The sequence below is a fragment of the Enterococcus sp. DIV1726a genome, from assembly GCF_051710985.1.
Taxonomy (GTDB): domain Bacteria; phylum Bacillota; class Bacilli; order Lactobacillales; family Enterococcaceae; genus Enterococcus_B; species Enterococcus_B hirae.
In genome coordinates this window covers 350,001-580,686 of record NZ_JBIOLS010000001.1, presented here as the reverse complement: position 1 = coordinate 580,686, position 230,686 = coordinate 350,001, and the positions used below count along the sequence as shown (strand labels likewise).

Annotated in this window: 210 protein-coding genes, 2 tRNA genes, 3 pseudogenes and 2 other annotated features (2 of these 217 only partly in view); of the genes and pseudogenes, 50 read left to right on the top strand and 165 right to left on the bottom strand. The window is 37.1% G+C overall.

Annotation, left to right across the window (positions count from 1 at the left end; genetic code table 11):
- Nucleotides 1-578: the beginning of an APC family permease gene (locus IGJ27_RS02665; protein WP_034866259.1), read on the bottom strand. 841 nt of this gene lie to the left of the window's left edge; only the first 578 of its 1,419 coding nucleotides appear in the window; the start codon lies at nucleotides 576-578; its stop codon lies off the left edge, out of view.
- A 236-nt stretch (nucleotides 579-814) separates the two neighbouring features.
- Nucleotides 815-1,834, bottom strand: coding sequence for a putrescine carbamoyltransferase (gene ptcA, locus IGJ27_RS02660; protein ID WP_034866258.1), 1,020 nt, complete (start codon nucleotides 1,832-1,834; stop codon nucleotides 815-817).
- A 271-nt stretch (nucleotides 1,835-2,105) separates the two neighbouring features.
- Between ptcA and IGJ27_RS02655 the strand changes: the two genes are divergently transcribed.
- Nucleotides 2,106-3,041, top strand: a complete 936-nt coding sequence (locus IGJ27_RS02655; protein ID WP_178306153.1) for a response regulator transcription factor — start codon at nucleotides 2,106-2,108, stop codon at nucleotides 3,039-3,041.
- Nucleotides 3,042-3,409: 368 nt separating this feature from the next.
- Here IGJ27_RS02655 and IGJ27_RS02650 read toward each other — a convergent pair whose 3' ends face one another.
- Genes IGJ27_RS02650 through IGJ27_RS02630 form a run of 5 tightly spaced genes read right to left on the bottom strand, consistent with a single transcriptional unit; the run spans nucleotide 3,410 to nucleotide 7,818 of the window.
- A complete protein-coding gene (locus IGJ27_RS02650; protein WP_010719955.1) occupies nucleotides 3,410-3,814 on the bottom strand; it encodes a PTS sugar transporter subunit IIA in 405 nt (134 codons plus the stop codon).
- Between the two features lie 37 nt (nucleotides 3,815-3,851).
- The gene (locus tag IGJ27_RS02645; RefSeq protein WP_010719956.1) at nucleotides 3,852-4,661 is read right to left on the bottom strand and encodes a PTS system mannose/fructose/sorbose family transporter subunit IID; all 810 of its coding nucleotides are present in this window, start codon (nucleotides 4,659-4,661) and stop codon (nucleotides 3,852-3,854) included.
- Nucleotides 4,648-5,544: a PTS mannose/fructose/sorbose/N-acetylgalactosamine transporter subunit IIC gene (locus IGJ27_RS02640; RefSeq protein ID WP_010719957.1), complete on the bottom strand. Its 897-nt coding sequence runs from the start codon at nucleotides 5,542-5,544 to the stop codon at nucleotides 4,648-4,650. Before IGJ27_RS02640 ends, IGJ27_RS02645 begins: the two co-directional genes overlap by 14 nt.
- 12 nt (nucleotides 5,545-5,556) lie before the next feature.
- Entirely contained in the window at nucleotides 5,557-6,036 is a 480-nt protein-coding gene (locus IGJ27_RS02635; RefSeq protein WP_010719958.1) for a PTS system mannose/fructose/N-acetylgalactosamine-transporter subunit IIB, read from the bottom strand.
- A gap of 3 nt (nucleotides 6,037-6,039) precedes the next feature.
- Entirely contained in the window at nucleotides 6,040-7,818 is a 1,779-nt protein-coding gene (locus tag IGJ27_RS02630; protein ID WP_178306154.1) for a glycoside hydrolase family 35 protein, read from the bottom strand.
- 609 nt (nucleotides 7,819-8,427) lie between these two features.
- Here IGJ27_RS02630 and IGJ27_RS02625 point away from each other — a divergent pair.
- Nucleotides 8,428-8,646, top strand: coding sequence for a hypothetical protein (locus tag IGJ27_RS02625; protein WP_025480237.1), 219 nt, complete (start codon nucleotides 8,428-8,430; stop codon nucleotides 8,644-8,646).
- 10 nt (nucleotides 8,647-8,656) lie between these two features.
- On the opposite strand, the gene IGJ27_RS02620 is transcribed toward IGJ27_RS02625, so the two are convergent.
- The 10 genes and pseudogenes from IGJ27_RS02620 to arsC form a co-directional block, all read right to left on the bottom strand.
- The gene (locus IGJ27_RS02620; protein ID WP_178306155.1) at nucleotides 8,657-9,595 is read right to left on the bottom strand and encodes a hexose kinase; all 939 of its coding nucleotides are present in this window, start codon (nucleotides 9,593-9,595) and stop codon (nucleotides 8,657-8,659) included.
- An 11-nt stretch (nucleotides 9,596-9,606) separates the two neighbouring features.
- Nucleotides 9,607-10,614: a tagatose-bisphosphate aldolase gene (lacD, locus tag IGJ27_RS02615; protein WP_178306156.1), complete on the bottom strand. Its 1,008-nt coding sequence runs from the start codon at nucleotides 10,612-10,614 to the stop codon at nucleotides 9,607-9,609.
- A gap of 22 nt (nucleotides 10,615-10,636) precedes the next feature.
- Nucleotides 10,637-11,809, bottom strand: coding sequence for an SIS domain-containing protein (gene agaS / locus IGJ27_RS02610; protein WP_063626617.1), 1,173 nt, complete (start codon nucleotides 11,807-11,809; stop codon nucleotides 10,637-10,639).
- A 12-nt stretch (nucleotides 11,810-11,821) separates the two neighbouring features.
- The gene (locus IGJ27_RS02605) at nucleotides 11,822-12,553 is read right to left on the bottom strand and encodes a GntR family transcriptional regulator (protein WP_010719963.1); all 732 of its coding nucleotides are present in this window, start codon (nucleotides 12,551-12,553) and stop codon (nucleotides 11,822-11,824) included.
- Between the two features lie 254 nt (nucleotides 12,554-12,807).
- Nucleotides 12,808-13,041 (bottom strand): annotated as a pseudogene (locus IGJ27_RS02600) (transposase); the annotation flags it as partial.
- A 299-nt stretch (nucleotides 13,042-13,340) separates the two neighbouring features.
- Nucleotides 13,341-16,454, bottom strand: coding sequence for an AAA family ATPase (locus tag IGJ27_RS02595; RefSeq protein WP_178306157.1), 3,114 nt, complete (start codon nucleotides 16,452-16,454; stop codon nucleotides 13,341-13,343).
- On the bottom strand, nucleotides 16,444-17,034 hold the full coding sequence (locus IGJ27_RS02590; RefSeq protein ID WP_178306158.1) for an ABC-three component system middle component 1: 591 nt from the start codon (nucleotides 17,032-17,034) through the stop codon (nucleotides 16,444-16,446). The genes IGJ27_RS02595 and IGJ27_RS02590 overlap by 11 nt, the downstream gene beginning before the upstream one ends.
- 15 nt (nucleotides 17,035-17,049) lie before the next feature.
- Complete coding sequence (locus IGJ27_RS02585; RefSeq protein ID WP_256733880.1) at nucleotides 17,050-18,321, bottom strand: ABC-three component system protein; 1,272 nt, start codon at nucleotides 18,319-18,321, stop codon at nucleotides 17,050-17,052.
- A gap of 20 nt (nucleotides 18,322-18,341) precedes the next feature.
- On the bottom strand, nucleotides 18,342-19,406 hold the full coding sequence (locus tag IGJ27_RS02580) for a ComEC/Rec2 family competence protein (protein ID WP_178306159.1): 1,065 nt from the start codon (nucleotides 19,404-19,406) through the stop codon (nucleotides 18,342-18,344).
- Nucleotides 19,407-19,853: 447 nt separating this feature from the next.
- Entirely contained in the window at nucleotides 19,854-20,264 is a 411-nt protein-coding gene (arsC, locus tag IGJ27_RS02575; RefSeq protein WP_178306160.1) for an arsenate reductase (thioredoxin), read from the bottom strand.
- A 522-nt stretch (nucleotides 20,265-20,786) separates the two neighbouring features.
- Between arsC and IGJ27_RS02570 the strand changes: the two genes are divergently transcribed.
- Nucleotides 20,787-21,482 carry a hypothetical protein gene (locus tag IGJ27_RS02570; RefSeq protein WP_081127762.1) on the top strand — a complete coding sequence of 232 codons (696 nt, stop codon included), beginning with the start codon at nucleotides 20,787-20,789 and terminating at the stop codon, nucleotides 21,480-21,482.
- 408 nt (nucleotides 21,483-21,890) lie between these two features.
- The gene (locus tag IGJ27_RS02565) at nucleotides 21,891-22,580 is read left to right on the top strand and encodes a hypothetical protein (protein ID WP_256733881.1); all 690 of its coding nucleotides are present in this window, start codon (nucleotides 21,891-21,893) and stop codon (nucleotides 22,578-22,580) included.
- Nucleotides 22,581-22,808: 228 nt separating this feature from the next.
- On the opposite strand, the gene IGJ27_RS02560 is transcribed toward IGJ27_RS02565, so the two are convergent.
- The gene (locus IGJ27_RS02560; protein WP_113792830.1) at nucleotides 22,809-23,129 is read right to left on the bottom strand and encodes an RNHCP domain-containing protein; all 321 of its coding nucleotides are present in this window, start codon (nucleotides 23,127-23,129) and stop codon (nucleotides 22,809-22,811) included.
- Nucleotides 23,130-23,854: 725 nt separating this feature from the next.
- On the opposite strand from IGJ27_RS02560, the gene IGJ27_RS02555 reads away from it, so the two are divergent.
- On the top strand, nucleotides 23,855-24,622 hold the full coding sequence (locus IGJ27_RS02555) for a hypothetical protein (RefSeq protein WP_178306161.1): 768 nt from the start codon (nucleotides 23,855-23,857) through the stop codon (nucleotides 24,620-24,622).
- A gap of 764 nt (nucleotides 24,623-25,386) precedes the next feature.
- On the opposite strand, the gene IGJ27_RS02550 is transcribed toward IGJ27_RS02555, so the two are convergent.
- The 14 genes from IGJ27_RS02550 to IGJ27_RS02485 form a co-directional block, all read right to left on the bottom strand.
- Complete coding sequence (locus IGJ27_RS02550; RefSeq protein ID WP_178306163.1) at nucleotides 25,387-26,517, bottom strand: hypothetical protein; 1,131 nt, start codon at nucleotides 26,515-26,517, stop codon at nucleotides 25,387-25,389.
- Between the two features lie 145 nt (nucleotides 26,518-26,662).
- A complete protein-coding gene (locus IGJ27_RS02545; RefSeq protein WP_178306423.1) occupies nucleotides 26,663-26,902 on the bottom strand; it encodes a helix-turn-helix domain-containing protein in 240 nt (79 codons plus the stop codon).
- A gap of 483 nt (nucleotides 26,903-27,385) precedes the next feature.
- Nucleotides 27,386-28,777, bottom strand: coding sequence for a Fe-S cluster assembly protein SufB (gene sufB, locus IGJ27_RS02540; protein WP_010719974.1), 1,392 nt, complete (start codon nucleotides 28,775-28,777; stop codon nucleotides 27,386-27,388).
- Between the two features lie 4 nt (nucleotides 28,778-28,781).
- Entirely contained in the window at nucleotides 28,782-29,252 is a 471-nt protein-coding gene (sufU, locus tag IGJ27_RS02535) for a Fe-S cluster assembly sulfur transfer protein SufU (RefSeq protein ID WP_096709544.1), read from the bottom strand.
- Nucleotides 29,239-30,474 (bottom strand): cysteine desulfurase, encoded by a 1,236-nt coding sequence (locus IGJ27_RS02530; protein WP_178306164.1) that lies wholly within the window; start codon nucleotides 30,472-30,474, stop codon nucleotides 29,239-29,241. The genes sufU and IGJ27_RS02530 overlap by 14 nt, the downstream gene beginning before the upstream one ends.
- On the bottom strand, nucleotides 30,471-31,760 hold the full coding sequence (gene sufD, locus IGJ27_RS02525) for a Fe-S cluster assembly protein SufD (protein WP_034699632.1): 1,290 nt from the start codon (nucleotides 31,758-31,760) through the stop codon (nucleotides 30,471-30,473). The genes IGJ27_RS02530 and sufD overlap by 4 nt, the downstream gene beginning before the upstream one ends.
- 13 nt (nucleotides 31,761-31,773) lie before the next feature.
- Nucleotides 31,774-32,547, bottom strand: coding sequence for a Fe-S cluster assembly ATPase SufC (sufC, locus tag IGJ27_RS02520; protein WP_010738387.1), 774 nt, complete (start codon nucleotides 32,545-32,547; stop codon nucleotides 31,774-31,776).
- Nucleotides 32,548-33,003: 456 nt separating this feature from the next.
- A complete protein-coding gene (locus tag IGJ27_RS02515) occupies nucleotides 33,004-33,852 on the bottom strand; it encodes a MetQ/NlpA family ABC transporter substrate-binding protein (protein WP_010738388.1) in 849 nt (282 codons plus the stop codon).
- Nucleotides 33,853-33,875: 23 nt separating this feature from the next.
- On the bottom strand, nucleotides 33,876-34,562 hold the full coding sequence (locus tag IGJ27_RS02510) for a methionine ABC transporter permease (RefSeq protein WP_010719980.1): 687 nt from the start codon (nucleotides 34,560-34,562) through the stop codon (nucleotides 33,876-33,878).
- Entirely contained in the window at nucleotides 34,555-35,589 is a 1,035-nt protein-coding gene (locus IGJ27_RS02505; protein WP_178306165.1) for a methionine ABC transporter ATP-binding protein, read from the bottom strand. The genes IGJ27_RS02510 and IGJ27_RS02505 overlap by 8 nt, the downstream gene beginning before the upstream one ends.
- Before the next feature lie 76 nt (nucleotides 35,590-35,665).
- Nucleotides 35,666-35,935 (bottom strand) — a binding site (T-box leader).
- 88 nt (nucleotides 35,936-36,023) lie between these two features.
- Nucleotides 36,024-36,362: a glycine cleavage system protein H gene (locus IGJ27_RS02500; RefSeq protein WP_034699629.1), complete on the bottom strand. Its 339-nt coding sequence runs from the start codon at nucleotides 36,360-36,362 to the stop codon at nucleotides 36,024-36,026.
- Between the two features lies 1 nt (nucleotide 36,363).
- Nucleotides 36,364-36,720, bottom strand: coding sequence for an arsenate reductase family protein (locus IGJ27_RS02495; RefSeq protein ID WP_010719983.1), 357 nt, complete (start codon nucleotides 36,718-36,720; stop codon nucleotides 36,364-36,366).
- Nucleotides 36,721-36,725: 5 nt separating this feature from the next.
- Complete coding sequence (locus IGJ27_RS02490) at nucleotides 36,726-37,922, bottom strand: FtsW/RodA/SpoVE family cell cycle protein (protein WP_010719984.1); 1,197 nt, start codon at nucleotides 37,920-37,922, stop codon at nucleotides 36,726-36,728.
- A 174-nt stretch (nucleotides 37,923-38,096) separates the two neighbouring features.
- Nucleotides 38,097-38,915, bottom strand: a complete 819-nt coding sequence (locus IGJ27_RS02485; RefSeq protein WP_178306166.1) for a LysR family transcriptional regulator — start codon at nucleotides 38,913-38,915, stop codon at nucleotides 38,097-38,099.
- A 318-nt stretch (nucleotides 38,916-39,233) separates the two neighbouring features.
- Between IGJ27_RS02485 and IGJ27_RS02480 the strand changes: the two genes are divergently transcribed.
- Nucleotides 39,234-40,196: a TDT family transporter gene (locus tag IGJ27_RS02480; protein ID WP_034699625.1), complete on the top strand. Its 963-nt coding sequence runs from the start codon at nucleotides 39,234-39,236 to the stop codon at nucleotides 40,194-40,196.
- A gap of 200 nt (nucleotides 40,197-40,396) precedes the next feature.
- Nucleotides 40,397-41,437 carry a YeiH family protein gene (locus IGJ27_RS02475; RefSeq protein WP_034866233.1) on the top strand — a complete coding sequence of 347 codons (1,041 nt, stop codon included), beginning with the start codon at nucleotides 40,397-40,399 and terminating at the stop codon, nucleotides 41,435-41,437.
- 143 nt (nucleotides 41,438-41,580) lie between these two features.
- Here IGJ27_RS02475 and IGJ27_RS02470 read toward each other — a convergent pair whose 3' ends face one another.
- A complete protein-coding gene (locus tag IGJ27_RS02470; protein WP_178306424.1) occupies nucleotides 41,581-42,066 on the bottom strand; it encodes a methylated-DNA--[protein]-cysteine S-methyltransferase in 486 nt (161 codons plus the stop codon).
- Nucleotides 42,067-42,282: 216 nt separating this feature from the next.
- Between IGJ27_RS02470 and IGJ27_RS02465 the strand changes: the two genes are divergently transcribed.
- A complete protein-coding gene (locus tag IGJ27_RS02465) occupies nucleotides 42,283-43,224 on the top strand; it encodes a glycosyltransferase family 2 protein (RefSeq protein ID WP_178306167.1) in 942 nt (313 codons plus the stop codon).
- Nucleotides 43,225-43,451: 227 nt separating this feature from the next.
- On the opposite strand, the gene IGJ27_RS02460 is transcribed toward IGJ27_RS02465, so the two are convergent.
- The 3 genes from IGJ27_RS02460 to IGJ27_RS02450 all read right to left on the bottom strand — a co-directional run bounded on the left by IGJ27_RS02460 (nucleotide 43,452) and on the right by IGJ27_RS02450 (nucleotide 46,387).
- Entirely contained in the window at nucleotides 43,452-44,933 is a 1,482-nt protein-coding gene (locus IGJ27_RS02460) for a helix-turn-helix domain-containing protein (RefSeq protein ID WP_178306168.1), read from the bottom strand.
- A gap of 137 nt (nucleotides 44,934-45,070) precedes the next feature.
- Entirely contained in the window at nucleotides 45,071-45,466 is a 396-nt protein-coding gene (locus IGJ27_RS02455) for a hypothetical protein (protein WP_010719991.1), read from the bottom strand.
- Nucleotides 45,467-46,314: 848 nt separating this feature from the next.
- A tRNA-Thr gene (locus IGJ27_RS02450) sits at nucleotides 46,315-46,387 on the bottom strand.
- A 119-nt stretch (nucleotides 46,388-46,506) separates the two neighbouring features.
- On the opposite strand from IGJ27_RS02450, the gene IGJ27_RS02445 reads away from it, so the two are divergent.
- Nucleotides 46,507-46,749, top strand: a complete 243-nt coding sequence (locus IGJ27_RS02445; protein WP_010719992.1) for a hypothetical protein — start codon at nucleotides 46,507-46,509, stop codon at nucleotides 46,747-46,749.
- Between the two features lie 392 nt (nucleotides 46,750-47,141).
- Here the strand turns inward: IGJ27_RS02445 and upp are convergent, their stop codons facing one another.
- From upp to IGJ27_RS02410, 7 genes are all read right to left on the bottom strand, one after another.
- The gene (upp, locus tag IGJ27_RS02440) at nucleotides 47,142-47,771 is read right to left on the bottom strand and encodes a uracil phosphoribosyltransferase (RefSeq protein WP_010719993.1); all 630 of its coding nucleotides are present in this window, start codon (nucleotides 47,769-47,771) and stop codon (nucleotides 47,142-47,144) included.
- 234 nt (nucleotides 47,772-48,005) lie between these two features.
- Nucleotides 48,006-48,953 carry an alpha/beta hydrolase gene (locus IGJ27_RS02435; RefSeq protein WP_178306169.1) on the bottom strand — a complete coding sequence of 316 codons (948 nt, stop codon included), beginning with the start codon at nucleotides 48,951-48,953 and terminating at the stop codon, nucleotides 48,006-48,008.
- A 532-nt stretch (nucleotides 48,954-49,485) separates the two neighbouring features.
- Nucleotides 49,486-50,730: a serine hydroxymethyltransferase gene (gene glyA, locus IGJ27_RS02430; protein ID WP_034699610.1), complete on the bottom strand. Its 1,245-nt coding sequence runs from the start codon at nucleotides 50,728-50,730 to the stop codon at nucleotides 49,486-49,488.
- 231 nt (nucleotides 50,731-50,961) lie between these two features.
- A complete protein-coding gene (locus IGJ27_RS02425; protein ID WP_178306170.1) occupies nucleotides 50,962-51,993 on the bottom strand; it encodes an L-threonylcarbamoyladenylate synthase in 1,032 nt (343 codons plus the stop codon).
- A 191-nt stretch (nucleotides 51,994-52,184) separates the two neighbouring features.
- Nucleotides 52,185-53,024 (bottom strand): peptide chain release factor N(5)-glutamine methyltransferase, encoded by an 840-nt coding sequence (gene prmC / locus IGJ27_RS02420; RefSeq protein ID WP_161652266.1) that lies wholly within the window; start codon nucleotides 53,022-53,024, stop codon nucleotides 52,185-52,187.
- The gene (gene prfA / locus IGJ27_RS02415; protein ID WP_010719998.1) at nucleotides 53,017-54,090 is read right to left on the bottom strand and encodes a peptide chain release factor 1; all 1,074 of its coding nucleotides are present in this window, start codon (nucleotides 54,088-54,090) and stop codon (nucleotides 53,017-53,019) included. Before prfA ends, prmC begins: the two co-directional genes overlap by 8 nt.
- Nucleotides 54,091-54,092: 2 nt before the next feature.
- Entirely contained in the window at nucleotides 54,093-54,677 is a 585-nt protein-coding gene (locus IGJ27_RS02410) for a thymidine kinase (RefSeq protein ID WP_010719999.1), read from the bottom strand.
- Nucleotides 54,678-54,910: 233 nt separating this feature from the next.
- Between IGJ27_RS02410 and IGJ27_RS02405 the strand changes: the two genes are divergently transcribed.
- Complete coding sequence (locus IGJ27_RS02405; RefSeq protein ID WP_178306171.1) at nucleotides 54,911-55,519, top strand: class I SAM-dependent methyltransferase; 609 nt, start codon at nucleotides 54,911-54,913, stop codon at nucleotides 55,517-55,519.
- A gap of 140 nt (nucleotides 55,520-55,659) precedes the next feature.
- Here IGJ27_RS02405 and lepB read toward each other — a convergent pair whose 3' ends face one another.
- From lepB to IGJ27_RS02385, 4 genes are all read right to left on the bottom strand, one after another.
- On the bottom strand, nucleotides 55,660-56,229 hold the full coding sequence (lepB, locus tag IGJ27_RS02400; protein ID WP_010720001.1) for a signal peptidase I: 570 nt from the start codon (nucleotides 56,227-56,229) through the stop codon (nucleotides 55,660-55,662).
- A 207-nt stretch (nucleotides 56,230-56,436) separates the two neighbouring features.
- Nucleotides 56,437-57,210, bottom strand: coding sequence for a DUF6681 family protein (locus IGJ27_RS02395; RefSeq protein ID WP_178306172.1), 774 nt, complete (start codon nucleotides 57,208-57,210; stop codon nucleotides 56,437-56,439).
- Nucleotides 57,207-57,707, bottom strand: coding sequence for a hypothetical protein (locus IGJ27_RS02390; protein ID WP_025480242.1), 501 nt, complete (start codon nucleotides 57,705-57,707; stop codon nucleotides 57,207-57,209). The genes IGJ27_RS02395 and IGJ27_RS02390 overlap by 4 nt, the downstream gene beginning before the upstream one ends.
- A gap of 187 nt (nucleotides 57,708-57,894) precedes the next feature.
- A complete protein-coding gene (locus IGJ27_RS02385; RefSeq protein ID WP_034699597.1) occupies nucleotides 57,895-58,626 on the bottom strand; it encodes an epoxyqueuosine reductase QueH in 732 nt (243 codons plus the stop codon).
- A 171-nt stretch (nucleotides 58,627-58,797) separates the two neighbouring features.
- Between IGJ27_RS02385 and IGJ27_RS02380 the strand changes: the two genes are divergently transcribed.
- On the top strand, nucleotides 58,798-60,180 hold the full coding sequence (locus IGJ27_RS02380) for a TrkH family potassium uptake protein (protein WP_370566776.1): 1,383 nt from the start codon (nucleotides 58,798-58,800) through the stop codon (nucleotides 60,178-60,180).
- A gap of 167 nt (nucleotides 60,181-60,347) precedes the next feature.
- On the opposite strand, the gene IGJ27_RS02375 is transcribed toward IGJ27_RS02380, so the two are convergent.
- On the bottom strand, nucleotides 60,348-61,010 hold the full coding sequence (locus IGJ27_RS02375) for a CPBP family intramembrane glutamic endopeptidase (RefSeq protein ID WP_010720006.1): 663 nt from the start codon (nucleotides 61,008-61,010) through the stop codon (nucleotides 60,348-60,350).
- 494 nt (nucleotides 61,011-61,504) lie between these two features.
- Here IGJ27_RS02375 and IGJ27_RS02370 point away from each other — a divergent pair, with 494 nt between their 5' ends.
- The 3 genes from IGJ27_RS02370 to IGJ27_RS02360 all read left to right on the top strand — a co-directional run bounded on the left by IGJ27_RS02370 (nucleotide 61,505) and on the right by IGJ27_RS02360 (nucleotide 64,606).
- Nucleotides 61,505-62,347, top strand: coding sequence for a helix-turn-helix domain-containing protein (locus IGJ27_RS02370; protein WP_053765912.1), 843 nt, complete (start codon nucleotides 61,505-61,507; stop codon nucleotides 62,345-62,347).
- Between the two features lie 221 nt (nucleotides 62,348-62,568).
- On the top strand, nucleotides 62,569-63,921 hold the full coding sequence (locus tag IGJ27_RS02365) for a Mur ligase family protein (protein ID WP_010738405.1): 1,353 nt from the start codon (nucleotides 62,569-62,571) through the stop codon (nucleotides 63,919-63,921).
- Nucleotides 63,914-64,606 (top strand): type 1 glutamine amidotransferase, encoded by a 693-nt coding sequence (locus IGJ27_RS02360; protein WP_081127735.1) that lies wholly within the window; start codon nucleotides 63,914-63,916, stop codon nucleotides 64,604-64,606. The genes IGJ27_RS02365 and IGJ27_RS02360 overlap by 8 nt, the downstream gene beginning before the upstream one ends.
- Nucleotides 64,607-65,006: 400 nt before the next feature.
- On the opposite strand, the gene IGJ27_RS02355 is transcribed toward IGJ27_RS02360, so the two are convergent.
- From IGJ27_RS02355 to IGJ27_RS02260, 20 genes are all read right to left on the bottom strand, one after another.
- Complete coding sequence (locus IGJ27_RS02355; protein WP_123875053.1) at nucleotides 65,007-66,059, bottom strand: hypothetical protein; 1,053 nt, start codon at nucleotides 66,057-66,059, stop codon at nucleotides 65,007-65,009.
- A 50-nt stretch (nucleotides 66,060-66,109) separates the two neighbouring features.
- Nucleotides 66,110-66,610, bottom strand: coding sequence for a hypothetical protein (locus tag IGJ27_RS02350; RefSeq protein WP_225428991.1), 501 nt, complete (start codon nucleotides 66,608-66,610; stop codon nucleotides 66,110-66,112).
- A 41-nt stretch (nucleotides 66,611-66,651) separates the two neighbouring features.
- Nucleotides 66,652-68,562 carry a peptidoglycan amidohydrolase family protein gene (locus IGJ27_RS02345; protein WP_178306174.1) on the bottom strand — a complete coding sequence of 637 codons (1,911 nt, stop codon included), beginning with the start codon at nucleotides 68,560-68,562 and terminating at the stop codon, nucleotides 66,652-66,654.
- Nucleotides 68,555-71,005 carry a VirB4-like conjugal transfer ATPase, CD1110 family gene (locus tag IGJ27_RS02340; protein WP_178306175.1) on the bottom strand — a complete coding sequence of 817 codons (2,451 nt, stop codon included), beginning with the start codon at nucleotides 71,003-71,005 and terminating at the stop codon, nucleotides 68,555-68,557. Before IGJ27_RS02340 ends, IGJ27_RS02345 begins: the two co-directional genes overlap by 8 nt.
- Nucleotides 70,944-71,321: a PrgI family protein gene (locus tag IGJ27_RS02335; protein ID WP_010720014.1), complete on the bottom strand. Its 378-nt coding sequence runs from the start codon at nucleotides 71,319-71,321 to the stop codon at nucleotides 70,944-70,946. The genes IGJ27_RS02340 and IGJ27_RS02335 overlap by 62 nt, the downstream gene beginning before the upstream one ends.
- Before the next feature lie 33 nt (nucleotides 71,322-71,354).
- Nucleotides 71,355-72,197, bottom strand: a complete 843-nt coding sequence (locus tag IGJ27_RS02330; protein ID WP_010720015.1) for a hypothetical protein — start codon at nucleotides 72,195-72,197, stop codon at nucleotides 71,355-71,357.
- Nucleotides 72,198-72,201: 4 nt separating this feature from the next.
- Nucleotides 72,202-72,405 (bottom strand): hypothetical protein, encoded by a 204-nt coding sequence (locus IGJ27_RS02325; protein ID WP_010720016.1) that lies wholly within the window; start codon nucleotides 72,403-72,405, stop codon nucleotides 72,202-72,204.
- A 1-nt stretch (nucleotide 72,406) separates the two neighbouring features.
- Nucleotides 72,407-74,104 (bottom strand): immunoglobulin-like domain-containing protein, encoded by a 1,698-nt coding sequence (locus IGJ27_RS02320; protein WP_178306176.1) that lies wholly within the window; start codon nucleotides 74,102-74,104, stop codon nucleotides 72,407-72,409.
- A gap of 76 nt (nucleotides 74,105-74,180) precedes the next feature.
- A complete protein-coding gene (locus IGJ27_RS02315; protein WP_178306177.1) occupies nucleotides 74,181-77,213 on the bottom strand; it encodes a SpaA isopeptide-forming pilin-related protein in 3,033 nt (1,010 codons plus the stop codon).
- A 96-nt stretch (nucleotides 77,214-77,309) separates the two neighbouring features.
- Nucleotides 77,310-77,510 (bottom strand): hypothetical protein, encoded by a 201-nt coding sequence (locus tag IGJ27_RS02310; protein WP_010720019.1) that lies wholly within the window; start codon nucleotides 77,508-77,510, stop codon nucleotides 77,310-77,312.
- A gap of 339 nt (nucleotides 77,511-77,849) precedes the next feature.
- Nucleotides 77,850-78,110 carry a hypothetical protein gene (locus IGJ27_RS02305; protein WP_010738415.1) on the bottom strand — a complete coding sequence of 87 codons (261 nt, stop codon included), beginning with the start codon at nucleotides 78,108-78,110 and terminating at the stop codon, nucleotides 77,850-77,852.
- Nucleotides 78,111-78,233: 123 nt separating this feature from the next.
- Nucleotides 78,234-79,115, bottom strand: coding sequence for a ribose/proton symporter RbsU (gene rbsU / locus IGJ27_RS02300; RefSeq protein WP_010720021.1), 882 nt, complete (start codon nucleotides 79,113-79,115; stop codon nucleotides 78,234-78,236).
- Between the two features lie 23 nt (nucleotides 79,116-79,138).
- Nucleotides 79,139-79,534 (bottom strand): D-ribose pyranase, encoded by a 396-nt coding sequence (gene rbsD, locus IGJ27_RS02295; RefSeq protein WP_010720022.1) that lies wholly within the window; start codon nucleotides 79,532-79,534, stop codon nucleotides 79,139-79,141.
- Nucleotides 79,535-79,551: 17 nt separating this feature from the next.
- Nucleotides 79,552-80,460, bottom strand: a complete 909-nt coding sequence (gene rbsK, locus IGJ27_RS02290; RefSeq protein ID WP_010720023.1) for a ribokinase — start codon at nucleotides 80,458-80,460, stop codon at nucleotides 79,552-79,554.
- Between the two features lie 322 nt (nucleotides 80,461-80,782).
- Nucleotides 80,783-81,742: a mannose-6-phosphate isomerase, class I gene (gene manA, locus IGJ27_RS02285; RefSeq protein WP_438791685.1), complete on the bottom strand. Its 960-nt coding sequence runs from the start codon at nucleotides 81,740-81,742 to the stop codon at nucleotides 80,783-80,785.
- A gap of 38 nt (nucleotides 81,743-81,780) precedes the next feature.
- Nucleotides 81,781-82,806, bottom strand: coding sequence for a serine hydrolase domain-containing protein (locus IGJ27_RS02280; RefSeq protein WP_010720025.1), 1,026 nt, complete (start codon nucleotides 82,804-82,806; stop codon nucleotides 81,781-81,783).
- A gap of 708 nt (nucleotides 82,807-83,514) precedes the next feature.
- On the bottom strand, nucleotides 83,515-84,363 hold the full coding sequence (locus tag IGJ27_RS02275) for a VOC family protein (RefSeq protein WP_161652253.1): 849 nt from the start codon (nucleotides 84,361-84,363) through the stop codon (nucleotides 83,515-83,517).
- Between the two features lie 209 nt (nucleotides 84,364-84,572).
- Complete coding sequence (locus IGJ27_RS02270) at nucleotides 84,573-86,462, bottom strand: ABC transporter ATP-binding protein (protein ID WP_126344638.1); 1,890 nt, start codon at nucleotides 86,460-86,462, stop codon at nucleotides 84,573-84,575.
- Nucleotides 86,459-88,186 (bottom strand): ABC transporter ATP-binding protein, encoded by a 1,728-nt coding sequence (locus tag IGJ27_RS02265; protein WP_034699574.1) that lies wholly within the window; start codon nucleotides 88,184-88,186, stop codon nucleotides 86,459-86,461. Before IGJ27_RS02265 ends, IGJ27_RS02270 begins: the two co-directional genes overlap by 4 nt.
- A 15-nt stretch (nucleotides 88,187-88,201) precedes the next feature.
- Entirely contained in the window at nucleotides 88,202-88,846 is a 645-nt protein-coding gene (locus tag IGJ27_RS02260; protein ID WP_438791684.1) for a TetR/AcrR family transcriptional regulator, read from the bottom strand.
- A 218-nt stretch (nucleotides 88,847-89,064) separates the two neighbouring features.
- Here IGJ27_RS02260 and IGJ27_RS02255 point away from each other — a divergent pair, with 218 nt between their 5' ends.
- Complete coding sequence (locus IGJ27_RS02255) at nucleotides 89,065-89,685, top strand: NAD(P)H-dependent oxidoreductase (protein ID WP_010720030.1); 621 nt, start codon at nucleotides 89,065-89,067, stop codon at nucleotides 89,683-89,685.
- A 176-nt stretch (nucleotides 89,686-89,861) separates the two neighbouring features.
- Here the strand turns inward: IGJ27_RS02255 and IGJ27_RS02250 are convergent, their stop codons facing one another.
- Both IGJ27_RS02250 and IGJ27_RS02245 read right to left on the bottom strand, forming a co-directional pair.
- Nucleotides 89,862-91,016: an AI-2E family transporter gene (locus IGJ27_RS02250; RefSeq protein ID WP_010720031.1), complete on the bottom strand. Its 1,155-nt coding sequence runs from the start codon at nucleotides 91,014-91,016 to the stop codon at nucleotides 89,862-89,864.
- Nucleotides 91,017-91,024: 8 nt separating this feature from the next.
- A complete protein-coding gene (locus IGJ27_RS02245; protein ID WP_034699568.1) occupies nucleotides 91,025-91,378 on the bottom strand; it encodes a PTS glucitol/sorbitol transporter subunit IIA in 354 nt (117 codons plus the stop codon).
- Nucleotides 91,379-91,513: 135 nt separating this feature from the next.
- Here IGJ27_RS02245 and IGJ27_RS02240 point away from each other — a divergent pair, with 135 nt between their 5' ends.
- Nucleotides 91,514-92,545: a lactonase family protein gene (locus IGJ27_RS02240; RefSeq protein WP_010738424.1), complete on the top strand. Its 1,032-nt coding sequence runs from the start codon at nucleotides 91,514-91,516 to the stop codon at nucleotides 92,543-92,545.
- A 1-nt stretch (nucleotide 92,546) separates the two neighbouring features.
- Complete coding sequence (locus tag IGJ27_RS02235; protein WP_010720034.1) at nucleotides 92,547-92,708, top strand: hypothetical protein; 162 nt, start codon at nucleotides 92,547-92,549, stop codon at nucleotides 92,706-92,708.
- Nucleotides 92,709-93,111: 403 nt separating this feature from the next.
- Here IGJ27_RS02235 and IGJ27_RS02230 read toward each other — a convergent pair whose 3' ends face one another.
- From IGJ27_RS02230 to IGJ27_RS02205, 6 genes are all read right to left on the bottom strand, one after another.
- The gene (locus IGJ27_RS02230; RefSeq protein WP_010738426.1) at nucleotides 93,112-93,546 is read right to left on the bottom strand and encodes a hypothetical protein; all 435 of its coding nucleotides are present in this window, start codon (nucleotides 93,544-93,546) and stop codon (nucleotides 93,112-93,114) included.
- A gap of 93 nt (nucleotides 93,547-93,639) precedes the next feature.
- Nucleotides 93,640-95,490: an LTA synthase family protein gene (locus IGJ27_RS02225; RefSeq protein ID WP_178306425.1), complete on the bottom strand. Its 1,851-nt coding sequence runs from the start codon at nucleotides 95,488-95,490 to the stop codon at nucleotides 93,640-93,642.
- A gap of 538 nt (nucleotides 95,491-96,028) precedes the next feature.
- A complete protein-coding gene (nadE, locus tag IGJ27_RS02220) occupies nucleotides 96,029-96,853 on the bottom strand; it encodes an ammonia-dependent NAD(+) synthetase (RefSeq protein WP_010720037.1) in 825 nt (274 codons plus the stop codon).
- A 12-nt stretch (nucleotides 96,854-96,865) separates the two neighbouring features.
- Nucleotides 96,866-98,338: a nicotinate phosphoribosyltransferase gene (locus IGJ27_RS02215; protein WP_010738428.1), complete on the bottom strand. Its 1,473-nt coding sequence runs from the start codon at nucleotides 98,336-98,338 to the stop codon at nucleotides 96,866-96,868.
- Between the two features lie 422 nt (nucleotides 98,339-98,760).
- Entirely contained in the window at nucleotides 98,761-99,483 is a 723-nt protein-coding gene (locus IGJ27_RS02210) for a hypothetical protein (RefSeq protein ID WP_176581659.1), read from the bottom strand.
- Between the two features lie 1,062 nt (nucleotides 99,484-100,545).
- Nucleotides 100,546-100,914 (bottom strand): DUF1827 family protein, encoded by a 369-nt coding sequence (locus tag IGJ27_RS02205; RefSeq protein ID WP_063626561.1) that lies wholly within the window; start codon nucleotides 100,912-100,914, stop codon nucleotides 100,546-100,548.
- A gap of 197 nt (nucleotides 100,915-101,111) precedes the next feature.
- Between IGJ27_RS02205 and IGJ27_RS02200 the strand changes: the two genes are divergently transcribed.
- Entirely contained in the window at nucleotides 101,112-101,870 is a 759-nt protein-coding gene (locus IGJ27_RS02200) for a MerR family transcriptional regulator (RefSeq protein ID WP_096708440.1), read from the top strand.
- Nucleotides 101,871-102,096: 226 nt separating this feature from the next.
- On the opposite strand, the gene IGJ27_RS02195 is transcribed toward IGJ27_RS02200, so the two are convergent.
- The 4 genes from IGJ27_RS02195 to groES form a co-directional block, all read right to left on the bottom strand.
- A complete protein-coding gene (locus tag IGJ27_RS02195) occupies nucleotides 102,097-103,020 on the bottom strand; it encodes a LacI family DNA-binding transcriptional regulator (protein ID WP_081127718.1) in 924 nt (307 codons plus the stop codon).
- A gap of 16 nt (nucleotides 103,021-103,036) precedes the next feature.
- A complete protein-coding gene (locus tag IGJ27_RS02190) occupies nucleotides 103,037-103,309 on the bottom strand; it encodes a hypothetical protein (RefSeq protein WP_034699533.1) in 273 nt (90 codons plus the stop codon).
- 716 nt (nucleotides 103,310-104,025) lie between these two features.
- Nucleotides 104,026-105,651: a chaperonin GroEL gene (gene groL, locus IGJ27_RS02185; protein ID WP_010720044.1), complete on the bottom strand. Its 1,626-nt coding sequence runs from the start codon at nucleotides 105,649-105,651 to the stop codon at nucleotides 104,026-104,028.
- Between the two features lie 39 nt (nucleotides 105,652-105,690).
- A complete protein-coding gene (groES, locus tag IGJ27_RS02180) occupies nucleotides 105,691-105,975 on the bottom strand; it encodes a co-chaperone GroES (protein WP_010738436.1) in 285 nt (94 codons plus the stop codon).
- Between the two features lie 238 nt (nucleotides 105,976-106,213).
- On the opposite strand from groES, the gene IGJ27_RS02175 reads away from it, so the two are divergent.
- Nucleotides 106,214-106,885, top strand: a complete 672-nt coding sequence (locus IGJ27_RS02175; protein WP_010738437.1) for a CPBP family intramembrane glutamic endopeptidase — start codon at nucleotides 106,214-106,216, stop codon at nucleotides 106,883-106,885.
- Between the two features lie 900 nt (nucleotides 106,886-107,785).
- Nucleotides 107,786-108,394: a BacL2 family protein gene (gene bacL2 / locus IGJ27_RS02170; RefSeq protein ID WP_034699527.1), complete on the top strand. Its 609-nt coding sequence runs from the start codon at nucleotides 107,786-107,788 to the stop codon at nucleotides 108,392-108,394.
- A gap of 505 nt (nucleotides 108,395-108,899) precedes the next feature.
- Here bacL2 and IGJ27_RS02165 read toward each other — a convergent pair.
- From IGJ27_RS02165 to IGJ27_RS02125, 9 genes are all read right to left on the bottom strand, one after another.
- Nucleotides 108,900-109,379: a hypothetical protein gene (locus tag IGJ27_RS02165; RefSeq protein ID WP_178306178.1), complete on the bottom strand. Its 480-nt coding sequence runs from the start codon at nucleotides 109,377-109,379 to the stop codon at nucleotides 108,900-108,902.
- 238 nt (nucleotides 109,380-109,617) lie between these two features.
- Nucleotides 109,618-110,427 carry an MBL fold metallo-hydrolase gene (locus IGJ27_RS02160; protein WP_010720049.1) on the bottom strand — a complete coding sequence of 270 codons (810 nt, stop codon included), beginning with the start codon at nucleotides 110,425-110,427 and terminating at the stop codon, nucleotides 109,618-109,620.
- Between the two features lie 50 nt (nucleotides 110,428-110,477).
- Nucleotides 110,478-111,350 carry a two-component system regulatory protein YycI gene (locus IGJ27_RS02155; protein WP_010720050.1) on the bottom strand — a complete coding sequence of 291 codons (873 nt, stop codon included), beginning with the start codon at nucleotides 111,348-111,350 and terminating at the stop codon, nucleotides 110,478-110,480.
- Nucleotides 111,351-112,664: a YycH family regulatory protein gene (locus IGJ27_RS02150; protein WP_178306179.1), complete on the bottom strand. Its 1,314-nt coding sequence runs from the start codon at nucleotides 112,662-112,664 to the stop codon at nucleotides 111,351-111,353.
- On the bottom strand, nucleotides 112,661-114,496 hold the full coding sequence (gene walK, locus IGJ27_RS02145; RefSeq protein WP_010738440.1) for a cell wall metabolism sensor histidine kinase WalK: 1,836 nt from the start codon (nucleotides 114,494-114,496) through the stop codon (nucleotides 112,661-112,663). Before walK ends, IGJ27_RS02150 begins: the two co-directional genes overlap by 4 nt.
- Nucleotides 114,497-114,499: 3 nt before the next feature.
- On the bottom strand, nucleotides 114,500-115,204 hold the full coding sequence (gene yycF / locus IGJ27_RS02140) for a response regulator YycF (protein WP_010720053.1): 705 nt from the start codon (nucleotides 115,202-115,204) through the stop codon (nucleotides 114,500-114,502).
- Between the two features lie 242 nt (nucleotides 115,205-115,446).
- A complete protein-coding gene (locus IGJ27_RS02135; RefSeq protein ID WP_053765760.1) occupies nucleotides 115,447-116,136 on the bottom strand; it encodes a hypothetical protein in 690 nt (229 codons plus the stop codon).
- Between the two features lie 430 nt (nucleotides 116,137-116,566).
- Entirely contained in the window at nucleotides 116,567-117,424 is an 858-nt protein-coding gene (locus IGJ27_RS02130; protein ID WP_010738442.1) for a DegV family protein, read from the bottom strand.
- Nucleotides 117,414-117,980 (bottom strand): DUF1836 domain-containing protein, encoded by a 567-nt coding sequence (locus tag IGJ27_RS02125; protein WP_010720056.1) that lies wholly within the window; start codon nucleotides 117,978-117,980, stop codon nucleotides 117,414-117,416. The genes IGJ27_RS02130 and IGJ27_RS02125 overlap by 11 nt, the downstream gene beginning before the upstream one ends.
- A 314-nt stretch (nucleotides 117,981-118,294) precedes the next feature.
- Between IGJ27_RS02125 and IGJ27_RS02120 the strand changes: the two genes are divergently transcribed.
- The 3 genes from IGJ27_RS02120 (at nucleotide 118,295) to IGJ27_RS02110 (ending at nucleotide 120,578) form a co-directional block, all read left to right on the top strand.
- Nucleotides 118,295-119,239, top strand: coding sequence for a tocopherol cyclase family protein (locus IGJ27_RS02120; protein ID WP_178306180.1), 945 nt, complete (start codon nucleotides 118,295-118,297; stop codon nucleotides 119,237-119,239).
- A gap of 248 nt (nucleotides 119,240-119,487) precedes the next feature.
- Nucleotides 119,488-119,560, top strand: a tRNA-Lys gene (locus IGJ27_RS02115).
- Between the two features lie 418 nt (nucleotides 119,561-119,978).
- Nucleotides 119,979-120,578, top strand: coding sequence for an SOS response-associated peptidase (locus IGJ27_RS02110; protein ID WP_178306181.1), 600 nt, complete (start codon nucleotides 119,979-119,981; stop codon nucleotides 120,576-120,578).
- Nucleotides 120,579-120,845: 267 nt separating this feature from the next.
- On the opposite strand, the gene IGJ27_RS02105 is transcribed toward IGJ27_RS02110, so the two are convergent.
- The 6 genes from IGJ27_RS02105 to IGJ27_RS02080 all read right to left on the bottom strand — a co-directional run bounded on the left by IGJ27_RS02105 (nucleotide 120,846) and on the right by IGJ27_RS02080 (nucleotide 127,546).
- Complete coding sequence (locus IGJ27_RS02105) at nucleotides 120,846-122,573, bottom strand: ABC transporter permease/substrate binding protein (protein ID WP_010720060.1); 1,728 nt, start codon at nucleotides 122,571-122,573, stop codon at nucleotides 120,846-120,848.
- A complete protein-coding gene (locus IGJ27_RS02100) occupies nucleotides 122,566-123,759 on the bottom strand; it encodes a quaternary amine ABC transporter ATP-binding protein (protein ID WP_010720061.1) in 1,194 nt (397 codons plus the stop codon). Before IGJ27_RS02100 ends, IGJ27_RS02105 begins: the two co-directional genes overlap by 8 nt.
- 199 nt (nucleotides 123,760-123,958) lie before the next feature.
- Entirely contained in the window at nucleotides 123,959-124,591 is a 633-nt protein-coding gene (locus IGJ27_RS02095) for a GntR family transcriptional regulator (RefSeq protein WP_178306182.1), read from the bottom strand.
- Nucleotides 124,592-124,783: 192 nt separating this feature from the next.
- Nucleotides 124,784-124,906: a FeoB-associated Cys-rich membrane protein gene (locus IGJ27_RS02090; RefSeq protein ID WP_178306183.1), complete on the bottom strand. Its 123-nt coding sequence runs from the start codon at nucleotides 124,904-124,906 to the stop codon at nucleotides 124,784-124,786.
- Nucleotides 124,907-127,042 (bottom strand): ferrous iron transport protein B, encoded by a 2,136-nt coding sequence (feoB, locus tag IGJ27_RS02085; RefSeq protein ID WP_053765767.1) that lies wholly within the window; start codon nucleotides 127,040-127,042, stop codon nucleotides 124,907-124,909.
- A 3-nt stretch (nucleotides 127,043-127,045) separates the two neighbouring features.
- The gene (locus IGJ27_RS02080; protein ID WP_010720065.1) at nucleotides 127,046-127,546 is read right to left on the bottom strand and encodes a FeoA family protein; all 501 of its coding nucleotides are present in this window, start codon (nucleotides 127,544-127,546) and stop codon (nucleotides 127,046-127,048) included.
- Between the two features lie 408 nt (nucleotides 127,547-127,954).
- On the opposite strand from IGJ27_RS02080, the gene nrdH reads away from it, so the two are divergent.
- From nrdH to nrdF, 3 genes are all read left to right on the top strand, one after another.
- A complete protein-coding gene (nrdH, locus tag IGJ27_RS02075; RefSeq protein ID WP_010738447.1) occupies nucleotides 127,955-128,179 on the top strand; it encodes a glutaredoxin-like protein NrdH in 225 nt (74 codons plus the stop codon).
- A gap of 146 nt (nucleotides 128,180-128,325) precedes the next feature.
- Nucleotides 128,326-130,485: a class 1b ribonucleoside-diphosphate reductase subunit alpha gene (nrdE, locus tag IGJ27_RS02070; protein ID WP_178306184.1), complete on the top strand. Its 2,160-nt coding sequence runs from the start codon at nucleotides 128,326-128,328 to the stop codon at nucleotides 130,483-130,485.
- 54 nt (nucleotides 130,486-130,539) lie between these two features.
- Nucleotides 130,540-131,508 (top strand): class 1b ribonucleoside-diphosphate reductase subunit beta, encoded by a 969-nt coding sequence (gene nrdF, locus IGJ27_RS02065; protein WP_178306185.1) that lies wholly within the window; start codon nucleotides 130,540-130,542, stop codon nucleotides 131,506-131,508.
- Between the two features lie 95 nt (nucleotides 131,509-131,603).
- Here nrdF and IGJ27_RS02060 read toward each other — a convergent pair whose 3' ends face one another.
- The 5 genes from IGJ27_RS02060 to IGJ27_RS02040 are packed head-to-tail and all read right to left on the bottom strand — an operon-like array spanning nucleotide 131,604 to nucleotide 136,222.
- Nucleotides 131,604-132,308 carry an SIS domain-containing protein gene (locus IGJ27_RS02060; protein ID WP_010720069.1) on the bottom strand — a complete coding sequence of 235 codons (705 nt, stop codon included), beginning with the start codon at nucleotides 132,306-132,308 and terminating at the stop codon, nucleotides 131,604-131,606.
- A gap of 44 nt (nucleotides 132,309-132,352) precedes the next feature.
- A complete protein-coding gene (locus tag IGJ27_RS02055; protein WP_010720070.1) occupies nucleotides 132,353-133,147 on the bottom strand; it encodes a PTS system mannose/fructose/sorbose family transporter subunit IID in 795 nt (264 codons plus the stop codon).
- Nucleotides 133,131-133,940, bottom strand: coding sequence for a PTS mannose/fructose/sorbose/N-acetylgalactosamine transporter subunit IIC (locus tag IGJ27_RS02050; RefSeq protein ID WP_010720071.1), 810 nt, complete (start codon nucleotides 133,938-133,940; stop codon nucleotides 133,131-133,133). The genes IGJ27_RS02055 and IGJ27_RS02050 overlap by 17 nt, the downstream gene beginning before the upstream one ends.
- A gap of 9 nt (nucleotides 133,941-133,949) precedes the next feature.
- Complete coding sequence (locus IGJ27_RS02045) at nucleotides 133,950-134,909, bottom strand: PTS mannose/fructose/sorbose transporter subunit IIAB (protein ID WP_178306186.1); 960 nt, start codon at nucleotides 134,907-134,909, stop codon at nucleotides 133,950-133,952.
- Complete coding sequence (locus IGJ27_RS02040; RefSeq protein ID WP_178306187.1) at nucleotides 134,906-136,222, bottom strand: alpha-L-fucosidase; 1,317 nt, start codon at nucleotides 136,220-136,222, stop codon at nucleotides 134,906-134,908. Before IGJ27_RS02040 ends, IGJ27_RS02045 begins: the two co-directional genes overlap by 4 nt.
- Before the next feature lie 188 nt (nucleotides 136,223-136,410).
- Between IGJ27_RS02040 and IGJ27_RS02035 the strand changes: the two genes are divergently transcribed.
- From IGJ27_RS02035 to IGJ27_RS02020, 4 genes are read left to right on the top strand one after another with little or no spacing between them, the layout of a single operon-like run.
- A complete protein-coding gene (locus IGJ27_RS02035) occupies nucleotides 136,411-137,868 on the top strand; it encodes a rhamnulokinase (RefSeq protein WP_178306188.1) in 1,458 nt (485 codons plus the stop codon).
- Complete coding sequence (locus IGJ27_RS02030) at nucleotides 137,855-139,636, top strand: L-fucose isomerase (RefSeq protein WP_034699509.1); 1,782 nt, start codon at nucleotides 137,855-137,857, stop codon at nucleotides 139,634-139,636. Before IGJ27_RS02035 ends, IGJ27_RS02030 begins: the two co-directional genes overlap by 14 nt.
- 21 nt (nucleotides 139,637-139,657) lie before the next feature.
- Nucleotides 139,658-140,296, top strand: a complete 639-nt coding sequence (locus IGJ27_RS02025; RefSeq protein ID WP_218619965.1) for an L-fuculose-phosphate aldolase — start codon at nucleotides 139,658-139,660, stop codon at nucleotides 140,294-140,296.
- Between the two features lie 54 nt (nucleotides 140,297-140,350).
- Nucleotides 140,351-141,109 carry a DeoR/GlpR family DNA-binding transcription regulator gene (locus tag IGJ27_RS02020; RefSeq protein WP_010720077.1) on the top strand — a complete coding sequence of 253 codons (759 nt, stop codon included), beginning with the start codon at nucleotides 140,351-140,353 and terminating at the stop codon, nucleotides 141,107-141,109.
- 196 nt (nucleotides 141,110-141,305) lie between these two features.
- Here the strand turns inward: IGJ27_RS02020 and alsE are convergent, their stop codons facing one another.
- The 10 genes from alsE to IGJ27_RS01970 all read right to left on the bottom strand — a co-directional run bounded on the left by alsE (nucleotide 141,306) and on the right by IGJ27_RS01970 (nucleotide 149,609).
- Entirely contained in the window at nucleotides 141,306-142,022 is a 717-nt protein-coding gene (alsE, locus tag IGJ27_RS02015) for a D-allulose 6-phosphate 3-epimerase (protein ID WP_010720078.1), read from the bottom strand.
- A 70-nt stretch (nucleotides 142,023-142,092) separates the two neighbouring features.
- Entirely contained in the window at nucleotides 142,093-143,190 is a 1,098-nt protein-coding gene (locus IGJ27_RS02010; RefSeq protein WP_010720079.1) for a PTS fructose transporter subunit IIC, read from the bottom strand.
- 18 nt (nucleotides 143,191-143,208) lie between these two features.
- Nucleotides 143,209-143,532 (bottom strand): PTS fructose transporter subunit IIB, encoded by a 324-nt coding sequence (locus IGJ27_RS02005; RefSeq protein WP_178306190.1) that lies wholly within the window; start codon nucleotides 143,530-143,532, stop codon nucleotides 143,209-143,211.
- A 21-nt stretch (nucleotides 143,533-143,553) separates the two neighbouring features.
- Nucleotides 143,554-144,006 carry a PTS sugar transporter subunit IIA gene (locus IGJ27_RS02000; protein WP_438791683.1) on the bottom strand — a complete coding sequence of 151 codons (453 nt, stop codon included), beginning with the start codon at nucleotides 144,004-144,006 and terminating at the stop codon, nucleotides 143,554-143,556.
- 19 nt (nucleotides 144,007-144,025) lie between these two features.
- A complete protein-coding gene (locus tag IGJ27_RS01995; RefSeq protein ID WP_010720082.1) occupies nucleotides 144,026-144,337 on the bottom strand; it encodes a PTS fructose transporter subunit IIB in 312 nt (103 codons plus the stop codon).
- On the bottom strand, nucleotides 144,334-144,774 hold the full coding sequence (locus tag IGJ27_RS01990) for a PTS sugar transporter subunit IIA (RefSeq protein WP_178306191.1): 441 nt from the start codon (nucleotides 144,772-144,774) through the stop codon (nucleotides 144,334-144,336). Before IGJ27_RS01990 ends, IGJ27_RS01995 begins: the two co-directional genes overlap by 4 nt.
- Nucleotides 144,764-146,248: a BglG family transcription antiterminator gene (locus IGJ27_RS01985; RefSeq protein ID WP_010720084.1), complete on the bottom strand. Its 1,485-nt coding sequence runs from the start codon at nucleotides 146,246-146,248 to the stop codon at nucleotides 144,764-144,766. The genes IGJ27_RS01990 and IGJ27_RS01985 overlap by 11 nt, the downstream gene beginning before the upstream one ends.
- 341 nt (nucleotides 146,249-146,589) lie before the next feature.
- Nucleotides 146,590-147,729, bottom strand: a complete 1,140-nt coding sequence (locus tag IGJ27_RS01980) for an AI-2E family transporter (protein WP_178306192.1) — start codon at nucleotides 147,727-147,729, stop codon at nucleotides 146,590-146,592.
- 319 nt (nucleotides 147,730-148,048) lie between these two features.
- A complete protein-coding gene (locus tag IGJ27_RS01975) occupies nucleotides 148,049-148,762 on the bottom strand; it encodes an MgtC/SapB family protein (protein WP_010720086.1) in 714 nt (237 codons plus the stop codon).
- Between the two features lie 145 nt (nucleotides 148,763-148,907).
- Nucleotides 148,908-149,609 carry a glucosamine-6-phosphate deaminase gene (locus IGJ27_RS01970; protein ID WP_010720087.1) on the bottom strand — a complete coding sequence of 234 codons (702 nt, stop codon included), beginning with the start codon at nucleotides 149,607-149,609 and terminating at the stop codon, nucleotides 148,908-148,910.
- A 429-nt stretch (nucleotides 149,610-150,038) separates the two neighbouring features.
- Between IGJ27_RS01970 and IGJ27_RS01965 the strand changes: the two genes are divergently transcribed.
- Nucleotides 150,039-151,568, top strand: coding sequence for an ABC-F family ATP-binding cassette domain-containing protein (locus tag IGJ27_RS01965; protein WP_178306193.1), 1,530 nt, complete (start codon nucleotides 150,039-150,041; stop codon nucleotides 151,566-151,568).
- Between the two features lie 341 nt (nucleotides 151,569-151,909).
- Here the strand turns inward: IGJ27_RS01965 and IGJ27_RS01960 are convergent.
- The 10 genes and pseudogenes from IGJ27_RS01960 to rplK form a co-directional block, all read right to left on the bottom strand.
- Nucleotides 151,910-152,223: pseudogene (locus IGJ27_RS01960) on the bottom strand (type II toxin-antitoxin system PemK/MazF family toxin).
- A complete protein-coding gene (locus tag IGJ27_RS01955; protein ID WP_178306194.1) occupies nucleotides 152,224-152,457 on the bottom strand; it encodes an AbrB/MazE/SpoVT family DNA-binding domain-containing protein in 234 nt (77 codons plus the stop codon).
- 400 nt (nucleotides 152,458-152,857) lie between these two features.
- The gene (locus tag IGJ27_RS01950) at nucleotides 152,858-154,045 is read right to left on the bottom strand and encodes an MFS transporter (protein WP_010738461.1); all 1,188 of its coding nucleotides are present in this window, start codon (nucleotides 154,043-154,045) and stop codon (nucleotides 152,858-152,860) included.
- 176 nt (nucleotides 154,046-154,221) lie between these two features.
- Nucleotides 154,222-154,899, bottom strand: coding sequence for a TVP38/TMEM64 family protein (locus IGJ27_RS01945; RefSeq protein WP_010720092.1), 678 nt, complete (start codon nucleotides 154,897-154,899; stop codon nucleotides 154,222-154,224).
- Nucleotides 154,900-155,290: 391 nt separating this feature from the next.
- Complete coding sequence (locus IGJ27_RS01940; protein ID WP_178306195.1) at nucleotides 155,291-155,665, bottom strand: hypothetical protein; 375 nt, start codon at nucleotides 155,663-155,665, stop codon at nucleotides 155,291-155,293.
- Nucleotides 155,666-155,678: 13 nt separating this feature from the next.
- Complete coding sequence (locus tag IGJ27_RS01935; RefSeq protein ID WP_161652239.1) at nucleotides 155,679-156,407, bottom strand: hypothetical protein; 729 nt, start codon at nucleotides 156,405-156,407, stop codon at nucleotides 155,679-155,681.
- Between the two features lie 485 nt (nucleotides 156,408-156,892).
- Entirely contained in the window at nucleotides 156,893-157,261 is a 369-nt protein-coding gene (gene rplL / locus IGJ27_RS01930) for a 50S ribosomal protein L7/L12 (RefSeq protein WP_010720148.1), read from the bottom strand.
- 52 nt (nucleotides 157,262-157,313) lie between these two features.
- Nucleotides 157,314-157,817 carry a 50S ribosomal protein L10 gene (gene rplJ, locus IGJ27_RS01925; RefSeq protein WP_010720149.1) on the bottom strand — a complete coding sequence of 168 codons (504 nt, stop codon included), beginning with the start codon at nucleotides 157,815-157,817 and terminating at the stop codon, nucleotides 157,314-157,316.
- A gap of 93 nt (nucleotides 157,818-157,910) precedes the next feature.
- Nucleotides 157,911-158,036 (bottom strand) — a sequence feature (ribosomal protein L10 leader region).
- Nucleotides 158,037-158,115: 79 nt separating this feature from the next.
- Entirely contained in the window at nucleotides 158,116-158,805 is a 690-nt protein-coding gene (rplA, locus tag IGJ27_RS01920) for a 50S ribosomal protein L1 (RefSeq protein WP_010720150.1), read from the bottom strand.
- Nucleotides 158,806-158,908: 103 nt separating this feature from the next.
- Nucleotides 158,909-159,331: a 50S ribosomal protein L11 gene (rplK, locus tag IGJ27_RS01915; RefSeq protein WP_010720151.1), complete on the bottom strand. Its 423-nt coding sequence runs from the start codon at nucleotides 159,329-159,331 to the stop codon at nucleotides 158,909-158,911.
- Between the two features lie 539 nt (nucleotides 159,332-159,870).
- Between rplK and sdaAB the strand changes: the two genes are divergently transcribed.
- The 3 genes from sdaAB to IGJ27_RS01900 all read left to right on the top strand — a co-directional run bounded on the left by sdaAB (nucleotide 159,871) and on the right by IGJ27_RS01900 (nucleotide 163,791).
- Nucleotides 159,871-160,539: an L-serine ammonia-lyase, iron-sulfur-dependent subunit beta gene (gene sdaAB / locus IGJ27_RS01910; protein ID WP_010720152.1), complete on the top strand. Its 669-nt coding sequence runs from the start codon at nucleotides 159,871-159,873 to the stop codon at nucleotides 160,537-160,539.
- Nucleotides 160,540-160,552: 13 nt separating this feature from the next.
- A complete protein-coding gene (sdaAA, locus tag IGJ27_RS01905) occupies nucleotides 160,553-161,419 on the top strand; it encodes an L-serine ammonia-lyase, iron-sulfur-dependent, subunit alpha (RefSeq protein ID WP_096709617.1) in 867 nt (288 codons plus the stop codon).
- A gap of 326 nt (nucleotides 161,420-161,745) precedes the next feature.
- The gene (locus IGJ27_RS01900) at nucleotides 161,746-163,791 is read left to right on the top strand and encodes an EndoU domain-containing protein (RefSeq protein ID WP_178306196.1); all 2,046 of its coding nucleotides are present in this window, start codon (nucleotides 161,746-161,748) and stop codon (nucleotides 163,789-163,791) included.
- Between the two features lie 19 nt (nucleotides 163,792-163,810).
- Here IGJ27_RS01900 and IGJ27_RS01895 read toward each other — a convergent pair whose 3' ends face one another.
- The 5 genes from IGJ27_RS01895 to rpmG all read right to left on the bottom strand — a co-directional run bounded on the left by IGJ27_RS01895 (nucleotide 163,811) and on the right by rpmG (nucleotide 167,318).
- Nucleotides 163,811-164,791, bottom strand: coding sequence for a hypothetical protein (locus IGJ27_RS01895; protein WP_178306197.1), 981 nt, complete (start codon nucleotides 164,789-164,791; stop codon nucleotides 163,811-163,813).
- A gap of 409 nt (nucleotides 164,792-165,200) precedes the next feature.
- Entirely contained in the window at nucleotides 165,201-166,088 is an 888-nt protein-coding gene (locus tag IGJ27_RS01890; protein WP_178306198.1) for an alpha/beta fold hydrolase, read from the bottom strand.
- A gap of 243 nt (nucleotides 166,089-166,331) precedes the next feature.
- A complete protein-coding gene (gene nusG, locus IGJ27_RS01885) occupies nucleotides 166,332-166,877 on the bottom strand; it encodes a transcription termination/antitermination protein NusG (RefSeq protein ID WP_010720157.1) in 546 nt (181 codons plus the stop codon).
- Between the two features lie 99 nt (nucleotides 166,878-166,976).
- Nucleotides 166,977-167,147: a preprotein translocase subunit SecE gene (gene secE, locus IGJ27_RS01880; RefSeq protein ID WP_010720158.1), complete on the bottom strand. Its 171-nt coding sequence runs from the start codon at nucleotides 167,145-167,147 to the stop codon at nucleotides 166,977-166,979.
- Nucleotides 167,148-167,165: 18 nt separating this feature from the next.
- Nucleotides 167,166-167,318, bottom strand: coding sequence for a 50S ribosomal protein L33 (rpmG, locus tag IGJ27_RS01875; protein ID WP_002294578.1), 153 nt, complete (start codon nucleotides 167,316-167,318; stop codon nucleotides 167,166-167,168).
- A 160-nt stretch (nucleotides 167,319-167,478) separates the two neighbouring features.
- Between rpmG and cbpA the strand changes: the two genes are divergently transcribed.
- Nucleotides 167,479-168,120 carry a cyclic di-AMP binding protein CbpA gene (gene cbpA, locus IGJ27_RS01870; RefSeq protein WP_010738510.1) on the top strand — a complete coding sequence of 214 codons (642 nt, stop codon included), beginning with the start codon at nucleotides 167,479-167,481 and terminating at the stop codon, nucleotides 168,118-168,120.
- A gap of 466 nt (nucleotides 168,121-168,586) precedes the next feature.
- Here the strand turns inward: cbpA and IGJ27_RS01865 are convergent, their stop codons facing one another.
- A complete protein-coding gene (locus tag IGJ27_RS01865; protein ID WP_010720160.1) occupies nucleotides 168,587-169,090 on the bottom strand; it encodes a QueT transporter family protein in 504 nt (167 codons plus the stop codon).
- Nucleotides 169,091-169,516: 426 nt separating this feature from the next.
- Here IGJ27_RS01865 and IGJ27_RS01860 point away from each other — a divergent pair, with 426 nt between their 5' ends.
- Nucleotides 169,517-170,494, top strand: a complete 978-nt coding sequence (locus IGJ27_RS01860; RefSeq protein ID WP_160231781.1) for a diacylglycerol/lipid kinase family protein — start codon at nucleotides 169,517-169,519, stop codon at nucleotides 170,492-170,494.
- A 423-nt stretch (nucleotides 170,495-170,917) separates the two neighbouring features.
- Here the strand turns inward: IGJ27_RS01860 and recD2 are convergent, their stop codons facing one another.
- The 4 genes from recD2 to IGJ27_RS01840 all read right to left on the bottom strand — a co-directional run bounded on the left by recD2 (nucleotide 170,918) and on the right by IGJ27_RS01840 (nucleotide 176,176).
- Nucleotides 170,918-173,533, bottom strand: coding sequence for an SF1B family DNA helicase RecD2 (gene recD2 / locus IGJ27_RS01855; protein WP_178306199.1), 2,616 nt, complete (start codon nucleotides 173,531-173,533; stop codon nucleotides 170,918-170,920).
- Nucleotides 173,534-173,552: 19 nt separating this feature from the next.
- The gene (locus tag IGJ27_RS01850) at nucleotides 173,553-174,209 is read right to left on the bottom strand and encodes a histidine phosphatase family protein (protein WP_053765828.1); all 657 of its coding nucleotides are present in this window, start codon (nucleotides 174,207-174,209) and stop codon (nucleotides 173,553-173,555) included.
- A 384-nt stretch (nucleotides 174,210-174,593) separates the two neighbouring features.
- Nucleotides 174,594-175,097 (bottom strand): tRNA (uridine(34)/cytosine(34)/5-carboxymethylaminomethyluridine(34)-2'-O)-methyltransferase TrmL, encoded by a 504-nt coding sequence (gene trmL / locus IGJ27_RS01845; protein WP_010720164.1) that lies wholly within the window; start codon nucleotides 175,095-175,097, stop codon nucleotides 174,594-174,596.
- A 221-nt stretch (nucleotides 175,098-175,318) separates the two neighbouring features.
- On the bottom strand, nucleotides 175,319-176,176 hold the full coding sequence (locus IGJ27_RS01840; RefSeq protein ID WP_178306200.1) for a methyltransferase domain-containing protein: 858 nt from the start codon (nucleotides 176,174-176,176) through the stop codon (nucleotides 175,319-175,321).
- Between the two features lie 140 nt (nucleotides 176,177-176,316).
- Between IGJ27_RS01840 and IGJ27_RS01835 the strand changes: the two genes are divergently transcribed.
- Nucleotides 176,317-176,955, top strand: coding sequence for a copper homeostasis protein CutC (locus tag IGJ27_RS01835; protein WP_010720166.1), 639 nt, complete (start codon nucleotides 176,317-176,319; stop codon nucleotides 176,953-176,955).
- Nucleotides 176,956-177,059: 104 nt separating this feature from the next.
- Here the strand turns inward: IGJ27_RS01835 and mgtE are convergent, their stop codons facing one another.
- Genes mgtE through IGJ27_RS01815 form a run of 4 tightly spaced genes read right to left on the bottom strand, consistent with a single transcriptional unit; the run spans nucleotide 177,060 to nucleotide 180,816 of the window.
- A complete protein-coding gene (gene mgtE, locus IGJ27_RS01830; RefSeq protein ID WP_010720167.1) occupies nucleotides 177,060-178,421 on the bottom strand; it encodes a magnesium transporter in 1,362 nt (453 codons plus the stop codon).
- A 17-nt stretch (nucleotides 178,422-178,438) separates the two neighbouring features.
- Nucleotides 178,439-179,338 (bottom strand): RluA family pseudouridine synthase, encoded by a 900-nt coding sequence (locus tag IGJ27_RS01825; RefSeq protein WP_010720168.1) that lies wholly within the window; start codon nucleotides 179,336-179,338, stop codon nucleotides 178,439-178,441.
- A 1-nt stretch (nucleotide 179,339) separates the two neighbouring features.
- The gene (locus IGJ27_RS01820) at nucleotides 179,340-180,137 is read right to left on the bottom strand and encodes an NAD kinase (protein WP_010720169.1); all 798 of its coding nucleotides are present in this window, start codon (nucleotides 180,135-180,137) and stop codon (nucleotides 179,340-179,342) included.
- Nucleotides 180,115-180,816 (bottom strand): GTP pyrophosphokinase, encoded by a 702-nt coding sequence (locus tag IGJ27_RS01815; RefSeq protein WP_010720170.1) that lies wholly within the window; start codon nucleotides 180,814-180,816, stop codon nucleotides 180,115-180,117. The genes IGJ27_RS01820 and IGJ27_RS01815 overlap by 23 nt, the downstream gene beginning before the upstream one ends.
- A gap of 130 nt (nucleotides 180,817-180,946) precedes the next feature.
- Here IGJ27_RS01815 and IGJ27_RS01810 point away from each other — a divergent pair, with 130 nt between their 5' ends.
- Both IGJ27_RS01810 and IGJ27_RS01805 read left to right on the top strand, forming a co-directional pair.
- Nucleotides 180,947-181,522 (top strand): CYTH domain-containing protein, encoded by a 576-nt coding sequence (locus IGJ27_RS01810; RefSeq protein WP_178306201.1) that lies wholly within the window; start codon nucleotides 180,947-180,949, stop codon nucleotides 181,520-181,522.
- Between the two features lie 117 nt (nucleotides 181,523-181,639).
- Nucleotides 181,640-182,311, top strand: a complete 672-nt coding sequence (locus tag IGJ27_RS01805) for a ClpXP adapter SpxH family protein (RefSeq protein WP_034699468.1) — start codon at nucleotides 181,640-181,642, stop codon at nucleotides 182,309-182,311.
- Between the two features lie 288 nt (nucleotides 182,312-182,599).
- Here IGJ27_RS01805 and IGJ27_RS01800 read toward each other — a convergent pair whose 3' ends face one another.
- From IGJ27_RS01800 to IGJ27_RS01755, 10 genes are all read right to left on the bottom strand, one after another.
- Nucleotides 182,600-183,112: a type 1 glutamine amidotransferase domain-containing protein gene (locus tag IGJ27_RS01800; protein WP_010738518.1), complete on the bottom strand. Its 513-nt coding sequence runs from the start codon at nucleotides 183,110-183,112 to the stop codon at nucleotides 182,600-182,602.
- A gap of 116 nt (nucleotides 183,113-183,228) precedes the next feature.
- On the bottom strand, nucleotides 183,229-184,074 hold the full coding sequence (gene pheA, locus IGJ27_RS01795; RefSeq protein ID WP_034699462.1) for a prephenate dehydratase: 846 nt from the start codon (nucleotides 184,072-184,074) through the stop codon (nucleotides 183,229-183,231).
- On the bottom strand, nucleotides 184,046-184,576 hold the full coding sequence (locus IGJ27_RS01790; RefSeq protein ID WP_178306202.1) for a shikimate kinase: 531 nt from the start codon (nucleotides 184,574-184,576) through the stop codon (nucleotides 184,046-184,048). The genes pheA and IGJ27_RS01790 overlap by 29 nt, the downstream gene beginning before the upstream one ends.
- The gene (gene aroA, locus IGJ27_RS01785; RefSeq protein WP_178306203.1) at nucleotides 184,573-185,859 is read right to left on the bottom strand and encodes a 3-phosphoshikimate 1-carboxyvinyltransferase; all 1,287 of its coding nucleotides are present in this window, start codon (nucleotides 185,857-185,859) and stop codon (nucleotides 184,573-184,575) included. The genes IGJ27_RS01790 and aroA overlap by 4 nt, the downstream gene beginning before the upstream one ends.
- A 4-nt stretch (nucleotides 185,860-185,863) precedes the next feature.
- The gene (locus IGJ27_RS01780) at nucleotides 185,864-186,943 is read right to left on the bottom strand and encodes a prephenate dehydrogenase (RefSeq protein WP_178306204.1); all 1,080 of its coding nucleotides are present in this window, start codon (nucleotides 186,941-186,943) and stop codon (nucleotides 185,864-185,866) included.
- A gap of 12 nt (nucleotides 186,944-186,955) precedes the next feature.
- Nucleotides 186,956-188,119, bottom strand: a complete 1,164-nt coding sequence (gene aroC / locus IGJ27_RS01775) for a chorismate synthase (RefSeq protein ID WP_010720178.1) — start codon at nucleotides 188,117-188,119, stop codon at nucleotides 186,956-186,958.
- Nucleotides 188,120-189,184, bottom strand: a complete 1,065-nt coding sequence (aroB, locus tag IGJ27_RS01770; RefSeq protein WP_010738524.1) for a 3-dehydroquinate synthase — start codon at nucleotides 189,182-189,184, stop codon at nucleotides 188,120-188,122. It lies immediately after the preceding gene.
- Between the two features lie 15 nt (nucleotides 189,185-189,199).
- On the bottom strand, nucleotides 189,200-190,219 hold the full coding sequence (aroF, locus tag IGJ27_RS01765) for a 3-deoxy-7-phosphoheptulonate synthase (protein WP_053765835.1): 1,020 nt from the start codon (nucleotides 190,217-190,219) through the stop codon (nucleotides 189,200-189,202).
- Between the two features lie 638 nt (nucleotides 190,220-190,857).
- Nucleotides 190,858-192,162, bottom strand: a complete 1,305-nt coding sequence (locus tag IGJ27_RS01760) for a DUF438 domain-containing protein (RefSeq protein ID WP_178306205.1) — start codon at nucleotides 192,160-192,162, stop codon at nucleotides 190,858-190,860.
- Nucleotides 192,159-192,392 carry a DUF1858 domain-containing protein gene (locus tag IGJ27_RS01755; protein WP_034699449.1) on the bottom strand — a complete coding sequence of 78 codons (234 nt, stop codon included), beginning with the start codon at nucleotides 192,390-192,392 and terminating at the stop codon, nucleotides 192,159-192,161. Before IGJ27_RS01755 ends, IGJ27_RS01760 begins: the two co-directional genes overlap by 4 nt.
- A 383-nt stretch (nucleotides 192,393-192,775) precedes the next feature.
- On the opposite strand from IGJ27_RS01755, the gene IGJ27_RS01750 reads away from it, so the two are divergent.
- From IGJ27_RS01750 to IGJ27_RS01740, 3 genes are read left to right on the top strand one after another with little or no spacing between them, the layout of a single operon-like run.
- On the top strand, nucleotides 192,776-194,164 hold the full coding sequence (locus IGJ27_RS01750; protein WP_053765837.1) for a Y-family DNA polymerase: 1,389 nt from the start codon (nucleotides 192,776-192,778) through the stop codon (nucleotides 194,162-194,164).
- Nucleotides 194,127-194,624 carry a hypothetical protein gene (locus IGJ27_RS01745; RefSeq protein WP_053765838.1) on the top strand — a complete coding sequence of 166 codons (498 nt, stop codon included), beginning with the start codon at nucleotides 194,127-194,129 and terminating at the stop codon, nucleotides 194,622-194,624. Before IGJ27_RS01750 ends, IGJ27_RS01745 begins: the two co-directional genes overlap by 38 nt.
- Nucleotides 194,625-194,683: 59 nt before the next feature.
- Nucleotides 194,684-194,929, top strand: coding sequence for a hypothetical protein (locus tag IGJ27_RS01740; RefSeq protein ID WP_178306206.1), 246 nt, complete (start codon nucleotides 194,684-194,686; stop codon nucleotides 194,927-194,929).
- A 264-nt stretch (nucleotides 194,930-195,193) separates the two neighbouring features.
- On the opposite strand, the gene IGJ27_RS01735 is transcribed toward IGJ27_RS01740, so the two are convergent.
- The 5 genes from IGJ27_RS01735 to IGJ27_RS01715 form a co-directional block, all read right to left on the bottom strand.
- On the bottom strand, nucleotides 195,194-196,774 hold the full coding sequence (locus IGJ27_RS01735) for a family 78 glycoside hydrolase catalytic domain (protein ID WP_053765840.1): 1,581 nt from the start codon (nucleotides 196,772-196,774) through the stop codon (nucleotides 195,194-195,196).
- A gap of 18 nt (nucleotides 196,775-196,792) precedes the next feature.
- Entirely contained in the window at nucleotides 196,793-198,124 is a 1,332-nt protein-coding gene (locus IGJ27_RS01730) for an MFS transporter (RefSeq protein WP_053765841.1), read from the bottom strand.
- 302 nt (nucleotides 198,125-198,426) lie between these two features.
- A complete protein-coding gene (locus tag IGJ27_RS01725) occupies nucleotides 198,427-199,398 on the bottom strand; it encodes an AraC family transcriptional regulator (protein ID WP_010720188.1) in 972 nt (323 codons plus the stop codon).
- Between the two features lie 111 nt (nucleotides 199,399-199,509).
- Nucleotides 199,510-200,850 carry an MFS transporter gene (locus IGJ27_RS01720; protein ID WP_178306207.1) on the bottom strand — a complete coding sequence of 447 codons (1,341 nt, stop codon included), beginning with the start codon at nucleotides 200,848-200,850 and terminating at the stop codon, nucleotides 199,510-199,512.
- A 17-nt stretch (nucleotides 200,851-200,867) separates the two neighbouring features.
- The gene (locus tag IGJ27_RS01715) at nucleotides 200,868-202,859 is read right to left on the bottom strand and encodes an amylo-alpha-1,6-glucosidase (protein WP_178306208.1); all 1,992 of its coding nucleotides are present in this window, start codon (nucleotides 202,857-202,859) and stop codon (nucleotides 200,868-200,870) included.
- 462 nt (nucleotides 202,860-203,321) lie between these two features.
- On the opposite strand from IGJ27_RS01715, the gene IGJ27_RS01710 reads away from it, so the two are divergent.
- Nucleotides 203,322-204,287, top strand: a complete 966-nt coding sequence (locus tag IGJ27_RS01710) for an AraC family transcriptional regulator (RefSeq protein WP_081127653.1) — start codon at nucleotides 203,322-203,324, stop codon at nucleotides 204,285-204,287.
- A 180-nt stretch (nucleotides 204,288-204,467) separates the two neighbouring features.
- Here the strand turns inward: IGJ27_RS01710 and IGJ27_RS01705 are convergent, their stop codons facing one another.
- Nucleotides 204,468-205,847 (bottom strand): FAD-dependent oxidoreductase, encoded by a 1,380-nt coding sequence (locus IGJ27_RS01705; protein ID WP_010720192.1) that lies wholly within the window; start codon nucleotides 205,845-205,847, stop codon nucleotides 204,468-204,470.
- 459 nt (nucleotides 205,848-206,306) lie between these two features.
- Here IGJ27_RS01705 and mazE point away from each other — a divergent pair, with 459 nt between their 5' ends.
- Nucleotides 206,307-206,537: a type II toxin-antitoxin system PemI/MazE family antitoxin gene (gene mazE, locus IGJ27_RS01700; protein ID WP_088745657.1), complete on the top strand. Its 231-nt coding sequence runs from the start codon at nucleotides 206,307-206,309 to the stop codon at nucleotides 206,535-206,537.
- Nucleotides 206,537-206,879, top strand: a pseudogene (locus IGJ27_RS01695) (type II toxin-antitoxin system PemK/MazF family toxin). Before mazE ends, IGJ27_RS01695 begins: the two are co-directional and overlap by 1 nt.
- A 164-nt stretch (nucleotides 206,880-207,043) precedes the next feature.
- Here the strand turns inward: IGJ27_RS01695 and IGJ27_RS01690 are convergent.
- From IGJ27_RS01690 to IGJ27_RS01625, 14 genes are all read right to left on the bottom strand, one after another.
- Nucleotides 207,044-208,210: a pyridoxal phosphate-dependent aminotransferase gene (locus IGJ27_RS01690; protein ID WP_178306209.1), complete on the bottom strand. Its 1,167-nt coding sequence runs from the start codon at nucleotides 208,208-208,210 to the stop codon at nucleotides 207,044-207,046.
- Between the two features lie 29 nt (nucleotides 208,211-208,239).
- A complete protein-coding gene (locus IGJ27_RS01685) occupies nucleotides 208,240-209,349 on the bottom strand; it encodes a M20 family metallopeptidase (protein WP_178306210.1) in 1,110 nt (369 codons plus the stop codon).
- A complete protein-coding gene (locus tag IGJ27_RS01680; protein ID WP_161652492.1) occupies nucleotides 209,309-210,658 on the bottom strand; it encodes an aspartate kinase in 1,350 nt (449 codons plus the stop codon). The genes IGJ27_RS01685 and IGJ27_RS01680 overlap by 41 nt, the downstream gene beginning before the upstream one ends.
- Nucleotides 210,655-211,656 carry an aspartate-semialdehyde dehydrogenase gene (locus tag IGJ27_RS01675; RefSeq protein WP_178306211.1) on the bottom strand — a complete coding sequence of 334 codons (1,002 nt, stop codon included), beginning with the start codon at nucleotides 211,654-211,656 and terminating at the stop codon, nucleotides 210,655-210,657. Before IGJ27_RS01675 ends, IGJ27_RS01680 begins: the two co-directional genes overlap by 4 nt.
- Nucleotides 211,657-211,670: 14 nt before the next feature.
- Entirely contained in the window at nucleotides 211,671-212,366 is a 696-nt protein-coding gene (dapD, locus tag IGJ27_RS01670) for a 2,3,4,5-tetrahydropyridine-2,6-dicarboxylate N-acetyltransferase (protein WP_034699414.1), read from the bottom strand.
- A 14-nt stretch (nucleotides 212,367-212,380) separates the two neighbouring features.
- Nucleotides 212,381-213,088: a 4-hydroxy-tetrahydrodipicolinate reductase gene (gene dapB, locus IGJ27_RS01665; protein WP_178306212.1), complete on the bottom strand. Its 708-nt coding sequence runs from the start codon at nucleotides 213,086-213,088 to the stop codon at nucleotides 212,381-212,383.
- A complete protein-coding gene (gene dapA / locus IGJ27_RS01660; RefSeq protein WP_178306213.1) occupies nucleotides 213,085-213,966 on the bottom strand; it encodes a 4-hydroxy-tetrahydrodipicolinate synthase in 882 nt (293 codons plus the stop codon). The genes dapB and dapA overlap by 4 nt, the downstream gene beginning before the upstream one ends.
- The gene (gene dapF / locus IGJ27_RS01655) at nucleotides 213,959-214,765 is read right to left on the bottom strand and encodes a diaminopimelate epimerase (RefSeq protein ID WP_178306214.1); all 807 of its coding nucleotides are present in this window, start codon (nucleotides 214,763-214,765) and stop codon (nucleotides 213,959-213,961) included. Before dapF ends, dapA begins: the two co-directional genes overlap by 8 nt.
- Nucleotides 214,762-216,009 (bottom strand): diaminopimelate decarboxylase, encoded by a 1,248-nt coding sequence (gene lysA, locus IGJ27_RS01650; RefSeq protein ID WP_010738544.1) that lies wholly within the window; start codon nucleotides 216,007-216,009, stop codon nucleotides 214,762-214,764. Before lysA ends, dapF begins: the two co-directional genes overlap by 4 nt.
- A 374-nt stretch (nucleotides 216,010-216,383) precedes the next feature.
- On the bottom strand, nucleotides 216,384-217,031 hold the full coding sequence (trhA, locus tag IGJ27_RS01645) for a PAQR family membrane homeostasis protein TrhA (RefSeq protein WP_025480259.1): 648 nt from the start codon (nucleotides 217,029-217,031) through the stop codon (nucleotides 216,384-216,386).
- 98 nt (nucleotides 217,032-217,129) lie between these two features.
- Entirely contained in the window at nucleotides 217,130-217,957 is an 828-nt protein-coding gene (locus tag IGJ27_RS01640) for a class C sortase (protein ID WP_034699403.1), read from the bottom strand.
- Nucleotides 217,958-217,990: 33 nt separating this feature from the next.
- Nucleotides 217,991-219,868 (bottom strand): SpaH/EbpB family LPXTG-anchored major pilin, encoded by a 1,878-nt coding sequence (locus tag IGJ27_RS01635; RefSeq protein WP_373191431.1) that lies wholly within the window; start codon nucleotides 219,866-219,868, stop codon nucleotides 217,991-217,993.
- Entirely contained in the window at nucleotides 219,865-221,274 is a 1,410-nt protein-coding gene (locus IGJ27_RS01630; protein WP_178306216.1) for a SpaH/EbpB family LPXTG-anchored major pilin, read from the bottom strand. Before IGJ27_RS01630 ends, IGJ27_RS01635 begins: the two co-directional genes overlap by 4 nt.
- Nucleotides 221,274-224,780: a SpaA isopeptide-forming pilin-related protein gene (locus IGJ27_RS01625; RefSeq protein ID WP_373191432.1), complete on the bottom strand. Its 3,507-nt coding sequence runs from the start codon at nucleotides 224,778-224,780 to the stop codon at nucleotides 221,274-221,276. Before IGJ27_RS01625 ends, IGJ27_RS01630 begins: the two co-directional genes overlap by 1 nt.
- Before the next feature lie 354 nt (nucleotides 224,781-225,134).
- Between IGJ27_RS01625 and IGJ27_RS01620 the strand changes: the two genes are divergently transcribed.
- Nucleotides 225,135-226,625 (top strand): helix-turn-helix domain-containing protein, encoded by a 1,491-nt coding sequence (locus IGJ27_RS01620; protein WP_178306217.1) that lies wholly within the window; start codon nucleotides 225,135-225,137, stop codon nucleotides 226,623-226,625.
- 53 nt (nucleotides 226,626-226,678) lie between these two features.
- Here IGJ27_RS01620 and efp read toward each other — a convergent pair whose 3' ends face one another.
- The gene (gene efp, locus IGJ27_RS01615) at nucleotides 226,679-227,242 is read right to left on the bottom strand and encodes an elongation factor P (protein WP_010720208.1); all 564 of its coding nucleotides are present in this window, start codon (nucleotides 227,240-227,242) and stop codon (nucleotides 226,679-226,681) included.
- A 357-nt stretch (nucleotides 227,243-227,599) separates the two neighbouring features.
- Here efp and IGJ27_RS01610 point away from each other — a divergent pair, with 357 nt between their 5' ends.
- The 4 genes from IGJ27_RS01610 to IGJ27_RS01595 form a co-directional block, all read left to right on the top strand.
- Nucleotides 227,600-228,517: a PLP-dependent cysteine synthase family protein gene (locus tag IGJ27_RS01610; RefSeq protein ID WP_178306218.1), complete on the top strand. Its 918-nt coding sequence runs from the start codon at nucleotides 227,600-227,602 to the stop codon at nucleotides 228,515-228,517.
- A 55-nt stretch (nucleotides 228,518-228,572) separates the two neighbouring features.
- Nucleotides 228,573-229,721 (top strand): cystathionine gamma-synthase, encoded by a 1,149-nt coding sequence (locus tag IGJ27_RS01605; protein ID WP_053765858.1) that lies wholly within the window; start codon nucleotides 228,573-228,575, stop codon nucleotides 229,719-229,721.
- Between the two features lie 163 nt (nucleotides 229,722-229,884).
- Nucleotides 229,885-230,343: an S-ribosylhomocysteine lyase gene (locus IGJ27_RS01600; RefSeq protein ID WP_010720211.1), complete on the top strand. Its 459-nt coding sequence runs from the start codon at nucleotides 229,885-229,887 to the stop codon at nucleotides 230,341-230,343.
- A gap of 218 nt (nucleotides 230,344-230,561) precedes the next feature.
- On the top strand, nucleotides 230,562-230,686 hold the beginning of the coding sequence (locus IGJ27_RS01595) for a glutathione peroxidase (protein ID WP_034699391.1). Its footprint extends 346 nt past the window's final position; the window shows 125 of its 471 coding nt (coding positions 1-125); it begins with the start codon at nucleotides 230,562-230,564; the stop codon falls past the right edge of the window.

The following is a 230,686-nucleotide window of genomic DNA, read 5'->3' as shown; positions in this document are numbered from 1 at the left end:
AAGGACAAACTATTTAAATTGAAACTTGGCAGCATGGAAGAAAGAGTAAACTCATTCGCCACACCTTTAGTAAGCGCAGTATAGAGACCTAAGCCACCGATCAAGATTGCCAGCAGCATTTTGATGACAGCTGCTCCATTCAAAATCCACACGCTGTCACTGACCGGATAAAAACTAATCCAAACGATGATCCATATAAAGATCAGTTCGATCACGATAGCAGCAGCTGTTGAAAATTCGCTGCCTGTGATCGTCATCAATAAATCAGGGCAGACTACTGCTAGAGAAGCTAACCACAGGGGATAATTGATCCAGTAATACCAAGAAACGCGAGATCCCCAGCGATGTCCGAAGGCTTGTGTCACCCAATCATAGATACCGCCATCACCGATGTAAGTTGTTCCTAACTCTGACGAGATCAATCCATAGGGCAAAAGGAATGCAATCAATAAAAAGATCCACCAAAAAAATTGTGAATTTCCGATTGCTGCTACCGGTGCAGCCGCTTCTGCCACAAATACAACACAAATAACAGATAATATAGCACTCATCAAACTAAATTTTTTCTTTTCTCCCATTGTTTTCTTCCTTTCCGGTACAAGGGAATAAGGTTGGACCAACGATTGAACGATTCTTGCAACCAGCGGACTCATCTCACATGAATCCTGGTGTGGCATAAAAGCTGCATTAATGTGAGATCAAGATTCTGCTAGAAAGAATCGATTTTCAGATCGTTAGCCCCTCCTCTAGAACAGAGACAATCCTCACGCATCGTCATGATACGCAGATTATTTCCTTTCCTCATCTCTTGCGTCTAAAATGTTTCACCTAGCAAAGCTTCCAAGTCTTTTTTAGCCGCTGCTTTTTTGGTCTCATCGATTGGATTTTTTTCCGCATAATCCCGCATCAAGTACACTAAGAGACCGCGAATCGAAGTCAACCGATTTTCTGCTTCATCAAAACAGATCGAGTTCGGTCCATCCATGACTTCATCTGTGACTTCTTCCCCACGAGTGGCAGGCAAGCAGTGCATAAATTTCGCTTGTTCCCCAGCACGTTTCATCAGGTCCGTATTCACTTGGTATTTAGGATAAAAAATACGCATGCGTTCCTCTTCTGATAGTTCAGCTTCATACAGTCCATACCAGACGTCTGTATAAACAAAATCCGAACCTTCAATAACATCGATTTGATCGGATATCGTATAGGAGCCGCCAGAATCTTTGCAAATTGCGTCTAGTCGGGCGCGATGGTCTTCGTTTAACTGGAACCCTTCTGGTCCAAATTGAACGAATTCCATTCCCATTTTTGTTGCAATCAATCCTAAAGAGAAACAGACTTGTGTGGCATCTCCAATAAAGGAAACCTTGCAGTCTTCAATTTTTTTGCCTGCTGGAAGATGTTCGATCATGGTGCAAAGATCGCCAATTTCTTGCGTTGGGTGGTTGAAGTCAGACATCCCGTTAATAACTGGGATCGTGGCATTCGTTGCTAAGTCATACACACTATGATGACGTTCCACACGAGCCATCAAAATATCAACTAAACGAGAAAGAACTCGGCTCGTGTCTTCTATCGTTTCATGACCACCCAATTGAATTTGCCCTGGTGCTAGATATTCTGCGTGCCCCCCTAATTGTGTCATTGCTGTTTCAAACGAAACCCGCGTTCTGGTAGAAGACTGTTGGAAGATCATCCCTAACACTTTGTTCTTTAGCAAAGGAGGATAAAAACCATTCTTGATGGCCGCTTTGATTTTCAATGACAGGTCAACAATTTGTTGGATCTCTTCCTTCGTGTAATTTTCAGTTGTAATAAAATCTTTTTTTCCCATAATGAAACCCCCTAAGTAATTTGTTTGCTTTGCATCTTCACTTTAGGAAAAAAAGTGAGAGTTTACGATAAGCTATTGGTTGTAAACGTTATCATTGTCGATCTATACGTGCTACAGGCTGGTTTATTTTTGGATATAAACCATTTATTTTCCAAGGGTTTACAAAAGTTTAGAAGGAAGTTTATAGGAATTAAAAGTAAAGATAAAAAAATCGGTGTTATAATTAAAATAAGAAATTTGAGGTAAGGAAAAAAATGAAAGGGGATTCAATATGATAGCTATTTTTGTTTACAACATTCTATTGATCATTCTATATTCAATCACGATGACTTTTGCTATTTATGCTTATTTAAAAGAAAAAAACAACTTATTTCTCTGGATCAGTTTGTATTTGGCATTCTTCATTTTTGATAACACGATTATTTATATGACGGAGTTCCTCAATTCCTTTGCACAAAGTTATGATCAAGCATTTATGAGTGCGCCAGCAGTTAAAACGATTATTTTTATGGGAAACGCCTTTTTTTCCATTTCTATTCTTGCCGAACTACAAAAAGAAAAACTTTCCCCTCTCCATTATGCTTTACTGCTTGCTTTGGCTGTTTGGATGATTACCATCCCACTGATGGATAATTCAGCCTTTAAAGTCTGGCTCTATTATCTGGGCAATCAACTCTTCCTGTTTTACCTAGGAATTTATTGTTGGCGAGGAACAAAAAAGGATGTACCTTTGCTGAACAAACACTATTTAAAGCAATTGATGTTCATCAATCTCTTCTTTAGTATTTTGATCATTATTGAAGATAGTTTCGTGATTTTCAATGTCGATCAATATAGCTCTTTAGTGACAAAAATTTATAATCGTAGTGTCTCAGAGGATATTTTTTCGATTGTTATATGTGTTTTATTACTGCACTTCTTTATCAAAAAATATCAACCTCAGAAAGAAAAAACACAAAATCAAGACACCTCTCTCTTGATTCAAGACTTTTGTCAGGTTCACCAGTTTACTCAACGAGAAACGGAAATTTTTGTATTGCTACTGTCACATCGAACCAATCAGGAAATTGCTGACCTGCTCTTTCTTTCATTAGGAACGGTTAAAACTCATGTCCACAATATTTTTATTAAACTTGACATAAAAAAGCGCACGCAAATTATCCCCCTTTTTGAAAAGTATAAAGAAGCTATTGAGTCAACCGTTTAAAAAAGTCCTGGAAGTATCCCTTCCAAGTTCTCAGTCTGTAGACGAGTCTGGGACATTAATCAGAAAAAATCTAATTAATGTCCCACTTTTTTATGAGGTTAATCATAAAATAAAAAAATGGAGAATGAGACAAAAGCGGCATCTTCAAAAAATTTTGATGCTGAACACTTTTTTCTCAATCTTTCACCAATCATTCTAGAATTTCTCTTTACCAACATCATTTGACAAAGGGTCTCTTTTTTGTCCAAAATTTTGAACAAAACTAGATAAAAAGACATTCCAAACTCAAATTACAAGTTTGAAATGTCTTTTATCTATAGTATGATCAGAGAAATATTTCTTTGGCTTCATCACTCATATATTTTATCTTACTCATCTTCATCATCGTCATCACTGAAAATCCGTCCATTCACATAACAAATGTTACTTGTAGCAGATTCGATTAATGAAAGTTCTGTTCCAATTAATTGACTGTTAATGAAGTCAATGACCATTGGCATGTTCATGCCTGCGTATAAGTCAATTACTTGACCCTCGAGAATTATTTTTGAAACTACATTACACGGAGTGCCACCCATTAAATCTGCTAATACTACGAAATCATCTAAATTGGCAATTACTGTTTCAAACTTTTCACGAAAATCTTCCGCTGATTCAGAAGGAAGAAGACTTACTGTGTGAATACTTTCCTGAGGTCCCATTATCATTTCTGTACTTTTTTTCAATTCTTCACAGAAAAGTCCATGACTAATTAAAACTAATTGTTTTCCCATTAAACCACTCCTCATCACTAATTGGAATCAGCCTGACTTATTTTGAAATCACGCCTAAAGCTGATAATGCTACACAAACCACTAATACTATGAAAATTGCCTTAGTAGAAGTCATATTCTTTTTGCCAAGCATCCAATAAATTGCTGCAACGATACCGGCTGGTAATAATCGTGGTAAAATCATATCCAGGTTGTTTTGCATGTTTAACGTCACATCACCAATACTTGGTGCCCAAGACAATTTTACATTAATCATGGTAGCGACCAACGCTCCAACCATGAAGACCCCTAACAAAGTTGCAGCATCTGTCAAGGCAGTTAAGCGATGTTGCATCGTGGTAACTAAAGAGATTCCTTCACGATAAGCAAATTCTAATTGTTTCCAACGGAAAATCATAACAGCGATTTGTGCGATAATCCAAATAAAAATTCCAGTTGGGTTGCCATTAATTGCCATATTGGCTGCTAAGGCTCCAAAAATTGTTGGAATTAACGCTGCGAAAATCGAATCACCAATTGCTGCAAAAGGCCCCATCAACCCAGCTTTTAAACCTGAGACAGTGTCTTTACCATCAATACCTTCCTTTTCCTCAATAGCCAAGTCAATCCCGGTAACGATAGTATTGAAGAAGTTTGATGTATTAAAGAATTGTGTATGAGTTTTCATCATTTCTTTTAATTCAGGAGAATTATCACCATAAAGCTTGCGTAATTGCGGCAGAATTGTATAAAGATAGCCTGATCCTTGCATCCGTTCATAGTTCCAGCCTAATTGGAAAGTAAACAAGCTTCTGCGATTGATCTGCTTAAAGTCTTCCTTCGTTAACTTATAATTAGATTTCGTCATCTTCAATCTCTCCTTCATCTGAATCATTCGATGTAACATCTTTAGGGGCTGGCGAATGTGGTATCAGCTGTCCATTTTTGTAACTGATGGCTGCTAAAGAAAAACCAACTAGTGCAATTGCTAACATTGGAAGTGAATTAAATATTCCTTCGAAATTCTTCACAACTCCTGCAACACCCGTTCCTAAAACCTGCATGTTAGTAAAGACGGTTCCTAGTAATGCCGTTAACGTAAATCCTAAAATTAGGTAAGGGAAATGCTTTTTAACTGGCAAGTAACGTAGTAGAATAGCAAAACCGACAGCTGGTAAAACTGCTCCAGCTACTGATAATCCATCGCCTAACCACTTCAAATCACCATTTAGCACGGCTACCACTTGTTCTACTAGTCCTCCTCCAAATGCTAATGCTAGAAAAACGGGAATCATACGAGAAAGTGACCAAGAGAGGGCTCCCATTAAGAAATTACGTTCGATCCCTTTATAGTTCATATCTTCAACTAATTTATCAATGCGATGCGCAAAATACGTATTCGCAAAACGGGCTAATATATCTAATTGAATCATCAAGCTAGCTACTGGTACCGCAATTACGGCAATTGCTTGCTCTGGGTTCATTCCTAGCGCTACTGAGAAAGCTGTCGCTAAAATCGTTCCAGAGTTGGCATCAATTTTTGATGCACCCCCAAAAGTACCAACACCAAGTACAGTCAATTGCATACTACCACCAATAATAAGTCCTGCTTTTAGATCCCCCATCACTAGACCAGCAAATAATCCGGCAAAAACGGGTGCACTCAGCGATGAATAAATTTGTAACTCATCTAAAATTTGATACCCTGCGTATAATGTTAATAATAAGATCTGCCACCATAAGATATCCATTTATTTATCCTCCTATTTCGCTAATAAAGCCATAAAATTTTCTGCTTTATCACTTGGAACCATCTGCGCTACTAAGCGAACACCTTTAGCCTGTAATTTGTTAAATACTTCTACATCTTGATCAACCACATTGATTGATTTAGTAATGGACCGTGTTTCATTCGTCTGTGACATATTCCCAACATTAATTTCTTCAATTGGGACTCCTAATTCTACCAACTTCAATAAACGATCCGGCTCCCGAGCAATAATCAATAATCTTTGAGAATCATATTTTCCTGCTAAAATATTATTAGCAGCTTTTTCAATCGGCAATACACTTAATTTAACTCCTGGTGGAGTTGCCAGCTTTAATCCACTTTTTTCAATATCATTTTTTGCAACTTCATCATCTACAACCATAATCCGTGTGATGTTCAACTTGGTTGTCCATAAGTTGGCTACTTGTCCATGAATTAAACGTCCATCAATTCTTACTCCGATAATACTCATTGTTTATCCTTCTTTCATTTCTTTATATAGTGGTGCTTTTACTAATTGAATCTCTGGTTGGAAAGTTCCTTCTGTTTCAAAAATCACTATTTCATTGTTTCCTTTTTTAAATAAGCTTTTCGGAATATATAGCGAAAGTGTTGGCCCAACTTCCCAAAAACGTCCAATATTAGTCTGATTAACAAATACGACACCTTTCCCAAATTTTGATAGATCAATGAAGCTATCCTCCACTTCATCAAGTGTTACTTCATAGCGATAAAAACTTGGCTGGTTAGGATGCCATTCCTTTGAAAAATCAACCTTCTCACATGACTCTAGTGGTAAACAATACTGATTCCAATCAGTGATAAAATGTAGATCAGCCATGACCCCTGTACGAATTCCCTTTTTTTGTGTATCGGCTAATAATTTATGACCATAATTAACACGCCCCATATTTTCAATTAGAATATCTAATTGATTGATTTCCTGAGGCATTGGAACAATGATATCTTCACCAATTTCTGTCTGATATTGTGTAGCTTGCAGTTTTTGATTTAAAAATAGTTGGCTACGGTCTCTTCCATCGATTACTCTCAGTCTTTCATGTTCTGCATCTTTTTTTATTGAGGTGCGATACAGAATATAACCTGTATTTTGTCCTAACATTTCCATCGTTTCTGGATATTTCATTTTTACTGATTGACTAATTGTATCTAATGTTGAAAATAAACTGACTTTATCAATTAATGGAATATCTTTCATTTCCATTGTGTCTTTTGTCAAAGGTTCCATTTGTTGGATATCAGGGAACGTTTCATGAATCATTGTCTGGATTGCATAATATTTTTCGGTTGGATTTCCTTGCTCGTCTAAGGGTGCTCCGTAATCATAAGAAGTAATCTGTGGCAAATCAATCACTCCTCTAGCTGAGCAACCATTCATAAATCCAAAATTTGTTCCTCCATGGAACATATACAGGTTAATACTTCCTCTCAGCACGACCTCTTTGATTGCCTCAGCTAATTCTTTTGCATCACGTTGTACAATCGGTTCCTTCCAACGATTAAACCAACCATCCCAAAATTCCATACACATTAAAGGCCATTTTTTCCCATGCTCATTGAAGAAAGCTTCCATTGAAGAAAAATTTTCTTCAGCCTTTGAACCAAAATTTCCAGTAACTAAAATATCTTCATCAATCATGCTGCCTGCTCTGAGTGTCGCTCGCCATGGTCCATCCGAAGTGAAAAATGGCACTGTTATTCCTCTGTCCAACATTAAATCACGTATCGAACGTAAATAGTCTTTTTCTTCTCCATAAGAACCGTATTCATTCTCAATTTGTATCATTAAAATATTTCCACCATTTGTCAGCTGATGCGGCACGATTTTTTTTATTAAAACATCGTAATAATCTGCCACATGGTTCAAATAAACGGTTTCATTTGTTCGGATCCGAGTTCCCTCATTAAGTAGCCAAGCAGGAAAACCACCAAACTCCCATTCTGCACAAATATATGGAGATGGTCTAACAATCGCGTATAGTCCTAATTCCTCAGCAATGGACAAAAAATGTTCTAAGTCCAAAATTCCCTCAAAATGGAAATCTCCTTTTTTAGGTTCATGTAGATTCCAAGGTACATAAGTTTCAACTGTATTAAATCCCAATGCTTTCAGATTATATAACGAGTGATACCAATCGGCTGAATCCACTCTAAAATAGTGGATAGCTCCTGAGAGTATCTTAAAGGGCTTACCGTTTAGAAGAAAATCTTCTTTAATCTCAAATGTGTTCAAAAGCTCCCTCCTTCAATAAAAGCGTTTTCAATATATTGATATATCAAATAATTTGAAATAGAAAGTCAACCCTATCCAACATAACAGAACGTGTTAAAATCAAATTATACATACAAAACCAAAGACTCTAACGAAAAGTTTAATTCTTTGATGTTGTTTGAAGGGTTAATTTAGACATCCCAAAATGGCAATAAACTTTATACAGAAGCAGAATTAATATAAATTTTTAACGTCAGCTCTATTACAGTCATTCGCTCCCTGAATGAATAAAGGATGGATTGGATTCATAATTCGTCATCAAGGTCGTGACTCATTTGTTTCACGTAAAGAAAAACTGGTCTAGTTTTCTGACATTGAATTATTCACTATCAGTAATGATCAAGTCCAAGTTTTATCAATCGCTCGAGGGAATGATCCACACTATTTAAACAAGCTTGAACTGCCAGCCTTAGCATTTTATGATTGCATCAGACATTTACGAAAAACTAAAAAACTGCATATATCTATCAGCAAACTTATTTGCCCGAACAATATGTGGATCCTAATTCTCAAGAATTGTGTTATTACAATTTCAGCTGTCAGCGCTTTAAACAAGACTACAATATCCACATGAATGAGGAAGATTTTACGGAAACAAATAAAATTATATTTCCAACTCCTTTAAATGTTGCGAAATTATTAAAGATTCTTACCGATGAAACGACCGTTCTGCAAGTCCGAGTGACGAAACTTAGAGATTCACAACAACTACTGGAGTACGTTGAATCCTACAAAAATGGAACTTCTACCAAATTGAGTTGGTCTCAAAAAATCATTGATTTTATCTAGATCGATTTTTTCACTCAATCTTTTTTACAGTTATTTTTTCAATATGCGATTGAATATTCACCGGTGAAACATGACCTGTTTGTCCTTCTTGTGCATTAGCCATACCAGTAGCCATACAAAACTTCAAAAGTTCTATTTCATCCATTTCTTGTGATAGGCCGTAGGCAAATCCAGCGACTGTAGCATCTCCTGAACCAACTGGGTTGACTGCTTTTATCGTAGGGAGCGTAACTCGATAAAAACAATCTTTATGTTTTGCGAGAGCACCATCTTTTCCTAGAGAAACAATGATCCATTCAATACCTGTGAAGATAGGTTGAATCAATTCTTCCTGGACTTCTTCTAATCGATCAATCGAAAATGAATGTCCCAGTAGTGTCGATAATTCCTCAAGATTTGGTTTGATTAAAAATGGCTTCTGTTTGCCAGCTAAAACCTGATGCAAGCTTTCTCCAGAGGTGTCGACAAGAACCTTTGCAGACTGCTCTTCTGTCAATTGGACCAACGTTTGGTAAAAATTTGATGGCAATCCTTTTGCAAGACTACCTGAGATTGTGACAATCTTTGCTTTTTTTATTAGCTCCTTGAAGTTTTCTAGGAAATTCTGCTGTTCTTCATAGGAAACTGTTGGTCCCGCTTCCAAAATCTCAGTTTGATTTCCTTCATGCAAAATAGCGATTGAATCTCGGCTTTCTTCTTTGATATCTGTAAATTTCTGCTTAATACCGGCATGCTTTAATTCATCTGCAATAAACGCCCCATGATACCCACCGAGAACTCCTGTAGCGAGTACATCCCCCTTTAGATCATGGATTACTCGGGTTACATTAAGTCCTTTTCCACCTGCTGTTTTACTAACTTGATCTGTTCGATTGACAGTATCCACATTCAAGGAAGCAAGCGGATAGGAAATATCAATTGACGGGTTCATCGTTACAGTTACTATCACGAGCTCTCCTCCTAGTTCACAGCTGCTTCTTTTTCAACTTGGACTTTGTCATACCAAGAACTGGCTGTTTGTGCCAAAACGTTGTTCAAGCTTTCGATATTTTCACGACCTTCACTTTTCAGCCAGGCACGAGCAGATTCCTCACCAGATTTGATAAACGGCTTCACACCATTTTTCCAAGTAGCTCTACCACAAAGCACACCATTAAAGGTCGAACCTGAATCTTCAGCAAAAAACAATGTTTGTTGGAATAGCTTCGTAGAAACACCGGCACTCAAGAAAATAAAAGGCAAATCTGTCGCTTGACTTTGTTCCAAGAAGTACTTTGCCGCCTCCTCTTTGGTATACGCTACTTCATCTGTACTGAAACCCTCTACAAAATTCATATTGACAGGAACTTCTACCTTTAAAACATCTACTTTGTACTGTGGTTTCGAAAATTCCTTCATCATGCTATTGACTTTATGCGGTTTTACTTTGGCATATTCAAGTGAATGAACATCTGAAATTTGAGTATCATATGATAGCAATTCTAAATAGAATGGCAAATCTTCTTCGGCACACTCGCTACCTAAACGTTCTACGAAGACATGCTTCTGATGATTGATTTCCGGATCTTCATCTACGTCATAATAAAGTAGAAACTTAATCGAATCGGCTCCTTGCTCTTTTAATCGTAAAACTGACCAATCTGCTAATAAATCAGGCAAGCGTCCCGGTGTTGTTACATCATAGCCGGTTTTTTCATAGGCCAACAACAAACCAGCATCTTCATGTCGTGCACTTGCAGCAGGAAGACCATATTCTGGGTCCAATAAAATAGAAGATGCATAAGGGGTTAATTCACTAGAAACTAACTCCTTGAAACGCTCAATCTGTTCATCATTTAATTCTACATTTAAGGCTTTGATCATTTTTTTTAATGCTCCGCGTTGATCAATCGCTAAGGCACTGATAATACCATCTTTTGTCGATAAACGATCCATTGCTGCTTTTTTTCCTCTGGTTAATGTAATCATGGTTCTTCCTCCCAGTTTATTTTTACTTATATTTGTGAATCGTTACACCTTTTACAACTCGGTTAACTGTTCCTGTTGGTGACGGTGTATCTGGTTTATTATTCACTTTAATCGATGATAACAAAGCAACTATTTGGGCAACCATGATATAGCTTAGTGCTAAATAGCCATCTGGCAGTAATTCGGCCTCAGTTGTAAACTCGAATTTATCGCCAGTGAAATTCCGTTGCCCTGGTTGAGTAATGGCGAACACTCCGGAAGCGATTTCATCTCCACGCACTTCTTCTAAGACATCCAAGTCGTAATCACGCGTGTAAGGATTATTATTAACAAAACCGAACATGATTGTTTTTTGATTAATAAACGACTTTGGACCATGGCGAAAGCCCATTGATGAATCAAAGATGGTAGCAATTTTTCCGGCTGTCAATTCCAGAATCTTCAATTGCGCTTCCCTTGTTAATCCAGCTAGACTTCCTGAACCAACATAAACAATGCGTTCAAAATCAAGCTGAACGATTTTTTCAATTTCATTTACTCGGGTAATTACTTCATTTCCTAAATTACTTAAAACCTTCAGGTATTGTTGTTTCTTCACTAATACTGTTTGATCGAATGTCAACAAAGCTCCTAAAGTCATGCAGGAAAAGCTACCAGTCATAGCAAAGCCACTATCATTCGAACGTGCTGGCATCAAGAATAAAAAACTATTGGAATCGGATTGACTAATTTGAGCTAGTTTTCCTTCTACAGCACACGTAATTGATAAATGATAGATCGTATCAACCACCTGATTTGCAATTTCAACTGCTGCCAAGCTTTCAGGACTGTTTCCACTCCTCGCAAATGATACAAGTAAAGTTGGTTCTTCTTTAATTAAATACTCTTCAGGTTCTGCGACAATATCAGTCGTTCCAATACTTTCAAAGCTAAATGCTTGGCGATCACCGTTCTTGCGCAAATAAGGAACTAATGTGTCTCCTACATATTGAGATGTTCCTGCACCAGTGAAGATTACACGTGTTCGCTGACCATTTGCCTTTTCTTTAACTATTGCAAGAAAATTATCTAATTCCTTTTGAACTGTTTGATAGTGATCAAGGGTTTCTTCCCAAAGTTCCGGCTGTTGGCGTATTTCGCGAGTCGTGATCTCAGCACCCAGCTGATCCAGTTTTTCTTTTCCTACTGTAAACATGTTTCGATTCTCCTAACTATTTCGAATATGGCGGATCTGATAATGAAATTGATCCGCACGGGCGACACTTAAAGTAAATTCGATAATTTCATTTTTCATATTATAGGTTTGACGTGCTAAATGAAGGACAGGTGCTCCTTCTGAGATTATCAGCTGTTTCGCATCTTCCTTTGAGGCAACACTTGCATATAGCTCTTCATCTGCCAATCGAACGGTCTGATTAAAATCCTCGGAAAAAAGATCATATAGAGGTTTGCTTCTTAAAAGCTGATCATTTAATGATAAGAAAAATTTGACTGGCAAATAGGTATCTTCGATCATAAGCGGTTCCCGATCAGCTATCCGCAATCGACTTAATTTGAAGACTACTTCTCCTAATGAAAGATTCAATTGTTTTGCAATAAATTTGTCCGCTTCAATTTTTTCAAAAGCTAAGATCCGCGTCTCAGCAGTTCTACCTAAACTTTTCATTTGTTCAGTAAAGCTATAGGTTCCTGCTAAATCTGCTACGTTCTTTTTGATATCGGATACAAATGTTCCTTTTCCATGTCTCCGATAAATATAACCTGTATTTTCCAACTCTTTCAAAGCTAATCGAACCGTTGTCCGACTAACTCCGTATTGAGCAGTTAATTCTCGTTCAGAGGGTAATTTATCATGGGGTATCATGTTACTTTCCATCTGATTTTTAAGTAAATCTACCAACTGATGATACAAAGCTTTGTTTTTAAAAGAATTTCCCATAGGTTTCTCCTTCTTTTAAACTGGTTATAACCACAAACTAATGGTAAGATGGTTTTTTTATTTTTGTCAACAAACAATCTGGAAAAAATTCTACAACCGTCTTAAATCGTTGATTTAGCAATGATTATTTTATTGAAATAATAAAACTATCCATTTTTAAGAAATTGTTCCTAGCGAAAATAACAGTCATAAGTGCTGAAATCTGATACCAGTTGAAAAAAATAGGAAATAAAAACCTACTAATCTGAGTATCTTTATTTGCTTAAAAAAGTTTTACCGTGACGAATCAAGATTCGCCGTTTGAAATGATAAAAATTTCGTTTAAATACTTTGATAGGCTTGTTTAAACATCCTAGTGGTCCATTTGAGTAATTGTAGCAGAAGGCATTTCGGATCTGTGTCAGAAACTTTCTAAATGTTCGCAAAGTTGTCGTATAGGTTTCGATTTCTCTGGTTAAATAGCCCCAAAATAGTGAATAATGTCTTTTCTATACCGTTTAAATCATAAAAAATGTTGGCGAATTTCGCCAATATCAAAAAATGTAGAGCCTAAAAAAGCTTCTGCTTTCGTATAGATAGTACAACTCTCCATCCAATCTATATATTCTTCCTATCTGTATTTAATCTAGAAAAAAAGAATCAATCCCTTATTCGTTGGGATTGATTCTCTATCCGTCTCTTTTTTAACTTCTGTAGGCAATTTTTGTTTTATACTCTGAATCTTTCAGCTAACCTCAGCTCTCATCAAAGAGCTCCCTTATTCACTTTTTCTGACTAACTAAATTTGTTACAACTGATTCTCTGTATAATTCATTTCGATAAAACTGGCATTATGGTAATTGGCATCTAATTTTCTCTGACATAAGTCAAAAAACTGGCGATTATGGGTGGAAAAGATGATCTGTGTTCCTAGCTTAAATGCAAGGATTCTTAATAGATCAATAAAGGATAATTCATTAAGACTATCTAAGTGTTGGATTGGATCATCCATGAAAATCGTATTCACTTTGTCTGTATTCTCTAGAGCGGTTCCTAGAAAAATACTTAAAGACAATATATTTACTTGGGCAGAACTTAGATATAAAATCGGGGCATCCTCTTCGTCCTCTGTTCGTTTGCACATAATATCCAGTCCTAATTTATCGGGATTTGCTTCATTGATTTTAAAACTAATCTTACGAAAATCAGGGTGAGGTTCGATCATTTGAAAAATCTGATTGACGGTATCTAAGTTAAATGTACTTTTGATTTGCTTTTTGATCTCGGTTAATTTACTGTCTTTTAATTCTTTTAGTTCTTGTACTTTGCTACTTAAGTGGTCATAGATTTTTTTTACTTTTGCTTGTTCGCTTCTTTTCTCTTCGATACCTGTTTCAGAGATAAAATCACTGGTAAGCCCAGATAGTTGACCCAACAGTTGATTTTTTTCATTTAATTTGTAAATAGCTGTAGTCAACTTTTGCTTATTTTTTTCCAATTCTTCTGGTGCAATGATTACTTGGTCAAACAGTTGATAAGATATCTTTTCGATATATTTCCTCCGTACAACGAGCTGCCGAATCTGCTCTGCTTGGATTCGTTGTTCTTCTACTAATTCTGTTTTACTTTTCCCATTTACTTGTTCTAGTCGTTGTTCTTTTTCAGCAATAAGCTTGGTTTCTTGTTCATTGATTTTTTCTAACTCGCGTTTACATTGCCTTTTAAAATCAGAGATAACAGAAATACCAAGCGCTTCATAAAACGCCTGTTCTTGCTGATAATATTGATACTGTTCGTTTCCTTTTAGATCATTTAAGCTTTTTTTCGCTTGTTGATAATGTAATTCGATCGTTTTGAGCGTATGAGTATTCTTGACATTCAGCTGTTCATTTTGATTGATTTTTTCTTTGATATTTTGGTACTCATTCGTTAATTTTACCAATTCCTCCTGTAGTGACTTTACTCTTTTCTGGGTTTCTTCAGCAATTTTTTCACAGTCAATCCCATATTTTTGGCTGTATTCATTTAACTTGTGCCAGTGTTTCTCATTGGTTAAATACGCTTCTTCTTGTTGTTTTAATTTTAAGGTTACTTGTAACAGGTCGTGGTCAAGTTGGTTGATTTCAGTTTCCTTAATCGTTATTTGTATCTGAATCTGTTGTTTTACTCCAGAAACTACATCAGTTAACCGCCTAGTTGATTCATCGATCATTCCTTCTAAGTGGCTGATTTCCTTCGTCAGTTGCTCAATCGGTAAAAGATCTGCCGTACTAGCTTCAATTTTTTGGATGATATGTTGAAATTCTTGATGATCATGGAGACATAATGGACAGACAGACGAAGACGTATCCGTTACGATAGAATAACCTAATTTTTTCAACTGTTCTAACTGACTGCCCAGAACTTCTAAAGAGGAACGTTCCTTCTTCTTTTGTGCTAAATCAACTTCCAATTTTTTTCTTTCTTGCCAAATGTCATCAAGTTGGCTTATCTGTTCCAACAAAAATGAATAATCAGGTTCTTTTGAGTAGTCTTTTTGGCTTAACTGATGATCGTCTAAGTTTAGTAATGAAAACAATTTTGTCAACGTTAGCTTTATCTTACCTAACTTGGCTTCCAACCCTATTTTTTTCTTTTTCTGTTGTTTGATTTCATGATCAAGTAATTGTCTTTTCGCTTTAACATCGGAATAACTGTTTAATTCTTTGATTTCTGTTAATTGATTCGTCCGCAACGCTCGTTTATTTTGACACTCACTTAATGTTACTTCTTGCTCTTGATGCTCCTTTTGTAAAGTAATCAATGCTTGTTCACATTTTTTTCGTTGATTGATCCATTCATTGATTTCTCTATTACTGTTTTGTTCAGCCATTTCTAGTGCCTGAAAATCTGCTTCATGATTGATAAGAAAGTTACAACGCTTGAGATGGTTGCTCAAGTCTATTTTTTCGTCAAACAGTGCTTTCTTTTTTTCTTCGATTGTCTCAATTTCTGTCAAATGGGCTAACTTTTCGTTGACATCAGCAACCTGCTTTTCAGACCATTCGATCTGCTGCGGTATTTGTCGATACTCTTGGGTCATTGTGATTAAATTTTCTAGCTGTTGTCGCTCCTCTTCAAACTGGTTCAATTTTATTTGATTATTGCTTTTTAATTTGTTCGATTCGATATACAATTCTTGTAAACCTAATTGATTCTTTAACAATGGATCTTTTTTACTATTCTTTCCGTTTAACTTGGCATAATTTTCTTTTAGCTGGTTGATTGTTTGCCATATTTTTGCATTACTTTCGAGTTTTTCAATCTCTTTTGTTAGCTGATTCATTTTAGTTTCTTGTTGTCCTAATGCTTTATTCATTTCATTGACGAATAAGACTAGATTTTTATAATCCTCAGATACATTTTCTTTGTCCCAAAAATTACTTAAAGCATCATATCTTCCTTCGGCACTCTGTGATCGCAAAAAAGCATCGATTTGATTGTGTGTCAATAAATTTTTTTGTCGTAAAATCTTTAATTCTTTCGCTGTTAAATCAACCGTTTTTTTGGTCTCATTCCCTTCAACGTAATCCGTTGTTTGCTTTCCATTTAACTTTTTCGTTGTTAATGCATAAAAACCGCCATCATCAAATGCTAGTTCCACACTGCCCACTTCGGCTGAGGAATATTTGTTCTTTAAAATATACTTTCGCTCTTGGGAGGCGATATCACGGACATTTTTATTTTCATTCAGTCGACTGATTTCGCCAGTCAAGCTCCATTCGATGGCATCAAAAAAAGAGGTTTTTCCGGTTCCATTTGGCGCATACAAAACAATCAAATTTGATATTTCATTAAAAACAGGATTCACACAATCAAAATATTTTTGCCTTTCAAATGCTCGAAACGAATCAATTTTTATCCCTTTCAATTTAAGACTCATCGGTTCCTTCCTTTACGTTAAGATTTGACAGCTCATGTTTTATATACTCTTGTATTCGTGCTTTTTTCTCTTTTTTAGCCATCGTTTTTAATTCTGCTAACAAATGGATGATTTTCTCATCATTTTGCCGCTCATCCTTAGCCAGTTTCTTTACTGGTTTTGTCTGTTCCAGATTCAATAATAATCTTTCTTGAATTTTATTTTTTTGTGCTTCTTTTTGTGCTTCTTTTTGCACATCATTAGTAGCAAATTCTCGAAAATTATCCACGATCACCTTTCTGGTTGCATACTTATCTTGTTCAATACTGGCTTTGATTGGCTTCGCTACTTTAGCTTTGACAAAAAGAAAAAAATAAATATTCCATCGTTCAATCTTCCTTTTTAATTGACTTTGAAAACTGTAGGCAATCTGATCGTTGATTTCTTCATAGTTGGCTAATAACTCATCTTGATTATCAAATACATAACAAAAAAAATGGAGTCGATACTTTTTGTTTGCTTGTTGGTACGTGTAACAGGTCAATCCCGTCGTTTTTTCTATTATTTCATACGTAGTGATTTCTTTTAATATCTCTACCATTGTTATCTACCTCCATTAGTTTGCAATTTCTTCAAACAAACGAGTTAACTCCTCTGGAAACCTCTGAGAAAACTCAACGGCTGTTAACCCTTTTGTGTCGTGTAAAATCTGATCAATTTCATTTTCGATATAATCGATATGAACAATAGGAAATAATTTTTTTTCATTGGGATTATCAATCGTTAACCGATCAGAAACTTCTGGATGATCGATGTTCACGACGATTCCCTCAATTTGTTCTCGCTTGGCAATACTCCCACCCCGAAATTTTCTCCTTTGATTAGTTACAAACAAAACATCTTGTTTATCTAGCTTGTCATAAAGTGTACTTCTAAATAAACTCCCAATGAAACGGTCAAGTGTTAGATGATTTGTAAATAATACATGGATACCAGCTCTTTCCTTTTCCTGAGTGAGTAATTTGAAACAATCATCAATCTCAAAAGCAATATTTGTTTGTAATAACTTGTAAAGCAAGATCTCCAGCCAAGCGATCCACAAGAATTTATTGGTATAATCCTCATTTTTCTGAGAAGGAAGAAACAGGTAATCACTTAACCGATTATGGATCAATTTAGGTGTTATGTCGGAAAAACATTCACGATAACATTTTTCAATCAGAAAAATCAGCTTATTTTCTTGTCCACCTACTTCTCGTAATTCATTTATGATAGATGTCAAATATTCACTAAAATCATTCAAGCAACGAGGTACCAGCATGATATCAAACTCTTCTAAAAAGAAAGCAACAATATGTGCGATATGAATCCCTTCAACAATTCCTTGTTGCCCCGCTGACTGAAGTTTCGTAATAATCCCAGTCAAATAACACTTACCTTCTCTTTCGACGTACACTCCTGATCCTGAGCAACCTCGCATGTTCTCATACTCCGTGTTGTTAGACGATCCTATTTCATTGTCCAGTACCAATTTAAAAATATCTGGCTTACTGATTTGAGTTGCCTTTCCTCGATAAGGAGTTCCACCGTCTTCTTTCATACACTCTGGATAACCATAAAATACGATTTCTTGCTTATTTTCTGGTTCCATTATAAGCAGTTCAGGATAACCTTTTTTTACCTTCACTTTGATAATCGCTAAATCTAGACTATCTGAGCATCTTGGTGGTTCTAAGATTTCTAGTTCAGATTGGGTATAATCAAATAGTTTGAAGTCATTAATTGTTTCCCCAACCACACAATGTTTTGCGGTGATCACATAACCCGTTTCACAATCCTGCTGATACAATAAACCTGAACCATAAGTATTGGTTCCTCTAATATTCACTGATAACTCTTCAAAATCATTCATATGTCAATCGTTAGTACCCTCTCATTCATTTTTTTCTTGATCAATTGAATCCCGTATTTTTTTATTTCTTCATTTGTAAATAACCCCTCACTCGCATCAGAATAATTAAAATAAAAATTCGTTGGTCGTTTTTTTGTGTAGTTGTGGTAAACAATCCTTGATAAGGCTTCTTTGTGCGGAAAACCATGACGATTCCCCTTATTTGAACTAATCAAATAATTTTCACATTCAATCTGTTTTAATAAATCGTCACTAGTATTCGCTTTACTCCCATGATGAGCCACTTTTACCAAGTCAAAATGCAGCTCTTTTTCCCCATATAGTTCTTTTAACTTCGCAGTGACAGTACTTGGATGAGCATCTGCTAGCATCAACAGTCGTTTGCCTTCATACTCCAATATAAAGCTAATACTACTCCCATTTGCGACAGCGCGATCTTCTTGGAAAGCTTTTTTGATCAGTTCTTCTACGCTTCCCTGATGATTGACATTTCGACCGCTGATCAGTTGATTCCTGGTTTCTTTTTGAATTGCCTTTTCCCAATCTGTATATAATTTCCTTAGACTTGCTTCATCAGGTGTCAAAATCGTCATTTTTGCCCCATTGAGTAATTTGGGCTGACAAGAATTGTCAATAACTGTCATCTTTTCAATCTTCAAATCCTCCAAATACCGATCGAAAGACTCCCCTTGTTTAAAACTAATCTCTGCCTTTTCTTGAACGATCTCCAATTGATCATCATAAACAACCTTTGTATCAAACTTTTGCGATAACAGCTTTCTAGAATTAAAAAACACTCGTTTAATACATGACTTGTCAAAACTCGACTGAGAAAACAAACTCAAAAATCCCCGAATATGATCGGCATCAATATGTGTCAAAATCAGTAAGTCAATGCACTCGCCTTTCTGGCTAATTGTTGCAATTTCCTCTTTCAACTGCCTAACAACTTGTTGTCCTTGACCTCCATCGACAAACAGATTCGTCCGTTGATCTTCTTCTCCATACTGAACAATCAAACAATCGCCATCATAAGCAGGTAAAGCTTTCACTGTAATCATTTCTCTTTCATTGCAGTCCTGTCCCTGCAATCTCCTCCTTCTTCTGCTTTCTTTTCGCTGATCTTGTTATTCTTTACTAACCAAAATCACACACAATAAACTCCTATTCATTTGTTATTGGCGCTAGAATTTAACTGACAAGAAGAGCTTTCAGTCCATTAGTTAATTGCGCGAAATACACTCTCTTCTTTCTTATCTTACTCCCCATAACATTGTTATTGTAAATAAATTTTGATTTTTAAACGCCAATCATTCTCATAACCAGAAATAATTGCTTGATTCATAACTCGCCAAATAATTGAGAAGGCGACCAAAAAATAGCACAAGCAAAAAAGCCAGCAAGACCGTTTTAAGGCTTGCTGACTTCAATTCTTGATTGTTAAAATTTAGCACTATACAGACAAATGAAGCTCAAATGATCACTCAATTCCCAAAAAATACTGACTCTCACTGGTTCTTGAGTTCAATTACCATTGCTTTAATTCTATCTCTTGTTTTTCTAAAAGCTGATGCTATTTCTGCTTCGGTTCCAACTGCTTGTGCGGGATCTGTTAAATCCCAATGAATGTGCTGAACACCTACAGGAATCGTCGGACATTTATCTTTTGCATCTCCACAAAGCGTAATAATCAAGTCTGCTTGTGTAAAATAATCCTGATCGATCAAATCAGACGTTTGGTTTGAAATATCAATTCCATCCTCAGCCATAACCTGAACCGCTCGTGGATTCAGTCCATGAGTTTCAATGCCTGCGCTTTTAATTTCCACATCCAAGGCAGATAATAATCGACGTGCATATCCTTCCGCCATTTGGCTACGACAAGAATTTCCCGTACATAAAAAATAAATTTTTTTCATTCTTATTTCTCCTCCTGGATATGAGCATTCAATATAGCTCGGTCATTATTTTATTCTCTAACTAAAAGCAAGCATACAGGAATTTTTGTAGGAAAGCATCAAAAAAGAGTGAAATGATTGAAAAGTTACGTCATCAATTATCAGTTTGGTATGTTTTGGCCATCAGTTCTGATCTTCTTTTTACCTGACAATTAATAAATGCCATTATCCATGGATCGCCTAAAATGGAAGAAAATTCATCATATTCGATGTCATGAATCGCTTCCTAAAAGGATTTTTTACTAACGAATGCTAAATGAACGCTTTGTTTTAAACGGCAGTTTGACGAACCTTATTCTATTGAAAGAAGCTAGAATAACCGTAGCTATTAGCACCCCACCCATAATTTCACTACATTTGGTTTTATACTAAAAAAATGAAATAAATTGATTGATTGAACACATTGAAACCTAAACTTGTTCCTTTAAACTTAAATTGTAAGCGAAGATCGTTTACATAAATTATATTAAAGGGAGGAATACCATGAAAAAAAAATTACCATTAGTCAGCCTATTGTTTGGTTTCATTGCTTTAGTGTTTTTCTTACCACTAACCAAAACACATGCTGATGTCACCGTAACAAACGATTGTACAGATCCGTCACATTCATTTACAGCTTCCATTAACGCAGATAATGGAAAAGATGTCTCGTCAGACTACTACAAAGTAACAGTTGGACAAACAGAATCTTGGCGCAGAAATGATCCTAGAGGTCATATTTTAGCCATTGTTTATTTAGAACAACTTAGGACCTACTATACTCCAACTAACGCCGCCTACTCTTTTAAAGATGGAAAACTTTATTCCCAAGGTAGCACAACAGAAATCACTCCGTTAAAAGTTGAAACAAATTCGCTTGTTACGCGAAGTATGAACGTTAACATGATTAATCTTTCCACAAGTCTTACAACAGTATCGTTAAGTAAATGGAAAAGTGGCGGATCGACAGACTACTTTACGCTAAACCACCTTGATAGTGAAACTTGGAGCAGAAATGATGATCCAAGAGGCTTTTTAGTTTCAGTCCTATATAATAGCGGATTCTCAAAAGAATACATATATTATTTACCTAGCATACAATACCTAGGCTACAAAAATTTTCTGACAATCAGAAAAGATGCTATCTATGATTGGGATGAAACACAGAAATTAAAAGTAGTTAATGTGATTGACTACTAAGCATGAAGAACCATTAAAGCGATCAAATAATAACTAATGATGAGCCTAGGGAGAAAAGATGCCCTAGGCTTTTTCATTAAGTACAAAAATAAATAACCAGTGTTTTTGAAGTTAAGCTTCACACAATAGAAATACCGTCGTATAAAGTATAAAAAACGTTTATAAAGGCTATCCGCTTATTCACTCATCTTACAGTACTTTTTCCAACCTCTTGCTAAATTTCAGCCAGCTCCTCCGATATTCAAGAACTGATTGATATCCCAAAGAAAATTCCACTATACTTGACTCTAAAATAAAAAAAATGAATAAAATAGTAAATTAGAATCATTGAAAAATAGTCTGCATCCTTTAGACTTAAATTGTAAGCGAAAACGTTTACGACTATATTATATTAACAGGAGGAATATCATGAAAAAAAAATCATCACTGGTCAGTTTATTAATAGGAATGGTCGCTTTAGCCATCTTTTTAATCCCGACCAAAGCAGCACACGCTGACGTCACTGTAACAAACGATTGTACGGACTTTTCAAGTATTCAGGTTTCAGTTAGTGCAAATTCTACAGGAAAGGGTAACACCGACTACTTCAATATCACACCTGGTCAATCAGACTCTTGGAGCAGACTTTCTCGTAGTGGATTTATCTTGGCGATTGTCCATAACGGAATGCTTAGAACCTATTATACGCCAACAAGTGCTTCTTACTCTTATAAAGATGGTAGCCTTTATCAACGAAACAGCTCAACTGAAATCACACCACTGAAAAAAGTAGTCTACTCTGATACAAAAGGAACTAAAATTGTAAATATGGTCAATCTCTCTGATGGAACTGTTCAGGTTGCATTAAGCAAATGGAAAACTGGTGGATATGCAGATTACTTTGAACTTGCTCGTCCAGCTGTAGAGAGCTGGAGCAGAAACAATGATCCAAGAGGCTTTTTAGTTTCAATGAAAGCCAAAAGTGAAATGAATGAATACATATATTATTTACCTAGCATTGAATATATCGGTGGAAATTATTTAACTATTAAAAACCAAGCAATCCTTGATTGGGATGAAAGAACTCCATTAAAACTTGTAAATGTTATTAAATATTAATTTATAAGCAAATAAACCAAAAGAGAGTACTGATTTAAGTACTCTCTTTTTTATTTCTAAATCATTTGTGAATATTCACTGAAACGATCCTTTTCGATGGTTCAAAATAGTTAGACAGCCAATTAATTGACCCACTCAATTTAAATTTCCTCGATCATACTACACAGATCACTCAGAAAAATAAACCTTATTAGTAAACAAAGCTCATCAATAAAAACAAAGATCAATTTATCTATGGATCGATCCATGAAACGTTAACCAGTGAATAAACTCATCTTCTTGGACAGTATTTTCAGCCACGATATTCCACTGCTCTTTTCCGCATTGTTCACATTTGTGCATGATTTGATAACCCTTTTTAGAGTTATATCTATACGAGACCGGCTTCATAAGCCCTTTACATAAACTCTTTCTGTCTCCTGGAACATGATCGACATGTAACGAATATAAACAATACGGGCAATGATTACGGTATGACCCATTTGTTAACTTTTGTATTTTTTTGTGGCAATTCACACAAACAAATCCACTATTTTCTTCTACACACATTTACTTTCCTCCAATAATAATAAAATTATTTTTGGAGAAAAGGGTTCCGTTCGTTCTTATCTGCAGGCTTCTTTGAATAGTGACAAATTCACCGCTATCGCGATTACTTCTGCTTCCAACTTCATAGATACTAATCTAATCCGAACCTCTCATAGGTTTTCATTTTTGTCCTATGCACTGTGTTGCAGACTTACTCCACAACCCAGCAGTAAGTGTATATCAAAGTCACTGCCATTGGCGTCGTCCCCTAGAAAGCAATAGGTGTATGCATATGAAAGACCATATTTCCCTCCTTGCTATTTTTTTATATTCCATCATTCACATATTATACCTATTTAGTTATAATTCTGTAAATATTCGCCAATTTCCAATGAAGTCTCTTCACCGAAAAGGATACAAATTTTGAAAAAGATTCAGTACCTGAATTTTTTAATGTGTAGCATTTTGTTAACCATAAAAATCAAATCGACTAAATTACTTAAGACAATCAGCTTCTCTTTTCAGGGATATCTCCTCTAGCTATCGCCTTTATAAAAAAACATTAAAATAATCGATATAAGTAAACATTTCAATATATATCGGTAAAAAAATCTCTCTTCACTCTTTTAGATTAAACAATACAAAGTTTATTGAAATTGCATTTAAAAGTAAAAAATTTAAGAAATAACTAGTGTGTTAAACTATTTTTAGTAAGCGCTTGCTATATTTTTTTAAGGAGAAAGAGTATGAGAAAAAAATTATCCTTGGTTAGTATTTACGTAGGGATTATCACTTTCCTTTTACTTTTAATACCGACCAAAACACACGCAGATATAAACATCAAAAATGATAGCACTAACTCTACACATAAAGTGGAATTTTCAATTAATGAATACGACGGAGAGGGTTCTAGTATTTGGTATGAAATAAAGAAAGGCAATGTAGAGCACTGGAAAAGGAGTGCCTCAAGAGGTTATTTGTTAGCTATTAGGGATGAAAATAAACTTGAAATGTATTATGCATTTACCAATGCTAACTACATTTATCGGGATGGTGATCTTTATTTTGATCATCCATCATATGATAATTATAAGATGTCTAGTTTGAAAACTGAAAACCACTTTACAACTGGAAAAAAATACGAGTTAACAATAAAGAATTTGACAAGTAATTCGTTTAAGGCATCAATAAGTAGATGGGCTGATAATAGGGATGCAGACTACTTTACCCTTTCATCTGGTGATTCTGAAAATTGGAATAGAGAACTTGATACAAGAGGACACTTAATTGCAGTAAAATATAGTACTTTACCCAGTGTATATGTCTATTATTTACCAAGTGTAGAAGACATTTTTTCAGGTATAATCGATATACAAAGCACATCCTCTGTTGATTACGCTCCTAAAGTTTGGAATACCCATACGAGTAGAGAGGAAGAATTGACACTTGTAAATGTAATTCCTCCTTCAGATAAGCTTGAATCTACGTACCCTACATTAACTAATTTTAATTAGATTACCTAATTATCTTGAAAAGGAAAGCAAGCGAGCCCATTCTTTAATAACTTCTAGGACTGATAGCATTTGCTATCAGTTCTGGTTTTCAAAACACACAAAACAAAAAAGCCAGAAACACCTTTAAATAGGCATTCCTAGCTTAATCAGTTCATTTACCCCACAGACCCTTCCATTGACTCTTTTGGAAATCAGAGGAAAAGAATAGGTTTTATAGAGATATCTCATCTAACAAATTACTATAGACCGATAGTGTATATCAGCAGATACTATCATCGATAACGTATCCAATAGCGTATCCAAAATAGCAGGTAGAGAAGTTATTTGAGGGTTCAAGTTATTCTGTTTCAGCCATGAAGTTAAGTTCATTAAAGATAATTGAAGATAGTTGGTATTTCAACGATTTTTGACTAGAGATAATCACTTTATTGATGATAATTCATCTTGATTGGTCTTCTAATCGTATTCAAAAACGTATTCAAGTTGCGTGGCGTGCTTTTGATAGATATTTATGGAGAATACTTAGATACTAAATCCTGTTATTAAATTTTTTACGTTTATTCTTTCTAAATATTTATCATAATTTTTCTCCGCAATGATCTTTAAAAAATTACTGTTAGCTGCATCAAGCATCTGTTCAAACCTTTTTGGAATTTATAAGATTTTAAAACTCCGGAACGGTAACCCTTTTTTTGACAAAAATACAAGAAGGTATTGTATGACTATTTTGGAGTAGCTTATCCAATCCCATACTCTATAAAAAATCATATTTCCGTTTCATCCATCAACTTCAATACCTTCTCTTTATTCAATTGATACTTTTCTATAATATCTGGATGAATACTGAGAATATTTTCTGAGTTAATAGCCCTGTGTGGCAATCCTGAAAAAGCTATATAACATTTTTCCTTTGACCAAGTTTCTTCATTATCACCAATAAAATCTATAATTCTCGGATAATATTTATTCCCAATTTTTGTATTGACATTTCTTAGATAAGTATATATTAAAAAATCTTTGTATCTAGTGTGGTTTGCATAAGTATTTTTAACATAATAATTTCTGTGACTCTTCAGAAAAATAGTAGTATAAAACATCTCATATATTTTCCGAGTAATAGTTATGTTATAACCATACATAATTCCAATAGAGCGTATCAGCTGCATTTCTATAGTAGAGTATCCTCTAATATGTCGTGTAGCTTTTACATAAACTATTGTCTTTTGATACTTTTGAGCTATCGTCTTAATTTGCTTAAACTGACCTAATTTGTATCCTAAAAACTCAAGTGAAAAAAAATTGTAGGTATTCGCCCGAATTCTGAAAGTTTTATCCTCCATATCGATCAACATATTAAATATCTCATGATCAATTTTATCAAATGGAACCATATTAATAGAAGGCATAAATACACTAATAAGTTCATTTATATTTTTTATTTTGAACTTTTCAGAAGTGATTTTTACGATTCCAGTTATAAATAATAAAATAGAGATACATTGAAAGAAAATTTTTACATTCTCAAAAGGATAGTAACTTATCGAGGACACATAATAACTTAGTTTAAAACTAGTTAGTAAAATAGACAGAATAACATAGATAACCCCATATTGAAAAATGATTAAAAATAGGTAATCTAGCAACTTATACCTTACTTTAGTTATTATTTTCATTTTAAAATCATCTTGAGTTAAGATTTCTAAAAACAGAAAACTACTAACTATCAAAAATAATACTGTAGTGCCTATATCGAATATTTTCAAAAATCCCATTCCAAAAGTTGTAAGATATAGGATAATGATTTTTTGGTTTTCTTTAAAAGAAGAATAATTGAAGATAGTTATACATGCAAATATATACAGAAAGAAATAATTATTTCCAAACAAATCAGCCATTCTTCACCTCATAAATTTATAAAAAATATCATATCACAATAGAGTATACTCTATTGTTACATACCTTATTTCTTATTATATCAGTATTTCTCTGTGACACATACGGGTGTAACATAAATAATTTAATTCAGTTAACTACAAGTAGTCATTGAAGCAAGTCTTCATAAGACACCTGTAGAATATCCCTAATAGCTCTCAATTGATCTAACTTAATGTGTTGTCGACCACCTTCAATCTTAACTAATGTTCCCCTAGTTATAGCGATTTTCCTGAGCTGTAGGTCTCTAACCAGCTCGGTTTGACCAATTCCTTTTTCTACTCGGATTCGTCTAATATTGCTACCAATTACTTTTTCTCTATCAATAATTTTTTCTCTTTCAAGAATAACCCACCTTTTGGACTACAATTAGTCCTTTTCCTTATTAATCTTAAAGATTTGGTATGCTACAACGGGACTATTATTAGACCATATTCAATTCTAAGGAGAAATTTTTTGAAGAAATTTTCTAACATATGCCTTACTCATGGAAACTATAAGTGGTTGTGCCAGTTCTGGTACAAGCTCTATAAGTACTGACACTAATATAACAAAATTAGAAAAGAATTATTCGATACATTTTTTTCGCTTCCAGATGGAACTGAACAAAACATATTCTATATGAATGATTCTATCAAAAAGATGGCGAGATTAGTAGATAAAATATAGAGAAAGTAAAATAACAAAAAATGAGACAGAATGAGCTTCACACTGACCCAAATTGGATTTTACACAACTTATCAGTCCTTATTGACAAAGAGCCCTTAAAAATACAAATAAAAAAATACTCGAAACGCTTTAATATCAACGTTTCGAGCAATTAATTAGTTGTTACCCCACAGACCCTTCCATCTCATAACTGATCAAACGGTTGAGTTCGACCGCGTATTCCATTGGGAGTTCTTTGGTGAATGGTTCGACGAAGCCCATGACGATCATTTCGGTGGCTTCGGATTCGGTTAGGCCTCGGCTCATAAGATAATAGAGTTGTTCTTCTGAGATTTTTGAGACTTTGGCTTCGTGTTCCAAAGAGACTTGGCTGTTGTGGATCTCGTTGAATGGAATCGTATCGGATTTTGAGTATTCGTCCATGATGATCGTGTCGCATTCAATGTGAGAGATAGAACCGGCGCTGTTTTTAGCGAAGGTTACTTGTCCTCGATAGTTGACTTCGCCACCGTCTTTTGAGATCGATTTGGAGACGATGGAGCTTGAAGTGTTTGGTGCGTTATGGATCATTTTCGCCCCAGTATCTTGGATTTGGTTTGCGCCAGCAAACGCGATGGAAAGCATTGTGCCACGCGCACCTTTGCCGTCTAGGTAAACACTTGGATATTTCATCGTTGTTTTAGCTCCTAGGTTGCCGTCGATCCATTCGACTGTGGCACCTTCGTAAGCTTTGGCTCTTTTGGTTACTAAGTTATAGACATTGTCTGACCAGTTTTGGATCGTGGTATAGCGACAATAGGCGTCTTTTCGGGTGAAGATTTCAACGATCGCTGCATGAAGACTGTTACTTGAATAAGTTGGTGCTGTACAGCCTTCGACATAATGGATGCTAGCTCCTTCGTCAACGATGATCAATGTTCGTTCAAATTGTCCGGTATTTTCGGCATTGATCCTAAAGTATGTTTGTAATGGAACGTCGACTTTTACCCCTTTAGGTACATAAATAAATGTTCCTCCTGACCAAACAGCTGAATTTAAAGCAGCAAGTTTGTTGTCAGTTGGTGGGACTAATTTGGAAAAGTATTCTTTGAATAATTCAGGATATTCTTTCAATGCAGAATCAGTATCGGTGAAGACGATCCCTAATTTTTCAAATTCATCTTTCATGTTGTGGTAAACGACTTCTGATTCATATTGAGCAGAAGCACCTGCGAGGTATGCACGTTCTGCTTCAGGAATCCCGATTTTTTCAAAGGTTTCTTTGATTTTATCAGGTACATCTTCCCAATCTCGGGCGGGTTTATCACTTGGTTTTTGGTAATATTTTATGGCATTGAAGTCGATGTCTGACAGGTCTGGTCCCCACTTTTGCATGGGCATTTTATTGAATGTTTCCAAGGATTTCAAACGAAATTCTAACATCCATTCAGGTTCACCTTTGATTCGAGACATTTCTCGAACGACTTCTTCAGTTAAGCCTTCTCCTGTACTGAAAACTGGTTCCACATCATCGTGAAAACCAAATTTATATTCTTCTAATTCTGGTACACCCATGTTCTCACTCCTCTTCCTGATGCACGTGATGGAAGGTTGCAGTGCCGTTTTCTTCCATTGCTTTTTCTAAGGCTTTCCAGCCTAATGTGGCACATTTGATTCTTGCGGGAAATTTGGCTACGCCACTGAGCATTGCTGCATCGCCTAATTGGTCGATGGCTTTGACTTCTTTTCCTTGGACTAATTGCGAGAAATCAGTGATCAATTGTTGTGCTTCTTCAACAGATTTTCCCATGACAGCATCGGTCATCATGGATGCACTGGCTGTACTGATGGAACAACCGTTACCGTTGAATGCGATATTCTTGATGATTCCTTCTTTGACTTCGACTTGTAATTCGATGACATCGCCACAGGTCGGATTATTCAGTTCGATTCGACTGGTTGATTCAGTCAACGTACCTCGATGATGAGGATGCGAAGAATGATCAAGTATGACCTGACGATAGAGATTATCTAGTTTAGAGAGTGCCATGTTGGAAAAACTCCTTCGTTGCAAGAATTGCTTCGACTAAACGATCTGCATCTTGTTTCGTATTATAAAAATAAAAGCTTGCTCGTGCGGTCGCTGAGACTTCTAAATAGTTCAATAAAGGTTGGGCACAATGATGACCTGCACGAACAGCGACGCCTTCCATATCTAAAGCAGTGGCTACATCATGAGGATGCAAGCCATCTAGATTAAAGGCGATGACCCCTGTACGAGTAGCGGGATCTTGTGGACCATAAATGGTCAACCCATCGATTTGTTGTAGTTTAGGTAAGACATAGGCAATTAATTCTTTTTCATGATCATGGATATTGTCCAACCCAACATTTTCGAGATAATCAATTGCTTGACCTAGTGCGATGGCTCCAGCGATATTAGGTGTGCCGGCTTCGAATTTCCATGGAAGTTCTTTCCAAGTACTATCGTACAAGTCGACAAAGTCGATCATTTCGCCACCAAATTCGACTGGTTCCATTTGTTCTAACCATTTTCGTTTGCCATATAAGACTCCGATCCCAGTCGGTCCACACATTTTGTGTCCGCTAAACGCAAAGAAATCACAGTCTAATTCTTGGACGTTGATTGGCATATGAGGAGCGGATTGTGCGCCATCTACAACTAGTACCCCACCTTGCTCATGGACAAGTTTTCCTAGTTCTTTGACGGGATTGATCACACCTAAGACATTTGAAACATGAGCAATCGATACGATTTTTGTTTTGTTAGTGATCAATTGTTTTGCTTGTGCCATGTCTAAAAATCCGTCGGTAGTCAAGTCAATATATTTTAATGTTGCTCCTGTCTTTTTGGCTAATTGTTGCCAAGGAATGACATTGGAATGGTGTTCCATGTAAGAAAGTAAGATTTCATCCCCTGCTTGCAGAAACTGTTCACCAAAGCTGCGAGCGACCCAGTTCAAACTCGTGGTGGTGCCACGAGTAAATAGGACTTCAGCAGTTTCAGCTGCATGGATAAACTTTCTGACCTTTTCCCGAGCGCCTTCGTAGGCAAATGTTGCTCGTTCGGCTAAGGTATGGACTCCTCGATGCACATTGGCATTATCTTGTTCGTAGTATTTTTTTATTGCTTCAATTACTGCTGTTGGCTTTTGCGTAGTGGCTGCATTGTCTAAATAAACGAGCGGTTCATCATTGACTTCTTGAAATAATATTGGAAAATCTTCGCGAATGGTTTCTTTCAGAATCATACATTCAACTTCCCTTCAATAACCTCCACTAACTCTTTTCGGACTGCTTCTACTGGAATTGCTGTTAACACAGAGCCAAGGAATCCTCGAATAACCAATCGTTCTGCTTCTTCTTTATGAAGACCACGGCTCATCAAATAATACATTTCTTCAGGATCGACCCGACCAACACTGGCAGCATGTCCTGCAGTGACTTCATTCTCATCAATAAGTAAGATCGGATTGGCATCTCCTCTTGCTTTATCTGAAAGCATCAATACTCGACTTTCTTGTTGGGCATCGGCTCCTTTTGCGCCTTTTAAGATATGTCCGATCCCGTTGAAAGTCAACGTCCCTTTTTCTCGGATCACACCATGTTGTAAGATATGTCCGATCGTATGAGGCGCTTTGTTCGTGACACGCGTATCAATTCCTTGGATTTGTTTTCCTGAGCTAATGGCAACGATTTTCACTTCTGCATGGGCGCCTTCGCCAACTAAATCAGAATCAAAATCAGCAATCACGTGTCCATCATTCATCACGCCGATTGCCCAATCTACAGAAGCATCACGTAAAATATGACCTCGGCGGTTGATATAAGAAGTAATATTTTCTCCTAATTGATCGACAGCTGAATATTTGATTTTTGCTCCAGCTTTAGCGATCACTTCGACAATGATATTACCAGAAGCTTTTTGGATTTTCTCTTTAGTCGTTTGGAATCGTTCCAAGTAAGAGAACTCACTATGTTCCTCTGCGACGATCAAGACATGTTTAAAGAAATGCTGTGCTAATTTGCCATCTTGGATGAATAAGCTTTCAATTGGCTCATTGATCACGACATTTTTAGGAACATATAAAAACACTCCGCTGTTCATGAAAGCAGCATGTAAAGCGGTCAATTGATCTTCATCCATTTTCACTGCTTTTTCCATATAGTATGGTTTGATTAAATCTGGATGCTCTTGGAGCGCTGTGAAGATATCTGTAAAGATCACGCCTTTTTCCATGAGTTCCACTGGTAATTGTTCAAAGATCGTATTTGTTCCTTCCTGCACCAACACAGGGTTGTCTTTCATTACGTCAAACCCAGCTACATTTCCTGTCTCACTAAAGTGGTCTGTGAACTCATGGATATCGAATAATGGCCAGCGATGGAATTTTACACGATCGATCTGAGGAAGTGGTAATTGATTGGCTTTTTCTAACGCTGCTTGACGTAATTGGGTCATCCATTCAGGTTCCCCTTTGCTTAAAGAAAAATTGGTAACTGCGTCAAGTTGGTCGAGCCAGTTCGTTTCTTTCATTTTCCGCTCCTCCTTACGCTTCTTCTTCTTTATAGTCGATTCCTAGTTCTTTGCTGATGCCAGCATACCCTTCTGCTTCAAGTCGTTTTGCTAGATCTGCATTCCCAGTCATCACGACACGTCCTTCCATCATGATGTGGACGACATCCGGAGTGATATAATTCAATAATCGTTGGTAGTGGGTGATGATCAATGCGCCAAAGTTTTCGCTACGCATTTCATTGACCCCTTTTGCTACGACTTTCAATGCATCGATATCTAATCCAGAATCAATTTCATCTAAAATGGCAAAAGTTGGTTCTAACATCAATAATTGTAAGATTTCATTTCGTTTCTTTTCGCCACCAGAAAAGCCTTCATTCAAGTAACGTTCGGCCATTTCTTCTGGCATATTTAACAGCGCCATTTTTTCATCTAATTTTTTCAAGAAAGTCAAAACAGACATTTTATCGTCTTCATCACGTTTGGCATTGATCGCTGCACGCATAAATTCTGCATTCGTGATCCCAGGAATTTCGCTTGGGTATTGCATCGCTAAAAATAATCCTAGACGTGCCCGTTCATCGACCTCTAAATCTAAGATATTTTTTCCGTCAAATAGGATCTCGCCTTCAGTGACTTCATAGTTTGGATTCCCCATAATAGCGGCTGACAGCGTCGATTTCCCTGTTCCATTTGGTCCCATAATGGCATGGATCTCGCCTGTTTTCATCGTTAAGTTTACGCCTTTAAGAATTTCTTTCTCTTCAATTGAGACGTGTAAATTTTTTATTTCTAAGACAGACATGCAAATTCCCTCCAGATTCTGTTTCGTTCTCACTTATTTTAGACTAATTGAGAATAGAGCGCAATGTTATAACCCACTAAAATCAAAACTTTTTTCACGAGTTATCATTAAATCAATATTACTAGATAATAATATTTATAAAGAAACTTCTGTTTTTAGCATTCATTGATCACTGGTTATGTTGATTTGTTTTATGTAAAACGATAGGTGAACGTTGGTTTGCAGAATGATGACAGTGCGCATCTCTTGATTACCGCTTACCTGTTCTTAATAAATGCTTCTTGAAAAATGCCATAATAAAGAGAGTTCTCTATTGGTTACATAGCTAGTTTATTCACTATTCACTCTACAAAAAAACATCAAAGCTAGTAAAATCAACTAACTTTGATGTTTTTGATGACTTGATTATTTTTTAGATGAACATTTGATTTTGTTCAACTCTATTTTTTGAAGTGCTTATTTAGCATCAGCTGCGACAGGTTTGACTGAACCGCCCCATTTGTCTTCGATCCATTTTTGAACGTCTTCACGGTGTAAGACTTCAAGTAATTTTTTGATTTTTTCGCTATTTTCATCACCTTTACGTGTGGCAATGATATTCACATATGGTGAGTTGTCTTCTTCTAATAAGACAGAATCTTTCAATGGATTCAAACCAGCACCATAAGCAAAGTTTGCATTGATTGCTACTAAGTCACCTTCATCATTTTGATAAGTAGAAGCTAACAAAGAAGGATCAATCGAATGATTGAATTTTAAGTTTTTAGGGTTTTCAGCGATGTCATCAAACGTAGCTGTTTCTAGATCTACGCCATCTTTTACCTTAACTAAGCCAGCATTTTGTAAAATAGTGATGATTCGTCCCCAGTCAGATTCTGAATTTGAAGTAATCACTGTTGCGCCGTCTTTTAAATCAGCAATGTCTTTGATTTTCTTTGAGTACAAGCCCATTGGTTCAATATGGACAGCACCCGCATTGACAAAATCATAGCCTTTTTCTTTGATTTCTTTATTTAGATAAGGAATATGTTGAAAATAATTGGCATCGATATCGCCTTCTGCTAAAGATTGATTTGGTAAAATGTAGTCATCGAATTTCACGATCTCTAAATTAATGCCTTCGTCTTTCAATAGCGGTTGGACATGTTCCAAGATTTCTGCATGAGGTGTTGGTGATGCGCCTACTTTTAAAGTTGTATCGTCACTTTTTGATGAAGCACCTTTACTATCGCTATTATTGCCACAAGCTGCTAACCCTACAGTCAGCAAGACCGCTGCTGCAAATCCAAAAATTTTCTTTTTCATATCCTTTATCCTCCTATTTCTTCTTATCTTTTATCTGTTTTCTTTGTTAAAAAGTCCCCAATTCCTTGAACAATAAATACAATGACTAGTATCACTAACGTTGCCACAAATGTCACGGTCAGATTACCACGTTGGTAACCTTCTTGCCAAGCAAGACCTCCCAAACCACCAGCTCCGATCGCACCCGCCATCGCAGTAAAGCCGATCATTGAAATGGTAGTAACTGTCAATCCGGAGATCAGTGCAGGCACGCTTTCTGGTATCAAGACTTTCCAAATGATTTCCCAGTAGCTAGCACCCATCGCATCCGCCGCTTCTAAAACTCCAGGACTAACTTCACGAAAAGCAATTTCAACTAGACGAGCATAAAATGGGGCAGCTGAAAGTACCAAGGCAGGAATAGCAGCTTGCGCCCCTAACATGGTTCCGACGATTGCTTTCGTGAATGGAATGATCAAGACCATCAAGATCATAAATGGTGTAGATCGAAAGATATTACTAATAATCGAAACAATACCATAAATGATTCGTGCATAAGGTTTATTTTTCCGTCCAATCGAATACAGGATCAAACCTAGGACTAAACCAATGATGGTCACTAATACCATGGACACCAACGTCATATACAGCGTATCGATGAATGCTTGTTTCATCGTTTCCATGTTGATTTGACTAAAATCTAAATACGTTTCTGCAAAGCTTTTATCCACGGTGGATCACCTCCACTCCAACACCTTGTTCTTTAATAAACCGCTCTGCTTGATCCAATTCGTTCTCTGACCCAGTCATCAGTGTTGTTAAGGAACCAAAAGAACCTTCTGCTGTTTGTTTGATTTTACCGTAAACGACATTGATATCGACGTTATACTGACGAATGGCTTGAGAGATGACTGGCTCGTTAGCATTTTTTTCGTTGAACACTAATGTCACTAATCGACCTTTTGGATTTTCTTTGATCAATTCAGCCAATAATTCTTTTGAGTCTGCTTCTGGTTCGATATCTTGTTGCACGAAACGTTTTGTTACTTCTTGTTTTGGATTTTTGAAGACTGTCAAAACATCGCCTTCTTCCACAACTTTTCCTCGTTCCATCACAGCTACCTTGTTACAGATTTTACGAATCACGTTCATTTCGTGCGTAATCAATACGATCGTTAAATGTAATTTCTTATTGATAGCTAATAAAAGATCCAGTACTTCTTCAGTGGTTTGTGGATCTAGTGCACTGGTTGCTTCGTCACAAAGTAAGATCTCAGGTTCATTGGCCAACGCTCGAGCTATCCCAACTCTTTGTTTTTGTCCTCCTGAAAGTTGTGAAGGATAGGCATTTCCCCTACCCTCTAATCCGACTAATCCAAGCAATTCTTCTGCCCGTTCTTTACGTTGGGCTTTAGGTACGCCTGCTAATTCTAATGGTAGTTGGATATTTTCTAAAACCGTCCGTGACCATAACAAATTGAAATGTTGGAAAATCATACCGATTTTTTTACGAAATGTTCTCAGTTCTTTATTTTTTAGTTTGGTAATCTCTTGGTTATTTACAACAACCGTTCCGCTAGTAGGTAGCTCTAATCCATTCAATAAACGGACAAGTGTACTTTTACCTGCTCCAGAATAGCCAACGATGCCGTAAATATCACCCTTTTCAACAGTTAATGAAACATCATTTACCGCTTGGATCGTTCCATTTCTGCCACCAAATGTTTTCTCAACATTGGTTAATTGGATCAATGACATATCGCTCACATCTTTCTTTTATTTTTTACATGGAGATCAAGTAGGAAACAAAAAAGCTTCCGCCCCCTTGCTTTAGCAAAAGGACGAAAGCTGAAACTTCCGTGTTACCACCTTGATTTGCTGCTATCTCACAATAACAACCTTTACCAGTACTTGGGTCATCGTTCTTTCATCATAATCATGCCCGTATACCGTTGTGCTGTAACGGGCACCCCCGTAGTAAGTTTGCAAGGCTCACCTACTCTGCTCTAAGACCATCTTCCATCTCATTTCCGTTACCCTTTTTCAGCAATCAGGGCTCTCTTTGAACGTCTGTGACATGTACTCTTCTTTTCAAAGCTTTATTTATGATTGTTCTGATTATAGCAGTTGGAAAATAACGTGTCAACATTTTACCGGTTACTTCTTTAAAATTTTCTGAAAATTGCTAACTCTTATAATTTCTCAAATTCTGTTGGATCGACTTCTTTAAAGCTTAAAAGCCAAGCATTCATTTCATCTTGATCATTTAAGACATTGATATCTTCATTGATTTTTTCATTCACGGAAGAAACCGTACCGCTTAATGGGCTAGCAAATTCACTGACCGCTTTTTCAGCTTCCACTTCGATCAAAGGCTCCCCGCTTTGATAAGACTGACCAGCTTTTGGCAAATTGGCAAATGTGATATCACCTAATTCTTTTTGTGCTTCATTAGTTAAACCGACACAATATTCTTTCCCATTAAATAAGATCCAAAGGTTATCTTTTTTCTTCAAGTGTTTCCCAGCCATTTTATATCAATACTCCTTCGTATATTTTTTCATTAAAACCGATTGCGACGAGTTGTTTGCCTTTGACGATCAGGGGACGTTTGATCAACATCCCATCACTTGAAAGAATGCGACTAGCTTCATTGATCGAAAAATCAGCCACTTGGTCTTTTAGCCCCATTTCCCGATACTTCATGCCACTCGTATTGAACAGACGACGTAATGGAATCTCATTATGTTCCAACCAGTCTGTGATCATTTCTTCCGATGGTGGACTAGCAATCATATCAATTACTTGATAATCAACATGATGCGCATCCAACCAAGCTTTCGCTTTTTTGCAAGTGGAACATTTCGGATACCAATAAAAACGATACAACAGTGTTACCTCCTAGAAGTTTTCGCAGGCGCCTCATTTTGATACCTCATGGATAATATCAAACCGATACCGATCATATTTCCAAGGATCGATGACCCACCTTGACTAATGAATGGCAGGGGAATCCCTGTTAATGGTAAGAGTCCAATATTAGCACCAATATTTTCAAATACATGGAACAAGAGCATCATGATCAAGCCGCTGGCGATATAAGCATAAAATTCATTGTTCGTATCAAAGCAGACACGAATCATACGATAAATCAAAATAAAATACAAGAAGATGACGAATGCGCCACCGATAAACCCAAAATTCTCACCAATCACGGTGAAAATCATATCTGATTCACGAACAGGTACATAGATATTACTTACATTAAATCCTTTACCTAATAATCCACCAGTTCCTATTGCGAGCAACCCTTGTGCTGGCTGATAGCTCATCCCAGTCGTGTCATGGAATGGATCAAGCCAAGAATCGATACGAGCAAACTGGTAAGATTTAAACCCGATTTTATATAATAAATCTCTTCCGCCTTCTGTGGTAACTAAAAAGATGGTTCCAGCACCGACAATCACTGCCAAAGCAATTACGGGCACGATAATGCGCCAAGAGATACCAGACATTAAGAAAACTCCACCAAAAATTGCTAAGAATACCAGCATGGTCCCAAAATCATCTTGTGCCATAATCAAGGCTAAAACCGGGAGCGTCACAATCAACATCTTGGCGATCAACCAAAAATCTGATTTGAGCGTTCGTTCCTTCATCTGAGTATTATGTTTTGTCACGATCAGCGCCATCATTAAAATATAAGCAATTTTCATTAACTCTGCTGGCTGAAACGTCAAGGAACCAAAACTAAACCAGTTTTTGGAACCGGTCGACTGGGCGAGGTTGCGGTCATAAAACTTTAACAAGAGTCCCATTACAATTAGACCAAAACCATAGAGATAAGGTGTTAATTTCCAGATCCATTTGGAATTCAAATGCATAATCACGACAATAGCAATTGAGCCCACGATATACCAAATCGCTTGCATCCCAACACCTCTTACTACCGAAGGGTGGTTAGGATCATGACTCAGCGCGACATATAAAGAAAGCAATCCAATCAAACATAATAAGAAGACTGGTAATATGACGCCATAATCAATGCGATTATCACGATTATTATTAGAAGCTTTTATTTTTTTTTCCATGTTTCATCCCTTTTCTTAAAAACCATACTGTTCTATATTATAGCGGTCTAACGGCATAATTGAAAGCCAAAGCAAATACATTTGGGAAAACTTAAAATTATTCTTATCTAATCATCTGCCTTGCTGCTCTTCAGTCAGACCCATCATCGAGATAACAGATAAAGTTCTTACGAATCATTTTTGATAGCGTTCATTATATTTCAAGATCTCTTTACCAATCGCTTGTAAATTCTCTGAAACTAAATTTGTTCGCTGGATCAAATAAAAATTTCGATGATACGCTAATTTCTCGGATGGTACTTCTGGTGGCACCGCACGTTTTGATAAAATCGAACGTCCTACTCCTTCCTTTAAAAGAGCGGCAATGACTTCGTTACTTTTTACTAACAACTTTTTCCCATGGATATTTTTTTCTTCAAAATACCGTTGCGTATAATGAAAAACTCCAGAAGTTGTTTCTCGAACTAACCATAACTGACTGTCAGGATCCCCCGCAATCACTAGTTCATCCTCCATCAATGAAAACCTTTGAACACCAGAAGTTTCTAAAGGCTTTTCGATAAAACCAAAATCAGCCTCGTGTTTTGCTACTTGTTCCAACGCATCATGAGAATTGGCATAGGCAATCACAAAATTAATTTTAGGATATTTCAAAAGCAAATCTTTCAACAATTTTGGTAACAGATAGACGGCAAAAGTGTGAGAAGCAACGATTCGGCAAACTTCTTCTTCATTTTGTTCATCTAGTAATTGTTGTTGTGTTTCTTGCCACTCCTCTAATAAAACTAACGCTCGTTCGTAGAGTAGATCTGCTTGTTTTGTCGGCTTCATTTCTTTCCGACCATTTCGCTCAAAGAGAATCACTCCTAATTCTCTTTCCAGCTGTTTGATTTGATTGGAGACAGCAGGTTGAGATAAGAAAAGTAATTCGGCTGTTCGAGAAAAATTTCTTGTTTCGTATACGACACGAAAAGTTGTTAACAATTTCAGCATGCGATCACTTCCATAATTTTTTATTATAGTAACTATATCAACTATTTGATTTAAATATATCATGAAATGACTATAATAGTAAATGTAACGCACAATATATGAGATTGAAAAGCAACGAATGTTTCGATCTCGCTCAGACATAAAAAGATCGTTACTTGTATTCTTAATGATCAGTCAGGGCTACCGATTTGTTTATTTCCCAATAAATAGTCATTCATAATTATTTATGCAACCTACTATCAACCTTTCCACCTGACTGATCATTTTGTTCTGAGCTTTAGACAACACACTCATCTTATGAAAAGGAGAATTCAATTAATGAAGAATTTTTTAAAACTTATTCCTGTCCCGATTTGTGGGCTCATTCTAGGTTTAGCTTCGCTAGGTAATCTGTTTAAAGAATATCATTGGATTCATCTAGGAAATATCATTGGTGGGATTAGTATGATTCTCATGATCCTAATGTTTAGCAAATTGTTCCTATTATTTGAACATACGAGACAAACATTACATGATCCAATCATTGCCTCGGTTTCACCGACTTTTACGATGTCATTAATGGTTATTTGTACTTACTTTGTTCCATTTACGCACCTTTTACCAATCGTTCGGATCATCTGGCTTGGCGCTGTCCTGCTACAAGTGATTTTAGTTGTTTACTTTACTTACCATCATGTAATCAAAGCAGACTTATCACTGGAAGTCATTTATCCAAGTTGGTTCATTATTTATGTTGGTTTCGGGGTAATTACAGTAACTGCTGGAAACTTTTTCCCATTCATTGGCCAACTATTCTTTTGGCTATCTCTAGCTTGTTACGTTTTCTTATTGCCAATCATCATCCATCGGGTATTTTTCGTGAAAAACATGGCACATCCTACACTACCATTGATTACGATCGTTGCAGCTCCGGGATCTCTTTGTTTAACTGGCTATTTGAAAAATTTTGCGCAACCTTCCTTTTATTTAGTCGTTGCCTTATTTATCCTTTCGCAAACTTTATATTTTATCGTGCTGTCTCTTTTACCACGATTACTTAAACTACATTTTTATCCAAGCTACGCTGCTTTTACCTTTCCACTAGTTATTTCTGCAACTGCTATGTTTTGTGCTGTAAATTACTTTCATTCATTAGGGATCGCTACTGGCTTTTTAACGGTCTTGAAACTGGTTGAATTAGTAATCGCTACTGGAATGGTGCTTTATGTATTAGGTCATTATATCCGCTTCTTGTTCAAAGAACATGGAAACACAAATAAATATGTCCCTAAAGAAATTTAATTAAGATGTTATTCTTCTGTCTTTTTCAAATTTAGAAAAAGGCAGAAGATTTTTTGCGTTTTTAAACTTTGTCAATCAAAACGAATAGTGCTACTATTATCAAGGATATTCTTGAGTTCAGAGTCGTCGTCCTCTAAATACGAGTACCCGTTTTTCAACTCTGAAACATGCGCACAGATAATGAAAGGAATTTTTAGAACATGAATCTACAAGTAACCATTAATCAATTTAAAAATCAAGGCTCTCGAAGAATCTTACCTGGATTACTTCTTGCTTTTTCAGTAGCAGTCATGAGCAAACTTCTCGCATTGTTGCTCCCACAGCTTGGTGCTGCCACGATCGCCATTTTATTAGGGATCTTGTTAGGTAATACTTTTTTCAAACAACCTTCTTTAGCCATTGGAACAAAATTCGCTGAAAGCAAATTATTGGAATGCTCCGTTTTCTTATTGGGAGCAACGGTTACGGCTCAAACGATTGCTCAAATCGGCATCAAAGGGATTGCCTTCGTCTTGTTGCAAATGAGTGTGACGATCGTCGGTGCCTATTGGATCGGCAAAAAATTGTTGTTTAGCGATACAGCTTCCTTGATGATGGCAGGAGGAAATGCTGTTTGCGGTTCTTCGGCTATTGCAGCGATCGCTCCAGTGATCCATGCCGAAGAGGAAGAAAAAGGACAGATCATTACATTAGTGAATTTATTAGGAACGATCATGATGCTTTCTTTACCTTTTCTTGGCTTACACTTATACGGAGATCACTTAATTGAAAAAAGTGCCCTTTTAGGTGGAACACTTCAATCTGTTGGACAAGTAGTCGCTGGCGCCAGTTTGCTTGATGCTTCAGTTGTTCAATTTGCCATGCTCTTTAAAATTTTAAGGATCATGATGTTAGTTGCTGTTGTCTATTTATTTGAAAAATTTATCCAAAAAAAGACAGCTTCTGCTGAAACGATTTCGTCTGACAGTCCCAAGAAAAGAAGATTCCCATTACCATGGTATGTTTTAGGCTTTTTAGTTTTCTGCTTGCTCAACAGCCTATTTACGCTCCCAACTTTTATCGACAAAGGGGCTCACTTTATTAGTAATTGGTTTGAAATCACTGCTTTAGCCGCAATTGGTTTACGTTTAGATTTCGCTAAATTCATGAAAGAAGGACCTCGATTCTTATCTTATGGTCTAGCAGTTGGTTTACTGCAAACTGTTGCTGCGCTGCTATTCATTTGGTTAACAACACTATAACTACCGGATTCCACTGGTATAAGCGGTCTGCCTTTGTTGGCTTCATAAAATCCCCAGACTTAAAACCACCTCTTCGTCCCAAAATAGTCACTTCTATTTCAGGGCGAAGGGGTGGTTTTTAGGTCAATGATTTCAGTTCTTTTTTATTCAGATAGTGCTTTTTCTAATACAAGTAGTTGACGTTTGATCAATAAGCCAGCTTCCGCATTTCCCATATAACCGGTTAATTGACCGTTTTGTCCAATCACTCGATGACATGGAATCACGATTGGTAATGGATTCATGCGATTCGCTTGTCCGATTGCTCGGACCGCTTTGGGATGATCAATGGTTTCTGCTATTTTTTTATATGTGCGTAGTTCTCCATAAGGAATCTCTTGCAATGCTTGCCAAACCTTTTGTTGAAAAATCGTGCCTGTGTTTATTGATAACGGAAGTTGAAAGTCCTGCCGGTTGCCCTCAAAGTACTCAGCCAATTGACGTTCTGTTTCAAGTAGGATTTCTTGTTTCTTTCCTTGATCCTGTGCACCATTTACCGCCATTTCTTCAATCGGATGAAACGAAACCTTCGTCAACCCATTCTGATCTGCATCTAACCATAGTTTTCCAATCGGCGTATTTATTTTCATTTTCATCGTCTAATCCTGAATGAACTAGACTTGCCCTCCTCTACCGTTCTACTATTTTATTTATCTTGTATTATTTTAGCTAAAAATGCAATTTAAAGTTTTATTAAGTGTCAGCTTAATGATAAACTAAAAATGATGATTACTTAAGTAACAGAAAATACAGTTTATTTACTATTCTGTTCGAACAAATAATATTTTCTTGAAAGGATTTATCATATGAAAATATCAATTGTTGTCCCTTGCTATAACGAAGAAAAGACTGTACCGCTTTTTTTCGATGAAGTAGAAAAATTCAAAGACGGACACGAGTTTGAATACTTGTTTATTGATGATGGCTCCTCAGATGGTACGCTACAAGTCATTAAAGCATTAGCGAGAAAATATGAATATGTGAGATTCGTTTCTTTTTCTCGAAATTTCGGAAAAGAAGCTGCCCTCTATGCGGGTTTACAAGCTTCGACTGGGGAGCTAATCACAGTAATGGACGTTGATTTACAAGATCCTCCAGAATTACTACCACTCATGATTGAAAAAATCACGACAACTGACATTGATTGCGTAGGAACGAGACGCTCAACAAGAGAAGGAGAACCAGTGATTCGGAGTTTCTTCGCTAAACGGTTCTATCAGTTGATCAATAAAATCAGTGACACAGAAATGGTAGATGGTGCAAGAGATTTCCGCTTGATGACTCGACAGATGGTTGATGCTGTTTTAGAGTTAACCGAGTACAATCGTTTTTCAAAAGGATTATTTAGTTGGGTCGGTTTCAAAACAGAGTATCTTTCTTTTGAAAACCGTGAACGAGTGGCTGGTGAAACCTCTTGGTCCTTTTGGAAATTATTCAATTATTCGATTGATGGAATCGTCAATTTTTCAGATGCACCACTAACGATCGCCTCTTTCACTGGCGCTCTTTCTTGTATTGGTTCGGGAATTGCTATTTTATTTATCATTGCACGAGCATTATTATTTGGTGACCCGACAGCCGGCTGGCCTTCAATGGTATCGATCTTTTTATTTATCGGCGGCATCCAATTACTATGCCTAGGGATCATTGGCAAATACATTGGTAAAATTTTCCTTGAAACCAAACAACGCCCCGTTTATATCATACGTGAAACAGAACAAACCATCGTTTCTCGTGAAAAAGAATAAATCATGAATACTGACCGTGGTGAGAATAGCTATTTCTATTTCGAGATGTTCTCCCTTCGTGCCCAAGGTTTTCTCTATAAAAAAAACACCTGAAATGAGCGTTTGATTTCAGGTGTTTTTTTATTTTTCTAGTTAGCAAATACATTACTTCTAAACACAACAATAACATTCCGATAAAGCTATTGAATAAATCTCTGTCACATTATAGGCAAGTAAAAGAAAAAAGACTAGCTGGTAGAGGAAACATTGGACGTTTCCTTTTGATTTACGACATTTTTTTCGCTGATGCATTGTTTAATTTGTTTAATTAGTTCTTGCCAATTATGATTGTTGGGCAATCGTTGCCATAAGATATGGGTACATTGAAGGTTTCCTAAATGAAAGTCAGAAATATAGATATCCGTTTTCGAAGAAATAACTTTTTCAATGACTATTTTTCCAGCTAAGGAATATTGGAGATGTTCTGCAATAAACTCTTCATACGCTTTTCCATAAGAAAAATCCAACGTAATATAAACAGCTTCTTCAACTGCTTCTAAGGGAAAATTTTCAATCAATTCCATCATATAGTACATGTATAAATCTGCTTTTTCTTCTTCATTAAGTAAAATAGAACGAGCTGTTTCCATAATGGTTTCATTGACTTTCTGATCAAATAAAGGATATTCTTCTCTTAAAAATTGAAAATTATGGATATTTCCAAAACGATGATGGATATCGGGCATAAATAACAACCGTTCATGTATCGGTTGCACATTTTTCAATAACACTTTAAACAGACGTTGATCAACAAAAGTTGAATCAGCAATACCTTTTAGCATACTTGAATAATTATTGTTAAAAATTGACAGTGTCGGATCTAGTTCAGAAAAATCTAGACAAGACTTCTTATCAATGATCCGATTAACATATAAATAGGCATACAAGACTGAAGCTTCTTTTACTGCTACTGTATCTGATATTTGGTACTCTGTCTTCAATTTTCCTGCAAGTTTTTGAACCAATATTGAGGTCTGATCAACTTTGATCGTCAGATGTGCTTCATCCAAATACGCTTTTCTCTGAATCCGAAGCGCACTGATTGATAGAAATAAAGATAATTTATAACGTAAACTATTACGGATTCTAATTCTAAAAAATTGTTCGATCCAAAATACAAGCCGATCACTTTGGTTTTTTTGTTGCTCAGTAAAAGGGGAATCAATCCCATTCAAATTATGGAGAATGCCATACCCTACCGAGCGAATCTTCCATTCATTCCCTACTATCTTATTTTTCTTAATAATGAGATGATCTTTTTCTAACAATTTATTGATTCGTTTTTTATAAAGATATAAAGAAGAATTTGAAATGTAATGATCGGTCGTAAATTTATTAATCGGTCGGTTTGAAAACAGCAGGAAAATAAGCAGCTGATAAGTTAGCGAACTATTTAAATAGTGCTGACGTAATTTAAGAATGTTCTCATCACAAATAAAAGAATATACTTGAATAACGCCCCGCTTTACGATAAAAAAATCATTTAAGCATAATTTCTGTTCTAGCTCCATTTTCAACTCATGAATTAATTTACTTAATTTAAATTTAGATATACCTGTTTTCTGCGCTAAAAAAGAGATTTCTACTCTTTCACCAAGTTTTGTCTGAATAAGTTCCAAAAGTTTAATTTTCATTTTTGAGTTTTCATCTAGCAACTGAACGATATCCATTTCGCCATTCCTTTCCCTAATTACTTCCAGTAGATGAATTCAATACACTAGAAGTATGTTAATTATTCAGTTTTGCTCTTTTTCCAAAAGACCTGATAGTCTTCAAGAGCATTGAATCCTATTCCAAACATTTCGAATCAGAGGCTAGAAAGGTTCTTTTCGTTCGTTTTTGACAAACTTCGTTGTTTTATTTGTTGCTGTGTAGTTGGTTTTATTTGCTGTTTTATTTGCTGATGAACTTGATAAACGATCTGTTTTACTTCATTTTTATTTATATTTTGAGTTTCAACAAGCTCTTTATTTTGAAGTTGACTAGGAATTTTAGGCGCTTCATTTATCGTTATTTTATGGTAAACATAAGTAACTGGTTGATACTGATCATTCAATGCATCCATACGCTCATCTGAAAACTTGCTCTCATCCAAAAGATTTCTTTCAAGTGTTGCTGCGTAAGCAAATGTTGTCCCGTTAGTAAGAACCTGACCAACAACTAACCCCATCACCAATACCTGATAAATTTTTTTCTTTTTCATTTTTCCCTCCTAATTTAAAATAAATTCAAATATATAATTAGAATAGAGTGTTTTTTATTGAATAAACACCAATTTTTTCCGTTTTTTTCTATTTTTTTCACTTTTAAAATAAAAAATAATAGTATTATGAAGGTTTGCTGATGTTTGCATATAAATATGAAAAATAAATAACTAATTTCAAGTGAATTTTTTTTGATCGTCAAATTTCTTCAACTTTTAAATCAGAAGGTCATGAAGCAAGATCATACAGACCATCGTTTATTTCAATATAAAAATACAACTACAGAACTAGTTCGCTATCATTAATAACGACAAATAAATAACCAATAAAAAAATCGGTATAACATTTTAAAAATTAGTAATCTATATTTACAGTGAAAAAAAAAGGCGACTTAGATAGCAAAAAAAGGAATAATGTGCCAAATAATTGACTTGATTTAAGAAAAAAATCATTTCCTATCCGCTTTTTTCCTAACCATAATTTTACATTTATTAGAAATCCCACTTAGTTTTTTTATAAAAAAGAACGAAACCTCTAGTTGTGCCAAACTCCTTTAATTTTCAACAGTTTTATGAGTCCATCTGTTTTAGCACTTGATGGCTGTCATTTGTTCAACAAAAAAACATCAAAACTAGTAGAATCTACTAATTTTGATGTTTAAAAATTGGTTGAAGAACCAGATCTTGATGCTTCTTCTCAGTTATTGAATAGTAAAATAGATCCAGAATCGACATCCCCGTATCCGCTATTTTTAATGATGTTCCTTCCTCTTCTTTTCAAATTCCTTACGAAAAAAAGCAACGATCTCAAAATAAAAAATCTTTGAAATCGTTGCTTTTATAAATGATGCCAGCTGCAGGGATCGAACCTGTGACCTACGCGTTACGAGTGCGTTGCTCTACCAACTGAGCTAAGCTGGCGTTTCCATATGAAATTATATACGTATTTTAAAAATTTGTAAAGGCACAAGTGTAAATTTCGTTCTATTTCATGATTTTTTTCATAAAACGTGGTATAATTGATATGAAAGGCAGGTTTTATGAAAATGGCAACGTTTGGAAAATTTGATACAACTATCGTACCGTCAGAATTTGGGGAAAAATTTACGATCGACACTCACGTGACATTTATGATTCATGGAACACCGCAAACTGGAACAATTTCAAAACAACTGAAAAACTCGGCTGTGGTTGAAATTGACAAAACAGATGAAAATGCCAATTTAATGACGCAAAGCAAAGGTGTAATCATCATCAATTACAAAGAATTGAAGAAAATTTAACACTGACCATCTCTGCGTTTTTTGGGATGGTTTTTTTATTTGAAAAATTTCATCAACTATCTAGGATTACTTATTCCATTCATGTCATCATAAACGTGCCTATTGTTCTCTCTAACTTAAAAATAGTTTTTTTCTCACATCAATAAAGACTTATGAGATGTCAAAAACTATCCTCTATTCTTTTGCTGTTCCTCTTGTTCACTTAAGATTCCGCAAGACTCCATCCGTTTTTTCAAATTCCGTATATTCTTTGATCCATCTTCTTGCAGCTATTCTTTGAATAAACTACTTTCTATCAAAACCATGATAAATTACTAGAATTAATAACAAACAAAAAACCATAATAGAATAAGAAATCCTACTATGGTTTGGTGCCTTAGCGTTTATTATTTTTATTTCGTACCAAATAAACGGTCCCCTGCATCGCCTAGACCTGGAACGATGTAGCCGTGTTCATTCAATTTTTCATCTAATGCAGCTGTGTAGATATCAATATCTGGATGTGCTTCTTGTAAAGCTTTTACACCCTCTGGAGCAGCTACTAGACAAACAAATTTGATATTTGAAGCGCCACGTTCTTTTAATGCATCGATCGCCATGATCGCTGAGCCACCTGTCGCTAACATTGGGTCAACAACAAATAATTGTCGTGCATCGATATCTTCAGGTAATTTTACGAAATATTCATGAGGTTCAAATGTTTCTTCGTCACGGTATAACCCGATATGTCCGACTTTCGCAGCTGGGATCAATTCTAAAATACCGTCAACCATCCCAATACCTGCTCGTAGAATCGGAATGATCGCTACTTTTTTACCAGATAACGTTTTTTGAGTTGTTTCTGTAATCGGTGTTTCGATTACGATATCTTCTAATGGCATGTCACGTGATACTTCATATGCCATCAACATAGCAATTTCGTCGACAACCTCACGGAAAACTTTTGTTCCACAGTCTTTGTCACGAATAATAGTTAGTTTATGTTGGATCAATGGATGGTCGATTACTTGGAATTTGCCCATTTTTCTGGTCTCCTTTGTTCTGTCGTTTCTTTTTAATTGTAAAACAAAAAGACCCAATTGACTAGTCAAACCAACAACTTTTCAAAAGAAAATAAAATAAATAAAACAACAGTAATCAAAAATAAAAAAAAGCAGTAAAAAATAACAAAAAAGCTTTAAACAATGAATTTTTTTGTTATTTTTACTGTCTTTTAGTCAGATTAATATTACACATATCTGGTTATATAAATAGGATTATCGATCCTGCTGTAACCACTGAGTCGCTAAAAGCATCGCTGCTCTGGTAGCATTGGTTTGGTCCAATGAATTGACCATCACAAAATCATGGATCATCCCTTGAAAACGAACCTGGGCGACTGCCACACCTGCATCACGTAACTTCCGAGCATAAGCTTCTCCTTCGTCTCTTAAAACATCCGCTTCACCAGTTAAAATCAAAGCTGGTGGTAAGTCTGCCAACTCTTCAGAAGTCGCTCGTAATGGTGATGCGGTGATTTCTGACCGCTCTGAATCATCAGTTGTATATTGGTCCCAAAACCATTTCATTCCTTCTTTTGTTAAAAAATAGTTTTCGGCAAATTCTTGATAAGAATCAGTAGTGAAATTGGCATCCGTCACCGGATAAAACAAAAGTTGTTTTTGGATGGGCAACCCTTGGCGTTCTTTGGTTAAAATAGTCATTACAGTTGCCATATTACCTCCAACTGAATCGCCCGCTACCGCTAATTCAGATAAATCTAACCCTTTTGATTCCGCTAGTTCACTTAGCTTTTGTAAGACTGCATAGCTTTGTTCGATCGCTGTTGGATATTTTGCTTCCGGCGAGCGGCTGTACTCTGGAAAAACGACGACCGAGTTCGTGCGAACGGCTAATTCACGAATCAACTTGTCATGAGTTTGTGCGCTACCAAAAACCCAACCAGCTCCATGAATATAGAAAATCACTGGTAATTTATCAGTATTTCCTTCTGGACGGACAAAACGAACGTTGATGGACCCCCATCGACCAGTATCAACCGTTAAATCTTCAATGTCGACTGGTAGTTTATCAACGGGCGATTCTTGGACTCTTTCTAATAGCGCTCGTCCTTCTTCAGGTGGTAATTCGTAGATTCTTGGGTGGGGAGCATTTGCATCACTAAATTCGATTGCTGATTTTTCTAATGAGATTCGTTCGGTCATCATGGTTCCTCCCTAGATTATAATAAAAAGCCAAATTACACCTCATATACTAGTGAGCCCCAATGAAAAAGTCAAAAAATCAGTTTGTTTGTTTTCTCTCAAACTCAATCAACATAAGCATTCCCCATACTTCCCCCAGTACCTGCGTCTTAGTTTATCCAATCATTAAAACAAAACCTCAACACTTCCACACCTAATCCATCTCAGTCCTATATCTCAGGCTATTTTAAATAGATCTCACCAATGTATTCGTGCTGCATCGATAGAAGAACACTTTTGCCTAAATAAAACTAAAACACCCAAAAGAAGCGATTCCAACAACTTTCCCTTGAAAAAGTATCCACACACAATAAGCCATTTCAAAAAATAATCCAAAGAATTCCAAAAACAGGAGAAGCGATTTTGGATTCTTCGGATTATTTTTAATACACAGTAAATTTTAGCAAACTAAGAATTTTGAAACAGTTGCTTTTTTATGTCTGCTGATGGTACTTCTTGCGTTAAGCGACTCGTTTTGTAGTGATTATTCCTTTTATTTATTATATAAAGGATATTTTTCAGTCAATTCACGCACACCAGCTTTGACTTCAGCTAATTCGGCTTCATTCTCTTTGGCTTGTAAAGCTTTGACGATCAATTCCGCCACCTTCGCAGCATCTTCTTCTTTGAAGCCTCTTGTAGTAATTGCTGGAGTACCGATACGGATACCGCTAGTCTTGAACGGGCTAAGTGTTTCAAATGGAATTGAATTTTTGTTAACCGTAATATTCACACTATCTAAAATACTTTCGGCTTCTTTCCCGTTTAACTCTAATCCACGGACATCGATTAAAACTAAATGATTATCCGTTGCGCCAGAGACCACTCTTGTACCGATTGCTTGATTGAAGACTTTTGCCATCGCTTTGGCATTAGCAATAATCTGTTCACTGTATTCTTTAAATTCAGGTGTCAATGCTTCTTTGAATGCTGCTGCTTTCCCTGCAATGACATGCTCTAGTGGTCCACCTTGGATGCCAGGGAAAACTGCACTATTGATTTTTTTCGCTAATTCTTCATTATTGGTCAAAATCATACCACCACGTGGTCCACGTAATGTTTTATGAGTGGTTGTCGTAGTAATGTCCGCATAAGGGATTGGACTTGGATGGACACCAGCTGCAACTAAGCCAGCGATATGTGCCATATCAACCATTAATTTCGCACCTACTTCATCAGCGATTTCTCTAAATTTTTCAAAATCAATGATTCTACCATAGGCACTTGCTCCGGCAACGATCAATTTTGGTTGATGTTTTCTAGCTAAAATCCGCACAACATTGTAATCAATGACTTCTGTTGTTGGATCAACACCATAGGCTACAAAATGGTACGTTTTTCCACTAAAGTTCACAGGAGAACCATGAGTCAAATGTCCACCTGCTGAAAGATCCATCCCTAAAATCGTGTCACCAGGTTCTACTAAAGCAAGATATGCTGCCGTGTTCGCTTGTGAACCAGAATGAGGTTGAACATTGACAAATTTTGCACCGAATAATTCTTTTGCACGATCGATCGCTAAACTTTCGACGATATCGACAAATTCACAGCCACCATAATAACGATGCCCAGGGTAACCTTCTGCATATTTATTTGTCAAGATACTTCCTTGAGCCGCCATCACTGCTTCAGAGACAAAATTTTCGGAAGCGATAAGTTCCAAATTATTTTCTTGTCTTTCTTCTTCTTTTGCGATTGCTGCCCATAAATCTGGGTCAAACGTTTTGTAGTCTACCACACACAACAGCTCCTTCTTATTGTTTACTAAGAAATCATGAATCAACTAGCAATCTAGGCACGATCAGCTAAAATCCTTAACTGGTCATTCAGATCGCTGTAAAAAGCTATATCTCACGAATGATTGCTGATTCTTTCTCTTTTGAACATGATCTCTCAGTTTTATTCAAATTTATTCAAGTAGAGTTTACTTTATTGCATTGTATCATAATAAAGTATGGGTACAAGCTACCTACGTTCTTTTTTCAAAATATTTTTGTCCCGCTGATTTTTTTAAGCGATTCATATAAGCATTTCCCAGACCTTCTTCTGGAAATACTGCAACAAAGATCATATCAAGTCCAAGATTCTTCTCATCTAACCCACGTAACCCTGCAAATAATCCTTTCGTAGCGGCTTCTACTGAATCATCAAAATACATGTAGACTGCTGCTACATCAAAACGAACAGCTTCAGCAATTTTAGGACCTGCAATTACTCCAACACGCAAATGTTCTTCTTTCGCCCATTTTACAGCGGCTTCCCAATCATTTTCTTGGACCATCATGACTTGCGTATCAGGCGAATAGTGCTTATATTTCATTCCCGGTGATTTAGGTGTTTCAGTGCTTTGGACTAAATGACGATCAACGGCTACCTTTCCACCGATCACTTTTTCAAGCTGTTCTTTGGTCACCGCTCCTGGACGTAAAATCATGGGTTCACGATTCGGATCACTGAGATCGATCACGGTTGATTCCACACCAATTCGGGTTGCACCATCATCAATGATCCCATTGATTTTTCCTTTTAAATCATGGTAGACATGTTCCGCAGTCGTTGGACTAGGTTTTCCCGAAGTATTCGCACTAGGACCAACAATTGGTATACCAGCTAATTGGATGACTTCAAGTGTTTTTTTGTTATCTGGCATACGAAAAGCAGCTGTGGATAACCCACCTGTTACAATAGGTGGTAAAGACCTTTTTTTGATCTCAAAAATAAGTGTTAAGGGACCTGGCCAGAAATGATTGACGATTTTTTCCGTTAAAGGATGAAAGTTATCCACAAATTGTTTTACTTGCTCAAACGATGAAACATGGACAATCAAAGGATTATCTTGTGGACGACCTTTGACCGAAAACACTTCGGTTACCGCTTCAGGCAAAAGTGCATTAGCGCCTAGTCCATAGACAGTTTCAGTTGGAAAAGCAACGAGTTCGCCACTTTTTAATGCTTGTGCTGCTTCTGATAATTGTTCTTCATGATAATAGTTTGTTTCCACAGTCTATCCACACCCTCATTTTTCAATATGCTTGATTTATTCTACTTTATCCTCATGTTATCAACAGAGTGTTGATAACTATTTTGTCAATAGTGGATAAGTATGTTGATAAGTCAATAACTCGTTTTCATCCTTGTAAAATCAATGTTTTTTTATGATAAAAAAACATAAAAAATATTTTTCATCCACAATCAGCTCATCACAGAAACTATTCGTTCATTTCCAAATAAATCTTTATGAATACTTACTTGTTTATTGGGGAATGCCGTTTGAAAGATTTGTTTCACGGTCTCCCCTTGGCTAAATCCTATTTCCAAAAATAGTTTTCCCTCTGGTTTCAAACATTGTTTTGCTTCTTTTGCTATTTTTTTATAGATGGCTAATCCTTCATCTTCGGCAAATAATGCCATTTTAGGTTCAAATGTCCGAACACTTTCATCCATCAATTCCCATTCATCGAAACGAATATACGGCGGGTTGGAAATAATGACGTCAAAGGTTTGATCACTGACCGGTGCCAGTGTATCTCCATGATAAAAATGGATCGCCAGTCCAGCTTGTTGCGCATTCTCTTTCGCTACTGAAAGAGCTGCTGGAGATAAGTCCACAGCCGAAACGTCCCAGTTCTTTCTTGCAGCTTTTAAACTGATCGCAATTGCCCCTGTTCCTGTTCCAATATCTATGACCTTCAAGTTTTGTTCTGACGTTTCTTGCAAACATCGTTCAACTAATTCTTCTGTTTCCGGTCTAGGGATCAAAGTGTCCTCTGTCACTTTTAGGCGGTGACCATAAAAGTCAGCATACCCCAACAAATATTGAGGCGGATAATTGTTCATCAAATGCTCCAGATCTTGTTCGATCATCTGTTGATCTTCGCTAGAAATGGGCTCATTCATCTGCAACAACCAATCAAGTTTTTGCCAGCCTTTACGTTCAAGAAAAAGAAATTGGATACTATGACCTTCTTTTCCATGATCTTCTAAAAAAGAAGAAGCCCGTGATAGGACTTCTAAATACGTGGTCTTACCCATTTTGCATTTCTTCCAATTTTGATGTTTGGTCATACATGATCAACGCATCCACGATCTCATCCATTTTTCCAGCAAGGATTTGATCTAATTTTTGGATAGTTAAACCAATACGATGATCAGTCACACGGTTTTGCGGGAAATTATACGTACGGATCCGCTCAGAGCGATCACCCGTTCCAACGGCTGATTTACGGTTTGCATCGTATTCACTTTGTGCTTCTTGTTGGATTTTATCATAGACACGGGCACGTAAAATCTTCATGGCTTTTTCACGGTTTTTCAGCTGTGAACGTTCATCTTGCATTGCTACCACGATTCCAGTAGGTAAATGAGTTAGACGAACTGCCGATGCTGTTTTATTGACGTGCTGACCGCCAGCCCCTGATGCATGATAGATATCTGTTCTGATATCTTTATCTTCAATATCGATTTCTACTTCTTCTGCTTCTGGCATGACCACAACGGTTGCTGTTGATGTGTGGATTCGTCCTTGTGATTCTGTAGATGGCACTCGTTGTACACGATGCGCACCACTTTCATATTTTAATTTTGAATAGACATTTTCTCCAGAGATCATCATGATCACTTCTTTATAGCCACCGATACCAGTAATACTTGCCTCCATCACTTCCGTTTTCCAACCTTGTGATTCTGCATATTTCTGATACATGTTGAATAAGTCACCAGCAAATAACGCTGCTTCATCTCCACCTGCTGCCCCACGGATTTCCATGATGATGTTTTTATCATCGTTCGGGTCCTTTGGTAGTAATAAGATTTTGATTTTTTCTTCTAATTCTTCTTTTTCTTTTTTCAAATCAGATAATTCTTCTTTGGCCATTTCAGCCATTTCATCATCTAACTTTTCACCTAATAGCTCTTCTGTATCTTTGATCCCTTGTACGACATCTTTGTAACGACGGTAGACATCAACAGTTTCACGAGTGTTTGCTTCTTCTTTTGACAATTGCATAAAACGTTTCGTATCTGAAATTACTTCTGGATCGCTTAGTAGCTCGCCCAGTTCTTCATAACGGTCTTCAATTGCTTGTAATTGATCGTACATCTTTATTCTCCTTCTGTCATAATTGATGGTTCAAAATAGTGTTTCCGACAAACGGGGTAATAGGCTTCATTTCCACCAATTTGTACCTGATCCCCCTCGTAAACTGGTTGACCATCGATATAATGTAAATTCATGATTGCTTTCTTATGGCAGAACCAACAGATCGTTTTCATCTCTTCGATTTTGTCTGCATAAAGCAATAGATATTTTGATCCTTCAAATAACTCATTTCTAAAATCATTCTTCAAACCAAATGCCATCACCGGAATGTTTAATTCATCAACAATTTTCGTAAACGCAATTACGTGTTTTTTCTTTAAAAATTGCGCCTCGTCGATCAATATACAATATGGCTTATCCTCCATTTGAAAAATGACATCAAAGACATCTGTTTCTTCAAAAATCGGCGTGGCTTCTCTTTTTAACCCAATACGACTAGAGACAACACCAACACCATCTCTGGTATCGATCCCACTTGTCATCAAGACAACTGGTTTATTCTGTTCTTCATAATTATGTGCGACTTTTAAGATCTCAATTGTCTTGCCGCTATTCATTGCGCCATACTTAAAAAATAGTTGTGCCATTTACTTGCTCACCTTCCAGTTTGTTCCTATGGTATTATACTTGATTTTCATTATTTTTTACAGTGAGAATTTTTCATCTGGTAAAAACGTTACTTTAGATTAAAACACTCATACATTTAAAACAATGGCTGCGTGTCTTTCAATTCTTCAAGATCAACTAGTGGTTTGGGAAAACAGATTTTTTTGCTATACTTAATAAAATTCATCTAACTTATGAAGTCAGGAGTGACCTTATGTCAGAAATCTTCAATCAAATCGCAAACCATTATGATACTCCCGAAAGAAAAGCACTAGCAAAAATTATTCAAGGCGAACTAATTTCTCAACTACCTTCTTCCACCAAAGAACTGACTTTTATGGATTATGGCGGAGGTACCGGATTGGTTTCGTTAGCTTTAGCTGACCGATTCAAGCAACTTCTTCTAGTTGATTCCTCTGATGCGATGCTAACAATTGCTGAAGACAAAATTAAGACTAGCGGATTAACAAACGTCTCTTCGGTAACGTTCGATGCCACAACCGAATCCATCGATCAAAAAATCGATCAAAAAGTAGATCTTATTTTGATGTCATTAGTCCTACTGCATATTCCTGACACACGTTTGATCTTAGAAAAACTCTACCACATGCTTACGCCAAACGGTCAACTTTTGATCATTGATTTTGATCACAATGATGCGATCAACCATCCAAAAGTCCATAATGGATTTGACCATGAAGCACTTATGGCTCTACTTGAACAAATTGGGTTTCATTCCACGAATATCTACACTTTTCACTCTGGTAAAAATTTATTCATGAACCAAGATGCTTCTTTGTTTTTTGCTAGCGGAAAAAAATAAAAAATAAGCCACAGAATCCTTAAAATAGGAAAAACTATTTCGGATTCTGTGGCTTATTTTCTGGGCTAGACAACTTGGTCATGACCACTGTTGCCTACATTTTTGCTCATGCTCTTTCTGATACCTGCTCAGAAAGAGACTTAAAAGATTTTGATTTCGTTCAAAGGCCAGTAACGGAAAACTACTTTTCCTTGAATCATGTCTGCATCCACCAAGCCAAATATTCGGCTATCTTTAGAGATCAAACGATTATCTCCTAAAACTAAATATTTTCCTTTGGGCACGACATATTCAAAATCACTTGTGAAATGCTGCGAATTTTCAGCCTGTGCTTGGAAAGCTTCACTGTAAGAATATTCATTCTGCAATTTATCTTTCGCAAAATCTTTTTTAAACTCATTTAAATAAGACTCATTATATTTTTTACCATTAATCGTCAATTGATCATTTTCCATTTTCACGGTATCGCCCGGCATGCCAATGATTCGTTTAACGATCATTCGTTCTTCATCTCCAGGTTCTTTCGTCGTGATAATATCAAAGCGTTCATACTTTGAGATTTTCGACGAGATCAATCGTTGACCATCACTCAACGTCGGATCCATTGAATGTCCATTAACGGTAACTGGCGTAAATACATAGACCCGAGCTAATAAAATAGCTGCTAGTACTACGATCAAAATACCCCAATTTTTAAAAAATTCTTTCACAACATACCTCCCGCTTTACTTTTGTTTTCTCTTCGTATTATTCAATTGATTTTTTTATTGTTCTTTTTTATTTTACCTTTTTTAGAAAGTAAAGGAAAGAATAAGAATACATCACGTATAACTCTATTTTTTTCTTTTATTATTCAAAGGGAGATTCTGTCATTTTTCATCCACAATTTTCCAACCTGTCTTGATCAACGTGATCCATTAACTTCGTGAATGCTTTCTTCGTTGACTTCTACTGTAAACCATTGCTTCATTTTCTGGTTGTTCTTTTTTCACGATAAGTTTTAAACGATAAGGCTCATGATACCTTAAGCCTTCTTTGACGAAGTCACCACCTACAATAAACAACCCAACTGGTTCGAGCTTTTCATCAGCCGAATCCATAAGAATCGTTCCAACAGGGGTTAAATCCGAGTAGCTGCGCCCAATACTCAACTGATATTCTTTTTCTGCTACTTTTTTAACGTAATAATAAGGATAAAGTGTGTTACGATCCACAAGATAGCCATCCATTCTTCCTAGATCATTTGTTTTAATCTCACCATTCCCGATTAAATAACGCATGTTTTCAGCTAATCGCAATTGATAATCTTCATCATAAGAAACACTGACTTCTTTCGTGTTCACTTTATCGATTGCACCGCTATTCAGCATCGCTTCTTCTGTTTGAATATTGAATGCTTCTTCCGGTAAATATTTGACAAACAATTGTGTCACATCCGCTTTGGTATTCTTATCCAGAAAGTAATAAAACACATTCAAAATGATAAAATACACTAACACTAAAAAGCCGATTCCATACAAGAAAAATTGTAAGTAATTTTGGTTTTGCCAAAGTCCATAAATAATCCGTAAAAGATACATCGTTGGGATCACACTTAAAATCGTATAGCCTCGATTTAAATATTTAGGACTAATATCTAAATAACCTAAAAACTTATGCACGCTATTGATAATATCTAATAAAATTGTCATTGTGAATCACCTGCTTGCTGATTATACACTTGCTTCCCATCTGTATTTTGGGTTGGCGTTACATTTTTCACGGTAGCCTCTCCACTATCTTGTCCTTCAGTACTTGGTGTCGTATTACTTGGTACTGTTGACGAACTTGAGCTTGGTTCTGTATGATTTCCTCCATTGATCGCATTCGTATCACTGGTTTCGGATGAACTGCTTCCTTGCTTGTCAGACTTTTCTTTCGAACTACTTGGTTGCTCTGTAGAATACGTATTTTCATTGGTTGAACTCGTATTTTCTTCCCATGTGCTCGATGAATCATTCGTCTGATCCAGTGTTGTCGACGTTTCATTAGATGTGGTCTCTGGTGTTGATGTTGGTGTTGTTTCTTCCACCGAACTTGAACTAGGGGTACGATAACTTGAACTGTTGACAACACCGGTCGCAGTAGCAACGATTGTTGAAATAGTTAAGACTGCTATTGGTTTCAAAATAGGTGCTACTTTTCGCATCATATCTCTTCCTTTATGTTTTATTTTTCATTACTATTATTTTTTATGCTTGGTCTAAAATTCATTTTTCCACCAAACTGAATATTCATTTTCAATCGAATCAATCGCTTTTATTTTGACACTTAATTATACTTAACATAAATTTCTTATTTTTTTCTTACGTTTTCTTGAAAATTTTATAATAGAGCTAATTAATTGAAATTTTTGAACTTGCTAAATAATCCTTTGCTTCTTGGTTTATTTTCTTTAAATCACAACCTTGCTGTTTAGCTGCAAAGACACAGCCACAGTAACACTGACGAAAAATGTCATACTCTTTACACATCTGGATCGATCGCTCATATCCTTTATTTTTCTTAAAATCACTTGGTAAGTAATGAGTTCCATAAATTTTTTGGATATCCATCCCGATTTGGTTGATCAGAGCAGCATTTTTCTTGGGTGAGATCGTTAATGCACTCCCAAAATAATCATAACCAAGTTCTTGGGCTTTTTGTGCTACCAGGTCTAAACGCATATTAAAACAGGCACTACATCTTGCGCCACCTTCTTTTTCTTCCGTAAGACCTTGCGTAATGACCATTTTATTAAACTCGCTGGGGCGGTACTCATCAACGATCAGCTGAACATGATGATTGGTTTGCTCGTTAAACTGATCAACAAATCGCTTTTGTTCATGGAGTCTTCTTAAATATTCATTTTTAGGATGGATATTAGAATTTGAAAAAAATAAAGTAACCTCTGCAAATTGGCACATAAATTCTAACGTATGTGTGCTGCAAGGAGCACAACAAGTATGGATTAATATTTTTGGTCGAGTTTCTTCTTGTTGCCATTGTTGGATCATTTTTTGTAGTACTCGATCATAATTTATTTTCTGGTTTTTCATTTTTTCAACAATTACCTTTGCATCAATCATTGGGAGACCTCGCTATTCTTCAATTCTTCCATAATTATATGCTATTTGATAGCAAATCAAAAGAAAACGTACATTTTGTTTAAGATTTCTTTGAGTATTATTTATAACCTCGGTATACTGAAAGAAACAACTTTTAAAAAGGAGGATAGTTTCTTGAAATTAACCCTTTTCATGCGGAAATTAAGACGTCGAAGCGAACGTTACGCTTCTAGTCATTTTTCTTCAATCCAAGTCATTGTTTTTTACTATCTTATTATGACCATTGTCTCTTTAGGATTGTTTTACATTCCTTTTTTTCGTGAACCAGATAGTCACGTACCTTTTATCGATATGCTTTTCATGGCGATCAGTACAATCAGTGTAACGGGATTGTCCACATTTGATATTAATTCGGCTTTTAATGATAACGGGGTAATCTTACTTGAAATACTATTCCAAGTAGGTGGATTAGGGATTATGATGATCTCTACTGCTTTTATTATCTTTTCTAAACGAAGAATCACGTTACGACAGCGACAACTGATCATGACGGATATGAATCAGCCACGATTATCTGGTATTGTTCGTTTGATTCGTATCACCTTTGTAATTTTGTTGTGGTTCCAAGTCCTTTTTGGCGCTTTCTTTTCCATTTATTTCTATTATCGAGGCTACTTTGATCATTGGCGGGATGCACTTTTCTATGGATTTTACCAATCGATTTCTGCTGTGACCAATTCGGGTTTCGATGTCACAGGAAACTCAATCGAGCCGTTTGCACATGACTATCTGTTCCTATTTGTTATCATGTTTTTGATTTTTATTGGTGGGATAGGATTTCCTGTTTTGATGGAATTTCGTGAATGGATTTTGTATAAACGTTCAAAAACAAAATTACCGTTTCGCTTTTCCTTATTTACAAAATTAGCGGTTTTAGCCTTTATCATCTTATTTGTTGGTGGGACGCTGTTAATCTTTTTACTTGAAAAAGACCATCTTTTTCAAGATTCTAGTTTAAGTGTCAAGTGGATCAATTCTATGTTTTACTCTATGACTACTCGTAATGCTGGCTTACAAATCCATGATTTGGGTAATTTCCAAATCACTACATTGATCGTTTTTTCTTTATTAATGTTCATTGGATGTAGCCCCAGTTCGGTAGGTGGTGGGATTCGTACAACGACCGTAGCAATTATTGGTCTTTATCTCTACTCTTTCCTTAAAAGCGAAGACAACATCAATATTTTTGGTCGTCGAATCGATAATGATGATGTGCGTAAGTCAGTCGTTGTATTTATGTTATCTCTTGGTATGTGTTTTTTCTGTATCGTCTTTTTATCAGCTACAGAAAATCAGCCTTTAATTGCAATTATCGTTGAAGTGACTTCAGCCTTCGGAACCACTGGCTTATCCCTGGGAATTACTGGGAACTTGTCAGTAATTGGGAAAATCACGATCGCAGCTTTAATGTTTATCGGTCGTATCGGTATGTTGTATACTTTGATGTTGTTTGTTCCAAAAGAAACACGAGATTTAGGCTACGAATACCCTACTGAAAAAATCATCATTGGGTAAAATTTCAGACAATCGACAAACCTTGAAAGTCTGAATCTGTATTTAGTATACAAAAATGCATCCTGTGTCGCTCTAATAAAAATAACCCAAAGTAGTCAGAAAATAGAAAAGCTATTTTCGGCCACTTCGGGTTATTTATTTGTACTGAAAGCTTTGTTCTTATTTGTCTAAGAGGATAATAAACTTCCTAAAACAAAAGCAATTAAATCAAAAGCATAATGCACTGCCCAACTAGTATTCAATGACTTTGTTTTTAAATAGGCTTGGTTAAACCAAAGTCTAATTCCTCCTTGAACTAAGATGACTTGCACAATCGTGAACAACGCTGAACTTCCTAGATAAGTTTCAAAATGAATCAGTCCAAAAATAATTGCTGTGAGCAATGATGCCACCTTAGTATTGATCCCCATTTTTTTACGTAAAGTATCAAAAATAGTGATCGAAAATAGTTCTTCTCCCAGTAAAGCAATTGGTAAAATAAATACAAAAAACCACCAAGGATTATCTTGCGCACTATTTGCTTTCGTCTGAATATCTAACAACTGTGCCAGTATTCCCATGATCATCGAAGCCAACATACCATAAATTTGTGAACCAACTAAAATCAGCAAGAATGTTTTTATAAATCGTTTAGGTGTACTAAATAATTGCCTCACACCAACAAAACCAAATACCAGTAAATAGCTTACTAAACCACTAATAACAAGAAAACTAAACTGAATATAATAAAAGTCAACCTGAGTCAACCCATAGAACCCTGCCCCTAATACTCCAAAAGCAATCATTATTCTAAGGACTTGATTATTTGGTTCTGTAATTCTTTTTGTCATATTTCTTGTTCCTCTTCCCTTAAATAATTATCATTTGTTCATTGATTAGTCGCTGACGACCCTTAACATGAGTATTGTTTACGTGTCTTTTATACTGCCCCATCTCCTCAAACAAGCCTTCATCATTGACAGATTTCCAATGATTTATCATGAATGTTTTCCTTTAATTTTCCATAGTATAATCATCTACGAATGAAAATTCTTTTATAGTCCTATATTTAAGACTTTTGGTACTTTGTATCTAAAAATAACCTGACCATAAACACAATAAATATGCGAATAATTAGTTTTGTTGAACCCCACTTAACCTTCATTCGTACTTATTTGTTATAAGAAACGTGCGGATAACACCCCTCGTCTAACTTTACCAATTTCTCTTTCAGTCGCTTTTCTGGTCACTTTTCCAAAAGTATCTTTCTTAGAATTTTGACAAATTTTTTGCTACTATTACTTCATTACATAAACACATAAAATAATTTTGATGGAGAGATACTATGGAGTATGGTCAGTTAATACGAAAAATCCGATTAGATAAAGGTTTTTCTCAAAAGGAAATCTATTCAGGAATCGTAACAAAATCTTATTGCATTGAATTTGAAAAAGGAAACCATGACTTGTCTTTCCGACTTTTAGCTCAAGTGTTGGAGCGATTGCTGGTAGATGTGGAAGAATTTATCTTTTTATATGACTATTATCACTCTTCTTCACAAAATTTATGGAAACAATATGAATTGGCTTCTAATACAAAGGACTTAGAAAAGCTCTTTGAGATCTATCAAACGACAACCACTTCAAAAGATAAAAAAAGTCAGCTCCTAAACGCTTTAACTAAAATTGGCCATGATCAATTGAGCGACCATCAAATAGACAATGAGACCTTGGAGTTCCTTGTTGATTATTTGAAATCCATCGAAACATGGACACTACAAGAAATCAAAATTTATACCAACACCTTGAATTACTTTTCAGAAGAACAGCAACAAATTTTCTATAAAAATTCATTAAAAAAAATTCAGATCTATCAAGAATATCCCGCTGGTAAAAAAATTTATTTGACGTTGCTTCTTAATAGTTGCGGTCATTTTATTTCCTATGGGAATTTCTTTTTAGCAAAAGATGCGCTTAGTCATTTAAAAGAATTAACTACCGGAACTGAAGATGCAATCTTTAAATTATATCGTATTTATTTTGAGAACATTCTGATTTACTGTACAGAAGAAAAAAGCACAAGTGAAACAATGATCCACTTTATTATCGAAACCTTAGACAAACTGGATTATTCTTTTTTAAGCGAACAATGTACACTCTTTTTTCAGACGATCAAAAACAACTATTAATCCACTATAGTTATTCCTAAAAAATCAACTGTTATCCGTTGGGGCTATTCTTAGACTAAACGAAACTTCAAATAAACAATCAAGCCTAGTACCAATCGTTGTTAGACAAGAGAATCGCAACCATTTCTTAAAAAAAAGAAAAGCAATTTAACCTTTTTTTGAACATATGGTATGATTAATTGAATTTACTCGTCGTTAAGACGTTTTATGGAGGTTACATAATGGGAGTACGCAGTCAATTTGCGATTGCTGTTGGTAAAACATCACAATGGGCATTAAAAACCTTCTTTAAAGGAGGATCAAGTTTACCGGGTAAACTTGCACTTAAAATCGACCCACACATTTTAGACAGTCTTGCAAAAGATTATCAAGTGGTTGTCGTTACTGGAACAAACGGAAAGACATTGACAACTGCTTTGACAGTTAATATATTACGGCAACAATTTGATGAAGTATTAACCAACCCAACTGGGGCAAATATGGTTCAAGGAATCGTTTCTACTTTTTTGCAAGCCAAACCTAAAAAAGGGCAAAAAAAATTCGCTGTTTTAGAAATCGATGAAGCAAGTTTGAGTAAAGTAACTGAATACATGAAGCCTGAACTATTTTTATTTACAAACATTTTCCGTGATCAAATGGATCGTTATGGAGAAATCTATACCACCTACAAAATGATTGTGGACGGAGCAGCGAAATCACCTGATGCCACAATTATCAGTAATGGAGATTCGCCAATCTTCAACTCTGTGGAAACAATCAATCCTCGCCAATATTATGGGTTTGATCATGAAGAAGACCATGAACAAATGGCTCATTATAATACGGATGGTGTACTCTGTCCTAAATGTCATCATATTTTACATTACAAGATGATCACGTATGCAAATTTAGGGAAATACTATTGTCCAAACTGTGACTTTAAACGTCCTGAACTTGATTATCGTCTAACGGATATGTTGCGCATGGACAATGTCTCAGCTGATTTTACGATTGATGGTCATAACTATGGAATTGAAGTTGGCGGGATGTACAATGTCTACAACGCGTTAGCTGCCACAGCGGTAGCTGAATATTTTGGGGTAACCCCTGAAAAAATCAAGCAAGGCCTAGGATACGACGAAAAGATATTTGGTCGTCAAGAAATCATTGATATCAATGGTAAAAAATGTACACTCGTACTTGTTAAAAATCCTGTTGGGATCAATCAGGTCATCGATATGATCGGCTTAGCCCCTTATCCATTCTCATTAGTTGCTTTATTAAATGCAAACTATGCAGATGGAATTGACGTTAGTTGGATCTGGGACGGGAATTTTGAACATTTTGCTGATATGGATATTCCTGCAGTGATCGCTGGTGGGGATCGTCATACCGATATGTCGTTACGTCTAAAAGTTGCAGGAATCCCTGAAGATAAGATCATCGAAACAAAGGAACTGAATGAAGTCATTAAAAATATCAAACAATTACCGACCGAACACGTCTACATCCTAGCTACCTATACAGCAGTTCTTCAATTACGAAAAGAATTAGCGAATCAAGGATTTATCAAAGGAGGGATGAATCATGCCTAATTATGAATTGAATATCGCCCATCTCTACGGTAATTTGATGAATACTTATGGAGACAACGGCAATCTATTGATGCTTAAATATGTCGCTAAAAAATTAGGTGTGACCTGTCATACCGAAATTGTCAGTCTGCATGAACCATTTGAAGCAGATAAATTTGATCTAGTCTTTTTTGGTGGCGGACAAGATTATGAGCAACTGATCATTTCAAAAGATATCCAAGAAAAAAAAGCAGCACTAACAAACTACATTGAAAATGATGGTGTGATGTTAGCTATCTGTGGCGGGTACCAATTCCTTGGACACTATTATGTGGGTGCCAATGGAGAAAAAATCCAAGGAATCAGTGCCTTAGACCATTACACCTTAAGTCAAGAAAATAATCGTTTTATCGGCGATATCGTTATCTATAATGAAGAGTTTAATGAAACCTATTATGGCTTTGAAAACCACAATGGGCGGACATTCTTAGGGGAAGGCGAACGACCTTTAGGAAAAGTCGTTCAAGGTCACGGAAATAATGGTGAAGACCAATCCGAAGGCGTCATTTATAAAAATGTTTTTGGCTCTTATTTCCACGGACCGATTCTTGCCCGAAATGAGAATCTTGCGGAACGATTGATTCGTTTAGCACTTAAACAACGTTATGGAACAGAACTTGATTTACCAGTCGAATCTTTAGCATAAAACATAACTTTTGTTACCATAAATATTTGCTGGATTGTGATTGTAAATAAATCAATAGTAACAAGCGCAACACCACAACAGAAATAGCAAACTTTAATAATTGAGCCAAAGAATACGAAAATCACTGCTCTGATTTCTGGTATTCTTTGGCCTATTTTTGATCAAGTAATGATTATTACCTTGGGATACGATTGGAAAAGCAAATGACTTCACTGACGATAAGAAAGAATCGTTTGAAAAAGCGAACTAACTTTTCTGCCGTTCCCTCTTTTCATTAACACTTCAACACTATCTTTTAACTAATAATTTTAGCTAATTTGCCAATCAGTTTTTCTTTTTTATTATTTTATTCCCCTTAATTAGTTACCCTTCGACAAATAACAACTGAATCCAAGACCACTCATTCCCTATCATTGATATCTGATTGACCAATCATTTCTAATCGTTGTTCCCACAATAATTGATTTTCCGGATCTTCATTTTGCTGGTATAACTCAATAAAATCAATAATGATGGAAGCTTGTTCGATATAAGTTTGTAATATTTTTTTCACTTCTTCCTCTTGGATCAATTCTAAATGTTTCGTTGTTTCTGCAATCTTCTTCTGTTTTAAAAAAAACAGCCCTTTCTGTAAATAATTTTGGTCTAACTTTTTTGATAGTTCTTCACTTTCTAAATATTTATTTAATATCTCTGCTTCGGCCAATTGTTCTAATTCAATGTAAGCAAATGCAAGCATCACTTTTCTTTTGTCAGATAAATTTTCTGGGGACGTTTCAATAACTACTTCCCAATTTTTTTCAAAAAAAGCTAAATCAAATTGTGCATCTGCGGTGGGGTAATATTCATTGATCTCTTTCAACCATGTAAATTCTTGTTGCTCTGTCAAATAGTCGATCAATTCATGACGCTTTTCTGGATATTCCGTTGCCGCTTGAAGATAGGCTTGCGCTTCGATTAATTTTGCCCACTCCTGCTCCTCTGTCGTGGTAATTTCTTTTTGATCTACTTTCGTAATAAAGTGTGGCCACATTACGCTAATGCCTATGAAAAGACTGAAAACAATCACCACAATAAACCAGACCCTTTTGATCGTGGGGATCAAAGATAGTAATTTTCCTTTGGTTGATCTGCTAGGTTCACCATACTTAATTGCTTTTTTCGTGCGTATCGCTGCTTTACTTTTTGTCGTCTTCTTTTTACTTCGGACTATCTGATATTGCCCACTGATTATTTCTTCTATGGCATCCTTTAACGGAAATTGTAATTCCATTGAATGAAGAAGGTGATTTTTATGATTGTAAATCCGAATACGACAACTACCTATGCTTTTATTAAGGATCGTTTGTTTATTGACCTCTTCTAATAAAATGAGGGCCTCGAAAATCGGTAGACGCTCTTCTTCGATTTCTAGCCTTTTGACATGATCAATCAGTACAGTTTCTCTTGCCATAGATAGACATCCTTTTCATTTACCAAAAGTGATGGACAAAACCGGTATTTTCATTCTGCGTATTCTTTCGATTCCTTTTCAGCTATCTCTATTGGTTGATACCTTTCCACCAAAAAGTGTTTTGTAGCTGAATCAAACACATACCAAATTTGAAACAGCCCTTCATTCTCAAGTGTTTTAGTAGACTTACCTTCTTGATTCAAACTATCAATCGTCCTTGTGACGTTGGCAATCACTTCAATTTGTTGGTCATTCACGTGACGTATAAAATTCTTACTTTTTATAAAACGAGAATGACCAAAAAATTGTGGAAAAAAATCGCTTTGCTTTCTGCTTTCTTCTTCAGCAATTTTCGCTTGTTTTGCTAAAAATTTCTCATAATTCAAATAATTATCCCCGTACTCTGTGAAAGTAAAATACGAGCGTAAAAAATCATTGACCTGTTGTTCCGAGAAATGAGCAACAGGTATACGGTTATTTGCTTCTTGTTGTGTGTTCTTTTTACCAAAAGTATATCCAATACTTACCGCTATACTGCTACTGATAACCAAACAAGCAATCGTTGTAAATAATTGATGTTTATTTCTGATTTTTACACGCTCCCTACGATTCGATAAAAGTAAACTGGTGCCAGTTGTGGATCACCATAATACCCTGCAAATGGAGTAATGACGACATCACCATTTTGACTAAATCCTTTTTTCGTAGCGGGTGTACAGTGAATAATCGTTTTTCCACCAGCATCTAAAAAGAATCCTGTATGCCCAAAATCGCCCGACGAATTACCTTTTTCTCCCCAAATAAATAAGTCACCTGCTTGTACTTCGGAATAGTTGATCGGATAGAGAAGTTGTCCTTCCAAACCATAAAGTGTTTCTGTATTTCCCAACGGTACATTTAGTCCCATTTCACTCAACACCCAAATTACGTAAGACGAGCAATCGTGATAAGGAAATACGCCTCTTTGGTTTCCCTGAGAATAATACACACCTTTTTGATGAAGACTTTGTGCTTTAGCTAAAAGAGCCTCATGAAAGTCAGAGAATCGCTCCCACAGCAATCCCATCTCTTGCTTTCCACCCAATTGCACCATTAATTGTTTGATCGCAGGCACCCAATAACGATTGAGCCCCATGGGATCATTTGTCGCATCAATCGGGCAATAGACCGCTCCTAATTGTTCGACAGTAACTCGTTGCTGGTCAATAATCAGCTTTTTAAGTGTTCGACCAGTTGCTTCGATTCCTTCGTCTAACGTACGATATGAAATTAAACCTTGATCATTAATTAGACCAGCTGGGTTATTTTTTTCTAGGATTCCTTTACTAGTCCCCCAAGCACTTTCATGAATCATGATCGCCGCTAAGATCACCGGTGAGATGCCGTTTCTTTTTGCTTCTTGTAAAATTTTATCTGCTCGATCGCTAAACGCATGACACTTAAGCAGAATTAATTGCCGAAATGTCCATTCATCAAATGACGTGTTTTGATTACCAGAGTCTAATTGGAATGTTTCCGAATATGCTACTTCTTCAAAATAAAAACTTGGATTTACTGATTGTCCATTTTTGGAATATTCAATGGTTACTTCATTTTCTTTCGCTACAGTTCCAATCAATTCTCCCGAAACGACTTCTTGGTCATGATTGACTAATGGTGAAACATTCTTTAAGACAAGCTGTCGATTATTGAATTGGATCACGATTGACTGATCAGTCACAGTCGTTTTCCCAGCCATCGGAGCATATAATTCTATATTTTTCTCAGCTTGTAATTGGATTCCCTGAAATAGCTTTTTTTCTTGGCCATCGAGAAAGTAACCATATCTTTGATTGACCATTAATCGATGATCTTCCTTAAATGGCGATTGTAGTTCCATCAATTGACGATAACGACCAATCGTTGAACCAGCATTCAATCGTTCTTTCAATTCTTCTGTCCATTCAATGATCTGAGTAAAATATTTTGTTGTTAATGTTGCTTCGTTCCCTTTTGCATGAAGGGACCATAAGTTATCATGGATCTCATGGATTTTCGCTTTGATTACTGGATTTTCGAGTTCCACATTCTCATAACAAATACCCAAATAAGACAATACTTCATCAATATTAGAAACCAAATTCATGTCTTGTGTTATCCCTATCTGTCCGTTGATTTTAATAATGTTATGCTGCTGACGAAGCACTCGATTTTTTTCAACATCCAAATGAGTCATGTACGTCCAAATATTTGTTAATTCAAATTCATTGATATTGGGTACACTCGAATAAATGACACTGGTTATCCCTATCGTCAGTAAGAATAGTAATACACAACTAAGAACCATGAGTGATCTAAAAAAATGCCATTTATTGGGCTGAACAGCTAAGAACTTACGACGCTTTTTTCTGAAGGGAACTAACATTTTATTTGTAACGCTCCGTTTTATCGATTGATTCAAGCTACTTGATAGAAAAATTTTCCGATACTCGTTGTCTCGTTTGTTCCAATTAGATTTATTCATCGGATTGTTCCTGTTTTCTTTTTATCCGTTCCTCGGGATCAGTCGTGATTAATTCATATAATCTTGTGGTTGAATCAACGGTATTAGAAAAAGGCACGATTGCATGACCTGCACGTATCAACCCTGCACCTTTTGGCGGATGGATCAAGTGTTTTTGTTGTTGAGTAGAAAGACGAAAAAGAGTAGAAAGTTCGTCCAGATCACTTTTAGCCTGTTTTAGCATAATGATAAATTCAGTGTTGCTTAGCATCCTCCGTGCTTTATCTGAAAGCAGTAACGTCTCCACATTTTGCGTGATCCCTGTAGGAATTGCTCCCCACTTTCGGATACGACTCCATAATTCAAAAAAATAATTTTCACAGTAAGGATCATTTAGCATCAACTGCATTTCATCAATGTAAATCCACGTAGTGATCCCTCGATCCCGATTACGTACCACCCGATTCCATACTTGCTCTAAAACCACCATCATCCCAAATGTTTTTAACTGACTTCCTAACTCTTTGGTGTTGTAGATGATAAAACGCTTATTTAACTCAATATTTGTCGTATGGGAAAAAATCGCTAAAGAACCTTCAATATATAATTCTAAGTCTAATACTAGTGCCTGCGCTTCTTTTTCCGGCTGTTCTTTGAGCAACGTAAACCATTCCTTCGCTAATGTTGGCATTTGCTTGTCCTGAGAATGAAAATAGTTAAAATAAGTCAAGCGAGTCACACGATCAATGATGGAACGTTGTGCGGAATTCAAACCCGATTGTCCACCGATCAAAGCTTCAAATGCTGTTAACAAAAAGTCGGATTTTAATTTTACTGGATCAACTTCCCCACTTAAATCATCTGTGATATCCAATAGATTGATAAATGTATCGGTGTTTGGTGCAATTTTAACAATTTGCGCATCAAAAGTTTGCCCAATTAATGTATCTTCATCTTCAGGATCAATCGAGATGATTTCGTCTGTTGGATTTTTTAGTAGTGTAGTAATTTCTTCATATTTTTTGGCTACCCCTTTTCCTGAGCCTGAACTACCTAAAATCATTCCACTTGGGGTATTCAACCGTTTCCGATTGATCCGAACTACATTTTTCGTTAGCTCATTCATTCCATAGTATTTACCCTCCTCGTGATCAAGTTCTTGCGCAGTAAATGGAATAAAGATAGCTGCACTTGCTGTAGTCAATGTTCGGCGGGTTGTTATCCAATTTTTTCCAAATGGAAGGACGGAGTTCATCCCTTCTAGTTGTAGATAATCCAAATAATGGAAGCCACAACCATTTTTTCTGGCAATACTCAAAACTCGTTCGGCTATATCAGTCAATTTTTCTTTTGTGTTTGTTCTGAAATAGACAAAAACCGAAACGAAAAATAAATTCTGTCCTTCTTTTAACAAATCATCTAATAATAAATTAGCTTCATGGATACTATTGGTTAATTCATATGGAATACTTGTATAAGGATCGTAGCCTTTTTGAGTTGCTTTTCTTTGAGCAGCGACTTTGTCTCCTTCCATATAGGCTTTTTTTATTTGAACCAGATGATTGGCTTGCTCAGCCCCGACTGGATCAATGTGGATCGATAACGTGATTTCTTCGGGTATTTCCATCAATTCTGCCATGAGTTTATCTGACAATCTAGCTGGATAGTCTTTTAGGTAAAGAATCTGGGCATATTCCTCATTGATTTCAAAATAGTTTTTCTTTTTAAAATTAAAACTGGAAGGAGCAATCACAGCTTTTGTTGAAAGATGATTAAAGACTAAATCGGAATAGTTAAATTGAAAGTGTTCCGATGATTTCAACAACTGATTGACCAATTTTAGACGCTTTAAACCGTCTAATGGGTCAACCGTTGAGCCAATTTCTTCCAAATTTCCGATTAAATTCTTTTCGATTCGTCCCAAAAATTGTTTTGCCTGCTCTAAGTGATTGGCTGGAGTACTGAAAGTCAAATAGTTTTCTTTTGTAAAACGATTCTCCCCTTCATTGATTTTTTGAAGAAGCATCTGATTGACTTCTTCACGATAGCTATCATGTTGATCGCCTTTACTCTCATAAAAAAGCTTATCCGTCATCTCATCAAGCTCAACTCTTTTTTTTAAGATCGTGATTGTTAGATGGATCGTATCATCAAGACTGTTCAATAGTTCGCCATATTTTTGGAAAATCAACAATTGTTCGTCTTGTTGAGCAATTTGATAATTCACATCTGAAAATCGAACACTTTTGGAATAATAATTAGGTACAATTTCACAAATGCCACTTTCAAACATTTTTTCATAACGCAACAAATCTTGGACATTACGCTTTGGCGCTAACTTTTTTTGATATTGCCCTCTTTTTTTCTTTTGTTTTTGCATCAAACGAATAAATTTTTTATTATTAGTTTCCGTACTCAACTTGTTTTCTTTCGGCACGCTTACTCCTTTGACCCACCATGGCATTTGAATACAACTCCTCTACAATAGGATAAGTATAATAATTCGCCAATTGAAAATAATTCCATCGAATCTGCACATACTTTTCTAAAGGTAAGTGATTAGGTGTCAGCCAGCCCACTGACAAGATAGGGGCACTGAGCACCATAAAAACGATCCCGATATCATCAATCGGATACTTCCAACTGACATAATTTAAAATGCCCAGAGGAACGATCAAAAGCAACGTTACAACAGCAGAGATAAATTGTCTTAACGAAACGCCAAAAAACAATTTTTCTTGGTAGGTTAAAATTTCTTTTCGAATTGGTACTTCAATCATCGATTTTATTTCCCTCCAGTTAAAAATGATTCTCTAGGCAGTTGCAAGAATGATTTTTGCCCATTTATTGGTATAAAATAAACTAGCACATAATGTTAGACAATTCCCTGATATCCCACTGATCACTGCAATCATTCCCTGTTTTTCATCAATTGAAAACACAGAATGTACGAGCAGTGGATAAAAACTTAATATAATAAATAAGAGGATCCCTTGTAGGGAGGAAGCACAAACTAATTTCAAAAAATTTTTACCAATCGAACTAACTTCTTCATTAAGAAACGTCACAAGAGGTAATGGAGAAATGCTAAAATACAAATAAATTTCAAAAAAACGCATGAAAATAACCAGTTTTGTTAGCACACTTGTTAGTACGGATAAAATCAACGGGATCAACAAAATAATTAACAACGTAAGTTTTTCAAAAAAGCCCCAATGGTAGATTCCCTCAATCAATGAAAGAACATCAACAGCCTTACTTCCACCTTCTCGAATCCCAATTTGACTGATACCATTACTGATTGTTGTACTAATTTCAACGATCATATGGATAAATATTGTTAAATGGCGCATGATCAACAGGCTTACTCCTAATTTAAGAAAGAGCGGGAGGAACAACTCCATGCCACCAAAACCGGAATAATTTCCATAAATCTTTTGTGCCATTTGTTGAAACTCCAGCAATAGTAAAAAGCCTAGTACAGAATAAGCAATTGGTTTGATCACTCCATTCATAATTAACTCACTATATTGATAGATATCAGGTAGATAGGTTTCTAGATTTTGTAGTAGCATATTTTTAGGGTCGTTTGAAAAATTTAATTGATCAGCAATTGTTTGTAGTAAAAATTTGATTGCACCGTCCAGCTTAGCCACTTCCTTAGATTGAAATAGTTGCTACCCAAGCGCCAGCTGCAACGATAACAGCCCCACCAACGATTTGAAAAAGAGCATTTTGCATTCCGGGACCATTATGTTCTTTGATAGCCGCACCGAGTTGAATAATCCCCCATACAGTGAGCAGACTGCCAGAAGCAAGTACTCCTTTTGAAAACAACGACATCGCTTGCTCAAAATAGTCCATATTATTCTTTCTCCTTTTCTATCGCTTGTTGATTCATAACTGTTACTTGGTAACTAGCATGTGCCCGCTCAAAAGAATCACTGATACTCAAACTGATAGTGTAAGTTCCTGGTTTGTTGACATCGACGTTTTCAGTCACTTCGACATCTGTTAAAGATAATGTTTCTTCTTTGTCGTAAACCTCAATTCCTGCTAGCGGATCAAACGCCTCTCCAATAGTTAGCACCTTATCGGCTATGCCTATAAATCGTGGTGGTTCATTGATGACCGTGATTTTCCCATAACCACTGGTTGTTTTGCCATTTGTATCAGTGACTTTAAGAGGAAGCAAATATTTTCTTAATTTAGATGTATCGATCCGATTCCATGCTGCTTCATCTATTTCAATATTTAATCGTTCTAACGGATCTTCTCGATCTGAAACAACCAGTTGTGCAAAATAATCTTCTTTCTTCAAAGCAGAGAAAACATTGACTTGAAGATCCGCTTGGATGATTTTAGGGGCTTCATTCGTTACTTGTACGAGAAGTCGTCTCTCCTCTGCATATTTTCCATATCGATCTTGCACATTGCCAATTCTAAAGAAATATTTTCCTTCTTTATTGGAATCAAAATTAGTTTCTAAGATATTGGTTTTAGTTAATGAGATATCTCCGTCTTCTCTATCCCAAGCTTTCACATAGTCGAAAATATTCAACTCTTGATTTATCTGATGGTCAATCCATTCGGGTATATGGATTACCGGTGCCTCATTTTCAATTTTGATAAACGCTTTCGTTTTCGCTTGAGCTCCATGTCGATCATTGACAGAATAAAGCACCTCATAGCTTCCTTCTTTGTTGATATCAAGATTTGTTTCGACTTCAATCTTTGCGGTTAAATCCCCATCTTCTTGGTCCATTGCGGATACTCCTTCTAACAAATCAACTGGTACACCTATCTGCTGGTACATTGTCGTCTGCTTCAAGTTGATTTTCGGTAAGCTATTAACAAAAAAGTAGATGGTGGCATCTGTAAACATTCCTGCCGAGTCGGTGACACGGATCGTAAATTTTTGCTCGCCTAGCTTCGACGTGTCAATAAAATTATGTTTGACTGTGGGAAAAGCGTCGTTACCCGTGAGAATCTCAAAATAGTCTGCTGGTTCAAATTTACTGTATTGCTCAATGACCATGTAAGTGGATGCTAGTGAAATTTGTGGTTTCTGCCAAGTCGTTTGGTCACTCTCACGATTCTTTTCTTTTTCAATAGAAACTGGAGGGGCCTCATAGACTGGGACTTGTTTACTATCCGCTCTTTCTTTTGAAGTTTCTAAAGTTGTGACTTCTGTTTTCTTTTTTTCTTTAGCAAAGGCAACGACTAATTGCGCTACCTCATGCTCTAGTTGTTGAAGTGGCAATTCTGTTCCCTCAGTTTTAGAACTAAAATAGTCAAATTGTTCCATGACTGCGATTGCCGGATCATGATCCTCTTCAAGAAAATAATGAGTGGGTATTTCTTCTTTTTCTATGTTTTTTGTATCAATGATATTTGCTACTTGTTTTTGTTTACTTGCTACTGTTTTTTCCTGATTGTGACTTAGGTAGATGCTAGTAATTCCTGTGATACTTCCACTGATAAAAAGGAACAAAAGTCCATATTTTATCCTGCCTAGATTCTTTTTCGATAACTGATCTACAACGATTGAACGTTTCACCATTCTTTAGACCATCCTTTCTTTTATCTTCTAAACACTTTGATCATACTTTTAGTAAAAATAATCGAAATCAATTTTTTCACAACTTTACATGTTTCTGCTTTTTTTGAAGATAGAGATAACTGCTAACGATAATAATCAAGCTCAATCCAAGAAGAACCTTCTCCAGCGAACGTCGTTCATTCGTTTTTGGCAATATGCTTTGCTTTAATAATAATTGTTCTTTTTTTAATGTAATTGTCTGATCTTTGTTCCTTAAATCATCCTCACGTCCTACTTCATTTTTTTGCTCTTCTTCATAATATAGGACGTGGGTCGCTGTTAATTGATCGCTATCTTTGAGGATATTTGCCTTCAACTCAAGAAATACTTCAAATGTATCTTCTTCGTTCTTTGGAGTATAAGTTGACGTTGATTCACTGACCACTTCTCCTGTTTTTGTATTCTTATATTGCGTAAAAACAGTATAAGTGTGTCCGATTTCGATTGCCTCGCCTTTGACCCACACCACATCTTTCAACTGATTGTCTACTGTTGGATCAAGTGTTTTTTCGCCAGCAATATCGGTAAATAAAGAGGTCAACTCTAATGGTTCCCGTTCATTGTAGGCTTCAAGAACAAGTAACTCGCCGTCCTTTTCAACCGTGACAGAAAAATCCATTGGTTCTTCTAATGGCAAATAGCCTGCCAAAGGTTCCACTTCAACAAATTTATAGTCGCCATAAGGTAGTGCCTCTACATTGATTTTCCCTTCTTTATCAGTCAAATATTTTTCAATTAAGGTTTCAGTCAATTCTCCATTTTCATCCGCTGCTATGTTGTATAAATGAAATGGGACATTTTCTAATGGTTGTTCATTCAACCGATCTCGCTTGATCAATTGGATATCTTGTCGAGCTAAGCGATTCGGAATTTCTAAACGAATCAAGGCGCCAGCATTCTCTTCTGTGACACTAAAAATGAGTGGTTCTTCTAGTGGGACATATCCTTCTGGTGCTTTGATTTCATGGAGTTCATAGCGATCCACACCCCAAGGCAAACTTTCTGTGGTAATGATTTCGCCTTTGTCATTAGTTTCAAAAATCTCGGTCTGTTCCGTGTCATTTGGTCGCACCATCGAAACAAATTCGCCTTCTCCTTCATTTGCCCAAGTATCAAAAATTTTGAACTGAGCGCCTGCGTAAGGTATGTTCTCGCCTGTTTCTTCATCCACTTTGACGATATGCAATCGAGATTCAATCACTTTATCTTCCAATAAAAAGAAATGGGTATAGCCGTCTTCCGTGATCGTCACTTCAAATGGTTCGATCAATAAATAGCCATCCACACCTTTGGTTTCTTCAATGGTATACGTGTCATAAGGTAGATTCTCAAACTTGAAATACCCATTCTTTCCAGTGACTTGGACATATTCTTGTCCAGTGGTGTGGGAAGTAGCTGTCAGTTCAATCCCTTCTAAAGGTGGCTTTACCCCCTGTTGCTCTTTCGCCAGTCTGGCAATTACTTCAAAAACGGTTTGAGGAATCAAGGGACGTGAACCAAACTTATAGCCTTCTATATTCCCTTTGATGACTCGATCGATCACCGTTTTACTGTGAAGCGCTACAGTTTCATTTTGTCCAGCATACGTGAGGTTAACGGTATGTTTTGCAGTATCTAAAGTGTAGCCTTCTGGCGGTTCGATTTCTTGGAGATAATAGGTTCCTAACTTTAATCCTTTCACCTCTGCTTGTGCTATGCCATTGACATCTTGCATCGTTAGTTTACTAATAGAAGTCCCATTCTTATCGGTTAGCTCGTAAACAGCTCCTACCAATTGAGAAGCCCCTTGTGGTTTACTGCCTGTTTCTTCATCTTCTTTGATCACTTTGAGATTTGCTAGTTGCTCTTTATTATCTAAACTGATTGTGGTGGTCTCATTGGCTTTGATGGTCACTGTCTGAGGTGTGGCATTGAGGACATAGCCATTCGGTGCTTTGATTTCCTGGATCGTTACTTTTGTGTCGACTAACAAATCATTCCAGGCAGCATAGCCATCAGAACCTGTAGTGATTTCTTTGGTTTTTCCATCAGACGTAGTAAAACGAAAAACGGCACCTGCCAATGGTTGCTTGGTCGTTTCATCTACTTTGCGTACACAGGCATTGCCGTTTTTTAAAACAGTTATGGTTAAAGAAATTTTTCTATGTTCATTTAATCTGCCAACCATCATATTTTGGGTATATGGGTGTTGATAAATTAGCGGAACACCTTGAAAAGTAGAGGCAATATCATAGTCAAATTCAACTCGACTAGTCGCTTCTGCATTTTTGTTGGCAAGAATCGTTAATTGATTTCCTTTTTTAGAAATACTTAGTCCTTGTGAGACGAAAGATGGTAATGACTGATAATTACTAAAGGCATGGGTCGTGTCAGTTAAGGTGATACTTTCTCCAACTTTTAAGTTTATCGTTTGTTTGTCAAAAGAAGGTGATGTATAGAAATAATTGACATTTTTCATGACAGCAGATTTAAAGGTTTGATAGTCCGTCATCGAAAATACCCCTGAAATACTTAACGGTGTAATCCCTTGTTGTTCCCATGCCAAAATTTGAGTCATCAATTCTTTTTTCAACGTGTGGCCCGAAACCATCAGCCCGTAATACTTAATCAAAGAAATTTTTTTCATCTGTTCAGTATTTCGCTCAGCGACTGTATAGCCAGAGTTATTTCCAAGATTAAGTGCAGCACCTGGTTCTATGCACAAGGCAATTTCATTGTTGATCCGTTTACCGTACCAGCCATATTCACGTACACCGTTCGATAAGCGAATATCAATATTGGAGATATGAGCATTGGGGTCAACATAAATCGTTTGATTGTTTCGTTGGTGGGTTTGAGTTTCTCCTAAAGCAGCATGAATCGAGTGAGTGATGTAATTCGAAGGAGTTGTCGTATATAATTTGCCGTCTTCAGTTTGAATCAACTGATTCTCTTGAAGAAAACTTATCTTACGATCGTCTTGATCTGTATTTTCTAAATTTCCTGCTAAAACAACAAGTGGTCGGCAAAACGAAACGGATAATAAATGAATGATCAAAAATATGCGTACAACTAACTGGTATTTTTTCATCGAAATTCTCCTGTTTTTTGATAATAAACCTGCTTATCTACAAAAGTTCTCTCATAAACATAGAATTACTACTGACACTAAAAAACAAAATATTCGCTACTGAATCAAGCGAATCACATATTCATTTTTAGTGCGGTCATACCTTAAAACGCCACTTTTTTGTATCTGATTGATCAATTTTGCTTTGTCTCCATTTGTCCATCCATCTTGATGAACAAGCTGTTCATATTCACGCAAAGTAATCTGTTTTCTTTTACTACTACGCATAAAAGTTAATAATCGCTGGAGTTCTGTCATCAAGTTGTCACTCCTTAAAAATTTTAAGGCCACACCATTTTTAGGATAAATGGAAACCTGACTTTTTTAGGAAAAAGCCAACCCATATCCTCACGGTCCTCGGAAAAAACATTACGTAAGAAATTTTTCTTCAAACCATTAATCACAGTTATCGGTTCCGTCCTCCGTAAGAGATTCTAGTCATACTTTTGCTGTTAGCATGCCAACACTAACAGGACTGTCATTTAGTTGAGCATCGATAAAGATTGACAGCAAATCATCGTTATCAGTTAGATTGCTAACCAGTAATGATGCTCACATATAACGTTTTCAACGAACAAATATGTTTTTTTGCAACGACTAAACTTGCCAAGCTTTTACTTTCATTGGTCGTTCCACGTACTGTAAGTTTTGTTTTGTGTTCCTTCGTTTAGCAAAGATAAGACCGCCAGAAGAAACGGCTGTTTTTATTTGTGGATAAATCTTGTAGTCAGGTAATTCTTTTTTTGTCTCTTGATTGATAAACTGTCCATTCCCTAAATTAGCCCACGTAGAACCATCAAATAATCGAATCGTTAGTGCTTTACTTCGAATTGCTTTTTTTGAACAGATTCGTAACACGTAAATCCCTCCTCACTCTATAATTACGATTTATTTGCGATTCTTCCAAAAAAAATAAAAGACATTGATCAACTTAAGTCAATCAATGTCTTTCAGTTCAGCTTATTTTGTTTTGGGGAAGAGTTAGATCATTACAGTGATCGTAGCAGCAGCTAAAATCAAGACTAGTCCAATAACTGTAACAGTCATTTCTTTCTTGGTTTTCTTTTGTCCTAGGAACCAAATACCAGTCAGTGTCGCTAATACTACGGATGTTTGAGAAAGAATAAACCCTGTTGCTAACCCATTCATATCTGGTTGAGCTGAAATTAAATAAGTTAAAGCAGCGAAGGCAAAGAAAAATCCTGAAAAAATATGTTTATAAGAGACAACTTCGACAAACGCTGATTTTTCTTTAAAACTTAAAACAGCTGAATAAACAACAGCAACGATTACCATACCAATTGCTTGAGGTAAAAAGGCATGCATTCCATCAATTGAAGTTGCTTGAGGAGCTGCGGAATAAGCCCAGTAGCCGATTTCACCTACTGCTAACAAAAGGACCGCTTTTTTCAATAAGTTACTGCCTTCTGTATTTTTCTTTTCAGTCCAAACAGTCATCCAAGCACCTAAAATAATCAAAACTAAAGCAAAGGCACCCAAGACTTTCGCAGTAGCGCCAGGCCAATTTCCTAAAGCAAACACGCCCCACAATGAAGCCCCTAATAATTGAAAAGCAGTAGTAATAGGCATTGCACGAGAAGAACCAATCAAGGTAAAGGATTGGAATGTAATGATTTGGGCGATTGCCCAACCAACACCAGATAAGATTGAAAAAGTCAGGTCAGATCCTGTTGGTAACTCCATTCCTTTATATAAAGCAAAAACAATTGCAAAAATCAATGTTCCTAATGTTGAACCTAAAATTTGATTGACCGGACGTCCCCCGATCTTAGATGCGATCGTAGGATATAACCCCCAACCAAGTAGTGGGCCTAAGCCAATTAAAAGCGCGGTAGTATTCATGGTAGACTATTCCTCCTTCTTTTTTAAAAAACGACGCCGCTTTCTAAAATAATATTAGCATAAGGTGTCATTTCCCCCGTGCGAATAAACGCATGACACTGATTCAAATCAGCTTTCATTTTACTATGAGGGATAAAAGTAATAGGTGTTTCAGGTAGCCGTTGTTGAATTTCCGATAATACTTTAGGGTTTTCTGACTTGATTTCTTCAGCTAAATAAATACGTTGAACTTCTAACTCTTCAAGCACATTGTTCAAGACTTCCATAAAGCTTGGAATACCATTATCTACAGCCAAATCGATTTTTTCAGTTGTCATCGGCACGGGCATACCTGCATCACCGATACTTAATGTGTCAAAATGTCCCATTTGTGCGATTACACGAGAGATATCTGAATTGATTACTTTTGATTTTTTCATAATAAAAACGTCCTTTCTTAATTCAATTCTTGTTTATATGGAATAGAAGGTTGTGCGCCAAAACGTTGAACAGTCAAAGAAGAAGCTTTATTTCCATAGGTAATTGCTTCCTCTAAATTACTAAAATCAGTTGCTAACATGCTACTCATCGCACCAATGAATGTATCACCTGCAGCTGTCGTATCGACTGCATTCACTTTGAACGCTGGCACGATCCCATTTTTGCTGTTTTTAATCGAGTAAAATGCGCCTTTACTTCCGATCGTGATAATTACAACTTCGATTCCTAATTGATGTAAGTGAGCTGCAGCCTGTTTTAAGCTTTCTTCGTCCGTAATCGAAATCCCTGTTAAAATTTCTGTTTCTGTTTCATTAGGAATAATCATATCTGTTACTTTCAATAACTCTTCAGGCACATTTTCTAATGCTGGGGCAGGATTCAAAATTGTTTTTACTCCAACTTCTTTTGCTAGGTTAAAAGCTTCAATCGTACTTTCTATAGCGCTTTCAAACTGTGCGATGATAAAATCACTTTTTTCGATGATCGCTTTGTTTTGTCTAACTTGTTCTGGTGTAAACGCATTGTTCGCTCCGGCATGGATCATAATACTATTTTCCCCAGCATCATCAACGATGATGTAAGCTTGACCAGTCGCTTGGTTTTCAAGAGTTGCTACACCTTGTAAATTGATTTCTTCTTGTTCTAAAAGCTCAGCCATTGTTTTGCCAGCTTCATCGGTACCAATCGCTCCAATAAAATGAGTAGTAGCTTCTGAACGTCTTGCAGCAACTGCTTGGTTTGCTCCTTTTCCTCCGCCAGCTGAAAATGTTTCTTTCGTGTGTATCGTTTCTCCTGGCTTAGGCATATGTTTGACTCGGATGGTCCGATCTAAATTAATGCTACCGATAACTGTTACAGTGTTCATTCCTTCATCACTCCATATTACGTATTAATTGAATCAAACGCCATTCATCAATAATTAAAACGTTTTAACTCTACACCGAAAATATACCACAGATTGAAAGCTATTTCAAGAACCTATTTTTCCTAATTTTTTATTAGCAATCAGCAGCTTCATTTTTACCAGCATTCTAAAACAAAAAAGCTGAACACTTGTGCTGACTTGCTTCAGTTAGATCTTGGTCTAACTTAAGACATTCACAACACAAGGCTCAGTTTTTTTTATTTCACAACACCAATCAGAAAAAATAACCATCTGCAAAGTTAACTAATAAATCACTGATTCTTTATTTCGATGCTTTACCTGGTTCAGAGGCAATGATTGATAACTCTCCTTGAACCGTCCATTCTGTCACATCATTTGGTAAAATAAAACTTGCCCCTTTAGTTAATGGGTAAATTTTTTCATTAACAACTAACTCTCCTGCTCCATCGATTACTGTCGCTAATGTATAAGGTGCTTGTTTTTTAAATGATGTAATTCCTTTGATATCCCATTCATAAACATTAAAAAACTCGGTCTCTAAATACGTAACGATCGAAGAATTCCCTTTACGTACTTCTTTCATTTGAATCTGTGGCGTAATAGCTGGAACAGTTGTCACATCAATTGATTGTTGGATATGCAATTCACGCGTATTGCCATTGGCATCTTTACGGTCATAATCATATACACGATAAGTCGTGTCCGAGCTTTGTTGCGTTTCTAAAATCATGATCCCTTTACCAATTGCATGGATCGTTCCACTAGGGACATAGAAAAAGTCGCCTTTTTTAACTGGGACTTTTTTCAACAAGTCATCCCAACGACCCTCTTGGATCATCTCAGCAAGTTCTTCTCTTGTTTTTGCATGATGGCCATAAATGATTTCTGCTCCAGGTTCAGCATCAATGATATACCAACATTCTGTTTTTCCTAACTCACCTTCGTGCTTCATTCCATAAGCATCATCTGGATGGACTTGTACTGATAATTCATCTTCTGCATCTAAGATTTTAATTAATAATGGAAAGACAGGCTCAGTTGGGTTGCCAAACAATTCCTTGTGGTTTTGCCATAACTCGTCTAATTTTTGTCCTTGGTATTCACCGTTTTCAACGACACTTACACCATGTGGATGTGCGCTGATCGCCCAATCTTCACCGATTTTATCATTAGGTATATCAAATCCAAATACTGATCTTAAACGGCTGCCTCCCCAAATTTTTTCTTGAAAAATTGGTTTTAAAAACATAGGTTCTTGCATAGTTCAAACTCCTCTCAATGTTCATAGTTATTATAGCATCATTTTTTTAATAACGCTTTCTCTTTCAAAAATTTTTCAACAATTTCATCACGACAACGAATATAAGCTTCACGATGATCCGTTGGATGGATACGGTTTGATAAGAAAATAAATGCTTCTTGTTCAATAATGTCAATTAGTAAGAACGTGCCCGTATAACCAGTATGAAAAAGAATTGGTTGCTGTTGTTCTAATCCTTTTTTTAAATCCCATCCTAAGGAACGATTGCCTTTTTTCGTTGGCGTATGATCTTGTAAAAGTGAGCGAATCGTTTGTTCTTCTAAAAAACGCCCATTTTCAGCTTTCCCTAAATTCAAATACATTTTTACAAAGGTAATACTGTCCTCTAAATCAAGAAACAACCCAGCATTTCCTGCATGCTCAGCGAGTACTCTCGCTTTAGGATCATGTGTAACGCCCCGCAAAACCTCACCTGAAGCGAGTTGTTGTGTGGGAACAATTCTTTTAGAAGGATAAGGTAAAAACGTACTGTGCATCATCCCTAAAGGCGCTAATACTTGTTCTTCAAATAATTCTGTGGCTGGCTCTTGGAAAATCTCTTCAAGCATCAATCCTAATAAAATCGTGCCTGCATCTGTATATTTCACTAATTTCCCTAACTGATCACCAGGTTGAAGCTTTAAATAGGCTTCGATCAGCTGTTCTTGAGAGAGTTGATCTCGATTAGGAATCCAAGTTTCAATATTTGATGTATGAGTCAGTAAATGTCGTATCGTGATTGTTTCATTTTCAAAAGCCGGTAAATAATGGTGTAACGGTTTGTCTAAGTCGATTTTACCATCTTCCCACAAGCGTAACACTAGACTGGTGGTAGCGATCACTTTTGTTAAAGAAGCCACATCAAATAATAGATCTGCTGTCATTGGTTGGGTTTCAGGTACGATCTGTGCATGACCTGCTGAAAAAGTTTCAACATGCTTATGCTTAATAAACGCACCAACAACACCAGGATAATAACCTTCTTCAAGTTTATTTAAAATCAACTGTTTCGTTTCTGGGTACATTTTATTCTCCTTCTCTGTCGAAGAAATCAATTTTTGTTCATCATGCTAAGTCAAATCATATAGCTTTCTCTAAGAGGATGCAAGTAGATAAAGGTCGTGAAAGAAGCGATTAGCTCCGAACGAATAAGAGAGGATTTTTTAAAATAGCTTCTCATATTTTAGAAAATCATCGCTTATTGCTGAGGAGTTGCTTCTTGAACGCCGTGGGTAAGGTCGTGAAAACATCGGGTAGCTCCGATGACAATAAGAAAGAATTTTTTGAAACAGCTCCTCATGTTTTGAAAAATTCAGGCTTATTTCAAGGAGCTGATGTTTGAACGCCGTGGATAAAGGTCGTGAAAAGAGCGTTTTGCCCTGAGTAATAAGGAGGAAAATTTCGAAACAGCTTTCCATGTTTTGATATTTTTTGACTTATTACCGAAGGGCAGCTCTTTGAACACCGTGGATTAGGTTGTGAAAGAAGCGGTCAGCTCCAATGACAATAAGAAAATTTTTTAAATCAACTTTTCTTCTATCCTCTTGTATCTTAGAGAAACTTCTTTAGTTGAAGAGTTGTTTCTGGTATCTCTTTATATATTGAACAAAAAATCAGCTTTCGATTTCCGTTGTTGCTTGTGATGCGCTTTGCCAACAATGGACAGAAGCAAAAGCCCCTAAACATCAAATCGTTAGGAGCTATTTCTACCTATTCAATTATTTGTCTTCGCTTTATTTTTTGGCTTTTTTTGTATCGATCACAAACCACCATTCGATACCAATCGCATCATAAATTGTTAACACAGTATGTCTTTGATCGATAAAGAAGTCAACTGCAGCTTCATTTAAATGCTGAATCAACTGTTCCATGCTTTCTTGATCAATCACGAATTTCAAGAAATCTAAACCTAATACTTCATGAGTCGGCAATGCTAATGCCTCACTATTTGCTTCTGAGATTCCTACATGGAAGTTCCCTTCATTTAAAACATGTAATCCGTTCTTTTCTTCCCGAACTTTTAGTCCCAGTAAATCACTTAAAAAACGGCGTTCTTCTTCGCTATCAAAAACGTTTAAATGGATTTTTTCAAAGTAAGAATTAGCGGATAATTTTTTGTAACGCTCTTCTGACTTACGTAATAATGACTCTTGATCCATTGCTTCTGGTTGATTTCGTTCTTGAACATTGTCCTCTTCGTGATAAATTTCTAATTCGTTACCTTCTGGATCCTTAAGTAAGATCCCCATGCGCCCTTGATCTTCTAACGCATCTTCAATTGGATAGTTTGTTTTACGGATACGGGAAAGGATATCAGCCATTTCTGCTACCGTTGGAATAATCAATGAAAAACGTTTCAGTTTTTTGATTTCCCCAATGTAATCATGCGCTCTAGGACTTTCTTCTAGCAATAGCATCTCACTATTTTGCTCTTGTGTCCCTAAAATAGCTAATTCATTTTCTTCCCGTTTCAAATCAAAACCGATCGTATTTTTGTAAAAATCAATCATTTTATCTCTATCTTTAACCCGGATTGCTACACTTTTTAGGTAAGTAGTAGACCCCAATTTAAATTCTTTCATTTTTCTTGCTCCCCTCTACGTCCAGCTTTATTTTAACGATGCTTCACATTTCTTTCAAGCAATAAATGGGTTTTTATTAAAAAAAATGTGAGAATTTTCGCATTTTCCACGCAATACTGCAATTATTTTTAAATAACATTCATTATAATAAATAAAACGCATGGAACGCTTCAGATGCTCTTTCCATGCGTTTTACTATTAATGAATTGTTAAGAAACAGCTTCTTCGGAAAACTGGCTGTTATATAAATCAGCATAAAATCCATCTTTTTCCATCAATTGATCATGATTTCCTGTTTCAACAATTGAACCATGGTTCATGACAATAATGTTATCGGCATCTCGAATGGTTGACAGACGGTGAGCTACTACAAAACTTGTTCGATTTTCTAATAAACGATTCATCGCTTTTTGGATCAAAATCTCTGTCCGAGTATCCACACTAGAAGTTGCTTCATCAAGTATCAATACATCCGGATTAGCTAAAAATGCCCGAGCAATCGTGATTAACTGTCGTTGCCCTTGGGAGATGTTGCTGGCATCTTCATTTAATACCGTTTGATAACCTTCAGGAAGTTTGCGAACAAAGTCATCAACATGGGCAGCTTTGGCTGCTTCAATCACTTGTTCGTCAGTTGCATCATCGTTTCCGTATTTGATATTGTCGTAGATGCTACCTGTAAATAGCCATGTATCTTGCAAAACCATTGAAAATTGAGCACGTAAGTTATCTCGAGATAAATCTCTCGTATCTACCCCGTCATAACGGATACTTCCGCCAGAAACATCATAGAAACGTTCTAACAAGTTGATCAAGGTCGTTTTACCAGCACCAGTTGGACCAACAATTGCCACCATTTCTCCAGGTTTCACATCCAGATTAAAATCTGTCATCAATAGTTGATCTTTGGTATAACCGAATTGAACATTTTCAAAACGAACTTTATATGGTGTGTTCTCTTCAACAGGTAACCCAGATTTTTTATCAGACATTTCCTCTTCATCCAGCACTTCAAAAACCCGTTCCGCAGATGCAACAGTTGACTGGATCGTGTTCATTAAACTTGCAAGTTGAGTAATCGGCTGTGAGAATTGTGTCGTATATTGTAAGAACGCTTGAACGTCCCCAAGTGTCATATTCCCATTTGCAACTTTGATCCCACCTAATACAGCAACAAATACATAGCCAAGATTTTTAACGAAGTTCATCAAAGGCATAATGATCGCAGAGATAAACTGGGCTTTCCACCCTGCAGCATATAACTTATCGTTTTCTTCTTCAAAAACTTCTTGGTCTTTGGCTGTATGATTGAAAGTTTTGACGATCGTATGACCACCATAAGTTTCTTCTACTTGGTTGTTTAAGAGACCTAAACTTTTTTGTTGCTCTGCAAAAAAGACTTGGGATTTGGGTGCAATGATCATCACGACGATCAAACTCAATGGAATCATCAGTAAAGCCACTAACGTCAATTGCCAACTAATAGAAAGCATCATAACGATGACACCGATCAAAGTAACTGCACTTGTTACAAACTGTGTTAAGTTTTGTTGAAGGGTACTGGCAATATTATCCATATCATTGATTGCACGAGACATGATGTCTCCATTTGTATGTGTATCATAATAAGAAATCGGTACACGATTCATTTTTGCTTCTAGATCATGACGTAACTCATAAACTGTTCGTTGCGATACTCGTGTCATAATAAATTGTTGCAAGAAATTGAATACTGCAGAAATCAAATACATCACAATAACCGTGGCGATGATTTGAGCAATTTTATCAAAATCAATTGGGAATTTAGAAATTTGTTGTCCCGCTTGCATTTGTTTTGCTCCAGCCATCACCCCATTAAAAATCTCAGTAGTTGCTCTCCCTAATACTTTTGGTGTTTGGATCTGGAAAATGACTGCTGCGATCGCTAATACAAATACAGCAATGATCGCAACCGAGCGTTTTGACATATAGCCAAATAAACGTTTCACTGTGCCCCAAAAATTCTTTGGTTTTTCTCCTTTTGCCCCAATGTTTCGACCGGGTCCGTGACCGCCGCCAGGCATTGGTCGTTGAGAAGGTTTGGTCGTTCCTTTACTCATGCTAGATCCTCCTCTCTTAATTGTGAATGAACGATTTCCTGATAGGTTTCATTCGTTTTAAGAAGTTCATCGTGTGTGCCTTTGCCAACTAGTTTTCCTTCATCAAGGACTAAGATCATATCCGCATCCATTACTGTACTTACTCGTTGTGCAACTAAAACCGTAATACTTTCTTTCATATTTTGTTTTAAAGCTTGACGTAATTTTGCATCTGTTTTAAAGTCCAAAGCCGAGAAAGAATCATCAAATACATAAATGTCAGCTGGTTTGACTAATGCTCGAGCAATCGCCAAACGTTGTCTTTGCCCACCAGAAAAATTTCCTCCGCCTTGTTCAACATGACTGTCTAAGCCCTCTTCCATTTCTGAAACGAAGTCTTTGGCTTGGGCGATTTCTAACGCTTTCCAAATCATTTCATCAGTAGCATCTGCTTTGCCGTACTGCATGTTTTCTCTGATCGTGCCAGAGAACAACATGGCTTTTTGTGGAACAAAGCCCATCAATTCACGCAAATTATACTGAGTCATATCGGTAATACTTACACCATCAATCTTGATTGTTCCTGATTCGACATCGTATAGTCGTGGGATAAGGTTGACTAAAGTAGATTTACCCGAACCAGTTCCACCAATAATCGCAACAGTTTCGCCTGATTTTGCTGAAAAATCAATATCTTCTAACGCTAGTTTCTCAGCTCCATGGTACCGGTAGTTGACATGTTCAAATGAGATTGTGGCAGCTTTACCTGCAGGAGTCACCTCAGTTGGGTTCTCAGGATCTGAGATACCTACTTTTTCATCTAATACTTCATTGATCCGATCAGCAGAAGCTTGCGCTCGAGGGACCATGATAAAAATAGCTGAAAGCATCATAAAGCTAATTAAAATTTGCATAGCATACGTCATAAATGCAATTAGGTTTCCGACTTCTAACGTCATATCTGCTATGTAGTGTCCACCAAACCAAGTAATTGCTACGTTTGTTCCACTCATAATCAAGGTCATCATCGGCATCATCAATGCAACGATCGTGTTGACTTTAATTGCTGTATTTGTATAATCTTTGTTTGCTAAATCAAAACGATTTTCTTCAAAACGTGTCTTATCAAACGCTCGGATTACCCTTACCCCTGTTAATCCTTCACGAAACACTAGGTTCAAACGGTCTGTCTTCTTTTGCATGCTCTTGAATAGTGGTACCGCAAAAAACATGATTCCGCCGATCACCACTAGCATGATTGGAATTACTACTAAGAAAATTTTGGTTAATTGATGATCTTTTTGATAAGCAAGAAAACTTGCGCCAACCAATGTGATCGGTGCATTGATCATCATTCTTAAAAACATTTGCGTAACCATCTGGATTTGTGTCACGTCATTAGTTGTACGGGTAATCAAGGATGCTGTACCATATTTGTCAAATGCATCTTTTGTTAAACTTTCAGATTTTTTATAAACATCGGTACGTAATTGCTTTCCTAATTTTTGTGACTCACGTGTAGCAAAAAAGGTATTTGCGATCGCTGCGATGATACTAATCAAAGAAAAACCGATCATAACAAAACCTGTTTGCCAAATATAATCAACATCACCTCGTGCTACACCTTTATCAATGATATTTGATGTGAGCGTCGGCAAATAAAGATCTGATAAAACTTGGATAACCATGAACAACGTGGCTGCAATAGCTGAAGTCAGTGAAATCCGTTTGACGATTTTTAGCATGTAATTCCCCTCTTTCTATTGATATACGCCGTCTTTCAACCATGATAGTTTTAATTTAAATTCTTTAATGGCATGATCCACGGAGTAATTTTCGTTTTTTGAAAATGATTTATAGGCATGAGCAATCGTAGTAAAGACGATATTCATGATCAATTGGATCAGTAGTTCCAGTTCATGATCATCGTTTACTTTCAGTGTCGTTCGATCAATCAATCCAATTAATTCTTTTGCCTCTTTTTGATGTTTTGCATGTGAATGACGCTGATCATCTTTTGTATGTGGCACGACTTTACGAGAAGCACGATAGTCCAAGTTCATGAAAAGATTACGATAAAAAGAAGCATTTTCCCCGACTAAAATCTCCCGAATGATTTTAGTAAAATAAAGCTCGAATCCTTCGAATAAATCCCCATCGACATCTTTTATCAGTTGGAACATATCTTTTGAACTATCACGTCGAACAGTTTCAAAATAATAATAGTAAAGATCCTCTTTGTCTTCAAAATACTGATAAAAACTACCTCTAGGGATTTCTGCGATCTTCACGATATTTGTGATGGAAGCATCTTTTAATGGTACTCTGGAAAATTCAATCCTAGCTGCTTCTAATAAACGTTTCTGCTTTTCCTCTGGTAGATGAAAAAAAGTTTTCGTAGGCATCTTTTTCCTCCTTCCTAAAATGACACACTGTCACATGACACTATGTCATTATAACACCAAGAAGATGTTTTGCAATGCTTTTCCATGTTTTTTTCATGAAAAGACTAAAAAAATTCATAATTAAAAATCGAACCTTAAAAAAACTTGATAGCCTTTTCTCTTTCAAGTAAACTAGCTATGTTAGTTAGATAACAAGTCAGCTTAAAGGAGAGAATATTATGGCATCAGTTTTAGTAGTAAAAGGGCACCCATTAACTGCACAAGAATCACGTTCAGTTAAAGCATTAACAACTTTTTTAACTAGTTACAAAGAAAATCATCCGGAAGATGAAGTGACTGTTTTAGAGCTTTATCGTGATGATATCCCAGAAATCGATGAAGAATTACTTTCAGGATGGGAAGCACTTAGGGCAGGTGCTGAGTTCTCTACTTTGTCTGAAAGTCAACAACAAAAAATTGCTCGTTTCAATGAATTGACCGACCAATTTCTTGCTGCAGACAAGATCGTTATTGCAAATGCTTTATGGAACTTGAATATCCCAACAAAATTAAAAGCTTGGTTTGACACCGTCAATGTCGCTGGCAAGACATTCCGTTATACTGAAAACGGACCAGAAGGATTAGTTTCTGGTAAAAAAGCTTTGCACATCCAATCCAACGGAGGCATTTATAACGGTCAAGACTTCGCTTCTCAATATGTCAAAGGCATCTTAAACTTTGTCGGTATCGATCAAGTGGATCAATTATTTATTGAAGGTATCGACTATACCCCTGACCGTGCAGAAGAATTGATGCAATCAGCTTTAGATAAAGCTGCAGCATTTGGTCAAACGTTCTAATAAAAGCTACTTGCAAGTTTACTATAAAGTTAGTCCTTTACTAACTTTGATTGTTGCATAGCGAGTACCTAAAAATTTCTTAAAAAATAAAAAAAAAAAACGAAGAATCTCGAAAATAGTTAAACTATTTTCGCTTTCTTCGTTTTTTTAGTCATGTGTTTTTAGTGCACAATTGGTTAGTCACTTTGTTTTTCTTCATATAAACTAGAGATAGTTGTATACCATTCAAAAACATGTGAGATAACCACTTTTGCTGCAGCATATACTGGAATACCTAAAATCACACCGACGATTCCAAACAGCTTCCCAGAAGTTAATAAAACTAATAAGATCGTGACCGGATGGATCGCCAATTGATTCCCTAAGACTAATGGAGAAATCAATCGTCCTTCAATCGTTTGTTCTAAAGCAAACACGATCAATACTTTGATCAACATGATCGGTCCCGCCACGATTCCTAAGAATACGGCCGGGATCATTGCTAAAAATGAGCCTAGATAGGGAATCAAATTTAAAAAGCCGGCAATGATCCCTAAGGTGACTGCATAATCAAGTCCAATGATCGCAAATCCAATCATAAACATGATCGCTACTGCAAAAGCCACCGTCAATTGTCCACGGATATAAGAAGAAACTTGATCGTTCATTTCACTTAATACTTTCAAAGTTGGTTTTCGCATACGTGTTGGTAGGAAATTCACAAAATAAGGGGCAAGTTGCTTGCCATCTTTCAATAAATAGAAAAGGATAAACGGCATAGTTAGCAAAGCAACAATAATCGTAGCAACTGCTCCCACAAAACTTCCTAAACTTTGAACCGTACTTTTTGAAATATCTTGGAGCATATCACCTGCTGAACTCATGAACTTATCGCCAGTAGCTTCCAATTGTTCCCTAAATTGGTTGAATAGAGGATCTCTTAGTATTTCTGTCAATTTATTATCGATCGTATCCACATATTGAGGAAAATGATTGATAAAACTCACGGTTTGCTCTTGGATTTTAGGAATGATTACCACTGTTCCCCAAGCAATCAGTGCCACGACTAATACAAATAACCCGATGATGCTATAGAGCCTTGGAACTTGGCGCTTTTCCAAATAGTCAACAACTGGATTCATCAAATAATACAAAATTGCCGCTAAAATAATGGGTAAGCCAACGATCGCCAAGAATTGCCAGATCGGGGCAAATAGATAGGACACCTTAGTAAATAAAAAAACGATCAATAAGATCAAAAGTACTACTAATAACGCAGTAACGACTTGATTATTTAAAAACCATCGCCAAAACCAAGAGACTGGTTTTGATCGCTTGTTTTTTCCTTCCATAATCTCACCTACTTGTATTTGATTTGTGTACCGACATGAATCTCAGGTAACTGATGTGGTGTTAAGTAAAGACCGTTCACAATACTATTTTCCTCAGAATAATGATCAAAAATCAGCGTAACATGCCCTACTGTGTTTAAATTTTCATTTGCCAATCTTCCCACATGTTCAATCTGATATTCTTGTTGATCAAAAAAAAGTGAATCCCCTTTTTTTAATGAAAATTTTTCGGTAGAAGTAATCTTTTGGATCACTGAATAGTTACGTAGTGTAGTTGTTGCTGTTCGATCAAATAAAATCAAGATCGGTTCTTGTTCACTTACTGCATTTTCTCCGATTTCTTTGATGGTTGCATGAATCATTTTATTCTCTCCTTTGTTACAAATTCTGTCGCTCACTCTATATTCAGTATAACATATTCTCATTGTTTAACTCTCCTGTTTGAAATGTGCTAAAATAAACAAGGAACCTATTTCATACATTCTAGGAGGGATAAAATGAAAGAAAAAATCATTTTAGGGACGTACACAAGACGTGTGAGTGAAGGAATTTATACCATTGAATTAGATACAGAAAAAGCAGAAGTCTCAGGATTGAAGCTAGCTGTAAAAGAAAACAGTCCAACTTACTTAGCAAAAAGTGAAGCTGGTAATCTTTATAACGTCACAAGTCTGGACGGTTTAGGTGGGATCGGGGCTTACGATCAAGAATTCCATTTTTTGAATGCGGTAACAGAATCAGGCGCTCCTTTATGTTACGTTGCAGTTGATGAATCTCGTCAATTAGTATATGGTGCTAATTATCATAAAGGTGAAGTCAATGTTTATCGTATTCTAGACGATGGAGGTCTCGAAGCAACTGATGCCGTTTTTCATCAAGAAGCAACTGGTCCTCATAAAAATCAAGACCATGCACATGTCCATTATACTGATTTAACTCCAGACAACCGCTTAGTGGTTTGTGACCTAGGAACGGATCGGGTCTATACGTACGATGTATCTGATCAAGGAAAATTAACTATAGTTTCTGAATTTGTGGCAGAACCTGGAACTGGTCCCCGCCACCTTGTCTTCCATCCTGCAAATGAAACAATTGCTTACCTATTTGGTGAACTTGATAGTACTGTTCGTGTGCTTTCGTATAATAAATCCCAAGGCAGCTTTGAAGAAAAACAAAAAATTAGTACACTACCAGATGATTTTCAAGGAGAAAATGGTGGTGCTGCAATTCGTATTTCAGATGATGGTCGATTTGTATATGCTTCCAATCGTGGCCATAACTCAATTGCAGTCTTTGCAGTTTCTGAAAAGGATCAACTGTTGGAATGTATCCAAATTATTTCTACTGAAGGCGATTTCCCTAGAGATTTCGCTTTAGATCCTACGAACGACTATGTCTTATCTGCCAATCAAAATACCGATAATCTTACGCTTTTCGCGCGAAATAAAGAGACTGGTTTACTAGAATTACGCCAAAAAGACATCTACGCACCAGAATGTGTCTGTGTTTATTTTGAAAAGGAGCAGTAACATGAACAAAGATGAAGTATTGGATCGATTACGGGAAGAGTTAGAAATCCCTTTTTTCCAAGGAAAGTTAGAAGAAAAAGAATATAGTGAAGCAGATTATCAAAAATTAAAACAAGATTTACTTCAATATTTTGATGATTATGTCAGAAATGTTGAAAATTAAATAAATGATCGGAAAAGTACTACTTGATTTGATCATGAAGAAAAAACTCGAAACAACTTTTCACGTTTCGAGTTTTTTGGCTTAGTGTTGAAACTCCGCTGGGTATAATATTTGTTCATCTGAACTACATTGTTTTCGGTGAACGATTTGTTAAAAGCAGCCTCTATAAGTTGAATTTGAATATGGAGGGATTGAGTTGAACTGAGACAAACGATCGGTAAATAGCAAAAACCGTCAAGTTGGTTAGGCTTGACGGTAAAAGTGAATTATTCGATCGAGTAATTCAAAATTGTTGTTGGTATAGGTTACTTTCATATAATAAGTGATTGACTGATTTTTATCATAAAAAACATATGATAATTAAATTAAAACACTCTATTTTTCAATGAATCTTTATACTGTTTTATTTTTTCAACAATAAATTTGTCATTTTTTGGATGGCTGAAGAAATATTTTCTGTCGCTTGATCCTGTTTTTCTTCAGAAGCATCAAATAAATCATGGTCAACTCCAGACTCTGGCTGGATACTTTGAGTCATTTCTTCACAACCAGCCACGTAGGAAGTATAGGCTTTTTCAAAACTTTTATGAATACCCATTACTTTTGCTGGTGGTCGCAACTGACTGATTTTTTTCAATATCACACGATATTTTTTTGTTCCTTCTTCAAACAAATGAACGATTTCAGCTAACTCTTCTGGAGACAAGTCTTCTGTTTTTTTCTGATCAATCGCTTCTCTGATCACTTGATATTTTGGATGCATCTGTTCACCGATCTCTTCCGTCTCTTTGACCATTCGATCGACTGATTGTACATAATAACCAATATTTGGTAACATTCTTTCTCCTACTTTCGATTTTATTTCTCTTTTATTTTACCTTTTTTTAGCACAATTGAATAGGCTTTCTACCCAGAGTAATAAAGTCATATGTTATTTTTCAAAAAAATTTGTTTGCAAACTGTATTTTTCTCCAGAAACAATATCATATTGAATCATCTCATAAGCTTGATAAAGTTCTGCTTGTTTTTTGTTTAATTGTGCTTCCCGATGCCATTGCCCCTCTTGGTAGTATAGTTCTCGCTCAAACGCTGGTAATTCATTTTGAAGTGCCAACAATAATTGATAAAAACCAGTTGTCTGTTGATTAGTCTGATTCATCAAGTCAGCAGCAAAATAAAAGGGACTTGTAACAGGAGCTTCGGTTTTTTCTAATTCTCCTTGACTATCAAACATCAAAAACTGTGTTTCGTGTAAGGTGTGTTTCTCATTACTATTTTGAATGGTGTCAGAATAGATCCCTGGTAAATGATCTCCCCAGAAAACAACTAGTGTTCTTCTTGATAACTTCTTCAGTTCTTCCGTGAACGCTTTTAAGGATTGGCTACTATACGAAATATCTTGAAGATAATTTTCTAAACTACTTATCCCACTATTATCCTCTGTTTTGGCTGTATATTCGAGCTGCTGATATTTTCCATCATAAGGCATATGGGTTTGCATCGTCACAAGATGGATAAATTGGGGTGTATCGTCCTCTTTTAAAAGATCCATCACTTCTTGATAAGCAGAAGCATCAGAAATGTAGGGATTATCTTCAATGGTGTCTGTATACGTCATCGTATTTTCACTAATAAATTCATCAAAACCTAAAACCTCGTAAACATCTTTTCTTTTGTACATCGAGGTGTTATAAGGATGGATCGCAGTCGTATGATAATTTTGATCTTTCAATGTTGAAACGATCGAAGGTAATTGATTCATTTTGGGTACTAACATTGTGTAGGGTGTTGTTAATTGAGCATTGAATAGTCCCATTGAAAAACCAGTTAATGCTTCAAATTCGATATTGGCTGTTCCCCCACCATAATTTTGAGAAAGCATCTGACCGCTATAAGTCTGATCAGCCACCGCATAATAATCTGCCAAAGGATCACCGGTAATTTCCACCCCATTCAAACGACTAGGATCTGAAAAACTTTCGCTCATCACATAAATGATATTCGGTTGTTCTTCTGAGGCAGTTTTATTTTTTTCATCTGCCAGCTTTTGATAGTGTGATGTAATTTCCTTGATTTTTTCTTCGGAGTACCCTTTTGGCTTTTCCATTGGATCGATTTTTAAATTGTATAAGAAACCACCAATAAAACCAGTATTATAATAATTCATCTTTTGACTATAAGGGATCCACAAAGCCGTTTTGTTATATGCTTTACGTAATAAATTATTTGGGTTATTGAAATGACTAATATAAATTAGCGCAAAGATCGTAGTAAATAATGTGATCACTCGGATGGCTTGAAATTTCTTGTCTTTCTTAAAACTCCGATAGATAGCCCAGCAACCACCTGCTACCACCAATAGAATCATTCCTGCTAATAGATAAAACGAGATTGTGCCTGTCATATCTTTTAATAAACCAAACTCTTTGATCATCTTTAGGTCGTCGGGATAAATCGGTTCTTGTCGATAGGTCATTTTTAAATAGTTTGCGTAACCTAATATTCCAATGCCAACAAGATAAAAGAATGTTCCAAAGAGAAAAGAACCTAATACTGCCACTAAAAAAAGGAAGATCATTAATAACACTAAACAAGCTAATAAAAATTTTTCCGTATGCCACGAGAAAGCAAATTTTACAGCTAAATCAAAAGAAAGATCGTTTTGACACCATTGTAAATACAAATTGCTTAGTCCAACGACAAAAACGATACTTATCGCCACTAATGTATATTTTAACCAATTTTTCTGTTTGACAGACAATTGATTGAGACTATCTTTTATATGTCTTTTCAAATGGTTACTCCTTTAATTCATTTATTATTCGATACCGCTTTCCTTATTTTAATGATTTCCAGATAACAAGTAAAGAACTGTCTGCAAACCCTTATCTTTTTTTATTCGTTGTCCGATTTGATTGCTCACAAATTGTCGACTGTTCAATATCGTATTGTAAAAGCATAACAATGGTATTCAAGTAGTGACTTATAAAAAAGGCGTTAAAAAATCCTCCATGCGTTTATAATCTTAATTAATAGTACTTCATTGACGTACTACTACAGAATAGAACTGAAACCCAATGAATAGCTATTTTTAATCTTTTGTCTTAAATCTTGAAAAAGAACATGCGGTTCATATTCTCTTGATAATAGAAATAACCCGCTATATCCAGAAAATGCGAGAAGCTGTTTTCGGATATAGCAGGTTATTTTTCCATCTGAACTTTACTATGACAACCTTATTTTTTACTAAATGACGAGTTCATTAAAAACAAGCAATGTTACTTCATTCATTGGTGTGATCTTCAACAAAGTTTTTAGGCTTATTTCCAAAAATCATCTAACACTGAGATAGGTAAGTGTCGTTTATGCTGAGTTTTATTCCACCAAGCTTCAATTTTTTGTTTGGCATCTGTTGGAACTTCTTTACCTTCTAAATAATCATCAATCTCAGTGTAAGTAACACCTAAAGCAACCTCATCGGCGATCAACGGCTTGCCATCTTCCAAATCAGCTGTTGGGATTTTGGTATAAAGTTTCTCAGGTGCCCCTAGTTCTTGTAATAATTGTTTTCCTTGACGTTTGTCCAAGCGGAATAATGGTAACAAATCGGCGCCACCGTCGCCATACTTTGTAAAGAAACCAGTAATATTTTCAGCTGCATGATCCGTTCCCAGGACTGCTCCTGCATGCCCACCTGCAATTGCATACTGTGTGATCATCCGTTGACGAGCTTTGATATTTCCTTTATTGAAGTCACTGACTTCGATCCCTGCAGCGACTAATTCAGCAACTTGCGCATCGACAGCAGGTTTGATATTCACTCGTAGGCGAACGTCAGGCTGGATAAACTCAACTGCAGCTTTCGCATCCTCTTCGTCTACTTGTTCGCCATAAGGTAAGCGTACAGCGATAAATTGATAACGATCGTCTTGTGTTTCTTCACGCATTTCTTCCATTGCTAATTGAGCCAAACGTCCCGCTAACGTAGAATCTTGTCCCCCACTGATTCCTAAAACAAAGGTTTTTAAGAAAGGATATTTTTTTAAATAAGCTTTCATGAAATCAATACTAGTTCGAATCTCACCTTGTGGATCAATGGTTGGTTTGACACCTAATTCTTGGATAATCTCTTCTTGTAAGCTCATTCTTTTTCCTCCTTAATATTCATTGTATAAAGTAGCTACGTTTTTCTTCATCCGTTCCATCGTAGCCATTTTATGATTCCAACAATCTGTTGATAAATCAACTGGGTATTTTTGTGGATTAAGGTCACGTTTGTACTCTTCCCACAGTGAATCAAGGTTATCACGTGTATATGCTTTGATTTCATCTAAAGTTGGTAATTCATAGACCCGTTCGCCCTTCACGAAAATATCTTGTAAGATAGGTCGAGCTGTAAAGTCACGCACCGTTTTATTGATAAAGGTATGCACAGGATGAAACATAAAAATTTCTGCTTCCTCTCTAGGATCTTCATCCCAAAGCGTAACGTAGTCTCCTTCTGATTTGCCATCAAAATTGCGAGTGATTCGCCACACTTGCTTCTTGCCAGGAGTTGTTACTTTTTCTGCATTGCTGGAAAGCTTGATTGTATCGATCATTTTGCCCTCTTTATCTTCAATTGAAACCAATTTGAAGACTGCACCAAGCGCAGGTTGGTCATAGGCTGTAATCAATTTCGTTCCTACACCCCAAACGTCGATTTTAGCTTTTTGCATTTTTAAATTTAAAATCGTTGCTTCATCTAAATCATTTGAAGCATAAATTTTAGCCTCAGTGAAACCAGCAGCATCTAATTGTTCACGAACACGTTTCGAAATATACGCCATGTCGCCACTATCGATACGAACCCCAAGGAAATTGATTTTATTGCCTAATTCTTTTGCTACACGGATCGCACTAGGCACACCAGATTTCAAGGTGTCGTAAGTATCAACTAAGAACACGCAGTCTTTATGAGTTTTCGCATAAGCCATAAACGCTTCATAATCATTTCCATAAGATTGAACAAGTGCATGCGCATGCGTCCCACTTGCAGGAATCCCAAAGATTTTCCCAGCTCTGACATTACTAGTAGCATCTGCTCCACCGATGTAAGCAGCTCGAGTTCCCCAAACAGCAGCATCCAATTCTTGCGCTCTTCTAGTACCAAATTCTAACAATGGATCATCGCCGATCACTGATTTGATTCTTGCTGCCTTCGTAGCGATCAACGTTTGAAAGTTCACCATATTCAGTAGGGCTGTTTCAATCAATTGACAATGTGCTAACGGACCTTCCACTTGGATCAACGGTTCATTGGCAAACACTAATTCACCTTCACGCGCCGAGCGGACAGTAGCTTTAAATTTAAATTCTTTTAAATATGTTAAAAAACCTTCTGGGTAGATGTCCATTTTGCGTAAGTATTCGATGTCTGACTCACTAAACGTCAAATTTTCTAAGTATTCCACAAGACGTTCTAATCCTGCAAACACGGCATACCCATGGTTAAATGGCATATCACGGAAATAGCATTCAAAAACAGCGTGGAGATCCGCACGACCTAATTCCCAGTACGTTTGCATCATGTTGATTTGGTATAAATCAGTATGCAACGTCAAACTGTCATCTGGGTAAATTTTATTCATCTTTATATTACTCCTCTTGGCAAGTTTTCATTTCTTATCCATTATAACAAAAAAACGCTAGAGTAGAAGAAATCTTGATTATTTTCTGAAAAAGGACAAATGAAAATAAATTTATCACCCAGAACAATAATGAACCAACCTCAAAAAATTTAGACTAAAAAGTGACCTTTTTTGGGGTCGACTTTTTTATGGTTACAGACAATTTTGAAGTGAAATTAAAAGTTGTCCAATCTTCCATGATTTTTCCGAAAAAACTGAATTTAATCACCGCTTCTCTCATAAAAGACTACAGACATTAGGCTGTTCGCCCTCCGTACAGTGCAGAGGACAAACAGCCTATGTCAATTTTTTTACTTCCCACTTTTAGATGTCGTGCCTATAGGAATATTTAAAGAAGTGAAAGGTTATAAACTTTCTATTTTTTATAAATGAACAGATAGTGCTAATAAACTTTCCGCCTTCTTGCATAAATTACTTAAATGAACGATGTCGCATTTTCCTACAGCCTTAAGAATCAGCGTTCTAGCTTCTTTGATCGTTTCAGTTGTTGTGTTTGGAGATAATGTGGTATATGTATTGTCGGTAAATAAATGGTTTACAGCCTCTACAGCATTTTGGACAGCTGAATCTACTGAATTGGTACTTTCTAATAACAAGCTTTCCGCCTTCTTGCATAAATTACTTAAATGAACGATGTCACATTTTCCTACGGTCTTAAGAATCAACGTTCTAGCTTCTTTGATCGTTTCAGTTGTTGTGTTTGGAGATAATGTGGTATATGTATTGTCGGTAAATAAATGGTTTACAGCCTCTACAGCATTTTGGACAGCTGAATCTACTGAATTGGTACTTTCTAATAACAATTTTTCCGCCTTCTTACATAAATTACTTAAATGAACGATGTCACATTTTCCTGCGGCCTTAAGAATCAGCGTTCTAGCTTCTTTGATCGTTTCAGTTGTTGTGTTTGGGGATAATGTGGTGTATGTATTGTCGGTAAATAAGTTGTTTACAGCCTCTAAAGCATTTCGGACAGTTGAATCTGAGACAGTTACTTGTTGAGCTGCATTAACTGTCATGGTATTTATTGTCCCAGCACTAATGCACAAAAACGAGGTAAATAATAATAGTTTACTATATTTCATCAAATCAATCCTTTTATATTTTATTTTTTATCATGATATCCTAAAGTTCATATTCTCTAACCATTAATAAATGTCGGTATTGATTTTTCTCCAAGTAATCGGATGATTATGTTTATTCTATAATAGATATCTGTATGGGTTTAAATTTGATCATCATCTAAATAAAGCATCCTTGGATTCAATAGAGATCTAATAATACATAGTTACATAAACTTAATTTTCTTTTCCTAAATAAAAAAATATTATACTTTGCGCTTTCTTATATATTTAACGACCTCCCTTTATCTATAGTAATAAGATTTATGTAACGTATCTCCCGACACTTAGCATTATATACTGATAAAGAGGTACCATCATAAATTTTTTTTTATATTTTAATAAGTATTAGGAAAGATTTATAGTTTGATGTTGGAATTGTTGTAATAAACTAGATAAAAAGTGAAGGAAAATCGAGGATTTCTATTATGCCAAGAGATTCAGTTGATAAAGTAAGTAAAATTGTTGCCGTCAACCTGATGATCGAAGAATAATTTTTTGTGAAAGAAGTTAGTCTTTAGCAAAAAAAACAGGCTCACCGCTTGTATCGTTGGATTCAAGAAGTTAAAAAATATAAAGCAAGTGCGTTTCTTGGAAAAGGGAACGCACTTTTTGATGCTCATGACGACATGAAGAAGTTATAACAAGAAAAGCATTACTTAAAAGAGGAACGAAGCTTATAAAAAAGTTCCTAGTTTTTTTGAAGTCAAACAAGCGTCCGATTCCAGTTCAAAAAAACAGAAAGAAGTTTTCTTCTTTCTGTTGAATTTATCCTAAGATTTTTCGTTACCAACATCGTGGGACAAAGAGACTCAATTCAGAGACATCACCTCAAACTCAGATGGAAATATTTAAATGTATTAAAACTTACTACAATACTAAATGGATGCATTTTGCCCTTGGCCATCCATCCCTAGAGACCTGGAAAAAATTTTTTCTCTTATTCTCTGAACCAAGTATCTAGTTTTTCTTAACAGCTCCAATTTTGAGACCGGTACACAACTTACTCATTTGCAGAAGACTGTTTTATTTGTCCTCCACTGAACGACCTACTTTCTGTTCAACAATCACGATATCTTTATTTGGTCGTTTGAATTGGACACCTGCTCGTTCTAAGTCTTGTTTTACACCAATATGGACCTTGACGTCTTCACGTTCTGCTTTCAAAATGCGACGGATTGCAAAATCAATTTCTTGCTTGGTGATTTTTTTCTTCGTATTAATCATCAATAATTGGGATTTTTCATACGTATCAATGTATAAAATCTGTGTTCGATCAAGCGAATAAAGTTTATAGTATTTGATGGCTTTGCTACTAAAGAAAAAATCTACTACTTTAGGATAAAACGTCTTAATATTTAAATTACTTGTAACTGGCGTTTCGATTAATTTCATCTTATTCCTCTTTTCTATTATTATTTATAACAAGCGCCCAACAAAGGAATCGCTTTCAACATGACATATTTAAAGCAGAAAAATTCGTTTTTCTACTTTACTTATTATAACATAAAAATAAACACAAAAAAATATTCAAAATTTCTTGACCTTCTAGTTACGTCAAGGAATAAGATCATTCTATAAGGAGGTTAAGCATGGAATATACTATAAAAAAAATGGCAGAAATTTCTGGTGTTAGTCCTCGTACCCTGCGTTTTTACGATCAGATCCACTTACTGAAACCATCACGGGTGACTGAGTCTGGCTATCGGATCTACACTAGCCAAGAAGTTGACCGACTACAACAGATTTTGTTTTATCGCTCCCTTGATTTTAAGTTAGAACAAATTGCAGAAATTTTAGATAATCCAGCTTTCGATCATCGACAAGCGTTGATCCACCATCAAGAAATGTTACAAGAAAAAAGAAAACAGCTCGACACACTATTAATGACTATTCAACATACATTGGAGAGTTACGAAGGAGGAAAACCGATGAAAGATCATGAGAAATTTGAAGGATTTAAAAAACAAAAAATAATGGAAAATGAAACAAACTATGGACAAGAAATACGAGAAAAATATGGAGATGACACCGTTGAGAAAGCAAATAAAAAATGGCAAAATATGTCTGAAGAAAAATTTAAAGAAATGCAGTCTTTAGAAAAACAACTCTTAGCTGATTTGACAGCTTATTTACAATCAGACTCTGATCAAAAACTAGCATTGAAACTATTTGAAGAACACAAAAAATGGCTTACTTTTAGCTGGCCTTCTTATAGTTCCGAAGCTCATCGTGGCTTAGGCTTATTGTATATCTCTGATGAACGATTCACTGCTTACTATGATGAGCGTTGTGGGAGCGGAGCTGCCCAAGCATTGAATACGATCATTCAAACATACGCGGTTGAATAAGTTGTCTTTGAGTGGACGTTCATTTTAGGAAATAAGTAGCGAAGATCTCACTTTATGATCCATCCTGTCAGAATGCAGACACTACATTCTTTCATAATCCATTGACGTCAAAAAGAAACCGAAGCAATCACAAAAATAGGAGAAACTATTTTTGGCTATTCGGTTTCTTTTTTAGGTTTTTGCGTTACTTCGATCTACTTTTGATTCCGCATTAAAACCATTTCGACTATCGCACAATAAATCGATAAGGAATTTTGATTTGATCTTTTTTTTCTTCGATAAAAAGTAGAAAGGCCGTTTCTCCACATTCTCTTAAGCCATGATCAATCGTCGAAAAAGACATTAGCTCACTGATCAACAGATTATCACGACCAACAAGACGTTTTTTACTTTCTAAGATGGAGCTTTGCAAAATACCGGCAGCAACTGTATCTGAATTAGTGAAGACACCATCTACCTTTTTTTCTTTAAAATACGTCGCTGCATTCACCCCTTGCTCATAGTCAATACAGTTCCAAAAAACATTTTCCTCTTTGAAATCAGGAAATATTTTTTTACAAAGTTCCAACGTCACTTTTGTATTAAAACTAAGCCGCCCGCTTCTTCCTAGAGTAACGCCTAGATTTTCCACGCCTTGATTTTTTAAATACAATAATGCTTCAGTAATAGATTGTTCACGATCGATAAACACGCAACTAGCTTCTGTTTCTTTTATTTCTTCACAAAAAATGATTGGCCCATACTTTTGATAAGAGAGCAATACATCTAAACTGTTGGCACGAGAAGTAACGATCAAACCATCAAATCGTTTACCTGCAAATTCTTCTAAATACATTCTCTCTCTTTCTGCCTGATAATTTGTTGGTAACAAGGTCACCTGATAATCTTCGTTGAAGGCGACTTCAATGATCCCACTAAGCAATTGATCGAAATAAGGATGATCCGTATAAGGCAGAATAACACCAATATTTTTTGTTTTTCCATAACTGAGCTGTCTGGCACTTGCATTAGGAACATACGATAACTCATTAATGACGGATAGAATCTTGGCACGTTTTGTTTCGTCAACATAAGGATGATTATTGATCACCCGTGAAACGGTAGAGACAGAATAGCCCGTCAGTTTTGCAATATCTCTGATGTTTGTCATGCTTTACTAAAACCACCTATGCAAAAAGATTTTCTTGTAAATAGTCTACCACAGCATGCCCACATTCAAAAAATTGATAGAACGTTCCATCATATTCAAAGCTAATACGTTGCCCACCCAGATACGTATCTTTAGCCAATCCACTAATTTCATCTAAAGGAATTTTTTTCATTACCGTTTTATTTAACCCTTGAGGACTAGACAATTCAAGCACTGTTTCTTTAAATTCAACAAAAGCATAAAAATAGTCATTCGTAGCGCCATTGGTCGTTTTGATATAAGTATTCATCAGTAATTCCTCCTTTTTGATGAATTGAGTATAGCTTATGAAACGCGTCTCATAGCAAGATCTTTGCTTCACCTTCTAAAAAAACGAGCAATACGATACATACTTTTGTCTTCGAATCTTTAAACTTGTCTTTGAATTTTTAAAAGCAGAACTTTATTTTAATTATCTAGAAAAATAAGTTCAGGTTCCTCATTAAAACTCTGCTACTATGCATTTAAACCAGTAAATGAGAGGAGTTTTTCAATTGTATAAAAAGCAAAAAAAAGCAGGTATACTGAAAAGAATACTGAGACTAATAAAGAATAAAATAAAGGCCATACTACAACGCATAAGACTATTAAAAATATTGAGAAGAAAACATCGAATAAACGAACGAATGTCTAACCTAGTAAACATTAAAGAATACTGCCTAGTAGAGAAACCTATGCCATTAAAAAGTACAAAGGAAAATAATCACTCCTTGTTGTCTAAGAATGAGAATCTGAAAAATATGAAGAATATAAAGAAGACAAAAAAAGGCAAAAATAGTAGCATATCAAGATCCTCTAGCTTCATTTATATAGGTCTTTCTAACAATAGAGATAGTTCTAGAGCCTGAGCAACTATCCGCATCGAATGATTGATTAACTAAATATCCCTTAATTTTTTGCCCCTTTTACTTAAAACAAAAAAAAAAGAAGAAAGAACCCTTTTATATCAGGGTTCTTTCTTAATTACTACATCATGCCGCCCATCATTGATGGATCCATTGCTGGCGCTGCAGGTGCTGCTGGTTCTGGTTTGTCAGCAACTACTGCTTCAGTTGTTAATAATAGAGCTGAAACAGATGCAGCATTTTGTAATGCTGAACGAGTAACTTTGGTTGGATCAACAATCCCTGCTTCAACCATATTTACCCATTCGCCTGTTGCAGCATTGAAACCTGTTCCTAATTCAACATTTTTCAATTTATCAACGATGACTGAACCTTCATATCCCGCATTTTCTGCGATTTGACGAATTGGTTCTTCTAAGGCACGAACAACGATTTTCACACCTGTTGCAACGTCCCCTTGAGCTTCAACTGCTGAAACTTTGCTGATGACATTCACTAATGCTGTACCACCACCAGAAACCATACCTTCTTCAACGGCAGCACGAGTTGCATTCAACGCATCTTCAATTCGTAATTTCAATTCTTTTAATTCTGTTTCAGTTGCTGCACCAACTTTGACCACTGCAACCCCACCAGCAAGTTTTGCTAAGCGTTCTTGTAATTTTTCACGGTCAAAATCTGATGTTGTTTCAGCAATTTGGTTTTTGATCAATTGAACACGTGCTTCAATGGCTGTTTTATCGCCAGAGCCTTCAACGATTGTTGTGTTGTCTTTGTCTACCACAACTTTTGAAGCATTTCCTAGGTTTTCGATTGTTGCATCTTTCAATTCTAATCCTAAGTCGTCCGTAATCACTGTTCCGCCTGTTAGGATAGCGATATCTTCAAGCATTGCTTTACGACGATCACCGAAACCAGGTGCTTTCACTGCAACAACGTTAAATGTCCCACGGATTTTGTTCAAGACTAATGTTGGTAAAGCTTCTCCATCCACATCGTCAGCGATGATCAATAGCGGACGAGATTGTTGTAAGATTTGTTCTAATAAAGGCAAGATGTCTTGGATATTAGAAATCTTCTTATCTGTGATCAAAATGTATGGATTTTCTAAAACAGCTTCCATTTTGTCATTGTCAGTCACCATGTATTGTGACAAGTAACCACGATCAAATTGCATCCCTTCAACAACATCTAATTCGGTTTCGATTCCTTTTGATTCTTCAATAGTAATAACACCATCATTGCCGACTTTTTCCATTGCATCAGCAATCAAATGTCCCACTTTTTCTGAACCAGAAGAAACAGCTGCAACTTGAGCAATTGCTTCTTTAGAATCTACGACTGTTGAAATGTTGTGTAATTCTTCAACTGCTGCTTTTGTTGCCAATTCGATCCCACGACGAATACCTAAAGGATTTGCCCCAGCTGTTACGTTTTTTAATCCTTCACGAACAATTGCTTGGGTTAACACAGTAGCGGTTGTTGTTCCGTCACCTGCGATATCATTGGTTTTTGAAGCCACTTCAGAAACTAATTTTGCACCCATGTTTTCAAAGTGATCTTCCAATTCGATTTCTTTTGCAATCGTTACGCCATCATTAGTAATCAATGGTGAACCGTATGATTTTTCTAATACAACATTACGACCTTTTGGACCTAATGTTACTTTTACTGTATCAGCTAATTTATCAACTCCACGTAGCATTGCTGCGCGTGCATCTTCTGCAAATTTCAATTCTTTTGCCATGTCTATTCACCTCATCAAATTTTTTTCGTACTTTTTTATTTATTCAACGATCGCCATGATATCTTTTCCTGCAACGATCAAATATTCTTTTCCTTCAAATTTTACTTCTGTACCGGCATATTTTTCAAACATCACTTGGTCGCCCGCTTTTACAGCAGCAGGAACTTTTTCTCCGTTTTCCAATAAACGGCCTTCACCGACTGCAACAACTGTTCCTGTTTGTGGTTTTTCTTTAGCGGATGAAGCTAAAACAATTCCTCCAACAGTTGTTTCTTCTTCTTTTGCGACTTCGATAATGACGCGATCACCTAATGGTTTTAACACGATAAATCCCTCCGATAACTCTTTTTTTGGATTCGTTAGCACTCTTACACATCGAGTGCTAACCTACATTTTTAATAATACTCATACTTTGATTTTTTTGCAAGCTTTTTAAATGAAAGTACACTAATTTTATCCGTAACCGTTAGAAGTCCCTTAGTAATAGCCTCTAAATTGATCTATGTTATAATTAATTTCTATTCTTGCAGTCTACTTCTGCCTATCTTTAAGGAGGTATTTTATGTCATTAAAAAAATATAGTTTCGCTAGTATCTTTTGCTATGGACTCATTTTTCTTTCCCCATTGATCCTTTCCTCTATCGGAATCGTCCATACTGTTACTGACGTGATTACAGCAACGACGATTGCCTATATCCTAGGAGCAATTGTTTTAGCTTTCTTTTATTTCAAGCAAAATGAACCACTACCACTAGAAGCAGCCATTCCTAGTGCTTCGACGCCAAAAATCATCTTATATGGGTTTGTTGGGATTTTCATTGCTTTGATCTTACAGGCGCTTGCAGTAACGTTGGAAACTCTTTTATTTGGTAACAGCGCTCCTTCTGAGAATACGCAAAATATTATTCAAATGATTCTTGAAGCTCCAGCCTTTTTAATAGCTACCACAGTTGCTGGTCCAGTCATGGAAGAATTCGTCTTTCGTCGCAGCATCTTAGGTATCGTTGGCAAATATACAAACTTTTGGATTGGGGCAATCGTTAGTTCCTTATTGTTTGCTTTTGCCCATAATGATGGTCACTTACTGATCTACTTTTTCTTAGGTTTTTTCTTTAGTCTACAATACAAAGCAACGGGAAGAATCTGGACCTCGATGATCACACATGTGGGAATGAATACATTGGTGGTAGTTGTACAAATCGCCGTTCAAAAGGGCTGGATTGCTGCTTCATAAGCTACTAAACAACCCCTTATCAAAAGACTCTTCTTATACCATCCACTGACCAGCAACTCTTAGTCGCTGGTCTTTTTTTGTGTCCTTTCCGATCCCGGCTCATTCTCTTAACAAATTTTTCCTTCGTAGTTATGAAAAAGATAGATTTATTTATAGCTATTCATTATGTTTTATCCGCTAGCTACTAGCAGTTTCCATTTATCGTGACACTCACCATTTCCTCTTTTAACCTTCTCAAAACACTTTGATGTTCTTCTCTAATAGCACTCTTATTTTAAATACGACAGAAAACAGCAGTCATTGCCATTTGGATTATTTTCAGATCCTATTAAAATCATGTTCATCTAGATCTAACTATAAACATTGAATTAGATTGGTTCATAGAAAAAATTTAACCACATCGACATCGTCTTATGGGCGCCCACAAGAGTTATCAACTTTGCACTAAACCAACTCGTTCCCCTTCTCTTCCAACTAAAGTGTCTTTGCTTTCGTTTTACAAAAATGCGATAAAAAAACACTTTATTTATAAATAAGATAAATACAAAAGTGATTTTAAAACAATTAATATTGTTTTGTTTTTGTTATTAAATGAGGAACTTGCTAATTCATTACATACTTTAATTAATTTTATCAATCATTACTACTTACGAATGCACCATCTCTTAGAAAAATCATTTAAAAAAAGACATATCCTTTATATCAGACTGACTGCCGTCATTCACGATTTTATAAAGAATAAAACAAAAATAAAATTTTTTATTAAAAAACTGCAGTTTTTATTATATATCTATCAGACTATCATTTATTTAACTTTTACAAAAAAAGTTATTTTATGTGTCACAAAATAACATTTTTAGGAACGTATCTTTCAAAAAAATAAAGGTAGTGTGTTGCGAAATGAATATCTGGCAAATGATTGATGACTTATTGAAGAAATATTATCTGACGAATGATAAAGATATCTTAGATTTAATCATTTTAGATTTAGACCCTTATATAAAATCTTGTGCGCATCGTTTTGTATTTAAAGCACAATCTAACGGAGTATTTATTCCTTTTGAAGACTTCTACAGTAACCTTTGTTTAGCAATTTGGGAAGGCATTGAAGATTTCAAGAGTATCTCAGGCTCCACGTTTAAAAATGTTACGTTGCGAAGGATTTATATTGCTGAAAAGAAGACTTGGAAACAATATAAAAAATCCGGAAGTAAAGTCTTCAATAAAGATGGGATTACTTATGACGTGACAAGATGGGAAAACATCGAATCGCTACATCATTCTAAAAATTGCACAGTTAAAAGTGCAGAACGTTCGATCGAGGAAAAACTTCTAATAGAAAATTTTAAAAAACAGGACTTTTTTAGAGGTACCTTCATCGAACTACTTTATCACGGTTATTCTTGTAAAGAAATTTGTCTCCTTTTAGGAATCAGTAAGACTTACGATGCAAAAACCAGAAAAAAATGTCAACGAATCAAAGAATCCTTCTTGAAATATATTGCCTAATCACTATGTTTTTCTTTCCCTATTCATCTACTTTGAAAAATAGCAAAGCATTTCAATGGTATGTCTATCGTCAATGTGGATCACATCTGACTATGTTTCCTACTTTGAGTGTTATCGTTATCTCGCATAGAGAGTGCAAAACAGCGAAACATTTGATATGTTCTAATCATTTTTCTAAAAATTTTTAGCTGGTTTCAACTTTTTGTTTATGTAAAAGTAAGTGATACACCTATTAGGCGTAATAAAAATTTTCAATCTTTTCACTAATACAATAATAATGGGAAGCTAGTTTCACTTTGTATCTGTCTGTTTTGAGCAATGTCCCTCTTGCCTAGTCTTCTCTATTATATTTTTCATTTACGGTCTAACTATACTTGATCTTTGAATAGCTGTTTTAGCATTTGTCAAAAAATGCCGAAGGGACTGGGACAAAACTTGTCTCAATCTCCTTCGGCTAATTTTTTCGGAAAGGATCCTGTTAATCACAACTATTTTTCCTTATTTATTATTGACCATTCAGCACTTGTTTTAAACTAGTTTGGATCAACTGAGTATCTGCTGGATTGTCCAATTCCAATTGGCTAGCTTTGGTGTTTGCGGCAGCAGACGGTGTTTGAACAGATTGTTTCACCTTGGGATCTGTTAACGAGTTGATATATTCAGATTGTTCTTGCCACGCCTGCTTGATTAAACGATAGTATTCATCTGTTTTCTCGCTTTCATTAGCAATCGTTTCAGTAGTAGTTGAAGAATCCTTTATTTCTTGCACATTTGAATCCTCTGCAGGATTATTTCCCGTCGATTCTACATTACTAATAGGTTGATTCTCTTTTTCCTTGGTGGTACTATTTTGTGAATTTTCTGTAGAAGTCTTGGTAATCTGCGTGGAAGTCTGATCCGTGCTGGAAGAGGTACGATCAACTCCTGAGTTTGAACATCCCGCCAACAATAACAACCCTAAAATAATAAAATAACTGTTTTTCATAATACACCTCTATTAAACAAACATTTATATTTAATTAAATATAATAAAAAACCACTATCAATAACCAGTTAACAATATATCTTATCTAAAATTTAAACTATTATAGCCTTATTGAAAGTACACCCCGTTGTTAATAAAACGTAACTGAATGAGACAAAAATCCTCTCTGCTTTAAATGAACAAAAAACACTCAAAACAAGTTGTTTGAGCGTTTTTTGGGTTATATAGTTGACTACGGCTAAATCGAAAATAACTCCGTTGCTTCTGAGGGATCGGTATCATAAATATCAAATTCATAACCGACACCTAGATCTTTTTCTTTTAGGACATTCTCCATCGTCAAGTGAGCTAGTTCTTTTAGATTGTTTTCTTTACTCAAGTGACCAAGGTAGATACGTTTGGTACGATCACCAATAACATCTGTCATGACTAAGGCGCCATCTTCATTGGATAAGTGCCCCCGATCACCTAAGATCCGTTGCTTTAAATTCCAAGGATAAGGGCCCATCCGCAACATCTCTAAATCATGGTTACTTTCCATCAAATAGCCATCTGCATTTTTGATGATTCCTCGCATATGATCACTGCAATAACCTGTATCAGTTAACATCACAAATGAACGGTTTTCTTTATGGAAACGATAAAATTGCGGAGCTGCAGCATCGTGAGAAACGCCAAAGCTTTCAATATCTAGATCCCCAAATGTTTGCACCTTCCCCATTTCAAACAAATGCTTTTGTTCAATAGGAACATTCCCAATTAATGGAGACATTGCCTCCCATGTTTTTTCATTGGCAAACACATCTAAATGATATTTTCTTGCAAGTACCCCTACCCCATGAATATGATCTCGATGTTCGTGAGTGACTAAAATCCCGTCTAATTGGTCAGGTGTCCGATCAATTTGAGCCAACAAAGAAGTAATTTTTTTCCCGCTGAGACCAGCATCTACCAAGAGCCTTTTTTTATCACTTTCGATATAAAGTGAATTTCCAGAGCTTCCACTGGCTAGGATACTGATTTTAAAAGCTGGTTTTTCTTCAGCCATTTGACTACTTCCCTTCTTACTTTGTAAACTTTTTTCATTATACTACTTTTTTAATGATCTTCCACCTTTGGAATCGTATTATTTGTTACAATCGTATTACTAAATGCATTGACTGACTCTACTTGGATCGATTTATCAGGCGTTTCTATCGCCACATACCAGACTGGAACATACACATTCTTTTCTCGCACTTTCAAAATACAAGAGTAAGCAAGCTGCCTCCAAAGGATTTTTGAACCTCGAGAAATCTTATTATTTACATACAATGTTTTGATTGCATCTTCTTCTGTGTGTAATTCTGTTTTTTCCCGTAATTGTTCAATATCAGATAAATGTGTCTGCGTGTACTTCGTGACAGCATAACTTTTATCTTGCTTATTCAGTGAAAACACAATTTTTGCTGTATCATCATAAAAAGGTAGACCATCATATTTCTGACTCGCTTGTACTTCCGGCGTTGCGCTGTCTAGATCAGAAAAATTCTTCATATAAACATAATCGCTACCAAAGAGTACATTGTTTTTTTTGTTTAAAAAGCTATTCACTGAACTTCCCATTTTATCAGGATCAAAAATACTATTTTCTGATTCTGTCTCAGATAAAGTTTTTGTTAAAACATTGTCATTGAAAACAATCCCACTACTCAACAGTCCTTTTTTACTTGTCCCATGACGTTGACTGTCCAGTTCCTTACTAAGGTCCGTTTCCTCCGCACTTAAATAATACCCTTGTCTACTTTCTGAAGAGATTTTACCAGTATAAGAAATGTCATCACTAGAAAGTCGTTGTTGAATGGATTCGGTTTGTCCTGATCGGATCACATTATTTTCTTGGCTGATCGTTTCTTGATAACTTCTAAATAAAAAAACATTTAACCCTAAAAAAGCAACGAAAAAAATCCATTCAATTTTTTTGAAATCCATTTAATTCGCCTCCGTTTCAGGTAATCGTCCAAGCAAATCATTGACAGCGTACCATTGACCTTGGTATTTTACATACCACTCAGGTAATAAATCGACGACTCGATTCGTTTCCTTGATATTTTGCCACGTGTAGCCAACAATCAACGACTCGATTTTTTCTTTGTCTGCCCCTTTATCCAAAAGACTCTGGATGACTTTTTCTGTTTGTGGCAATTCAACTTCTTCATCAGATGGAATCGGTACTTGGATCGTATTCAAGCTGGTTTGGATCTTCACTTGTGAATCTACTTGATCCGCTCCAATTTCAATCTCAACTTTCCCTTTACTGTCTGAACCAAATACAGGAAATCCTTCTACAAATATTCGATAATCGATTTGATTGTTCTCTCGATCAAAATAACGCATATTTCCTAATGAATTGCCTAATTTACTAATATATGGAAAACTTTGTGAGAAAATATTTGCTGTGACGTTGTCTTGTTCGATTTCTCCCCGAAAATCAACGATTTGTGTTTCTGAATGAATCCTCATCGTCTCATTTCCATCATAAAAAAGCAGTTCATTGCTCTCATTATTTGTTTTGACCTCATCTGGTTTTTGGAAAAAGGCATTTCTAAACAAAGTATATGGTTGTTGTGACAGGATATAACTATATTTTTTTAATTTGATTTTATCTTTCGTTTCATATTGTGTCTCAACAATCGAAGGCGTTTTTTCCATCTCTGTCCACGTACTATCGGTTGCCTTTAATTCTTTTTCCAACTCTTTCCAATCAACTGAAAGATTCGATTCGTAAATGGAATCCGTCTCAAAATCAAGGAATCGCACTTTGTTCTCATTTTTATCAAACTGGATACGCATAAAGTAAATAGAATCTGTCCGATTAGGAAGCGCTGAAAAATCCAAACTTAGATGAAAGGCTTCTTTATACTCACTAAGTAGTAGCGGCGCATTATAAGTAAGCTCAATGCCTTCTTGAATAGTTTTTAGCTTGTCAAATTTCTCTTTATCGCCATTGACGATTTCTGTTACTCTGCCAAATCGAGCGCCCTCGATGACTGTTTGGAGGCGAGAAACAAGATTTTCACTATTTGTTTCCTTTATTTGTCCTGAATGCAACCAAGTCACATGTAATGGAAGAAAAACTTCAGATGCTTTTCGGTAGTTTTGTGAATCAATCATCTGTGAATTGGATTCGTCAAAATTAACCGAGGTTTTACCTGCTGGACTTAGCCAAATGGCATATGAGAGGTAGATACTTAAAGCAATCATTAGGAGTAATCCTATTCGAATAACTTTTTCAGAAATTTTCATTCCCACCATTCCTCCTCATATGGTTCATATGGCAACGAGATATAGAAGGTTGATCCTTTTCCTTCTTTACTCTCTGCCCAGATTGCGCCACGGTGGGCTTTGACTACTTCTCTAGAGATAGCCAATCCTAACCCTGTTCCACCTTGGGCTCTCGCACGCGCTTTATCCACGCGGTAAAACCGTTCAAATACCCGATTCAAATCTTTTTTAGGAATCCCAAGTCCTTGGTCAGTAATACTTAAAATCACATTATTGTGTGTTTCCAACAAACGACATGTGATCATTCCACCGTCTGGAGAATATTTGATCGCATTATTCATAATATTATCAATCACTTGGATTACTTTATCGGTATCAATCTCTACCCAAAGATCTCTTTGGGTAAATTCCCGTTTAATCGTATAGTTCTTTTCTTGGTTACCCACCATCATATCAAAGCGGTCAAGAACAAAATTGACTAATTCATTAAAATTGACGTACTCTAACTGTAATTGTGTATTTCCTGTATCCATTCGCGAAAGATTCAACAGGTCATTGATCATGCGGATCATTCGATCTGTTTCATCTAACGTTACTTTTAGGAAATTAGGAGCAACTTCTTCATCTTTCCAAGCTCCCTCACTTAAAGCTTCAATATAACTACGCATACTTGTCAACGGTGTGCGAAGTTCATGAGACACGTTCGAGACAAATTCACGACGTTCTCTTTCTGTTTTTTCTTGTTCTGTTACATCATGCAATACGGCTACCAATCCACTAATAAAACCTGATTCTCTGCGGATCATGGAGAAATCTACTCGTAAAATCATTTGGTCGCTTTCCATTAATCCAGTTGAACGATCAAGTACCATTTCATTTGGGTCTTCTAGCAGTTTACGTAATGTATATTCTTCTTCAATATCTAACAAAGTCAAAATCGACTGACCGATTGCATCTTCATTTTTGACATCCAATAAAGAAACAGCCATATCGTTGATCGTAATGACTTTACCTCTTCGATCGGTCGCAATGACACCATCTGTCATATGTGACAGGACGCTATCTAACCGATTCCTTTCCGCTTCCATCGTGTCTTGAGCTTCTTCGATTCTTTCAGCCAGCTGGTTGAATGTATCCGCCAGTTGCCCTAATTCATCTTGTCCATGGACTTTAACTTTACGACTATAATCTCCCCGAGCAATCCTAATCGCTTGCTCTCGCATCTCGCCAATTGGCTGAGTGATCGACCGTGCGACTAAGACTGATACGACCATGGAGATCAGGGCTGCGATCAACGAAGCTGTGAAGAATATAATCGCAGTATTATTGATTTCAGAATATTTTTGCTCAATATTACTTTTGACGTAAAGAGCCCCGATAACGGCATCGCCGGTCGGGGACAGGATCGGTTGAATATTGATATTCACTCGCTTATCGTCACTATCTAATGCGACATACCTTTTTGTTGTGAAATCATTGATATCTACATAATCGTTTTTCTTACCGATTGAGCTTTGATCACTAACATCCGTTGTCCCACGTATAATCCCTTTTTCATCAATAACTCTAATCTCTAAAATGTCACTCGAGGCATTGTTTTCAATGAATCGTTTGATATTGGCATTGACTTCTTCAATGTCTGCGTTGTCTTTACGATTTAATTCGGGACTGATCGTGGTCGCTAAAGATTCAACTGTTTGATTCATATCTTTGATAAATGTATTGATTGTTGAACGCTCTAACCCTCGGATAAAGTAGGCACCAATAATCTCAATCGAAATCAGTAAGATCAAAATAAACGTGATCGCAATTTTGAAATTGACTGATCGAAAAAAGCGCACTTTTCCTTTCATCAATTACTCCTGTTCCTGGTTACGTAAATAGTAACCAACACCTCGCCGTGTCACTAAATAATTAGGATGACTTGGATTATCTTCAATTTTTTCGCGTAGACGTCTCACGGTTACATCTACAGTTCGCACATCACCAAAGTAATCATAACCCCACACGGTTTGCAGCAAATGCTCTCGTGTCATCACTTGTCCGATGTGTTTTGCTAAGTAAAAAAGCAATTCAAATTCACGATGCGTTAGTTCAATTGTTTCGCCTCGTTTCGTTACCATATAAGCATCCGGATGAATCGTCAGGTCACCAATCACGAGTTCAGAAGGGGCAATTTCTTCTACTTCTTTGGTAGCAGTTGCGCCACGACGAAGATTGGCTTTCACTCGAGCCACTAGTTCACGATTAGAAAAAGGCTTCGTCACGTAATCATCAGCACCTAATTCCAGTCCTAATACCTTATCGATTTCAGAATCTTTTGCAGTCACCATAATGATCGGCATGTCGTAGGTTTTCCGTACTTCACGCGCGACTTCTAAGCCATCCATTTTTGGTAACATCAAATCTAGCAAGATCAAATCAGGTTCCACCTCAGTGACTTTTTCTAAGGCTTCTTCCCCGTCATATGCAGTATAAACATCATAGCCTTCCTTGGCTAAATTGAATTTGACGATATCCGAAATCGGCTTTTCGTCATCGACAACTAAAATCTTTTTCATTAAAGAGCCACCTCTTTTTTATTATTGTCATACTCTCCCATTATAACGTATTTTCCAAGATGTTTCATCTTTGTAAAAAAAGCCTTACAGAAAACATACACTTCTCACTTGAATCCTCATTTTGTTTATCCTTTATTTGTTTTTGGTGACAAAAAATAAACGAATCAAAAAATAGCATTTTTTCGATTCGTTTTACTGATTGATAGGGCTATTTTATTTTTTATAGAAAACGACGGTATTCATCAGTTATCTACAACTTGTACCGCAATTAATTCTTTGACATCTTCAGGATTGCCAGTCGGGATCGAAACAATCGTTGCTTGATCAAGGATTTCTTGTTCCTGCTTTTTCACTGCTGCTTGATCTCTTGGATCACCTTGAAAATGACTCGGAACAGGATAACAAGTGATCGTACCGTTATGATTGCTTGAATAAACAACTAAACTTTGATAACCATATTCTCCTGAAAGAGTGACCGTTTCAGTTGGAAAAGTCAAACTCGTGCTATCATAAGGATTGACTGCTGCTCCAGCAGCTGAATGTGACACATGAAGTTTAAAATTCCCACTGGCTAAATCGGTTTTGTAATGTGTACCCATAACTGCTAACCAGACACGGGCATATTCAATTTGGTCGTTTGTATAGCCACTTAGCGGATCGGGAGTGACCATTGTTTCGGTGGTGCTGCTGATTGTCGTTGATGCGCTCGTTGTTTCATTTTGCGTAGTATTCGTATTTTTCGCGACAGACTGGGAGTTAGTCGTAGTAGATTGGGTTTGTGATGATGCTTGTTTGGCTGAACTTGAAGAGTTAGTCATTGTTTGAGTTTCACTGGATGAAGCAGCCTTTGATTCTTCTGCTTTATTTCCTTTTGTGCCACAACCAACAAGAAGAAAAGCTGAAATAACCATTACAAATCCTACTTTTTTCATTTATACCACCTCTTTTTATTAATAGTTCGTATTATAACATTTTACGCTGCCAAATACATCGCTACTTAAGCTATATAATATTTATCTTTTTTTGTTTAAGTTGTAAAATGTTGATTTTTATCTTTCCTATCGCTCAGAGTCATTCTTAGCTAAACGATCAAAAAGAGACTAAGGCAAAACTTGCCTCAGTCTCTTCTAGTATCTAGAAAAACAAATAAATGGTGAAACCAACATCTTCGAAAAATAAGCCGAAATTAACCACTAATTTGGGAAGTGCCAAGTAGATAACAATTAACAGCAAACACTAGTATTTATACTTCTTTTCAATTTTCGAAAATCCCTTCTTATTTCTCGATGCTAAACACTTTTATTTCAACCTCTTCTTTGCTATTTTAAGCTGTTTGACTTTGTTGAATAGCTATTTTTCTGATTACTTTTCTAATACTTGAACCCCGACACCTAACAAACCAGGACCTGTATGAACAACAAGTGCAGGGGATATTTGACCAAAATAGATTTGTTGCGCTTGTGGAAATTCTTCCTTCAATCTCGCCATCATCTCAGTTGCTTCTTCTTTAGCGTCTCCATGCGCAACGGCTAAGTTAAAGACTTTAGCTGTTCCAACTCGTTCTTTCACATAGGAAACAGTTCGATCTAGACTTTTTTTACGTCCTCTTGCTTTGCCCACTGTATAATAAATGCCTTCATCATTACAAGAAATGATTGGATTTAATTTTAAAGCCGTTCCTAATATAGAAGCAACTAATCCAATCCTTCCCCCTTTTTGTAAATATTCAAGGGTTGCCACGTTAAAGAATACTTTGGTCTGTTTGACTAATTCATTGAGCCTTTCAATCAATAATGACCATTCCATTCCTTCTTCTAACCATTTAGCTGCTTGAATTGCTGAAAAGCCTGCTCCAATCCCAATGTTCTTAGTATCTAGTACATACGCTTCCAATTCTTCTTGTTGTTGGGCAATCAACCGAACGATGTTATACGTACCACTTAATCCACTTGAGATTGTTACTGCTAAGATTTTTTCATAGCCGTCCTGTTTGATCTGTTCAAAAATTTTGGTAATTGTTTCGCCATCAGGTAAAGATGTTCCTGGAATCTCTTGAGGTAATCTTTGATAGATTTCCTCCGGAGTAATATCAACTTTATCAGTATATACTCGATCTTTATAAATAATCTTTAATGGAATCACATACATTTGATATTTTTCAATTAGCTCTTGTGGAACGTCTGTCCCAGAGTCTACTAAAATCGCCACTTTATTTTTCATTTTTTTTCTCCTCAATTAAATACTCAGTTTCTAGACTAATCGTTTTTTCTGCCAACAATTTCATCGCAAATGACAAGGTCGCCGATCGAACTGCGATATATTCTACGGGTATCTCTTGCTCCAATATCTGTGGATAGACTTCTCCTTGAGCCAATTGGCTAACCATTTTGATGGCTTTTTCTTGTTCGTGACAAAATAGATTGTAGGCTTCACGGATACCAACCGTTTTCCCTTGAAAGAGGATTCCTTCTTTAATTTCGGGAATTGTCAGGACTTGCTTCAATGATGTAATTGCAATTAAAAATGCAACATGCTCTTTGTTGTATCGTTTTTTGATGGGCGCTGGAACTAGCCCTAATTTCACATAATTATTTACCATTGAAGAGGTCAACAATGGATGTTTCTCACCTCGGATAACAGGAGAAAGATAGCGATCAACTAACGTTCTGACCTGATCCATATAAAGTTCTAAATCAGGAAGTTCATCCCACTGAGGTAAATGATAATTTTCCAGTTCTTTTCCCCATTCAATTAATTGTTGTCGCATTTTTTCCATTACTTGTTCTCCTTTGTTGTTTTCACAAACATCTTATTAGAGTTATTAAAAACACCCAATCTAGTTTTTTTAACTAGGTAATTCAATTATAATAAATTTCTCGAGAAAATAAAACAATTTTACTTGCGAATACCTAAAATAAAACAATCTTTCCCTCCTTAAACAGATACCTTGGTCCTTTGTTTGCTATTTTTTCTTACTTTTCTGATTCCTTAAGACCTACGGATAGTAACTGGCTTACTTCTAAGCTTATTTGAAACCTTCAGTCCATTCGGCATGGTACACTGAATAAGAGTGAATGGAGGGAAATAAAGATGATTCCAACAGATAATTTTTTTCAAGGAGAAAACAAAACCCACCCTTTTTTTGAAGGATGGTATTTTAAACATCAAATCGGAAATAACGTTTATGCTTTCATTCCTGGCTATTCGATTGCGGAAAACGGAGAAAAGTCTCCCTTTATACAAGTAATCAGTCATGAACATTCCGAGATTTTTTATTTTGATAGTGCGCAACTCTTTATCGAAAAAGAACATTTATTCATAAAAATTGGTGAAAATATCTTTAGTGAAAAGGGTATTTCTCTTTCGTTAACCAATGACAATCTGTCGATTCATGGAACGATTGATTATGGCGATTTTACACCTATCCATCGGACCTACTATGCCCCTAGTATCATGGGCCCTTTTTCTTATTTCGCTTTTATGGAATGTTATCATGGGATATTAAGCATGAAACATTCACTACAGGGAGAATTAGTCTGGAATGATCAACCCATTGATTTTGATCAGGGGATTGGTTATGTAGAAAAAGACTGGGGCTCTTCTTTTCCTGCAACTTATGTATGGGCCCAGTGTAATCAATTTGAGACGTCCGATGCACGTTTTTTCTTTTCTGCAGCAGAAATTCCATTTCTTGGTGGACGTTTTTTGGGAATCATCGCAGTGTTGCAGATCCAGAGCGAAGAATATCGCTTTGCTACTTACTACGGAGCTAAAATTTTATCGATCGTCCAAGAAAAAGACTATTTAGTTATCACGATCAAACAACAACAGCTTAAATTAACACTGGCAGTCCTGCAAAAAGACGGACATCCATTAATGGCGCCTCACAAAGGATTGATGAATCGAGTGATTCGTGAAAAAGCCAGTACAGAAATCTATGTAACGTTACAAAAAAATAATGAAACGCTTTTGGAACAAAAAGGGATCGCAGCAGGATTTGAGGAAGTGGATCATTTGCATGGTTTTACCTACTAAAATAGGAGACCCGCCATTAAAAATGGCGGGAAGGAGTAAAAATGAAAAAGTGTTAGGGTTAGTTCTTTTGCAAGAACTTTTGTTGGTTGGTATGGTTATATCATACTGAGCATTTGTGAATAAACTATGAATGAATTTCTATAAAGACGTAAAGTTTTTTATGATTTTTTTTAAGCTAGTCTTGCATTTTAAAATCCACAGTGCTACTATTATTAAGTAATATTCAGTAAATATTTCATAAATTTATTGGGCCGTTAGCTCAGTTGGTAGAGCAGCTGACTCTTAATCAGCGGGTCGCGGGTTCGAGCCCCTCACGGCCCATTGGGTGCCAAACCCACGTCATCAGTACATTCTTGGCTACTTCGGTAGTTTCGAAAAGAGTGTACGTGATGACATTTTTTGTTTTTCGGATATATTTTTTTGATTAATCACTTAGTATTGTCCGGGGGAAAACTACGAATGAATGAACTCCGCCAAACCGTCAATTAATTAACCCACATTGCTTCCTCTAACAGATCTCTTCATCGCAACTAAATGATAGCGTTTACTTTATTAATAAAGCATTTATCGTTACAATTTAATTAAAGTTTCAATGAAACAAAGTAAGTCTAGCCCTTTTGACGTATTACCAGAGAAATTCGTACACCTTGGGATCCTATTTAGTTGATGAGACAGCCTTTTGCCAACCATTAACTAACTATTGGATCGTTTTATCAACTAGTGATTGGAGGAAAAAATTATGTGTGGACGTTATTTTTTTGATTTAGCATCCGATGAACTGAAAAAGTATTATGAACAAGTAAAGCCACAGGCAGAAAGTCAGCAAATCCACATTGGAAAAAATGAAATTTTTCCATCGAACCATGTAGTAACATTAGGTCTTAATCAAGAATCCGCTGTTGTGCCAGGTATCACTCGTTGGGGCTTTACCGGTTTTAAAAAAGGACAGCTAATGATCAATGCTCGAGCAGAAACTGTGGAAGAAAAAAAGACATTCTCTCACCCTTTCAAAGAGACTCGTTGTGTTTTCCCAATGTCGGGTTTTTATGAATGGGATTCTGATAAACACAAAGTAATGTTCACTGACAGTCAAACGTCCGTCCTTTATGTCGGTGGTTTTTATCGAATCCATAAAAATGAAGCTGGATTTGAAACCGAATCAATCATTTTGACCACTCAACCAAGTCAATCAGTGCTTCCCGTTCATGATCGCATGCCCTTAATCCTAGCAAAAGAACAGATTAAAGACTGGCTTAATGATTTAGATTTTGCAAGGAGTCAGCTGACAGCGAAGATGCCTGAGTTAAGTCGACGAAATGTAGACGAAACCCATATATAACCAAAAACAAACATGTACTGAAAAATACAATGAGCAAAATGCTTCTCAGATACTTCGGTTTGTTTTGAAGTGTTGAAGCATCATAACATTATTCAAATATTTACAAAAAATTGAACGAACACCTCAATACTAGCTGCCTTGCACAAAAACTTCTAATATATTGGTACAAAAAATGAAGCGTTCCAAAAATAGTAAGGACTATTTTCAGAACGCTTCATTTGATTTACTAGAGTTTGATCGAACTTTTCGTGATCAGTTACCTAAACATTATTCTTTCCAGCTATCGACTGTTTTTTGATTTTCTTTGATCCAGTCTTGCGCTGCTTGTTGTGGATCTTTTCCGTTATTGATCTCTAACATGACTTTTTCCATATCTTTTTCTGACCAGTGGAAATTATCTAAGACCTTATATGCTTCTGGTTGGTCTTCTTTTAATCCTTTGCGGACGATCGTATGGATTTCTTCAGCACTTCCCATGGCTTTTTTAGGATCTTCAAGATACTTCAAGTCATATTTAGCAAACATCCAATGTGGAGTCCAACCAGTAATAACGATTGGTTCTTTCTTTTTGATGGCTTGACCTAATGCCACTGTCATCGCACCTGAAGAAGAAGTTTCTACGGTCCAATCTTTTAAGTTGTCATATTGCTTGATTGTATTTTCAGCAGCATTGACGACTCCGGCACCAGGTTCAATACCGGTGATTTTCTTACCTGCTTGATTGGTTAATTCTTCAATTGAGTTGACATCCATATAGCTTGGAACAGCTAAGCCAACTTTAGCACCGGTTAAATTAGCACCTAGATCATTTATTTGGTCTTTGTACTGTGCATATTGGGAACCATGGGTTTTTGGTAACCAAGCAGCTACCATCCCATCTGATTCTCCTTTAGAAACAGATTCCCACATGATGGAATTATCTAATGGTGTGATCGACACATCATAGCCCATTCCTTTAAGTACTTCAGCAACTACATTCGTTGAAGCTACTTCAGTATCCCATTCTACATATGAAAGATTGATTTTTTTTGTTTCTTTGTTATTAGCTAAACTACCTAAGCCAATGGCACCTAAAATCACAACCACTACAGCTCCAATAATGATTCCTTGGCGTTTTTTACTTTTTTGTTTGTTCGCACCTGTCGCTTTTTTATTATTTGGTTGATTCAAATGTTGCGTAAAACGGTCAATGATGATCGCCAAGATAACTAAAGCTACCCCGTTAACAAATCCATTTCCGACTTGCGCACGTTGTAATGCTGACAAGACGCCACGACCTAATCCTGGCGCTCCGATCATTGAAGCAATCACGACCATTGAAAGTGACAACATGGTGGTTTGGTTGATCCCCGCCATGATCGTACTTTTAGCCAATGGTAATTCTAACTTGAACAGTTTTTGCCAACTGGTACTACCAAATGAATCAGATGCTTCCACCAATTCTTTTGGTACTTGGCGAATACCTAGATTTGTGAAACGAACAGTTGGTGGTAACGCAAAAATAACTGAAGCGAATACCCCTGGAACCATCCCGATCCCAAAGAATGCGACTGCTGGGATCAAGTAAACAAATCCTGGCATAGTTTGCATAAAGTCAAGGATCGGTTTGATGATACTTTGCGCTTTGCTGCTTTTTGCCATTAAGATTCCTAATGGTACACCAATAATGATGGAGATCATACTAGACAATAAGACAAGTGTCACAGTATTCATCAAATCAGACCATAACCCTTGATTGTAAATAAACCATAGACCGATCAACGTAAACAAGGTCAGTCCTGGACGTTTCTTAGAGATAAAGAATGCAACGACTGTTAATAAAAGGATGAACACTGGTGCTGGAATAACTAATAATAAATTAGTGATCCCAGACATCACTGCTTGCCCGATCGTTTGTAGAAAAGCAAATAATCCTGCAAACGTAGTCGTAAACCATTCTGTCAATTTCTCAACCCAATCTGCTACGGGTAATTGATAGTTTAATAAATTATTCATGTTCATTCACCTCACCTGATTCTGCTAATGCTTCAATCACACTTCCTCGAATGACAACCCCTTTAAGTTTACCGTTGTCAACGACTGCTAGTGGCGTAGGTGAATCATAAATAATATTGAAGATATCACTGACAATCATGTCTTTCCCAATGACAGTGACATTTTCATCTAAGAAATCAATCAACGGCCGTTTTTGGCGTCTGGCTTCTAGCGCTTGATCAGCTGTAATGATTCCTTTTAAGTTTCGTTTTCTATCGACTGCCATCAACATACTTACTTCTTCGTTGCGCATCCGAGTCAATGCAACATTCGGACCATCTGATTCAATATTGGTAGTCAACGCTGGAACCATGATATTTTGAGCTGTTAAGACTTTGGAGCGGTCCACTTCCTCCACAAATTCTCGAACATAATCGTTAGCAGGATTTGTTAAGATTTCTTCTCCTGTGCCGATTTGCATGATTTCACCATCTTTCATCAATGCAATACGGTCACCGATTCGCAACGCTTCGTTTAGATCATGGGTGATGAAAATGATTGTTTTTTGGACATTTGATTGTAATTCGAGTAGTTCATCCTGCATTTCACGGCGAATCAACGGATCAAGAGCAGAAAAAGCTTCATCCATCAATAAAATCTCTGGATCGTTGGCTAATGCTCGAGCTAGCCCCACACGTTGTTGCATCCCACCAGATAATTGATTTGGATATTGATCTTTAAATGAAAGCAAACTTGAGTTTTCAAGTGCTTGTTCTGCTTTTTGTTGGCGTTCTTCTTTCGGAACTCCTCGAACTTCTAAACCATATTCCGTATTTTCTAAGATCGTACGATGTGGAAATAACCCAAAGTTTTGGAAAACCATATTGATCTTGTGACGACGAACTTCACGAAGTTCTTCTTTACTCAATTTTGAGATGTCTTCTCCATCGATATAGATGTTTCCTGCTGTTGGTTCGATCAAACGATTCAATAATCGAATCAAGGTTGATTTCCCACTACCGGAAAGACCCATGATAACGAATATTTCGCCTTCTTGAACATCAAAGCTAGCATCGTACACACCGACCGTTGCGCCGGTTTTTTTCAATATATCTGTCTTCGGTTGATGATTCTTCATCATTTCTAAAGCTACTTGTGTCTTTTTACCAAATATTTTTGTTAAATTTTTTACTTCTACCTTTACCAAACAAATTTCTCCTTTTTTATGTTTATGTAAATTCATTTTACTTTCTGAAAAAAGTGACCACACTATACTAACATCGTGTAGTCACTTTGTCAAAAAGGAGACTTTTTTGTTTGCTTCCAAAATAAAAAAAACTTGAATAAAGCCCTAGCGGTTAGGCTTATTCAAGATTAAAATTTAATGATAAAAAATAATTAAAGGACTAGTTTTCTGGATAGAAGAAATTAGTCATTCTTTGTAAGGTAAATTCGTTTCCAATGAAATGTACAGTGTCACCCGCTGTGAATTTGGCATACGGTCCAGGTGAAACGAGCAACTCTTCTTTATGGGAAATCGCAATCACTGTCGCTCCTGTTGCTTGCCAAATATTCAACTCGCTGATGGAGCGGTCAAGATGGATCGCTTCTTTCGTCAACGTTAATTCAAATGGCAATAAAGGATTCATCTTATGTATCCGTTTCGTTTGACTGACTAATTGATCTAATAATTGTGAAAAATGATCCAATTCTTCTTGTTGCTTTTCTACACTTGCCATAATTTCGGCTTTTGTTTCTTGGATCGATTGAACATCTTGGTATTGCAATAAAAAATCTTTGGCTTTCTCTTTTGAGGCAACGAATGCCCCACTGCCATGGCGAACCTCCATGATCCCTAGATCAACTAGCACATTGATTGCTTTTCTTGTAGTTTCAGGAGAAGCATTATATGTACTTGCTAAAGTGGATCTCGCATGGATCTTCTCCCCCACCTGATAACGGTTTTCCACGATTCGTTCAGCCAGATCAACTGCGATTTGTTGGTATCTTGGACGAACAATTTTTTTCTTTCCTGCCATTTATTCTCCTCTTCCTTCTCTTTTTCAGTTACATCTTACTATGGGAAATCAAAATAAGCAAAAAATCTTAAAAAGGTTTTAAGTCTGTTCCTTGGAGAAAAATCAAAAGAAGCAGAATCAACCACTCAAAAAAACAACGAACGATGAACTGTTTTTCGATCATCACTCGTTGTTTTTATCATCTCTCATCCGTTAGACTTTCTTTACTGGGCAAGCACTTTTACAGTCATCACACGTTTTTCCTGATTTGATACGTGAAAATACAATATAACCAGCACTGCCAAAGATCAATACACTTAATAAAAAAGTCGCCATTTAATTTCCACCTTCTAATGATAACGTCAAAATTTCTTGTTTCTTCTGCTGCTTTTTCAATAAAGCGTAACCTAATCCAATCAGGACCATACCTGCTAAATAAGTCGAAAATACGATAGAGCCGCCTTCTAATAAATGAGCGAACTGATAAATCATGAAGCTTACCAAGTAAGCAAACCCACATTGATAGCCAACTGCGATCAGTGTCCATTTCCTTGAATTCATTTCACGATGGATCGCACCGATTGCTGCAAAACAGGGAGCACAAAGCAGATTGAAGGACAATAAGGAATAAGCAGCAGCGGAAGTATACGTACCTTGTAATGCTTGCCAAATCTCTCGACCATTTTCCGCTACTTCTTTGTGCCCAAACAAAATACCAAAAGTCCCAATGACATTTTCTTTGGCCACTAATCCAGTGATCGTAGCTACTGTTCCTTGCCAATTCCCCCATCCTAGTGGTTGGAAAAGAGGAGCCACAATCCGTCCAACACTTGCTAGAATACTTTGATCTTCCGTAACAGGTTGACCAAAAAAGTTATACGAAGAAGTAAACCAAATCAAAATACTTGAAACAAAGATGATCGTTCCTGCTTTTTTGACGAATGATTTACTGCGGTCATAGGTTTGGCGTAAAATCGTTGTTCCTTGTGGAAAATGATACGCTGGTAGTTCCATAATAAATGGTGCGGTATCGCCAGCAAATAACTTCGTCTTCTTCAACATGATCCCTGATAAAACGATGGAAGACATACCTAGAAAATAAGCAGAGGGTGCTACCCAAGAAGTATGGGGGAAAAACGCTCCTGCAATCAAAGCAATGATTGGTAATTTAGCAGAACATGGCATAAACGTTGTGACCATGATCGTCAAGCGCCGATCTTGCTCATTTTCAATGGTTCGGCTAGCCATCACCCCTGGAACGCCACAACCTGTAGCAATCAACATAGGAATAAACGATTTTCCTGACAAACCAAATTTCCGAAATAAACGATCCATCACAAAAGCGATCCGTGACATGTAGCCACAATCTTCCAAGAAACTTAAACACAAGAACAAGACGATCAGCTGAGGTAGAAAGCCCAACACTGCGCCTACCCCTGCTATGATTCCATTGAGGATCAATTGTTGCATCCACTGTGCCACTTGCCAGTTGACCAGTACCTGTTCGACGTGTTGTGGCAACCAGCTGCCAAATAACGTGTCATTGATCCAATCAGTTCCCATTGTTCCGATTGTTTGAATCGCTAAATAATAGATCAGCCACATGACAAAAGCAAAAATTGGTAAAGCGAACCAGCGATTAGTAACGATTCGATCGATTTTATCACTGATGGACAAGCGAAATGAATCCGTAGACACGACACAAAGTGCAGTAAGTTGCGTTAGCCATTCATATCGTTCATTAATAACTATTGTTTCGCTATCTTCATCAAATAGTCTCTCTGTCAGACGAATCAGCTGCTCAATTTCTTTTTCTTGTTTTGTCGTTATTGTTTGTTTTTCCCATAACTGTGGATCACGCTCAAAATATTTGATGGCAGACCAGCGTTGAAAAGGCTGATCTTTTCCTAATATCTCTTCGATTTCATGGATTGCAGCTTCTAGTCGATCGTCATAATTAGTTAGTAAGGATACCTTCTGTTCTTTTGGCTGCTTGGAGGCATCAATGATTTTCTTCGTGAGTTTATCCAACCCTTCTTTTTTCAATACACTGATAGGAACCACAGGTATGCCTAAACCATAACTTAATTTTTCGACATTGATTTTTTTGCCATTTTTTTTAATGATATCCATCATATTCAGTCCGATAATGATGGGGATGCCTAGATCTAATAATTGTGCAGTCAGATAAAGATTTCTTTCTAAATTTGTGGCATCGACAATATTGATGATCAGATCAGGACATTCGTTGGTCAGATAATCTCTCGCAATTACTTCTTCAGGTGTATAAGGTGACAGGGAATAGATTCCAGGTAAATCTTGAATCTTGATTATCGGATTCTTCTTCATTTTTCCTTCTTTTTTTTCCACCGTTACCCCTGGCCAATTCCCTACGTATTGTTTAGCACCAGTTAAGGCATTGAATAAACTACTCTTTCCACTATTAGGGTTACCAACTAAAGCTACCTTCATTTTTTACACCTCTTTTTGCACAAGGATCAACATTGCTTCTTCTTTACGAAGCGTTAACTCATACCCTCGCAAGGTAATTTCTAACGGATCTCCTAGTGGTGCTAATTTTCTTACGGTCAAAGGAACATTTTTCGTTACACCCATATCCATCAAACGCCGTTTAACAGCGCCTTTTCCATGTATCCCTACAACGATTCCTCGTTCTCCAACAGTCAGTTGATCTAATGAAGTCCAGTTATCCTTAGAAAGTTCGTTCTTTTTCACTAAAATTTGTTTAAACAACTCTCGATCGATCGCGATCCGATTATTTTTTAGCAGGACGATTCCATTACTTCCTGATCGATTGATAACAACGAGTTTACTTCCAACGATTATACCGAGATTTTGCAAATGTTTTTTGACTGCTTCACTCGTTTGCAATTTTTCAATTTGGTAAACAAGATTTAGCTTCGCTTCTTCTAAAGGGACAGTGGCATCTAAAGATAAAGTAGCATTCAAATTCATAAATCGATTTTCATCTCCTTCTTGTGAAAAACATCATGATAATTCTTTCTATTTATTTTTCCTATTATTTACTTATTTTATCAACATACATTGAGAATCATTCTCAATAAGAATACTCTCGTTACTTGATAAAGTCAACGAACGTTGTGATTTTATGAGCGAACTTTCATTTAACCACTTAATAAGGAGATAAAAAAATCTTTTCGGGGATTTTTCCACAGCCTTCACTGTACTAAAACAAGTATTTTTTCCCCTGTTACTTGTTTTCAGCTGTTTTTCAAAAACCACAAAACATAGTATTCCACAGTTTCCACAACACAAGATGTAGTGTTTGTTGTTTGACTTTTTTACTAATAGTTTTATACTATTCATTATAGATAAACAAGAGCTGTGGAGGAGGCAATACACATGAATGTCAAAATATTTTCTAAAAATAATTGTATGCAATGCAAGATGGTCAAACGCTTTTTAACTGACAACCAAATCGATTTTGAAGAAGTTAATATCGACGAACAACCAGATGCAATTGAATGGTTAAAAGCTCAAGGATTCCAAAGTGTTCCTGTCATTACGTCAGATGCACAAACGGTGATCGGGTTTCGACCAGATCAACTTCGCAAACTTGCTAGTTAGTCACCAGTCAATCGAAATGGAAAAGAACGTAGAATTGGATTTGATGGAATTGAGGCACTTGTTTTTGCCGTAAACTCCCCAAATCCTTTTTTACAGCACGAAACAATATTCACTATCAAAATATGGAATGAAGGTTGGGCGTACTTATGAGTCTTAAGCAGTTAAAAGATGTTAGTTACTTTAAATTAAACAATGAAATCAATCGACCAGTAAATGGTCAGATCCCGCTAAATAAAGATAAAGAAGCGCTAACCGCTTTTTTTGAAGAAAATGTCAAACCAAACACGATGACGTTTGCAACAGCAATGGATAAAATCAATTATTTGATTGAAAACGACTATTTAGAGTCAGAATTTATCCAACTGTACTCTGCTGAATTTATTGAATCACTTTATCAATTTTTAGCAGAACAACACTTTACCTTTAAATCATTTATGGCTGCCTACAAATTTTATTCACAATATGCGTTAAAAACGAATGACGGGACTGCTTATCTTGAATCTTATGAAGATCGAGTAGCTTTCAACGCACTTTATTTTGCTAATGGTGATGAACAATTGGCGCTGTCTTTAGCAGATGAAATGATCCACCAACGTTACCAACCTGCTACCCCTTCTTTCTTGAATGCCGGTCGGAAACGTCGTGGGGAACTCGTTTCTTGTTTCTTGACACAAGTAACTGATGATATGAACTCTATCGGTCGTTCGATCAACTCTGCTTTACAACTATCACGTATCGGTGGTGGTGTTGGAATCACTCTTTCAAACCTACGTGAAGCGGGGGCACCGATCAAAGGTTATGAAGGAGCAGCAAGTGGTGTTGTCCCTGTTATGAAATTATTTGAAGATAGTTTTAGCTATTCAAACCAATTAGGTCAACGTCAAGGTGCTGGTGTCGTTTATTTGAACGTCTTCCACCCAGATATCATTGCTTTTCTTTCTGCCAAGAAAGAAAATGCAGATGAAAAGATCCGAGTAAAGACACTTTCACTTGGTGTAATCGTTCCTGATAAATTTTACGAGTTAGCTCGTAAAAATGAAGAAATGTATCTTTTCAGTCCTTATAGTGTGGAAAAAGAATATGGCGTGCCATTTTCTTATGTCGACATCACTGCTGAGTATGATCATTTAGTAGCGAATCCTAATATTCGGAAACAAAAAATCAAAGCACGTGAACTTGAAAATGAAATTTCGAAATTACAACAAGAATCCGGTTATCCTTATATCATCAATATTGATACAGCGAATCGTGAAAATCCAGTTGACGGAAAGATCATCATGAGTAACTTGTGTTCGGAAATCCTACAAGTTCAAACACCTTCTGTTATCAATGGAAAACAAGAATATGAAGTATTAGGAACGGACATCTCATGTAATCTCGGTTCGACTAACATCGTTAACTTGATGGACAGCCCTGATTTTGGTCAGTCTGTGCGTACGATGACACGGGCATTGACTTACATCACAGATGCTTCCGATATCGATGTTGTCCCTCCAATCCAAAATGGAAACAAATTGAATCATACGATCGGACTAGGAGCAATGGGCTTACACACTTTCTTTGCGAAGGAACAAATGGCGTATGGCTCTGAAGAATCCTTAGATTTCACAAATATTTACTTTATGCTTTTAAATTACTGGACATTAGTTGAAAGTAATACGATTGCTCGTGAAAGAAAACAAGTCTTCCATAACTTTGAAAAATCTGCTTATGCAGATGGAAGCTATTTTGATAAATATGTTACTGGAGAATTCCAACCAAAATCTGATAAAGTAAAAGCTTTATTTGAAGGAATCTTTATTCCAACTGCTGAAGATTGGGAAAGCTTAAAACAAGCGATCATGACCGATGGTTTATACCATCAAAATCGTCTAGCTGTAGCACCGAATGGTTCGATTTCTTATATCAATGACACTAGTGCAAGTATTCATCCGATTACACGCATGATCGAAGAGCGTCAAGAAAAGAAAATCGGGAAAATCTATTACCCAGCGCCTTATCTGTCAAATGAAACAATTCCTTACTATACTTCAGCTTATGACATGGACATGCGAAAAGTCATTGACATTTACGCAACTGCTCAACAACATGTAGATCAAGGAATGAGTTTAACCCTATTTATGCGTTCTGAAATCCCAGAAGGTCTATATGAATGGAAAACAACGACTAAACAAACAACACGTGATTTGAATATCTTACGTCACTACGCTTTCCATAAAGGAATCAAATCAATTTATTACGTTCGGACATTTACTGATGATGCAGAAGAAATCGGCAGCAATCAATGTGAAAGTTGTGTCATCTAAAACAAGTAAGCAAAAAATGAACAGACAGGTAATTTAAATAAAGGAGCATTTCTCATGTCAGAAACTTACTATGAAGCAATAAACTGGAATGAAATTGAAGATATCATTGATAAATCTACGTGGGAGAAACTAACTGAACAATTTTGGTTAGATACCCGTATTCCTTTGTCTAATGATTTAGATGACTGGCGGACACTGTCACAGTTAGAAAAAGATACGGTTGGCCATGTCTTCGGTGGACTGACTTTACTCGATACTGTCCAATCAGAAAGCGGAATGGATCAGCTGCGTAAGGATGTCCGTACGCCGCATGAAGAGGCTGTATTGAACAATATCCAATTTATGGAATCGGTCCATGCAAAAAGCTATTCTTCCATTTTTAGTACATTGAATACAAAAAAAGAAATCGAAGAAATCTTTGAATGGACGAATACAAATCCTTATTTACAAAAAAAAGCGGAACGTATCAATGAAATCTACAAAAATGGCACACCTTTAGAAAAGAAAATCGCTAGTGTGTTCTTAGAAACATTCTTATTTTATTCCGGCTTTTATACTCCGCTTTATTATTTAGGAAATAATAAGTTAGCGAATGTAGCAGAAATCATCAAATTGATTATTCGAGATGAATCAGTTCATGGAACTTACATTGGCTACAAATTCCAATTAGGTTACAATGAACTATCCGAAGAAGCACAAGAACAGTTAAAAGACTGGATGTACAATTTATTATATGAATTGTACGAAAATGAAGAACGTTATACCGAAGAACTGTATGATCCAATCGGTTGGACGGAAGAAGTGAAAACATTCTTGCGCTACAATGCCAATAAAGCATTGATGAACTTGGGAATGGATCCACTTTTTCCAGATACAGCAAATGATGTCAATCCGATCGTGATGAACGGTATCTCTACCGGTACCAGCAACCATGATTTCTTCTCACAAGTGGGGAATGGCTATCTCTTAGGGCATGTGGAAGCAATGCAAGATGAAGATTATTTGATTGGCTTGGATGACTAAATAGAAAAAGAACGTTTAAGCGTTGGGTTGTCCCCTCCTTAAACGTTCTTTTTTATGTGCTTTTTCTCAGTCAATCATTTGATATGTTCATGAAACTAAATATGGAAAATTCTCTCTGCATACTGGTCTTCGATTTTTAGATTTCGTTCGTGTCCCCCATCGATATTCGCACTTAAATAAACTGGCGGTTCAAAACCTTGAGCAACCATTCGCTCAATGGCTTCTAACATCGTTTGTTGGAGTAACAATGTAGCCGCATATGTCGAAGTCCCGCAGACTTTGGTCTCTAATCCATCAACAGGTAATACCGCATCACCATAAACAGAGTGGTTATCTAAAACAACATCTGCAAATTCATACAATAACTTTCCACTTTCATGTCGTGAAGTGGATGCTTTAGAGGCAGCCAATGCCGTGACCACGATCAATTTATTTCCACGCTTTTTGATTTCCTCAGCCATTTCAATTGCCATGGGGTTTCTCCCAGAATTAGAAATCAGGAAAAAGACATCATTGGGATGGATGGATACTTTGTGCATGAGCGTTCGTCCGACACCAGCATGTTGTTCGTACATGCCCCCCGCAGGATCTAAAATCAGTTTTGACGGTATCAATCCACCTGCACGCCCACTGATTTCTAGCGCTGCTGCATGGGAATGTCCGCTACCAAAAGCCTGCGTAATCCCACCGTTCATAATTCCATCGGCTACGATTTGGGCTGCTTTCGTTATATTTTCTGTTTCATACTTCTCTAATGTTTCAGTTAATTTTTTACATTCTTCAAAAAATGCGAGTGTCATAAGGCTCTCTCCTTTTTATGATTATTCCTCATTTAGTTAGAAAATCACATGATTCCGAATACTCTTAATAAAATCGATAACACCATGATCGCTAAAATCGCTCTTGTTGAATTAAAGTATTTTTTGCCTAACAACCAATAAATGACACCCACTAAAAGGGCTGGAATCATCATCGGCATGATCTGATCTAGTGTTTCTTGAAGGTTAAGTTCGACATCTCCCGTTTTAAAGGTCCAAGTAATTTGGGCATTGATCACCGATGGAATCATGGCACCAATCACCGTGACCCCTAATAAAGTGGCAGCATTGGTCAATGCATTCAAATGTCCGGACATACTAGTCACTAATTTCACGCCTTGAGTATAACCTATTCTTACAGAGAAAAATCGAAAGACTAAAATCGCCAGATTCACTAATACCCAAACAGCAACTCCGATCGCGTTTCCTTGTAGAGCTAAATAGGAAGCCACTGAACCAAAAACAGTTGGGAACAATACTCCAAAAATCGTATCCCCGACACCAGCAAATGAACCCATTAATCCAGTTTTCAAACTAGACACCGTATCTTTTGATTGTTTGCCTTCAGCTTCTTCAGTAGCGATATCGATTCCCAAAATAAAACCGCCCATATGTGGTGTTGTATTAAAAAATTGACTTTGCATGTTCATCATGGCAATCTTGGTTTCTTCATCGTCGCCGTAGAGTTTTTCGATGATCGGTAACATGGAGTACAAATAGCCCCCACCCATCATTCGCTCATAGTTCCAAGACAATTGGCTACCATACAACCAATTGATACTTACTTTATCTAGGTCTTTTTGATTAATCTTCGTACTCATCAGCACTTAATCCTCCTTTTCCATTTGCATCAGCTTGAGCCACTTGTGTCAGATTGTTTTGCTTTCCGATCAAATTCTTAAATTGTAAAATGGCTAAAGCCAATCCTAATAAAGCCACGCCAAACATAGGCATCTTTAAGTAAGCAACTGCCAAAAACCCAATCATCAAGTACGTAATGAAATTTTTAACTGGTAAAAATCTTAATAAAATGGCGATACCGACTGCTGGTAACATGCCTCCTGCAACTGCCAACCCGCCAGTCAACCATTCTGGAATTACATCTGAAACAATTTGAATCACTCGGTCACCAAAACTAAAGACGATAAAAATAGGTACTCCTCGTGATAATCCCCAACTCATTGCTCCCAACAAGTGATAAATTCTTATTTTTTTAGTATCAGCTAAACGAATATTTTTATCGATTCTCTTTTGAAAGAACACATTGCAAAATCGAGCAAAAATATCTAACTGGATCATCAACAATGCTACTGGAACAGCTAATCCGATACCAAATTCCACACCTCTTCCACTCGTAATCGCAAAAACAGTTCCCACGATCGAAGCGGTCATATAATCTGGGACACTTGCTCCTCCATAAGCTTGAATACCCAATCCCATTAATTGCAATGTCGCACCTACTGCCAATCCAGTGGTCAGATCCCCCATTACTAAACCTGTAATGGTACCTACGATCAGTGCTTGGTTAGCAATCACATTGATCCCTAAATTTTCGATGATGACATAAAATCCTAACAGTGATAATACGATGATTTGCCAAATTTCTATATTCATTCGTTCCCCCTACTTTCCGTAAAATTGTGAAAATCGTTTTTCTTCTTCCATTGGTACCATTTGTGCCGTCACAACGACTCCTGCTTTTTCCAACTCTAAAATCTTCGCAATTTCTGCTTCGGTTAAAAAGACGGATTTTTTGATTTGAAGGGTTCCTTCTCTCGAACTGGCATTGCCTAAATTAAATGATTCAATTGGTACACCCGCATCGATCAAATCAAAGATCGTTTGAATCTTTTTGGTAAGCAACATGATTTTTTGATCTTGATAAATCCCTTCTTTTAACCGTTTTGCAGCGGTAACCGTTTTCAATATACTCAATTTGATACCACCAGGAACAGCAGCTTTTAAAGAGGCCTTAGCAATTGGATCATTGACCACTCCATCATCAACGATCATAACTCTTGTTGTTCCCATTTTCCCTAACCAAAGTGTCGCTACTTGACCATGGATCAACCGTTCATCCAATCGGACATGGCTGATCCCCAATTCACTCATTTTGTTGGAAACGGAAGCCACAACTGATGGCTCAGTCTCTGCTGTGTTCGATGGTAAATCCGCTGCGGTGCTTCCAAGGGACGTTTTAATCCCTTGAACACCGACGGTCAAAATATTCTGAACGATTTCATTCAGCGAAGCCTTAGGATTAAAGCGTTCGCTATAAGCTTGAAGCAGCATCGGAATATTCAAACCAGAAACAATTTCGATTTTTCTGCTTCCTTCTTCTTTCAGCTGGTTCAGCTGATTAAAAGGTGTCCCACTCCATAGATCAACTAAACACAACAGTTCATCATCAACGGAATACTTCGCTAACACCTGTTCCACTTGGTGGCGAAACTCTTCTGGACTATTTTCAGGCATCAATACACACACATCTACCTGTTCTTGTTCTCCAAAGATCATGTCTCCCGTTTGCTTTACGCCTAAAGCGAACTCGCCATGGCTTGCAAGAATAATGCCGATACTCATTTTTCTTCCTCCTTTAGTGTTAATTCAATCACTGGGATCAATTCATTTGGTTCTTTAATCGGAATGTTTAGCATCAACATGCTCGGGTCAAGCGCCTCCTTCACATGAACTTCAGTAATCTCTTTGTATAAATTAGTTGTCGCTTTTCTTTCTCCTCCTAAATGCTTCGTATCGACAAAACGAATCTCGGAACCATCATTGAGCAGTTTCGCAAACTTCACTTTCCCACCTAATTCTGGTAATAAAATCGTTCGATAAGGCCAACTAAAAATGTGAAGATATAATTTATTTCCTTTTTGAGTGTATCGACAATCTTGAGGTGGTGTAAAACTAGATAACCCCGCACCGTAAATCGCTTTTCCATGTTTTCGTAGCCATTGACCAACAGAACTTAAAATGCTATTGCTATTGTCATCCCACTCTCCTCGTGCGTTTGGTCCAATATTCATCGTGAAATTCCCACCTTTGGAGACAGTATCCACTAGTTGTTTCGCTACCATTTCACTCGTTTTGAAATTAAGGTTATCCCGATCGTAACCCCAACTATTATTTAAGGTTTGAACGGTTTCCCATACCTCTTCTTCGTTGTCCATTGCCTTACTTCTAGCAAATTGTTCTGGGGTAAGTACACCACGATGTAAGTCTAACCGGTCATTGATCAAAATATTGGGTTGAATCTCATGGATCATTTTTTCTAATTCAACACTTCCCCAATCTTGCGCCCCTTTACCGACCGAAGTCCCCCAATCTCTGCTTTTATAAGAAAAATCAAACCATAGATAGTCAATCGTACCGTAACTTGTCAATAATTCTCTGACTTGATTTGCCATAAATTGGCGATAATTTTCCATGTTGCCAGGATGTTGTTCGATATAGGTTGGATTATTTCTCATTGGATGATAGCCATCTACTAAGAAATCTGGATGATGCCAGTCTAATAGAGAATAATAAAGACCGATCTTGATTCCAACTTGACGAAATGCTTCAATCAATTCTCCTAACAAATCTCTCTGATATGGTGTTTTTCCTATGTGATATTCTGTTTCTTTCGTATGCCATAAACAAAAGCCATCATGATGTTTTGCTGTAATAATGACATACTTAAAACCTGCTTCTTTGGCTTTTTGAGCCCATTCATGTGGATCTAATAAATCAGGATCGAATTGATCCAGATATTTTTGGTAATCTGCTACACTGATTTCTTCTAAAGTCTGGACCCATTCATGTCTTCCTGCCACTGAATACAATCCGAAATGAATAAATAAACCATATCGACTCTCAGAAAACCATTTTCGTTCACTATTTACACTCATTTTTTTCCTCCGTTAACATTTCTATTTGATTTAACCAAAGTATAACGAGCAATTTAAAACGTTTCCATACTTGAATAATTTGTTGACATTTATTCAAAAAATGATTCACGCGAAAATATGTAAGCGTTCTATTGTATGATTATAACCGAAGCAGATTTGCTATCCACTTAGAAAAGGAGGAAAAATCTATGAGTACGATCTTAGCCTTTGATTTAGGTGCTACCAGTGCGCGAGGTATCGTTTTTTCCTTAATGAATGGTCAAATCAAGGAAGAAAAAGTTTATCGTTTCACTGATTACCAAGTGATTGATCCCAACAAAGATGAAATCCATTGGAATATTGAGAAAATCATGACGAATATCAAGGAAATCATTACTTTAGCAACTACAGAATATGTCATTGAAAGTATCGGCATCGATACATGGGGCTGTGATTTTGGTTTGATAAATAAAAAAGGACAGCTAGTGCTACCACCACTTTGCTATCAAACTATGCTGAAAGAACCTAATTTACATTATGGTGGGGATTTACCAACTCACTTTCACGAACGTACAGGGATTCCAAATGCATCGATCAATACCAGTTCCCAACTACTCTACTTGAAAGAACATTATCCTGAGCAGCTAAATAAAGCAAGTACTCTTTTGATGATGCCTGATCTGATCCATTTTTTATTAACAGGTACGATCTTAACAGAATCTTCGATCGCCTCAACGAGTCAATTATTCGATATCGATAAACATCAATGGGCATCCGACCTTATTGAACAATTAGGGATTTCCCCTTCCTTGTTCTCAACGATCGTTCTTCCATATACAAAAATCGGTTTGATAAATCTAGCCGAAAAACAACTTCCGATTCATTCGGTGATGTCCCATGATACTGCTAGTGCGATCTTTGCTTTACCAACCAACGATCACTCTTGTTTCTTTTTATCCTCTGGCACCTGGTCTGTTCTAGGAGAAAAATCAGAAAGAGGAATTTTGGTCAATCACCCATTAGATACGAACTATTCTTATGAACAAGCCGGTGATGGAAAAATATTAAAACTCAAAAACATGTTAGGAATGTGGTTCATTGAGGAAGCTTTAGCGTTCAGCAATCAAACCCAGTCAATCACGATCCAACAGATCCAAGACATGCTACTTACTGCTGAGCCGATTCATTTTTTCTTTGATAACGAACATCCTGAATTTTTGAGTAAAGGTCAATTTGTAAAAAAATTGCAGCAATACGGAAACCAACATCATTTTTCATCAATTGAAGAGCCACAACAATTGTTTTTAGCCATCTATCAAAATCTAGCATTTAAATACGCTGAAACGTTCGATAAATTAGCAGGTTCCGCTCCTTTCACTAAGCTATATTTATTTGGTGGTGGGAGTAAATCACACTTTTTGACTCAACTAACAGCCAATTTAACGCAAACGACGATAGAGGTCTGCTATTCTGAAAATTCAGCTTTAGGTAATGCGTTAGCCCAATTTTTAGCGATCAAAGCAATCAAAAATAGAGAGGAATTAGTTACGCTCGTCACAGAAAATTATCCACCAATTTCTTTTTTTCCAGAAACTTCGACACCCTTTAACCAAACTTATATCAACTATAAACAATTTATGAGGAGGAACATCAATGAATTATCCTAAAATCGGCATTAGACCCACGATCGATGGCAGACAAGGAGGCGTCCGTGAATCATTAGAACAACAAACGCTGGACATGGCGCGTCGAGCAAAAGAATTGATCGAATCATCCCTTTATTACATGGACGGCACTCCAGTACAGTGCGTTTTACCAGAACAAACGATTGGCGGTTACGCCGATGCCAGCTTTGTTGACGATGATTTTGCCCGTCAAGATGTGGTCGCTACCTTAACGGTGACACCTTGCTGGTGCTATGGCACAGAAACGATCGATTTACGACCAGATACCTTTAAGGCGATTTGGGGATTTAATGGTACAGAACGACCAGGAGCTGTTTACTTAGCTGCCGCTATGAGTGGCTATGCGCAAAAAGGAATCCCTGCCTATAAGATCTATGGTGAACAAGTCCAAGATAGTGACGACAAGTCGATTCCCGCTGACGTCCAAGAAAAAATCTTACTCTTTGCACGTGCGAGTGTGGCTGCCGGGGAAATGAAAAACAAATCTTATGTGAATATCGGTGCTTCTTCAATGGGAATTGCCGGTAGTCAAATCAATCAAACCTTTTTTGAAAAATATCTAGGAATGCAAGTCGAATATGTGGATATGACTGAAGTCTTACGTCGAATCGAACTAAATATCTTTGATCCGAAAGAATATGACACCATTAGAACTTGGATCAAACAATATTGTCAGGAAGGAATCGATATCAATGCAGGCAAGTCATTCCCTGAAGTCATTACAAAATCACGCTATATCGCTGAAGAAGATCAGTGGGACTTTATTGCCAAACAAACCCTAATCGTTCGTGATCTTTTATTTGGCAACCCTGAACTAGCAAAATTGGGTTGGCTGGAAGAAGCAAAAGGCAGAAATGCCATTGCTGGAGGGTTCCAAGGACAACGACAATGGACCGACTGGCTACCCAATGGTGATTTTATGGAATCTATTTTAACCAGTACTTTTGACTGGAACGGCCCTAAACAACCCGTCTCATTCGCTACTGAAAATGATACCTGTAACGCTGCTGCTATGTTATTTGGCTCTTTATTGACTAATAAAGCACCGATTTTTTCCGATGTCAGAACCTATTGGAGTGCGGAGTCAGTGGAAAGAATCACTGGGCACAAATTAACGGGTAAAGCACAACATGGCTTAATCCATCTACTGAATTCAGGTGCGAGTGCTTTAGATGGCAGTGGTGGAAGTATCGATCACGAAGGTAATCCAACAATGAAAGAATTTTGGAATATGACGAAAACCGATATCCAAGCCTGCTTGGAAAAAACAAAATGGTGTCGTGCTAATTATGAATACTTTAGAGGCGGTGGCTTCTCCAGCCAATATCATCTACAAGCAGAATTACCTTTAACGCTCATTCGTTTGAATATCGTTGAGGGTGTGGGACCAACTTTACAAGTAGCAGAGGGTTATTCCTGTTCATTACCTGATGAAGTCCATGACATCTTAAACGAACGAACCGATCAAACATGGCCAACACTCTGGTTTGCACCAAACTTAGGTGAAAAAGGCTTTGAAGATGTGTATACGATGATGAACCACTGGGGAAGCAACCATGGCGCTAGTGTCCACGGTCACGTAGGCGCAGAACTACTGACATTAGCCAGTATGCTTCGCATTCCCGTTTCACTTCACAACGTACCTAGTGAAAAAATCTTTAGACCCCACGCCTTTTCTGGTTTCGGAACAAAAGATTTAGAAGCAGCTGATTTCAATGCTTGCCAATCATTTGGCCCCTTTTATAAATAAGATGATGGAAGAAGGATTATGATGTATTCAATACAAAAACAAGAATTGATCGATTATGGAAATAAATTAATAGCAGATAGCTATACCTTAGGAACAGGCGGAAATTTAAGTACGTATATCCGACAAGATGAAGTGATGCTCATCACGCCTTCTGGAATCCCATTTGATAAAATCGAATTACCTGACATCGTGACTATGCGATTAGATGGAACGATCGTTCAAGGTCATCGTCGTCCTTCCAGTGAATGGCGAATGCACGGGATCATGTATGAAAAGCGGGAAGATCTAGACTATATCATCCATGGTCACACGATTTATTCCACTGCGCTAGCGGTCCTCAGACAACCATTGCCTGCATCACATTACATGATTGCTGTTGCCGGTAAAGATGTTCGTTGTGCAGACTATGCTTCATTTGGCACGGAAGAATTATCTCTAAATGCCTATGAAGCCATGAAAGATCGAAAAGCCGTTTTATTAGCAAATCATGGCGTTTTGACTGGTGGAAAGACAATGACTGAAGCCTTTGCCGTTTTAGAAGAATTAGAATATTGTTCAAAAGTCCATATCATAGCTTCAAGTGTTGGCAAACCAACCTTGATGTCCGAAGAAGAAATGGCAAATATGGCGATTCGTTTTAAAACATACGGACAAAAATAAGTTTCTTGTGGTACACTTTAGTCATGTTAGACCAGTGGTTAAGGAGGGATAGCCATGACTGAGTCACGAAAAGAACAAATCTTAACTTTGCTAAAAAAATATAAAAAATTAGATAACTCAGAACTGCAAAAACAGTTGTTTTGCTCTCCTTCGACTTTAAGGCGTGAATTAGTCGCACTTGAAAAAGATGGGATCATCCGTCGTTACCGTGGTGGTGTCGTTTTAGAAGTCGAACGAAATCACGTCATCTCAACAAATTATCGTGAAAATGTCATGGTTCAAGAAAAAGAAAAAATTGCGGAGATCGCTAGCACATTTATCGGACCAGGAATGAGTCTTTTTATTGACTCAAGTTCAACTGTGAAACAGCTGCTTCCCTATTTAGTTAAACTGTCAAATCTCGTTGTCATAACCAATGGCTTGAAAATCGCCTATGAGCTTTCCCAAGCTTGTACGGAAGATTCCAAAGTTTTTATGCTGGCGGGTGAAGTAATCAAGGATGCCGAGAGCGTTGTTGGGGACTATGGGAATTCTTTCTTAGACCTTTTTCAAATCGATTTATGTATTTTTAGTTCGACAGGAATTGATTTATCAGGGATCTATGAAGCTAATTTTGCTCAAGCCTTAGTGAAAAAGAAGGTAATGTCTAGAGGAGATAAAAGTTTGTTATTAGTCGACTATACAAAATTTGATAAAAAACATGCGTATAAATTTTCTGATTGGACCTCTTTTGAATACATCGTCACGGATCAACAACCAGCAGATGATTACTTACAACTTGCGTTGAAACACGATACCGAATTTCTCTATTGATCGATCATTTTTGAGAGATCGTGACAGAGGTACCTAAACCTAAGTACGCAAAATAAACCAAAGAATCCAAAAAATAGATTTCCCTATTTTTGAAGTTCTTTGGTTTATTTTTTGTTTATATTCTCAGCATTCCTTACACGGGTATTGCAAGAAAAGCGTATTTATTCCCTAAAAGTAATTTTTGATTCTTGTATAGCTATAGACTGTACGCATTTATACTATTTGATTCGACTGTTTTTCCAGTCATCTCTTCAAAATCTTTTTTCATGATCTCCCAAGAAGTTTTGATATCCTCATCTAAGCCGAATAATCCGCTACGCCCAATAATATAAATATCTGGATTGGCTTGATCAATTCGCTTAAATGATTGACGGTTAGACGAACCATCCATTTCGATCAAATAATGATATCCTTTTTCTTGCCGCAATTGTCGTAATGCGGTGATTTTATCTAATGTGCTTTCGATAAATCGTTGACCAGCAAATCCTGGATCAACTGTCATGATCGTTACTTTATCAACTAATTCGATATAAGGGAAAATCGTTTCAATTGGTGTTTCAGGATTTAAGACTACTCCAGCTTTTAAGCCAGCATCATGGATTTGATCAATCAAACGAAAAGCTAAACCGTCAAGTAATTCAGCATGCATACAAATCCATTCACATTTTTGTTGGATTAGTTGATTTACCCAAAAACTTTGATCGCTGACCATTAAATGAGCAGACATAGGTAATTGACTGATTTTACGTACTTCATCGATGAACCATGGCGATAATGTAATGTTCGGAACGTAATGACCGTCCATGATATCGATATGGTAAGAATCAACATGTTCATTCAAAAATTCGATTTGTTCTTTGAATTTATCTAAATCCATCGTCATTAAGGATGGTGAAAAAGCTACTTTGCTCATTGAAAAAACTCCTTTATTCTATAATTTATCTACACTATAGCGACACCTTTTAACTAATTTGCTTTATCGCTTAAAAGATTTGAATGTCATCTAAACGAATGTCTTCCTCTTCTTTTTCTGGGACTGTTGTGACTTCCTCACCAACATCTTTCTTAATGATGGCTAAAACAACCGCTGTCACGATCACATTGACTAAAATGGCGATAACGCCTGCCCAAGGACGTGACATCGTTGGGATCATTAAAACGCCTCCAAAAGGAACCGTTGCATCTGCACCTAAGATCATAGTAGTCGCACCACCAGCAAAGCCCCCGATTGCAGTTGCTACAACCCCACGAACAATATCATTCATCACTAGCGGGATGACCCCTTCAACGATATTGATCACACCCATAGGAACTGCTGACTTTAAGGTTTCCACTTCAACCTTTGTATAAATGTTTTTGCGGAAAAGTTTAGCTATGAAATAAGCCAAGCCAAAACCGATTGGTGTAGCGGTATTCACAAGTTGTAAAGCTGTAATAGGACCGTTCACGCCTTCTGCTTGCATCGTTAACACAAAAGCAAAAACTGTCTTGTTGATTGGTCCACCATAGTCAACACCACTTAGTAAACCGATCACTCCCCCAAAGATCAACAAGGAAGAGTTTCCTAATCCATCCAAGAAGTTCGTTAGTAAAGAAGTGAATGCTGCGACTGGAGCTCCAATCACATAGACCATCACTAATCCACCAATAAATGAAGCAACAAAAGGAATAATCAATGTTGGCATCAAGCCTTTTGCCCAATTTGGCACTTTGAAATATTTTAAAATTGCTAAAACAAGATAACCAGCTAGATAACCACCTAATATTCCACCAATAAACCCTGCACCGATCGCATTAGCTGTTAAACCAATAATAAAGCCAGGAGCAATACCAGGTTTTCCAGCAATGGAGTAAGAGATCCCCGTAGCAATCACGACTGGTAATAAGCCTAAACCAGCACCACCCATCGTTGCTAAGGCATCAAAAAATGAAAATTCGCCTTGCACCAAAGTTCCTTGGCTCGTTCCACCAAATGCCATCCCAATCGCAATCAGAAATCCCGCACCACACACAATGGGAATTAAATAAGAGATGGCAGTTAACAAATGTCCTTTCAGATTCAGCTTCTTTATCTTTTCCATCAGTCTTCCTCCTTATTTTTATGAAACACTTTGTTGTGCTAAGACTTCTTGCGCTTTTTCAATCAATTTATTGGGTGATTTCACCGCAATCTCGGTTGGTACTTGGATGATTCTTTTCCCTTCAAAACGTTCTCGACCACTGATTTTCACGTCAACTGCTAAGATCACCAAATCTGCTTCCTTGATTTGTTCGGCCGTCAATTCATTTTCGATCCCGATGGTGCCTTGAGTCTCTACGTGCATTTCGTGACCTGCTTTTTTTGCCGCATTCTCTAGTTTCTCTTGGGCAATATAGGTGTGGGCAATCCCCACGGTACAAGCTGCTACTCCAACGATTTTCATCTTTTTATCCTCCTTTTATTTTTAGTTGAATGCTGCGACCACTTCATCTGCATCTTTTGCTTGGATCAATTGCTCGATTACTTCATCATTACCTAGTTTCCTAGCAAATAGCGAAAGTAACTTCAAATGTTCTTGTGCCCCTTCGTTATCATCCCCCACTGCAAATAAAATAATTCCTTTGACTCCCTTACCATCTAATGATTCCCACGGAATTTCATTTTCTGTAACACCGATTGCTACACCAATTCTATCTACATAAGGACTTTTCCCATGAGGAATGGCAATATAATTGCCGATCCCAGTTTGTCCTTCTTCTTCTCGCGCATAGATATCTGCCATGAAGCCATCTACATCTGTAATATAATGATTTTGCAATAACACCGTTGCCAATTCTTTGAGTACTTCATCTTTCGTTTCCCCCACTAAATTGGTCTTAATATTATTTGGATCAATGATTTTTGCTACTTCTACCATCAAATTTCACTCCTATTCTTTACTGTTTTACGACTTCCATGGCTTTCTCAATCAACTTATTTGGTGATTTGATCGCAATTTCAGTCGGTACTTGGATGATCCGCTTTCCTTCAAACCGTTCTCGACCACTGATTTTTACATCCACTGCTAAGATCACCAAATCTGCTTCTTTGATTTGTGCAGGCGTTAGTTCATTCTCGATCCCGATGGTTCCTTGGGTTTCTACGTGTATCTCATGCCCTGCTTTTTTAGCTGCATTTTCTAATTTTTCTTGAGCAATGTAGGTGTGGGCAATCCCCACGGTACAAGCTGCTACTCCAATGATTTTCATTTGTCATTTCTCCTTTCGTTTCCATCGATTGTTTCCAGTCTTTTTCCTTCTTTTAAAATTTCGATTACTTGTTCATCTGCTAGTAGGCGCATGAAGTTTGCTATTTGACGCTTGGTTTCGATTTTTTCTTGCGGTGCCAGAAATACCGCAAGAATCAACTCGACTTGTTGGATGGCTGGGTTCCAGTTCGCCATTCTTTGTTTCAATGGTAAAATAATGACTTTTGTTGCTTTGACTAATTGGTTTTCAATATGAGGTAGAAGTACCCCTTCATCAATTTGAATATCTCCAGTTTCCTCGCGTTCCAACAACGCTTGTACGATTTGTTCTTTTTTTATTCCCGTTTCTGAATCGACTTGCTGTGCTAGCCATTCATAGACTTCATTTCGTGAATGGAATACTGTGGGAGGAACATATTCGAGCCAATCATCTTTCATTGTATATTTCCTCAATCTTTCGTTGGATTCTTAACTGATCATCTGCTGTTAACATGCCGCTAACAAGTAATGTACGTGCAGGCAGCGGATCTTTGATTCCAATGGTTGTTAAAATCAATTCAATTCCGGGATTTTTTTCTAATGCTGATTGGTAATTCTTGGTGGCAATCACATCAACGACCGCCAGTTCAGGAAACTTCTTATTGATTTTTGCTCTTAATAATTCTGAAGTACCGATCCCTGTAGTACACATGATCAGTGTTTGAATCGGTAGTTGCTGTGTTTCCAACATCCGTGCAAAATATAATGTGATAAAACCGATTTCATCTTGATTGATCAAAGGCAGCTGATACTTTTTGCTAACATCTTTAGAAACAACTGATACATTTTTATAAATCTCTTCATAGGTCAATTGAATTTGTTCTAACAATCCGTTTTTGACATGGATATGATTTTTTAACCGATTGAGCATTGGTTTGATGTGATTGGCTAGATCAACAAAAATCGCTTCATTCGCCACCTTGAGATTGATTTTGTCGCCCACCTCTTTCAGGTAATAAGAGGTAATTTCTGATACTTTATCTGGAAAAACCTGTTTCTTTTGCGTTGTTTTTTCCATCCGTGAGGATACTAGATATTGATACAAATAATAGACTTCGTTCATCGGTAAGCGAGTAACGAGATAACGTTCCACGTTTTGGATCACGATCATCGCCATCTCATAGATTGGACTTTCGTGGTCTAATGATTGAAGTTGTTCGGTAGATAACTCGATTTCTTTGATTTGGTAATTCGTCTTTCTGGAACGGCTGATCATGATGTAAAGATGTGAAAAAATATTGACGTTATAAGGGTAAGGGATTCCGCCGCCTAATGTTTTTTCAATCAATTTCAATTGTTCTGATACAAACAACACATCGTAACGATTAAAATTCAGCTCTTTTGTGCGATTGATTTCATCAATATCAAGAATATTCATCCGCCAGATGACTTCGGCAATCCCTCGCCGAATATTTGTTTCTGATCCTTGGATCGCAAGCGTGCGATTTTTACGGATCAGTTCAAGATCAAACTTTTTTATTTTCTTAGCAATCTGCTTTTCATCATTGGCAATAGCAGAATCACCAACATAATAATCTCTGAACAGCTCAGTGATTTTAAGTGCTTTAGGTGAAACCATTAGCAATTCTTCCATTACTCGATCTTGACGTTCAGCAGGCGATAGCTCTACAGAGGGTTTATTCAGTTCATTGGTTTGTTCGATAAACTTCCCATAATCTAATTTGTACCCCCGACCTTTTTCGGCTAGGATCAAGTGACCGTTAGGAAATTCAAGATTGATTTTCTTTATCAAACGGTAAATTGTTTTGGTCGAAGTTTCTAATAGAATGGCTAGTTCTTCTGAAGTCATATAATCTTTTTGTTTTGATAACAAAAGGATCAACTTATTTTCTCGATTCATCTGACTAGTCATGTTTCATCCCCCCTGTGTATCTTTATCATAAGACACATTATTTATTTTGTTTCACTGGACTTTGTCCATTGCAACAGACATTTTTGTATGCGTTTTCTTTAACTTCGTTATCCGTTACTTACTTTTTACGAAAGCGTAAGAAAGATTTTGTTTATTATAGTCTTTTTTAACTTATTATGGGCAAAAATTACTCATTTTCAAATAATCCCAGGAACTCATAAGAATTTTAACAAAAAAAGAGAGTCTAGGACGTTTTCCTAGACTCTCTAATAAATAATGAATGGTGTACAAAATTACTTAGTGACTACTGTTGTGCTACCTTCTACTTCTTTATAGTACCTTTAATTTTCACGTCCATTCGTTTTTATCTCTTGGATCGTTGGTTCCACACCAGAATCAAACTTTCGCAATAAGTAAATTTTTCTGATATTCAAGACTAATGTTTTAATGACAGCATACACCGGAATACAAATCAACATTCCTAGAATCCCTGCAACACTGCCAGCACCGATCAATACTAAGATAATCGTTAATGGATGCATATTCATGTTTTTCCCAAATAATAACGGTTTGATTACATTTCCATCTAATTGTTGGATAACAAGGATCGAAAGCGCCATGTATAATGCTTGGAATGGTGAAACAAATAGACCAACGATCACTGCCGGGACAGCACCAATAAAAGGTCCCACATATGGAATAATATTGGTGATACCACAAAATACAGCTAACAATAAACTATATGGTTGTTTAAAGATGGTCATAGCAATAAAACTCATGATACCAATGATAACCGCATCAACGATCGTACTACTGATATATGCCGATAACGTCTCATTTAGTTCTTTGACCGTTTGACGTACTTCACCTCGAATCCCTTGTGGAAAGAATTTTGCTAAAGCATCGATAAATTTGTGTCCGTCTTTAAACATGAATAATAGAATAAAAGGCACGGTAAACAGTAAAACAAAAAACTGCATCATAAATGAAAAAACTTTAGAGACACTGCTGGATAAGCTTACCAATACAATATTGAACAAATTACTCAACGAAAGATTAGCCGAAGCTAATTGTTCTTCAATATTGAAATTTTTGATTTCCTCACGCTGTGCCAATTCATTGAGCCATTTACTTGTCTCTTCCGCATACATCGGCAAACTTTTAGTCAACTGGATCGTCTGTTCTGCCAATTGAGGAATCACATTCATTATCGCTAAAACCGCTAGTACGACTAGAACAACTAGCGTTAATATGTATCCATAAACCCTTGGGATTTTTCGTTTTTCCAAAAAAACAACGACCGGATCAAACATATAATAGAAAAATCCAGCAACCAGCAATGGCAATAAAATCGCTGATAACATTTTTAACACTGGACTAAAGACATTTGGCATCTGTAAAATAAAATATACCCCAATAATCATCAGTACCAACTCGACAGTCCAAAATAATAATTTTGAATTTTTAAACTTTGCTTGCATACCTCTCCTCCAACTCTTGATACTTTCATTTTATCATTTTATTAGAATTAAAGCGCTCTTTTCTGATAAACAGCTACAAAAATATTCTTTCTTTTTCTAATTACTAGTAGCTAATTTTCAAATTTAAAAAACTTCTAAGCTTAATGACTGAAATCATTATCTAAACAAATGCAAATAAATCAAAAAAAGACACCAAAAAACGCTCATTGGCTAAAATAGGAAATACTCTCTTAGCGAATGAGCGTTTTTTCTTTTGTAACCGACTCTTCATAAAACTAACGCGTGAAAAGCCTTATATTACCAACTGAAAGGAATTGTTTCATTGTGCCACACTAACTAAATGAAGCTTCATGATATTTTTATGGACAGATAACTCTTCAATGACATCTGCATAAGTCATGTCCTTTGGTAAGTCAATTGTATAAATATTTTTATATACCCGATAATCCTCCACGAAATCCACGTCAAAATTTACGTCTTCAATGATAATTCCTCGTTGTTCAAAATACTCGGTCAAGAAATCTTTGGTTTCTTTCCGATGAATATATTGGATTTCTAGTTTTTTGGTCGTTGGTACGTGGATAATTTTTTTGACAACCGTTAATGCAATCACGATCCCGATAAAACTAATGATCGCAATCCAATAAAATCCCATACCAATGGCGATTCCTAGTCCTGCAATCGCCCACAGGGAAGCAGCTGTGGTTAGCCCGGTGACTGATTGTTTCGTCACAATGATCGTGCCAGCTCCTAAAAACCCAACGCCACTAACGACTTGTGCAATCAAACGTGCTTCATCTGAGCGAATCGTACCAACTAGTTCTGGGTATTCTAACGCATCACGTAACGCTTTACTTGCAATTTCCACTTGGATCAACGCAATGATACAAGCACCCATACATACTAAAATATGCGTCCGCATCCCTGCTGGACGATTTTTATATTGCCGTTCAAATCCAATCGCCCCGCCAAAGATCAATGCAATCCCTAGTCGTAAGATGATTTCTGGGACCGATAAGATCATCTCATCCATATAAATCCCCTCCAAACCAATATAGCATGTTTCGCAACTTCAAACAAAGCAAATCCCCCCATTGCTTTGTGCGACAGATTAAAAATCTTATTCGATCAAAAAAGGGAGCTGAAAACGAGCAGCCCCCCAAAATTTTTATTTATTCTTATAGTTTGCTTCCTGCTGCATCATCAATAATCACGATCACGTTGTCGTGTTCTTGTAAAGCACTTGCTGGCAAATCAGTGGTCATTGGTCCTTGAATCATTCCTTTGATTGCATCTGCTTTGTTTTCACCATAAGCAAGTAAGACAATCTCTTTTCCTTTTAAGATCGAACCAATCCCCATTGAGACAGCTTTTGTTGGAACATCTTCTGCCTTTTCAAAGAATCGTTTATTCGCATTAATCGTTGATTCTGTTAAGTCCACTACTGAAGTTGTGCCATCAAATGGTGCACCAGGTTCATTGAATCCGATATGTCCATTTTGACCAATTCCTAGAATTTGGATATCGATTGGATGTTGTTCAAGGATTTCATCGTATTCTTGACAAGCCGCTTCAAGATCAGCAGCTTTTCCATCTGGTACATATGATTCTTTAAATGGTTTTTTATCAAACAATTGGCTATTCATAAAATGACGGTAACTTTGATCATCTGAACCGCCTAGTCCAACGTACTCGTCTAAGTTTACAGAAGTCATGTCACTGAAATCCAGATCGCTTGAAGTCATTTCTTTGTATAAAGTAATTGGCGTACTACCTGTTGCAAGACCTAATACTTTTGCCCCATTTTCCATGCCTTTTTTAATAATTTCAAAAGCTTTTTTTCCGCCCTCTTCAGCATTTTTCACTCGAATGATTTCCATAACGACTACTCCTTTGTTTTTGGTATAGCCCAATTATAGCACGACTTGTCTTTTTTTACAATATTAGTATAGACCAAAACCGACGATTTTCGTTTTCTTGACAATCTTGTCCCTTGCATGTTAGGTTGCATAAGATAACCTATCGCATGTCCTTTAAACTGATACTTTTAGTATACGTTTTTTATAATTAAAACATTAAAGACCAAGAAATTTAGAAAACAATCGCTACTTCTCATTAACTGAGAAACGATTTTCTAAAAGACGAGCAACTTATTTAAAAATTTTAACTGACATGTTCTCCTAGATTCGTTCGATCATGTCGAATGATCCTATAGTATGTTGAACAACTTCAGATCAGCTTTTTTATTTGTTTTGCTTTCTTCTATTAGTCTTCTTAACATGCATAACATTATTAGAAAGGAACAGAACATGAGTCTTTTAACATTAACAAATATCACGCAACAATTTGGAGATAAAATCTTATATGAAAATGTACAACTCCAAGTCAATGCTGGAGAACATCTAGGATTGATCGGACAAAATGGAGCTGGCAAAAGTACGTTGATCAAGATCATCACAGGAGAAATTCTACCAGATGATGGACAAGTCCATTGGCAAAAAAATATCCATAGAGGCTATTTAGATCAATATGTAGCGGTGGATGAAACATTGACCATCGAAGAATTTTTAAAAACAGCCTATTCTGCTGAATTTAAAAAAGAAGCATTGATTACCCAACTTTATCAAGAATATAGCGAAACAACGGAAGAAGCATTACTCGAAAAAGCGGGAAAGCTTCAAACAGAATTAGACCAAGGAGTATTCTATCAAATTGATACCTTGGTCGCTGAGATGAGTAGTGGTCTAGGCATTGACGTTTTAGGATTGTCCACTCCTCTAAAAAAACTGAGTGGTGGTCAACGTTCCAAAGTGATTTTGGCAAAATTACTCTTAGAAAATCCCGATGTTCTGATCTTAGATGAACCAACCAATCACTTAGATGACCAACATATCCAATGGCTTACTCAATTTTTACAATCATTCGAGGGCGCTTATATCGTGATTTCTCATGACCAAGAATTTTTAGATAAAATCACAACCCATATCGCTGACATAGAATTTGGTAAAATCACCAAATATACGGGTCATTTAAAACAAGCATTACGACAAAAAGAACAAAACCGTGAAAGTTATCTACGCCAATTCCATGCCCAACAAAAGCACATCGAAAAAACCGAAGCTTATATCCGAAAATATAAAGCTGGTTCTCGCTCTACCATGGCAAAAAGTCGCCAAAAACAATTAGATAAAATTGAGCGATTGACTCCGCCTGCCTCAACAGCTAAGCCAATCTTTGATTTTCCTTATTCTCCGATCGTAACGACATTGGCTGTTGAAACGACCGATTTAGTTATTGGGTATGACCGACCTTTGCTTTCGCCGATCAACCTAACCATCCGCTTTGGTGAAAAAGTGGCGATTCGTGGATTTAACGGTATTGGTAAATCCACACTTTTGAAAACCTTGATTGGCGAAATCGAACAACTAGCCGGCGAATATCACTTTCCCGACAACACAGCGATCAATTATTTTTCACAAGATCTCATTTGGGAAAAACCTTTAGAAACACCCTTACAATATCTAGGCGCACAGTTTCCTAAAGCAACCGTTAAAGAATTAAGAAGACAACTAGCCAAATCTGGTTTAGTCAATCAACTAGCTAGTGAACCACTTTCTACTCTTAGCGGTGGTGAACAAACCAAAGTAAAATTGGCACAACTCACGATGAACCAAGGAAACTTATTAATTCTTGATGAACCAACGAATCATATCGATCATGAAACAAAAGATAGCTTACAAACCGGTATCAAGCATTTTCCTGGGACGGTAATCATCGTCTCTCATGAACAAGAATTTTACCAGGATTTAGTCGATCGAGTCATTGAAATCGAGGGATAAAATTGACTAAATTCTCTAAAAATAGATTATGTACAGCCTTTAACACCAGCCTGTCTCCTCTACACAAGAACCCTTGTGTGGATGGGGCTATTGCTGTTTCACTCATCGTTTTTTACAATCTTTTCTTTTTTCTTAAGTGTTCAGGTAAACATCGCCCCAATTTAGAACCGTAAAAAAAAACGGTAGTCTTATTAAGTGTCTATTGTATCTTCATTCGCCAAAGTTCGAAGATGGTTACTTTTTTCTACATGGTCAATTATTAGCAAAACCAACGTCGTAAAAGCGGTGAGTAATCTAACTTTCTCTAAAATGGAAATTACTACTTTGCCCGTTATCTCCTACTAAATAAACATCCCTATCACTTCCACCACTTCAATCCATGTCAACAAATCGCATTGTTCAATTTTTCAATATTTCTTGTGGTATTTAATTGGTGTGTAGCTACTTCACCCACTATTTTCTGTGGGTCTTTTATTTCAATATATGTTGCAAAGTTCCTCTTTGTAGAAGTGATAGGACAAACTAAGCAAAAACCTGTACGCTCATTAAACACGTCTCTACTAACTACTAACGCAGGTCTACGCTTTCTTATCTCTTTACCTTTAGAAGGGTCAAAGTCAATCCAAATAATATCCTTTTGTTTTGGATATTTCATCTAGTATTCCTCGCCTTCAAGTTTCATGCTATCCCATTCGGATTCTTCGGCTGTAATCGATTCTCTAAAACCTTCCCAAGCCTTTTCGTTTTTAAAAATATCTTCTTTCTTAGGTTTCAATATATATGCTTCTCCTACTTTCAAAATAGTAAATAATTCTCCCACTTTTGGAGATATATCCTTCGGGAAAATTGCCCCCACAGAATTACCTATTTTTCTTGCTACTGTTTCCATATCTTTCATCTCCAATCCTTTTGCTAAATTAAGTTAAACTCAGTTTAACGAAATTATCAAAACATATCTTTCAAGTGAATAGATTTTTATGGAAACAACTCATTTTCATATGAAAATGTTATACAAATTAAATATAAAAATTTCTAAGTAGTCTACTGAATATTTTTTTGGATCTTTCATAATATAACTGGTACTAAACAAAGTGATTTTATACTATTGAACGTATCCATATTATTTTTTCGTTGGAAGTTACACGAAATTTTCTAATAACTGCGGTTGATCACGAAATCAGTTATAGAAACTCCCAAATAAAATAGGATAGAAGTATATTAAAAAAGTAAGCGAAAGAATCGAAAAACGACTTTCGAATCCTTCAGCTTACTTTTCAAGTTGGACACTTCTATCGCAACCGCTTTTGAAAAATGATGTATTGACAAATATAGGCACATAATTGAAAGGCTAAACCAGTAAGTGTCACACCGAGCCAACCAAATTGTTGCCACATCGTTGTGCCTAGTAATGAACCAGTAGCACCACCAATAAAATACATAAACATAAATACTGTATTATTCCGATTACTTGCTGCTTCGCCTAGTCCTTGTACTCGTGTCTGATTTGCCACTTGCCCAAATTGATTCCCGACATCTAACAGAATAATTGCCACTAACAAAACGACTAAATGACTCCCTGCAACTAATAAAGCAACAAAACTGAGCGTTTGCATCGCAAGTCCCATTCCGACAATCTTTCTCTCGGAATAAGAATCAGACAACCGGCCAACAATCGGTGCAGCTACTGCTCCTGATAGTCCAAAAATCGCCAAAATTCCTGCTTCAAATGTTCCCCAATGATACACCGGACTACTGATATAAAAAATCAATGTTGACCAAAAAATCGAAAAAGTTCCAAACATAAAAAAGCCGCTAATAGACGCTTCTCTCAATAAGCGTTGTGTTTTCACTAAATAAGGTAAACTTTTTAAGGAATCAAGATACGATACAGATGAAGTTGTTTTTATTTGCGTTCTTGGCATTTTCCAATACAATAATCCGGTCAAGATAGCCACTAACACTAAAGCAAAAAGATAAATCATCCGCCAAGAAAAGAGGCTTGCTACAATGCCCGAAACCGTCCGTGAAAGTAAGATCCCTACTAATAAACCGCTTAACAAGGTCCCCATCACTTTCCCTCTAGCCTTGGGCCCTGCCAATACTGCTCCATAGGGAATAATGATTTGGGGCACGATCGATAATAAGCCGATCAAAAAAGAAGCACACGCAAATAATGTAAATGACGGTGCAAAAAAGGCCGCTAATAATGAAATCGCAGAGAGTGCAGCCATTCGGATAATCAACTTCGGACGATCGACTACATCCCCTAATGGCACCAAAAACAACAAACCTAACGCATAACCAAGTTGAGTCAACATCGTCAAAATACCAATCGCACTAGTGCTAACCGATAAACTGGTTGCCACTTTCGTACCGATCGGTTGGATATAATACATATTCGCTACTACCACACCACAAGTAATTGATAAGAGCAAAATCAGTGAAGATGTTAACGTCGTTTTTTCATTTTTATCCATTTATTTCCCTCATTTCCTTTATTAGTTTACAACTTCTTAGAAAAATTGGAAATAGGAAAGTTCAGTGTTTTACTACTTTATGAAACATAAGTTATCGTGAAATTAAAATAAAAAAGAATCTTAAAAGTATAGAACGAAATCAAAGGGATATTTCTTTTAATCATTGATAATATCAATTATTTTACATGTCGTTTTCTACGATCCTTGTAAATAATTACCACTAGAAGTGTCAAAATAAGGACACTAGCTACTAACAACAAAGCCGTCTTACTATAGCCATGAAATAACGCTTCGCCTCCACAAGCATAAAGAATCGAGGAAGGAATCACGCCAATCACGATTGATAAAATGATGTCACGAATTTGTAGATTTAACGTCATCGCTGCAAAGTTGATAACGGAAGAAGGGATCACAGGAACCATGTACCCCACCATTACGCCAATTTTGGGATGTTTCATATTGCGGATCGCTGTTACCCAGCGATTGGATTTTTTTGAATGATCAAACAGCTTTAAATGTTGCATCAAAAAAATCGATAACATATTCCCAAAAGCATTACCAGAGACATTGATTAAAGTTCCTAGCAACGGACCATAGCTTAAACCTACCAATACACCGATGACAGAAGTAGGGATACCTGGAACAGCACACATCACGCTGATCAGTAATATCAAAAAGAGCGCTGTCCGAAAGCCATGTGATCGAATCTGATCCAGTAATGCTTGTCGACTGGTCTTGGGATCCAAAAACATTTGGATATCCGTCTGATACTCCAAATATAAACGATAACCAATAAATAGAATCAAAAGGAGTCCAATAATGATTAAGAAAACACGTAGTTTTTTTGTTTTCATTTTTTCACCTGCCTAAAATAATCCATCTTCTATTAGAGTATCACAAAAATAACTATGAGTCTTTTTTATTCATTTTACGCTTTTTATCACATTGGTAATTATTCAGAAGTATGAGAAAAAGAGTCTGGGGAATCACTTTAAAAACGGGTAAACGGTATTCAAAGAGCTGACCTTAGGCGATAAGTCAAAAAATCTCAAAACATGGGCAGCTGTTTCAAAAAATTCTTTCTTATTGTCATTGGAGCTACCCGATACTCTCACAACCTCATTTCCACGGTATTCCAAATTCTATCAGAAAATAAGCCGTAGAACACCAAAAATAGGGGATGCTATTTTTGGATTCTCCGGCTTATTTCTCAGAGCTAGACACTTCTGTCACAGCCTCTTCTGTTCATTTATTTTCCTTTTTTATGTGTTCGAAAAAGTCTTTTTTTATCGTTAATCTGGCAAAGAAAATAACCAAAAGGATTCCTAAGATAATTAGATAGGAGATGAATGTAAGTGTTATTTCTTCTAACCCAAAATGATCGAATATTTTTTTTAATAAATAATCACTCAAAAAAACGAGAAAAAGAACACGAAACATTCCCCAACCTTTATCATTTGGTAGCACCTCAACCATACCGACAACAACAATAGGTACTCTAAAATAAATTTCATTGAGAGTAAATGAGTGATTCCCTTTCAAAATGAATTCTACACTTCCTAGTAAAATAAACAATACAAGAAATACACCTATTATATATCTGGAATCGAACTTTTTCATCATTACACCTTACTTACATTGTTTTATATTCTGTTCCAATAAAAACAGTCTGCGAATCATTCCACATTTCCCGAACGTATAATCCAATCCAACCGTTCCCATTTGTATCTAGTGCTGCTGCAATAGCCTCTCCAGTACTTAATCCTTTTGCCCCCATATATCCTAGTAACAAATCAGCTGCTTTTGCAGTAATACCAAAAACATTTGCTGTAAATGCAACTACTGCTCCTACTGAAAGATCAGTAAGGAATGAAAAAAGATTTGTTCCTACCGCAATATTAGTATATCTCCAAGGCGTATAATAATATCTTGGACTAATATTGATAGGATTTGTACTCTCATCAATTGTAGCATACGCAAAATGCTCTGTGTTTACAACATAGTTGCCATCATACCCTTTTATTGTTTTTTCAACAATTACTTCTTTATCTGTTCTTTTCACGGCTAAAATTTCCGAAGTGGTAGGGTTTGAAATTTCAGTAGCTACAGCATTTAAATTTTCATCTAACAACTGACTGATTTTAGTATCACCATCATAAGAAACATTTACACTAAATTTCGGATTTTTATTTGCAACCGCATCAGTAAATAACTTGGATTCTGGTAAATCATTAATCTTATCAACTTTTGTTCCAATTTCAGCTGCAAATACAGTACTACTCAATCCTAGCACTGGGGAGACAGAAGTTGCAACTAACATAAGAGTTGCCGAAGATAACACCGCTATTTTTTTTATATTCATATAACTTACCTCCAATATTATATTCTGTTATTTTAACCTCTTTTCATAGGAAGCGCTTTCTATGTTAACTACATTAAAACACATTTTTATTTAATTTGTTAAATAATTTATGTTTTTTAATAGAAGATGTTATGTTTTGTAACTTTAAATCTTTATTTATATATTATTTATACATTATTTTCTCTAAAAAATAACATTTTTTTACTTTAAAATAAAAAAATTAAATAATTCTATTTATCCTAGTCAAACTAAATTTATTGGAGAAAAATATATTCAATACAAAAATACCAAACATAACACGTTTAAATATTTCGATAATACAGAAATCACCGAATATGATATTAGAAAGAACAAAAAGAAGCTTTTCTTCTTTCTGTTCCAGTTATTATAAGATTTCTCTATAGCAATATCATTTGACAAAGAGCCAAAAAAAGTACCGCAATCCTAAGTGAACAGGATTGCGGTACTCGAATCATTAAATAAAATTATTTAACAGTTACAGATGCGCCAACTTCTTCAAGTTTAGCTTTTAATTCTTCAGCTTCTTCTTTAGATACGCCTTCTTTAACTGGTGCAGGAGCTCCGTCAACTACAGCTTTAGCTTCTTTCAAGCCTAAGCCAGTTGCTTCACGAACTGCTTTGATAACTTTAACTTTTTGGTCTCCAGCTGCAGTTAATTCTACAGTGAATTCTGTTTGTTCTTCAGCAGCAGCAGCGCCACCAGCAGCAACTGCAGCTACAGGAGCAGCAGCAGATACGCCAAATTCTTCTTCAATAGCTTTAACTAAGTCGTTAAGTTCTAGGATAGTTGCTTCTTTTAACTCAGCAACAATGTTTTCAATGTTCATTGCCATTATAATTTCCTCCGTTTTAGATGTTCGTATTTTTATTTATGCTATGCGGCTATTAAGCTGCATCTCCATCTTCTTTGTCTGCCACTGCTTTGACAGCGTAAGCCACGTTGCGGACTGGCGCTTGTAGTACAGATAGCAACATAGATAGAAGTCCTTCGCGGTTTGGCAATTTTGCCAATGCTGTGATTTCTTCCAATGAAGATACTTTACCTTCGATGATACCGCCTTTGATTTCTAATGCTTTTGCTTCTTTAGCAAATTCGTCCATGATTTTCGCTGGTGCTACAACGTCTTCGTTACTAAATGCAACGGCTGTAGGTCCAGTGAATACTTCGTCTAAGCCTTCTAATCCAGCTTTTTTAGCGGCACGTGAAAGGATTGAGTTTTTGATAACTTTCATTTCTACGTTTGCATCACGAAGTTGTTTACGTAAACGAGTCACTTCATCAACAGTTAAACCACGGTAGTCAACTACGACTACAGAAGCTGCTGCTGTAAATTTTTCGCTCACTTCATCAACGATTGCTGCTTTTTTTGCGATAATTGCTTCACTCATTTTTGAGTTTCACCTCCTGAATTTTGATGGAAGAGTTTTTACACTTGATCATTGACCAAGTATTGTTCATCATCTACTCACTTCGTTCTTAGTGATTCACAATAAAAAACTCTATGCCACCGTAGACATAGAGGGACTATTGAAAGTATTCAATAAACGTCCTCGGTAGGAAATTAAGGCTACGCCACCTACTGTCTTCGGTACAAGTTAATTATTAACCTCAACTAGCTTAGCATGCTAAACTAGTTGAGTCAAGAATTATTTTTCAGTTGGATCAATCAACGTTCTAATTCAAGAATTAGAAAGAAGCTTGGTCTACATGGATACCAGGTCCAAATGTTGTTGTAACTGTGATATTTTTCATGTATTGACCTTTAGCTGCTGATGGTTTAGCTTTCACTAATACATCATGGATTGTTGCAAAGTTTTCAACTAATTTTTCATTGTCGAATGATACTTTACCGATTGGTACATGGATGTTTCCAGCTTTGTCTACGCGGTAAGTAACTTTACCAGCTTTTACTTCGTTAACAGCTTTTGTTACGTCCATTGTTACAGTACCTGTTTTAGGGTTTGGCATTAAGCCTTTAGGTCCTAAAACACGTCCTAGACGACCAACAGTTGCCATCATATCAGGTGTAGCAACAACTACGTCAAAGTCAAACCATCCGTTTTGGATTTTTTGAACCATGTCGTCGTCACCAACGAAATCTGCACCAGCTGCTTCAGCTTCTTTTGCTTTGTCTCCTTTAGCAAAAACTAAAACAGTTTGTGTTTTACCAGTTCCGTTTGGTAATACTACAGCACCACGAATTTGTTGGTCTGCTTTTTTAGGGTCTACGTTCAAACGGTATGCAACTTCAACAGTCGCGTCAAATTTTGCAATGTTTGTTTCTTTTGCTAAAGCTACAGCCTCGGCAACAGGATAAACTTTACTTGAATCAACTTTTTTTAATGCGTCTTGCATTTTTTTGCTCTTTTTAGCCATTTTGGTTCCTCCTTGATTGTGGTTATAACGGTTGTACCTCCCACGTGTTCTATATCTTTCAATACAGAGCCAACTGAGAAGCTACTTTCTTAGGGTGTAGCGATTATTCTACAGTGATCCCCATGCTTCGTGCAGTTCCTTCAACCATGCGCATAGCTGCTTCGATGTCAGCTGCGTTTAGGTCTTCCATTTTTAATTCAGCGATTTCTTTTACTTGATCGCTAGAAACTTTAGCAACTTTAGTTTTGTTTGGTTCGCCTGAACCTTTATCGATTTTTGCAGCTTTTTTCAATAATACTGCAGCTGGTGGTGTTTTTGTAACGAATGTGAATGAACGGTCTTCGTATACAGAAATAACAACCGGAATGATTAAACCTGCTTGATCAGCTGTACGAGCGTTGAATTCTTTAGTGAATCCCATGATATTGATACCCGCTTGACCTAGTGCAGGACCTACTGGTGGAGCTGGAGTTGCTTTACCTGCAGGAATTTGCAATTTAACGATTTTTTCTACTTTCTTTGCCACGAGACATACCTCCTTAAGTCCGTGATGTGGTTAATTGGAGATGCATATTTCTCCTCCCACGTTTTCACTCATAATCCTTCGATTATCAGTCAAAATAATGCATATGACAATGCACACTGATACAGTATAGCAAATATATTCTATTTTTCAAGATTTTTTTCTGATAAATGTTTAATTTATTGCTTGAACCTCTAAAAAAAAACTAAAAATCAACAGGAAGTCCACCTCATCTTCCTTCTTTTGTGATACACTTACGCTGAAAAGAAAACAAGCGAAAATACATAAGGTATCACTACCGCTCACTCATTAGTAATTTAGAAATTTCTGCTTTCTTCTATTTAAAAATATAAAAATATTGTTCGATATATTTTCATAGCTATCATTGATGTGTTTCCTAGATTAATGCACGCTTGTGAAATATTTATCTAATTTAACTAATGTAGTTTATGGTTCAAAAATGATGAGGAAACGAGTAAGTGAGCTATACACAGTTCACTTACTTTTGCTGGGGTGTTTATCTATTTTAAAGAGGTGGAAAAATGAAAGAATTAAGATATCGTAGTGTTTTTGACATTATTGGTCCAGTCATGATCGGTCCAAGCAGCTCTCACACTGCTGGAGCTGCTCGAATCGGCAAAATCGTCCGTAGTATTTTTGGGGAACAACCAGATTCTGTGGATATCTATCTTTATGAATCATTTGCAAAAACCTATCGGGGACACGGAACAGACATCGCCTTAGTTGGTGGTTTGTTAGGCATGGAACCAGATGATGAGCGTCTGGCAGATTCACTGCAGTTAGCTTATGAAGCAGGAATGGAAGTTCTCTTTGTGCCTAAGGGTGAAAAAGCAGAGCATCCTAACTCCGTTAAACTATTGTTGAAAAAAGGAAAACGGAAACTTTCAGTCACTGGTATCTCGATTGGTGGCGGAAATATCCAAATCTCGGAATTAAACGGCTTCAAAATCTCATTAAGCATGGGAACACCGACCTTTATCATCGTTCATCAAGATGTACCTGGGATGATTGCTAAAGTAACGAATATCCTTTCAGAAACAAATACAAATATCGGTACAATGACTGTTACACGAGAATCAAAGGGTGAAAATGCCATTATGATTATCGAAGTAGATGATCCACAAGTAGATGATACTATAAGTAAACTAACGCAATTACCGAAGATCGACAGCGTTAATTATTTTGATTAAAGGAGGAAGAAAGATGTTTTTCTCTATTGAAGAGTTGGTTCGCCAAGCAGAAAATTATCCTAGTGTCGCAGAATTAATGATTGCTGTTGAAATGGATATGAGTGGTCGTCCACGAGAACAAATCATTGCAATCATGGAAAAAAACCTCAGTGTCATGGAACAATCCATCGCTGAAGGAAACGAAGGTGTAACGTCTGTGACTGGAATCACTGGCGGTGATGCCCAAAAACTAGCTCGTTACTTAAAAGAAGCCGACTTTTTAAGTGGTGAAACCATTTTGTCAGCAGTCCGCAATGCTATTGCTGTCAACGAAGTAAATGCAAAAATGGGATTGATTTGTGCCACACCTACAGCGGGAAGCGCTGGTGTTGTACCCGGCGTCCTCATGGCTGTCCGTGACCGATTGTCGTTGACCCACGAACAACAGATTGAGTTTCTTTTTACCGCTGGCGCCTTTGGATTAGTCATTGCCAATAACGCCTCCATCAGTGGTGCAGAAGGCGGATGCCAAGCAGAAGTAGGTTCAGCAAGTGCAATGGCCGCTGCCGCTCTTGTCTGTGCAAAAAATGGTACGCCCCATCAAGCAGCCCAAGCTATCGCAATTACGCTGAAAAACATGATGGGTCTGATTTGTGATCCTGTCGCAGGCCTCGTTGAAGTCCCTTGTGTTAAAAGAAACGCCCTTGGCTCTTCTCAGGCATTCATCTCGGCAGATATGGCCTTAGCAGGAATCGAAAGTGTCATCCCACCAGATGAAGTCGTCGCAGCGATGTATCAAGTAGGTCGTCAGATGCCAGCCATCTTTAAAGAAACGGCTGAAGGTGGTTTGGCGGTTACACCGACAGCAAAACGTTTAACAGCCGAACTCTTGAATCACTAACAATAGTTTCCTTATAAAAAATGAATAGTTATTTGTTTCATGTGAGGGTGTGTTGATTTCCCTCATCTTGAGCAATAAAAAGAGGCTCTTTTAAAATCGTTTTTCGCATTTTAAAAGAGCCTTTTTTTATTGTCAAAGAGTATTTCTATTTATAAGCCATCGTAAAAACACATGATTTACACCACCTTGCTCATGTTTGCTCATTATAGAAGAACTTTTTTTCTTTTTTTTTGGAAAAATAAGGTGTTAGAGAACATTCATTTTCAAATAAAACGTTTTCTTTGTTTTGTACACTTGTGGTACCAAATACAAAGGAGTGATAAAAAATGAAAAACAAAAAATTAACTTGGGGCTGTTGGTGGCTTGTCCTCTATCTCTTACTAACAACGATACTTCCACCTAGTATCATAGCTTTTGCGACCGATCATACCCTTCATTCTGCAAGTAGAGAAGCACCAGTGACGTTCACACTACCTAATGCGCTTTCGTCTCCCGAGGAACCACAAAAAATAACAGAAATAGAAAAACTCAAATTTGAAAAAGACCCATCTTCTTTATCGAGTCAACGAAACGTCTTCGATAATTTGATCTTAAATGACTACATAGATTTAATGTATGGCCCAGCGTTCCTACCGTTAAGCACCCGTTTCAATCTTGCACCGATCGCACCAATTATTCAAGCGGTCACCTTAGCAGAGTTTACTACCCCGTATCTCAAACCCGGTGCACAAGAAACCGCCCTTAGTCAAGCTTATCGTCTCACACAAAAGAAGTTGTTACGACATACCCTTGCTGTTTTTGACGAAATCATTGATCATCCAGAAAATCCTACCGATTTAGACGAATTTAGCAAAATGGAAATGGCTAGCTGGATTGCTTTACAAAACCAATTTATCGATTACTTAAATGTCAGTCCCGATCTGTCAGGCTATCAACTCATCAAAACCAAAGAAAAATTGACTTTTCGACCAAAAACAACTGATGGACAAAGTTTATTAGTTTATCTAGAGAATTCGATCAATAATTACTACCCCGGGAACATCAAAATTCCACCTAGGATCGGCTCATTACAAGAAATCACGTTTGTTCCTTCGATGTGGACCGATAAGCAAGTGAATGCTACTTTTGCATTTACTGCCTATGATCATGAGAAACAAACCTACAATAACTACAGTTCTAATACGATCAATATTGCCATCGAAACAGATTTTGATACCTTCCTTAACCAAATGGACACACCTGAGACCGTACTACAGTTCTTTTTGAATCATGCAACCGTTCAAATAGGTGCGATCCCACCAACCGATGTCGATACCGTCAATCGGACAGGAAAAGACATCACTGGAGCAATGATCAAGGAACGTGACCAGCTGATCAGCCAATTTCCAGAAACATTTTATACTAATTTCTTCCGAATCGTTGCACAAGCCAATGGGCAGGATTTAGTACTCAATCGAGAGGGCGCATTTGTTTATCGCGGGACACAAACCGTTGTGCCGATGGAACAAATTACCATCGGCTATAACCAACAAGTCATCTATTCTTTACGGAAAGTCCAGAAATTTTTTGGTATTTACGCTACATACTACGCATTAGCTGATGGTCTTTATGACGAGGAACGAACCGACGCCTTACCTAAAACCTTAAATGACGACACGGTAAATGTCTTAGAAGAAATTGGTGGCAACGTCTTAAAGAACCTACCGAATTACGAAAATACCGAATTGCGCATCAAGCAATCTGAGATGAAAATTGAACCACTGGATGTGCTTTTAGTGGCCATGTGTTTGCCGTGGAGTGAGATGCGTTCCTTATTGACCACGGTCGAACGAGGAGAACTCATCGGTGCTGTTGAAGTCGAAGAAGCACAAGCCAAAACCATTTTAGCAGCAGAAGAAGAAATCCTTCTCAAAGGGTGCCCAAATAAAGGCATCGTAGAAAAGATCCAACCGACGAAATATTTTAAACGAAAAACTCTCAATCATCTAGCGGGTGAGGTCAAACCAGGCAAAGATGGTGTTCCTAATCTGTCAGGTGCGCATTCAAGACACCCAGATTTTTATAGAAAAGAAAGCGGCATTATCTACGAACCAGTCGGGAAAGTAACAGAAGGTATGCCTTATGAAGCAAAAGTAAAATATGCGGGGGAATACAAGAAAGCTAATTCTACTGTTTTTCCCGATGATTGGGGTGCAGAAAAAATCATGCAAGAAGTCGAACAAATCATTTCCGAAACGACCTTTAATGGCACCGGAAATAAACCATTCAGCGGAAAAGCAAGCAACGGTCTTTTTGAGATCCAAGGTCATGTCAATATCAAAGAAAATGGAAAAATAACGATTTCCACCGTCTATCCTCTTGTAAAAAAATAGAAAAAAGTTGGGACTTTGCTTACTCTAAGTCCCAACTTTTTTGATAGCGTCTTATTTCTGTTTGAAAATCTGCAGGAGTATATAAATGTCGCCAATAATAGTAGTTATAAAGGCTAAATTTATTCATTATTCTTAGGATTTCTTCCGTAAATTCTTGAGATAGTCCTAAGTATTCCCTGCTAGGGATTCCTCCTCTAAAATAGTCCCCATGGTACCCATAACCTAAGGAATAAGGGGTTGAAGCATATAAAATCGTATCCTCATAATAGACGGTATACTCTGTATCTGCTAGCCCCGCTCGTGGATCATCAGGATCATCCTCTTCTGGATCAAAAGGACACTCGGATAAAAACAGCCCATCTTCTGGGCCAAAATCAATAAAGTCCTCATGGTAGACCACGGACAAGTGCGGATCAAGCTCAGCTAATTCTTGAGCCATTTGTTCTGTGGTTCGTCGGACAAATTCAGGGTCTCGTTGTTTTGGATCAATAAAAAGGAGTGTGCGCGCCTCGTTATTTGTTTTTTCGGGGATCAAGGATACTCTACTATTGATTTTATTGATTTCTGCTTGAAATTGGGTTACTGAATAAAGATCCCGCCAGTAATGAAGATTTTGGATCTGATAATCATGGATGAGCGATAAAATCTCAGGATCAATACGTCTCATCAAAGACCAAAAGGGATCTTTATCTCTCCCTTTTCTCGTATAAGTTTTATCTATGACCTCACTATACGGTGTGATCACATAAATAGGAAACCCATTTAATCTCAAAACATATTCATAGTAAACAAAGTGTTCCATTGGATGATTCGGCACTCGTGGATCCCAATAAAGTGGAGCTAATTGGGGAAACACTTCTGGGCCATAATCAACAAAATCATCAAAATGTTCTAGTGTTAATCGTTCATCAATTGCTTGGAATTGCTTGGTTAATTTAGCAGTCATTTCTTGAATATCTTTTTGTGGTCTTCGTTGAGGATCAGGGAAAAAAACTCTCATGCTCATTTACTCCTTTCGCTAGCTTCTATCTTTTATTATTTCATAGAAAATGCTGAAACACGGGTACATTTTTCCTTATTTTTCGAAAAAAAAGTTCCTTAGAGGTTGAGCTAAAAACATTTATTATCCAAAGATTAGAAGGAAATTCTCGAAGGCGCTACTTTTGCATCTCTGTTTATTCGTTTTTATACATGCTAAAGAGCTCGGGACGACCTTTTTGTCCCAAGCTCAGCGACTATCGAATAATTAGAGGTTACTGGACTGATCTTCGTAACAAGCGCTACTTTTCTAAAAAATAGAAAGCGACTGAAAATCCAACATGCCATTCCTGCCGATTGTCATAGTTTTTTTTATGATATATCAATAGTTTAAAAATATATTTATATACTTTAACAACCTATTTTTTTCATTAGTCGATGTTCCAAAGAAACTGGCGCGTGAGGGCATCAACTTCTTTATTCTCATGAAGCATACTATGCGTTACGTTCTCCCCTGTGATCACTTTTTCTTCCACTTGATTTCCATGTTGCTTCAATAACGCATACACTGCTAAAGCGCTGCTTAATGGCACCGTCCCATCACTTAAATCCGTCTCACTCACTTGTCCTGCAATCAGCAGGATTTGTGTAGTGGTTGGCACATTGCCAATAAGTCGTTGGTAGTCTTGATAACGACTAGAAGCTATCGCTGGACCATTAGCTAATTCATCGCTGATACTTTGCCCATTATTTTCTTCAAAGTCATTGAATGGTGCGGCAATTGCCACGAATTTATCCACTTTAGGCAACGTTTGATCTTGTCCATAAGTAGCTAAATACCGAAGACCACTGACGCCCCCCATCGAATGTCCTACCAGATTCACTTGATTGATTCCATACGTCTGTTGCAAATAACTTAAGCAGTCTTTGATCCATTCTGTTTGGTTCCATTCATTATTTTTATTATCTACAAATAGAACTTGGATCATTGGATTATCTGCTTCTTTTGAAAGTTCCCCTTCTGCCTGTACATTGCCATTGACATCAACCGTCAATGTTAATTCTTTTTTCCCACTCTCTGATGATTCCAGGCGCTGGATCATTCCTTTGAATGAATTAACTGTCCCACTATATCCATGGAAAAACAAAGTAGGGGTAGTCGATTGCGTTTCCTTTTCTTTCGTTGCTTGCGTTGTTTCAACTGTTTTAGCAGCTTCAGACGACTGACTTGTTTCTTTTGTCTGACGACAGCCACTTATAAAAAGAACGCTGACCATCAATAAAAAGCCAACGATTCCAAACTTTCTCCAATTTTTCATTATTTCTCCTTCCTAATTTGATCAATCCTCTGATTAGCGATCTCAATTTTCCACTGACAAACCGACTCAAATTCCGAACCTATATTATTGGTTATTCGTGAACAACTTGAAAAAATAAACCGAAATATTGCAAAAATAGGTTAAACAATTTTTGCAAATCTCGGTTTCAATCTTTTAGTCGTGATGCTATCTGATCGTCGCATGGATTTCTATTTAAAAATCCATCCTCAGATAGTTGAATACTTAGTCGATTTTATCTACTTGTTCAAAATCAAGTTCAGTACTTGTTTCACGACCAAACATATCAATATTAACTTTTAGTTTTTCTTTTTCTTCATCTACTTCAGTTACTTGACCTTCTAAGCCTGCAAAAGCACCTTCGATGATCTTGATTACTTCGCCAACTTCGATCTCTAGATCTGTTTGACGAAGACTCATACCGATTGAACGTAAGATGTGACTTACTTCTTCTGGCAATAATGGAGCTGGCTTACTACCTGCACCATGTGACCCTACAAATCCTGTTACACCAGGTGTATTACGTACAACATACCAAGAAGCATCTGTCATAATCATTTCTACTAAGACATAACCAGGAAATGTTTTATGAACGATTTCTTTTTCTTTTCCGTTCTTTACTTCTTTCTCAGTTTCTTCAGGAACAACTACACGAAAAATAAAGTCAGCCATTTTCATACTTTGCGCACGTGATTCGATATTTGCTTTTACTTTGTTTTCATAACCAGAGTATGTATGTAGTACATACCAATTTTTTTCAAAAGATTCCATTAAAGGCTCCTCATTTCGTTGTAAAATAAAAAAACCCCAGTTTCCCGAAGTTTTTCTTCACGTTGATTATAGCACGATATCCTTGCTTTTACTAGCGACTTATTTTAGTAAGTAAGCAAATAAGCTTTGGATCGCTGTGTCCATTACGAAAAACATCACACCAAAGATAATTGATGTTTCAATGACAACTAGTGTGTCTTTGCGTAATTGTTTGCCACTAGGCCAAGTCACTTGTTTCATTTCATCTTTTACACTTTTAATGAATTTCATTGCGGGCCCTCCTGTCCTCTATTTTGTTTCTTTATGTAATGTGTATTGATTACAATATTTACAAAATTTATTGATTTCCAAACGTTCGCCACTTTTTCCTTCACTAACCGATTTGGTATAGTTTCTAGAACCACAAACGGAACAAGCTAATGCTGCTTTCTTCTTTGCCATCCGCTCCTACCTCCTCACTGAAAATCAAAATTATACTCATTTACAGTATCATGGAAAAGATTTTCTGTCAATTCGAGATTGAATAACCTATTGTTTTATAATTAATTATGATATGATTAATTTGAAATTAAGTAAAAATGAGATACATGGAGGTAACTTTATGCTACTAAAAACACTCGTATATAAGAAAAAAGATTTAACAACTGTCACAGAAACTAGTACCTTGGAAGAAGCCTTAGCGATTCTAGAATCCTCTGGTTATCGTTGTGTGCCAATTTTAGATGCTTCAGGAAATATTTTCCGTGGAAATATTTACAAAATGCACATTTATCGTCACAAAGCGAATGGTGGAGATATGACTTTACCCGTCACCCACCTCTTGAAAAATGCAACAAAATTCATTTATTTAGATACTTCATTCTTTAAAATATTTTTTACGATCAAAGAGTTGCCTTATATCGCTGTTCTTGACAATGACAATCATTTCTACGGTATTTTGACCCACAGTACATTGCTAAACATGCTTTCACAATCTTGGAGCGTAGAACAAGGCAGCTATGTTTTAACGATTGCTTCTACTGGAAAACAAGGAGATTTAGCTACGATCGCTAAAATCATCGCAAAACATAGTAGTATCGCAAGTTGCATCACGTTAGATATTGAAAAAGAAGAATACATCCGTCGTACACTGATCACGTTACCTGCACATACAGATCAAAAAGTTTGCGACACGATCGTGAACCATCTTGAAAAGAAAAATTACAAAGTGATCGAAATCGAAAATTTACAAAACCCTGAATAAATGTGTAAAGGATCAGTCAACTTTACGACTTTACGATAGAAAAAAACATACTAAGATTAGAGACTGGGACAAAACTTGTCTCAGTCTCTTCTAGTATCTCTAAAAACGAATAAACGGTGTTCAAACATCAGCTCCTTGAAATAAGCCTGAATTTTTCAAAACATGAGAAGCTGTTTCAAAAAATTCTTTCTTATTGTCATCAGAGCTACCCGATGTTTTCACGACCTCTGATTCACGGTGTTCAAGAAGCAACTCCTCAACAATAAGCGATGCTTTTCTAAAATATGAGGAGCTATTTAAAAAAATCCTCTCTTATTCGCTCGGAGCTAAACGCTTCTTTCACAACCTCTAATTTTGCGTAAATAAAAACAGTAGCTAAAGATGAATTTCTTTTAACTACTGTTATCCCTTTTTATAAATATATTTTAACTGATTAACAGGTTTTCCTATATCTACCTATTGATCGCTATACTCTTTTTTCAAAGTCTAGGGAACGATCCAAGTAATACATCAATGGTGCAGAAATAGCCATAATGATGAACTCACTCAAAGCTAGCGTACCGTAAGTTGTCCAAAATGCTTGTCCACCAGTTGGTACCAACATGTACGCAATCAATCCCATACTAATTGTAAAGAAAAGCGTATTTAATGCTAATCTTATTTTGACATTCTTTACTTTATTTTGTAGCAAAGCAGTCAACCCCAATGAAATCAAGGTTTGTCCCCCACCATAGACCACATCTAATATACCAAAACCAAAAAATGCGTTATAGACAATGACGCCACCTAACACGCCCCAAAGTAATTTCCGGTTGAAGACTACTAAGTGATTCAAGCTTTCAGAAATACGAAATTGAATAGGTCCAGAAGAGACTGGTGCCACTAAAATCGTAAGTGCCAAATACAAAGCCATAATGATTCCATTTACTACAACGACCATCAATCGTTGGCGTTCCACCGTTTTTTGCATAAAATATTCCTCATTTCTCCTAGTTTTTTTAATGCGGGATGGTTGATGAACCGCAGCTGTCATAAGCAAGGATTCATTATAGCAGATATCCCCACGATTTGAAACTGCTCCTACAAAAAACGTTCTCTAAATATAAGTCTTTTGCTTCCATGCTATTTATTCAAATCAGGGTGAACTTTACCTCTTATTTATGCACGGTGCTTTTTCAAAATTCCTCTTCTCTGCTATAATAGCCAAGGATAAAAAATAATGTTTGTTTTCTTAGTTTCGCTAAGACACAAACCATGTAAAATTAACGATAGAAGTTTCAGTTGCTTGTTCACTAAATGACTAAGCAAAAAATAGTTTGATCATTTTTTCTATTTTAATGAATGAGTGGAATGAGTGAGATTTACTCATCTTCTGAATCAGATGCAGGAGGTAAAAATGAATTTCCATTATTACTTATTGATCAATCCAGCTGCTGGAAGTGGTGCTGGTAAAAAAGTAGCAGAAAAAATGATTCCGCTATTTGCCGAAAAAAAGCTTCACTATTCGATCCAATACAGTGAGTATCCAGGGCATGATGCTAAAATTGCCGAAGAGTTAGCGAAAGAAACATTAGTTGAATGGACAGACGAACCACAAGAAAGCGAGTCTGAATTTCCCCTACTCGTGATCATCGGCGGTGATGGTACACTGCATCAAGTGTTAAATACCTTTTATCAACTAGATGTGGCATTTCCAGTAGCCTATATTCCCGCAGGCTCTGGCAATGATTTCGCTCGAGGGATTGGGTTACCTAGAAATGCCGAGAAAGCATTAGAAAATATCCTAAAGACGAACAAACCTCAAGAAATCAACCTCTTAACTTACGAGGAAAAAGTGAGTGACAAACAAGGTGTAGTAGTAAACAATTTTGGCATTGGCTTAGATGCGGCAATCGTCCATGCTACAAACCACTCTACTTCAAAAACAAAATTAAATAAATATAATTTAGGTTCTTTTGCTTACCTATTTTCTATCCTACGTGTCTTTTTTTGGCAAAAAGGGTTTCCAATCTTAGTGGACATTGGCGGAAAACAAATCAGTTTTGACAAAGCCTTTTTATGTACTGCAACGAACCATCCTTATTTTGGTGGCGGTGTAGCGATTGCGCCGACAGCAGAAATTGCCAAACCAACGATCGATCTAGTTGTTGTTGAACGAGTGAATTTATTCAAAATCTTGGGAATCATCTTCTTATTACTACAGAAAAAGCAAATGAAATCAAAAAATTTCCATCATTTTACTACTAGCAAATTGCGCATACTATCAACTGTTCCTCAGTATGGTCAAGAAGATGGTGAAGATAGCCAAAAACAACCTTTTGATTTGCAATTAGCTACCAAAAAGCAACTGTTTTGGTGTAACGTGTCACATTGATTTTGCCTATTTTATATACATTTTCTTCCATGGGTAAGATAACCCCATAAAAAGAGCTGGAGATATTGAAGAGACCGCAAAAGTCAGACTTGTTGGGCTAACTTTTGCGGTCTTTATCTATCTCTTGCTCTTAAAAAATAAGTAACATTCTCATTAGGAGCGATTCAAGTGAGCCTGAGCCAAAACTTGCCTCAGGCTCTTCTACCTATCTCTAAAAACGGATAAACGGTGTTCAAACATCAGCTCCTTGAAATAAGCCTGAATTTTTCAAAACATGAGAAGCTGTTTCAAAAAATTCTTTCTTATTGTCATCAGAGCTACCCGATGTTTTCACGACCTCTGATTCACGACGTTCAAAAAGCAACTCCTCAACAATAAGCGATGATTTTCTAAAATATGAGGAGCTATTAAAAAAATCCTCTCTTATTCGGAGCTAAACACTTCTTTCACAGCCTCTTGCTCCATCCCAATCATTGGATCAATCCACTGTTTTTCAATCGCTTCGGTTGTTAAAATATATGTTTTTGGTAGTTGCTCTGTTGGTGCTTCTTCCATCACTTTTGATTCGACAGCCGTTTCGGTTGTGTCTTGTTCTACTGATAAAGTAAAGAGATCATCGCTAACATTTCCCTCCGTTGAATCTACGACATTTTCTTGAGCGGCTTGTTGAGTTGTCTCTGTTTTTACGAAATGAGCAGTTTCTCCCGCCTTGGTATAATTTCCTTCTTCAAAAGGATCATTACCTACAAGGGAATCTTCATAAGCGACAAGTTTCGTTCGTGTAACAAGACTCATACTGTCATTTTCTTCGATCCGTTTCTTCAATGTCGTCATTCGACTAGCCGATTCATTCGCAACGCAAGTAACGTAAGCTTGTTCTTCCCCTAGTAGAATCAATAGTTCTTTACTTCTTGTGACAGCCGTGTAGAGAAGATTCCGTTGCAACATCCGTTGATACTGATGAACCATCGGTAAAATCACCATCTTAAATTCGCTTCCTTGAGATTTATGGATCGAGCAACAATAAGAAAGGGTGATTTTATTCCATTCATTGCGTTTGTAAGTCACTTCATTCGCATCAAATTGAATCACTAATTCATCCACTTTATCTTCTGAATCTTTCGCTAACACGATCCCCGTGATCTCACCCATATCACCATTAAACACATTGAGTTCAGGTGTGTTCACTAATTGTAATACTTTATCACCGATTCGATAAACAGTCTCATTCCAGTGGACTTCTTTCCGCCCTGCACCTCCAGGGTTAAAAATCGACTGCATCATTTTGTTTAACGCATCAATACCAGCTGGTCCACGGTACATTGGCGCCAAGACTTGGATATCTTGTGCAGTGAAGCCTTTATTTTTGGCTTTTTCAACAATCTTTGCGATTAAAGGTTCGATACTATAGGCATCGCTTCGAAAGAAAGAACGATCTTTTTGATTTTGCAAAAAATCACTTGGTAAATGACCTTCTTTGATTTCATGAGCAAGGGGGATAATACTTGATCCGTCTCCCTGCCGATAAATTTGATTCAATTCCACTTTCGGGATTTGGTCAATTCCTAATAAATCATGCAAGACTTGTCCCGGTCCGACAGAAGGTAATTGATCTTTATCTCCTACTAAAATCACTTGCATGTTGGTAGGGATGGCTTTAAATAGCGTATTAGCTAGCCATGTATCGACCATCGACATTTCATCGATGATCAACAACCCACCTTCTAATTCTTTCGTACTTACTGAAGGAGATTTTTCTCGACCATTCAAACCTAGTAGTCGATGGATCGTGCTGGCAGGTAATCCTGTCGTCTCATTCATCCGTTTGGCTGCTCGACCAGTTGGTGCAGCCAGTAGGATCGGAAAAATTTCTTGGGTATATTTGTTTGGATCTAATTCTAAGCCATTTAATTCTGCAAACAAGTTGACGATCCCATTGATAACTGTTGTTTTCCCTGTGCCGGGACCCCCAGTTAAAATAAATAAAGGTGATCGGATTGCTTCCGAAATTGCTTTTTCTTGCGATTCTCCATATTGGATACCAAATATTTTTTCAATTCGCCGAATGTTTTTCTGCACTTCTTTTTCGTCATAGTTGATTTCTTTTTTCCGACTAAGTAACCGTTGAATCGAGTTACCGATCCCCCATTCTGAGAAATACAGACTATTTTCATAGAGATTGGTTTCTTCTTGTTGGATCTTACCTTCTTCCACAAGTTGAATAATGACCGTCGCCACTTGATCAGGTTGGATCTCAATTGGTCGACTGGTTTCCAGAATTTTGATTGTTTGATGAAGAAGCGTTTCAGCTGGTACATATGTATCGCCAGTTTGAACAGCATGTTGAAAAATCTGATGTAAAACTGCAGCTCGAATCCGTCTTGGTGAATCAGCCGCGATCCCTAATTGTTCTGCAAGATTATCTGCTCTTTTAAAGCCGATTCCTTCCACATCTTCGACTAACTGATAGGGGTTTTCCTGGATGATATCTAAAGCTTCATTTTTATATGCTTGATAGATACTAAAAGCTAACTGACTACCAAAGCCATAACGATTCAAGCCCATGATCACTTGATCCATCCCATGGTTCAAACGAATCGTCTCAACGATCATATCTCTTTTGGCTTGATTCAAGCCTGCGATTTGTTCTAATACGGACGGTTCTTCGATGATTTTTTCAATCGCTTCTTCACCTAGTTGCTCCACGATCTTCTCAGCTGTTTTCTTGCCAATCCCAGGAAATTTTTCACTGGATAGATAACCCACGATCCCGTTGACTGTTGTTGGTTTCTCCTGCTCATAGCGTTCAACCTTTAACTGTCGCCCATATTTAGGATGATCGACTAATTCGCCGTAAAAACGATAAAGCTCATTTTCTTGGATCTCACCAAAGCTTCCAGTGACCACAATTTCTTTTTCACGATAGTCAGCTGTTGTTTCAGTGAGCCGAACCAACAGTACTTTATAAAAATTACTTGGATTTTGAAAAAAGATTGCGGCAACTGTACCAACAAAATAAGGCATTTCTTCTGGCTGCATCTTGCCGCCTCCTTTCCAATTAGAGTAATGGTTCTGGTTTTGTCTCTTTTCCTAAAAAGTCAATTTCGTTCCAAACTTTTAGTTCATAAGGCAACAAATTGTTGGGTTCTCCTGTTTCTAAAATCGTCAAACTACTATTATATAAGCCACCCATTTCTCTTAGTTGACTCAGTTTTTTTCCTGTCAACCATTGGATCGCCGCAGTTAATGATGCCCCATGTCCAACAAACAAGATCGGTCCATCATGTAAAGCAACGGCATCAGCCACAACTGTTTCAATACGAGTAATGGCACAATCGATCGCTTCTCCTTTAAAAGGTGTCGGATCATAACGATCTAAGTGGTTACGTAGATTGGGAAGGTTTTCCGGATATCGTTCGTACATTTCATCAATTGATTGACCTTCTAATTCTCCTAAACCCAATTCTCTTAATTTATCAGTATAAATAATTTCGACTGGATGCGCTAATTCCTGATTGATTCCTTCGGCTGTGTCACGGGCACGCTTAGCGGTACTTGAATAGATTGCTTTAAATGGTACATACTTCACTTTTTTACCAAATGCTTTGATTTCCTCATAGCTTTCAGGTAAAAGTGGTGAGTCGCCTTGGCTTCCTTGAAAACGGCGTTCGAGATTCCATTGTGTTTTTCCATGTCGGGTAAAATATAATTCCATTTATATCGGACTCCTTATAGGCTCATTTAGACAAAGATGATGCTACTATTTTATAAAATTTGTTCCTTAAAAACAAAGAACTCCTTCAATAAAAAGTCCTTGTGATTATTCGTATTGAATCAGAATACTTTGAAAATGACCTCTTGATAAACGGTATTTTCCAAGTTGATTCTGTGCATTAAGTCTAAACCAAGTAAAACATGAAAAGCTGTTTTTCTTTGTTTCTCCTTAATGCTTAAATCAGAGCACTTGAAAAATGACCTCTTGATAAACGGTATTTTCCAAGTTGATTCTGTGCATTAAGTCCAAACCAAGTAAAACATGAAAAGCTGTTTTTCTTTGTTTCTCCTTAATGCTTGAATCAGAGCACTTGGAAAATGACCTCTAGTCTAGTTTATCATTTTCATAATGGTGCGTTAACTCTAAATTAGGAAATCCTTGTTGGCGCAATGCTTCATAGACGATCATTGCAGCCGTATTTGAGAGATTCAATGAACGGACATGTTCGTCATTCATTGGGATTCTTAAACATTTTTCTTCATTTTCACGCATAAATTCTTCAGGTAATCCTGTTGTTTCCTTGCCGAATAAAAAGAAATGGTCTTCTCCATCAGCGAAATTTTCGTCACTATATACTTTATGGGCAAACTTCGATACCAAATGAAGTTTACGTTCCCCTAAATAAGCCATAAAAGCATCTAAATTTTGATGATAGGTAATATTGACATCGTTCCAATAATCCAATCCTGCACGTTTTAGATGTTTATCATCTGTTGAAAATCCTAACGGTTCAATCAAGTGCAAGGGCGTATTGGTTGCTGCACAAGTTCGGGCAATGTTTCCAGTATTTGCTGGAATCAATGGTTCAAATAAAACGATATGGTTCATTAAGATCCATCCTCTCATCTATATGTTAACTAACTAGTAGTGATTTTGGCATAAAAAAAAACGTATCAACTCGGTGTCAGTCACTGCGAGTCGTTACGTTAGTGAAGCTCTTCTCACTAACTTTTATCAGAACAGGAACCTGATAAAAACCAATGAAAAAACAACTTGTCGTTACTATATCATCAACAAACTCTTTTTGCAACCTTTAGAAATGAATAATTTCATTGCAATCGTTTTCTCTTATTTCCTTTTAATAATTCTACGTCAATTGTAATCTTTTTCAAAGGATTCTGGTACACACGCTCTTTGACGTCTTGACTGACTTGCCATTCGAGCGGAGACATCGCTAACAAATCTTGCCGATTTTTTTCTGGGATATCAAATTCGTAGGTAACACGTTGACGTTCAGTCAATTCTAGGGACTCCGCAAACTTAGCCACCACTCGTTCATTTGAATACTGTTGTTTCTCAGGCTGGTCTGGATAAAACGCTTGGCGTAATTCTTTTAAATAATCTTGTTGCGGAACGATTTTCAAGACTTCCCCATCATCGGTTAGCACACGTTGAAATTCTTTATAGTGAGAAGGCGAAAAAATATTTAGAATCGTAGTAAATGTTTGGTCTTCAAAAGGAAGATTGGTTAAATCTGCTACACACCAAAACGCCTCGACCGGCTGAGCAGTAGCCGCATAAACACCTTCTTTAGAAAGATCAAAACCTACGGCCTTTTTCAACGGTTGCAGTCGTGCTAATTCATTTAAAAAGCTTCCTTCGCCACAGCCAACATCTAAGACCTCTGATCCCTGCGATACGTGTTGTGCTAACAAGTCGATCACAGGCTGATACATCCCTGCTTGGATCATTCTACGTCTGGGATCAAACATACTCTGATCATATTCCGTTTTTACCCCATGAGATAAAAAGTAAAGCGTGCCTTTTTTGGATAAGTCGAAGCGATGGTTCTGATGACAAACCAAACCGTTCTCAGTGACTGCTACTCCAGCATGGCAAAGTGGGCATCGGAACAGCTGTTGATTTCCCTTTAAAAATTGGCGACCTTGATCAATTTTTTTTAACATTTTTTTTGCTCATTTCTTGTTTTAATCGTTGAATATTGCTTTATTCCCTTTTCATCTTACCGTTAGAAGAAAACTTTAGCAACTACAAAAAATATGGTACAATTTTAGAAGAAGAAGGCGAATGATAAAGGAGCAGGCAAATGATCAAAGAATTTTGTGCAGAAAATTATACTTCCATTCCTCTAGCAATTGCTAAGGGAGCGAACCGGATCGAATTATGCGATAACTTAGCTGCTGGCGGAACCACACCTAGCACCGGAGTGATCGAAGAAGTTTTAAGCTATGCCAATGAAAAAGAAGTACCTGTAATGACAATTATCCGACCACGAGGTGGCGATTTTGTCTATAATGATATTGAATTAAAGATCATGCATACTGATTTAATCGAAGCGAAGAAATTAGGTACAGATGGCGTAGTTATAGGCTGTTTGACTCCTTCAAATTGGATTGATGAAGAGGCAATGGAATTATTGATCGAAACCTCAGAAGGACTACAAATCACGTTCCACATGGCTTTTGATTGTATCCCGCAAGAACGGCAATTTGAAGCAATTGATTGGCTGGTTGAACACGGTGTAGACCGTATTTTAACTCATGGTGGAGATGCGAACGCACCAATTGAAGCCAATTTTGACCATTTAAAAAAATTGATTGCTTATGCTGACGGACGTCTGATCATCTTACCTGGTGGCAAGATCGATTACAAAAATGCAGAACATGTTGCCAAAGAACTAGGCGTGAATGAAGTTCATGGAACAAAGATCGTTTCATTCGACTAAATTTTTTCTAGTAATAATAAAAACGTAAGAAGCAAGTTGATTACTTTGCTCCTTACGTTTTTTATTTTTATCACAGACTTGTTGCACCATCTCAAAAGGAATGGCTACATAAAATACCCCATAAACAATGAAGCGATGTTGAAATAGATCAAGACACTAGTCAAATCACTCAAGGTGGTAATAAAAGGACCACTAGCCACGGCAGGATCAAACCCTAAGCGATCCATCAACATCGGAATCAAGCTTCCTGCCAAGTTGGCTACAGTAATCGCAAATAACATGGCAATCCCAATTACAAAGCCTAAAATAAAGTTATGCTTCCAAATTCCTACAATCAAAAAGATCGTCAAGCCAGTGATTGCCCCTGTCACAAGTCCTGTGAGTACTTCAGCTAGAATCAAACGGACAAAACCAGCATCTTTGTCGTCAGAAACAGCCAAACGGCGAACTGCAACCGCCAATGATTGGGTGCCAGCATTCCCCGCAGTTCCGGTGATCAACGAAATGAAGACGGCTAAAATACTTGCTTCACTCACCAGTTCTTCGTAATGGCTGATCAACGAAGCCGTAGACATCCCTAAAAATAATAAGGTGATCAACCAAGGAAGACGTCTAGCAGCTGACTTCACGGGATTTTCATTGATTTCCTCAACATTGACCCCTGCCAAACCAGAATAATCACTTGCAGCCTCATCATCAATAACATCAATAATATCATCAACTGTTACGATCCCCAGTAGATGGTCATCGTAATCTGTTACGGGTAATGCTAGAAAGTCATAATCACGAAAGGTTTGCGCGACATCTTCTTGGTCATCCCCCACATGGACGGATAACACACGTTCGCTCATCAAGTCAGAGATCATTGCATCATCATCATTAACGATCAAATCCCGCAATGAAATAACTCCAACCAATTGTTCTTCTTGATTGACGACATAGATATAGTAAATGGTTTCAGCTACATCTGCTTCGTTTTTTAAGACATACATCGCAGAACGAACCGTTTGATTCGCCACGATCGAAACAAATTCGGTCGTCATGATCGCGCCAGCTGTTTCATCTTCATAGTGTAATAACTCTTTGATTTCACTAGCATCGTCAGTAGTCATTAAACTTAAATATTTAGCGACTTGTTTTTTATCTAAGGTATTTAGCAAATCTACTGCATTATCGGTATACATTTCTGAAAGCATTTCTGCAGCATAACTCGGACGCATTTCAGCTAAATACTCTTTCATATATTCATTGTCTTCTTCAATCACATCAAACATATCTGCCAATTCTTTAGGAGATAAGTAGGAATAGATCAGTTGACGATCCTCTTCGTTCAGAGATTGATAGAATTGCCCCTGCTCGTAAATATGCATTTCCAGGAAACTATTTCTAAATTCCTGTAGGTTATTTTCTCTTAAATCCTGGAGTAACTGGGCAAATCGTTCCTCTAGTTCTTGATTTTCATCCAACTCTATCTCACCTCACCCTAACTTTCAAAATGCTGGAGAACAGTCGCCATATCTTTAGCCAAAGGCTGTTTAAATTCCAATCGTTCCTGTGTAAAAGGATGATCAAAACGCAGGTCGTAACAATGTAAAGCTTGTCTTGCTATTCCAAGATCCATACGCCCACCATACATTTCATCTCCTAATAGCGCACAGCCAATTTCTGAAAAATGAACTCTGATTTGATGGGTTCTCCCCGTATGCAGTTGGATATCTACCAAAGCAACCTCTGCGGTGTTTTTCGTTAACCAATATTCGGTTTGTGCGCTTCGCCCAGCTGTCGAAACCATCCGTTTCAGTAAAGAAGATTGGTCTCTCGCAATTGGAAGGTCAATCCAGCCGTGAGGTGCTAATTTAGTTATTTCGCCACTCACAAGTGCTTGGTATTTCTTCACAAATCGTTTTTCTCGAAGCTGTACATCTAACTTTGCATGAGCAAAGCCATGTTTGGCAAACAACATCAACCCAGAAGTATCCCGATCTAGTCTTGTCACCACATGAATGACTTGATTTTCGTAACCTTGTCGTTTGTAATAAGCTTTTACTCGATTAGCCATCGTATAGTTTGGATGATATTGTGCTGGAATCGAAGAGACGCCAGCTGGTTTATTCACAACTAAAAGATGTTCATCTTCGTAAACGATCTCGATCGGTGTTTCATCTAAAAGTACCGTTTCGTGTTCGCCTTCTGCTGGAATGACAATCGTTACCTTATCATTGTACGATAGAGAAAACAAGACATTTTCAGTTTGACCATTTACTTTGATCTCGCCACCTTGAAATTTGATTTTCGCTAACAACCCTTTAGAAATTCCTTTTTCTTTTAAAAAATATTTTATCTGCTGCGGATGATTTTTTTCATACGTCCACACAAATTCCATGTTATCCCTCACCAATAAAGGAATCTTTTACACGATGCCAAAAATGCATGTGCCGATAAGAAGCAAAATGAATTCGCTCTTTTGCAATGCGATAATAGATGGAACGAATATTCGATTCCTTAATATCCAATTGGTCGACTGTAACAAGATAATCCTCTGTATTTTCTAATTTGATTTCCAGCCATTCGTCTTGTGCGATGACCATAGGCGAACCGAGTGTACGAAAGACTCGATTATTTAATGAAGCAATTTCAGTTAACTGAAAGGCATTGATACTCGGATGAATAACTGCCCCGCCGATACTTTTATTATAAGCGGTTGAACCTGTTGGCGTAGACACAGCCAATCCGTCCCCTCTGAAACTTTCAAACAATTCATTTTTGATATATACATCGGCAACCATCGTCCGATTTGATCGTTTAATCGTGGATTCATTCAAAGCCAAGAAATGTTTTGCCGGCTTATCATCTAAATAACTGATCTTTATATCGAGCAAAGGATAACTTACACTTTGTTCTTGATTGGTCTGTAAGCTATTGACTAATTCTTCCAATTCATAGTCACGCCAATCCGTATAAAAACCTAAGTGCCCTGTATGGACCCCTAAAAAACGAACTTCATTTAATAGATGGCTATACTTGTGAAAAGCGGACAATAACGTCCCATCACCACCTACGGAAATCACTAAATCGGGGCGTTGTCCGTCGATTTGAATAGCCGATTGTGTCAAAAGAGCTTTCAATCGTTCGGTAACTTCAATTGTTTTCGCTTCTTGGTTATGAACGATCGCTACTTTCATCCGTGACCTCCTCTTTTTTCTCTCGATTTAATACGGTACGATAGTAAACGTCATCTCGTTTTCCTCTTCCATGGGAAAATAGACGTTGAGCTTCTTGGATTTCTTCCCGAATATTGGACATTTCTTCGTCCAATTGATAAGCCGCTTCTGCCGCACGTTGGAGTCTTTCACTCATTTCTTCAGGAAACACGCCTTGATATTTATAGTTCAATGAGTGTTCGATTGTCGCCCAAAAGTTCATAGCTAACGTCCGGATTTGAATTTCAGCTAAAATTTTCTTTTCGCCACTGATCAACTGAACAGGATACTCAATCACTAAATGATACGAACGATACCCACTGGCTTTTTTATTTGTAATATAATCTCTTTCTTGAATCACTTTCATATCTTTTCTTTTACGAATGATATCTACTACTTGGTGGATATCTTCTACAAACTGACACATGATTCGTAATCCAGCAATATCAGACATTTCTTCTTCTAAACGGCTCATCGGAATATGACGCAGCTGTGATTTTGTCACAATGCTATCGACTGGTTTGACTCGTCCAGTAACAAACTCAATCGGAACATGTCGGTTTTGTTCTCTGAATTGCTTACGGATCCCGCGTAACTTTACTTTTAATTCTGATACTGTTTGTTCATACGGTGCTAAAAACTCTTCCCAATCTCGTTCCATCGCTGATCCCTCTACTTCGTTAACATTCTTTTCTATTTTAACATATAAATGAAGTTTTTTTGTACCTCTCGGCTTTTTGTATTGACCAAAAAGGAAAAATTAGGCAGAATGAATGAAAGGGGCGATCATTATGTCTGAAATGTTAGAAATTGAATACAAGTCCATGCTGACGCAACAAGAATATAATCAATTGATCCAGTATTATCAACTAAAACCAGAAGATTTTACGGTTCAAACGAATATCTATTTTGATACACCAGATGGACTGCTAGCACAAAAAAATTGTGGATTACGCATCCGATTACTTGAAGATCGGGCAGAATATACACTAAAAACACCTGCAAAAGAAGGAAAACTTGAAACCACTGATACTTTAAGAAAAGAGGAAGCACTCTCTTTCATTGAGCAACGTCAATTACCACGTCAGGGTGCTGTTTTTCAAAAATTGTTAGAATTAGCTGTTCCTTCGGATGAATTGGGCAAAATTGGAGACATTACTACCAAACGTGCGGAATTTCACATTGAGGAAGGTCTTTTAGCGATTGATGAAAGTTTTGGAGAACAATTACATGATTTTGAACTGGAGTTAGAAGTATCTGATGCTACTCTTGGTAAATCTGCCTTTTTAGCGTTTTTGGAAAGACATTCTTTCCCTTATCGACCAGCTAAAAATAAAATTCAACGGATGCTAGCAGCGAAAAATTAAAGTTCTATCATTTTCACAAGGCACTTGAGTTCATTTTTTATCATTTTTCTGTTAAGTTATACGTTGTGAATAAAAGAATTCACGAGTTGTATAGAATCTATTTTGGGGGAGATTCATATGATCGAAATTTATTTATTTGTTAATCCTTTGGGGAAACATTGTTTTACACTAGAACAACAGTTATTACAATTTATTGAAGAAGAGTACGGAAAAACATCCAAAGAAAAGATGCAATTTCGTTTTCTGCCTTTAGTTAATTTGCAGACAATTGGGGATGTCATGCAACGTAACGGAATTTCTCAAAACGACCTCGTTACGCGTAACCACTTATTTTCAACTACCTATTCTGCTGCGTTAGACTGTAAAGCGGCACAGTTCCAAGGTAAGAAAAAAGGACGTCAATTTTTGATCAAAATGCAAGAAGCTGTAGGTTGTAATAAAGTACCGTATTCTCCAGAACTTGCTGAATCACTTTTTGCAGAAGTCGGCGGCGATATCGAGATGTTCAAAGAAGATCGTCAATCCGAGTTTGTTAAAGAAGTTTTTTTCTCTGATCAAAAAATTGCTCGAGAAATGGGCATCACCAAACATCCTTCTGCTGTAGTGTATAACTACTCCTGTGAACAAGACTTCGGTGTCTTAATTGAAGGCACAAATACAGTCCGAAAAATAAAAGAACTTTGTAAGACTAAAAATGATTCTTATCAAATTTTTGATGGTGAACATTTACATACAAATGATTCCCGCTTACAACCAGGAAGTAGCCATTTATATTTACTCTCTAACTAATCATGTCAAGAACCATTCGTTTCACTAACTAACCGTTTTTCAAGTACTTAGATCGCTAAGTATTCGAAAAACGGTTATTTGGTGCTTGTAGAAAAATATGGGAATCTTTACCAACATGGACTAATAGCATCGCATCGTCTGAGGTTGAGATAAAAGTGTGTAGCATCAAGAAATAAGAAAGAGTTTTTCGAAAAACGACAAAAAGCAATCGCATCCTTCAGAAAATAGCTGATGCCATTTTCGACCGATACGACTGCTTTTTTAATGTTTAGGACTAAACTTTTCAAATTAGTTTGCGAGTGCTTCAACGATTGCTTCGTTAAATGCTGGAATATCATCAGGATTTCGGCTAGTAATCAAGCCTCGATCAATTACCACTGGTTCATCCTTCACGACGGCACCGGCATATTCGATATCTGGACGTACCGTATCATAAGCTGTCATTGTCCGTCCTTCAGTTAAACCTGTTTGAATAAATAATTGTGGACCGTGACAAATTGCAAATAACGGTTGATCATTTTTTAAAAAGTAAGAAACAAAATCAACGAATCGTTGATCTGCTCGTAATTGATCCGGTGAAAATCCCCCTGGTATCAATAGCGCATCGAAGTCTTCAGGAGAAACATCTGCAATACTTTGTTCGACTGTGAATTCTGCGCCTTTTTTTCCTTTGATTGTTTGATTTCCTTCAAACCCAATCAAAGTCACTGTATGTCCAGCCTTTTCTAGTGCTTCTTTCGGTGACGTTAGTTCCACATCTTCAACTAAATCTGTAACGATTGCTGCAACTTTTTTTGCCATTTGTTCTCTTCCTTTCTTATCGCTTAATTCAAGCCTAAAGGAATTTATTCAAGTGTGCAAATCATCTGTTTGGACTAAAGATCGGTTTTTGTCTCCGTCCATCTTGTTTCTTTTAGTCATTCATCGATGTGATAAACCGGATAACAACCAACCAAATGCGTAGGATAGCCTTGCTCTTTTAGCACTTCAATTAGCTCATTCACCTTGTCGATCTTGTCATCGATAGCAACATCGATAACAAAAAAGTATTCGCCTAACCGCGTTTTTTGTGGGCGTGATTCGATTTTGGTTAAATTCACTTGATTATTAGCAAAGACCGAAAGAACTTGATAAAGCGCCCCAGGTTTATTTTCTGGCAAATCCACAAAGAATGTCGCTTTATGACTGTTTTTTTGTAATTTTGCATCAACAGGCGCGGCACTTAGAACCCAAAAACGGGTCTCATTAGTTGCAATGGACTGGATATCTGATTGCACGATGGTCAACCCAAATTCGTTTGCAGCTTCTTTGGAGCCGATCGCACCTAGACATTCTTCTGGATGGGTTGCTACTTGCTGGGCTCCTTGGGCAGTGGAACCTACTTGTTCAATCTCGACCTTTGGAAAATTTGCCCGTAGAAAAAGTTGTGATTGGGCTAATGCTTGCGGATGACTACAAATCTTTGTGATATTTCGCCAGTTGGCTTGTTGTGTTGGATGGACCATCAATTGTTGTCGGATCGGCAGAACGATTTCTCCTTGAATAGAAGGTAATGTCTCATACACATGATCAAGTGTTGGCAAAACAGAACCTTCAATCGTATTTTCGATTGGCACCATTGCATAAGTAATCTCTTTTTCTAATTGTGCATCGATCAAATCAATCAAGGAATCATAAGAAAGAAAAGTACCTTGTTTGAAATAACGTGTGGCTGCACTATAAGTAAAGGAACCTTTAGGACCTAGATACCCAATTTTCATCATTATTTTCTACCCACTTTATGATTTCTGTGATAATTTCGTCTGGCGATTTCTTAGACGTATCTATCGTGATTTTTGCTAAACTTTTGTATATTTTTTCCCGTTCCCACATGATCTCACGTAGTTTTGTGTCACTATTCTTTAACGCTAACGGTCGAATATTTGTTTGATCTTGTCGTATCCGTTCGATCAAGATATCGGCTTCTCCTTTTAAATAAATGACTTGTTGCTGTTTTAATAGTTCCTGATTTTCTTTCTGTAAGACAACCCCGCCACCAGTAGCGATCACTGCCTTTTTTTGTAAAATTGTTTTTAAAAGAGCGGTTTCGTGGTCGCGAAACGGGGCTTCTCCGAAGGTAGCAAAGTATTGCTCAATGGAACAGCCTAATTGTTGAACTAAATAGTCATCCATATCGATGACTGGTTGATCCAATCGAGCCGCTAGTTTCTTACTGATCGTCGTCTTACCAGCGCCCATAAAACCGATCAATACAAGTGACGTCATGATGGGTCCTCCTGAACCAATTTGGCTAGATCCGTAAAAAATTCAGGATATGAAATATTGACTGCTTCAGGATTGAGTAATTCGACAGGTTCTGGGGTTAGTAAAGCGGCGATTTGTAACATCATCCCAATTCGATGGTCCCCATGGCTATCCACTGTCGCTCCATGTAAAGGTGTTGGTCCGTGAATAATCAAACCATCTTCTGTCGGTTCAATGTTCGCACCCATTTTCGTTAATTCTTCCGCAGTTGCATCAATCCGATTCGTTTCTTTGACTTTTAATTCCTGAGCATCACGAATGATGGTTGTGCCTGTTGCTTGAGTAGCAGCTAATGCAATAATTGGTAACTCATCAATTAAGCGTGGGATGATTTCTCCCTGGATCTCACAAGCATGGAGTTGCGCAGAACGGACAATCAAATCTGCTGCTTGATTTTGCTCATCCAGCTGTCTTTCTTCAATATTAGCACCCATTTGCATCAACACATCGAGAATACCTGTCCGTGTCGGATTGATTCCTACTTGTTTTAAGAGGACTTCACTGTTTGCTAAAATACTTGCTGCGACGAGATAAAACGCAGCCGAAGAAATATCCCCTGGGACAGTGACTTCTTGTCCGATCAACTGTTGTGGTCCAGCAACTATAATTTCTTTTCCTTCCACTTGGATCTTCCCACCGAATTGTTTGATCATCTCTTCGGTATGGTTCCTTGACTGTTCTTTCTCGATGATTTTAGTGGTTCCTTCGGCTTGTAAAGCTGCAAAAAGGATAGCAGACTTCACTTGCGCACTAGCAATGGGCATGTGATACTCGATCCCGTGCAATGTATTTCCAGTTACTTTTAGTGGAGGAAATTCAGCTTCGGCCGTTCCTTGTAAATCAGCACCCATCTCACGCAATGGCTTCATCACACGTTCCATCGGACGGCGATTCAAAGAAGCATCCCCTGCAATCTCAGAAGTAAATGGACATCCTGCTAAAATTCCTAATACTAAGCGCATCGTTGTGCCAGAATTTCCTGCATCTAGCCTGGAAGATGGTGCTGTTAATCCTTCAAATCCTTTTCCTTCAATCATGATTTGTTCATTTTTTTCGGTAATACGTACCCCTAATTGCTTAAAAACTGCAATCGTACTTAAACAATCTTCAGCTTTTAAAAAATTGTTGACGATCGTAGTTCCTTTGCTGATCGCACCAAACATGATGCTGCGATGGGAAATCGATTTATCAGCAGGAATCACTAATTCTCCATTGATCCCATTTTTAGCTGTCAATAGTTTCATGACTTCAACTCCTTATCCAACAATGAAATTTTTCGGCTTCGATCAGCTTCTGTCCTTTAAGTAAATCCGCTTGATTTTTAAAAGACAACTCTAACACACCAAAAATATCTTCTCTTGTTTCTTGGATGCTCAAATTAATAATGGAAAGATTTGCCTGACTTAGTACGTTAGTAACTTTTGCGACAGCACCAGCGATATCGGGAATATCGACATATAAATCATAAAAAGCTGGAATCGCTCCTTGTTTTTTCCGGGGCAACTGATCCCGTGTTTGTTTTGCCTGCACAAAGAACTCTTGAATTGCCGATTGATTTTTATCAATCAGTTCCTGTTTTAACGATTCCATTGCGACTTGCCAGTCTTCCATCAACTGAATCATCATTTCTTGGTTCGTCATTAAAATATCCGTCCACATTTGGGGATCTGATGAAGCAATCCGTGTGATATCCCGAAATCCGCCAGCAGCTAATTGTGAGGCACGTGGATATTTTTGATTCAGCTGCTCACTGATTTGTACTAATCCTGAAGCGACAATATGTGGCAAATGACTTAGCACCCCAACGATCTCATCGTGATCTTTGGCAGTTAAGCGAACAAACTTTGCTCGAGTAGGACGTAGTAAAGCGATCAGTTCTTCTGTACGTTCACTTTGACAGTCATCCGTTACGATATAATACGCTTCTTCAAATAAATACGGATTGCCTGCTTTTACTCCTGATTTATGTGAACCAGCCATCGGATGCCCACCAATAAAATCAAATGGGAGTTGCTTCGCTAGCGCCATTATCGTCGCTTTCGTACTTCCGGTATCACTTACTAATACTGTTTCTTTCAAGGGAAGTGTCGCCAAACAGTTGAGATACTCCAAGCTAACTTGAACTGGAACGGCAAGGATAATCACATCCATTTGACTAGCTGCCTCGATCCCTGTGACAACCTGATCGACTAACTGTGTTTTTTCCGCTATTTCTCTTGTTTCTTCTGAATGATCCCAGCCATAAAGGGTAATTGCTGACCCTTTGATCGCTCGGCATAAGGAAGCGCCAATCAGACCCAATCCTATGACAAACACCTTTTTTTTCATCGCTACCTCCGATTAGAATTCTTTGGTCATTTGGCGGTGATTTGCAACGGCTTTTTTTAATTCTTGCATATTATCTGCTGGAAAATGCTCAAGTATCTCGCGAACAAGAGTGGTCGCAATCACATGCTCTGCGACGACTGAAGCTGCTGGAACTGCCGTACTATCGGAACGTTCCACACTAGCTTTATAAGGTTCTTTAGTATCGATGTTCACGCTCATGAGAGGTTTATATAAAGTAGGAATTGGTTTCATCACGCCCCGAACAATAATCTGTTCTCCGTTGGTCATTCCACCTTCAAAGCCACCTAAATGATTACTTGCTCGGTGATAGCCGCTTTCGTCCCAAGTGATTTCATCCATCACCTGTGATCCTGGTAACGAAGCAGCTTCAAACCCAATTCCAAATTCGACTCCCTTAAAAGCATTGATGCTTAACATCGCTTGAGCTAACTTACCGTCTAATTTTTTATCCCACTGTACATAGCTCCCTAACCCTGCTGGCACATTTTCGACCCGAACTTCCACTACACCTCCCAAAGTGTCTCCTGCTTTTTTAGTAGCATCGATCAAGGCTTTTACTTCCTCTTCAATCATTAGATCTACCATGTTCACTTCGGAGATAGTCGTCTTTTCTTTGATTTCTGTCACGGTCAAATTCTCTGGCACATTCGCTTTGATTCCTCCAAGGATCGCTACATGACTAGCAATCTCTATATCTAAAGCAGCTAAAATCTGTTTTGCTAGTGCCCCGATTGCTACTCGCATCGTCGTTTCTCTTGCGGAAGAACGCTCTAATACATTTCTAAGATCATGGTGTTGATACTTCATACCACCAACTAAATCGGCATGACCTGGTCTTGGTTTAGCCACTCGTCGTAGATTTTCTTCTTTTTCAGAAACTGGAGTAACTGACATCACCGTTTGCCAGTTCTTCCAATCTTTGTTCGTGACAGTCATTGTGATCGGTGAGCCTAATGTTTTGCCGTGACGAATACCCGACGTGATTGTCACTTGATCTTTTTCAATCTTCATGCGCCCACCTCGACCATAACCACCTTGTCGTCTAGCTAATTCTTGATTGATTGCCTCAATCGATAAGGTTAAGCCTGCTGGAACTCCTTCAATAATCGCTGTCAAATTAGGCCCATGTGATTCTCCTGCTGTTAAGTAACGCATTTACTCACCTTCTTCTAAATAATTTTTGATTGCTTCGATTGGGATCGATTGGATTTTTGCCTGACCGATTTTTTCTAATAAAATAATTTTCAACTGTTTTCCCCGGGCTTTTTTATCATGAGTGATCGCCTGGAACAACGCCTGTTCATCCCATGGTTCGTAAGAAATGGGCAACTGATACTTTTGGATCATCTTGATAAGTTGTTGCGTCGTTCCTTCAGGTGTTTCTTTCCTTTTTTCAGCATTCCGACTGATTTGTACCATGCCGATCGCCACTGCTTCTCCATGACTAATCTGTCCATATCCCGCTGTTTGCTCGATAGCGTGTCCGATCGTGTGACCAAAGTTGAGGAACAAACGACTGCCTTGATCAAATTGATCTTCTTCTACCACTTCTTTTTTTACACGTAAAGCTTTTTCGATCACTAGCTCGCTATGTGCTACTAAATCAGCTACATCAATAAAACGAGCTAACTCTCTCCAAAGACTTTCATCCTTGATCGCACCACACTTGATGATTTCTGCAATTCCTTCTTGGATCCTTTTTACTGGTAATGTCGTCAGCGTTTCTGGATCAATCAACACACCGTCTGGCTGTGCAAATGTGCCAATCATATTTTTGGCGTTTGGTGCATTGACTGCTGTTTTGCCACCTATGCTTGAGTCTACTTGTGCCAATAAGGAGGTAGGAATCTGTACAAAAGAAATTCCTCTCATATAAGTTGATGCCACAAAACCAGCTAAATCGCCTACAACACCGCCACCTAGAGCAATAATGCCATCACTTCTCGTCAATTGTTCAGTGGCTAGAAAATCATATAATTTAGCAGCCATCGACAGTGATTTACTTTCTTCGCCAGCCGGAATAACATAATTCACAACCTCATACCGATCGGCTAATTGTTGTTGTATCTTTTGACCATAAAGCGGAAAGACATTTTCATCACTAATGATCGCAATTTTCTTTTCTTGCCATAAACCGGAAAGCCAATCTGCGACTTGATCTAGTGCGTTTCGCTGGATGATGATCTCATAGCTTTTTTCGGGTAAGACAACTTCTAACATCCGTGTTTCTCCTCTCTATAAAGCGTTGATTTTCTTCATCGCTTCTACTAAGATGTCCACTTCATTCATCATTTTCAGGTAGTTTTTCTCATTCAATGACTGCTGTCCATCAGACCAAGCATGAATCGGATCAGGATGGATCTCTACAATCATTCCATCTGCCCCACTAGCAACACCTGATCGTGCCATTGGTGTCACTAAGTCCCAGACACCCGTTCCATGACTTGGGTCAACGATGATCGGGAAATGACTTAATTTTTTGATCAGTGGTACGGCACTTAGATCGAATGTATTTCTAGTAGCTGTTTCGTAAGTGCGGATTCCGCGTTCAATGAAGATGATGTTTGAATTGTTTTGAACTGCAATGTATTCAGCGGCATTTAACCACTCTTCGATCGTACCTGAGATGCCACGTTTTAAGCCAATTGGTTTTCCTGTTCGTCCTACAGCTTCTAATAAACGGAAATTTTGCATATTTCGTGCGCCGATTTGAATGATATCTGCGTATTCACTGACCACATCGATATGCGCTTCATCCATCACTTCGGTAATCACTTTCAAGTCATAATGATCCGCAGCTTTACGCATCATTCTCAACCCTTCTTCACCTAATCCTTGGAAAGCGTATGGTGACGTTCTTGGTTTGTAGGCACCACCACGTAAGATTTTAGCACCACCAGCCTTAGCCATTCGTGCTGTCTCCATGATTTGTTCTTCCCCTTCGACAGAACAAGGACCAGCCATTGTCACAAAACTTCCATCACCGATTTTCACTCCAGCTACATCAACGATCGTATCTTGAGGATGAAATTCTCGTGACGTCAATTTGTACGTATTGGTAATCGGTACGGCACGTTCTACGATATCGTAGCGTTCAAACGGAACATCCCGAATTACCTTTGGATCTCCTAAAAGCCCTAAGACAAAACGATCTTTACCATGGTTGATCTGTACATCTAGCCCTTCTTCTTTAATACGTTCAATCACTTGTGTTAACTCACTTTCTTGGATACCTGGTTTAATGATTAGAATCATACAATAACTCCCTTTGTTTTTTATTTTGTGTTTCGCTTCATCGATTTCCTCGCTGTTTGATTGGATTACATAAATTCTTGCAAATCAATCGTTACTTTGCTTATACCTTGTTTGAATGCGTTTAGTTCCCCCTTTATGTAACAAAAAAAGCCCACCGTAGAAAATCCATCTACAGTGAGCCCCTGAATCAATCAAATAAAAAAGCCACTATAGATTTTTCATCTATGCGGCGAGCAAGTCATCTCAAACATCCTTAGCCATCATAGATACAAACAAACGCTGATGTTTGCACCCATAATCGTATGAATACAAACTTATCTAAAATAGCTAAAGTAATAATTATTCAGTTGTGAACTATGTGTGATTTTCATAATAATCGCTCCAAACTGATATAAGATTGAGTTTAAGTATAGAGATGTTTTTGAAAGAAGTCAAACAATTTCTTGAATAAAATGATCAAATGGTATGAAAAAAGGGCTTTTACCTGATAAAAACTCCAATTTACCCACTAAATAGTCGCAGGAGAATGCTGAAAATACCATAGAAAAGTATCAACAGCATGTCCGGCTTCTACTTCTATAATCAAACGAGCCCAAAAGTGAGCTGAAATTGTTCTTTATTTTGAAATTTTCCCGCTCTTACAATCGTTTTTGTCCGTCTAACTTTTGGATCTCAGTAATATCTTGCGTGACTTCTAAGCACCCAAGATAATCACCTGTCTCATTTTTTAAAGCAAAGTAGCGAATATAAATTTTCCGTCCTCTCATATCAATCCAAAATTCTGCTGAATCCCTTGTTCCTGTACGGAAATCGTCAAGGATTTGTTGGACAAGATGCATGCTTTTTGGTGGATGACAGTTGACGACTTCACGACCAATGACAGAAGTAGTTCTTGGAAAGACCCGTTTCTTTCCTTCTGAGAAGAAACGAACCCGATCCTCATGATCAACAAATGTCAAATCCACAGGCAACACTTGAAACAAGGCAACTAATTGCTCCAACTGTAACGCTCCTGTCGGGAATTGCACAACTAAATCAGTCATAGGTGCTGTTTCGTCTTGAACTGCCTCTGACGTAAACTCTTCGATCCCAAGACCAGCAGCAATACCATCGGTCGTTTCTTTAGCTTTTTTAATGGCTAATTGACGAGCTGGTTCCCGTTTGCTTTCTTTTTCGAGTGATTCTTGGCTTGGCTTCCATGGAAGTGGTTCAGGGATAAACGCAAAACCGATATCAAAGCTGTCATGAGCGATTTGTTCCCAATCTTTAAGGCTAAACACATCTAAGGTCATGGGTACCATGATCTCCTCTTCCTTAAAAATCATCTCTTCAACTTCTGTTTTTACTGCTTCCCATTTTTCGGATAGCGGATTATAAGCCGCTTTGTCTGTAGCTAAATAAGCATTCAGCGCTTTGATCATTTCACGGATATCATCATCTACACCCCACATCACTTTAGGTGGGGCTGAGATTCCGTATTTTTCCATATAAGAAAAGATCAACGTTTCTTTTCGTGCATAGTGCTTGTCGATTTGCAATAAATCAGTCAAAGCGTGTTGCAATCGTTCCTTTTGTGACCAATCTCCTTTAGCCATTTTTGCCAATAACCCGTCAATTTCATCCGTCAGTAACGACTGCAACACTTGGTTTTCTAACTTTAAGGTATGGATCGGGTGTCCTGGTTGTGCGTGTTCATAATTGGAATGATGGATCTCATTGATCGCTCCTTTAAAAACAGCTGCATGGATATTACATAACTTTTGGATTTCTGACGGATCAAGACCGTTTTGGATCAATGCTTTTTCCGCAGCAGTGATTTCTGTAACATCGACTCCCTCAAATTCTTCATTGAACAATCGTTTTGCTTCTTCAAAAGAACCACCTTTATGTAAAAGTGACAGGATTTCAACAATCCGTTCTTGTCGTTGATTCGTGGGTTTCATTTTACCAATCCTTTCACAATAAATCCTGATGTTTCAAAGGCCGTAACAATTTGTTCTAAAGGGATTTTTTTCATTTGAGCCCCTTTAGGAATCGTCATATAGCGACCAGCAGTTTGCAACATCCCAGGTTGGTTGATGGCATTAAATCCTAGCTCTGCCATGATTTGTTTGACTTCTGGATATTCAGTAACTAATTCAAATAATGTTTTGGAAAAATCGATTTCTCTCATTTTACTTCCTCCTTCATTGAGAATCGTTCTCATTCGATCGGATTCATTATAAACGATTTTGTGCACTTTTACACGATAATTTCAAAGCAAATCTTTTTTTACCATTCTAATGATGAGTATATCTAGGCTCATTCTTTTTTCAGTGTAAAATTTCCTAATGACTTTCTGATCAGCAAAAAATAAAATAACTTTTTTTATTAACTAATGAGGTCATCCAGCTGTTTTTTCTTTCAATTAATTTTGCTTCAGATACTACCCATTTCTCTAAACGATAAAAAGACAACAATCTTCTTCTCCACTGTTTTTTTACCCATTCCATCACGTTTTTTTCGTTGACACAAAACACGAACATGTGTTCTAATCAATAAGAAGAGGTGACGAATATGATTCGAAATCAAAATCCAGTCTTTGATTACACAAAAGAACCTTCGAGAGATATTCTTTGCATCGATTGTAAGTCGTTTTATGCTTCTGTTGAGTGTGCCGAACGTCATTTAGATCCTCTAACAACCAAACTCGTCGTCATGTCCTATCCGTCAGGGAAAACCGATGAACGTGGGAGTGGCTTGATCTTAGCTGCTAGTCCAGCCGCAAAAAAAGCCTATCATATTACAAATATCAGTCGAGCAAGAGATTTACCCTTTCCCTATCCCGACGATCTTTATATGGTCCCTCCACGAATGGCTTACTACATGAAAAAAAATACCGAGATCAATGCTATTTATAAAAAGTACGTGGATGAAGAGAATCACCATGTCTATTCTGTCGATGAAAGCTTTCTTGATGTCACCAACAGTTTGAAACTTTTTAAAGTCAAAAGTGCTTGGGATCTGGCTGAAATCATCTATCAGGATGTCTACCAACAAACAGGAATCCATACAACTATTGGGATTGGTGATAATCCACTACTAGCTAAGTTAGCGTTGGATAACGGTTCTAAAGGAAAAGAGCGAAAGGCCGAATGGCGCTATGCAGATGTGGCAGACAACGTTTGGCGTATTCCTTCTCTCACCGATTTTTGGGGAATTGGACATCGGACAGCCAAACGGCTCAAACGACTGGGGATTCATTCTGTTCATGATTTAGCTCATGCGGATTATTACCAACTAAAAGAAAAATTTGGAGTGATTGGCACCCAGCTTTTTGCCCATGCTTGGGGAATTGATCGAAGCTTTTTGGGAGAAGACTATACCCCCAAATCAAAAAGTATTGGGAATAGTCAAATTTTGAATCGTGATTATACAAGGCGTGAAGAACTTGAAATCGTTCTTAAAGAAATGGCTGATCAAGTCGGAACTCGTCTGCGGCGTGAACATGCGAAAGCGCAAGTTGTTAGCTTGTGGATGGGCTACTCTTTAGGTTATCGAGATCGTCTAGGGAAAACTGGATTTCATCAACAACTAAAAGTTGAGCCGACAAATTCTAGTCATGAACTCAGTCTCATTTTATTGAATCTTTTTCGTAAACATTACCAGCATCAAGACATTCGCAGTGTCGGTGTCAACTGCTCTAAACTAATTTACACAGACAGTCTGCAATTGAATCTATTTACAGATCCCGATGAACAAGTCAACGATGCCAAAATCGATTTTGTCGTTGATCGTATTCGCCAAAAATATGGGTTCAGTGCAATTGTCCATGCCCATAGCTTATTAGAAGGTGGCCGTGCGATCGCAAGGAGTTCACTCGTTGGCGGACACGCTGGTGGTCATGCCGGTATTGAAGGTGAGGGCTATGCGTCGAACAAAAAAAGAATTTCTCGACTACAATGAATACCGAGATCGCCCATTCGGATTAAAATGGGGCACCGCATTCGCTATGGAAGAGCTAGTCACTGGGATCAAAAAAAATGAAGCGTGGGCAGTGAAAGAGATTCGTCCGTTGGAACAAATGTCTCGAGAAGAAATGGATAGTGTTTTATTAGAGGCTTTTCTTTACCATAAAAAAGTAAGTCTGCAATTAAATACCAAGGATGAATTTGGCCGCTACTTAGAAAGCATCGAGGGTTTCTTTACTGGTGAAGCTTATCACGACTATTTTATCCTTGAAGAACAGACCGTTCACTGGTGTGACGTCCGACATGTTCAAATAAAACAGGAAGATAAGTGGTTTGATGTTTCCTATTTTCCCCAGTCAGTCACACAACATGAAACGTTAAGTAACCGAAGTCTTAACGAAGAGATCGTTCCGATCAAAGATGAATTTTACCAAAGTTTTCCTGAAGAAGAGTAGCGTTTTGCCATTGATCAGCATAAAATGCCTATTTCATTAAACTAGAAAGAAGTGATTTTTTGAGAACAGTCCATCAACATTTTGAAACGATCGCTATCACTGCGTTTATTGCCAAACAAGAAATCATTGTCCGCTGTAAGGATAACAACTCTTATCGAGGATTTGTCCAACGAGACATGACAGAAAAAGGATTTTCCTTAGATGAGCAATTGATTCATTGGGTGGACATCGTTGAAATCCAATTGACCGATCAATACTTTCACTTTTGGGAAGATATTTTACATCTAAAGGAACCGACATCCTAACAAAGCCATATAATTGGAACACCTAATCCTATTATATGGGACGCATGGACTCCCTCAAAAAAACGTACAAGTCTTCTTGTAAGCGATAAACCTTTGATTATACGGATAAACTGCTCGTCCGTTTCATACTACAGCAAAAAATCTCAAAACCGCAAAAATGGTTTTGAGATTTTTTGCTTATGTCTAGGATGAATCAGTGAATCATTACTTAACGATCCAACTGTCTTTTTTTCAGTTGACAATGTAAAGTAACTGACTGCTTTTTCAATTTAGATATTTTTCGATCAAGTACGCTGGCGTACAGCTCCACGCATGGCAATAACTACTGATGATCGGGCTGCCATAAGGAGAAAAATCTGGTTCTTCTGGTTTAAAAGCTTCCCAAAAAGTGTCTGCTCCCAGCTGAATCATTTTGCCCCAATAGTTTTTCATTAACTGGATAGCTTCTTCTTGAAGTCCAGCTACAAATAACGCTTCGACTACATGATGATACATATAAGGTGTAGCAATCCCTGTGATCGGAAAATGATGCGCAATCATCGTCTCCAAAATTTCTCGATTCATTGGTTGATCAAAGACCTCTGCTAAAACCATCCAAACTTGACTCGCCACATTGATTTCTCCGGTTGTTTCAATAATAAACTGCTTTTGTTCTTCATCAAATAATTGTTGCTTCGCAAACGCAATCAGTTTCTCTGTTGTTTCTTGGTAATGACTCAGTTGTGGATCTTTCACTTGTTCTGCCAACTGGTTGAATCGTTTCATCGCATAGATCAACACTGCTTGCCCTGCTGTACTCTTTTCAAACTCATTCGACCAGTCGATAAATACTGGCCACTCTTCTAACAAATTCAGGCGTCCCTCTTCATCGACACATGTCAGTGCTAGTTCCATCTGCTTTTTCGCTACTGGATATAAATCCTGCAAGACAACTGAATCTTTCGTCTGATGGTAAAAATCAGCTAAGATCACTGCAAAAAACAAACTATAGTCGAATAAAAACGTATCATCTGGTGTCAATTGCGGGGCTGTGAAAACATTGGCTGGAATCTTCCCTTCACTGGTCGTCATCCCACCAAATAAATAAAGACAACGTTTCGTTAAAGCTAAATCACCGAAAGTCGCATAATTCGCTAACGCTTGTAAACGTAAATCACCAATCCATAATCGGCGATCTCGTTTGGGCCCATCTTCAAAGACTTCTTGCATGCAATCAAATAATGTTTTAACAGAAACTTGGTAGATGGAAGCAAGTTCTTCATCAGCGATCACAGGCTTTGGTAATTGATCGAGTGACACACAACTTTCTGCGATAAAAAGCGGATCAGAAAAACTAGCTTGCCACTTGGGTGAAGTATCTAACACCTTTAGCTCAATATAACGACAGCTATATCTTCTTGGTAATTCTAAACGTGCCGGTAAAACATCTAGATGGATAAATTCTTCTTGGATCCAAGACTTTGACAACCAACCATCATATACACTAGAATCTGCCGCAAGTTCAGCGGGTACTTCCGCAAATTTCAGTTGTAAATATAAGGGCGCATCCATTGGCGAACCAACCGAGTCAATGGACAGACTAAAATGCCCAACATAATGATCCCCTAAATCTAAGATAATCGCTTCATCCCTTTTTAAGGTATAATCAGCTAGTTGTTTGATTTCTTTGTCACTGTTAATTGCTGAATACCCATTCAAACCATGTGGGTCTTCAACGATTTCAGCGATTGCTACTGGTTCGATCTTCGTTTTCAGAAGATTTGGTACATGTTGTTGTGCTTTGGTTAGCAGTGCCTCGTCTTTCTTCCAACGCACATCTTGATTGATTTGAAAAGTAAATGCCATCTTGCTTTCTCCTCTTCTTTACTTGGTGAACGATGCAGTCATTTCTCCTTCAGTCAGCTCTTTATCCACGGGATCAATCACTGGGTATTTTTTCTGTAGACGCATCATGATTACTCCAGCAATTGTTGCTACTAAAACGATTCCCGCAAAGCCAAACATAGACGTCTGGATACGATCAGGAGCAACTAAGTAAGGGGTAACAAAAGCAAATAATCCACAACACATTCTGGAAAAACCATTGATGAACCCTTGAAGTGAAGCTCGTGTTTCTGCTGGGAAAGATTCTTGTGTCCACACTTTGTAGATTGCTTCTCCGGCTAGTGGATTCCCAAAATTATAAAAAGCAATTGTGATCGCTAATGCAATAAATCCTGCACCACCACCGATCAATGCCATACCTAACATTGCGCCAAATTGAACGACTGCCCCAATAAAGAAAGCTTTGTTTCTAAATTTACCACCTGCAACAGAGGCAAATGCAATCGTTGTTGCTAAAGAAATCACATTCAACCCGATCCCTAATCCTGTAGCTTGTGCTTGACTAGCTCCGGCATTTGTCAAAGCATAGGTTTGAAATTGTCCCCAAGTATTCGCTAAGAGGTTCCAACACACATAAAAAATCAAGATAGCGGCGAAAAAGCCAAGGTATTTTTGTTTGTTTTCCCCAAATAGTACTGTCTTGAAAGAAACTTCTTTCGAGTCGCTTGTCACTTTGGTCATTGCTTGTCGAGCAGCTCCGGCTTCATGAAATTGTCTAAACTTAGGTGAAAGTGTCCGCCATAACCAAGTGATCACTGCAAACGTAAATAAGATGGCAAAAACAATTCTTGCTCCTAACACACCTTCGATTCCCGATAAAAGAAACGAACAGATGTAAGAAATGAATATCCCCACTTGCCAAAAAATCTGTGTGGAAGAAATCAAACGAGCAGAAGTATGCTCATCAGGTGCATCATGAGAAACAACGGTCAAACTTAATGGTAAGTCTGCTCCAGATGCTACGCCCATGATAATCACGCCTAATAAGAGCATTGGGAAACTTGTGGCTAGAATACAGACCGCAGCTCCGATCGCGTAAAACAAATTGATCCAGTTAAATGAACGGATCAAGCCAAATGCTTTTGATATCTGTCCAGTAAACAGCGATCCGAAAGCGATTGCAAAAGTTAGCCCGCCAGAAACGATCCCGACTTGTCCAGTTGTCAGCTCTAGTCCCTTTTGCCAAACGGGAATCGTCGCTGAGAGTCCAACAATACAGCCAGATCCAAGCATGGAGCCAATTCCAGCAGCGACAGCTAGAGGCGAATACTCTTTGACCGTGGTAGTAGTTGATGCCTGTTGTTTCTTCATAAAAAACACTCCTTAAAATAAGTTTTATAAGTTCGAACAGTTAGAATTGTAAACGTATGAATTACTCAGGACTATAGCAAAAAAAGTGTTCTTTTTATCCAAATCACATTCGTATGCTTAAGCGAATCAAACAAGCGATTCTTTTTCGAACATTCAGGAAACGAAAAGAAGGTTCACACTTATCCAATACATTTGGAATACGCTTTCGTTAATCTTCGCTTTTCATTGCCAGTTCATGATTGGTCAAATCTTTTTTACAGATCACCTGAGAAAAAGGACTCGTTGCATCACAACTGCCTATTCTATTTTTTTAACAGACTATCTTTGAGTTCTTTAGGTGTCAGTTCTGTGTATTTTCCGACTAATTTATACAAAGAAGCAAGAGTTTCAAAACCAAGTTCATACGAGATTTCTTCAAAAGTTTTATTCGTTTCTCTCATCAACTCGATCATCGTTTTATACCGCAAAGAATTGATCAATTCTTGGAAAGAACTCCCTGTTTCTTTTTTCAATTTATTACTTAAATAATTTGCATTATAACCAAAATGTTTCGCTAGATTTTTCAGTGTCAGTTTTCGAAAATGAAGATCGATATATCGTAAAATCTCTAATAATTCCTGATTCTCACGTTGCGTAACATATTCTTCTAAATCACGGGTAAGTTCGATCAATAGTAAAGACAATCTCAGATTCAGTGCCCGCATATAATAGTCTTGTTTGTTGTAATATTCCAAAATCATTTTGTGCAATAACCCTTGCACTTCTAAGTTATCACCACAATGAAAATGGATAAATTCATCATGTTTTCCTTTTTCCTGCGAAGCATTTAATAGAAATTCATTGACCAATCCACGTGACTTCACCATATTGATCACGATGTCAGTCGTAATCGATTCCCCTTTCAATAAAATATTGATCAAAAGGTCTTCCTCTTCTAAAGGATCGATACGCTGAACGATTTCTTTGTCTAATAACAGCAATTCACCTTCTTTCAAGTGAATTTTCTTATCGTTGACATATTGGACACATGAACCAGACAACATATAGTTAAATTCAACAAATTCATGCGTATGTGCAGGCATTTCAGCGTAACGATGATGTTTATTGATAAAGATATTACCCTCTTTGAAAAATTGGTTTTTGGGCATTTTAGGTACTGCGACTGTCTCATAGGGCAACTGTTGGTCATTGATATTTTGACCATCAATTTGTTGTCGACATTCAATTTCGTTATTTTCCATCAAAAATGTTTTTAGTTGCTCAAAGGTAAACACTGGCATCCTCCCCTTTTTCTTCATTTTCAGTTAGCTTTTCGTCAATAGCAACCGGATCTTTTAGGTAATTAGGTAACTATCTTTCAGTCTAACGAACGAAAAAGCAGCAAATCAACCAATGGAAGGTTTTTCCTTAGTCGTAACAAATAAATAATTCGCTGGATAACCGATTTGGAAAACACCGAGCGTGATTAGGTAAAAAACAAGTGGTACTACAAAAGTAGAGAAAATAATGCCAAATGATGCGCTAGATAATTGCGCCTGATTCGCTACATAGCCTGTATAGCTCAAAACAAATCCTGGGATAGCTCCACCAATCGCCATCGCAAACTTCATGATAAAAGAATTCAACGAAGCGATCAGCGCTGCTGTTTCAATTCCCAACTCGTGTTTTATTTGATCCACATTATCAGCAGATAAACTATACTGCAAAGTATTGGTCAGCCCTAAGCCAACTTGGACAGCAAGATAAGCCCCTAAGAAAATCATTTTCGATTGATGCACGCCGATCATCACGATCATCGCTAAACAGAGTAAAGATAATGCGCCAACATATACTTTTTTCTTCCCCCATCGCTTAGATAAACTAGGGACCAACACACCTGCTCCTAAAGCACCAAACAGTCCTAAAAAACTAGCGAAACTTAGCAATTTTGTGTCATTCAAAATATAGTTCAAATAATACAAAAGCGATCCACTAAAGATATTGCTTGCGGCGGTAATAAAAAGCATACTGATAAATAGGGTCATCACTGGACGAATTTTTAAGATAGCAAGCGCTTCTTTATAAGAATAGCCGCGCTCTTGCGATAATTCAGCGGGCTCTTCATCCCCTCTTTCTTTCAGTGCTAATGTACCAAAAATCGTGAAGAACAAGACGACTAGTACCGTTCCGACAATCAACAAGGTATACCCAGAAAGCCCATTATTGTAAGCGGAAAGGATCAACGGTGCCAAAATATTCAAACAAGTAGGTCCTACTGTATACGACACACCTTTTATGGACGACAAGATGTTTCGATCGGCTTCTTGATCGGTTAATACTGGGATCAAACTATTTAATGGGATATCCATTAAATCAAAAGTGATACCTAACAAAATATAAGAAATATAGATAACGACGATTTTTTGACTAGTAAAAAGTAACGGTGCAAACCAAACGAGTAAATAATTGATACAACAAATTACTGTTCCTAGCACCAAAATCGGGCGATATTTGCCAAAGCGTGTCACTGGGAAACGATCGATCAAAAAACCTAATAAAGGATCACTGAAACCATCAAGTAGTCTGGAGACCAGAAAAAGCGTACTAACTACAGCAGGATTAATGCCAATTACGTCGGTATAAAAAATCAAAAGGTACGTATTCAACAACGTCATCACTGGGATATTTCCGAGATTTGTTAAAGCAAAACCAATTTTTTCCTTTACACTGATTCGTGTTTGTTGCATTCCAATCCTCTCCTTTTTCAAATCAGTTGTTTGCTCTTAGTTGTTTCAAGGGAGATATCATAATTTTTTCCTGGCTCTAAATGAACCTCTTGTTGGTTGATACGGAGAATCCCTCCTTCTCGTGTCGTTGAAATGTGTAGCTGTTCTTGTTCTTTATTGATTGTGACAAGTCCATTTTTGATTGGTATTTGCATGTTTAGACTTTCAAAGGCAGCTAGATTAGGTTCAACGACGAAAGTTTGATATCCTGGTGAAAGTGGTCGGACACCTGCGAAATATCTGCCTAATAGATAGATTGGGCTTGCTCCCCAAGCATGGCATAAGCTTTTGCCAAAAGGATCCCCATACATTTCATACACTTGTTCGCCCGTTTCCTCAGGGATATATTCTTCCCAGAATGTCACTGCCCCTCTTTCAACCATTCCGCCCCAGTAATCACAGATGATTTGATACACTTGGTCTGTTTGACCCATTTTACATAGAGCATCTTGCTCGAAAAATTTGAAATAAGGTGTCGTGATCTGGGTAATTTCAGGGTTTAACAATACATGGGTTAAAATCTGTTCTTTCTTTTCTTGTTCCACTAAATCGAATAAAATGGCAAAGATATTGGCATGACGAGTTACGTGGCGCTTTTTCGATTCATAGGAATCAATAAATGCCTGCTTTTCTTCGTCCCAGAAATAGCTCATGACATTTTCTTTTAGTTGTTGATACTTCTGTTCGTAGTCATCTACCTCACCCAAAACAGCTCCACAAGTCATCATCGTTTGGTAAGCTTTAAGCAATAGAATTTGTTCTGCTGCCAAGGTTCCTTCTCGATCCATCTCCGTCCAATCAATAAACAACCAATCTTTTTCTCGCCCATAAATAAAGCCAAGTTCATTCGTTTGTGCTTGGAGATAGTCCATCATCGTCTTCATCTTAGGATAGATTTGTTTCAAGAAAACCGTGTCGCCCGTCATTAAATAGTGATTCTCAACAGCGATGATCCATAAAATCGAGTAGTCAACGATCGTATTCATATGTTGCTTGATTTCATTTTGCCCACGAAGCGCTAACATCGTTCGGGTATTGATTTCTTCATCGAAAAAGAGATATTGGTTGATAAAATAGCTTTGGTAAGCATCGCCTGACCAGATCCACCGATCTCGCTTGATCCCATCGATAAAGAACAATCCGCTACATAGGGTAAATGTTTCCACAGAAACTTCCCAAATCTTGTTTAAAAGGACATTGTCTGAAGAAAAAGCAGCATGATTGGTTAAAGGAAGGGATTCATGAATCGCCTCGATCTCAATTTCTTCCTTCGCAACATCTGGAACAAACAAATACCGAAAAGCACGCTTTCTTGGGATTGTTTCAACAGTAGCTGCTTTTTCCTTGTAATAGCACATCTCCACATCCAATGCTTCTGATGCAGATTCACCATAGCAAATCATGATCGGTTGTCCATGTGTCATTTTTTTGATTGCCAGTGTTCCGTAAACCGCACGACCATAATCAATCAATACCCCATCATTCTGTTCGTTGATTGAAACAGGTGTAACCACTTTTTTTTCAAAATAGACATGATTTGGATCGTTTGCTTTATCCAAATAAAGGGAGCTCCAACCAGCTGGTAGTTCTTCAATAAAGTTACTTGCTCGCCAACCTAAATCACTCTTGATAACCTCTCCTTCGACAAAGACAGCGGGTAATCCAGTTGCGTTGCCTACAAAAATCCTGATTTTATTCTTTCCAGGCTGACAATTGATTGTTTCTTTAAGTGGATACTTTTTCCCATTCACTTCCACATAGCCAATCCCTGTTGCATAAACAATAAAAGAAGTTGGTTCTGTCAGTTCGTAGTAACGTTTGAATTTCACATTTTTATGACAATCATCAACGTTCCAATAAGCAGGCCAGTCATAGCCTCTTTCTTCTCTTGAAAAATTTTGTAATAATCCTTGTCTGATTTCAAAATCTCCTGGGTACCATAACCATCTTGTTTGTTTTTCACTATTCATCTTCCACACTCCTTGGTTTTGGGTCGTAGCACTGGTAATCATGCACGATTCTTTTTTCTCATTGTCAATAACTGATAGTCTAAGCCTTTTAAACATATTGATTAATAACAAATGAAACAGCCCCGTACGTCTCACCCAAACTAGCGAAAGTTAAGCAAAATGAACATATTTGTTTAGTCATTTTGATAGCTCACTCTTCCTCAAAAATAGGTTAAAATTTTCCATTTTGCGCTTTCTATCACTTAAAAAAAACAGAAACAGTCGTTATCAATCAACAGCTAAAAGATTTAAGTTTTCCTTCCTAAACACTTATGCTTTTTCTCCCTCTACATATTAACCGCTTTCATATTCAGGGAACAATTTCCAAAATCCAGAATGTTTATATCAAATCTACAGGTTTTTTGGTTAAGAAGTTGTGTTACATTAATAGCAAGGTAAGATGATCATTAAGAGGTGAAGTTCATGGAGAAATGGATCGCAGAGTTATTCAAAGAAACGGAAATCGAAAAATTGCAAAAAAAATCAGGTAAAAATATTAATACAATGAACCTCAACTATCATCGTTCGATCGTTCCAGAAATTCCTAAAAGTAAGTTCTTTGAGTTTGGATCAATCGCAATTAACAAACATCCAAGATTTTCTTACACACCCGCGCATACCCATCATTTTATTGAGTTGAATTTTTTATTCAATGGGCAGTGCACCCAGCGTTTGAACGGTGACGTTTTTCATTTAGAAAAAGGACAGTTACTTCTGTTAGATAGTAAGGTTATCCAACAAATCGATTATGTAGGAGCAGAGGATATCTTGATCAATTTCCTCCTTGATATTCCAGCTATTCAAAATATTCTATTGCCTAATCTACCAAAATCCAATAATCTAATCACAGATTTTTTCTTTCAAGCAACCCGTTCGCCTACTGAACATACTAGTTATATCCTACTAGACTTATCAATGAGTCCCTTAGCGTATCAGCTAATTAAAAGTCTGATGATGACCACTTATCAAAAAGAGTCTGTGCATAAGCAACTTTTGCTGAATTTATTATTTTCTTCACTGATGGTAGAAAGCGCCCAAGCACCAGTGATTATCACGAATAAAAAAACGATTCGTAATGAGCCGCTGATTCAAATCTTAGATTATATCAATGATCACTATGCAGAAATCACCTTACAGCAATTAGGAGAAACTTTTGGCTATAACAAAAACTATTTAAGCAACTTGTTAAAAAATAAAACCGGTAGTAGTTTCCAAGAGTTGATCGATCAAAAACGCTTATCTGAAGCAAAGCGACTCATGCTAGAAACAAACGATAGTTTAAGTACGATTGCCTTAAAAATCGGCTATAAAAGTGTCCCTTCGATTTTCAAACTTTTCCAAAAAGAAACCGGAAAAACACCTGATTATTTCCGAAAAAAACGGATGTAAAAAGAGTAGTTGAAACATGAATGGTGCATCTTACTAATTCCAACTGTAAAACAGTGGCGAAAAGTTATTAACACAAAAAAATAACAAAAACCGCCTGAAACAATTGAAGTGTTTCAGGCGGTTCATTTATATTTTACGTAAAATACAACATGTCTAATGAATGTCTCTAATTGTTTGATTTTATTCTACAAATGGTTCTTCTCCCAATGCTTGTTGCGCGGCTAGATTGATCATATTCCATTGGCGATCAAAACCTGGTTGGAAGAAAAAGTCAGCTTCTGCTAAATCTTCAATCGTCAGTTTTTGTTGGATCGCTAGCGCTAGTACGTTGCCTTGAGCAGTCACATCATAAGTAGATAAAACAGCTCCGCCAAGGACTTGATGTGTCATTGGGTCAAAGAATAATTGGATTGAAACTTTCGTGTTCCCATATTCTTCAGGTACATATTTAGGACGAATAGTATCTTCATAATAAGCTGTGCGAATGGCTACGCCTGCTTTTCCTGCTGTAAAACTATTCAAACCACTAGCTGCAAAGTGATAATCAAAAACACTTAATGCCGAAGAACCTACAACGCCTCCAAATGGTTGGCTTGGTGTATCCTCAAATAGATGTTTGACTACATATCGTGCTTCTCTTCTTGCCACTGTTGCTAGTGCAATCGGCATTTTTGAGCGGGCAGGTATCGAATAAGCAAGGGTTGCATCCCCTACTGCATACACATCAGGTAAATTAGTTTGCAAATATTCATCGGTAACGATCCAACCACGATCATCTAAATCTACGACTCCTTTTAGCCATTCCGTATTCGCTTTGACTCCAGCTGCTTGAATCACAAGATCTGTCGCGATTTCTTCATCTGCTGTTTGAATCGCAGCGACTTGTTGTTCACCAGTGAAAGCAGTGATTTTCGCACCCGTCACGACTTTGATACCCTTTTCTTTTAAATGTTCGGTTAAAATATCCGTCATTTCCGGATCTAAATAAGTGCCTAATGGTCGATCAATCACGTCTAATAACGTCACTTCTTTCCCTGCTTTTTGAAAAGCTTCAGCGGCTTCGATCCCGATATAGCCTGCACCGATAACAGCTACATTTTTGATCGCTGGATCAGTTAATTTATCTTTGATTCTAGTAGCCCAATCGTACCCACGCATCAAATAAACGTTCTCTAAATCTGTTCCTGGTACTGGCAATGAATTTGGTTTTACTCCTGAGCTTAAGATCAATTTATCATATTCATACTCTTTGGTACTCTTATCTAAGATACTAGTCACCGTTACTGTCTTTTGGTCTGCATGAATCGCTTTTACTTCATGATTGTTTAAAATGTGAACATTGGGTTGTGGAAAGTTTTCTGGTCTGAAATTTCGTACATCATTAACATCTGTCACTTGGTCCTCTAAATATAATTCCATGCCACATGACATGAACGAAACATAATCCCCTGCTTCAAATAAGGTGATATCGACATTTTCACCATATCTAGATAGCAATTCTAAAATCGATTGATGTCCGCCATGAGATGCGCCGACAATAATAACCTTTGTTTTCTCCATTGATGAAACCTCCTTGTTCAATTATTTAGAATAACTCTAAACAATTCAAACATAACACTCGATTTTTTATAAATCAAAAGAAATGCCCAAATATTGGACAGAAAAAATAAGACTTTCTCTATTAAGTTTTTGACTTAAATGTTTATCAACTTTCTTTTTAGATGGCAATATTTTTTATAAGAAATAACTGTACAGAAAAATAAAACGGTTATGCTATTATTTGTCAATTATATCGCTTGACTTAACTTGTAAAATTTATATAAAAAACATTTTCCATACTAATAAAGTTAGCTGGTACTATAGACCTCCTCAGCCATGAAATTAGAAAAAAAACATACCAAAAATAATAACTGTACAAAAAAGATCGTTTCAGAACACTTAACATTTACAAATAAATATAGGAAAAAATTTTCGTTACTTAATGTTGTATAGTACTATAAGAGTAAAGAGGTGGTATATGTGCTCATTACAAAATCTAGATTACAAGGTGGTTCTGTAGTAATTACTCTACCGTCTGACAATGGTAAAAAACCTTCAGAAAATCAAGAATATATTGTTGTCTACTCTGAAGATGGGACAATCACATTAGTTCCTAAAATCGAAGATCCATTTAGTGCTGGACAAGAAGCTGAGTATTACGAAAAAGATGAATGGAAAGACTTAACTCCTAAAGGGAGAGAAATTTTATAGTGCCTAAAGCTAGAAATTATATTCCTAAAAAAGGGGATATTGTTTGGATCGATTTTGATCCATCCACAGGCAAAGAAATTCAAAAAGAAAAGACCAGGATTGGTTGTATCTCTTTATGAATTTAATTGCACAACAATGTTTGCAATAATCTGTCCAATTACTTCTACTATAAAAAATCTACCGACACCCTATTCGCTTCCCAAAGATTTAGATACAAAGGGACAAGTACTTATTTCTCAATTAAAATCACTTGATTTCAAGGAAAGAAAACTCAAAAAGGTCGAAAATTTACCTTTACAAGATATGGCTAAAATTGATCAGATTATCCAGTATATATTTTAAGCACCTTAAATTGGATCATAATCTTTCGTTATGCCAAATAAAACTAAAAAATGTACACCATTAAAAAAGAAAAATGACAAATGATCTTCTTTCAATCAACAAAACAAACAAAAAAATGAAAAACTTCGTTCAATAAAACGAACGCAGCTTTTCATTTTTTTTGATTATATATTAGCTAAAAAAAGGCGAATCCGTTGGCAAGCTTCCGTAAGTTCTGCCAAACTACTTGCATAAGAAATCCGAATATAGCCTTCACCCTCTGGTCCAAAAGCTGAACCAGGGATACAGGCGACTCTGCCTTGTTCTGCTAACTGTAAGCAAAACTCCCAAGAATTCAAGGTAACTTCTTTTGGCAGTTTACAAAACAGGTAAAAGGCGCCATCAGGTGGTATGACTTCAAACCCTAACTCATTTAATTGACTTAAAAGATAATCTCTTCTCTTCGCATACTGTTCTTTCATTTTTTCCCCATCATACATTCCGGTAGTAAGTGCCTCAACCGCAGCTTTTTGAGCCATTGTAGTGGCTGAAGTGACTAAATATTGATGGACTTTGATGATTTCATCAATCACATATTTTTGAGCAAAAATAAAGCCGATCCGCCAGCCGGTCATTGCATGAGATTTGGATAAGCCGCTAATCACAATTGTTTGCTCCGGAAGATAAGACGCTGGCGAGACATGGTCTCCGACATAATTCAACTCTGCATAGACTTCATCACTGATCACGAAGACCGATCGTTGTTTGATGACTTCAGCTAATTTTGCCATTTGTTCTGAAGTTAACAGTGTTCCTGTTGGATTGCTTGGATAGTTCAAGATAATTGCTTTGATCGAGTCGCCATAAGTAGCAAAGGCTGCTTCTAACTGTTCTGGTTGGCAAATAAAGCCTGTTTCTGACGTATCGATCGTGATCAATTCCGCTCCAGCAAGATCCACTATCGGCTGATAGCCAGGATAAGCAGGCGCAGGAATCAATACTTTGTCGCCTTCTTCTAAAATCGCTAGTAAAGAAGCAGCGATTGCTTCTGTGGCACCAACTGTCGTTAGTACTTCAGTTTGAGGATCGTATACCAACCCATAACGTTCTTTTTGAAATAAACAAGCAGCTTCACAAAGTTCGGGTAGTCCCCTCATCCCCGTATAATGGGAATAATTTTCTTCAATAGCAGTGATCCCCGCCTGTTTGACATGTTCGGGTGTTGGAAAATCAGGCTCTCCTAAGGTTAACTTGATGACATCGGGGATAGCAGAAATTTGTTGGTCAAAACTTCTGATTTGTGACACTGCTATTTTTGCAAGCCTGTGATTAAAACGATTGGTTAAATTCATGTGGTTTTCTCCTTTTTATCACTTCTTTGTCACTGATCCTTTTTTAGCAAAAGTCCTTTTGTATGAAGGATCGTTTGATACCAAGCGACACCCTTTTCTAACACAGCCATATCAAAATCAAATCGTGCATCATGAAGTGCTGGTGTATCACCGACACCGAGAAAGAAAAAAACACATGGATACTTCTGGGTATAAACACCGAAATCCTCTGCTTGCAAGACCGGTTGTTCAAGCTCATGTAATTTTTCTGATTGCTTCAAGGCTGTATATATGTGAGGATCATTGATGACCGCTGGATATCCATCATTATAACGGAATTGGATCGATACCTGCGAATTTTTTTGAAATTTTTCTGCTAAATCAGCCAGTTGTGCTTTGATCGAATCTTGGATTTGCTGATCATAAGAACGAATGCTGCCTGAGATAGTCACTTCATTTGCTAAAACATTTCGAATCGTACCACCAGTGATCTGCCCAAATTTTATTAAACGTCGCCATTCTTTAGGTAAAGATTGTTCCAACTCGTATACTTCATTCATAAAACCAACGGCACCTCGGATACTGTCGATCCCTTGTTCACTAGAGGCAATATGTGCAGACCTCCCTTTGACAATGATATCTGTTTCACTACTTTGTGCCATAAAGGCGCCCGATCGTGAATAGATCTCGCCTTTGGGAAGACCTGGCCATAGATGAAACCCAAAAATTGCTTGGACTTGATAGTCCTCTAACAAGCCTGTGTGAATAACACTTTCCGCTCCGCCAGATATTTCCTCCGAAGGCTGAAAAATCAGAACAACGTTGTACATTAACTGTTCTTTATGATCTGCGATATATTCCGTTAACCCTAATAACATCGACATGTGTCCATCGTGACCACACGCATGCATCATCCCTTCATGAGTAGAAGCAAAGGGAAGATTTGTTTCTTCTTGGATCGGCAAGGCGTCAATATCTGTCCGAAAAGCAATCGTTTCGTTTTGTTGATGATCAAAATAAAGCAATAAACCAGTCTCGCCGATTTCATGCAGGACTCCCCCAAGATCCTTGATTTGTTCATGCAAATACGCTTTGGTTTTAAATTCATGAAAGCCGATTTCAGGAATTTGATGTAACGCCATGCGATGTTTGGCTAACATCGGCATTCACCATCCCTTCATAGAGCCCTTTAACGACTGTTTCATATTCTTCATTTTTTACCCCAATGATCAAGTTTAATTCTTGTGCCCCTTGGGATAAGATCGACGTCCGAATCTCTAGTTGATTTAAGATGGATAAGACTTTGCCAGAAAGTCCTATCAGTTCTTTATGTGGTCCGCCAACAACTGAGATCAATGCCAGATTCTCGATAATTTCGACTTCCTCGACACCCAAATTTTCTTTTAACTCTTTGGTAATCAAAAATAATTGATCTGCAATGGCTTCTGCTGAAACGACTACTCCAATATTGTCGATCCCCGAAGGAATGTGTTCGATCGAGATACCATGATTCGCAAAGACACTCATTGCTTTCCAAATAAACCCGATTTCATCAGACATATGTCGTTTAAATAGTGTTAGCGAAAGAAAATCTTTTTTTCCAGCAATCCCTGTTAAGCCATTTTCTTTTTCGACTTCTTTGCTGGAAATTCTAGTGCCTTGCGCCTCTGGATCGTTCGTATTTTTTATTTGAATCGGGATACCTGCTTCTTGTACTGGGAAAATAGCTGATTCATGGAGAACATTTGCCCCCATATACGCCATCTCTCGTAATTCTCTAAATGAAATTTCTTTGATGATTTTTGGCGTGTCAATGATTCGTGGATCAGCCATCATAATCCCAGAAACATCCGTCCAATTCTCATAACAGTCGGCATTCAATAGTTTGGCTAAGATTGCGCCAGTGATGTCGCTCCCACCTCGCCCCATCAATTTTTCTTTTCCAACTGGATTAGCACCATAGAATCCTGGGACTACTAGTGGGCCTTTTTCTTGATAAATAGTTATTATTGCTTGTTTCGTCCGTTCTTCATCGATCTCACCCGTATAATCAAAGAAAATCAGTTCTTTCGCATCTATAAACGTATAACCAACATATTCAGCTAATAACTTCGCAGTGAGATATTCTCCCCGACTGACCAAAAAATCTTGCGAGACTTTTTCTCGCTGTAATTTTTTTTGGATCTCTAACAATTCATCTTCAATCGGAAAAGTCAACGACAAGACATCTCTCACTTGAATGAATCGTTCACAGATCCTTTCCCACAAAGGTGTCCAGTCGACTCCATGATGAAGATAGGCATGGATCAAATACAAGAGATCCGTGACTTTGTCATCTTCTTTTGTTCGTTTTCCTAAAGCGGAAACAACGATCACACTTCGTTCAGAGGCAGCTAAAATAATAGATTTTACCTTTTTGAATTGTTCTTCATGAGCCATCGATGAGCCACCAAATTTTGCGACTTTCATTGGATCCCCTCCCTGATTGGTGATAACAAGGCAGAGGCGATTTGTACAGCATTCGCAGCTGCGCCTTTACGGATATTATCCGCTACGGTATACAGTAACAGCCCATTTTCCAATGTAGGATCATGCCGGAGTCTGCCGACGTATACCTCATCTGTTCCTTTAGCAAGGATACTGGTCGGATAACTATGGTTGGGCAAATCATCCACGACTGTTATTCCCGGAAAATGTTGTAGACATTGACGGACTGCTGCAAGTGAAAATGGCTGTGCCAACTGGACTGCGATTAAAACACCATGACCAACTTCGATGGGGACACGTACACAAGTAGCCGAGACAGGTAAGTTAGGCAAATGTAGGATCTTCCTTGTTTCAGCCATCATTTTGTGTTCTTCTTTCGTATACCCATCAACCAACGGTGCATCAATTTCGGGGATGACTGTTTGACTGATATCATGCGGATAAAGCGAAGGTTCCTGCCCTTTTTGAGTGGCGTGAAGATCAGTTAGCCCTTGTTGCCCCGAACCAGAGACCGCTTGATAGGTGGAATAGTTCACGCGGTTGACACCAAATGTCTGTTGCAATGCCTTTAATGGTAAAACGGCTTGGATCGTGGAACAGTTTGGATTGGCAATCAATCGGTTCATTTCATGATCTGCTAGATTGACTTCTGGAACGATCAACGGAATCGACGGATCTTCTCGCCAAGCAGAAGAATTATCAATGACGACCAACCCATGTTCTCTAGCAAGTGGCGCAAATTCAAGTGAAATTTCTGCTCCGGCTGAAAAAAGCGCTAAATCATACCCGTCAAATGATGTCTTTGTTAATTCTTCTACTGTGTATTCTTTTCCCTTAAACACACAGATTTTTCCAGCTGAACGCTTGGATGCTAATAATTTCAAACGACCTACTGGAAAATCATATTCTGCTAACACGTTCAACATCGTTTGACCAACTAAACCAGTTGCTCCAACGATACAGGTATCTATTTTGCGCATCTTTTTCATCCTCTCTATAATTCCCGTAATGCAGCGATCAATGCGGTGTTTTCCCTCGTTTGTTCGTCTTTGATTTTTAATACTCGGGCAGGCGTTCCACCCACTACGGTATCAGCGGCTACATCTTCTAAAACAACTGCTCCAGCCGCCACGACTGCATTTTTGCCAATACGGACACCTTCAACAATGACAGCATTCGCACCAACCAAGACACCGTCTTCAACCACCACTGGTTGAGCGGAAGCCGGTTCGATCACACCCGCCAACACTGCCCCCGCACCAATGTGACAATTTTTGCCGACAATCGCTCTTCCGCCTAAGATTGCCCCCATGTCGATCATCGAGTTTTCCCCAATCTCCGCACCGATATTGATGATCGCTCCCATCATGATGACCGCATGATCACCGATCGTTACTTGATCCCGAATAATTGCTCCTGGCTCGATCCGAGCATTGATTTCTTTTAAATCAAGCAGAGGTATGGCACTATTTCTAGCTGTTTCTTCTATTTCGATCTCAATGATTTTAGCGGATTCTTTTGCGAGGATTGGTGCGATTTCTTGGTAATCACCGAAAATAATTTGGCTATTCCCCTGACCAAATACTTTACACTTTTCAAATTTAATTGGTTCAGTGACATTTAAATACACTTTAACCGGTGTTTTTTTATCAGCTGTTTGAATCAAACGTATAATTGCTTGTGCGTCCATTTGCTTTCTCTCCTTTATCCACCTAAAGTATCTGCTAATTGATAGTATCCAGCTGGTTGATTGCTTAACCAAAAAGCTGCACTTACTGCTCCTTCTGCAAAAATCTGATTGGAAAACGATTCATGTTTGATTGATAATACTTCATCCGTAGATGCAAATAAAACTTCGTGCTCTCCAGGTACAGAACCAATACGTAAACTGTGTACTCCGATTTCATCGGTTTTTCTAGGTTGATCTTTCCATTGGAAAACAGGCGATAGTTTACGGACTTCTTGCATACTAGCGAGTAGTGATTGAGCCGTTCCAGAAGGCGCATCTTTTTTTTGGTCATGATGTTTTTCAATCAATTCGATTTGCCATGTTTTCAATAATTCAGCAGCCTGCTTCACTAATTGATTCATGACAAAAATCCCTAAAGAAAAGTTCGCACTGTATAAAATGGGGAAACGTTGCCCAAACGCTTCGATTGCCTGGAATTGTTCCTCACTATAGCCAGTCGTTCCGATCACGACTGGAAGTTGGTGTGCTGCTCCATAATCTAGCACTTTTTCCAAATTATCTGCGTGAGAAAAATCAATAAGGAGTGAGATATTACTCGGAAAAGATAAAGCAGTCGCTTCTTTAAGGGAGACCTTTGGAAAAACGACTTCATGCTCATAAGATTCAATGACTTCTTGGATTTTTTTACCCATTCGTCCATGTCCGACTACACCAATTTTCATACCTGTTCTCGTCCTTTCATAGGTAATAATTCCTGTAATACTCCTCGCTTGTCCTCAGACAGAGGAACAAGTGGTAGCCGTAACACACCTGAAGGAAGAGCCATCATCTCCATTGCGGCTTTTATTGGGATCGGATTTGTTTCACTAAACAAGGCATGGATCAATGGTAAGGCAGTTAATTGGATTTGTTGCGCTCGTCGAAGATTCCCTTGCTCAAACGTTGCGACTAATTCATGGACTAATCTAGGCTGGATATTGGCCCAAACACTGATAACCCCAGTTCCACCCACACTTAATATCGGCAAAATAGCATCATCGTTGCCACTATAAAGGACAAACGAGTCTGTCAAAAGACGACCAACTGCCATCACATAAGCCAGATCACCTGATGCTTCTTTGATCCCGCTGATTTGTGGATGTGTCGCTAATTTTTCCAGGACTGGGATTGGGATCGTCATTCCAGTTCTAGATGGTACATTGTATAAAATGATCGGTCGTGGTGATTGGTCAGCAATTGCAGTAAAATGCGCCAACAAACCTGCATCACTTGTCTTATTATAATAAGGCGTGATCACTAACAATTGATCCGCCCCAATCGCTGCTAAACGTTGGACTCTTTCAATTGTTTTTTTCGTATCGTTTGTTCCTGCGCCTGCGATGACTGGGATTCTTTTATTTACTTTTGCTACTGTAAAACGTAGAATCTCCTCTTCTTCTTCTGGCGTTAACGTCGAAGATTCCCCAGTTGTTCCTAACACTAACAGGCCATCTGTACCTTCTGAAAGATGAAACTCAATTAGTTTCTCTAATCCTTGATAGTCAATTTCGCCAAGCGCATCCATCGGTGTAATCAATGCAACGATCGAACCTTTAATCATACGACATCTCCTTTTGTGACCATTCATGAACAGCTGGTCCCGTCATTTGTATTTGTGTCTCCCCAGTAATCATTAACTCTCCTTGCTCTAAGTGGATCATGGCCTTAGCACTTGCTAAGTATCCATGATCTCTAGCTACGACATAAGCCGCACAACAGCCAGTACCACAAGCCAATGTCCAACCAACGCCACGTTCATACGTGCGTACGATCAGTTCCTGTTCATTGACTCGTTGGACAAAATTAACATTGGTTTTTTCTGAGAATAATGGATGGTGACAAATCTGTTCCCCTAACGCTTTCATTTGTTGCGCTTTTGCATCCTCTACAAAAACAACGGTATGGATCGTGCCCATAAACAAACTAGTTAGCTGGACATCCACTTGTCCAATACGTACTATTTGATCCACGATGGGTTCTGTTTGATTGACCGCTAACTTTTCTGTCGAATAATCGGGTTGTCCCATCTGAGCGGTACAATAAAAAGGGTCTTCTGTCAAAATTTCAATGGAAATCACACCCGCTAATGTGTGTACGTCGAAAGGTGAAGTTTCTACCATAGCTTTATCCCATACATGCCGAGCAAAACAACGAATCCCATTCCCACACATCGGCGCCTGACTGCCATCTTTATTGAAATAAAGCATCGTTAAAGGTTGCTCTCGAACGACAATCAACCCATCTGTATCAAATCGATCCTGTCCACACCATTTGCTGGCTAATTGGTGATAATCGATTCCTTCTTCATAGTCCATTAAGATAAAATCATTGCCGCAACCATTATATTTATGCAGGATCATTGAACTTCACCTCGCAATAAATCCTCATATTCTTGCCTACGTACCACTAATCGAGCAGTTTCACCGTTGACGAATACCACAGCAGGCGTCAAAGCTCGGTTATAGTTGCTACTCATTGAATAACCATAAGCGCCTGTGGCATATACCGCTAATATATCTCCGGGTTCAGCGATAGGCAAAAGAGCTTCTTGAATAACCACATCACCTGACTCACACATTTTCCCAGCGATCGTGACTTTTTCGGTTTTCTTTTCCCTTAATTTGGTTGCCAGATCACATTGATAGCTCGCTTGATAGAGTGCTGGACGGATATTATCGGTCATTCCCCCATCGACAAAATAATATTTTTTATTTGGCGTTTGCTTAATAAATCCTACCGTATAAAGCGTCGTTCCTGCTTCCCCAACGATACTTCTTCCGGGTTCGATCAACAATTCATTGATTACTAATCCTTGTTTTTTTAAAGCTTCTTCCGTAAAACGTACTAATTCTCGAACAGATTCTTCAATGGGCAATGGCTGATCACTTTCGGTATAACGAATACCGAACCCTCCCCCAAGATTTAGCGAAAGTACTTCATCAAAATCTTTAAGATAACCAACCAGTTTATGGATTTCTGCTATCCATGCCGATAGTTCAAAAATCTGCGAACCAATATGTGCATGAAAGCCTTCTAACTGTAAAAATTCACTACCCTGAATAAATTGGATCGCTTTTTGACACTCTTCACTTTCATAGAGTAGACCAAATTTTGAATCAATATGAGCGGTAACGACATATTCATGCGTATGTGCTTCGATCCCTACATTCAACCGGATCATTACCTGGAGTTCTTTTTGATATTCTTGGCTAAGTGCGACTAACAATTCAACTTCCATGAGATTATCCGCTACAAAATGAACAAGTCCATTTTCAATAGCATAACGGATTTCCGCAGGTGTTTTATTGTTTCCATGAAAATAGACCTCTTCCATTGGAAAGTCAGCACACACAGCTGTATAAATTTCGCCACCACTAACTACATCTAAACCTAATCCTTGTGATTGAATCAGTTTTAACATGGCAACGGTCTGAAATGCTTTTGATGCATATAAAATCTTTGTCTTAAAATGATCTGATTGAAATCCTTGTTTAAATGCCTTGATGTTCTCAACCATTTGCTTCTCATCGTAAACATAAAGGGGTGTTTGATATTGTTTTACTAATTGACTAACAGGAATTTCACCGATCATTAATTCTGACATCCGAGACTACCTCTTTTCCGCAATGTTTTTTAAAATTTCTCTCATTAAGATTTGAATTTTATTTGAATAATATTAAACAAATTCTCAGTGATTGTCTACTATATTCATAAATTTAATAAAAAAAAGTGCATTCATACATTTTTTTGTATAAATACAAAACTAGCGAATAAAAGATTAAAAAACAATGGATATGCTCATAAATCTCACTATTTCAATCATACAATCTAGTGAAAGCAACTGCTCCATCAAATAAAAATACGTTTGGTTGCGATCATTCCATCGAAACCAAACGTATTTTTTAATTTAATTCTTCGTTGTAAAAAAGAGAGCTATTCCTTTGTTCATCAGAAAATTCATTCTTAAATTGATTTTACTTAAACCACATACCCAAAGTAAACGGCTAAAAACATCAATGATGCACCTAACATCACAAATAAGTGCCAAATAACATGTGTGAATCTCTTACTTTTCATGCTATAAAAAATTGAGCCGATCGAGTAAGCTAACCCACCAGCGACCAATAAAAGTAAACCGGTCAAATTGATGTTTTGATAAAGTTTCGGTAAAACGATCACGATTCCCCAGCCCATCACATTATAAATAATCGTTGATACTTTAGAAACCTGACTGGCTTTCGCTAAAGTCAAACACTTGTAAATGATCCCGATAACTGCTGTTGCCCAGATCACACTAAGTAATAGTACACCAGAAAGTCCCTGAACGATTAACAGGCAAAAAGGCGTATAGGTCCCGGCAATCAGTAGATAGATCGAACAATGATCGAATATTTGAAACACTTTTTTTGCTTTTGTAAAAATCAAGCTATGGAACAACGTAGAACTGAAAAAAAGCAAAAACAGCGAACTGCCATAAATGATAAACGCAACATAATCGAGGGTTGAATGAGCTTGTTCCATCAGCAAGTCAAAACAAATGAGACTTAAAAACGCTGCAATTCCATGGGTGACGGCATTCAACACTTCATTCACTATTTGATACTTCCGACTAAATTCTACTTCCATTTTTGTATTTCCTCCAATCATTGATGCCTTCTTCTTATAAACCTATTATATACTGTTTGTAAGACTTTTACATCTAGTTTTCAAAACTATATTAAAACTTAATGTTTAAAATAGCAAATGAAACACACTATCCCGACCACTAGCAATCCAATCAATACGAATCCAAGAATCAAAAGAGATCGTTTTTTTTGGCTATCGATTTTCTTGACTTCTTTTTCAATGTCTTGATCTTCATAGGGAATACGGTGTCCTCGTACCAGCAACCGGTGACTATTGACCATATAAGGGGTACACGTTAATAATGTAACTAAATCCTGCCCTTTTTCAATCATCAGATCATCAAGATCTGTAGGCTCAATAATTTTGATTTGATCCACTTGATACGCTAATTTACCATTCTGACTTTCGATAAAAAACAAATCGTTTTTCTCTAGTTGATCTAAATCCGTAAATAGTTTGGCTTTGGGTAATCCACGATGACTAGAAAGAACGGCATGAGTACTTTCACCCCCAACTGGATAAGAGGTCCCTGCCAATAAAGAGGCACCTTTTTCCAGAAAAAAAGAAGTCGTTTGGTCAAAAATCGGTAGTCGCACATTGATTTTCGGGATTGATAACACACCAATGGTATGTTTTTGGATCGTTGATTGTGTTACCTTCTCCGGTTCTTCTTCGGCGAATGGGTCAGAGCCTGGGGAAGAATTACTTTTTGCAAGTTCTCGATTTTTTTCTAGATATTCTTGTTGGATTTTCTCTAACTCTTCTGTCTTTTGTTGTTGTGCTTGTTGTTGGTATTTTCTAATGATTTGCTGATCCAGGTAATCATTGATACGATCACTAACAAAAGGATACATAAAAATTACGATTCCTGTGATGAATAACAAGGTCATGAAACTATCCAAATATCGCCGCTTTTTGTTACTCATTGATTGTCATCCTTTTTTGACTCGTTTTTCCTTTTATTGATGGGATTTTTTTACTTTTACAAAATAACCAATTCCCATGATTAATAAGACTGTACCAATTGTTAGGTAAAGGTAAATCCCTTTGCCACCTGTAGAAGGTAATGTTCCTTTATGCTTGTTTGGTACCTTTTCTGGTGAAATGACTTGTCCAGACAAATGATAAGATTGTTCATCGACTACAAATGAAAGGCGGTTGGTCAACTGTACATAATTTTCTGGTGCCTTGATTTCTTCTAAATAGTAGGTTCCATAAGCTAATCCAATGATGGTAATCAACCCATCTTTTTCAGTAGTAAAAACAGTCGCTTTTCCTTGCTCTTTCGTCCAATTAACGGCTTTCGTTTGAGGATCAATCAACAAATAGTTCGCCTCACTTGAATCTTGGTCTCGAACGACAAAGCTAGCACCTGCTAACGGTTGGTTTGTTGAAACCGCTCCATCAACTTTGATAAACTGCTTACCACCTGTAACTACTTCAACAGTTGGTGGTGTTTGGTCTTTCGTATAGTCGTTTTCTACATTTGCTTCATTTTGGTATCCTGTAGTTGGATTTGCTTGGTCATTCAAATACATATAATAAATAAATTTCAATGTTCCTCCAGGCGTTAAAGAAGGAATGTACGCTGGATCAACTGCCACCGTAAAGCCATTTTCTTGCTCAATCACTGTATAATGACTTGGATCGATTGTTGTTTCTCCATCGTAAAGTGCATAGCCATTGGCGCCATTGACTGCATGATGAAAAGTCAATGCTGCATCGTGTTGATCGATTAAATTGAATTTCGTGTATTTGTTCATTGAACCTTCTTTATCAGCAATTCCTTCGGGAAGATTGACCTTGATTTCATACTGGATCATTTCGCCAATTGCTACATCTTTGCCATTTAATTTTGACGTACTTTTTTCAACTTTTGATGTATCATTTTTAATCGTTTTTTCGACAGGCGTTTGATTATTTTCGGTAATTTCAAATGCTGTTTTCGTTTGACTCTCAATCAATGCGGCGTTATCTGGTGCCTTCACTTCTTCCAAAAGGTAGTGGCCAACTTCTAAACCGTAAATTTCCATCTGACCTTTTTCACTGTTTTCTTCAATGAAGTCAGCTGTTCCGATATGATACGTTTTCCCAGTCAAAAAAGATTTAGCAGCGGTTTGATCAGTTGTCCAAGTATAAAGCCCGTCTTTCACACTATGAAGGTATTTTTTTACTGATCCTTCGGTTTTTGAAATGTTAAAGACTGCGCCATTCAATGGTTCATTTTCGGCTGTCCCCACTTTTTTGACTTGCAATACCCCATTATTAGAAACAAGATTTTTAGGATATAAATGAATCGTGTCTAATTCTTCTGTACCATACTGATAAGAGCCGTCTGGTTGTTTGATCATTTCATAAACAGGAAAAGCCAATACCATATTGCCAGCTGCGACTACCCCTGCTTTCGGTTCTTCTTTGATGACATAAACCGCATCTTTTCCGTTTTGAGATTTTGGCAATTCCAGCGTTACGCTTCCTTGTGCATCTGTCGTTCCCGACGTGATAGGTTCTCCAGGAGTCAGCTCTTGAACTGCTTGTTGCGCTTCTTCGACTGATTTACCATTATTTCGTTGTTCATAAAATTGATTCGTTACATTATAAACAGTAAATGATACATCTCCTAGACCTTGATATTGGTCAAACTCTGTCATCTCTTTCCCACTGTTTTGAATAACATTGGGTAAAGAAAGTGCTTTTTTCTTATGCAAGATCACTTGTGCAACTTCTTGATCAGTAGCTGCAAAGATAGGCGATTGCCCTACCCAGCTACCTAAAACAGCTGATAACACGAATAATATTCCCCAACAAATGTCGATTGCTTTCCACTCTTTTTTCATTTATTTTCACCTTTCTTTCTCCATTTCCACAGACTGATACTAACTAGTATTAGCCCAACGATGACATAAAACTGGCTATTTTTTTCATTTGTTTTAGGCAGCAAACCGAAATCTGCTTTACGATTCTTTACCTTCAAAGGATCCGCCTGTTGTCCGTTTTGCTGAAACGAATTTTTTTCAACTACAAAAGGAATTAGCTCTTCACTTTTGATATAACCTTTCGGTGACTGGATCTCTTCAAGGTAATAATTCCCGTCGGTCAACCCTCGAACTGAAAAATTCCCTGATTGGTCGGAAGTTAGTCGATACGCTCCTTCACTACTCATTCGCCAAGTAACGCCTTCCTTCGTTTGATGAAGGTATTTGCCTCTTTGATTTCTTACTAGAAATACAGCGCCTTGTAGAGGACTTTGATTTCGACTATCAATTTTCAAAAAATGCTTTCCTCCCGTACGGATGGCAGTTGATCGTTGGAGGTACTCACGTTCTGTAGTGACCGTGACGTTATTCTTCAATTTCTCGTCTGGAATTGCTGTCGCTGATACTTGCATCTGATAGGTAATCGAAAGTGGTTGTCCAACCATTTTTTGGAGTGTCTCTTTAGCCAATGTCAATTCAAAGCCATTTTGATGAGAAACCATCTTATACCCGGAATGTATTTCTTGTCCGCCAATTTTGAGTTTCCATGTATCAGGTAAGAAGAGCAAATGATCATCCGCTTCATCAATGAGTTGATAGCTTTGACAGTCAGAAACAATGGTATCTACTGTATAAGTGACGATTTCACCAAACGAAACACTGGAATCTCCTTGGATCTTTTTTTCCAAAAAAGAAAGTGGAGTCGTTTCTTCGTTCTTAGGATATAAATGAATCGTCTTCAATTCTTGACCTTGCTCATTATTAATTGGGAGTACCACAACTAAATTGGCTGATTTTTCTTTGACGTTTACTGGTGTCTTCGTTTCTTGAAAAAGATACACTTGATCTCTTCCTTGTGCATCTTGCTTTGGTAATTGAAATTGAGCGATACCAGCTTCGTTACCAACGGTTTTGGTGATTTGTTCTGTTACAAACGTTCCGATCTCTTGTCCCTTTTTTGCTAATTGTTGTTGCGCTGTTGTGACATCGATCCCTTGTTCTCTCAATTGATAGAAAGAAGCTGTGACATCATAAACCGAAAAACTCACCTCATTTAGCCCCTGAGCTTCTTGGAAGAATACTTGCTCTTCACCCGTATTTTTTTGTGGATCAGGTAAATTCCCTTCCGTAAACAGAAGTTTATGCAAGATAATCTGTACCTGCTCATTCGAAGATTGGTTCGGGATATTTTGAGCCGCACTTCTTTGCGATCCAATCGTCAACAACAGCGGAATGAGGAACAAGATATACCAGATTCTTTTTTTCATTACGCCACGCCCTTTCTTTGTTTTTTGAAAAAGGCAACGAAACATGTGCTGCTTATCGCAAGGAAACCAGCTAAATAGAACCAGATACGACCCATTCCGCCAGTCTCAGGTAAAGGAACTTTGACTTGATTGGTAATCGTTAACGTAATTTGATTATTTTCGTCTCCAGCTACTAATCCACTTTCTTGTTTGGACCCATCCACGGTCACTGTTCCATCTTCCTTCACCACGATCAAGACTGGCTTTTTCAATCCTTGATACCCATCTGGTGTTTTGGTTTCCGTTAACGTGTAAGAACCAGGTTGAAGGTTTTCAAATGTAAATGTATCCGTTGATTCACCTGCTTGAGGTAGTTCGACACTTGACCCTTCTCCCTCTAGTTTAAAGCTGGCCCCTTTTAATGATTGCCCGTTATCTTGTTTTTTATAGACCGTAAGATTAAAAGGTTTGAGATGGTTTTGATGCTGTAATGTCCACTGCGGATCTACCTCAACATTTTCATGTTCATAGTGGATCGTGCCATATTGATCAATCGTCCATTCATAATTCCCAGCAATCGTATCATAGCCAACGGGTCCTTTCGTCTCTACCATTCGATATTCTCCTGGTTCCTCTACTGTAAATTGAGCCAGTCCCGTTAGTTCCGATACTTTTGTCGCTACTGTTCGATAACTATCAGCAGCATCTTTTTTCTGTAATTCAAAAGTAGCACCTGCTAAGTGGACTTTTTCTGACCCATGAAGCGTATATTTGTGAATCGCCAAAGGAATTTTTTTGAAAGGATTTTCGATCGTTAGAAGAATCGCCTGTTCCTCGATTTTTGCGGATTGTCCGTCGATCGTTACCTTTCCTTCGGCTGATACCGCAATCTTCCAGGTGTTTTTTTGAGCAAGTTCATGTCCGTCTGGTGCCTGTACCTCTGTAAGCGTATAGGTTTCCCCTTTCATTAGTCGAACATCAGCAGGCAAGTGATAACTGCCATCTTTGTTATCGATCAAGCGGATTGTTTTAGATTGACCAGTTAATTCGAAAACTGCTCCTACAAGATTTTTTGCTCCAGATGAAGAATGTTTGGTGATGTTCAAATCAAATGGTGTAAACTTTTTAGTATTTTTCCAAGTCGTATCGTTGACTTTAGCAGCCTCATAACCTTCAACGGCCATTTCGTTACTTGCTTGATAGTTAAACGGTTGTCCTTGGTTATTAAATTTTGGCAACATCATGTTTTCATGATAGTCAGCGCCATTACTTGCTGAGAGTAACTTGATGTCTTCACGTCTCCAAGTTCCCTCGGTATCATTAGTTGGTTTATTTAACTGGATAAATCCCGTTTGCCAACTATTTTTATCTGTTGTTGGCGTTCGTTTTATTTCATAAGTGATGTGATCTGGTCGTAGGCTAGTATCATGATCATATTCTTCCCATTCTTTTGTGAAAGACAATGTTACGCCTGGTGCTTTTGCGGAAGGAACGCCAAATTCAACAATTGTTGAAGCATCCGCCGTCGGTTGCAAGGTTGTTTTTTCATTCATTTGGTACCATACATCGGGTTTAAACGTTTTACTTTCAGTTTGGATTCGTACCTGATAATGGATTTGGATTTCCTGATCTTTCCCTAAATATAGTTGATTGCTTTGGATCGTTGAACCAGAAATACCAATCGTAGGCATTACTGCGACAGCATTTTTCCCTACATCTTTGATCGTGAGGGTATTTTCTTCGTAAACAAAGGGTTGAGCAATCGGATCAATCACTTTTCCATTACTGATGGTTCCAGCAATATGGACCGCTTTTTTCGCTAAATAATCAGAAATATCTGTGGCGCGATCAGCCGATTCGTAATAGAATTGACCAGATTCATCCGTTGATACCATTTTCTTCATATTTGTTTCCACATCAGCTTTTGATAAGCCAGCTGGAATATCTGATTGCAATTGGATTCCTAAGCCATGGATCTTGATTCCTCGTTCTTTCAACGCTAATGCTTCGCCGATCGTTGCTGTAAACGTGCTCCGAATTTGCTTCTCTCGATTGTTTTGATCTGGAACATTGTAATATCTACTTAAAAGAGAAGTATTTCCGGCTCCTTCTCGTACATCGCTAAATTCAGTTCCATAATAACTACCATCTTGTTCTGTAAACACTTTGTTCACGTGATAGGAGTAGGTTGGCACACCATCCGTTAATAAAACAATCACTTTTTCATGATTATTTTGTTCAGCCAACATCTCACCAGCTTCTCTCAACGCTTTTTGAGTAAAGGTTCCCCCTTGTGTCGTTGAAGGTGTGATCGCTTTAATCTGATTTTTTACAGAATTGAATGAACTTAGTGGGATTGAACCGTTGTTATAACCCACACTAGAATACCCAATATAGCCAAGATTGATTTTTTCAGCTATACCACTATGATCAAGGGTATCTACAAAACTATTGACCCCTCGTTTCACTTCTGCTAAACGATTGTCTTCATTCATACTGCCTGACCAATCAACTACTAATACAACGTCTACAGGTGAAAACTCTTTTTGAACGTTCCCACGTACATTAAAAAAAACATCGTATAATCCTGGTGTAGCCGTTTCTCGTGCATATTTACGAATAGCATAAGAGGATTCTTCTCCTGTCCCCCCGTATTCGATATAAGAATTTGACCGATTAGATGGGTCGCCATTCCATGACGTCACACCATCCCACTGACCATTTTGATTTCCTTGATGATTGAGAACCGTTTCGTTTCCTGTCGGCTGCCACGCTACTTGTGGGTAGACCCCAGTAGAATCGTTGGTATAATTTGGTACGATAGGTGTGACAATTTGTTTATTATTTCCAGCAGAAAAGAGAGCGGGAAATTCAAACGGACGTACAACCTCTTCTTTTGTCTCTTCTTCAAGATCTTGTCCCTTTGCTTGCTGTTCTTCATTTCCTCTTTCTGTTGATCCCTTTGTGTCTGCTTCGTTAGATTTAGTCGATTGCTCCGTTGTTTCCAGCGAAGACTCCTTATTACTTTGTTGCTCTAATGTATTATTTTCCAGAAACTTAAATGATTCCTTCACAATCGGCGTGAGTGCTTTTCCTTGCTCATTTTCTGCCGTTTGTTGTTCCACTAAAACTTCTACGTCAACTGACTGATTCTGCTTGATGCCTGCAAAAATCCACTTCTCGTGATACTCTTGCTTGAAAAATTGGCTAGTTGTGAGCCATTTTCCACTAGTTTCATTAAGGTATTCCGTATATTCAGTTGTTGGAATTGGTAGAAGCATTTCTTTTGTTTCTGAATCAATAACCCGTACCAAGTATCTATGTCCTTGGTCATTCTCAGAAAGCCCTAATTCGATGGTCAATTGTTCCGCAGATTGATGAGCTTGGACTTGGCCATATTCATTAGCCATTATTTCCATAGTAGCCTCATTACTTGCTTCGACAAGTTTCCGATTCTGAAAGAAAAAATTGAGTACAACAATGATTCCTAAAGACCCTAACAAAAAGAATAATTGTTTCTTTCTCATAGATATCCTCCTTAAAAATTATTTAAAATTCAGTTAGATAATATAAAAAAAGAGAAAAAACCTCTATTTTTTCTCTTTTTATTCTCATTCAATTTTTAAGTGGATTTTTTAGTTATATTAAATCTATAGAAGATATGTAAGTAAAAAATATATCTATAAACGTTCTGTTATTTTTATATAATGATGTAGTTTATATTTTCAAAATAACTGATCGAATAGACTTGGTTTTGAAACACTGACTTTCTTCTCATTTCTACAATTACTGAAAAAATATAAAAATCTGAGATACATATTTACAAGATGATAAAAATGAGTTAATAATAATAATACTAAATTAGAAAAGATGGTGATTTATTGATCGAGCAATTATTGTTAGATGATCATTCGCGAGGCAAATTAGCTGTTTATGGTCAACTATTGACGTTATCTCCAGGAGAGCACTTGATCGATAACCTAAGAGAAAACTTAGAAACAACAATCAGTATGGTTAAACTAAAAAAAATCCTTGTTTCTATTCAAGAAGACTTGGCAAAGATAAGTAATAAACAATTATTAACGGCTAAAAATAAGTTGATCATTCGTGAAAGAATGATCCATTACAATCAATATCAAAATTTTTTAACCACACAAAGTATCCCTTATCAGTTATTGCTTAGTATCATCAAGAAGCAAGATGAAGATCTTGCTTCTTTTTGTCAACGCAACTATATTAGCCGTTCCACTTGTTTTCGCCAAACCAAAAAATTAGCGCAGTATTTTAAAGACTATCATATCACTTTGAACTTAACGAACTTAACACTAACAGGTTCGGAAATGCTGATCCGGATTATGTTTTTTAACTTTTTTTGGTTTGTTTCATTAGGTGAAAGTCTAGATGATCTCTATTTTAGCGATGATTTAAAAGCACTATTTGAGTTATACGAAGCGGAACACCTGAAAGATAAATATGCAATCGGCAAGAAGCAAGCTATGCTCCATTGTAAAATCAATCTTTTACGAATTAAAGAGGGTCATTTCACTGATATTTATGAATTAACTCCCACTTCTTTTATCCCTAGTGGAACAGATCTTGAATTTTTTTATGATTTCTTTCAACTTGCTAATTTGAAGCTCGATATTTTAGAAATCAATTCCCTTTTTTATTTGTTCTATTATTGGCCTTTTCTAAATTCCAAATCAGATGTCCAATTACCAATCGTGGAACATTCTTATCTGCAGGCGAACAACCATTTAAAAAAAGTCTTGGAAGAGTTTGAAACGCATTGTCAAAAATATATTTGTAATTTCAACTTTCATGAAGAGCCTTCCCTTCATGCGAATATCTACCTTTCATTGTTGAATTTTACTGTATTCAAACAAAAAATCCCTTTAACAACCTTTTTTATTTCTACGTATATCCAAAAGAAATATCCTATGATCCAAATTTTAGCTACTAAAATCGAAAGTTATTGGAAAAAGATTGCGAATCGTAAAAACTTCCTTTGGTTAAAAAATTGTAGTAGTGAATTAGCTTTCATCCAAGCTTGTTTACTTTATCCGTATTATACCAAGCTGGAAGAAGACTATAAATTGAAAGTTGGCTTTATCAACGTTTCAGAATACTTGATCACTTATGAGATATTTAATCTAGGTGAAAAGATTCCTTTTATCGAGATTGAAAAAGCCCATCTGCCACTCACGAAACAGTATGATTTTTATATTATTGGTTCACCCTTGCTTATTCCTCCAGAGCTAGACCCAGCAAAATATTCGGTCATTGATTTTTGTCGTTACAATGATTTTGAAACGGCATTGTATCAACGACTTTCACATGCCCACCATGAAAAATTAAAAAAACAGCTATAAATAAAGGCTTTTGCTCAAGTATCCTACTGGATCTTGAACAAAAGCCTTTATTATTATTTTGATGCACGTTTTACGTATGTGCCTTCTGTTGTATTGATTTCAAGTAGTTCATCTGTTTCGATGAAGTCTGGAACGTTAACGACTAAACCTGTTTCCATTGTAGCTGGTTTACCAGAACCAGTCACGGTTGCTCCTTTAATTGAAGGTTGTGTTTCAACAACACGCAAAACAACCGTTGTTGGAAGTTGAACACCAATCACTTCGCTGCCGAAGAATTGAATTTTTACTTCCATATTTTCTAAAATATATTTCATTTCTTCTTCTACAGTCTCTACTGGAATTTCATATTGTTCATATGTTTCAAGATCCATAAAGAATGCTGTGTCGTCCATTGTATATAAATATTGTACTGGTTTCGTATCAATATGTGCTTTTTCAAACTTTTCTTCTGGTCGGAAAGTTGTGTCATATGTTGCTCCTGAACGAACATCTTTTAGTTTCATACGCATCACAGTGTTTCCTTTACCAGGTTTGTGGTGGCTTGCGTCTAAAACTTTAATTAATTTACCGTCTTGAACAAATGTCATACCGGCTCTTAAATCACTTGCTGAGATCATTATTTTTGCTCCTTCTTAACTTAATCATAATCAACTTTATTGTATCAGACAACTGCTTAGAAAACTAGGGAATTATCTATTTTTAAGTTTTACTCTTTGACTTTCTCGTTTAATCATGCTATTTTTAATGAAATTCATTTTTGGAGGGACTTCACATGACAAACAGCAAATCAAAACAAATGAATATTTGTTGTTGTATGGTGCATAAAAGCAGCATACGATTTGTCATGTCTATTAATAGCCCTTCATAAATTGGTATTGCCTTCTTCCGTTTTCCAATACTTATTTCATGATTTTTTCAAGGAGCTGATTTAATAGTCAGCTCCTTTTTATATTCTATTTTTTTAGGAGGGAATTATGATCATTACAACAATCACCGAAGCAATTGGATCCACCCCGTTTTTTAAATTTACTGCTAAAGATTATCCTATGCCCCAACATTCAGCTATTTATGCGAAATTAGAGTATTTGAACCCCGGCGGAAGTATCAAAGATCGACTCGGTCATTATCTGATCCAACAAGGGATTCAAACCGGACAGATCACAAAAGAGACAACAATTATTGAACCTACTGCTGGTAATACTGGAATTGGTTTAGCATTAACTGCTTTAAGTTATTCTATCAAAACAATCTTTGTTGTTCCTGAAAAATTCAGTATGGAAAAACAACAAGTGATGAAAGCATTAGGCGCAACAATCATCCACACACCAAGTGAACTCGGCATCGTTGGTGCGATTGAAAAAAGTAAAGAATTAGCAAAAACCATTCCTCACAGCTTTCTACCAATGCAATTTGAGAATTGGGCGAATCCCATGGCCTATTATCAGACGATCGGACCGGAAATTAGTCAAGAACTTACAGAACCAATCACTAGCTTTGTAGCGGGGATTGGTAGTGGCGGTACGTTTGCGGGCACCGCTAAATATTTAAAGGAACAAAATGCAGACATTCGTTTAATTGGTGTCGAACCAGAAGGCTCAATTTTGAATGGTGGTACTGCTCATAGTTACAAAATCGAGGGAATTGGCGTTGAATTTACCCCACCATTTCTTTCTGGAATCACCATAGATGGTTTTGAAACGATTTCTGATCAAGAAGGCTTTGCTTACACAAAGCAACTAGCCAAGCAACAAGGTCTATTAGTTGGTAGTTCTAGCGGCGCTGCTTTTGCGGCAGCCTTACATGAAGTCCAACGATTACCTTTAGGAAGTTCAGTGGTAACTATTTTCCCAGATGGAGCAGACCGTTATTTATCAAAAGGAATCTATTCATAAAACAAATAGTCGTTTTGACCGAAATACAGATATAAAAAATTAGGAGGAACAAATAATGCATATTCAAACAAAACTAATACATGGCGGAATCAGTGAAGACCCTACTACTGGAGCAGTTAGTGTTCCGATCTATCAAACATCCACTTATCGACAAAATAGCGTGGGAAATCCCAAGCAATATGAATATTCTCGTTCTGGGAATCCCACACGTTTTGCCCTTGAAGAATTGATTGCTGAGTTGGAAGGTGGAATCAAAGGATTTGCTTTTGCCTCTGGTTTAGCCGGTATTCATGCAGTCTTCTCTCTTTTTCAATCAGGAGACCACATTTTATTAGGCGATGATGTTTATGGTGGTACTTTTCGACTCTTTGATCAAGTCCTAACCAAAAGTGGTCTGGAATATACAATTGTCGATACGAGTGATTTGGCACAAGTAGAGCAAGCCATTCAACCCAATACAAAAGCACTTTATTTAGAAACACCAAGTAACCCGTTATTAAAAATCACTGATCTCCAAAAAAATAGTCAACTAGCAAAAAAACACCAACTGATAACAATCGTTGATAATACTTTTGCCACTCCTTATTTCCAGAGACCACTTGACTTAGGGGCAGATATCGTCTTACACAGCGGGACAAAATATCTCGGAGGACACAGTGATCTCGTCGCAGGTTTGGTTACTACAAATAATGAAACCTTAGCGGATGCTATCGGCTATTATCAAAATGCCATTGGCGGTGTATTAGGGCCACAAGACAGCTGGCTACTTCAAAGAGGAATCAAAACATTAAGTGTACGAATGGCAGAACATCAAAAAAATGCTTTTGCGGTCGCACACTTCTTAAAAGGACGTCCTGAAGTTGAACAAGTCTTTTATCCTGGTTTGGTCACTCATAAAAATCATGAAATTGCGCAAGCACAAATGAGTGGTTATAGTGGCATGGTTTCTTTTACACTAAAAAATGAACAGGCTGCGATTCCTTTCGTTGAATCTCTCCGATTGTTTATTTTGGCAGAAAGCTTAGGTGGTGTGGAAAGTTTAGTCGAACTTCCCGCAGTGATGACTCATGCTTCCGTTCCTAAAGAAAAAAGGGAAAAAGCAGGTATCAAAGATGGATTGATCCGCTTATCCGTGGGAATTGAGTATGAGGATGATCTTATTGAAGATTTAACTCAAGCATTTCAGCAATTAAAAGAAAATTAGCGAATGAAAGAAAAGATAAATTTCATTTCAGATTGCTACACCTACAAAGCAATAAGTGTTAGAATCTAATTGGAAGCACTGTGTTTATCGAAGATTCTTCTAGTAGATGTGTACTTGATTCCGATAAACAAAAATGATTACCAATAGTTAGGAGCCTTAAGTCATGAAAATGAACGTAGAAAGTTTTAATCTTGATCACACAAAAGTAAAAGCACCTTATATCAGAGTAGCTGATAAAAAAACTGGGGAACACGGCGATGTCATTATCAAATATGATGTTCGCTTCAAACAACCTAATAAAGAGCATATGGATATGCCAAGTTTACATTCTTTAGAGCATTTAACGGCAGAATTGATCCGTAACCATGCTGATTATATTGTTGACTGGTCACCAATGGGTTGCCAAACAGGTTTTTACTTAACTGTTTTGAACCATGAAAGTTACGAAGATATTTTAGATGTTTTAGAACAAACAATGAAAGATGTACTTGAAGCGACGGAAGTCCCTGCAAGCAACGAAACGCAATGTGGCTGGGCAGCTAGCCATACTTTGGAAGGTGCGCAAGCACTCGCTCGTGAATTCTTAGAAAAACGTGATGAATGGTCTCAAGTAGAAGCATAATTGACACAGCTATTGAGAAATCCATATATTCTCAGATATGTCATTTCAATGTTCTATAACAAATCGTTTCCTTATAAGCGATAAGCGAAACTTTTGACAAATAGTTACAAAATAACCATATTTATCAGTAGAAGATAATTTTTAGCTAAGCTCTAAACGAAAACAAATGATTTTGTTTGATGTTTGGAGCTTTTAAACTATCCTGAGGAGGAAAGATGATGAGTATTTATAATTTTACGGTTACTTTAGAAGATGGAACCTCTTATTCATTAGATAAGTACAAGAATCAACCGATGATCATCGTGAATACCGCAACGAAATGTGGGTTAGCTCCGCAATTCGA

Coding starts and splice junctions, on each gene's coding strand:
- ptcA (WP_034866258.1), bottom strand. CDS start 1,834: ATGGGAAAAAAAGATTTTATTACAACTGAAAATTACACGAAGGAAGAG.
- IGJ27_RS02655 (WP_178306153.1), top strand. CDS start 2,106: ATGATAGCTATTTTTGTTTACAACATTCTATTGATCATTCTATATTCA.
- IGJ27_RS02650 (WP_010719955.1), bottom strand. CDS start 3,814: ATGGGAAAACAATTAGTTTTAATTAGTCATGGACTTTTCTGTGAAGAA.
- IGJ27_RS02645 (WP_010719956.1), bottom strand. CDS start 4,661: ATGACGAAATCTAATTATAAGTTAACGAAGGAAGACTTTAAGCAGATC.
- IGJ27_RS02640 (WP_010719957.1), bottom strand. CDS start 5,544: ATGGATATCTTATGGTGGCAGATCTTATTATTAACATTATACGCAGGG.
- IGJ27_RS02635 (WP_010719958.1), bottom strand. CDS start 6,036: ATGAGTATTATCGGAGTAAGAATTGATGGACGTTTAATTCATGGACAA.
- IGJ27_RS02625 (WP_025480237.1), top strand. CDS start 8,428: ATGAATGAGGAAGATTTTACGGAAACAAATAAAATTATATTTCCAACT.
- lacD (WP_178306156.1), bottom strand. CDS start 10,614: ATGATTACATTAACCAGAGGAAAAAAAGCAGCAATGGATCGTTTATCG.
- agaS (WP_063626617.1), bottom strand. CDS start 11,809: ATGTTTACAGTAGGAAAAGAAAAACTGGATCAGCTGGGTGCTGAGATC.
- IGJ27_RS02605 (WP_010719963.1), bottom strand. CDS start 12,553: ATGGGAAATTCTTTTAAAAACAAAGCTTTGTATCATCAGTTGGTAGAT.
- IGJ27_RS02595 (WP_178306157.1), bottom strand. CDS start 16,454: ATGAGTCTTAAATTGAAAGGGATAAAAATTGATTCGTTTCGAGCATTT.
- IGJ27_RS02590 (WP_178306158.1), bottom strand. CDS start 17,034: ATGGTAGAGATATTAAAAGAAATCACTACGTATGAAATAATAGAAAAA.
- IGJ27_RS02580 (WP_178306159.1), bottom strand. CDS start 19,406: ATGATTACAGTGAAAGCTTTACCTGCTTATGATGGCGATTGTTTGATT.
- arsC (WP_178306160.1), bottom strand. CDS start 20,264: ATGAAAAAAATTTATTTTTTATGTACGGGAAATTCTTGTCGTAGCCAA.
- IGJ27_RS02570 (WP_081127762.1), top strand. CDS start 20,787: ATGAAAAAAAAATTACCATTAGTCAGCCTATTGTTTGGTTTCATTGCT.
- IGJ27_RS02565 (WP_256733881.1), top strand. CDS start 21,891: ATGAAAAAAAAATCATCACTGGTCAGTTTATTAATAGGAATGGTCGCT.
- IGJ27_RS02560 (WP_113792830.1), bottom strand. CDS start 23,129: ATGTGTGTAGAAGAAAATAGTGGATTTGTTTGTGTGAATTGCCACAAA.
- IGJ27_RS02555 (WP_178306161.1), top strand. CDS start 23,855: ATGAGAAAAAAATTATCCTTGGTTAGTATTTACGTAGGGATTATCACT.
- IGJ27_RS02550 (WP_178306163.1), bottom strand. CDS start 26,517: ATGGCTGATTTGTTTGGAAATAATTATTTCTTTCTGTATATATTTGCA.
- sufB (WP_010719974.1), bottom strand. CDS start 28,777: ATGGGTGTACCAGAATTAGAAGAATATAAATTTGGTTTTCACGATGAT.
- sufU (WP_096709544.1), bottom strand. CDS start 29,252: ATGGCACTCTCTAAACTAGATAATCTCTATCGTCAGGTCATACTTGAT.
- IGJ27_RS02530 (WP_178306164.1), bottom strand. CDS start 30,474: ATGATTCTGAAAGAAACCATTCGCGAAGATTTTCCAATATTATTTCAA.
- sufD (WP_034699632.1), bottom strand. CDS start 31,760: ATGAAAGAAACGAACTGGCTCGACCAACTTGACGCAGTTACCAATTTT.
- sufC (WP_010738387.1), bottom strand. CDS start 32,547: ATGTCTGTCTTAGAAATAAAAAATTTACACGTCTCAATTGAAGAGAAA.
- IGJ27_RS02515 (WP_010738388.1), bottom strand. CDS start 33,852: ATGAAAAAGAAAATTTTTGGATTTGCAGCAGCGGTCTTGCTGACTGTA.
- IGJ27_RS02505 (WP_178306165.1), bottom strand. CDS start 35,589: ATGTCATTGATCCAATTAACCAATGTTGAGAAAACATTTGGTGGCAGA.
- IGJ27_RS02500 (WP_034699629.1), bottom strand. CDS start 36,362: ATGGCTGGGAAACACTTGAAGAAAAAAGATAACCTTTGGATCTTATTT.
- IGJ27_RS02490 (WP_010719984.1), bottom strand. CDS start 37,922: ATGGAAAAAAAAATAAAAGCTTCTAATAATAATCGTGATAATCGCATT.
- IGJ27_RS02485 (WP_178306166.1), bottom strand. CDS start 38,915: ATGCTGAAATTGTTAACAACTTTTCGTGTCGTATACGAAACAAGAAAT.
- IGJ27_RS02480 (WP_034699625.1), top strand. CDS start 39,234: ATGAAGAATTTTTTAAAACTTATTCCTGTCCCGATTTGTGGGCTCATT.
- IGJ27_RS02475 (WP_034866233.1), top strand. CDS start 40,397: ATGAATCTACAAGTAACCATTAATCAATTTAAAAATCAAGGCTCTCGA.
- IGJ27_RS02470 (WP_178306424.1), bottom strand. CDS start 42,066: ATGAAAATAAATACGCCGATTGGAAAACTATGGTTAGATGCAGATCAG.
- IGJ27_RS02465 (WP_178306167.1), top strand. CDS start 42,283: ATGAAAATATCAATTGTTGTCCCTTGCTATAACGAAGAAAAGACTGTA.
- IGJ27_RS02460 (WP_178306168.1), bottom strand. CDS start 44,933: ATGGATATCGTTCAGTTGCTAGATGAAAACTCAAAAATGAAAATTAAA.
- IGJ27_RS02455 (WP_010719991.1), bottom strand. CDS start 45,466: ATGAAAAAGAAAAAAATTTATCAGGTATTGGTGATGGGGTTAGTTGTT.
- IGJ27_RS02445 (WP_010719992.1), top strand. CDS start 46,507: ATGAAAATGGCAACGTTTGGAAAATTTGATACAACTATCGTACCGTCA.
- upp (WP_010719993.1), bottom strand. CDS start 47,771: ATGGGCAAATTCCAAGTAATCGACCATCCATTGATCCAACATAAACTA.
- IGJ27_RS02435 (WP_178306169.1), bottom strand. CDS start 48,953: ATGACCGAACGAATCTCATTAGAAAAATCAGCAATCGAATTTAGTGAT.
- prmC (WP_161652266.1), bottom strand. CDS start 53,024: ATGGGTAAGACCACGTATTTAGAAGTCCTATCACGGGCTTCTTCTTTT.
- prfA (WP_010719998.1), bottom strand. CDS start 54,090: ATGTACGATCAATTACAAGCAATTGAAGACCGTTATGAAGAACTGGGC.
- IGJ27_RS02410 (WP_010719999.1), bottom strand. CDS start 54,677: ATGGCACAACTATTTTTTAAGTATGGCGCAATGAATAGCGGCAAGACA.
- IGJ27_RS02405 (WP_178306171.1), top strand. CDS start 54,911: ATGTCAGAAATCTTCAATCAAATCGCAAACCATTATGATACTCCCGAA.
- IGJ27_RS02395 (WP_178306172.1), bottom strand. CDS start 57,210: ATGACAATTTTATTAGATATTATCAATAGCGTGCATAAGTTTTTAGGT.
- IGJ27_RS02390 (WP_025480242.1), bottom strand. CDS start 57,707: ATGCGAAAAGTAGCACCTATTTTGAAACCAATAGCAGTCTTAACTATT.
- IGJ27_RS02385 (WP_034699597.1), bottom strand. CDS start 58,626: ATGATTGATGCAAAGGTAATTGTTGAAAAAATGAAAAACCAGAAAATA.
- IGJ27_RS02380 (WP_370566776.1), top strand. CDS start 58,798: ATGCGGAAATTAAGACGTCGAAGCGAACGTTACGCTTCTAGTCATTTT.
- IGJ27_RS02375 (WP_010720006.1), bottom strand. CDS start 61,010: ATGACAAAAAGAATTACAGAACCAAATAATCAAGTCCTTAGAATAATG.
- IGJ27_RS02370 (WP_053765912.1), top strand. CDS start 61,505: ATGGAGTATGGTCAGTTAATACGAAAAATCCGATTAGATAAAGGTTTT.
- IGJ27_RS02365 (WP_010738405.1), top strand. CDS start 62,569: ATGGGAGTACGCAGTCAATTTGCGATTGCTGTTGGTAAAACATCACAA.
- IGJ27_RS02360 (WP_081127735.1), top strand. CDS start 63,914: ATGCCTAATTATGAATTGAATATCGCCCATCTCTACGGTAATTTGATG.
- IGJ27_RS02355 (WP_123875053.1), bottom strand. CDS start 66,059: ATGGCAAGAGAAACTGTACTGATTGATCATGTCAAAAGGCTAGAAATC.
- IGJ27_RS02345 (WP_178306174.1), bottom strand. CDS start 68,562: ATGAATAAATCTAATTGGAACAAACGAGACAACGAGTATCGGAAAATT.
- IGJ27_RS02340 (WP_178306175.1), bottom strand. CDS start 71,005: ATGCCATGGTGGGTCAAAGGAGTAAGCGTGCCGAAAGAAAACAAGTTG.
- IGJ27_RS02335 (WP_010720014.1), bottom strand. CDS start 71,321: ATGATTGAAGTACCAATTCGAAAAGAAATTTTAACCTACCAAGAAAAA.
- IGJ27_RS02325 (WP_010720016.1), bottom strand. CDS start 72,405: ATGGACTATTTTGAGCAAGCGATGTCGTTGTTTTCAAAAGGAGTACTT.
- IGJ27_RS02320 (WP_178306176.1), bottom strand. CDS start 74,104: ATGGTGAAACGTTCAATCGTTGTAGATCAGTTATCGAAAAAGAATCTA.
- IGJ27_RS02315 (WP_178306177.1), bottom strand. CDS start 77,213: ATGAAAAAATACCAGTTAGTTGTACGCATATTTTTGATCATTCATTTA.
- IGJ27_RS02310 (WP_010720019.1), bottom strand. CDS start 77,510: ATGACAGAACTCCAGCGATTATTAACTTTTATGCGTAGTAGTAAAAGA.
- rbsU (WP_010720021.1), bottom strand. CDS start 79,115: ATGAATACTACCGCGCTTTTAATTGGCTTAGGCCCACTACTTGGTTGG.
- rbsD (WP_010720022.1), bottom strand. CDS start 79,534: ATGAAAAAATCAAAAGTAATCAATTCAGATATCTCTCGTGTAATCGCA.
- rbsK (WP_010720023.1), bottom strand. CDS start 80,460: ATGAACACTGTAACAGTTATCGGTAGCATTAATTTAGATCGGACCATC.
- manA (WP_438791685.1), bottom strand. CDS start 81,742: ATGCAAGAACCTATGTTTTTAAAACCAATTTTTCAAGAAAAAATTTGG.
- IGJ27_RS02280 (WP_010720025.1), bottom strand. CDS start 82,806: ATGTACCCAGAAACGAAACAGTTGATTTTAAATAAACTTGAAGAAGGT.
- IGJ27_RS02275 (WP_161652253.1), bottom strand. CDS start 84,363: ATGAAAGAATTTAAATTGGGGTCTACTACTTACCTAAAAAGTGTAGCA.
- IGJ27_RS02270 (WP_126344638.1), bottom strand. CDS start 86,462: ATGAGTAAAGGAACGACCAAACCTTCTCAACGACCAATGCCTGGCGGC.
- IGJ27_RS02265 (WP_034699574.1), bottom strand. CDS start 88,186: ATGCTAAAAATCGTCAAACGGATTTCACTGACTTCAGCTATTGCAGCC.
- IGJ27_RS02260 (WP_438791684.1), bottom strand. CDS start 88,846: ATGCCTACGAAAACTTTTTTTCATCTACCAGAGGAAAAGCAGAAACGT.
- IGJ27_RS02255 (WP_010720030.1), top strand. CDS start 89,065: ATGGCATCAGTTTTAGTAGTAAAAGGGCACCCATTAACTGCACAAGAA.
- IGJ27_RS02250 (WP_010720031.1), bottom strand. CDS start 91,016: ATGGAAGGAAAAAACAAGCGATCAAAACCAGTCTCTTGGTTTTGGCGA.
- IGJ27_RS02245 (WP_034699568.1), bottom strand. CDS start 91,378: ATGATTCATGCAACCATCAAAGAAATCGGAGAAAATGCAGTAAGTGAA.
- IGJ27_RS02240 (WP_010738424.1), top strand. CDS start 91,514: ATGAAAGAAAAAATCATTTTAGGGACGTACACAAGACGTGTGAGTGAA.
- IGJ27_RS02235 (WP_010720034.1), top strand. CDS start 92,547: ATGAACAAAGATGAAGTATTGGATCGATTACGGGAAGAGTTAGAAATC.
- IGJ27_RS02230 (WP_010738426.1), bottom strand. CDS start 93,546: ATGTTACCAAATATTGGTTATTATGTACAATCAGTCGATCGAATGGTC.
- nadE (WP_010720037.1), bottom strand. CDS start 96,853: ATGAGCTTACAAGAAGAGATTATCCAAGAATTAGGTGTCAAACCAACC.
- IGJ27_RS02215 (WP_010738428.1), bottom strand. CDS start 98,338: ATGAATAAAATTTACCCAGATGACAGTTTGACGTTGCATACTGATTTA.
- IGJ27_RS02210 (WP_176581659.1), bottom strand. CDS start 99,483: ATGAAATATAGTAAACTATTATTATTTACCTCGTTTTTGTGCATTAGT.
- IGJ27_RS02205 (WP_063626561.1), bottom strand. CDS start 100,914: ATGAAATTAATCGAAACGCCAGTTACAAGTAATTTAAATATTAAGACG.
- IGJ27_RS02200 (WP_096708440.1), top strand. CDS start 101,112: ATGGAATATACTATAAAAAAAATGGCAGAAATTTCTGGTGTTAGTCCT.
- IGJ27_RS02195 (WP_081127718.1), bottom strand. CDS start 103,020: ATGACAAACATCAGAGATATTGCAAAACTGACGGGCTATTCTGTCTCT.
- IGJ27_RS02190 (WP_034699533.1), bottom strand. CDS start 103,309: ATGAATACTTATATCAAAACGACCAATGGCGCTACGAATGACTATTTT.
- groL (WP_010720044.1), bottom strand. CDS start 105,651: ATGGCAAAAGAATTGAAATTTGCAGAAGATGCACGCGCAGCAATGCTA.
- IGJ27_RS02175 (WP_010738437.1), top strand. CDS start 106,214: ATGTCATTAAAAAAATATAGTTTCGCTAGTATCTTTTGCTATGGACTC.
- bacL2 (WP_034699527.1), top strand. CDS start 107,786: ATGAATATCTGGCAAATGATTGATGACTTATTGAAGAAATATTATCTG.
- IGJ27_RS02165 (WP_178306178.1), bottom strand. CDS start 109,379: ATGAAAAACAGTTATTTTATTATTTTAGGGTTGTTATTGTTGGCGGGA.
- IGJ27_RS02160 (WP_010720049.1), bottom strand. CDS start 110,427: ATGGCTGAAGAAAAACCAGCTTTTAAAATCAGTATCCTAGCCAGTGGA.
- IGJ27_RS02155 (WP_010720050.1), bottom strand. CDS start 111,350: ATGGATTTCAAAAAAATTGAATGGATTTTTTTCGTTGCTTTTTTAGGG.
- IGJ27_RS02150 (WP_178306179.1), bottom strand. CDS start 112,664: ATGAAAATTTCTGAAAAAGTTATTCGAATAGGATTACTCCTAATGATT.
- walK (WP_010738440.1), bottom strand. CDS start 114,496: ATGAAAGGAAAAGTGCGCTTTTTTCGATCAGTCAATTTCAAAATTGCG.
- yycF (WP_010720053.1), bottom strand. CDS start 115,204: ATGAAAAAGATTTTAGTTGTCGATGACGAAAAGCCGATTTCGGATATC.
- IGJ27_RS02135 (WP_053765760.1), bottom strand. CDS start 116,136: ATGAAAAAAGTAGGATTTGTAATGGTTATTTCAGCTTTTCTTCTTGTT.
- IGJ27_RS02130 (WP_010738442.1), bottom strand. CDS start 117,424: ATGAAAAATAAAGTGGCGATTTTAGTAGACTCTGGGACAGACGTTCCA.
- IGJ27_RS02125 (WP_010720056.1), bottom strand. CDS start 117,980: ATGGAAAAAATGCGACAACAATTAATTGAATGGGGAAAAGAACTGGAA.
- IGJ27_RS02120 (WP_178306180.1), top strand. CDS start 118,295: ATGATTCCAACAGATAATTTTTTTCAAGGAGAAAACAAAACCCACCCT.
- IGJ27_RS02110 (WP_178306181.1), top strand. CDS start 119,979: ATGTGTGGACGTTATTTTTTTGATTTAGCATCCGATGAACTGAAAAAG.
- IGJ27_RS02105 (WP_010720060.1), bottom strand. CDS start 122,573: ATGAATAATTTATTAAACTATCAATTACCCGTAGCAGATTGGGTTGAG.
- IGJ27_RS02095 (WP_178306182.1), bottom strand. CDS start 124,591: ATGGCAGGAAAGAAAAAAATTGTTCGTCCAAGATACCAACAAATCGCA.
- IGJ27_RS02090 (WP_178306183.1), bottom strand. CDS start 124,906: ATGGCGACTTTTTTATTAAGTGTATTGATCTTTGGCAGTGCTGGTTAT.
- feoB (WP_053765767.1), bottom strand. CDS start 127,042: ATGAAGGTAGCTTTAGTTGGTAACCCTAATAGTGGAAAGAGTAGTTTA.
- IGJ27_RS02080 (WP_010720065.1), bottom strand. CDS start 127,546: ATGAATTTGAATGCTACTTTATCTTTAGATGCCACTGTCCCTTTAGAA.
- nrdH (WP_010738447.1), top strand. CDS start 127,955: ATGAATGTCAAAATATTTTCTAAAAATAATTGTATGCAATGCAAGATG.
- nrdE (WP_178306184.1), top strand. CDS start 128,326: ATGAGTCTTAAGCAGTTAAAAGATGTTAGTTACTTTAAATTAAACAAT.
- nrdF (WP_178306185.1), top strand. CDS start 130,540: ATGTCAGAAACTTACTATGAAGCAATAAACTGGAATGAAATTGAAGAT.
- IGJ27_RS02060 (WP_010720069.1), bottom strand. CDS start 132,308: ATGACACTCGCATTTTTTGAAGAATGTAAAAAATTAACTGAAACATTA.
- IGJ27_RS02055 (WP_010720070.1), bottom strand. CDS start 133,147: ATGAGTACGAAGATTAATCAAAAAGACCTAGATAAAGTAAGTATCAAT.
- IGJ27_RS02050 (WP_010720071.1), bottom strand. CDS start 133,940: ATGAATATAGAAATTTGGCAAATCATCGTATTATCACTGTTAGGATTT.
- IGJ27_RS02045 (WP_178306186.1), bottom strand. CDS start 134,909: ATGAGTATCGGCATTATTCTTGCAAGCCATGGCGAGTTCGCTTTAGGC.
- IGJ27_RS02040 (WP_178306187.1), bottom strand. CDS start 136,222: ATGAGTGTAAATAGTGAACGAAAATGGTTTTCTGAGAGTCGATATGGT.
- IGJ27_RS02035 (WP_178306188.1), top strand. CDS start 136,411: ATGAGTACGATCTTAGCCTTTGATTTAGGTGCTACCAGTGCGCGAGGT.
- IGJ27_RS02030 (WP_034699509.1), top strand. CDS start 137,855: ATGAATTATCCTAAAATCGGCATTAGACCCACGATCGATGGCAGACAA.
- IGJ27_RS02025 (WP_218619965.1), top strand. CDS start 139,658: ATGTATTCAATACAAAAACAAGAATTGATCGATTATGGAAATAAATTA.
- IGJ27_RS02020 (WP_010720077.1), top strand. CDS start 140,351: ATGACTGAGTCACGAAAAGAACAAATCTTAACTTTGCTAAAAAAATAT.
- alsE (WP_010720078.1), bottom strand. CDS start 142,022: ATGAGCAAAGTAGCTTTTTCACCATCCTTAATGACGATGGATTTAGAT.
- IGJ27_RS02010 (WP_010720079.1), bottom strand. CDS start 143,190: ATGGAAAAGATAAAGAAGCTGAATCTGAAAGGACATTTGTTAACTGCC.
- IGJ27_RS02005 (WP_178306190.1), bottom strand. CDS start 143,532: ATGAAAATCGTTGGAGTAGCAGCTTGTACCGTGGGGATTGCCCACACC.
- IGJ27_RS02000 (WP_438791683.1), bottom strand. CDS start 144,006: ATGGTAGAAGTAGCAAAAATCATTGATCCAAATAATATTAAGACCAAT.
- IGJ27_RS01995 (WP_010720082.1), bottom strand. CDS start 144,337: ATGAAAATCATTGGAGTAGCAGCTTGTACCGTGGGGATTGCCCACACC.
- IGJ27_RS01990 (WP_178306191.1), bottom strand. CDS start 144,774: ATGAAAGATGATTGGCTCGAATATGTTCCTCCCACAGTATTCCATTCA.
- IGJ27_RS01985 (WP_010720084.1), bottom strand. CDS start 146,248: ATGACTAGTCAGATGAATCGAGAAAATAAGTTGATCCTTTTGTTATCA.
- IGJ27_RS01980 (WP_178306192.1), bottom strand. CDS start 147,729: ATGCAAGCAAAGTTTAAAAATTCAAAATTATTATTTTGGACTGTCGAG.
- IGJ27_RS01975 (WP_010720086.1), bottom strand. CDS start 148,762: ATGGATGAGATGATCTTATCGGTCCCAGAAATCATCTTACGACTAGGG.
- IGJ27_RS01970 (WP_010720087.1), bottom strand. CDS start 149,609: ATGGAAATCATTCGAGTGAAAAATGCTGAAGAGGGCGGAAAAAAAGCT.
- IGJ27_RS01965 (WP_178306193.1), top strand. CDS start 150,039: ATGAGTCTTTTAACATTAACAAATATCACGCAACAATTTGGAGATAAA.
- IGJ27_RS01955 (WP_178306194.1), bottom strand. CDS start 152,457: ATGGAAACAGTAGCAAGAAAAATAGGTAATTCTGTGGGGGCAATTTTC.
- IGJ27_RS01950 (WP_010738461.1), bottom strand. CDS start 154,045: ATGGATAAAAATGAAAAAACGACGTTAACATCTTCACTGATTTTGCTC.
- IGJ27_RS01945 (WP_010720092.1), bottom strand. CDS start 154,899: ATGAAAACAAAAAAACTACGTGTTTTCTTAATCATTATTGGACTCCTT.
- IGJ27_RS01940 (WP_178306195.1), bottom strand. CDS start 155,665: ATGAAAAAGTTCGATTCCAGATATATAATAGGTGTATTTCTTGTATTG.
- IGJ27_RS01935 (WP_161652239.1), bottom strand. CDS start 156,407: ATGAATATAAAAAAAATAGCGGTGTTATCTTCGGCAACTCTTATGTTA.
- rplL (WP_010720148.1), bottom strand. CDS start 157,261: ATGGCAATGAACATTGAAAACATTGTTGCTGAGTTAAAAGAAGCAACT.
- rplJ (WP_010720149.1), bottom strand. CDS start 157,817: ATGAGTGAAGCAATTATCGCAAAAAAAGCAGCAATCGTTGATGAAGTG.
- rplA (WP_010720150.1), bottom strand. CDS start 158,805: ATGGCTAAAAAGAGCAAAAAAATGCAAGACGCATTAAAAAAAGTTGAT.
- sdaAB (WP_010720152.1), top strand. CDS start 159,871: ATGAAAGAATTAAGATATCGTAGTGTTTTTGACATTATTGGTCCAGTC.
- sdaAA (WP_096709617.1), top strand. CDS start 160,553: ATGTTTTTCTCTATTGAAGAGTTGGTTCGCCAAGCAGAAAATTATCCT.
- IGJ27_RS01900 (WP_178306196.1), top strand. CDS start 161,746: ATGAAAAACAAAAAATTAACTTGGGGCTGTTGGTGGCTTGTCCTCTAT.
- IGJ27_RS01895 (WP_178306197.1), bottom strand. CDS start 164,791: ATGAGAGTTTTTTTCCCTGATCCTCAACGAAGACCACAAAAAGATATT.
- IGJ27_RS01890 (WP_178306198.1), bottom strand. CDS start 166,088: ATGAAAAATTGGAGAAAGTTTGGAATCGTTGGCTTTTTATTGATGGTC.
- nusG (WP_010720157.1), bottom strand. CDS start 166,877: ATGGAATCTTTTGAAAAAAATTGGTATGTACTACATACATACTCTGGT.
- secE (WP_010720158.1), bottom strand. CDS start 167,147: ATGAAATTCATTAAAAGTGTAAAAGATGAAATGAAACAAGTGACTTGG.
- rpmG (WP_002294578.1), bottom strand. CDS start 167,318: ATGGCAAAGAAGAAAGCAGCATTAGCTTGTTCCGTTTGTGGTTCTAGA.
- cbpA (WP_010738510.1), top strand. CDS start 167,479: ATGCTACTAAAAACACTCGTATATAAGAAAAAAGATTTAACAACTGTC.
- IGJ27_RS01865 (WP_010720160.1), bottom strand. CDS start 169,090: ATGCAAAAAACGGTGGAACGCCAACGATTGATGGTCGTTGTAGTAAAT.
- IGJ27_RS01860 (WP_160231781.1), top strand. CDS start 169,517: ATGAATTTCCATTATTACTTATTGATCAATCCAGCTGCTGGAAGTGGT.
- recD2 (WP_178306199.1), bottom strand. CDS start 173,533: ATGCAGCCAGAAGAAATGCCTTATTTTGTTGGTACAGTTGCCGCAATC.
- IGJ27_RS01850 (WP_053765828.1), bottom strand. CDS start 174,209: ATGGAATTATATTTTACCCGACATGGAAAAACACAATGGAATCTCGAA.
- trmL (WP_010720164.1), bottom strand. CDS start 175,097: ATGAACCATATCGTTTTATTTGAACCATTGATTCCAGCAAATACTGGA.
- IGJ27_RS01840 (WP_178306200.1), bottom strand. CDS start 176,176: ATGTTAAAAAAAATTGATCAAGGTCGCCAATTTTTAAAGGGAAATCAA.
- IGJ27_RS01835 (WP_010720166.1), top strand. CDS start 176,317: ATGATCAAAGAATTTTGTGCAGAAAATTATACTTCCATTCCTCTAGCA.
- IGJ27_RS01825 (WP_010720168.1), bottom strand. CDS start 179,338: ATGGAATTTGTGTGGACGTATGAAAAAAATCATCCGCAGCAGATAAAA.
- IGJ27_RS01820 (WP_010720169.1), bottom strand. CDS start 180,137: ATGAAAGTAGCGATCGTTCATAACCAAGAAGCGAAAACAATTGAAGTT.
- IGJ27_RS01815 (WP_010720170.1), bottom strand. CDS start 180,816: ATGGAACGAGATTGGGAAGAGTTTTTAGCACCGTATGAACAAACAGTA.
- IGJ27_RS01810 (WP_178306201.1), top strand. CDS start 180,947: ATGTCTGAAATGTTAGAAATTGAATACAAGTCCATGCTGACGCAACAA.
- IGJ27_RS01805 (WP_034699468.1), top strand. CDS start 181,640: ATGATCGAAATTTATTTATTTGTTAATCCTTTGGGGAAACATTGTTTT.
- IGJ27_RS01800 (WP_010738518.1), bottom strand. CDS start 183,112: ATGGCAAAAAAAGTTGCAGCAATCGTTACAGATTTAGTTGAAGATGTG.
- pheA (WP_034699462.1), bottom strand. CDS start 184,074: ATGATGAAAATTGGGTATCTAGGTCCTAAAGGTTCCTTTACTTATAGT.
- IGJ27_RS01790 (WP_178306202.1), bottom strand. CDS start 184,576: ATGACGTCACTTGTATTGATCGGTTTTATGGGCGCTGGTAAGACGACG.
- aroA (WP_178306203.1), bottom strand. CDS start 185,859: ATGAAACTATTGACAGCTAAAAATGGGATCAATGGAGAATTAGTGATT.
- IGJ27_RS01780 (WP_178306204.1), bottom strand. CDS start 186,943: ATGAAAAAAAAGGTGTTTGTCATAGGATTGGGTCTGATTGGCGCTTCC.
- aroC (WP_010720178.1), bottom strand. CDS start 188,119: ATGCGTTACTTAACAGCAGGAGAATCACATGGGCCTAATTTGACAGCG.
- aroB (WP_010738524.1), bottom strand. CDS start 189,184: ATGTTAGAAGTTGTCTTACCCGAAAAAAGCTATGAGATCATCATCCAG.
- aroF (WP_053765835.1), bottom strand. CDS start 190,219: ATGATTCTAATCATTAAACCAGGTATCCAAGAAAGTGAGTTAACACAA.
- IGJ27_RS01760 (WP_178306205.1), bottom strand. CDS start 192,162: ATGAAACCCACGAATCAACGACAAGAACGGATTGTTGAAATCCTGTCA.
- IGJ27_RS01755 (WP_034699449.1), bottom strand. CDS start 192,392: ATGAGAGAAATCGATTTTTCCAAAACATTATTTGAATTAGTTACTGAA.
- IGJ27_RS01750 (WP_053765837.1), top strand. CDS start 192,776: ATGATTCGAAATCAAAATCCAGTCTTTGATTACACAAAAGAACCTTCG.
- IGJ27_RS01745 (WP_053765838.1), top strand. CDS start 194,127: ATGCGTCGAACAAAAAAAGAATTTCTCGACTACAATGAATACCGAGAT.
- IGJ27_RS01735 (WP_053765840.1), bottom strand. CDS start 196,774: ATGGCATTTACTTTTCAAATCAATCAAGATGTGCGTTGGAAGAAAGAC.
- IGJ27_RS01730 (WP_053765841.1), bottom strand. CDS start 198,124: ATGAAGAAACAACAGGCATCAACTACTACCACGGTCAAAGAGTATTCG.
- IGJ27_RS01720 (WP_178306207.1), bottom strand. CDS start 200,850: ATGCAACAAACACGAATCAGTGTAAAGGAAAAAATTGGTTTTGCTTTA.
- IGJ27_RS01715 (WP_178306208.1), bottom strand. CDS start 202,859: ATGAATAGTGAAAAACAAACAAGATGGTTATGGTACCCAGGAGATTTT.
- IGJ27_RS01710 (WP_081127653.1), top strand. CDS start 203,322: ATGGAGAAATGGATCGCAGAGTTATTCAAAGAAACGGAAATCGAAAAA.
- IGJ27_RS01705 (WP_010720192.1), bottom strand. CDS start 205,847: ATGGAGAAAACAAAGGTTATTATTGTCGGCGCATCTCATGGCGGACAT.
- IGJ27_RS01690 (WP_178306209.1), bottom strand. CDS start 208,210: ATGAATTTAACCAATCGTTTTAATCACAGGCTTGCAAAAATAGCAGTG.
- IGJ27_RS01685 (WP_178306210.1), bottom strand. CDS start 209,349: ATGTTAGCCAAACATCGCATGGCGTTACATCAAATTCCTGAAATCGGC.
- IGJ27_RS01680 (WP_161652492.1), bottom strand. CDS start 210,658: ATGAAAGTCGCAAAATTTGGTGGCTCATCGATGGCTCATGAAGAACAA.
- IGJ27_RS01675 (WP_178306211.1), bottom strand. CDS start 211,656: ATGCGCAAAATAGATACCTGTATCGTTGGAGCAACTGGTTTAGTTGGT.
- dapD (WP_034699414.1), bottom strand. CDS start 212,366: ATGGACGCACAAGCAATTATACGTTTGATTCAAACAGCTGATAAAAAA.
- dapB (WP_178306212.1), bottom strand. CDS start 213,088: ATGAAAATTGGTGTAGTCGGACATGGACGAATGGGTAAAAAAATCCAA.
- dapA (WP_178306213.1), bottom strand. CDS start 213,966: ATGATTAAAGGTTCGATCGTTGCATTGATTACACCGATGGATGCGCTT.
- dapF (WP_178306214.1), bottom strand. CDS start 214,765: ATGATCCTGCATAAATATAATGGTTGCGGCAATGATTTTATCTTAATG.
- lysA (WP_010738544.1), bottom strand. CDS start 216,009: ATGTCAGAATTAATGATCGGTGAAATTCCTGTTAGTCAATTAGTAAAA.
- trhA (WP_025480259.1), bottom strand. CDS start 217,031: ATGGAAGTAGAATTTAGTCGGAAGTATCAAATAGTGAATGAAGTGTTG.
- IGJ27_RS01640 (WP_034699403.1), bottom strand. CDS start 217,957: ATGAGTAACAAAAAGCGGCGATATTTGGATAGTTTCATGACCTTGTTA.
- IGJ27_RS01635 (WP_373191431.1), bottom strand. CDS start 219,868: ATGAAAAAAGAGTGGAAAGCAATCGACATTTGTTGGGGAATATTATTC.
- IGJ27_RS01630 (WP_178306216.1), bottom strand. CDS start 221,274: ATGAAAAAAAGAATCTGGTATATCTTGTTCCTCATTCCGCTGTTGTTG.
- IGJ27_RS01625 (WP_373191432.1), bottom strand. CDS start 224,780: ATGAGAAAGAAACAATTATTCTTTTTGTTAGGGTCTTTAGGAATCATT.
- efp (WP_010720208.1), bottom strand. CDS start 227,242: ATGATCTCAGCAAGTGATTTAAGAGCCGGTATGACATTTGTTCAAGAC.
- IGJ27_RS01610 (WP_178306218.1), top strand. CDS start 227,600: ATGATCATTACAACAATCACCGAAGCAATTGGATCCACCCCGTTTTTT.
- IGJ27_RS01605 (WP_053765858.1), top strand. CDS start 228,573: ATGCATATTCAAACAAAACTAATACATGGCGGAATCAGTGAAGACCCT.
- IGJ27_RS01600 (WP_010720211.1), top strand. CDS start 229,885: ATGAAAATGAACGTAGAAAGTTTTAATCTTGATCACACAAAAGTAAAA.